The following is a 230,686-nucleotide window of genomic DNA, read 5'->3' as shown; positions in this document are numbered from 1 at the left end:
CGAATTCCGGGCGCCATTCGTTGGCGTAGTAGGTCGACTGCTGGTATTTGCGGATGCTTTCAGCGCTGGTCTTCAGCTCGCGGGCGTACCAGTCGTCAAAGCTGCGATCTGGCACACCCTTGGCCTTCCAGTCCTCAAGACCGATGGGGTTGACCAGCATCAGTTGATCGACCTGGTCCGGGTACATCAGGGCAAACCGGGTCGCCAGCATGCCGCCCATGGAATGCCCGACCACCGTAACGTGATCGATGCCCAGGCTCGTCAGCAACGCTTTGGTGTTCTGCGCCAGTTGCTCAAAGGAATACTGATAATCCGCAGGTTTGCTGGAGCGGCAGAAACCGATCTGGTCCGGCGCCACCACACGATACCCCGCGGCGGTCAGAGCCTTGATGCTGCCCTCCCACGTCGCACCGCAGAAGTTCTTGCCGTGCAGCATCACCACGCTGCGGCCATTGGGGGTGCCGGTCGGCTTGATGTCCATGTAACCCATCTGCACCTGTTTGCCCTGGGATTCAAAACTGAAGTTCTGCGCCGTAAACGGGTACTGGAACCCCTCCAGTTGCGGCCCGTAGGACGGCGTTTGTGCCGCCATCAGCGGCAGGCTGACGCCCATCAGCAACGCGGGTAGCCATTTGGTCATGAAAACGCTCCAGACAGAGTGGGAATCAAGAGCAGACCTGAGCCGCTCTCGGAAAAATCCCTCGAATGGAGTCCTATCGAGCCGTCATTTTCAATGTTGCCGCGATTAACGGTGCATGCACGGGTACAATAGGCGCCTTTCCCTTCTGTAACGGCTTTTCTCATGACTGACCCCATTCGTCTTTCCAAACGCCTGATCGAGCTTGTCGGTTGTTCCCGCCGCGAAGCCGAACTGTTCATCGAGGGCGGCTGGGTCACTGTGGATGGCGTTGTCATCGACGAGCCGCAATTCAAGGTCGATAGCCAGGTCGTCGCCCTGAGCCCTGAGGCCAAGGCCGACAAACCGGAGCCGGTGACGCTGCTGCTCAACGTGCCAGCCGGTATGTCCCCTGAAAAAGCCCTGAGCCTGATCACGCCTGCCACCCTCTCGGCAGAGCACAGCGTCGGCAAACGCCCCCTCAAGGGCCATTTTCTGCGCCAGGAAGCCATTTCCACGCTGCAAGCCAATGCCAGCGGCCTGATGGTGTTCAGCCAAGACTGGAAAATCCTGCGCAAGCTCACCGACGACCGCAGCAAGATCGAGCAGGAATATGTGGTCGAAATCGACGGCGAAATGGCGCCCCATGGCCTCAATCGCCTGAACCACGGCCTGATGTACAAAGGCAAGGAACTGCCGAAGGTCAAAGCCAGTTGGCAGAACGAGACCCGCCTGCGCTTCGCCATGAAGAATCCGCAGCCCGGAATCATCGCCCAGCTTTGCGAAGCGGTTGGCCTGAAGGTCGTGTCCATTCGCCGGATTCGCGTCGGTGGCGTGTCCATCGGCAAAGTGCCCGAAGGCCAGTGGCGCTACCTGACTGAAAAAGAAAAGTTTTAACCCCCGTTTTTCAGCGCGGCGCGAGATGTCGCGCGTGCTCATACCGATCAGGACACATGCATCATGATGAACAACGACGTACTGCGCAGCATTCGCTACACGCTGAATATCAGCGATGGCAAGTTGGCGGACATCATCAAACTCGGCGGCCTTGACGTGACCAAGGCCCAAGTGATCGCCCTCACCAAAAAAGAGGAAGAAGAAGGCTTCGAGCCGTGCAGCGATGAAGTGCTGGCGTATTTCCTCGACGGTCTGGTGTTCTTCAAACGCGGCAAGGACGAGAGCCGCCCGCCATTACCCATCGAACTGCCGATGACCAACAACATCATCCTCAAGAAACTGCGCGTCGCCTTCGAACTCAAGGAAGAAGACATGCTCGCCGTGCTTCAGGCGTCCGACTTTCCGATTTCCAAACCTGAACTGAGCGCCCTGTTCCGCAAGCCAGGCCATAACAACTACCGTCCGTGCGGCGAGCAGTTGCTGCGCAATTTCCTGCGCGGCCTGACGTTGCGCGTTCGCGGTTGAGCGCGATTGCCCCTCCAATGAATCAGCCTTACAGCGTCTCGCCCATCGGTTTCGTCCGCTCCTGTTTCAAGGAAAAGTTTGCCATCCCGCGCCAGCCGCAACTGGCGCCCGCCGCGCGGGGCGTGCTGGAACTGGTGGCGCCCTTCGATCAGGGCGACGCGGTGCAGGGGCTGGAGCAGGTCAGCCATGTCTGGCTGTTGTTCCTGTTCCACGAAGCGCTGGAAGACAAACCGCGCCTGAAAGTGCGTCCTCCCCGTCTGGGCGGCAACCAGTCCATGGGGGTGTTCGCCACCCGCGCGACCCACCGCCCCAATGGCATCGGCCAGTCGGTGGTGAAGCTGGAGAAAGTCGAAGCAGGCCGTCTGTGGCTATCGGGTATCGATTTACTGGACGGCACGCCCGTGCTGGACGTCAAGCCCTACGTGCCCTACGCGGACATCATTCCCGAAGCGCGCAACAGCATGGCCGCCGCTGCGCCGGAGTTGATTCCGGTGTCGTGGGATGACAGCGCGCTGGGGCAGGCTCACGAGCACGCATTACGCTTGAGTGAGCCTCTGGTCGAACTGATCGAACAGTGCCTGGCCCAGGACCCGCGCCCTGCCTACCAGCAACCGACGCCTGAGCGCCGTTACGGGGCGCAGTTCTGGGATCTGGATGTGCGCTGGCATTACCCGCAGCCGGGGCAGATTCGGGTGCTGGAGGTCGTCATGTCAGGCACCGCCCTTTAGGCGGCAGGCCTCACCCCTCGACTGCCGCCCACTGCTTGCTCAGGCGCTTGTCGGAAATCGGCACCTTGGTGCCCAGTTGCTGGCCGAACAGCGACACACGGTACTCCTCCAGCCACCAGCGATACACCACCAGTTCCGCGTCGCGCTTGCCCTCTTGGGCATGTTTGTCGGCGCGGGTCTGGTATTGCGCCCAGAGATTGCCCAGTTCGATGCTCCAGACTCTGTCCTTCTGCACTTGAGCGCCCAGTTTTTCGAGACGCAGCTCGATGGCCTTCAGATAGCGTGGCAGCTCCTTGAGCCAGACCGCCGGGGTTTCGCGGACGAAACCGGGATACACCAGCTTTCCAAGCTGCGCCTTGATGTCGTTCAGCGCCACGGCCTGAGTCAGATCGATCTTGCCCTTGAAGCGCTTTTGCAGGCCGTGCCACAGCTTGAGGATTTCCAGCGTCAGCCGCGCCAGTCGCTCGGCATGCTCGGTCAGGTTGCCGCGCTTGCGTTCGGCCAACGACAGCAAGCCTGCACCATCCCGTGGCAAGGTGGCTTCGCCGTCGAGAATGCAGGTGTCGAGGCTCGCCAGCAGGATGTCTTCGATCAACGCGTCGACCCGGCCCATGTCGCGATACAGCAACGCCAGCTCGGTCTGCCCCGGCAGTTTGCTGCGCAGGAATTTCGCAGGCTCGGCCAGTTGTTGCAGCAACAAACGCTGCAACGCACGACGGTGCTGATACTCGGCTTCGGTCTGGGTCGAGAAGCGCCCCTCCTTGACCGTGCCACCCTCTTCTACCAGCGCCGGATAGACCGTCATCGACAACCCGGCGATCTTCTGCTGAGTCTTCTCTTCTACTTTGGCGAAGCCTTTGGCCTCCACCGGCTGCTGACTTTTCGCCGACTGCGGCACAGCCAACGCGGCCTGTCCGGCCTCGGCAAAACGGGCGGTCAAGGCATCCAGATCACGGCCTTCGCCGAGGAACTTGCCGTTGGCGTCGACCACTTCCAGGTTCATTTTCAGGTGGCTCTCCACCTGCTGTGCGGCCTCGACCCACGCTTCGTCGGTCACCCGTGCACCGGTCATGCGCAGCAATTCGCGGCCCAACGCCTGAGGCAGCGAGCCATCCGCGAAGACCATGCGTTGCAGCGCGGCCTTGACGAAGTCCGGCACTGGCACAAAGTTTTTGCGCAAGGCTTTGGGCAGGTTGCGCACCAGCGCCACACATTTGGTTTCCAGCAAGCCCGGCACCAGCCATTCCAGCCGCTCGGCGGGCAACGACAGCAGCAACGGCGCCGGAACCCGCAAGGTCACGCCGTCGCGGGCGTGATTGGGTTCGAAGTGGTAGCTCAGCGGCAGGGTCAGATCGCCCAGGCGCAGGGTGTCCGGGTACAGGTTGGCGGTGACCTCACTGGCCTCCCGCGCCAGCACGTCCTCCTCGCGCATGATCAGCAGTTGCGGGTTCTTCTGGCTTTCAATCCGATACCAGGCGTCGAAGGTCGCGGTCTGGTGAATCTCGGCGGGCAGGCGCGCCTCATAGAAACCGAACAAGGTTTCTTCGTCGGCCAGAATGTCCCGACGGCGGGCCTTGGCTTCCAGTTCGTCGAGCTGCTCCAGCAATCGGGTGTTGGCGCTCAGGCATTTGGCCCGGGACTGAATCTCTCCCCGCACCAACCCCTCACGAATGAAAAACTCGCGAGAGACCACAGGATCAATCGGGCCGAAATGCACAGGACGCCGCCCGACAATGATCAAACCAAACAGCGTGATCTGCTCGTAGGCCACGACCTGGCCGCGCTTCTTCTCCCAATGGGGTTCGAAGTGGTTTTTCTTGACCAGATGGCTGGCCAGCGGCTCGATCCAGTCCGGCTCGATCTTGGCCACCATGCGCGCGTAGAGCTTGGTGGTTTCCACCAGTTCGGCGGCCATGATCCATTGCGGGCGTTTTCTGCCCAAACCGGAGGACGGGTGCACCCAGAATCGCCGCTGACGGGCGCCGAGGTAATCGCCTTCTTCGGTCTTCTGGCCGATCTGGCTCAACAAGCCAGAGAGCACCGCCTTGTGGAATTTCGGGTAATCCGCCGGCGCCTTGTTGACGTTCAGTTGCAGGTCACGACAGATCAGGCTCAGTTGGCGATGAGAGTCGCGCCACTCACGCAGTCGCAGGTAGTTGAGGAAGTTACGGCGACACCAGTTACGCAGCGGGCTGGCGGTGAGCGCTTGGCGCTGCTCTTCGAAACCGCGCCACAGATTGACCAGCCCGGCAAAGTCCGAGTCCTGATCCTTCCATTGTGCGTGGGCCTGGTCAGCGGCCTGCTGACGCTCAGGCGGACGCTCGCGAGGGTCTTGAATCGACATCGCGCTGGCGACGATCAGCACTTCCTGAAGGCTGCCCTGTTTGGCCGCTTCCAGCAGCATTCGGCCCATGCGCGGGTCCACCGGCAGGCGCGCCAGTTGGCGGCCCAGCGGGGTGAGCTGGTTTTCGCGGTTAACCGCTGACAGCTCTTGCAACAGGTTGAAACCGTCGCTGATCGCCTTGCCATCCGGCGGCTCGATGAAGGGGAAGTCGGTGATCTGGCCCAGCCGCAAATGCAGCATCTGCAAGATGACCGCCGCAAGGTTGGTGCGCAGAATCTCGGGGTCGGTGAATTCCGGGCGCGCGAGGAAATCTTCTTCGCTGTACAAGCGTACGCACAGGCCCGGTTCAACCCGCCCGCAACGGCCCTTGCGCTGGTTGGCGCTGGCTTGGGAAATGGCTTCAATCGGCAGGCGCTGAACCTTGGCGCGGTAGCTGTAGCGACTGATCCGCGCGGTGCCGGTGTCGATCACGTAACGAATGCCGGGGACCGTGAGCGAGGTTTCGGCGACGTTGGTGGCCAACACCACGCGACGGCCGGGATGGGACTGGAAAATCTTCGCCTGTTCGGCAGGCGTGAGGCGCGCATACAGCGGCAGAATCTCGGTGTGGCGCAGTTGCGCCTTGCGCAGCACCTCGGCAGCGTCGCGAATCTCTCGCTCGCCGGGCAGAAACACCAGCACGTCGCCCGGCGATTTGCGTTCGGCCCGTTCGAAAGCGGCCAGTTCGTCCAGCGTCGCCAGAATCGCCTGATCGACGGTCAGGTCATCCTCGACACTGTTGCCCTCTTCGTCCTGCTCGGCGGTCAGCGGGCGATACCAAGTGTCCACCGGGAAGGTCCGGCCCGAGACTTCGATAATGGGTGCCTTGTCGAAATGCTCCGAGAAACGCTCCAGGTCGATGGTCGCCGAGGTGATGATGACTTTCAGGTCCGGGCGACGGGGCAGCAGGGTTTTCAGGTAGCCCAGCAGAAAGTCGATGTTCAGGCTGCGTTCATGGGCCTCGTCGACGATGATCGTGTCGTAACGCTCAAGAAAACGGTCGTGCTGAGTTTCGGCCAACAGAATACCGTCGGTCATCAGCTTGATCAGGGTGTTCTCGTCGCTTTGATCCTCGAAGCGCACCTGATAGCCGACCAGACCGCCCAGTGGCGTGCCAATTTCCTCGGCCACGCGAGCGCCGACGCTGCGTGCAGCGATTCGACGGGGTTGGGTGTGACCGATCAGGCCGTGCTGGCCGCGACCGATTTCCAGACAGATTTTCGGCAACTGCGTGGTCTTGCCCGAACCGGTCTCGCCCGCGATGATCAGCACCTGGTGCTTGAGCAGCGCCGCCTTGATCTCGTCGCGCTTGGCAGCGATGGGCAGGTTTTCGTCATAGCGAATGGTCGGCACGCTCTGTTTGCGTGACGTGACCAGCGCGCACGACGCCTGCACACGCTCGACCCACTGCGCCAGCTTCGCCTCGTCGGGCTTCTTGCGCAGTTCGTGCAACTGGCGACGCAGGCGATGACGATCACTGATCATCGCGTGGTCGAGGTTCTTGAGCAGTTGGTCGATGGAGGGCGATTCGTCGGTCATCAGGGCGCGAAGTCTTTTCTGTCTGAATGCAGGGCGCGGATTGTCGCAGATTTACCCATGATCATGCACAACCTGTGGGAGCCGGCTTGCTGGCGAATACGGTGTGTCATTCAAAGCTGCGGTGCCTGACACCCCGCATTCGCCAGCAAGCTGGCTCCCACAATGATGGTGTCGAATCAAAAATCGCTGATCGACTGCTACAGGGGTCATCGACATCAAATCAAAAACCCCGCACGAGGGCGGGGTCTGGTAAGGGGAAACGCTTATGCCGGTTTCTTCAACGCCAGCTTCTTCAACTCTTCATCGCGCAATTCACGGCGCAGGATCTTGCCTACGTTGGTGGTTGGCAGCGCATCGCGGAATTCCACGCTGCGCGGCACTTTGTACGCCGTGACGTTACCGCGCATGTGTTCCATGACCTGCTCTTTGCTCAGCGTCGCACCGGGCTTGACCACCACGAAAATCTTGATCGCCTCGCCCGACTTCTCGTCCGGCACACCAATGGCCGCGCACTGCAGCACGCCCGGCAGTGTCGCGAGCACGTCTTCCAGTTCGTTCGGGTACACGTTGAAGCCGGACACCAGAATCATGTCCTTCTTGCGGTCGACGATGCGCATGTAACCGTCAGGCTGAATGATCGCGATGTCACCGGTCTTCAACCAGCCTTCAGCGTCGAGCATTTCGTCAGTGGCCTCCTGACGCTGCCAGTAGCCTTTCATGACCTGCGGGCCTTTGACACACAGCTCGCCCACTTCGCCCAGCGGCAGCTCTTCACCCGCGTCGTTGATGGTCTTGCACAGGGTCGACGGCACGGGAATGCCGATGGTGCCCATCTGGATTTTCTGGATCGGGTTGACAGTGGCCACCGGGCTGGTTTCGGTCATGCCGTAGCCTTCGCAGATCGAACAACCGGTGACTTCCTTCCAGCGTTCTGCCGCCGCCTGTTGCAACGCCATGCCGCCTGAGAGGGTGACTTTCAGCGAAGAGAAATCCAGGTTACGGAAGTCGGCGTTGTTGCACAGTGCCACGAACAACGTGTTCAGGCCGACGAAGCCGCTGAACTTCCACTTCGACAGCTCCTTGACCATTGCTGACAGGTCGCGCGGGTTGCTGATCAGGATGTTGTGGTTGCCGATCAGCATCATCGACATGCAGTGAAAGGTGAACGCATAGATGTGGTACAGCGGCAGCGGGGTGATGAGGATTTCCGTGCCTTCGTTGAGGTTCGAGCCCATCAGAGCCTTGCATTGCAGCATGTTGGCGATCAGGTTGCGGTGAGTCAGCATCGCGCCCTTGGCCACGCCGGTGGTGCCGCCGGTGTATTGCAGCACGGCAACGTCGCTGCTTTTAGGCGAAGCGTCGTTGACCGATTTGCCTTGCCCCTGCGCCAGCACGTCGTTGAATTTGACGGCTTTGGGCAGATGAAACGGCGGGACCATTTTCTTCACGTATTTGATGACGCTGTTGACCAGCAGACGCTTGAGCGGCGGCAGCAGGTCGGCGACTTCGGTGACGATGACGTGCTTGACGCCAGTCTTGGGCACGACCTTCTCGGCCAGGTGCGCCATGTTGGCCAGGCACACCAGCGCCTTGGCACCGGAGTCGTTGAATTGGTGTTCCATTTCCCGCGCGGTGTACAGCGGGTTGGTGTTGACCACGATCAGACCGGCGCGGATGGCGCCGAATACGGCAATCGGGTACTGCAATACGTTGGGCAGTTGCACGGCGATGCGATCGCCCGGCTGCAAGTCGGTGTGGTGTTGCAGGTACGCTGCGAATGCTCCCGACAACTGATACAGCTCACCATAGGTGAGTGTCTTGCCCAGGTTGCTGAACGCAGGTTTATTGGCGAAACGCTCGCAGGACTGTTTCAATACGGCCTGGACGTTTGGATACTCGTCCGGATCGATATCGGCAGCGATGCCAGACGGATATTTATCCTTCCAGAAATTTTCGATCATGGAAGCCGACTCCTCAGCGACAGCGTTTCTACACACCGCTCAAAGCGATGATTTCTTGTGATTGGAATGTTTGTAGCAACCGCTTTTTGCTTATCGACAGAACAAAAAGCGGGCCGAGCGTAGCAGCTTTGCCAAGGGGCCACCAGAGGCAAAAGCAGCCCCCACAGTCACAAACATGACTCTTGAATTGTGTTTAGTCATGTTTAGAGCAATGAACCTAAATGTCGAAAAATCCTACGCCCTACCTGACGCCGACGTTCACCTGTGGGAGCGAATTCATTCGCGATTGGGCCGTAGATCCGACACATATTTTTCGGTTGCACCACCGCATCGCGAATGAATTCGCTCCCACAGGGTTCGCTGTCGGGCCGATGATCGGCGTACAAACCTTTCGAACACAAAAAACGGCGTGTTTCTCAACACGCCGTTTTTGTTTATAGCCGTTTCAGGCGATGTCGCGCAGCTCTCGCCGCAGGATCTTGCCTACAGGCGTCATCGGCAACGACTCGCGCAGCACGATGTATTTAGGAATTTTGTAACCGGTGAAGTTCTCCTTGCAGTAGGTCTTCAATTCTTCGGTGGTCAGGCTTGAGTCTCTGGGCACCACAAACAGCTTCACCGCCTCCCCCGAGCGCTCGTCCGGCACACCGATCACCGCGCAATTGGCGACTTTCGGATGACGGGACACGACGTCTTCGATTTCGTTGGGGTACACGTTGAAGCCCGACACGATGATCAGATCTTTCTTACGGTCAACGATGCGAATGAACCCGTCCGGGTCGATCACCGCAATGTCGCCGGTCTTGAGCCAGCCTTCGCTGTCGATGACTTCCGCCGTCGCATCCGGTTTGTGCCAGTAACCCAGCATGATTTGCGGCCCCTTCAGGCACAGCTCGCCGCGCTCGCCCAAAGGCAGTTCGACGCCCTCGTCATCGATCACCTTGGCGGTCGTGCCCGGCACCGGCATGCCGACCGTGCCCAGCTTCGACTTGCCGCCATAGGGGTTGGCCGTGGCGACCGGTGACGTCTCGGTCAGGCCATAACCTTCCACAATGGGGCAACCGGTCAGTTGCAACCAGCGCTCTGCGGTGGCTTTGACCAACGCCGTACCGCCCGAGTTGGTCAGGCGCAGGCTGGAGAAGTCCAGGCTCTTGAAGTCCGGATGATCCATCAGGGCCACGAACAGGGTATTGAGACCAAGCATCGCCGAGAACTTCCACTTTTTGAGTTCTTTGATGAAGCCGCCAATGTCGCGAGGGTTGGTGATTAGCACGTTGTGGTTGCCACTGACCATCATGCACATGCAGTTACAGGTGAACGCATAGATGTGGTACATCGGCAGCGGCGCGATCATGATTTCGCTGCCTTGCTTGAAGATCGGCAACCCGTCCACATCGTGCTGCAACATGCAGGCATAGACCTGTTGCATGTTGGCCACCAGGTTGCCATGGGTCAGCATCGCGCCCTTGGGCGAGCCGGTGGTGCCGCCGGTGTATTGCAGGACCGCGATGTCGTCCAGATCCAGTTGCACCCGCTGCAAGTGATCGCCCTGCCCGATCTTCAACACACTCTTGAACGACACGGCCTGAGGCAAATCGTACTCGGGCACCATCTTCTTGACCTTCTCGACGACGGTGTTGATCAGCCAGCCTTTGGCGGCGGATTGCAAGTCGCCCATCTTCACTTCGATCAGGTACTGAATGTCGGTGTCCGGCAGTACTTCCTGCACGTTCTTGCCGAAGACGTTCAGGTACACCAGCGCCCGGGCGCCGGAATCCTTGAACTGGTGGCGCATTTCCCGCGCGGTATAGAGCGGGTTGGTATTGACCACGATCAGCCCGGCTCGCATGGCGCCGAAGACCGCAATGGGGTATTGGATCAGGTTGGGCATTTGCACCGCGATGCGGTCGCCCGGTTTGAGTTCGGTCTGTTGTTGCAGATACCCGGCGAAGGCCGCCGATTGCCGCTCAAGCTCGGCGTAGGTCAGGGTCACGCCCATGTTGCTGTACGCCGGGCGATCCGCGTACTTCTTGCAATTGCGCTCGAAGACCTCGACCACGGACTGATACGCGTGCAAATCCACTTCAGAGAGGACGCCCGCCGGGCGCTTGTCATTCCAGAAATCAGGTTGCATGTTCTTTTTATCCTCTTACCTGAGAGTGCTGGCCCCGCTGTCGTGCACGGGTGCTTGCGGGACGTTAGCAGCTAACGCGAACAAGGCAAATACACTCGCTGGTGTCATCAATGACGTGAATCTTGCGAGTGGCCTGACCGCCATTCGGTAACGGCTATACACTGCTGGAAAAGACCCACTAAAGCGGTTTTTCAAGACAATTTTATACAAGGCCAGGGAAACGCCATGAAACACGATGCCTTTTGGCTGGACACACCCGATCACAATCGCCTGTTCGTCAACACATGGCAGCCGATAACGGCCCCCAGAGCGGTGGTGATGCTGTCCCATGGCATGGCCGAACACAGCGGACGTTACGAACGACTGGGTCAGGCACTGACCGACGCGGGCCTTGCCTTGTATGCCCACGACCAGCGCGGCCATGGCCGTACTGCCGATCATGGCGTGCTGGGGCATTACGCGGATCGGGATGGCTGGAACAAGGTGGTGGGCGACCTGGCGACCCTTCGCGCCTCAATTGCCCAGCACCATCCGGGTACACCCGTGTTTCTGCTGGGCCACAGCATGGGCAGCTACATCGCGCAGGCGTATTTGATGCACCACAGCGCCAGTCTTCAGGGCGCGGTGCTCAGTGGCTCGAATTTCCAGCCGGTTTCGCTCTATCGCACTGCGGCCGTGGTGGCCCGCATGGAGCGCTGGCGTCAGGGACCGACCGGACGCAGTGCGCTGATCGAGTTTCTCTCGTTCGGCTCCTTCAACACCCGATTCAAGCCGGTGCGCACCTCATTCGACTGGCTCAGCCGCGATCCGGTCGAGGTCGACCACTACGTCAACGACCCACTGTGCGGCTTTCGCTGCACCAATCAGTTCTGGCTGGACATGCTCGGCGGTCTGCAGCAAATCAGCAAACCGTCCAACCTGGCGCAAATCGACAAAAGCCTGCCGATGCTGATCATGGGCGGCGAATGTGATCCGGTGAGCGAAGGGCGACGTCTCAAGGATCTGGCCGACGCCTTGAGCGGGACCGATCATCCGTTCGTCACGTTGAAGATCTACCCCCAGGCGCGCCATGAAATTCTCAATGAAACCAACCGCGACGAAGTCACCCGTGATTTACTCGCCTGGTTCGACGAGGCGCTGACGGAGCCACGGCCGCCGCGCAGCGAATGAAGCACTCGTTATCACTTTTCACCTTCAGTCACAGGATCGCAGCATGACTCAAGTTACCAACACGCCCTACGAAGCGCTGGAAGTCGGCCAGAAGGCCAGCTACACCAAGACCGTCGAAGAGCGTCACATCCAGTTGTTCGCCGAAATGTCCGGCGACCGTAACCCGGTGCATCTGGATGCCGAGTTCGCCGCCAAGACCATGTTCAAGGATCGCATCGCCCACGGCATGTTCAGTGGCGCACTGATCAGCGCCGCAGTGGCCTGTGAACTGCCTGGCCCGGGGACCATTTACCTGGGTCAGAAGATGAGCTTTCAGAAGCCGGTGAAGATCGGCGACACGCTGACAGTGCGTCTGGAAATTCTGGAGAAACTGCCGAAGTTCAAGATCCGTATTGCCACCAACGTGTACAACCAGAACGATGAACTGGTGGTCGAGGGTGAAGCGGAGATTCTGGCGCCTCGCAAAGAACAAACGGTTACGTTGGCAGAGTTGCCGACCATCACGGTCGGTTGAAGAACGGAGTTCTGCCTTCAACGACTGACTTGAAAACCTGTAGCACCACGGCTTGTCGGCGGCTCCCGAAGTACCTCTTCACGCCTTGAAGCCAAAAAAAATGGGCGACCGAAGTCGCCCTAAATGCCTTGCGTGCTCTTTTTATAGAAGACTCAATCCTTGCCGCGCTTGCGTGAGTCTTTCCAGATGAACAATGACAGGCCTGCGAAGAAGCTGAGTATCAGCATGACCGTGCCAACGCCCGCTATCACTGCATGATCGAGAAACATAAACGCCCCTCCGCTGTGACCCTGTTCGATGGGTGCAGATTACGCAGAGGGGGTTTTGGGGGTGTTGACCCAGATCAATGTCGCGACGCGACACCTGATCGACCCGGATCAGAAAAGCAGAGGGGTCTAGCGTTTTTTCGGTTTGCTCTTGGACTTCTTCTTGGCCTTGCCCAGCGGCATCGCCTGTTCGAAGGCCTGGCGTACTTCGTTGAGTCGCTTGTCGTTGAGGTCGTGAATGCGCTTGGCGCGCTCGACACTCAGGTCTACCAGTTTTTCATCACTCATGACGTGCTGCTCTCGAATGCCCGTTGGCGACCATAATGCGCAATCCCACAGTCGCTGACCAGCACCTCAGACCTTCAAGTCGACCCACAAGCCCTGACGTGGCTCATCGTCGATGATTGGCACGACCGGCACGGTGTTGTCGGCATTGAGGAAATCACCGGGAATCGCCGGCCCGGCAGGCGCCTGTTGATGCGCGTCCTGTTCAGCCTCTTCGTTCAGTTCGGGATGACGATCGGATGCCCGTCGGTCTTTGCGTCGTCGTTGCTGTCGACGCTGTTCTTCACGCAGCAGCAATTGCGCCTGCTCAGGGTCGCGCTGGCCCATGTTGATGGTGCTTTCATTGGAGCTCGGCTGCGCAGGCGCCACAGGCGGGATGTCCGGCGTGGGTTTGACCGGGTCCTGCTGCGCAGTGACGGGGGCCGCACTCAAGGGGATCAGCGGTGGCAGCATGGTAATGGTCTCCTGTTATCAAGCTGTCGGCTGCCGGTTCGTCGACTTGAGCCGTAACGTGCGGGACTTTCGACTATGTTTTTCGCAACAAGTGCCCTTCGAGGTCCACACGCCCAATAAATACGGGGCTTTTTACAATGTGGCTTTGGCCTGAGCAGCTTGTTCCGTTAACATAGTCGGCTTTTTCAAGGCGGGAGTCAGGCAGCATGGCGCAGCAGTATCAACCGGGGCAACGCTGGATTAGCGACAGCGAAGCCGAGCTGGGTTTAGGCACCGTTCTGGCACAGGACGGCCGCTTGTTGACCGTGCTCTACCCGGCCACTGGCGACACCCGCCAGTATGCATTGCGCAATGCCCCATTGACGCGGGTGCGCTTCTCGCCGGGTGACACCATCACCCACTTCGAGAACTGGAAAATGACCGTTCGCGAAGTCGAAGACGCTGATGGCCTGTTGGTCTACCACGGTCTCAACGCACAGAACCAACCGGTAAGCCTGCCGGAAACCCAACTGTCGAACTTCATCCAGTTCCGTCTGGCCAGCGATCGTCTGTTCGCCGGGCAGATCGACCCCCTTGCCTGGTTCTCACTGCGCTACCACACCCTGGAACACACCAGCCGTCAGTTGCAGTCCTCGCTGTGGGGCCTGGGCGGTGTTCGTGCTCAGCCAATCGCTCACCAATTGCACATCGCCCGTGAAGTCGCCGATCGCATCGCGCCTCGGGTTCTGCTGGCGGACGAAGTGGGTCTGGGCAAAACCATCGAAGCCGGTCTGGTCATCCATCGTCAATTGCTGTCGGGCCGTGCCAGCCGCGTGCTGATCCTGGTGCCGGAAAACCTGCAACACCAGTGGCTGGTGGAAATGCGCCGCCGCTTCAACCTGCAGGTCGCGCTGTTCGACGCCGAACGCTTCATCGAGAGCGATGCCAGCAACCCGTTCGAAGACACGCAACTGGCGTTGGTTTCGCTGGAATGGCTGGTGGACGACGAGAAGGCTCAGGACGCGCTGTTTGCTGCGGGCTGGGATTTGATGGTCGTCGACGAAGCTCACCATCTGGTCTGGCATGAAGACAAGGTCAGCCCGGAATACTCGCTGGTCGAGCAACTGGCCGAAGTGATTCCCGGCGTGCTGCTGCTGACCGCGACCCCGGAACAACTGGGTCAGGACAGCCACTTTGCACGCCTGCGCCTGCTCGATCCGAACCGTTTCCATGACCTGAAAGCGTTCCGCGCCGAAAGCGAAAACTATCGCCCGGTGGCTGAAGCCGTTCAGGAGTTGCTGGATCAAGGCCATCTGTCGCCTAAAGCCCATGAAACCATTCAGGGCTTCCTGGGCGCCGAAGGCGAATCCCTGCTGGGCGCTGTGGCCGATGGCGACACCGAAGCCAGTGCCCGCCTGATTCGCGAACTGCTGGACCGCCACGGCACGGGTCGCGTGCTGTTCCGTAACACCCGCGCCGCCGTGCAGGGTTTCCCGGAGCGCAAACTGCATCCGTACCCGCTGCCCTGCCCGGCTGAATACCTCGAATTGCCGGTGGGCGAACACGCCGACCTGTACCGGGAAGTCAGCTTCCAGGCCCAGGCCGAATCCAGCGAAGAAGAGCGCTGGTGGCGTTTCGACCCACGTGTCGACTGGCTGATCGACACGCTGAAAATGCTCAAGCGCGTCAAGGTGCTGGTGATCTGCGCCCACGCCGAAACCGCGATGGATCTGGAAGACGCGCTGCGCGTGCGCTCCGGTATCCCGGCCACCGTGTTCCATGAAGGCATGAACATTCTGGAACGTGACCGCGCCGCTGCGTACTTCGCCGACGAAGAGTTCGGTGCGCAAGTGCTGATCTGCTCGGAAATCGGCAGTGAGGGTCGCAACTTCCAGTTCTCGCACCACTTGGTGCTGTTCGACCTGCCTGCACACCCGGACCTGCTGGAACAGCGTATTGGCCGTCTGGACCGGATCGGCCAGAAGCACACCATCGAGCTGCATGTACCGTATCTGGAAACCAGCCCGCAAGAGCGCCTGTTCCAGTGGTATCACGAGGCGCTCAACGCGTTCCTCAACACCTGTCCGACCGGCAACGCCCTGCAACATCAGTTCGGCCCGCGCCTGCTGCCGCAACTGGAAGGCGGCGATGAAGACGACTGGCAAGCACTGGTCAAAGAAGCCCGCACCGAACGTGAGCGTCTGGAAAGCGAGCTGCACACCGGTCGCGACCGCCTGCTGGAACTCAACTCCGGCGGCGCAGGCGAAGGCGAGGCGCTGGTCGAGGCCATTCTCGAACAGGACGACCAGTTCACCCTGCCGATCTACATGGAGACCCTGTTCGACGCTTTCGGCATCGACAGCGAAGACCATTCTGAAAACGCCCTGATCCTCAAGCCAAGCGAGAAGATGCTCGATGCCAGCTTCCCGCTGGGCGACGACGAAGGTGTGACCATCACCTACGACCGCAATCAGGCGCTGTCCCGCGAGGACATGCAGTTCATCACCTGGGAGCACCCGATGGTGCAGGGCGGCATGGATCTGGTGCTGTCCGGCTCGATGGGCAACACCGCAGTCGCGCTGATCAAGAACAAGGCGCTGAAACCGGGCACCGTGCTGCTTGAGTTGCTGTACGTCAGTGAGGTGGTCGCGCCGCGTTCGCTGCAATTGGGCCGCTACCTGCCACCGGCTGCGCTGCGCTGCCTGCTGGACGGCAACGGCAACGACCTGTCGGGCCGTGTGTCATTCACCACCTTGAACGATCAACTGGAAAGCGTACCGCGCGCCAGCGCCAACAAGTTCATCCAGGCCCAGCGTGACGTGCTCAATCCGCAAATCAACGCCGCTGAAGCGAAGGTTGCGCCGAAACACGCCGAACGCGTGGCTGAAGCGCAACGCCGCCTGGCTGCGGACACCGATGAGGAACTGGCGCGTTTGACGGCGTTGCAGGCGGTCAACCCGACGGTTCGCGACAGCGAACTGACGGCATTGCGCGAATTGCGTGAACAAGGGCTGGCGATGCTGGACAAGGCTGCGCTGCGTCTGGAAGCGATTCGGGTGCTGGTCGCGGGCTGATCAACACCTTGTTACTGTAGGAGCGCGCTTGCCCGCGATGGCGTTTTGTCGATGACGAATATGTCATCTGACACACCCCAATCGCGGGCAAGCGCGCTCCTACAATGTTTGGCGTTCGCACTTACACAACCGACGGCTGCCCCATAGGCGCGTCTACGCCCATCCCCTCCCGCATCCGCTGCGCATCGCGGCTGAAGCTTTTCGACGCGATCACCAGAAACACCAGCGTGAAAAACAACGCGCCGGGAATCAGGTACATCATCGCGTCATGCAGGCCCATGGCCTTGAACGCCTCGCTCATCTGTTCGACCTGCGCAGCGGCCATCGCCGTATGGGCGAAGTGATCAGACAGCAGCCCTACCACCACAGGCCCAAGACCACCGCCCAGCAGATACAACCCGGCGAAGAACAGCGCCATTGCCGTGGCGCGCAGCCGAGGTTGCACCACGTCCTGAATGGCGGTGTAAACGCAGGTGTAGAAGTTGTAGGAAAACAACCAACCCACGCTGAACACGCCCACGAACACACCGATTTCGATCTTCCCGGCGTGCAACGCAAACCCGGTGCACAGGCACGCGACGGTCATGCTCAACCCCGCAAACATCAGACGCCCGTTAGCCCAGCGTTGATGCACTTTGTCGGCAACCCAGCCGCCAACCGTCAGGCCGACAAGCCCGGTGACCCCCACGATCATCCCGGTGGCCATCGCCGCGTCCTGCAACGGCAGCAGGAAATAACGCTGAAGCATGGGCACCATGAACGAATTGCAGGCGTAGCTGGCGAAGTTGAATGCCAGCCCCGCCAGCACCAACCAGCGGAACGTGGGGATCGACAGCACGCGACGGATGGGTCGATTGACCTTTTCCTCGGTCACCACAGCGGTGTCTGCGGCCCCGCGCGCCGGTTCGCGGATCATGAACATGAACACCGCCAGGATCAGCCCCGGCACAGCAGCAATGAAAAACGGCGCGCGCCAGCTATCGAACGCTTTGACCATTGCGCCGATGGTGAAAAACGCCAACAGCAAGCCCAGTGGCAGTCCCAACATGAAAATGCCCATCGCCCGCGAGCGCTTGTGCGCTGGAAACAGATCGCCGATCAGTGAATTGGCAGCAGGTGCGTAACTCGCCTCGCCGATCCCCACCCCCATGCGCACCAGCAAAAATGTCCAGAAGTTGCTGACCAGACCGTTCACCGCCGTCAGCGCGCTCCAGGCTGCCAGACCCCAGCCCATGAGTTTGCGTCGCGAGCCAGTATCGGCCATGCGCCCTAAAGGCAGACCGGCGATGGCATACACCAGCGTGAACGCAGTGCCAATGATCCCGAGCTGAAAGTCGCTCAATGACCATTCCTTGCGGATAGGTTCGATGATGATGGCGGGGATGGTCCGATCGAAGAAATTGAACAGGTTGGCCAGAAACAGCAAAAACAGAATGCGCCACGCATTCGTCGCCTGAGTGGAATGAACCATGTGTCGCCCTCTTTCTTGTTGTTGTCAGGCCAGACACCTGCGCCGTAACCCTGAAATCTAGACAGCCCAACCTTGCCTGTCTGTGATCATTCGCAGGGCTGATATCGCTTTATCGAATCGCCCGCGACATCGAGGGCAATCACCTTTAGCAGCACGGCTTGCCGGCGGCAGCGGTCTTGAGTCCGCCACCGCTGGCAGGCCGTGCTGCTAAAGGGAATAGCTGCCCTGAACTTTATTTTTTGCCCCCCCCTTCCCAGCCGCAATGGGAAGCCTAGAATGAGCGCGCTTACCTCCCATATCCCCCCTTATCCTCGGTCCGAAGCTATGTCCGACGTCAGTCCGTGCCTGAATTGTGGTGCCTGCTGTTCACACTTTCGCGTGTCTTTCTTTTGGGGTGAATGCGCATCAGCGGGGGGAACCGTGCCCGATGAACTGGTGACCAGCATCAGCCCCAGCCGCGTGGCGATGCTAGGCACCGAGTTCAAAGCGCCGCGCTGCACGGCACTGGGTGGCGAGGTGGGAAAAACGGTGAGTTGTTCGATCTATGAACAGCGCTCCAGCACCTGTCGCGAATTCGAGTCGTCGTGGGAGCACGGCGAGCACAATCCCGATTGCGACAAGGCACGCGCCGCCTTTGGCCTGCTCCCGCTCGAACGGCCTGTTCTGCTGGTGGAGTCAACTCATCTGGATGTAATGGGCGTTCTTTAGAACATTTGGCGATTGAGCCTATTCCGAAATAGTTGGTACGTCCGTCTTCCAACGGCTGTTTAAAACCCTGCGACTCCTATAATCATTCCAAAGTGCCATCAGTTACCCAGACTGAGATCACTCCGGCAGTGGACACATGGAGCGTGCTATGGATTGGCTGGGTTTGCATTTTCTCCCCGCGACATCGGTAAGTGGCCGGATGCTGCTTGAGTGCAGCCATAACCCTCTGCTGATTCTGCTTGCCTACGCAGTGGCTTGCGCTGCCAGCTTCGCGACACTGGACATCGCCGAACGTGTGGGCCACGTCGAGCACCGCAACGCGCGTCTGCGCTGGCGTGCACTGGGCGCGCTATGCCTGGCGGTGGGTATTTGGGCGATGCATTTCATCAGCATGCTGTCGTTTCAGGCGCCGCTGGAAATGCACTACGACCTGCCCATCACCGTCGCCTCGCTGGCGATTGCGCTGGTGTCCGGCATGGTCGCCATGGAAGCCCTTAGTCACGCTGAGTTGAACGTCGCGCAATATCTGTTTGCTGCCATCTGCATTGGCCTGGGTATCACCGCAATGCACTACGTGGGCATGTCTGCCATGCGCTCCAGTGCCGTGCAGTATTACGAGCCCGTGCGCTTTGCAGGCTCGGTCGTTGTAGCGATTGCCAGCAGCCTGGCTGCGCTGGTTCTGGCGATTCATCTGCGTCAGGGCAGCGGGCTTTTCCATCAATTGATCAAGTACGGTGCCAGTCTGGTGCTGGGCGCCGGGATCGTCAGCACCCATTTCATGGGTATGTGGGCGTTGCATCTGATGGTGCCGGACGGCACGCAGATGCAAATGGCGTCCACTGAAAACAGCCTGCAATTGAGCCTGACCATCGCCCTGATCGTGCTGCTGATCATCGCAGGCAGCGTCAGCGCGGCACTGGCCGACAAAAAACTTCAGGCCAAGGAGCGTGACCTGCATCGGGTCAATGCGCTGTTGAGCCAACTGGATCAGGCTCGCGTCTCGTTGCAGCAAGTGGCCCATTACGACGCCCTCACCAACCTGATCAACCGTCGAGGCTTCAATCAGATCTTCGCCGAGCGCCTGATGGAACAGCAGTTGGCGGACGGCATGCTGGCGGTGATGTTTCTCGATGTCGATCACTTCAAGCGCATCAACGACAGCCTGGGTCACGACGCTGGCGACGAGCTGTTGAAAGTCATCGCCGAGCGGATTCGCGGCGCCACACGTGCCCATGATGTGGTGGCGCGGTTTGGCGGGGATGAGTTTTGCATCCTCATTGCCTTGCACAACATCGAGGAAGCCCGGCACATGGCACAGCGGGTCATGGCCAAAATGAAAGACCCCATCGCGTTGGCCGGGCGGCGCATGGTGATGAGTACCAGCATCGGCATCAGCGTTTTTCCGCACGACGGCACCACGTGTGAAGAACTGCTCAAGAACGCCGACCTTGCGCTCTACCAATCCAAGGGCAACGGCCGCAACACCCTGCATTTCTTCAACGAAGGCCTGAAGACCAAGGCCAGCCTGGAGTTGCATCTTGAAGAGCAACTGCGCAGCGCATTGGTCGAAGAGCAGGGCCTGCAAGTGTTCTACCAGCCCATCGTCGACCTGCGCACCGGTCACGTGGCCAAACTGGAAGCCCTGGTGCGCTGGCAGCACCCGGTCCATGGCCTGCTGACACCGGACCGTTTCATCACCATCGCCGAAAACAACGGATTGATTGCCGAACTGGACAACTGGGTGTTGCGCCGGGCTTGTCAGGATCTGGCGCAACTGTGCGAAAGCGGCTTCGAAAAACTGGTCATCGCGGTGAACTGCTCGGCGTTGAATCTGGCCCGTGAAGAACTGGTTCAGGAAATGGACGTCGCCCTCAAAGCAGCGGGCGTAGCCCCACAGCGACTGGAGCTGGAGGTCACGGAAAACGCTCTGATGGGCAACATCAGCAACACCGTGCTGTTGCTCAACGACATTCGCAAGCTGGGCGTGGCCCTGTCCATCGACGACTTTGGCACTGGCTATTCGTCACTGGCTTACCTCAAACGGCTGCCGCTGGACACGGTGAAGATCGACCGCTCGTTCATTCTCGACATCCCCAAATCCCCGCAAGACATGGAAATCGTTCAGGCGATCATCGTCATGGCCCACACCCTGCACCTCAAAGTGGTCACCGAAGGCGTGGAAACACCGGCACAACTGGAGTTTCTCAGCGAATATGGCTGCGATTACGTGCAAGGCTATCTGTTCAGCAAACCGGCGCCGCTCGAAGCGCTCAGGCCCTTGGTGAAACAGCTCAACCAGCGCAAGCCGTCCGAACTGTGGCCTTCCACTCACCTGTTGGAAACTGTGGAGATGACAGGCACCGCCCCCGGTACAAGCGGCAAGTCTCAACGTGCCAGTCACGCCCACGGCGACCGTTTTCGCGCCCGCCCTCAGCGTTGAGCCTGTGAAGCAGCGCTCAACCTCGCGCCGGCCCCGTCAAGAAGCACCGCTCCCTGCCGATCAGCAGAGGGATTCCCTTAGGCGGTGCTAGGGCTAGGCCCTATCGCCCGCCGCCGATATCCCGCTGTAGAGTCGGGTTTTATTTTCAGTGATGGCGCGCTGATACCTCTGCGTCATCCTCCAGGCATGACGTGCGATGACCAACAAAACCGAGGCAGCCGGCGCTGTATCCGAACTTCTGCAACACGTACTCGACGAGCACAGTGTCGTGCCCCAGGGCCATTACCGCGCTCAGCCGGTGCCTGCCCAGTCGTATTTGTATTTCACTGAAACCGACACGGACCGCATCCTCGACAACCTCGACGGCCTGCGCGACATGGTGTTTCCGCCGTCGATCCATTTCGAAGAAACGGAAAACCGTAGCGATCAGCAGTTTCCCTCGGTCTGCCTGATCGGCCTAGGCCGTTGCGGCTCCAACATCGCGCTGGACGTCGCGGAACTGGTGTACAACGCCCGCACCTTCTATCTCAATCAGTTGAATAACGACGATCGCCTGCGCGACGACAAGGGCTACAGCCCGGCACGCTGGATTCGCAACAACTTGCGCCTGGTGCAGAACAAGTCGAGCAAGCCGGTGTTTCTGGTCGAGCCACTGGTGATGCTGGGCGATCTGGACAAAGACATTGCCGGACGCATCCGCTTTTCGCGCAAAGGCGAGAAAAGCGGCTTCATCAAGGACTACAGCAAGATGAAGATCATGGACTTGTCCGAAGTCCATGCTGGGGGCGCCGGTAACGCGCCGATCCTGGGCCAGTACTTGGCCAAGATCATCCTCAACAAGGACACCGAGCATTTTTCCAGCGCCGACTGGAAACTGATCCACTCGTACCTGATCGACTCCTGCGGCATCAAGGCCAACCAGTCGCGGCTGTATTTCTACATTTTCAGTGCAGGCGGCGGTACCGGCTCGGGCATGGCCTCGGAGTTCGGCCTGGCGCAGCAATTCTCGTACATGAACAAGACGTTCGACACCAAGCCTGCCAGCGAGAACGACGGCAAACGTGGGCGCTCGTTCGTCTTCGAGCCGATCTTCACCAGCGGCATCTGCGTGCTGCCTAACATTTCCGACCATCGCAGCGAAATGTCCGAAGCCCTGCACATCAACGCCGGACGTTTGCTGTGCAAGTATCTGGCAGAGGAATGGGACTTCTCGTACAACTTCGAGAACGAAGACAGCAGCGAAGCCAGTGTCATGGGCCGCATTCGCCCATGGAACGCCATGATGCTGATCTCGAACGACATCATGCGTTACGCCGAAGAGAGCGATGACGGCACCATCGAGAACATCGACGTCAACGCCATGGAGCGTCACGCGAACCAGTACATCTCACAGCAGATTTTCAACATTCTGACGGCCCAGGCGGTTACGACCGACTACGACCAGAATTATTTCCGGCGCGCAGGCATCGACATTGGCGAGACGATTCGCCTGGACGCCAACGACCTGTTCATGAGCCTGGCCGGTCCTGTGGCCATTGCCTACGCCGAATCGGTGGTGCCGGAAACGCCCCCTGCCGGGTCGGACAAGCTGAAAATCTTCGAGAAAGAACAACCGCGTCTGGACATCGACGACCTGTTCTTCCGCTCCATCGACTTGCCGCACTTCAACAAGATGACCCAGGCCATCGAGGGCATCAGCCTGCTGCCTATCGAGTCGCGGCGTTACCGCGCGGCGCTGGAGCAGTACAAAACATCGGGCTACGACGCGGCAGCGCTGCACGACCTGCACTTCTTCAAGAATTGCTCCTCGGTGGTGTCCATCGTTTCGCTGCCCAAGGATTACAAGCTGTCGTACATGGACCTGAACCGGCTCAAGACCCATCTGAACAGCCTGTTCCCCAACACCACGCTCAAGCGCTACGCACTGGTGATCGGCGCCTCGGCCAACCTGTCGCTGACCACGCTGATTGCCAAAAGCCCGTGCCTGTCGGACGACTTCCTGACCCTGATCGTGGCGTTCATCAAGCGCTGCTTCGCCAAACAGCCGTATCGCTTCGACGACACGCTGGACAACTCGATTCTGGATTTCATCATGAGCGAGGAGTTCGACGAGGACCGTATCGACGACCTGCTCAACGAATACGAAAACCCGGCGAAAATCCTCGACACCAACTGGTACGCGATCAAGCCGATGTACGAGAAGAAATACCGCGAGTTGATTGACGACAAATCGCGATTCATCTCGATCAACGACATTCGTATTTCGCGGGAAAGTGTGAAGAAGGCGGTGAAATACCTGCGCGAGATTTACCGCCACCGGATCGGCAAAACGCGAGTGATTTCGTTGAATCAGCATACGGGGAAGACTGATTATTTGGGGTGAGATCGCTGGGTCTCAGATTGAGATCGCTACATTGATGCCTTCGGGCGCATTCGCCAGCAAGCCGACGAATGCGCCCGAAGGGCATCAGAGTAACAATCTAAAGCGAGGCCAGCGTTACCCCCGCACCCACTTCGCCATCACTACTCGCACCAATACAGCGCGCAACTCCGCATCACGCCCTTTCCTGGATCAACACCCAAGGCGCCACCACCACCGCCCACAACGTCGGATCACGCTCCAGCAAGTCCAGAGCCGTTGATTCAGAGACCTTGCCGACCTCCCCGCTCTTTAACCACGCAGCCACTTTGGCCTCGGCGTTCTCGGCGAAAGCTTCGGCCACGACAATCAGATCCTGAGAGGGTTCGACCCACAACAGGGCACCTTTGGCGAAGAACGGTTGCAATTCTTTCCAGGAGATCGAAGCCGTTTCGCCAAGCAGCTTGGCATAGAGGGTGCTAGGTTCTTGCGTCATGGGTTTCACCGTTTGGAAAATCGGCGCAAATGATAACGCCGCCTTCCCTGCGCTCAAACCCGGATTCAAGTGATTGATTGCAGAGAACTTCGCTCAAGCCGATAGATAGAACGACCCGGTTGGGTAATCGACCGGCTTGATTGTGTATCTTTCTTTCGATTAAGCGACATAGACAGGCTTTGCCCCCCGTAGCCAGCTTTTCAAGCGCTCAACCGGCGCTCTAAACTGTTCCGGTACAGTTGCTGGGGGTGTGGCCTGGATAAATCAATCCGGTCCTGCAGCTTTGGCCGTCAGGATTATAAAAACTACAACGCAAGAGTGGAGCATCATGACTAAGGGTATTAATCAGATTTCCAAGCTGTTTGCCGCACTGGTTCTGGCGGGGGTTGCCAGCCATTCGTTCGCAGCCGACACCATCAAGATCGGCATCGCCGGTCCTAAAACCGGTGCTGTTGCCCAATACGGCGACATGCAGTTCAGCGGCGCCAAGATGGCCATCGAGCAAATCAACGCCAAAGGCGGTGTGGACGGCAAGAAGCTTGAGGCCGTTGAATACGACGACGCCTGTGACCCTAAACAAGCGGTGGCGGTCGCCAACAAAGTGGTCAACGATGGCGTGAAATACGTTGTCGGCCACCTGTGCTCCAGCTCCACCCAGCCAGCGTCCGACATCTATGAAGACGAAGGCGTGATCATGATCACCCCGGCCGCTACCAGCCCGGACATCACTGCCCGTGGTTATAAACTGGTGTTCCGCACCATCGGCCTGGACAGCGCTCAGGGCCCAGCTGCAGGCGAGTACATCGCCAAGCAGGTCAAGCCGAAAATCGTTGCGGTCATCCACGACAAGCAGCAATACGGTGAAGGCATCGCCACCGCCGTTAAACAAACCCTGGAAAAAGACGGCGTGAAAGTCGCCCTGTTCGAAGGCATCAACGCCGGCGACAAGGACTTCTCCTCGCTGATCGCCAAGATGAAGCAAGCCAACGTCGACTTCGTCTACTACGGCGGCTACCACCCAGAGCTGGGCCTGATTCTGCGTCAGGCCCAGGAAAAAGGCCTGAAAGCGGGCTTCATGGGTCCGGAAGGCGTGGGTAACGCTTCGATCTCGCAAATCGCTCAGGACGCTTCCGAAGGCCTGCTCGTGACCCTGCCGAAATCCTTCGACCAGGATCCGGCGAACAAGGCACTGGTTGACGCCTTCAAAGCGAAGAAAGAAGACCCGAGCGGTCCATTCGTGTTCCCGGCCTACGCCGCTGTGGAAGTGATCGCCGAAGGCATCAAGGCCGCCAAGTCCGAAGACACCGCTAAAGTGGCTGAAGCTATCCACAAAGGCACTTTCAAGACCCCGACCGGCGATCTGTCCTTCGACGCCAAGGGTGACCTGAAAGACTTCAAATTCGTCGTCTACACCTGGCACAAAGATGGCACCAAGACTGAAGCCCCTGTGAAGTAATCACACGCCTCAGGTTGAACCCGAAGCCCACTGCAACCGCAGTGGGCTTTGTTTTAGCTGGCACGCGGGGTTTCACAAGAACCTTGATGGCCTGAACATCTTGAAACCGCACCAGTGAATCACTGGGCTCGTGCCAAACGCGGACGTAGATCACGACGCGCGAGCGGGAAAAAGACTTCACCAGTGAAACACCGAGAAGGTTTTTAGGAGCGCGGCAAATGCCCGAGATAGACATCTATCATTTTTTCCAACAGCTCGTTAATGGCATGACCATTGGCAGCACGTACGCCTTGATCGCCATCGGCTACACGATGGTCTACGGCATCATCGGCATGATCAACTTCGCCCACGGCGAGGTGTACATGATCGGCTCCTACATCGCGTTCATCGCGCTGGCGGGCCTGACCATGCTGGGCCTGGACAACCTTCCCCTGCTGATTACCGCAGCCTTCGTCGCCAGTATCGTGGTGACCAGCGCCTACGGTTACGCCATCGAACGGGTTGCCTACCGTCCGCTGCGCGGCAGCAATCGTCTGATCCCTCTGATTTCCGCGATCGGCATGTCGATCTTCCTGCAGAACACCGTGCTGTTGTCGCAGGACTCGAAAGACAAATCGATCCCCAACCTGATTCCCGGCAACTTCGTGTTCGGCCCAGGCTCCACCCATGAAGTGGTGATCTCGTACATGCAGATCCTGATCTTCATCGTGACCGTCCTGGCCATGCTCGGCCTGACCTGGTTCATCTCCCGCTCTCGCCTGGGTCGCGCCTGCCGCGCCTGTGCCGAAGACATCAAGATGGCCAACCTGCTCGGCATCAACACCAACAACATCATCGCCCTGACCTTCGTCATCGGTGCTGCACTGGCCGCAGTCGCTGCAGTGCTGCTGAGCATGCAATACGGCGTGATCAATCCCAACGCCGGTTTCCTCGTCGGCATCAAGGCCTTCACCGCCGCGGTACTGGGCGGTATCGGCAGTATCCCGGGCGCGATGCTCGGCGGTCTGGTGCTGGGTGTGGCTGAAGCGTTCGGCGCCGACATCTTCGGCGACCAGTACAAGGATGTGGTGGCGTTCGGTCTTCTCGTATTGGTGTTGTTGTTCCGGCCAACCGGCCTGCTTGGCCGTCCGGAGGTTGAAAAAGTATGACCAGGAATCTCAAATCGGCCCTGTTCAGCGCTGTCTTGGTGCTGTTGGTTGCCTACCCGATCCTCGGGCTCAAACTGGACATCGTCGGGGTCAACCTGGCGGTCGTCGGAGCCAGTACCACAACCGTGATGGTGATTTTCGCCGCGGCTCTGCTGATGTTCCTGCGCGTGCTGTTCAACGAGCAGATCAGCGCCATGTGGCGCTCGCGTCCTCAGACCAAACTGGTGTCGGACAAGGCCAGCAATCTGCTGACCCAACAGTCCACCCAGCGCTGGTTCCTCGGCGCCATCGTTGTCGTCGCCCTGATCTGGCCGTTCTTCGGCTCCCGTGGTGCAGTCGACATCGCGACCCTGATCCTGATCTACGTGATGCTGGGCCTGGGCCTGAACATTGTCGTCGGTCTGGCCGGCCTGCTGGACCTGGGTTACGTCGGTTTCTATGCCGTCGGTGCCTACACCTACGCTCTGTTGCAACACTACTTCGGCTTCGGTTTCTGGATCTGCCTGCCATTGGCCGGCCTGGCTTCGGCGACGTTCGGCTTCCTGTTGGGCTTCCCGGTATTGCGCTTGCGCGGTGACTACCTGGCCATCGTGACCCTGGGCTTCGGTGAAATCATTCGCCTGTTCCTGCGTAACCTGACCGACATCACGGGCGGCCCGAACGGAATCAGCAACATCGAAAAACCGACCCTGTTCGGCCTCACCTTCGAGCGTAAAGCGGCCGAGGGCATGCAGACCTTCCACGAGTTTTTCGGTCTGGAATACAACTCCATCAACAAAGTGATCTTCCTTTACCTGATCGCCCTGCTGCTGGCTTTGCTCGCCCTGTTCGTGATCAACCGCCTACTGCGCATGCCGATCGGCCGCGCGTGGGAAGCCCTGCGTGAAGACGAAATCGCCTGTCGCGCACTGGGTCTGAACCCGACCGTAATCAAGCTTTCCGCGTTCACCCTGGGTGCTGCGTTCGCCGGCTTCGCGGGTAGTTTCTTCGCCGCACGCCAAGGCCTGATCACCCCGGAATCGTTCACGTTCCTCGAATCGGCGATCATCCTCGCCATCGTGGTACTAGGCGGCATGGGTTCTCAATTGGGCGTGATTCTCGCGGCGGTCGTGATGATCCTCTTGCCGGAACTGCTTCGCGAATTCAGCGAATACCGCATGCTGGGCTTCGGCGCCTTGATGGTGCTGATGATGATCTGGCGTCCTCAGGGCTTCCTGCCGATGCAGCGTCCCGTCATGAAACTCAAAGGGGAACGCTGATGAGCCGTCCACTTCTGCAAGCCTCTGGCTTGAGCATGCGCTTTGGCGGCCTGTTGGCGGTCAATGGCGTCGGTCTGACCGTTCAGGAAAAGCAGGTCGTGTCGATGATCGGCCCGAACGGCGCGGGCAAGACCACCGTTTTCAACTGCCTGACCGGTTTCTACAAGCCTACAGCGGGCACCATCCTGCTGGACGGTGAGCCGATTCAGGGCCTGGCCGGTCATGAGATCGCCCGTAAAGGCGTGGTGCGGACCTTCCAGAACGTGCGTCTGTTCAAGGAAATGACCGCCGTGGAAAACCTGCTGGTCGCCCAGCACCGCCACCTGAACACCAATTTCCTGTCTGGCCTGTTCAAGACCCCGGCGTACCGCAAGAGCGAACGCGAGGCCATGGAATACGCCGAGCACTGGCTGGAAGCCGTTGACCTGAAAGCCTTCGCCAACCGCCCTGCCGGTACGCTGGCCTACGGTCAGCAACGTCGTCTGGAAATCGCCCGCTGCATGATGACGCGTCCGCGCATCCTCATGCTCGACGAACCGGCGGCAGGCCTGAACCCCAAGGAAACCGAAGACCTGAAGGCGCTGATCGGCGTGTTGCGCAATGAGCACAACGCCACGGTGTTGTTGATCGAGCACGACATGAAACTGGTCATGAGCATTTCCGACCACATCGTGGTGATCAACCAGGGCACGCCTCTGGCTGACGGCACACCGGAACAGATCCGCGACAATCCTGATGTGATCAAAGCCTACCTGGGGGAAGCGTAAATGCTGCAGTTCGACAACGTTTCCACCTTCTACGGCAAGATCCAGGCGCTGCACAGCGTCAGCATCGACGTGCAGCAGGGCGAGATCGTCACCCTGATCGGCGCCAACGGTGCGGGCAAGTCCACCTTGCTGATGACCCTGTGCGGCTCGCCGCGCGCTCACAGCGGCAGCATTCGCTACATGGGCGAAGAGCTGGTCGGTCTGGAATCCTCGGTGATCATGCGCAAGAGCATTGCGGTCGTGCCGGAAGGCCGCCGTGTGTTCGCCCGCCTGACCGTCGAGGAGAACCTGGCCATGGGCGGTTTCTTCACCGAGAAGGGCGATTATCAGGAGCAGATGGACAAGGTCCTGGAACTGTTCCCGCGCCTGAAGGAACGCTTCAACCAGCGTGGTGGCACCATGTCCGGCGGCGAGCAGCAAATGCTCGCCATCGGTCGTGCCTTGATGAGCAAGCCGAAAATGCTGCTGCTCGACGAGCCGTCGCTGGGTCTGGCGCCGATCATCATTCAGCAGATTTTCGAAATCGTCGAACAATTGCGGCGTGAAGGCGTGACCGTGTTCCTGGTCGAGCAAAACGCCAACCAGGCCCTGAAAATCGCCGACCGCGCCTACGTTCTGGAGAACGGCCGGGTGGTGATGCAGGGCACAGGTGCAGAGCTGCTGGTCGATCCAAAAGTGCGGGATGCGTATCTGGGCGGGTGATCGCCTGCTAAAAGAAACGGCCCCTCAATGGGGCCGTTTTGCTATTTGGTACTCAAAGCGTTTCCAGCCTGTTTCGGCAGGTGTCGAACCACGCCGTCAAAAACTCCGCCATGACCTTCACGCGCCTCGGCAGATGCTGGTCAAATCCATGCACCAGAAACAACGATGACACGGGCGTCTGGTACTCGCGCAGCAACCACGCCATCCGACCGTCGACGATTTCGTTATACACAAGGCAAGACGGCAACCTCGCAATGCCCTGCCCCATCAACACAGCCCGCTTCAGCAAACCAGGATGATTGCTGGAAAAAGCGCCTCGGATACCCACGCGACTGACTTCCTGATTGCAGTGATAGGTCCAGATTTCATGTGGGTCTCGATGGCTGCTCGACAGGCAGCGATGCACGCGCAGTGCGTCCGGCGTTTGCGGCTTGCCGTGCTGGGCGAGGTATTCGGGACTGGCGCAGGTCAGCGTTTGCAGGGCAAACAACGGATGTGCAGTGAGCCGCTCATTGACCCCAATGCTCGAACGGATGCCCAGATCGAAACCATCCCGCCGCAAGTCACGAAAGGCCTCGTTCAGCTCCAGCTCTACGTGGACATCGGGATATTGCGGCGAAAACTCCGTCTGTATCGCCTCGAACAACGTATCCCCCATGACCACCGGCACGCTCAGTCGGACGGTGCCTGTCAGCCGTTCGCTCAAACACGCCATGGCGTCACGCACACGGTCGCGCTGCGCCAGCAACGCCCGCGCCTCGGGCAACAAGACGGCCCCTGCTGGCGTCAACGACAGTGTGCGGGTCGTGCGATGGAGCAGCCTCGCTCCGAAATTGCTTTCCAGTTTGCTGATGCGTTTGGAGAGCTGGCTGGTACTGACGTCCAGCCATTGCGCCGCCAGCGTGAAACTGTTGGCCTCGATCAGCATTGCAAACGCCGCCAGATCGTCCATTTCGCTCATGACCGCTTCCCTTCCGCCCAACTGCCCCGTGAAAGCGGCGATGGTAGTGAGGGTGCTTCGATCCGCAAACTCCTCGAACGGATAGGTGCTTTAGGGAGACGCCTTTTTATAGGGGATTTCGTTACAAGCGCATCGGAAACAACCTACAGACAAGACACATTCCGCAGGAGGGCAATCAGCGCTTGTGATGCGCGACCAGCCTGAGTAACGTGACGGCTCTTGTCTGGAGATCGCTCATGTTTGCTGCTCGTTCTGTCGTGATGTTCGCCCTGTTGCCTCTTTTCGCCGGTTGCCAGTTTTTGCCTGTGCACTCCAGTGACGACAAGGTGTCAACGGCGGGCATGATCCGCATGCAAGGCATCCTGACAGGTGATGGCGGCAAGCTGTTCTTCGAGCCGTGCAACGAACAACGTCGCTACGCCGTCACGGATAGGGGCAACACCGGTATTCTTCAGGAAGCCGCCTCCGTGGTGGACAAAAGCAACAAGGCGTTCGCGGACGTTCGAGGCAACTTCGTTGCGAGTCGGGCACAGGGAAGCGACGGTCAGGCCGACGTGTTTCAGCTCTATCGCGTCGAGCGCCCGAGTGGTGCCTGCGAAGACCCCAATTTCAAGCGCCTGACCATCCACGCCAGCGGCAATGGTCCCAAATGGAATCTGAACGCCAGCGGCAAGGGTCTGGTGCTGGAGCGTGAGGGCATGGAGCCGTTCGCCGTGCCTTACATGGAAGAACAGATGCCTGAAGGCCGCTTCAACCTGATTACCGATGCCAACGACCAGCACGTCGAGTTGTACGTCGCGCCTCAGCGCTGTGTCGATCCGGCCACTGGCGCAGTGCAGCACCTGACTGCCGAGCTGCGGGTCAATGGCCAGGTGCAGCGTGGATGTGCGTATTTCGGCGCGCTGCGTAACGATTGAAATCCCCAAACAACCTTGTGGGAGCCGCCTTGGTGGCGAAAGCGGTGCATGGGGTCAACATCGTACTCGGCTGATCCGACGCATTCCTCACCAAGGCGGCTCCCACAGATCATCAGCGTCAAGCGCCGTTCTGGCTTATAATCGCCGGTTCTTGTAGTGCTGCCGGGCCGATCCTGCGGCCCGAAACCGGATCTTTTCATGTTACGAATCACCGAACTCAAACTGCCGCTGGACCACGCGGACGACGAGCTACGCCCTGCGCTGCTGCAACGCTTGGGCATCGACAGTGCCGAGCTGCTGGATTTCACCCTGTTCAAGCGCAGCTACGACGCGCGCAAGAAATCCACCGAACTGCAATTCATCTACACCCTCGATTTCGAAGTGCGTAATGAGGCGGCGCTGCTCAAGCGCCTGAGCCATGACAAGCACATCGGACCGGCGCCGGATGTCAGCTACAAAGTCGTCGGCCAGGCACCTGCGGGTTTGAGCGAGCGTCCTCTGGTGGTCGGTTTCGGCCCGTGCGGCATTTTTGCGGGCCTGTTGCTGGCCCAGATGGGCTTCAAGCCCATCATCCTGGAGCGTGGCAAGGAAGTGCGCCAGCGCACCAAGGACACCTGGGGCCTGTGGCGCAAAAGCGTGCTCAACCCCGAATCCAACGTGCAGTTCGGCGAAGGGGGCGCGGGCACCTTCTCCGACGGCAAACTCTACAGCCAGATCAAAGACCCGAAATTCCACGGGCGCAAAGTCCTGCACGAATTCGTCAAAGCGGGCGCGCCGGAGGAGATCCTCTACGTCAGCAAGCCGCACATCGGCACCTTCCGTCTGACTGGCGTCGTGGAAAACATGCGCCAGCAGATCATCGCCCTGGGCGGCGAGGTGCGCTTCCAGCAGAAAGTCACTGACGTGCTGGTCGACGATGGCCAGTTACACGGTGTAGTGCTCGACAGCGGTGAACGCATCGATTCGAAGCACGTCATTCTGGCGCTGGGCCACAGTGCGCGCGACACTTTCCGCATGCTGCACGGCCGTGGCGTCTACATGGAAGCCAAACCCTTTTCGGTGGGGTTCCGTATCGAGCACCCACAGGGTCTGATTGACCGAGCGCGACTGGGCAAATACGCCGGGCATCCGAAACTCGGCGCCGCTGATTACAAACTGGTGCACCACGCGAAGAATGGCCGCTCCGTCTACAGCTTCTGCATGTGCCCGGGAGGCACGGTGGTGGCCGCGACGTCGGAACCGAATCGCGTGGTCACCAACGGCATGAGCCAGTACTCGCGCAACGAGCGCAACGCCAACTCCGGCATCGTGGTCGGCATCACCCCTGAAGAAGACTATCCGGGCAGCCCGCTGGCTGGCATCGAGCTGCAAGAACGTCTGGAATCCCATGCCTACATCATGGGCGGCGAGAACTACGAAGCGCCCGCCCAATTGGTGGGTGATTTCATCGCCGGTAAAGCGTCGACTCAGTTGGGTGAAGTGGAGCCGTCCTACAAACCCGGCGTCAAACTCACCGACTTGGCCGATGCATTGCCTGCGTTTGCCATTGAGGCGATCCGCGAAGCCTTACCCGCGTTCGACAAGCAGATCAAAGGCTTTTCGCTGCACGACGCCGTGCTCACCGGCATCGAAACCCGCACCTCGTCGCCACTGCGCATCACCCGTGGGGCAGACATGCAGAGCCTGAACGTCAAAGGCCTGTTCCCGGCTGGCGAAGGCGCGGGCTATGCAGGGGGGATCATGTCAGCAGGTGTCGACGGGATCAGGATTGCAGAAGCCGTGGCGCGGAGCATTCTGGGGATCGAGCAATAGCCTGACGACGCATTCGCCACCAAGGCGGCTCCCACAACGATCGTGCCGAACTCACATCTTGAGTCAGAGGATGAACCTGTGTCGGCTTGCTGGCGAAAACGCGATCACTGTGGGAGACGCCCGGCCAGCTTCCACACCGCAAATCTCTGAAACGTCCTACAAGCCGCGCAGAACAAGCCCCGCAGCATTTTGTAACTAAGAAAATAGATAGGTTGTATACAGGTTTTTCATAACCAAATCGTATATAACTTTTGTTTTCAGCAATAAGAACACACGGTACGGTGTCGCTCCCTGTGCGCATGTCCATGGAGAGTGCCCTTGCCTGTACGCAATACATTCAAACGTTTTTTCCAGCTAGAGGCGGCTGGCGGTCTGTTGCTGATTGCAGCCGCCGCGCTGGCCCTGCTGATCAACAACTCCCCCCTTTCCTGGCTGTATAACGGCCTGCTCGACGTGCCCGTGGTGGCTCAGATCGGCGCGTTGAAGATCGCCAAACCTCTGCTGCTGTGGATCAACGATGGCTTGATGGCGTTGTTCTTTCTGCTCATCGGCCTGGAAGTGAAACGCGAGGTCGTTCAGGGGCATTTGTCACGGCCTTCACAGGTCGTTCTGCCCGGCGCAGCGGCAATGGGCGGCATGGTGGTACCCGCGCTGTTTTTCTGGGCCTTGAACAAAGACAACCCAGCCGCCATGAGTGGCTGGGCAATCCCCATGGCCACCGACATTGCGTTCGCCCTGGGCGTACTGGCGTTGCTGGGCAAGCGTGTTCCCGTGTCCCTCAAGCTGTTTCTGATGACGCTGGCGATCATCGACGATTTGGGCGCGATCATCGTCATCGCCCTGTTCTACTCCGGCGAGCTATCCACCCTGTCATTGAGCATCGCAGCAGCATCGATTGCAGCGCTCATCGTCATGAACCGGCTCGGTGTCGTCCGGCTTGCGCCCTATCTGCTGGTCGGCCTGGCGTTGTGGGTGTGCGTGCTCAAAAGCGGCGTCCACGCCACCCTGGCAGGGGTCATTCTGGCGTTCTGTATTCCACTGAAAACCGCCCGAGACTCGCCCTCGCCTTTGCAAACACTGGAGCATGCCCTGCACCCCTGGGTCGCCTACGGCATCCTGCCGCTGTTCGCCTTTGCCAACGCCGGTGTGTCGTTGAGCGGGATAACGATAGACAGCTTCACCCATCACGTTCCCATGGGCATTGCCTTGGGACTGCTGCTGGGCAAGACGATCGGCGTGTTTGGCCTGACCTGGCTGGCGATCAAAGCCGGACTCGCGGCACTGCCCACTGGCGCCAACTGGGGGCAGGTGCTGGGCGTGTCAGTCCTGTGTGGCATCGGTTTCACGATGAGCCTGTTCGTCGGTTCTCTGGCCTTCGTACCCGGAGAAAGCACATTCGCGGGCATGGACCGCATGGGCATCCTGACCGGCTCCATCGCTGCTGCGCTGATCGGCTATGGCATCACCGCGATGGCCAGCCGCAAACCGCAAACGCCATAATCTCTGAAGCCAGATGCAAAAACGCCCCGAACAAACGGGGCGTTTTGCATTGGGTGCGGCAAGAGCAGCACGTGTCACATCGTGCTCGCCACAAGGTGCATCAGTGGCTGACGCGGCTGGTGCCATTGACCGTCATGATGCGCACACGCTCACCGATACGGAAAATTTCGTTCTCCTGAACCTGCTGCACATAGGCGCGCATGGTGCCGTCGTCTTCACGTACGGTGATTTCAACGCCTTGAGTACGGGTCAGGCCTTCCTCGGTCATGGAGCCCAGCAGGCCGCCGGCCACTGCACCGATCACGGCCGTCACGATACTGCCGCGACCGCCGCCGATGGCACTCCCCCCCACACCACCCACGATTGCACCGGCGCCCGCACCGATCGGGGTCTTGGTGCCTTCAATCTTCACAGGACGCAGCGATTCAATCGTACCCAGGCGCACAGTCTGCACTTGGCGAGCTTCTTCACGGGAATACGAGTCGCCAGTCAGGCTCGAAGTACAGCCGCCCAGCGTCAGCGCCATGGCGGTGAACGAAGCGACCAACAGAACAGACTTACGCATAACATTTGCCTCCAGAGGAACAGGTAGCCATTAGACTCCGCGACGCCAATCGATGTCACGGTCCTGTACCGATAATTTACGTTCATTCAGGGGCTATACAGAAAGCCACCGGCGTCTACGAGTATGGACGATTGACCCTGCGATAGATTCAAAGAATTCGCATTTGCGCCGCCGAGCTGTCGTCAGGGCGCCAGCCGCTCGCGAGTCCATTGCCCGTCGATCAGACGATAATTCAGACGGTCATGCAGTCGGCTGGGCCGCCCCTGCCAGAATTCGATGCGATCCGGCACCAGGCGATAGCCGCCCCAGTGATCCGGGCATTCGGGCTGGATGTCCATGAAACGCGCCTCGGTGGCCTTGAGCAAGCCCTCAAGCTCTTCACGATCCGCAATCACGCGACTCTGTGGCGATGCCCATGCGCCCAGACGACTGCCCAACGGGCGCACCTGGAAGTACGCATCGGATTCTTCATGGGAGACCTTGGCGACCTGGCCTTCGATGCGCACCTGGCGCTCAAGCGTCGGCCAGAAGAACGTCATCGCGGCAAATGGCCGGGCCGTCAACTGCTGGCCCTTGGCGCTCTGGTAGTTGCTGAAGAAGGTGAAGCCCTGAGCGTCGAGGCCCTTGAGCAGCAGGACCCGGCAGTGAGGGCGACCGTCTGCATCGACGGTCGCCAGGGTCATGGCATTGGCCTCGACCGGCGCCTGTTCGGTTTTCACCGCTTCGTCGAACCATTGCTGGAACAACGAGAAAGGTTCTTCCGGTGCCTGCGATTCGGTCAAACCTTCGCGGGCGTAGTTACGACGCATATCAGCCAGACGCTGGCTCATCACTGCCTTCCTTTATCGAAATCCGTGAACGGGATGACGATATTACCCTCAGTTGGCGCTGGCCTGTGCGTCGGAAGCAGGTTTCTTGGCGGCAGCCTTCGCCGGAGCAGCCTTGGCCTTGGTTGGCGCAGCTTTCTTCACCGGAGCCTTCTTGGCGGTGGTGGCTTTGGCAGGCGCGGCTTTCTTGGCGGGTGTGGCGGCCTTGGCAGGGGCAGCAGCAGGCGCTGGCGCCACGGCAGGTTTGGCCTGCTGAACGGCAACCAGGGTCGGCGCAGGCGGCAGGTTGTACTTGGCCATCAGCGCGACCATGGTGTCCTGTGGCGTCATGATGATTTCCACACGACGGTTCAGCGCGCGGCCAGCAGCGCTGTCATCGGCGGCACGCGGCATCACGGCGCCCATGCCACGCAGGTTCAGACGGTTACGCTCAAGACCACTCAGACGGAAGATTGCCGCCACGGACTGGGCGCGCTGCTGGCTGATTTTGGTGTTGGCTTCGCTGGCGACGTCGGCGTGGCCGAGCACCAGAATTGCAGTTTTCTGATCGCCTTCGACCACCTTGGCCATGCGAGTGATCGGGCCGAGATTGATCGGCAGCAGCATTTCCGGACGATCCGGGTTGAAGGTGCTGTCCACCGGCGCGGTCACGACCAGCACATCTTCACGGCGCTCGAACTGAAATTTGCTGTCCTTGATCGCTTCACGCACCTTCGGCTCGTACTGGTCAAGCCAGGCCTGGGTCACTTTAGGGTCGACCTTTGGCACGGCTGGCGTGGCATCTTTCTTGGCATCGCTGCCCCCGAACGGCCACCACCATTTGCTGCCATCGTCGGCCTTGGCCACTTCAGGCTTGGCGGCAGGCTGAGTCGCGGCCAGCTCAGGTTTTTTCTCGGTGGCGCCATGGTCGGAACCGAACGGCCAGTACCAGTGCGTGCCGCTCTCGGCTTCTGTCTTCGCCACTTCGGCCGCCGCAGGATTGGCAGCCGGTTTTACTGGCGCAGCGGCATCTGCGTTTTTACCTGAGCCAAACGACCACCAGTGATCGTTGCTGGCCGATTGATCCTGAGGAGTTTGCGCACAGCCAGTAACGGCAAGGCAAAGGGCAAATGCGAGGCTTTTGTTGGCAGACATGGGTGACCCACACAAATAATTGATCAGAAAATGAACGAAGCAGCGCCCATATAACACGGTTAAACGCTGAGTTGGAAAAGGAAACCGCCCTACGGTTCCCATATGGGCGGTTTACCTGACAGTCGGTAGAACAAGCACTTATCGGCGATAGTTATTGCAAACACTCACCAAGGACCCGGACTAGACCTTGTGCACGGGGGTCCATCAACACGTACGGGCCCAAGGTGTTGGTCACGAAGCCAAAGGCCACATCACGCTCCGGATCGGCAAACCCCACCGACCCGCCCGCACCTGGGTGGCCAAAGGATTTCCCGCCCAGCCCGAACGTGGCATTCGGCACTGAGGGCTGATCGAGCATGCAGCCCAAACCGAAACGAGTCTGGGTCAGCAAGGTCTTGTCCTGACCCACGCTGTGTTCGCGGGTCAGTTCGTTGACCAACTCGGCATCCAGCAGGCTCCCATCGAGCAAGGCGCTGTAGAAACCGGCCAGACTGCGAGCATTGCCATGACCATTGGCGGCCGGCTGTTGCATGCGCCGCCATTCGGGTTTGTTGGTGCTGGTCATGATGGACGGCGGGTTGGTGAACGCCCGAGCCGTCATCGATGAGGGTTCACGCATCGTGGTCTGCAGCAGACGCTGAGCCGCGTCATCGCCCGTATTGCCCTTGCCGCGTGCGATATGAGCGACACGGTGAAACGCTTCATCCGGCAGACCGACATGAAAATCCAGGCCAAGAGGACGGGAGATACGCGCCGCGATGGACTCACCCGGTCCGCGCCCATCGGCACGCCGAATCACTTCACCTACCAGCCAGCCATAGGTAATGGCTGCGTAACCATGGCCTTGGCCCGGCGTCCACCACGGTTCTTCGGCGGCCAGTGCATTGGTCATCGCCTGCCAGTCATACAGTGCCTCGGCAGGGAGCATGTCACGAATGGCAGGCAGGCCGGCCTGATGGCAAAGCAGTTGACGCAAGGTGATGGATTGCTTTCCGGCAGCCGCGAATTCCGGCCAGAGACGCGACACAGGCTGATCGAGGTCCAGCTTGCCCTCACCGACCATTTGCAGGGCGGCGACGGCAGTGAAGGTCTTGGTGCAGGAGAACAGGTTGGCGATGGTATCGCTGTGCCAAACCTCGGCACCGTCCTTGTCGGCAGTGCCTGCCCAGAGGTCGAGCACCGTTTCGCCGCCGACCTGTACGCACAGCGCCGCGCCCCGTTCCTGTGGATCATCGAACAACGCTGCGAACGCTTCGCGCACGGCTTCGAATTGAAGCTCGAAATGACCTTGAATCTGCACGGTTAAGCTCTCCGGGCCGGGGCTGCACAAAATGGCGTGCATTGTTTCAGCGATTGGGGGGTTTGGGAACGGGTCACTATAGTTCCTTGGATGTGCAAGTACTGGCCAAGTGTTCCATGTGGGAGCCGGCTTGCTGGCGAATGCAGCGTGTCAGTCAGCAAATGTGTGTTTGATGTACTTCGTTCGCCAGCAAGCCGGCTCCCACAGGTCAGGCGCCAGATCACAAAAAAACGGCGCAACTACCTCAGGAAATCTCACGACGAAACGGTGGCAACGCGTTGAGAATCGCCTTGCCATAGCGTTGGGTGACCACACGCCGGTCCAGCAGCGTGATGATGCCCCGATCCTTCTCGGTTCTCAGCAGACGACCACACGCCTGAATCAAGCGCAACGACGCGTCGGGCACGGCAATTTCCATGAACGGATTGCCACCCCGCGCCTCGATCCACTCGGCCAATGCCGCTTCTACGGGATCATCCGGCACCGCGAACGGGATTTTGGCGATGACCACGTGCTCGCAGTAATCACCCGGCAAGTCGACGCCTTCGGCGAAGCTGGCGAGGCCGAACAGCACGCTTTCATCCCCGCCATCGACACGGGCCTTGTGCTTGTTCAGGGTTTCCTGCTTGGACAGATTGCCCTGAATGAACACCCGTTTGCGCCAGTCCCGCTCCAGGCCGTCGAAGACCTCTTGCATCTGTTTGCGCGACGAGAACAGCACCAGCGTGCCTTTGGAGCCTTCGACCAGATCAGGCAGTTCGCGAATGATCGCTGCCGTGTGTTCCGCCGCATTGCGAGGGTCGGCCTTGAGGTCCGGCACCCGCAGCACACCCGCATCGGCGTGATGAAACGGACTTGGCACCACGGCGGTGACAGCGTCCTTGGGCAGACCGGCGCGCATGCGGAAACGGTCGAACTTACCCAGTGCTGTGAGCGTCGCCGAAGTCACCAGCGCCCCGTAGGCCACGTTCCACAGGTTGCGCCGCAACATTTCGGCAGCCAGGATCGGGCTGGCATTGACCTCGATGTCGAACAGGGAACCGCTTTCGGCGAGGGTCAGCCAGCGCGCCATGGGCGGGCTGTTTTCCGGGTCTTCGGCGGTGAACGCGGTCCACAGCTCCCAGTTACCGTGGGCACGGGCCAGCAGGCTGCCAAAAAGCGGATACCACTCTTCAGCCTGATGGCTGGCGATACCGATGTTCACTTCGCCATCCATGCCTTCCTTGAGCAATTCGGTCAGCCGGGTGAACAGGTCGTCGAGACGGGCAAAGCCTTTCTTCAACTCAATGCCCATTTCACGCATGTGCTCGGGAATCACACCACCGACGAAGCGATGGCGCGGGCGCTCGCGGCCTTCCATGTCCTCACCGGCCTTGAAGTCGGCGATTTGCTCGCAGGCCGTGAACATGAATTGCTGGTGGGTCTTGATCTCACGAGCCAGCTCCGGCACCTGTTCGATCAGCTTGCCCAGATCCCCCGGCAGCGGGTGCTGGGCCAGTAATTTGGTGAGGTTTTTCGCCGTCTGTTCCAGCCAGTCCGCCGTGGAACGCAGGCGGCTGAAATGGGCGAAATGGCCGATCGCCTTGTCGGGCAAATGGTGGCCTTCGTCGAACACATACAATGTGTCACGGGGATCGGGCAGGACAGCGCCGCCGCCCAAGGCCAGGTCCGCCAGCACCATGTCGTGGTTAGTGACGATGACGTCGACTTTTCCCATGCCTTCTCGGGCTTTATAGAACGCACACTGCTGAAAGTTCGGACAGTGCCGGTTGGTGCACTGGCTGTGGTCGGTGGTCAATCGCGCCCAGTCCTGATCGGCCAGCTCTTGGGGCCAGCTATCACGGTCGCCATCCCATTTATTGCCCGCCAGTTTTTCGATCATGCTGGTGAACAGCTTCTGACTGGCCTCATCGACTTCGATCTTGAAGCCTTCTTCCTCGAAAAGCTGTGCGGTTGCGCTTTGGGCGTTGCCCTCTTGCAGCAACACGTCCAGCTTGGACAGGCACATGTAACGGCCCCGCCCCTTGGCCAGGGCGAACGAGAAATTGAGCCCGCTGTTGCGCATCAGGTCAGGCAGGTCTTTATGGACAATCTGCTCCTGTAGCGCGACGGTGGCGGTGGCTATCACCAACCGTTTTCCTGCCGCTTTGGCGGTCGGAATCGACGCAATCGCGTAGGCGACAGTCTTGCCCGTACCGGTGCCCGCCTCGACCGCCACCACGGCCGGATCGCCCGAACGGCGACCCTCTTCATCGGTGTCCACCGCGCCCAGCACCTTGGCCACCTCTGCGATCATCAAACGCTGGCCATAGCGAGGCTTGAGGCTCTTGGCTTCGAGGAAACGCGAATAGGCGCCCTGAATCTGGGTTTTGAGTTCGGTGCTGATCATGGGCTGGGTCGTTGGCTCGGCGTCACACGGTTACAGATGAAAAAACCGCTGGATAAATTATCAGTGGTTGCAGCGGGCGGCTATCATACCGCGCTAATGCTTTCTTCGCAGATCGGAGTTGTCGATGTCACCTGTAGCCTTTGTCTACGTCTTGCATGTGTTTTCTGCGGTTCTCTGGGTCGGCGGGATGTTTTTCGCCTGGATGATTCTGCGACCGGCGGTCATCGCCGCCCTCGAAGGTCCGGCACGCCTGAAGCTGTGGCTGCAAGTGTTTCCGCGCTTTTTTGTCTGGGTCTGGTGCGCGGTGATCATGCTGCCGGTGACCGGGATCGGCATCATCAACATCAACTTCAGCGGATTTCAGACGGCGCCGCGTTACGTGCAGGTGATGATCGGGTTGTATGTGGTGATGACAGCGCTGTTCCTGAGAGTTTCAACGCTGAACCTGCCACAGCTGCGCAAGGCCGTGGACGCAGAGCAGTGGGCCGAAGGTGCTGCTGCGCTGGGCGGGATTCGCAGGCTGGTAGGGATTAACTTGCTGATCGGGATTGCCGTGGTGGCCATCGCAGCGGCTCGGCCGTCGTTTTGAGTGAGTAACCTGTAGGAGCGCGCTTGCCCGCGATTGCGGTGTCACAGACAAATTGCTTCGCGGGCAAGCGCGCTACTACAGACAATGCATTTACAGCTTGCGAACGCTCACAGAACCCGCTGGCCCGACCGCGCCGCTCTGGCCTTTCTCGCCATTTTTTCCGGACGTGGCGCCATCGGCGCGGTAGATCAGGCACCCCTTGGACGCGCCGCCCTTGCCGCCACGACCGCCCTCACCGCCCACACCACCGGAGCCGCCCTGTACGTTGACCTTCACCCGCTCATCCGGAAACGATTGCGGCAGTTCCAGACGCACCAAAGCCCCCGCCGCACCTTCATGGCCGTTGCCGCCGTTATCGCCATCGAACCCGCGGCTCGCCGCCCCCCACGTGCAGCCTGGGTCCTTACCATTACCGCCGTCGAGGCCGACATAACCGGGCGAACCTGCGCCCCCGCGCGCGTCGATGGACAGCACGTCGGCATTCAACTGTTCAATTCGCACGTTCAGATTTCGCCCCGGTAACGGCGCTTTCTCGAAGGTACCCGGCGCCCCGCGAGCGGTGATCTGCGAACCACTGCCCAGCTCGCCCTGGCGAACCTGCAATTTGAATGGCTCAGCACTCGGCACGATGGCAATACGCGACTCATGGCCCATCACCAATTGGCCAACCTGCACTTCGGTCAACCCTGCAGGAACTAGCAACGTGCCGTAATCCGCCACTTCCAGACGATCCAGTTGCAGTGTGCTGGCGTTGCTCGGCAGGCGCATCAACGAGTGCGGCTCCACCGAAATGGTCTGCGCCATCACCAGTGAACTGCTCAGGGCCGACAGCAGGCCTGCCGTCATCATCAACGCGTTACGCATGCTGAACCTCCGCCTGATGGCGACCGAATGATTGCAGGTGAAAAATGCCGAAAACCAGAATTTGCAGGCGGTCGAACCAGGGGTGCGAGCGCCCCCGCAGGCTACCGTTGAACAGGAACAGTTCCATCAGATGGGTCAGCAGCAACAGACAACCGGCCAGCTTGATCAGCATATCGAAGGGAATCGGCAACACGGCGGCTTGATTGATCAGCACCACGGCCCAAAATCCCAACGTCAAGATTTTCCCCAACCCCCAAAACAACCTCATGACACGCCCCTGCTGTTTTTTATGGCTGTGCGAGAAATGAAAGCGATTCGCACAGAACGGTGACGGAGGTGACTATGCCAGAGGTTGTGAACAATTGCGTCCATCTCTCCATTTTTCGGGCCTGACAAAAAGAAAACCCCGACGCACAGGTCGGGGTTTTCAGTGACGCGCAGCGAAGGATCAGCGGTTGATCTTGATCTCGACACGACGGTTCAGCGCACGGCCTTCAGCGGTTTTGTTGTCCGCTACAGGACGGCTTTCGCCATCGCCTTCGACCGACACGAACGCGCTGCGCGCAATGCCTGCGCTGACCAGGTAATCCGTGACCGAATGCGCACGTTTTTCCGACAGTTTCTGGTTGTAGGCATCGCTGCCCACACTGTCGGTGTGGCCGCTGACATGCAGTTGAACGTTAGGCGCTTCGGTTTTCAGCTTGGTCGCCACGGCATCCAGTTGATGTTTGTCAGCCGGGGTCAGGGTGGCCTTGTTGAATTCGAAGTGCACGTCACGGATGGTGATGATTTCTTCTTTCGGTTGAACCACAGGCGCGGCAACCGGCTCAGGCGCAGGCGTCACGATCGGGCAACCGGTCGCATCCACAGGCGTGCCCTTGGGCGTGTTCGGACACTTGTCGACGCTGTTCAGAACGCCATCGCCATCATCGTCGCCATCCCCGTGCGCCCAGCAATAAGCGCCCGCCATCACGCCCACTGCCGCACCGAAGCCCGCCGCTACGGACGCCGACTGAAACGCTCCTACCGCGCCACCCGCGAGCGCACCGCCCGCAGCACACAGAGGCCAGTCGGTCTTTTGCAAGCCGGCACAGCCCGTCAATACACTGGTAACCAAAATCAGAGGTAACGCTGTCCGAATCATGCTCATACAGTTCTTCTCCTTTGGTATCGGCTAAACCCGACTGAAATGCAGTAAAGACGCCGCTGGGGCCATTTGCCACCCGAAAACCGGGGGTTTGGTGGTTTTTTCAGCGCTCTTGGAGGCTTGTTCTTTTACAAATAGCCTTTTGCCTTCACTCCGTACGCTTTGTCATGGCGACGAATGAAAAAGTTCAAGCCCCAAACGCTGTTCATACTGAAAAGAAAAACAACCGCTAGGCCATGAAGATTGGGCGCGCTAACCTTGCGGGCTTGATCGAGGGATTCTAATGACCGACAGTTTTTCCACCCGCACTCCGCAACAGGCGCTGGCCGCGCTGCTCGACCGCTACGCGCCCAAGCGTCTGTTGTTGATTGGCGCTGACAGCTTTCCGGCACTGCAAGCCTTCAAGGAGGCGCATCCGGACACGGAACTGGCACAAGCAGCGCCGGGGGCGTTGCCCAGTGAGCTGGCCGGTCAACGCTTTGATCTGGCGCTGGTGGTCGATTGCCTGGAACACATGCCCAAGCGCGCAGGCCTGGAATTACTCGGCGGCATTCGCAACCTCAATGCCAGCCGCATTGCGGTACTGGCCGACCTTAAAGCCTGCGGTTGGCAGACCACCGATTTCTATTCTCTGGCCCTGCAAGCCAGCGAACGCTTTGCCCGGGACGAACAGGTACTGACCCTGTTCACCTATGATCTGCGCGAATACAAACAGGTGCCGGACTGGCTGAACGCGAAATTTTGGGCCAACCCGGAGAACTTCGGAAAGTACTGGTGGTGAGGCAGACATCATGAGCAGTGCAATTTGCCCCTGCGGCAGCGGCAATCTTCTCGACGGCTGCTGTGGCCGCTATCACGCAGGCACACCTGCGCCGTGCGCCGAAGCGTTGATGCGCTCGCGCTACAGCGCTTATGTATTGGGACTGGTGGATTATCTGGTGGACACCACATTGCCCATTCAGAAAAGCGGCCTGGATCGCGATTCGATCAGCCAATGGAGCGCACAAAGCACTTGGCTCGGGCTTGAGGTAGAAAGCGCGGAGTTGCTGGGCGGCAAGCCGGAGCATGCCTTCGTCACCTTCACCGCACGTTGGCACGATGCGGGTGGCGAGCACAGTCATCGCGAGCGTTCTGCGTTCGTGCAGAACGGCGGGCGTTGGTACTTCATCGACCCGACCGTACAGCTCAAGGCCGGGCGTAACGACGCGTGTCCGTGTGGCAGTGATTTGAAATTCAAGAAGTGCTGTTCGGCCTATATGGCTTGATGGGCTCCTACCTTGTGGGAGCCGGCTTGCTGGCGAAATGCGATGTGTCATTCAGCCCATCGTCAACTGAACCGATGCATTCGCCAGCAAACTGGCTCCCACAAAAACGGCGCCTGACCGAAATCATTCAGAGGTCTGATCTCAAGCGAGCTTCAAGTGAGAGATGTCTGGCACCAACACATGCTCAACAGGCCTTACCTCGCCCATGTCACTGCCCTGCGGCGCCAGACTCAAGCCTGACAGGTCCAACCGAGGGGCAACCGGTGCGGCTTTAGGGTCTTGCACATCCTTGCCCAGTTCGGAAATCGTGAAGTCTGGCGCGTCGACGTCGGCGAATGCGGCCATGTAGACGTCACGGGGTTCGAATTTCGAGACCTTTTCAGCGTTGTCGGGTTTAACGTCGGCGTTGGATGGCGTCCGTGGCGCGCGTCGGGTCCAGGTGGGTTCATCCGGTGGAGGCGCCAGCTCGACTTCTTCCACTTCAACCGGATCAGGACTTGCCACGGGCTCCGGTTCTGCCTGAACCTGTCCGGCCATTTCCACGACCTCAGCCCGCGCCCCTGCGCGTTCGAGGGTCGAGCGATACTTCTCGGCGGCGGCCTGATCCAGATTGTTCTTCAGGACCAGACGACGGCCGGAAAACAGCAGTGCAATGCGCTGAGCGTCGGCCTGGAACAGTTTTGTCAGATTGGCCTGAACCCGATCAAGTTGTGCGCCGGGTACCAATTGGCCAGAAAAAATGATTTCGTACAGCTTCATGAGTCAATACTCCTTCGACACATGGCGTGAGTATGGCGCAGGCTTTATGGAACAGCGAATTGCCACAAATGGCTGAACGCAAGCCCGACAGGGAGTGACCCCATGGTGTTTCAAGCAAACGTAATCAGGATCGTCGGTCTTCTCTTGACCCTGGTGCTGTCCGGGTGTTCATCAATAATGAGCAGTGACGCTGCCAAGGACCCGGAGGTCAAGCTGCTGAAGGTCGATGTGGTCAAGGCCCGTCTGCTCAAGCAGGACATGACGCTGCGCTTTCGCATCGACAACCCCAATGACTCGGGTCTCTGGGTCCGCGGGTTGCGCTACAAGGTCGTGCTCAACGACATCCTGATCGCCGATGGCGAATATAACGACTGGTTCAAGGTCAGGGCCAATGGTCACCGGAATTTCTCGGTGCCGATCCGCACCAACCTCTGGGAACACCTCAAGGAGGTGACCCGGATGCTTGGCAAGGTCAATCAGCCTGTTCACTATCGGTTGGAAGGCTACCTCAAAACCGGCTTTTTGTTCGGGGACGACGTGCGTATTGGCCGCGAAGGCGACATAATTCCCGGCGATTTGATTCCGGAGTAGCCCCATGAGCAACCAACCCCACGTGCACGGCCCTGATTGCAACCACGATCATGACCATCACGATCACCACCATGACCACGGTCATGTACACGGCCCGCACTGCAACCACGAACCCCAGGAGCCGGTACGCAACGCGCTGAAGGACGTGGGTCGCAACGATCCTTGCCCCTGCGGCAGCGAGAAGAAATTCAAGAAGTGCCACGGCGCCTGACATCGGGCACCGCTGCTCCTGAAGGAGCGAATTCATTCGCGATACGTGTTCATGGTCGATACATCTTTGTCGCCTGACACATCCATCGCGAATGAATTCGCTCCCACAGGGGTACGAGTAACGCCTCCCTGAATCATCCTGAAAATAAACCCGCCTCCCCCGCTTGCGTGCCGCCTGCCTGCTCTCTAACGTAGCGCGTTTCCAACGCCTACCCCCGCAGGAGCTTCATCATGGCCTCGCCCGCCCATTCATCCCTGAAGACGCGACTCAGCACAGCCGCTGCCATGTTGGGGCTGTTGAGCCTTGCAGGCTGCCAACTGGGCGGCGAAGACCGTGACAATCTGCCGCCCACCAGCGGCGTTTACGCCATCAAGGGGCTGGCGCAGAACGTCTCCGTGCGTCGCAATCATCTGGGCATGCCCCTGATCGAAAGCAGCACGTTTCACGACGCGCTGTTCACGCTGGGGTATGTCCACGCCAGTGACCGCATCTCGCAGATGGTGCAAATGCGCCTGTTGGCTCAGGGCCGTCTGTCGGAAATCGCAGGCTCCGGCGCACTGGATCTGGACCGGATGATGCGCGCGGCCAACCTCAAGCAAACGGCGGGCGATCTGTACAACGCCTCGTCGCCGCGTCTGAAGCGTTTCTTCGAAGTGTATGCACGCGGCGTCAACGCCTACCTGTTCCGCTACCGCGACAAGCTGCCGTCGGACCTCGCAGACGCGGGCTACAAACCCGAATACTGGAAACCTGAAGACTCGGCGCTGATCTTTGCGCTGCTGAACTTCAGTCTGTCGGTCAACCTGCAGGAAGAAATCTCCTCGCTGGTACTGGCTCAGAAAGTCGGCGCCGACAAGCTCGCGTGGCTGCTGCCGACTTACCCGGACGAAGCGCTGCCATTCGCTGAAGCCGACAAACTCAAAGGCCTGAACCTGAGCAACCAGATGCCGGGCCTGAGCGATCTGGACAAAGCCGCGCTGCAACTTTCCGATCTCAATCTGCTGGGCGTTTCGGCGTCGAACAACTGGGTCATCGCGCCGCAACGTGCTCGCGCAGGCAAAAGCCTGTTGGCCACCGATAGCCAGTTGCCCGCCACCCTGCCGTCGATGTGGAATTTCGTGCAGATTCGCGCGCCGAAGTATCAGGCCGCAGGTGCGACCGTCGCCGGTCTGCCACTGGTGCTCTCGGGCTTCAACGGCAAACTGGCCTGGGGCATGGGTCCGGCGATGGGCGACAATCAGGACCTGTTTCTGGAAAAACTCAAGCGCGAAAACAATCGCCTGATGGTCATGTCCGATGGCAAATGGGTGCCCGCGGGCGCTCACGAAGAGACCTATTTCATCCGCGGGCAGAGTCCGATTCGCGAAGCCGCGTTCGAGACCCGTCACGGCCCGCTGCTCAACGGCAGCTCGGCGCAATTGGCCAACGGCCTGGGCATCGCCCTGCAAACCCCGAACGCCAAGGATGACAAATCCCTCGATGCCCTGTTCGACCTGACCCGCGCGCAAAACGTCGAGCGTGCGTTCGACACCACGCGGGAAATCCGCGCGATCACCCTGAACATAGTGTTCGCCGATGCGACGAACACCGGCTGGCAAGTCACCGGTCGTTACCCCAACCGCCGCGAAGGCCAGGGCCTGATTCCATCGCCAGGCTGGGAAGGTCGTTATGACTGGGACGGTTACGCCGACGCCATGCTGCACCCCTACGATCAAGACCCGTCGCAGGGCTGGATCGGCACTGCCAACCAACGCACCGTGCCCAAGGGCTATGGCATGCAGTTGTCCAATTCCTGGGACTACCCGGAGCGTGCCGAGCGCATCGCCGAACTGGCCAACAGCGGCAAGCAGGACACTCGCAGCACGATTTCAATGCAATACGACCAGACCACCACGTTCGCCGCCAAGCTGAAGAAGATGTTCGAAGCGCCGGGCATGGCCAAACCGCTGAAACAGGCCATCGACGCCTTGCCGCCCGCAGATCGGGACAAGGCGCGAGAAGCATTGAGCCGCTTGATGGCGTTCGACGGACGTTTGTCGCCAATATCGGCCGATGCCGCTATTTACGAGCTGTTCCTGCAAGAAAGCACCAAGCAGATTTTCCTCGACGAACTAGGTCCGGAAAGCAGCCCGGCGTGGAAAGCACTGGTGCAGAGCGCGGACCTGTCCTACTCGCCGCAAGCCGACCACCTGCTGGGGCGTGAAGACAGTCCGTATTGGGATGACGTGAAAACGCCGCAGAAAGAAGACAAACCGATGATTCTCGCCCGCAGCCTGGCGGCCGCGATGACCGCAGGCGAAAGCCAGTTGGGTGGCGATCACAAGGCCTGGCAATGGGGCAAATTGCACCAGTACAAATGGACGTCGCAAAGTGCGCAATTGACGGCCGCGCTGGGCGGCAGCAAAGCCAGCGTGATCAAAGGGCCGTTGGCGGCCGGTGGCGATCACACGACGCTGAATGCATCAGGCTTCCATTGGGGGCAGGACTTCGATGCGGCCGTGGTTCCAGCGATGCGGATGATCGTCGATTTCGCGCAACAGGAGCCGATGATGGCTCAGAGTGCCGCAGGCCAGTCGGGCAACCCGGCCAGTCCGCACTTCGCCGATGGTATCGATCCATGGGTCAAGGGGCTGTACATGTCGGTGCCGATGCAACCGGAGAATTTCGAGCGGGTGTATGGCAAGACGCGATTGACGCTGACGCCGGGGAAGTAGCACTTCAACGCAGTTCCCTGTAGGAGCTGCCGGGGTGGCGCTCCTACAGGCTCGGTGTTCACAATCGGACCGAACTTCCTGTTGGCATCACCGCTCTACCTGACAAGCCCACCACTGCGATCATGCCATGGACCTTGTCATCGCCCGCCCCGAAGGCCTCTACTGCCCGCCGGGAGATTTCTACATCGATCCCTGGCGACCGGTCGCTCGTTCGGTCATCACCCATGGCCATGGCGACCACGCCCGCACGGGCAATGAACACTATCTGGCGGCCGCCCCCGGCGAAGGCATTCTGCGCGCACGGCTGGGCCAGGACATCAACCTGCAAACCCTCGAATATGGCGAGTCCATCACTCATCACGGCGTGAAGCTCAGCCTGCATCCGGCGGGGCATGTATTGGGCTCGGCGCAGGTGAGGCTGGAGTATCAGGGCGAAGTCTGGGTCGCATCCGGCGATTACAAAGTCGAGCCGGACGGCACCTGCGAACCGTTCGAACCCGTGCGCTGCCACACCTTCATCACCGAATCCACGTTCGGCCTGCCAATCTACCGCTGGCAGCCCCAGAGCGAAATTTTCACTGGCATCAACGACTGGTGGCGCGCTAATGCCGCCGTGGGCAAGGCCAGCGTGCTGTTCGCCTATTCCTTCGGCAAGGCCCAGAGAATTCTGCACGGCATCGATCCGGGTATCGGGCCAATTCTGGTGCACGGCGCCGTTGAGCCGCTGAACCGGGTGTATCGCGAAGCGGGTGTGCGGATCCCCGAGACGCACTACGCCGGGGACTTCAAAAAGACCGACCCGGCTTTGCGTCAGGCGCTGATCATTGCGCCACCCTCTGCGGGAGGCAGCACCTGGATGCGCCGGTTTGGCGAATTCAGCGACGCCTTTGCCAGCGGCTGGATGATGCTGCGCGGCACTCGGCGACGCCGAGGCGTGGATCGCGGTTTTGCGCTTTCCGACCACGCTGACTGGCCCGGCCTGTTATGGGCCATCGAAAACACCGGGGCCGAGCGGGTGATGGTCACCCATGGATCAGTGGCGGTGTTGGTGCGTTACCTGCGTGAGTGGGGTCTGGACGCTCAAGGCTTCACCACAGAATACGGCGATGAGGAAGACGACGCGCCCGCGCCACCAAAAGAGGAGGCCGCGTCGTGAAGGCCTTCGCCGAACTTTACGCCCAACTGGACGCAACCACCTCCAGCAACGCCAAGCTGGCGGCGATGCAGCACTATTTCGCTCATGCCGCGCCGGAAGACGCCGCGTGGGCCGTTTACTTCCTCTCAGGCGGCAGGCCACGTCAATTAGTGCCGACCAAGTTGTTGCGCGAACAGGCACTCAGGCTTTCAGACTTGCCCGAATGGTTGTTCGAAGAGAGCTATCAGGCCGTGGGCGACCTCGCGGAAACCTTATCCCTGTTATTACCGCAGGCTGCGCACAGTTCCGAAGAAGGGCTGGCACGCTGGATGGAAAACCACCTGCTGCCCTTACGGGGTCTTCCGCCCGACGAATTGCTGGAGCGCCTGCCCGCGTTCTGGGCACAACTGGACCGGCAGAGCCTGATGGTCTGCCTGAAACTGATCACCGGCAGTTTTCGCGTTGGTGTGTCGAAGCTGTTGGTCACTCGCGCATTGGCCGCGCTGGCCGGTATCGACAGCAAACGTGTAGCGCAGCGCCTGGTGGGTTACACCGACCTGTCCCATCGACCGACCGCCAACAGTTATCTCAAGCTCATCGCCGAAGAGTCCGAAGACGAGCACGCCCAGCGCGGCGGTCAGCCTTACCCGTTCTTTCTGGCCCATGCGCTTCAGCAGCCCGTCGATGAGTTCGAAACGCTGCTCGGTCCCGCAGACAATTGGCAGGTGGAATGGAAGTGGGACGGCATTCGCGCTCAGGTGGTCAAGCGCGAGGGGCGGTTGTGGGTGTGGTCGCGGGGCGAAGAGCTGGTGACGGATCGTTTTCCCGAGTTGCACAGCCTGGCGCAGAGCTTGCCCGATGGGACGGTCATCGATGGCGAGATTGTCGTGTGGAAAGCGCCGACACCTGCCCCGGAAACACCTGACGCGTTTGAGCTGCTCCCATCCGACGCGTCCACGCCGTCCGTCCAGCCCTTCGCCCTGCTTCAGCAACGGATTGGCCGCAAAACCCTGGGCAAAAAAATCCTTGAAGACGCGCCGGTGGTCATCCTCGCTTATGACTTGCTGGAATGGCGGGGCGAAGACTGGCGCAATCGCCCGCAGCACCAGCGCCGAACGCAACTGGAGCAGGTGATCACCAGCGCAAACAGCCCGGTGTTGATGCCTTCTCCAGTTTTGAGCGGCAAGGATTGGCTCGATTTGAGTCAGCAACGTGAAGCGTCCCGCAGCCTTGGGGTCGAGGGCATGATGCTCAAGGCGCGGGATTCGTTGTATGGCGTGGGCCGCACTAAAGACATGGGCGTGTGGTGGAAATGGAAGATCGACCCCTTCAGCGTCGACGCCGTGCTGATCTATGCCCAACGTGGCCATGGTCGGCGCGCAAGCCTCTACAGCGATTACACCTTCGCCGTGTGGGACGGCCCGCCAGACAGCGCCGAACGCACACTGGTCCCGTTCGCCAAGGCGTATTCGGGATTGACGGATGAAGAGATGCGCAAAGTCGATGCAATCATTCGCAAGACCACGGTAGAGAAATTCGGCCCGGTGAGAAGTGTTACGCCGACCCTGGTGTTCGAGCTGGGTTTTGAAGGCATTGCCCTCTCCAAACGCCATAAAAGCGGGATCGCCGTGCGTTTTCCCAGGATGCTCAGGTGGCGGCAGGACAAACCGGTGGCAGAGGCGGACAGCCTGGCGACGTTGCAGGACTTGCTGGCATGAGCACTGTTTTAGTGCGCAACATCTGCAACGCACTACGCCAATGCCCCCTGTCATAGCACGACCGATTCTTTGGGCGCCGGCTTGCTGGCGAAAGCGGTAGGTCAGTGACGGGTGAGTTGGCTGACCGGCCTCATTCGCCGGCAAGCCGGCTCCCACAAAAACGGCCAATGCCACTGGCAATGAGGATTCAAGTTCGTCACCGCCAACCGTTCAGGTGCTACTAATTCCTCCATACTCAGCCCTTTGTAACCGATTTTTTACGCGCCCTTTTTGGTCGTTTCAGCTAATCTCCCCCTGCCTCCGGCGCCCTAAAAAAAGACAAGAGATGGCCCAAAGTCATCATTGCGACAACTCCGTACATTTAAAACGCACGTTCGTCTCTTTGGTTCGGAAATTGCTATCTTTTTGCGGTCTGGCACCTGCCGGTAGCAAGCCTACGCGTGTTCCCAACGCTCAATTTGGTTTTAAGGACTGAACGATGAAAAAAGCATGGCTGACCCTTTCCGCACTCGCCATCTGCCTGGCCGCTGGCAATGCAATGGCCAAGGAGTACAAGGAGCTGCGTTTCGGCGTCGATCCTTCCTACGCACCATTCGAATCGAAAGCCGCTGACGGCAGCCTGGTCGGCTTCGACATCGATCTGGGCAACGCGATCTGTGCAGAACTGAAGGTCAAGTGCAAATGGGTCGAAAGCGATTTCGACGGCATGATTCCTGGCCTGAAAGCCAACAAATTCGACGGCGTCATCTCGTCGATGACCGTGACCCCGGCGCGCGAGAAAGTCATCGACTTCTCCAGCGAGCTGTTCTCCGGCCCCACCTCGCTGGTTTACAAGAAAGGTTCCGGGCTGAGCGCTGACGTCGCGTCCCTGAAAGGCAAGACCGTCGGTTACGAGCAAGGCACCATCCAGGAAGCCTACGCCAAGGCCGTTCTGGACAAAGCTGGCGTGAAGACCCAGGCCTACGCCAACCAGGACCAGGTTTACGCTGACCTGGTGTCCGGCCGTCTGGACGCTTCCGTACAAGACATGCTGCAAGCCGAACTGGGCTTCCTGAAATCGCCACAAGGCGCGGACTACGAAGTCAGCAAGCCAATCGACGATCCACTGCTGCCATCCAAAACCGCAGTCGGCATCTCGAAAGGTAACAAAGAGCTCAAAGCGCTTTTGGACAAAGGTATCAAAGCGTTACACGATGACGGCAAGTACGCCGAGATCCAGAAGAAGCACTTCGGCGATCTGAATCTGTACAGCGGTAAGTAAGAAAACAAACGCCCGTCGATTTCAGAGGTTCATCCGAATCCCTCCTCTGACTTCCATGGGCGTTTTTATTGACTGTATAGGTTGCACATGTTCGAAACTCTCCTGCAAAACCTGGGACTGTCCGCCTTCAGCCTCAAGGGCTTTGGCCCGCTGCTGATGCAGGGCACCTGGATGACCGTCAAATTGTCGGTAATGTCGCTGCTGCTGGCCATCGTGCTCGGCCTGCTGGGCGCCAGTGCCAAACTCTCCAAGACCGCCTTTCTGCGCGTACCGGCGCAGGTCTACACCACGTTGATCCGTGGCGTACCGGACCTGGTGCTGATGCTGCTGATTTTCTACAGCCTGCAAACCTGGCTGACGACCTTTACCGAAGCGATGGAATGGGACTACATCGAAATCGACCCTTTCGCTGCGGGTGTCATTACGTTGGGCTTCATTTACGGCGCCTATTTCACTGAAACCTTCCGTGGTGCAATTCTCGCCGTGCCTCGCGGACAGGTGGAAGCGGCCACCGCGTACGGCCTGAGCCGCGCCCAGCGTTTCCGCTTCGTGGTGTTCCCGCAGATGATGCGTTTCGCCCTACCCGGCATCGGCAACAACTGGCAGGTGGTGCTCAAGGCCACTGCGCTGGTGTCGATCATCGGCCTGGCCGATCTGGTCAAGGCCTCGCAAGACGCGGGCAAAAGCACCTATCAACTGTTCTATTTCCTGGTGCTCGCCGCATTGATCTATCTGGTCATCACCAGTGTCTCCAACTTTGCCCTGCGCTGGGCTGAACGGCGTTATGCCGCAGGCAGCCGGGAGGCTCAACGATGATCGAACTGCTGCAAGAATACTGGCGCGCCTTCCTTTATACGGACGGCCAGAACATCACCGGCCTGGCCATGACGTTGTGGCTGCTCAGCGCCTCCATCGCCATTGGCTTCATCGTCTCGATCCCGCTGTCCATCGCCCGTGTATCACCGAACCCGATGGTTCGCTGGCCGGTGCAGTTCTACACCTACCTGTTCCGGGGCACGCCGCTCTACATCCAGTTACTGATTTGCTACACCGGGATCTACAGCATCGCCGCCGTGCGCGAGCAACCATTACTCAATGCGTTCTTCCGCGACGCAATGAACTGCACGATCCTGGCCTTCGCCCTCAACACCTGCGCCTACACCACGGAAATCTTTGCCGGTGCGATTCGCAGCATGAACCACGGCGAAGTCGAAGCCGCCAAGGCTTACGGCCTGACTGGCTGGCGCCTGTACACCTACGTGATCATGCCGTCGGCGCTGCGCCGCTCGTTGCCCTACTACAGCAACGAAGTGATCCTGATGCTGCACTCGACCACCGTGGCCTTCACCGCCACCGTGCCGGATATCCTCAAGGTGGCGCGGGATGCGAACTCCGCGACCTTCCTGACGTTCCAGTCGTTTGGCATCGCCGCGCTGATCTACCTGACGGTGACCTTCATTCTGGTGGGCCTGTTCCGACTGGCCGAACGCCGCTGGCTGGCCTTCCTCGGCCCGTCTCACTAGGACTCGTACATGCGACACCTGACCCATGATTTGCTGTCGCCGGTGCCTGGCACCGCGCGGCAGATTCACAGCTTTCATTACGGCCCGAAAAACGGTGCCTGCAAAATCTACATTCAGTCCTCACTGCACGCCGACGAACTGCCGGGCATGCTGGTGTCCTGGTACCTGAAACAGCGTCTGGCCGAGCTTGAAAAGGCCGGTCAGTTGTTGGGCGAAATCGTCGTCGTCCCGGTGGCCAACCCGGCCGGGCTGGAACAGGTCTTGATGGACACGCCGCTGGGCCGCTACGAACTGGAAAGCGGGCAGAACTTCAATCGCCATTTCGTCGACCTCGCACAACAGGTCGGCGATGAGGTGGAGCCGCTGCTGGGCGACGATGCGAAACGCAACACCGGGCTGATCCGCAATAGCCTGCTGGCCGGGCTGAACGCGCGGGTCGCCGCCACGCAACTGGACTCCCAGCGCCTGACCCTGCAACGCCTGGCCTGCGACGCCGACATGGTGCTGGACCTGCATTGTGATTTCGAATCGGTGGAACACCTGTACACCACGCCGGAAGCCTGGTCTCAGGTCGAGCCGCTGTCCCGCTATCTCGGCGCGCAAGCGAGTCTGCTGGCCACCGATTCGGGCGGCCAGTCGTTCGACGAATGCTTCACGTTGGTCTGGTGGCAATTGCAGCAGCGCTTCGAAAAGCGCTTCCCGATTGAACTGGGCAGCTTTTCCGTGACGCTGGAATTGCGCGGCCAAGGCGATGTGAATCACGCCCTCGGCAGCCGCGATTGTCAGGCCATCATCAGCTATCTGATGCAGTACGGCGCGATTGCCGGTGAACCAGCGCCTGCCCCTGAACTGCTTTATCCCGCGACACCGTTGGCAGCGGTCGAACCGGTGGCCACGTCAGTCGGCGGCCTGCTGGTGTTCTGCACACTGCCAGGCGAATACGTCGAGGCGGGGCAACTGATCGCTGAAATCATCGACCCGATCAGCGACGCCGTGACCCCCGTTCACGCGACCAACGCTGGCCTTATGTACGCCCGCTCCTTGCGACGCATGGCTACCGCCGGCATGGTCATCGCCCATGTCGCTGGCGTCGAGCCGTTCCGCAGCGGCTACTTACTTTCTCCTTAAGGAACGCCTCCATGTACAAACTGACCATCGATGGCCTGCACAAAAGCTACGGTGACCACGAAGTCCTCAAAGGCGTGTCGCTCAAGGCCAACGTCGGCGACGTGATCTGCCTGATCGGCGCCAGCGGCTCGGGCAAGAGCACCTTCCTGCGCTGCATCAACTTCCTCGAACAACCCAACGACGGCGCCATGAGCCTGGACGGCCAGCAGATCAAAATGGTCAGCGACGCCACCGGTATGCGCGTCGCCGACCCGGCTGAACTGCAGCGCATCCGCACCCGTCTGGCGATGGTGTTCCAGCACTTCAACCTGTGGAGCCACATGACGGTGCTGGAAAACATCACCATGGCCCCTCGCCGCGTGCTGGGCGTATCGAAAGTCGAAGCCGAAGACCGCGCGCGCAAGTACCTGGAAAAGGTCGGCTTGCCCGCTCGCGTTGCCGACCAGTACCCGGCGTTCCTGTCGGGCGGCCAGCAACAGCGTGTGGCGATTGCCCGAGCGCTGGCGATGGAACCGGAAATCATGCTGTTCGACGAACCGACTTCGGCGCTGGACCCGGAGTTGGTGGGTGAAGTGCTGAAGGTGATTCAAGGCCTGGCCGAAGAGGGCCGCACCATGATTCTGGTGACCCACGAAATGGGCTTTGCTCGCAAAGTGGCGAATCAGGTGGTGTTCCTGCATCAGGGCCAGATCGAAGAAATGGGCCACCCGGATGAAGTGTTGGGCAACCCGAAGAGCGAGCGGTTGAAACAGTTCTTGAGTGGAAACCTGAAATAACCCCCCTTCCGGATTGACGCGTACCCTGTAGCAGTCCGGCTTGCCGGCGGCAGCGATTTCGAAACCGCCACCGCCGGCAAGCCAGACTGCCACAGCTCAGTCAACTGTGATCCAACCAAACTAATTGCTTGCGCCAACGGTCTCTGACTTAAACCCCGTCCGAGACCGCGCATGCCCAAAGCCGCCTCCTTCGCTCAGCGCTGGTTCACCGCCCGTGGCTGGAAGCCTTTTCCCTTTCAAAAAGACGTGTGGGATGCCATCAGCCGAGGCGAGTCCGGTCTGCTGCACGCCAGTACCGGTGCCGGTAAAACTTACGCCGTGTGGTTCGGCGCGCTCAATCGCTTCGCTAAATCAGCCCCCCGCATAGACGATGCAAAGCCACGCAAACGCAAACCTCCTGCCCCGCCACTGAGCGTGCTCTGGATCACCCCCATGCGCGCACTGGCTGCCGACACCGCTCGCGCCTTAGAGGCGCCATTGACGGAGTTGCAGATCCCATGGAGCGTCGGGCTGCGTACCGGCGACACCAGCAGCAGCGAGCGCGCCAGACAAGGCCGCCGGCTCCCCACGGCACTGGTCACCACCCCAGAGAGCCTGACACTGCTTCTGACCCGCGCCGACGCCGAAGCGACGTTCGCGACACTGAACATGATCGTCGTCGACGAGTGGCACGAACTGATTGGCAACAAGCGCGGCGTGCAACTGCAACTGGCAATCGCCCGCCTGCGCAGATGGAATCCGGCATTGATCGTGTGGGGGCTTTCCGCCACGTTGGGCAATCAGGACCATGCTCAGCACGTGTTGCTGGGTGAGTCGGGAACAGCGGTGCAAGGCAAGGTGATCAAGGAACTGATCGTCGACACCCTGATTCCTCAGAGCATCGAGCGCTTCCCGTGGGCGGGGCACATGGGCCTGAAGATGTTGCCGCAAGTGCTCGCTGAAGTGGACAGCAGCGCCAGTTGTCTGCTGTTCACCAACACCCGTGCACAGTCGGAAATCTGGTACCAGGCGCTGCTCGACGCCCGGCCAGACTGGGCAGGATTGATCGCGCTGCATCATGGGTCGCTGTCACGCGAGGTGCGCGACTGGGTCGAACGTGCATTGAAGGAGGGTCATCTGAAAGCGGTGGTGTGCACGTCCAGCCTCGATCTGGGGGTGGATTTTTTGCCCGTTGAACGCGTGTTGCAGATCGGCTCGGCCAAAGGCATCGCTCGCCTGATGCAGCGGGCCGGGCGCTCGGGGCACGCGCCGGGGCGCCCCTCCCGCGTGACGCTGGTGCCCACTCACAGCCTGGAACTGGTGGAAGCCGCAGCGGCTCGCGATGCCGTCGACGCCCGCCTGATCGAACCCAGAGAATCCCCTCACAAACCATTGGATGTACTCGTACAACACCTGGTGAGCATGGCTCTGGGAGGCGGTTTCAAACCTGCCGAACTGCTGGCCGAAGTCCGAACCGCCTGGGCCTATCAGGATCTGACCGACGAGGAATGGCAATGGGCGCTGGCCTTCGTCCGCCATGGCGGGTTATCACTCACGGCGTACCCTGACTATCGTCGAGTCGAGCCTGACGAGCACGGTGTCTGGCGCGTTCCCGATGCTCGTCTGGCCCGACGCCATCGCATGAGCGTCGGCACCATCGTCAGCGACGCCAGCATCAACGTGAAGTATTGGAGCAAGGGTGGTGGCGGTGGCTCGCTTGGCAGCGTCGAAGAGGGTTTTATCGCGCGACTCAAACCCGGCGATGGCTTTTTGTTCAGTGGCCGCTTGCTGGAGCTGGTGCGGGTGGAAAACATGACCGCCTACGTGAAACGGGCCACCAGCAAAAAAGCTGCTGTCCCTCGCTGGAACGGTGGGCGGATGCCCCTCTCCAGCGAACTGGCTGACGCCGTGGTGGCCAAATTCGACGCCGCGGCGCGGGGCGTTTTCGACAGCCCCGAAATGCACACCGTCAGCCCGTTGCTCGACGTGCAACGCCAATGGTCCGCGCTGCCGCGCAAGGACACGTTGCTGGCCGAAGTGCTGAAATCCCGAGAGGGCTGGCACCTGTTTCTCTACCCCTTCGCTGGGCGTCATGTGCATTTGGGGCTGGCCAGCCTGCTGGCTTGGCGCATGAGCCGATACACACCCCTGACGTTCTCCATTGCAGTCAACGACTACGGCTTCGAATTGCTCAGCGCGACTGAAGTGGACTGGTCAAAACACCTTAACAGCGGTCTGTTCAGCGAGCACACCTTGCTCGCCGACATTCTTGCCAGCCTTAACGCCGGTGAACTGGCCTTGCGCCGCTTCCGGGAAATCGCGCGTATTGCCGGGCTGGTGTTTTCTGGCTACCCCGGCGCGCCGAAGAGCAATCGTCAATTGCAGGCTTCCAGTGGTCTGTTCTTCGAGGTCTTCAAGCAATACGACGCAGGTAACCTGTTGCTGACTCAGGCGCAGGAAGAAGTGCTGCGTCAGGAACTGGATCTCGCCAGGCTAGAGCACGCCTTACGGCGTATTAACGAAAGCACCCTGGATCTGCACCTGATCAAACGCCCCACGCCCATGGCCTTTCCCCTGCTGGTCGAGCGCATGCGTGAGAGTTTGAGCACCGAGAAGTTGTCCGACCGCATTGCCCGCATGGTCGGTGATCTTGAGAAAGCAGCAGGCCCAGAGGTTAGTGCATGAGGCCTTATCTGGCGATTGAATTGGCAGGCGTGCAGCTGTGGTTGCTGGCTGAAAAGGCAATCTACTGCCCGAGAGAACGTGCGTTGCTCGTTGCAGACGCTCATTTCGGTAAAGCGGCGGCCTATCGAAAACTGGGCCAACCCGTCCCCCACGGCACGACGGACGACAACCTACGGAGGCTGGATCATTTGCTGACGGCTTATGATTGCCAACACCTCATATTCCTCGGCGATTTCCTGCACGCCCCTGAGTCGCACGCGGCGGGTACGTTGGCGTCTTTGCAAGACTGGCGTGAACGACACCCTGCGCTGACAGTGACACTGATTCGGGGCAATCACGACAAGCGTGCGGGTGATCCGCCCCCGGGTTTGCGCATTCAGGTAGTCCCGGAGCCACTGCTGCTAGGTCCTTTCGCCTTGCAACACGAACCAATCCCACACCCGACGCATCATGTCCTGGCCGGTCATGTGCACCCTGCCTACAGGCTCCTTGGCAAAGGACGACAGCGCTTGCGCCTGCCCTGCTTTCATATTCAGCCCGACATCAGCCTGTTGCCCGCGTTTGGCGCGTTTACAGGGGGGATGAATGTCGAGAAGGACGATCTCAGCCGCATTTATGTTGTGGGAGATGGTGCGGTCTGGCAGGCGCATTGAAACAGCGGCTGAAACGATTGAAACAGGGCATTCAGACAAAAAATCCCTGTCAACGCGTGCGCTGACAGGGATCGCGGGTCATGCTACCGGAGCGGGAGGTGGCTCGTCGGGCAACGTCGGCTCACCGGGTTCTTCAGGCTGAGGGAAATCGTTGGGAGTGTCGGGATTCGGCTGGCCAGGGATGCCACCGGCAACCATGTTAATCAGGTGAGGATGCGCTAACAGCGACCATGCCAGCAACCCGACCTGATTCTGTCCGGGGTCGGTTTCCTTGCTGCTGGTCTTGACTTGTCTCTTCATAGGGCACTCCTGAGCGTTGGTCCCATCCGCATGGTGCGGATGGGAACAGTTCAGTACATAGAGTGCGTTTTTCGAGACAAATTCAGTTGCGATATGACCAACGGTGCTATCAAGTGCGAGGCAGGGTGACGCCGCGCTGGCCCTGGTATTTACCACCACGATCCTTGTAAGACACTTCACATTCTTCGTCGGACTCAAGGAACAGCATCTGCGCGACGCCTTCGTTGGCGTAAATCTTCGCAGGCAGCGTGGTGGTGTTGGAGAACTCCAGGGTCACATGGCCTTCCCATTCCGGTTCCAACGGGGTCACGTTGACGATGATACCGCAACGGGCGTAGGTGCTTTTGCCCAGGCAGATGGTCAGCACGTTACGCGGAATGCGGAAGTACTCGACAGTGCGGGCCAGCGCGAACGAGTTTGGCGGAATGATGCATACGTCGCTTTTGATGTCGACGAAACTGCCCGCGTCGAAGTTCTTCGGATCGACGGTGGCCGAATTGATATTGGTAAACACCTTGAATTCATCGGCACACCGTACGTCGTAGCCGTAGCTGGACACACCGAAGGAAATCAGACGATCGGCGCCTTCGCCACGCATCTGACGCTCCACGAAGGGCTCGATCATGCCGTGCTCTTGCGCCATGCGGCGAATCCACTTGTCCGATTTGATGCTCATGGCGGTGTCCTGAATAGCGAGGTGAAAAAAGATGTCCGGCATCTTACCGGGCATGAGCGTCCGGTTCAAAGACTGCGCACGACGCGGGGTGCGAACCGTCTGTCATCCGCCGAAATAAACGTCGGGGAAGCATTGGCACACCTCTCAAAAAGGTTTATGGTGACGCCACTGTGTTGCTTGTGTCACTGAGAATCTCTACACGATGTTGAATTTCGATCCAACCATCTCGAATTTTCCTGCTCTTTGCACTCAGTCTCGGCCAGGGCTCTTCCTGAGTCGCAGTTAACTTTGTCCAAGGAGACATCCCATGTCCAATCGCCAAACCGGTACCGTTAAGTGGTTCAACGATGAGAAAGGCTTCGGCTTCATCACCCCACAATCCGGTGACGACCTGTTCGTACACTTCAAAGCCATCCAGGCTGACGGCTTCAAAACCCTGAAAGAAGGCCAGCAGGTTTCTTTCGTCGCTACCCGCGGCCAGAAAGGCATGCAAGCTGAAGAAGTACAAGTTATCTAACTTGCGCTTCATCGCTTGAAAGACCCCGCCCTCAAAAGCGGGGTTTTTTTATGCCTTCAAGAACACCCCCACCTCAGGCACCATGGTTTCACGGAGACACAACATGCGCTGCCCCCCCCCCCTGTGGGAGTCGGCTTGCTGGCGAATGCGAGCTGTCAGTTACTTCATTAATAACTGATCCTCCGCTTTCGCCAGCAAGCCGGCTCCCCTAGAAAACCTCGCCTCTACTGGTTAATCCACAGGAGATCGAGGGCGCAGGCATGATCAATCGTCGCTAATGGAAATATTCGGCATCGCTGGCGAAGCCGCTTCTTGCAACACGATCCGTGCGCCCACGTGGCGAGCCAGTTCCTGATAGATCATGGCGATCTGGCTTTCCGGCTCCGCGATGGCTGTTGGTTTGCCACCATCTGCCTGTTCGCGAATCAGCATCGACAGCGGCAGCGACGCCAGCAGTTCGACACCGTATTGCGAGGCCAGCTTCTCACCACCGCCCTCACCAAACAGATGCTCGGCATGGCCACAATTCGAACAAATGTGCACGGCCATGTTCTCCACCACACCCAACACCGGAATGTTGACCTTGCGGAACATTTCCACGCCCTTCTTCGCGTCCAGCAACGCCAGATCCTGCGGCGTGGTGACGATCACCGAGCCGGCCACCGGTACTTTCTGCGCCAGGGTCAACTGTATATCGCCTGTGCCCGGCGGCATGTCGATAACCAGATAATCCAGATCGTTCCAGGCCGTCTGGGTAATCAGCTGCAATAACGCGCCAGAGACCATCGGACCACGCCAAACCATCGGCGTGTTGTCGTCCGTCAGAAAGGCCATCGACATCACTTCGACGCCATGGGCCTCAATGGGCACGAACCATTTCTGATCCTTCACCCTGGGACGAGTCCCCTCCGGAATACCGAACATCACACCCTGGCTCGGGCCGTAGATATCCGCATCCAGAATGCCTACGCGCGCGCCCTCGCGAGACAGCGCCAGCGCCAGGTTTGCGGCGGTCGTGGACTTGCCCACGCCGCCCTTGCCCGAGGCTACTGCAATGATGTTCTTCACGTTGGTCAGGCCTGGTATCTGACCCTGAGCCTTGTGCGCGGTGATGCGGATATTGATGTGAACCCTCGCCGAGGTCACGCCGTCCAGCCCTTCGATAGCCAGTTGCAGCATCTGCGCCCAACCGTTCTTGAACAGATCGGCGGCATAACCGAGTTCCAATTGCACACTGACGCGCTCACCCTCGATGTCTATGGCCTGCACGCAACCGGCACTGACTGGGTCTTGGTTCAAATAAGGATCGGTGTATTGGCGAAGAACAGCCTCCACCGTTGCGCGATTCACAGCGCTCATGGGTCACTCCCGAAAAAGACTGAGCAAAACAGGCGGCTATCCTACCGCGTCTGTCAGATGAGCGGGGCGCGGTTTTGCAGGCCACACTCCATACACTGCGCAGACTTGCTGGCGAATGTGGAGTGTCAGCCCCCTGATGAATTGCAGATGCACCGCATTCGCCAGCAAGCCGGCTCCCACAAGGTCTGTAGCGTATTCAGACATCGTAAAAGGTCTCCCTGCGCCCATCTGCGAGATGAAAAAAAACGCTCAGGCCTTTATAGTGGCCGATCTCCGTTTCACTTCAAGTAGCCGAGCCCCATGTCCGAGCCACGCAAGATTCTCGTCACCAGCGCCCTGCCCTATGCCAATGGTTCCATCCACCTTGGCCACATGCTGGAGTACATCCAGACCGACATGTGGGTGCGTTTCCAGAAGCACCGTGGCAATCAGTGCATCTACGTGTGCGCGGACGACGCCCATGGTTCGGCCATCATGCTGCGCGCCGAGAAGGAAGGCATTACGCCTGAGCAACTGATCGCCAACGTGCAGGCCGAGCACAGTGCCGACTTTGCCGACTTCCTGGTGGATTTCGACAACTTCCATTCGACCCACGCCGAAGAAAACCGCGAGTTGTCGAGCCTGATCTACACTCGTCTGCGGGACGCCGGTCACATTGCCACGCGTTCAGTGACCCAGTATTTCGACCCGGAAAAGAAAATGTTCCTGGCCGATCGCTTCATCAAGGGCACCTGTCCGAAATGCGGCACAGAAGACCAGTACGGCGACAACTGCGAAAAATGCGGCGCCACCTACGCACCGACCGACCTGAAAGACCCGAAATCCGCGATTTCCGGCGCGACCCCGGTGCTCAAGGATTCCAAACACTTCTTCTTCGACCTGCCCGCCTTCGACGCCATGCTCAAAGAGTGGACCCGTAGCGGCACCCTGCAGGACGCCGTCGCGAACAAGATCGCCGAATGGCTGGACGCGGGTCTTCAGCAATGGGACATCTCCCGTGATGCGCCTTATTTCGGCTTCGAGATTCCAGACGAGCCGGGCAAGTATTTCTACGTCTGGCTGGACGCGCCAATCGGCTACATGGCCAGCTTCAAGCACCTGTGCGAGCGCACACCAGGCCTGGACTTCGACGCGTTCTGGAACAAAGACTCGACCGCCGAGCTGTACCACTTCATCGGCAAGGACATCGTCAACTTCCACGCCCTGTTCTGGCCAGCCATGCTCGACGGCTCGGGCTTCCGCAAGCCGAGCGGCATCAATGTTCACGGCTATCTGACCGTCAACGGCCAGAAGATGTCGAAATCCCGCGGCACCTTCATCAAGGCGCGCACCTACCTTGAGCACCTGTCGCCGGAATACCTGCGCTACTACTACGCGGCCAAGCTGAGCCGCGGCGTCGACGACCTGGACCTGAACCTTGAAGACTTCGTACAGAAGGTCAACTCCGACCTGATCGGCAAGGTGGTCAACATCGCCAGCCGCTGCGCAGGCTTCATTCACAAAGGCAACGCGGGCGTGCTGGTTGCCGACAACGCTGCGCCTGAACTGACTGACGCCTTCCTCGCCGCCGCACCGAGTATCGCCGACGCCTACGAGGGTCGTGATTTCGCTCGTGCCATGCGCGAAATCATGGCCCTGGCCGACCGAGCCAACGCCTGGATCGCTGACAAGGCGCCATGGTCGCTGGCCAAGCAGGAAGGCAAACAGGACGAGGTGCAGGCGATCTGCGCACTGGGCGTCAACCTGTTCCGCCAATTGGTGATCTTCCTCAAGCCCGTCCTGCCGAAACTGGCGGCCGATGCCGAGCGATTCCTCAACGTTGCACCGCTGACCTGGAACGACCACCTGACGCTGCTCGGCAACCATCAGTTGAATCCGTTCCAGGCCCTGATGACCCGTATCGACCCGGCCAGAGTGGAAGCCATGACTGACGCCTCGAAAGAAGATCTGGCGGCCAGCGCCACCGATACCGGCACGGCCCCACCGGGCAACGGCGAATTGGCGAAAGACCCGCTGTCGCCGGAAATCGAGTTCGACGCCTTCGCAGCCATCGACCTGCGCGTGGCGCTGATCGAGAAAGCCGAACATGTCGAAGGTGCGGACAAACTGCTGCGCCTGACCCTCGACATCGGTGACGAGAAGCGCACCGTATTCTCCGGCATCAAGAGCGCCTACCCGAACCCGGCCGAGCTGGAAGGCCGTCTGACCATGATGATCGCGAACCTGAAGCCACGGAAAATGCGCTTCGGCATCTCCGAAGGCATGGTGATGGCAGCAGGTCCTGGCGGTGAGGAAATCTACCTGCTGAGCCCGGACAGCGGCGCCAAACCTGGTCAACGCATCAAGTAAACAACGCATCAAGCACACAAAAGGCGCCGACGCCTCGACAGCGTCGGCCTTTGGTCCAAGCATGAACCTGATTCAGCGTATCGACGCCCTGTTGCCACAGACCCAGTGTGGCAAATGCGGCCACCCCGGCTGCAAGCCTTACGCCGAAGGGATCGCCAACGGCGAAGCCATCAACAAGTGCCCTCCGGGCGGCGATGAAACCATCGCCGCGTTGGCGCATTTGCTGAGCGTCACCGCTCTTCCGCTCGACACCGAACGCGGCAGCGCACCTGCACAAGTTGCTTTCATCCGGGAAGCTGAGTGCATCGGATGTACCAAATGCATTCAAGCCTGTCCCGTGGACGCCATCGTGGGAGCTGCGAAGCTGATGCACACGGTGATTGCCGACGAGTGCACAGGTTGCGATCTGTGCGTCGCCCCATGCCCGGTTGACTGCATCGACATGCTGCCCTTGCCCTCATCGAACGTCGTTCCCATCGTCGGCGGGCTTGCATTTGACGAAACCCAACGCGTCGCCAGAACCGCAAAGCGAGACCATGCTCGCCAGCGATTCGAGGCACGTACGCTACGCCTGCAACGTGAAGCACAGCAGCGCCAGGCCGAACGCCTGGCTCGCCAGCAGCCACCACAGGTGTTGGCCCCAACCACCGTTGACCCGGTGCAGGCAGCATTAGAGCGCGTTCGCGTGCAGAAAGCCGCAGTGGGCGACGCCGCCTTGAAGCAGGCGCGTGTACACGTCAACATGACTCGTGCCCAATTAAACAAATCGCTCAAGGCATTTGGTCATCCCCCCATCGCCGAACAAGCCGCTCAATTGGTGGTGTTACAGCGTGAATTTGAAGACGCGGAACGAGCACTGGCAGCACTTCTGAAGGCAACGCCTTCCAACGAGTCACCGCCCCTGCCCGTACGAGCGGATGCAAACGCCGAAAAGCCCGACAAGGCAGCGCTGAATCGGGCAAAGATCCAGTTGGCGATGCGTCGAGCCGCGCTCAAGAAGGCACAAGCCACTGAGGTGACCGCGGAGCAGCTTGCTAAATCGTAGAGGCAGAACAAGCCCTGCGGGCCATTGAAGCCACGTAGACTGAATCCCTGCCTTCACGCCGCCTGATAAAAACGACCTGATGATGCCCTTGGGAATCCCCACTCCATGAACGCAGCAAAACGTCTGGAAATCTTTCGCCGTCTTCACGAAGACAATCCCGATCCTAAAACCGAACTGTCCTACAGCTCTCCATTCGAGCTGCTGATCGCTGTGATTCTTTCCGCCCAGGCAACCGACGTCAGCGTCAACAAGGCGACTGCGCGGCTTTACCCTGTCGCGAATACGCCGCAGGCCATCTACTCACTGGGTGTTGAAGGCCTCTCGGAGTACATCAAGACCATCGGTCTTTACAACAGCAAGGCGAAGAACGTCATCGAAACATGCCGGATGCTGATCGAGTTGCACGGGGGTGAAGTTCCGCAAACCCGTGAAGCGCTCGAAGCGCTGCCAGGGGTGGGTCGCAAAACAGCAAACGTGGTTCTCAACACCGCGTTTCGCCAACTGGCCATGGCGGTCGACACACACATTTTCCGCGTCAGCAATCGCACCGGAATCGCGCCGGGGAAGAACGTTGTCGATGTCGAAAACAAACTGATGAAGTTCGTACCGAAAGATTATCTCCTGGACGCCCACCATTGGCTGATCCTGCACGGTCGCTACGTCTGCGTGGCCCGAAAGCCTCGCTGCGGCAGTTGCCGGATCGAAGATTTGTGTGAGTTCAAGCAGAAGACTTCTGACGATTGAGCAATAGCGTTTTTGCCTGATGATCGATTGAAAAAATCTTTTTTACCCGGTTCGGTTTTGTCGTTATAAGGTGCGCCAATGACAGTCTAAGCTGGAGTCAACTTTCATGAGCACTGACAAAGAGCAGATGGACGTAGATGACGACTTCGTGTCCGCCGACGCGGACGAAGCCGTGCAAGTACCCGTAGAAACTGCGAAAACCAATCTCAGCAAGCGCCGCACCATCGATAATCTTCTGGAAGAGCGTCGCCTGCAAAAGCAGCTCGCGGATTACGACTTCGACTTCTGACCCCTGGCGCTCAAAGCCTCTCCTGGTTTCGAGAGGCTTTTGCCTTATCGGCAGAAGTCCGCTGAGGCACCCGCAACTTTTTGATGACCATCATGCTCGCAAGGGCGATTGGAGCTATCGCTAAACGAGACCGTTGCGCTGGGCAAGCTCGATCAGATCAACCAGCGAGTGCGCATTCAGTTTGAGCAGCAGACGCGTTTTATACGTGCTGACGGTCTTGTTGCTGAGAAACATCCCGTCAGCAATCTCCTTGTTGGTCCTCCCCCTCGCCAACTGCTGCAAGACCATCATCTCCCTCCCTGAGAGGCGATCAACCATTTCCGCTTCGCTGGCATTGCCCAGACTCGAACGCACCGTGTGAAGCGCCTGATTGGGAAAATAACTGTATCCGGACAACACCGCCTTGATAGCGCTCAGCAACTCGGTCAGATCCTGCTGCTTGCACACATAGCCTGCCGCGCCTGCCTGCATGCAGCGCATCGAGAAATGACCAGGCGCCTGTGATGTCAGGATCAGGACCTTGAACGGCAGTGTCATCGCTGTCAGCCGCGCAATGACTTCAAGCCCGTCGAGCTTTGGAATACCGATATCCAGAATGACGATATCGGGCAAATGCTCCCTGGCCAGCTGCAGTGCATCCACTCCATTGTCCGTTTCAGCGATGACCTCGTAGCCATGCCGCTCCATCAGCATGCGCACGGCGAGCCGAATGACGGGGTGATCGTCCACGATCAACACTTTATTCATGTGCAGTCCATTTTTTTGCTGTTCGATATTTTGGAGCCCGCACAATAGCTTAGTCGTTTACCGCTTTGCATGGCGCTCCTCCCTTTGGACTAGCAGGCAAAGACCTTTCCCACTCAAGCAACAGAAATGTCCTACAAAACCAGACTTATGCACCCGAGTTTCCGGCCGGACAGCCTGCCACCATCCCACACTGACTTCTCCATTCGCAGGTTTTGAACAGCCCCCGTAAGGCATTGTGAAGAAACCAGTGTTTGCCGCATATCCACTCATTGATCCGCCTGCCCACGAAACCGCTCTCCCCATGTCAATGGCCGCGCTCTCAGACATCGAAATATCAGTCGGCTTAAAGAATTCTCTCATTATCGAAATATGAGGGACGCGTCGTTATGAGACAGACGCCCAAATGATCCCATTACCTGCATCATGATCGCATTGATGCTCAGGATAAGCGGATCCTGGAAACATTCCATGCAAGTTCAATCATAAAATATTGCAAATTACAACCCCGCCTTGTCAATCAGCGCAATGTTGAAAAATACACACTCAAAAAAATCATTTCCTATACATATTTATTTAACGAAATCTCCTACACACCTTTCGGAATAGGCCGAAGCCACGCCTCGCCCGGAGCAACAACGCCCGTTTAGCCCGGTGCTCTACGACTGCGTGCAACCCGTGCCTAACTCATCAAACAATGGGAGAACTTACATTCAACATGCCTTCATGATTCGTCAGGCGCCCGCCACACACGTAATACGAAATCCGACTGCAATTCCAGACAAATATTAATAAATAAGAAAAATACTACAACACTAACGGACTGAACTCATTCACTTGTAAGACCCCTTCACTCCAACTTCACGCCCCTGCCAAAAAAACATTTTTTACTTGCCAAACCTATTTCCAGTCGTTACTTTTTTCCTCAACCTTTTCCGGTTTCAGGCAACTATAACTACACCTCCTGCCCGTCACGTCGCCTGAGCCATCGCCCATCCATTTATAAGACCTTGCCTGTATTAATACGCGAGCAGGACTCGGCTGCACGGAACATCCTGCCAGCGGTGCATTCATTTATTCGATCACGGGCCTCTGGCATATCGAATCGTATATATCAACACATTAACAGGAACAGACCATGACCAAGCGAACAGATATAACTTCGGGTTCCGTCATCCCCGCTCTTAAACTGGAAGAAGCGGTGGAAGCCTACGTCGCCAAGGGTGGCATCATCAGCGTTGTTCCCGAGGGCGAAACTCGACACTCGAACTGGGAGGCTCAGCCCACTGACGAAAGCCTGACTGACGCGACTCACGCGCATGCCAAAATCGAACAATTGAAGGGATTGGTCGCCAAGGGCGCAGGGGTTACCGCGCTTCAATATTCATTGCGAATGAACCGCAAGGAGATCAAGCGCCTGGCCAGCGAAAACGGCGTGAAGATTCATTACAGCCGTCCTGTCAGAGGATCAAGGCCTCAGCGCAGCCGGGACACGCTCGCTGTCGACGATACCGTCGCCGGGCATGCCATGCATTATTCGGCATTGGGTTATACCGTGCCGGAGATCGCGCAATTGCTGGAACTTGCAGTGCGTGACGTCTGGAATATCGGCAAAGCCTACCGCTTTGAATTCAAAAACGCTCCAAAGCCTGAGTCGAATCAAACGGCAGCGCCGATGGAAGGAGAACAGGATGTCCGACAGGTGCCATCCGAAGATCAGAACGACTCATGACGAGCATGTTTCGAAAATGGAAAAGATGAGGTAACCCGGAGAGCGGGTGCAGCCCCCGAAAGGCCGCACCCTGAAGATGATGCGATCAGAACAACTTGCGGTTCTTGTTCGCCGCAATGCGCATGCGCAACGCATTGAGCTTGATGAAGCCCGCTGCGTCGGCCTGGTTGTACGCACCGCCATCCTCTTCGAAGGTCGCGATGTTGGCGTCGAACAGCGAATCGTCGGACTTGCGACCGGTCACAATCACGTTGCCCTTGTACAGTTTCAGGCGCACAACGCCGTTCACGTGAACCTGGGAAGCGTCGATCATCTGTTGCAGCATCAGACGCTCAGGACTCCACCAGTAGCCGGTGTAGATCAGGCTGGCGTATTTCGGCATCAGCTCGTCTTTCAGGTGAGCGACTTCACGGTCCAGGGTGATCGACTCGATGGCGCGGTGCGCCTTGAGCATGATGGTGCCACCAGGGGTCTCGTAGCAACCACGGGACTTCATGCCGACATAACGGTTCTCAACGATGTCAAGACGACCGATGCCGTGCTCACCACCGATGCGGTTCAGCGTAGCCAGAACAGTGGCCGGGGTCATTTCAACACCGTCCAGTGCAACGATGTCGCCGTTGCGATAGGTCAGTTCCAGATACTGCGGCTTGTCTGGCGCGTTTTCCGGGGAAACGGTCCAGCGCCACATGTCTTCTTCGTGCTCGGTCCAGGTGTCTTCCAGTACGCCGCCTTCATAGGAGATGTGCAGCAGGTTGGCGTCCATGGAGTACGGGGACTTCTTCTTGCCATGACGCTCGATCGGGATCGCGTGCTTCTCGGCGTAGTCCATCAGCTTCTCGCGAGACAGCAGGTCCCACTCGCGCCAAGGGGCAATCACTTTAACGCCTGGTTTAAGTGCGTAGGCGCCCAGCTCGAAACGAACCTGGTCGTTGCCCTTGCCGGTCGCGCCGTGGGAAATGGCGTCAGCGCCGGTTTCGTTGGCGATTTCGATCAGACGCTTGGCGATCAGCGGACGCGCGATGGAAGTACCCAGCAGGTACTCACCTTCGTAAACGGTGTTGGCACGGAACATCGGGTACACGAAATCGCGCACGAACTCTTCGCGCAGATCGTCGATGTAGATTTCTTTGACGCCCATGGCTTGCGCCTTGGCGCGTGCGGGTTCGACTTCTTCGCCCTGACCCAGATCAGCGGTAAAAGTCACCACTTCGCAGTTATACGTATCCTGCAGCCACTTGAGGATTACCGAAGTATCCAGGCCACCGGAATACGCGAGAACTACCTTGTTAACGTCCGCCATGCCATCACTCCAACGCGTTGTACGGAAAACCGCGGATTCTACCGCTCATACGCTTGGATTTACAGTGTCGCGACAGCTTCTGACGACGAAGCGACAGAAGCTGTCGAACACACGACGTGCGGGGATGACTCAGGAGACCTTGGACGCCGCAGCTCCCGTTGCAGTGGTCGGCGCAGGCGTGGGTGCCGGCATAGCGGAAGGCGCTGGAGCAGGTGGCGCGAATGGCGCGGGGGCTGCGGCGGGCGGCACGGCTGGTTTCTGTTCGGCCACGCGATCCAGGTGAATGTTCACCCGACGGTTGCGCGCACGGTTGGCATTATTGGTGTTGGGCACCAAGGGGTATTGCTCGCCATGGAAGCGAACAGTGATCTGCTCTTCCGGCACGCCTTGAGCCTTCAGGTAATCCATGACGGCCAAGGCCCGGCGACGAGACAGATCGCGGTTGGTCAGGCGGTTGCCGCTGTTATCGGAATGGCCATCCAGTTCGACGTGATTGACGGTCGGGTCGGCCTTCATGTAAGCCAGTACCGTATCAAGACGACGCTTGGCCTGGGCATCCAGATCGATACCGCCACCCGGGAAGCCGATTTCAGCCTGACGTACCTGGTCGAAGTTCATGGGCAGCAACTTGGCGGTACACAGTTGAAAGTCTGTGTACGCCTTGCTGAACTTGACCGGCAATAAACGCACTTCCATCGCCCCGCCACCATCGCGCAGGGCATGACGAATGACCGGGCTGCGCCCTTCCATCAGCCCTGCGATCAGCCGACCGGCCTGGGCCTGATTGGTATTGAAAGGAATCTCGCCGTTGCCGACCTTCACAGCGCCCAGGTTCAGATCGCCCCGCCCCGGTTGCCATGGCGCTGCCGCTGCAATGAGCGTGGCCGAGCCGGACGCCAGGCTGTAGCCTGTGGCTTTCAGCCGAAAAGTGGCCTGTTCACCTGCACGACGCACGAACTCGCCCGCACCGAAATCGGTGATCGGTTGACTCAGACGACATTCGAACTGATCGCCCTCTACCTTCCACTCGATATTCTCCAGACGGGTCTGGAAAGTGAGAGCCATGGCCGGAAGGCTGGCAAACACGCTGAGCAGGGCTAGATATCGCTGGCGCACGGGAGGCTCCACTAGAAAATTTCACGCGAAACAAATTGATCGCTTACACGTGTCTATCGGTAACTTCCTACAAAACTTGATAGCGAGTGCCTGGACGAGTCTTTTCCGGTAGCATTCCCAGCGAGTTTGCCCGCCTGGAATCCCCCCATGTCCGACCGCCTGACCCTCCTGCGTCCCGACGACTGGCACATCCATCTTCGTGATGGCGCTGTTTTGCCCCACACCGTCGCTGACGTTGCGCGCACTTTTGGCCGCGCCATCATCATGCCAAACCTCGTGCCACCGGTACGCAACGCGGAACAAGCGGATGCCTATCGTCAGCGCATCCTCGCGGCCCGCCCGCAAGGCAGCCGCTTCGAGCCGCTGATGGTGCTGTACCTCACCGACCTGACCCAGCCCGATGACATCCGCGCTGCCAAGGCCAGTGGCTTCGTGTACGCCGCCAAGCTGTACCCTGCCGGCGCCACCACCAACTCCGACTCTGGCGTGACCAGCGTCGACAAGATCTTCCCGGTCCTTGAAGCGATGGCCGAAGTCGGCATGCCGCTGCTGATCCACGGCGAAGTGACCCGTGGCGACATCGACGTGTTCGACCGCGAAAAAATCTTCATCGATGAGCACATGCGTCGTGTCGTTGAGCGTTTCCCGCCCCTCAAGGTCGTGTTCGAACACATCACCACAGGCGACGCCGTGCAGTTCGTCAACGAAGCCTCGGCCAACGTTGGCGCGACCATCACCGCGCACCATTTGCTGTACAACCGCAATCACATGCTGGTGGGCGGCATTCGCCCGCACTTCTATTGCCTGCCGATCCTGAAGCGCAACACCCATCAGGTGGCCTTGCTGGACGCAGCCACCAGCGGCAGCCCGAAATTCTTCCTGGGCACCGACTCGGCGCCGCACGCGCAGCACGCCAAGGAAGCAGCCTGCGGTTGCGCCGGTTGTTACACCGCCTATGCAGCCATCGAGCTGTACGCCGAAGCCTTCGAACAGCGTAACGCGCTGGACAAACTGGAAGCCTTCGCCAGCCTCAACGGCCCGGCATTCTATGGCCTGCCAGCCAACACCGACACCATCACGCTGGTGCGTGATGAGTGGACCGCCCCGGCCAGCCTGCCTTTCGGCGAGCTGTCGGTCATCCCGCTGCGCGCCGGAGAGAAATTGCGCTGGCGCTTGCTGGAGGACAACGCGTGAGTGAAGACCTTTACGACGACGATCAAGAAGGTTCTGGCGGCGGTACAGGCTCCAGGCACCCGATGGCAGCGCGTTTTCGCGGTTATCTGCCGGTCGTTGTCGACGTGGAGACAGGCGGCTTCAATGCGGCCACGGATGCGTTGCTGGAAATTGCGGCGACCACCATCGGCATGGATGACCACGGTTTTGTTTTCCCGGAGCACACGTACTTCTTCCGTGTGGAGCCGTTTGAGGGCGCCAACATCGAAGCCGCTGCGCTGGAGTTCACCGGGATCAAGCTGGATCACCCGTTGCGCATGGCCGTGAGCGAAGAAACCGCGCTGACCGATATCTTTCGGGGCGTGCGCAAGGCGCTGAAGGCCAACGGCTGCAAACGGGCGGTCCTGGTGGGCCACAACGCCAGTTTCGACCTCGGTTTCCTCAACGCGGCCGTGGCGCGGCTGGACATGAAACGTAATCCGTTTCATCCCTTCTCAAGCTTCGACACCGCCACGCTTGCGGGCTTGGCCTATGGCCAAACCGTGCTGGCGAAAGCCTGCCAGTCGGCCGGTATCGATTTCGATGGCCGTGAAGCCCATTCGGCGCGTTACGACACCGAAAAGACCGCCGAGCTGTTCTGCGGGATCGTGAACCGCTGGAAGGAAATGGGCGGCTGGCACGACTTCGACGATTGAAGTCTGTGCCAACCCAAGAAACCGGCCCAAGTGGCCGGTTTTTTTTCGGGTTCACCACCAATCGCGTGGGAGCCGGCTTGCTGGCGAAGGCGCCGGGTCTGCTGGAAAGAGGTTGCCTGACACGTCGCTTTCGCCAGCAAGCCGGCTCCCACAAGTCCTGCGCCAAGCTCACGCACATGACCATTCATCGACGTTCATCTGTCGTTCAGGAAGTAGCTTTGACAAGCATTCTCATTAACATTAGTATCCGTCGCACATGAGCAAATAACTCTGCGACGGTCCTTTTTATATGTATGTCTGCCTCTGCCAAGGTGTCACCGACGGACAAATCCGCGAAGCGATCATGGAAGGATGCTGCAGCTATCGTGAAGTGCGCGAGACCTTGGGTGTCGCCAGCAAATGTGGGAAATGTGCCTGCCTGGCGAAGGAAGTGGTGCGTGAAACCCTGACCGAGCTGCAAACCTCGCAGGCTGCACTCGCCTACCCTGCAGAATTTTCTGCTGCATAATTAGCTGTTTTTCAAGAACCGGACCTTGTGTCCGGTTTTTTTATGCCTGTAATTCAATCGCTTAGCGATAAGATGAGGAACACAAACATTCTTATTCCTATTTATTTTCACTTATTATTCAATAACTTAGGTTTGACAGAGGATAATTCGAGGCTCAAACTTGGCGCCTGTATATAAACATCTTCGACGGGACCTCGATCATGAAAGGCGACATTACAGTCATCCAGCATCTCAACAAGATCCTCGGAAACGAGCTGGTCGCGATCAACCAGTACTTCCTGCATGCCCGCATGTACGAAGATTGGGGCCTGAACAAGCTGGGCAAGCACGAGTACAAAGAATCCATCGACGAGATGAAGCACGCTGACAAGTTGATCAAGCGCATCCTGTTTCTGGAAGGCCTGCCTAACCTGCAAGACTTGGGCAAAATCCTGATCGGCGAGCACACCAAGGAAATGCTGGAGTGCGATCTGAAGATCGAACGCAAAGGCCACGCGGATCTGAAAGCCGCCATCGCTCACTGCGAAAGTGTTGGCGACTTCGGCAGCCGTGAGATGCTGGAAGACATCCTCGAATCCGAGGAAGAGCACATCGATTGGCTGGAAACCCAACTGGGCCTGATCGACAAAGTCGGTATCGAGAACTACCTGCAATCGCAGATGGGCGAAGAAGACTGATTCAGTCTTAGCCTACAAAGTCTTAGCCTACAAAAAAGCCCCGCCCGGCGTTGAGCCTGGCAGGGCTTTTTTATGGGACGGCACATCACTGTGGGAGCCGGCTTGCTGGCGAATACGGTGATTCATTTAACACCTCAATGTCTGACCGGGCGCCTTCGCCAGCAAGCCGGCTCCCACAGGGGGGCGTCGCGGTCAGGAACGACGTCCACAAAAAAGCCCCGCTTCTCGTAAGAGAGCGGGGCTTTTCCTCAACAGCCGAATCAGGCAGTCGCGTTCTTCTCGACCGCAGCCTTGATCAGTGGCTGCAACTCACCGTTGGCATGCATTTCAACGATGATGTCGCTACCGCCCACCAGTTCGCCGTCGACCCACAGTTGTGGGAAGGTTGGCCAGTTAGCGTACTTTGGCAGGTTGGCGCGAATTTCAGGGTTCTGCAGGATATCGACGTACGCGAACTTCTCGCCACACGCCATAAGGGCCTGAGAAGCCTTGGCCGAGAAGCCGCACTGCGGGGCATTCGGGGCGCCTTTCATGTAAAGCAGGACGGTGTTTTTGGCAATCTGGTCTTTGATCGTTTCGATGATATCCATGGAGCACCTCGGCTGAACTTTACGACTGTATGAGTCGACACGGTGGCGCATTCTAACCGATTACCCAGCGTAACGCTCGGTCTTGGCTTTAATCGATCCGATAAATATGATGAATGTCATGCAGCGGCTACCGTGACGGGAACGCCGTTAAGCGCTGCATTCCCGGAGACAGCGTCCAGTTGCCGCTCATCGGTCAAATCGTTCGCACTCTCTCCAGGCTGATCGCGGGCGATGTCCATCTGTACGCCCGGACGCCTATGCCCCCAGCCGTGCGGCAAGCTGACCACGCCGGGCATCATGTCACTGCTGCCCATGACTTCGACTTCAATCACCCCCACCCGCGAACTTACGCGCACTCGCTGGCCATCGCTCAATCCACGGCTGGCCAGATCTTCAGGGTTCATCAGCAATTGATGCCGAGGCTTGCCTTTCACAAGACGATGGTAGTTGTGCATCCAGGAGTTGTTGCTGCGCACATGGCGCCGACCGATCAGCAACAATTCGTCTGCGGGGGGCAATTGTGCCGTAGCGAATCGCACCAAATCAGCGAGGATCACCTCAGGCGCCGCCTGAACGCGTTGGTTGGCCGTTCGCAGACGCGTCGCAAGATTGGGCTTCAACGCCCCCAAATCCAGCCCGTGAGGGTGATCATGCAGCGTTCCCAGCGACAATTTGAACGCAGACGTGTCGCCATACAGCCCGGCTCGCAAACCACGATCCACCATTTGCGCGGGCGGGATGGTCGGTTTCAACTCCCGCTCGGTCTTGAGCGCAAACGCTTGGGCCAGCCCGACGAAAATCTCCCAGTCGTGCAACGCTCCCTCAGGTTTAGCGAGAATCGCCCGATTGAAGCGGGTGACATTGCGCACCGCGAACATATTGAATGTGGTGTCGTAATGATCATTCTCCAGAGCCGACGTGGACGGCAGGATCAGATCGGCGTGGCGGGTGGTCTCATTGATGTAGAGGTCGACGCTGACCATGAATTCCAGACCTTCCAGCGCCTGGTCCAGCTTGCGTCCGTTGGGCGTTGAGAGCACCGGGTTACCCGCCACTGTGACCAGCGCCCTCACCTGCCCTTCGCCTTCGGTCAACATCTCCTCGGCCAGCGCCGAGACCGGCAACTCGCCGCCATACTCGGGCAGCCCCGACACGCGGCTTTGCCAACGATTGAAACTGCCCCCTGATGTCGATGCCACCAGGTCCAGCGCAGGCTCGGTACAGAGTGCGCCACCCACTCGGTCCAGATTCCCCGTGACCAGATTGATCAGTTGCACCAGCCAGTGGCACAAGGTGCCGAACGCCTGAGTGGAAATGCCCATGCGCCCATAACACACGGCTTTGTCCGCCCCTGCGAATTCACGGGCCAATTGACGGATCTGCTCAGCAGGAACACCACAACGCAGGCTCATGGCTTCGGCGTCCATGTGCGCAATGGCCGCCCGGACCTCTTCCAGCCCGTCTACAGGTAAATGCGTGTCCCGTGTCAGCCCTTCAGCGAACAACGTGTGCAACAGCCCAAACAACAAAGCCGCATCGCCGCCCGGACGGATGAACACGTGTTGATTGGCAATGGCGGCCGTTTCGCTGCGCCGCGGGTCGACCACCACGACTTTGCCACCCCGTGCCTGAATGGCCTTCAGGCGTTTTTCCACGTCGGGCACGGTCATGATGCTGCCGTTGGAGGCTAGCGGGTTCCCCCCCAGAATCAGCATGAAATCGGTGTGGTCGATGTCGGCAATCGGCAGTAACAGGCCGTGGCCATACATCAAATAGCTGGTCAGGTGGTGAGGAAGTTGATCCACCGAGGTCGCCGAAAACCGGTTACGGGTTTTCAGCAGGCCGAGGAAGTAGTTGCTGTGGGTCATCAACCCATAGTTGTGAACGCTGGGGTTACCCTGATACACCGCCACCGCATTGTGCCCATGACGCTGCTGGATGTCGGCCAGGCGTTCAGCGACCAGGTCGAAAGCGTCTTGCCACGCGATCGGCTGCCACTCGGTGCCGATACGGCGCATCGGCTGGCGTAGCCGGTCCGGATCGTTCTGAATATCTTGCAGGGCAACAGCCTTGGGGCAGATATGCCCTCGGCTGAAGGTGTCCAGCGCATCGCCCTTGATCGAGCTGATGCGCACCGACGCGTCATCCTCAAGGGTGGTTTCGATGGTCAGGCCACAGATGGCCTCGCACAGGTGACAGGCACGGTGATGGAGAGTCTTGGTCATCGCCAGTCTCACGTTCTTGTATAGCGATTGGAGCATCGCGGAAACAAGACTATGGAGCCTGTTGCGGACATCCGCCAGAAACGTCAGTGCCGTGAATCGGACAGCATCAGGTGAGCCGATAGCTCACCTGCGCAAAGGAGGGAAAATCAGGAAGCGGAGCCGCCGATGGGGGTGACGACCTTGCGCTGCATCTGAATCTCGTGAACGGTTTCGACCTGCTCCTGCGAGACCTGCACGCCAGTCAATTCGCCAATCAAACGCCAATGATCGTCGAGACCCGCGCTAATGGTGGCCATGCGGTCGATCATGCGACGACCCGCCGAGCGAGTCACTTCATCTTCACTGCGCATCAGCTCGAACGACATCGATGTCATGGAAGCCGTGAGGTGCGTGAGGGTGCGGGCGGTCAGCCCGAGCAGTTCCGTCAGTTGTTTCTCTTTTGAATCCATTCCCCACCTCTTCTGGAGGACATAAGCAGTCTTTATAACCCACGCCACTGGTTTAGGAAACGTCCGGGTTTGCGCGGCGTGAAGCGTGTCGCATAAGGTCCTGCAGCATTTTGAAACTGTTGCAGAATCGGCAGTAATTGCCAGCGTCCGACACGGCGGTGTAAAACCTTTGCCCTGTTGTCGATGAGACGATGGCTAATTGCCTTCGTTGTGTACGCAACTGTAGCACTTCGGTACATGAAAAGCGTCCTGAACTCGCCATATTCAAGCGACCGAACGTCTGACGATCTTTTTCAGACACGCCGGGCCTTGGCACGAGGCGACATTTTCTTATACCCTCGCGCCTTCCCTATTCGTCGCCCCGTGCGGCTTTCGCCGCAGGTCTCGCCCGTTTTCCCGATAAAACCCGGCTTTGAGGATCTGCGCTCTGTTGCAGACAAGGTAGTTAATGATGAACACCAGGCACTTTCTCTCGATGATGGATTACACGCCAGATGAGCTGGGCGCGTTGATCCGTCGCGGCATTGAGCTGAAGGACCTGCGAAATCGAGGCGTGCTCTTCGAGCCGCTGAGAGGTCGTGTACTGGCCATGATCTTCGAGAAATCTTCGACTCGTACCCGGGTTTCCTTCGAGGCGGGCATGATTCAACTCGGCGGTCAGGCGATCTTTCTGTCTCCTCGCGACACGCAACTGGGCCGTGGCGAGCCGGTTGCCGACAGCGCACGCGTCATGTCACGCATGGTCGACGCAGTGATGATCCGCACCTTCGCTCACAGCAATCTCACCGAATTCGCTGCGCATTCACGCGTGCCCGTGATCAACGGCCTGTCCGATGATCTGCACCCGTGCCAACTGCTGGCCGACATGCAGACGTTCCTTGAACACCGCGGCTCGATCAAGGGCAAGACCGTGGCCTGGATCGGCGACGGTAACAACATGTGCAACAGCTATATAGAAGCGGCGATCCAGTTCGACTTCAATCTGCGGGTCGCCTGCCCTGAAGGCTATGAGCCGAACCCGGCCTTCCTGGCCCTGGCCGGTGACCGTGTGACCGTGACCCGTGACCCTCGCGAAGCGGTCAAGGGCGCGCATCTGATCAGCACCGACGTCTGGACCTCCATGGGCCAGGAAGACGAAACCGCCAAACGCAACGCGCTGTTCAAGCCCTTCCAGGTGACCCGCGAACTGCTCGATCTGGCCGCTGACGATGTGCTGTTCATGCATTGCCTGCCAGCGCACCGTGGTGAAGAGATCAGCGAAGACCTGCTCGATGACGAGCGCTCGGTCGCGTGGGATCAGGCCGAGAACCGACTGCACGCACAAAAGGCGCTGCTGGAGTTCCTCGTGGCACCTGCCTACACACCCGCCTGAGTGACCCCATGCTGCTGAAACTGCGCAACCTGGCCTGTGGCTATCAAGACCAACGCGTGGTGCAGAACCTCAATCTGCACCTCAATGCCGGTGACATCGGCTGCCTGCTGGGTTCGTCAGGGTGCGGCAAGACCACGACGCTGCGGGCCATTGCCGGTTTCGAGCCCGTGCATGAAGGTGAAATCGTGCTGGCGGACGAGGTCATTTCCAAAGCCGGTTTCACACTGGCACCGGAAAAGCGTCGCATCGGCATGGTGTTTCAGGACTACGCGCTGTTCCCCCACCTCACAGTCGCCGACAATATTGCCTTTGGCATCCGCAACCATCCGCGCCTGACACACGTGATCGAGGAGATGCTGGAGCTGGTCAACCTCGGCACGCTGGGCAAACGCCATCCGCACGAACTGTCCGGGGGCCAGCAGCAACGTGTCGCATTGGCCCGTGCGCTGGCCCCTGAACCCCAACTGCTGCTGCTCGACGAACCCTTCTCCAACCTCGACGGCGAGCTGCGACGGCGCTTGAGCCATGAGGTGCGCGATATCCTCAAGGCCCGTGGCACCAGCGCAATTCTGGTCACCCACGATCAGGAGGAAGCCTTCGCGGTCAGCGATCATGTCGGGGTGTTCAAGGAAGGCCGACTGGAGCAGTGGGACACGCCCTACAACCTCTATCACGAACCGGCCACGCCTTATGTCGCCAGCTTCGTCGGCCAGGGGTATTTCATTCGTGGCCAATTGATCGATGCCGAATCGGTGCAGACCGAGCTGGGTGCGCTGCGCGGCAACCGCGCCTACCGCGGGGCCAGTGGTTCGCCGATGGACGTGCTGCTGCGCCCGGATGACATCGTCTACGCACCGGACAACGCCTTGAAAGCCCGGGTCACCAGCAAGACGTTCCAGGGCGCTGCCACGTTGTATCGGCTGCAATTGCCGAGCGGTACGCCACTGGAAGGCCTGTTCCCCAGCAACGTCGATTTGCGTGTAGGGGACGACGCCGGGATTCGGGTGGCGGCTGAGCATTTGGTGTTGTTTCCAACAGCCTGACCAAACCCTCTACGGTTTGTCACGTTCCCGGCGGATTGAAATGCTATTCCCCTGTGGGAGCGAATTCATTCGCGATGACAAAGGTACATCCGCTAGAGATCCATGGGCTTTGCCGACGCCATCGCGAATGAATTCGCTCCCACAGGGAATACGCCGTTTGCCAGCATTTTTTCGCTCAACCCAGCGTAAGGGTTCCGCTGGCCACCAGCGTCGTGTGCCCACCAATCTTCACCCGATCCCCTTCCAGCCGACAGAACAGCTCCCCGCCTCTGGCCGAGAGCTGATGGGCATTCAGGCTGAATTTGTTCAGGCGCCCCGACCAATAAGGGATCAGGCTGCAATGGGTTGCGCCGGTTACAGGGTCTTCGGGAATGCCGATCGCAGGTGCGAAGTAGCGAGACACGAAGTCATATCGCTCGCCGTCGCCTTTGGCCGTCACGATCACACCGGGCCAGGGTAAACGAGCGATGGCCGCCAGGTCGGGTTTGCAATCGCGCACCGCCTGCTCGGATTCCAGCACCACCAGCAACTCCGCCGAGCCCAGCACATCCACCACTTCAGTGTTGAGCGCACGTTCAATGTCCACGGTGACGCCCACCTCACTCGGTGGCATGGCAGGGAAATCCAGCAGCAGTCGTCCGGCTTCCCGAGTCACGCTCAGCGCACCGGACTTGCTTATGAACGAGATGACGTCGGAGGTTTCCCCATACTTCTCCAGCAACACGCACGCCGTCGCCAGCGTCGCATGCCCACACAGCGGCACCTCATGGGTCGGCGTGAACCAGCGGATGTGCCAGCCCTGCGCTTCTCGTACCACGAAGGCGGTTTCGGACAGATTGTGTTCTGCCGCGATGCGCTGCATCAATTCGTCCGACAGCCAGGCATCGAGGCGATAGACCATCGCCGGATTGCCTGCGAAGGGTCGGTCGCTGAACGCGTCGACTTGATGAAATTCAAGCTGCATGGAAAGTGCCCCCAATCGTTATTGTTCGCGGCGTCCCTTCCTGGTCGCCGTAGTACGTCACGGCCTCAATGACTCACTCACGGCCGATGTGCGCAAAGGTTGCGCTGGTGTGCTGCGCCAGTACCGCTGCCGACAGTTCGACTTCAAGCCCGCGCCGACCGGCGCTGACAAAAATCGTCGCGAACGGCTGAGCGGACTCATCGATGAAAGTGCGCAGCCTTTTTTTCTGCCCCAGCGGACTGATGCCCCCCAGCAAATACCCCGTCGCACGCTGTGCAGCAGCAGGGTCGGCCATCTCCGTTTTTTTTACCCCTGCGGCATGGGCCAGCGCCTTGAGGTCTAACGACCCCACCACCGGCACTACGGCCACCAGCAATTCACCTTTTTCCGTGCTGGCTAACAGCGTCTTGAACACCTGAGCTGGTTGCAGGTTCAATTTTTCAGCGGCTTCAAGACCATAAGACGCAGCCTTGGGATCATGCTCATAACTGTGTACACGGTGTTCGGCGCGAACTTTTTTCAGTAGATCCAGTGCGGGGGTCATGCGAGGCTCCAGACGGCCGGGCTTTATCAAAATGGGTTGCCGTTACTTTAGGCCATCTGCTCCCCAAACGCCTTAGCCAGAACGGCTTGGCCAGGTGAAAATCCGAGAACAGTTTCAAAGCCTCGGACATTCATTTACGACCTTTGACAAGGTTCGTTTACGTCTATATTTTTTCGAATACGAATATTCAGCGACTCATGAATCATCTGTTCGAGCGCAAAAAGCGCTTTCACACGTACACTGATGGCAGCCCTGCGGACACCCGCTTTATCACCAGGCAATCGACATGACCGACCACGACAACAAGAATTACATCATCGCCCTCGATCAAGGCACGACCAGTTCCCGCGCGATCATCTTCGACCGGGACGCCAATGTGGTGAGCACCGCACAAAGCGAGTTCGTCCAGCATTACCCACAGCCTGGCTGGGTCGAACATGACCCGATGGAAATCTTCGCCACCCAAACGGCCTGCATGACTAAAGTGCTGGCTCAGGCCAACCTGCACCACAATCAGATCGCCGCCATCGGCATCACCAACCAGCGTGAAACCACGGTGGTCTGGGAGAAGGACAGCGGTCGTCCCATCTACAACGCGGTGGTCTGGCAATGTCGTCGCAGCACGGAAATCTGCCAGCAACTCAAGCGCGATGGGCTTGAGGGCTACATCAAGGAAACCACGGGCCTGGTCATCGACCCGTACTTTTCCGGCAGCAAACTGAAATGGATTCTGGATCACGTCGAAGGCAGCCGCGAGCGCGCTCGCCGGGGCGAGTTGCTGTTTGGCACCGTCGATAGCTGGCTGATCTGGAAATTCACCGGTGGCAAGGTTCACGTCACCGATTACACCAATGCTTCGCGCACCATGATGTTCAACATCCACACGCTGGAATGGGATCAGCGAATGCTGGACGTGTTGGACGTACCCCGGGAGATGCTGCCCGAGGTCAAATCCTCCTCTGAAGTCTACGGCCACAGCAAAAGCGGCATCGCCATCGCCGGTATCGCAGGCGACCAGCAATCGGCGTTGTTCGGGCAGATGTGCGTGGAACCGGGACAGGCCAAGAACACCTACGGTACGGGCTGCTTCCTACTGATGAATACCGGCAAGAAAGCGGTGAAATCTCATCACGGCCTGCTGACCACCATCGGCTGCGGCCCTCGGGGCGAAGTCGCCTATGCACTGGAAGGCGCGGTGTTCAACGGCGGCTCCACCGTGCAATGGCTGCGGGACGAACTGAAAATCGTCAACGACTCCATGGACACCGAATACTTCGCGACCAAAGTGAAAAACAGCAATGGCGTGTACCTGGTTCCGGCGTTCACGGGGCTGGGCGCGCCGTATTGGGACCCTTACGCGCGCGGCGCGCTGTTCGGCCTGACCCGTGGAGTGAAAGTCGATCACATCATTCGGGCTGCCCTTGAGTCGATCGCCTACCAGACCCGCGACGTGCTCGACGCCATGCAGCAAGACGCTGGCGAGCCGCTCAAAGCGCTGCGCGTGGACGGCGGCGCGGTGGCGAACAATTTCTTGATGCAGTTCCAGGCAGACATCCTGGGGACGCAGGTCGAACGTCCGAAGATGCGCGAAACCACCGCCTTGGGCGCGGCCTACCTGGCGGGTCTGGCGATTGGCTTCTGGAGCGGGCTGGACGAGTTGAAGGACAAAGCGGTGATCGAACGCAAATTCGAACCGCAATGCGATGAGGCCGAAAAAGAGAAGCTGTATGCGGGTTGGCGCAAGGCGGTGGACCGCACGCGGGATTGGGAGCCGCACGAAGAGGCTGAATGAATCATCTAGCTCTGTAGCAGTCCGGCTTGCCGGCGGTAGCGGTGTGTCAGGCGTTAAAGGATGTCTGTCATACCGCTGCCGCCGGCAAGCCGGACTGCTACAGAGGTGTGGCGGCGCTCAAGAGCGGTCATTTTTCCGGCTGACAGGTAATGGCTCCCTGCGGCATCATGGGCGCCCTTGCCCGAAGGAAGAAAAATGAATCTGCCCCCCCGTCAACAGCAGATCCTCGAGCTGGTCCGTGAGCGCGGCTACGTCAGCATCGAAGAAATGGCCCAATTGTTCGTCGTGACTCCGCAAACCATCCGGCGCGACATCAATCAACTGGCGGAAATGAATCTGCTGCGTCGCTATCACGGGGGCGCGGCCTATGACTCCAGCATCGAGAACACCGCGTACGCCATGCGCGCCGATCAGATGCGCGACGAGAAACAGCGCATCGCCGAGGCCATTGCAGCGCAAATCCCCGATCACGCTTCGCTGTTCATCAACATCGGCACCACCACCGAATCCATCGCCCGCGCCCTGCTCCACCACAACCACCTGAAAATCATCACCAATAACCTGCATGTGGCGTCGATCCTCAGCGGCAAGGACGACTTTGAAGTCTTGCTGGCGGGCGGCAACGTGCGCCGTGATGGCGGCGTGGTGGGTCAGGCCAGCGTCGATTTCATCACTCAGTTCAAGGTGGATTTTGCGCTGGTGGGCATCAGCGGCATCGACGAAGACGGCAGCCTGCTGGACTTCGATTATCAGGAAGTGCGGGTATCCCAAGCGATCATCGCCAACGCGCGTCAGGTGATCCTGGCGGCGGACTCCAGCAAATTCGGACGTAACGCGATGGTGCGCCTGGGGCCGATCACCCTGATCGACTGCCTGGTGACCGATCAGGCGCCCGTGCCTGCGTTGGCGCAATTGCTGGCGCAGAACAAGATTCGGTTGGAAGTCGTCTGAACAACGCATATTCCTGCGTCTGCCCGAAGGGCGTAGGAGTCCAGCTTGTTGACGATCTGCCGGACACCGGCAGCAAAACCAGGCGATCTGGTTGGCTCGGGTACACCGCGACATCAGGATTTACTGCCGCTTCGCGCCAGATCGCGGGCAAGCCTCGCTACGCCCTTCGGGCAGAATCAAAGACAAATCGCGATTAACCATTCCTCTCAGGTTTATACATCCAACCGACCATGCTCATGTTCGCTTTTGTTCCTTTCCCGTTCTCCTAATCAGTATTTTCAATCACTGCCGAGTGGTGAGGTGTTCTTTATTGCGTTACTATTTTCGAAAATGAACGCAAATGTTCGAATTCGCCAAAATCGAACATGATCGAATTTCCCACAGGAGGCCCCGATGGCCCAGTCCGCCTTGCCCACCCCGCCCCTTTCCGAGGTATACGACATTGCCGTGATCGGCGGTGGGATCAATGGTGTCGGGATCGCAGCGGACGCCTCCGGTCGTGGCCTCTCGGTATTCTTGTGTGAGAAGGACGACTTGGCCAGCCACACCTCGTCGGCCAGCAGCAAGCTGATCCACGGTGGCTTGCGCTATCTGGAGCATTACGAATTCCGTCTGGTACGCGAAGCGCTGGCTGAGCGTGAAGTGTTGTTGGAGAAGGCGCCGCACATCGTCAAACCCATGCGTTTCGTGTTGCCTCATCGCCCTCACCTGCGTCCGGCCTGGATGATCCGCGCCGGTCTGTTCCTGTACGACCATCTGGGCAAGCGCGAAAAACTGCCTGCGTCGAAAAACCTGCGCTTCGGCGCCAACAGTCCGCTGAACAGCTCGATCACCCGCGGTTTCGAATACTCTGACTGCTGGGTCGACGATGCCCGTCTGGTGGTGCTCAACGCCATGGCTGCCCGCGAAAAAGGCGCGCACATTCACACCCGGACCCTCTGCCTCGGTGCCCGTCGCAGCAATGGTCTGTGGCACCTGAATATGGAGCGCGCCGATGGCAGCCTGTTTTCAATTCGCGCCAAAGCGCTGGTGAATGCTGCGGGTCCCTGGGTCGCCAAGTTCATTCGTGAAGACTTGAAGCTTGAGTCGCAGTACGGCATCCGCCTGATTCAAGGCAGCCACCTGATCGTGCCGAAGCTGTATGAAGGCGAAAACGCGTTCATTTTGCAGAACGAAGATCAGCGTATCGTGTTCGCAATTCCCTATCTGGAGCAGTTCACCATCATCGGCACCACCGACCGCGAATACGCGGGCGATCCTGCGAAAGTGGCAATCACCGAAGGCGAGACCGATTACCTGCTGAAAATCGTCAACGAGCACTTCAAGAAGCAGCTCAGCCGCGATGACATCATCCGCACCTATTCGGGCGTGCGTCCGCTGTGCAACGACGAATCCGACAACCCGTCGGCCATTACTCGCGATTACACGCTGTCGCTGTCGGGCAGTGCTGAAGAAGCGCCGATCCTGTCGGTATTTGGCGGCAAGCTGACGACCTACCGCAAGCTGGCCGAGTCGGCGATGCAGCAACTGGCGCCATTCTTCCCGCAGATGAAATCGAGCTGGACCGCCAAGGCCAGCCTGCCCGGCGGTGAAAACATGACCACTCCATCGGCGCTGGCCACCGAGCTGCAACAGCGCTGCAACTGGCTACCCGCCGAGATGGCCAAACGTTGGGCGATCACCTACGGCTCGCGCAGTTGGCAGATCGTTGATGGTGTGCATGGGCTGGCGGATATGGGCGAGCACCTGGGGGGCGGGCTTTACAGTGCGGAGGTAGATTATCTGTGCAGGGCTGAATGGGTCACTCAGGCAGAAGACATTCTCTGGCGCCGGACCAAGCTCGGGCTTTTCACCACGGTGGAAGAACAGCAGAACGTGCAGGCGTACCTCGATAAGGTGGCTCACCATAAAAGCACCATAGCGGCTGCGTGACCCCCTGCCCCTACACTGCGCACTCCGGTGGGAGATTCTATGTTGCCTGGTCAAACACCTTCGTCGGAACGCCGCCCGCACCAAGGCGGCTCCCACAGGGATCGCGCCGAACTTGAATCTCGTTATCGACGCTGAATCTGTGGGAGCCGGCTTGCTGGCGAAAGCGTCGTGCCAGCTGACTCATCTGTCACTGAACTACCGCATTCGCCAGCAAGCCGGCTCCCACAAGTGCAGCGTCAACCTTAAAACCCCAGCACGCATCACTTCCATTCGGATTTCCGAACACCCCTCCCCTCGCCTATTCGGCATCCCGGACAGCAAAACGCTTTTCCGTGACTGAAACAGAATAAATTTCCTTTACTTTCAATGAATTAATAGCTGTCACGTCCTTGGCATGACTCATGCTCTACACTCATCCACGATTGCTCCGATGTAGCGTGCCGCCTGATTGGGCCGCCGTTGTAGCGTTCTGAAACGATAGGGCCGACCCAACACCGGACCCATAAGAAAAACAAAGTCGAGGATTAACAGATGCGTATCGTTCCCCACATTCTGGGCGTGGCCATTGCAGCCGCCGCTTTGATCAGCACCCCAGTCTCTGCTGCAGAACTGACCGGCACCCTGAAGAAAATCAATGATTCGGGCACCATTACCCTCGGTCACCGCGACTCGTCGATTCCGTTCTCTTACATCGCAGACGCGTCGGGCAAGCCAGTCGGCTACTCCCACGACATCCAGCTGGCGATCGTTGAAGCGATCAAGAAAGACCTGAACAAGCCGGACCTGAAGGTCAACTACAACCTGGTCACGTCGCAAACCCGTATCCCGCTGGTCCAGAACGGCACCGTCGACGTTGAGTGTGGTTCGACCACCAACAACGCCGAGCGCGCACAGCAAGTCGACTTCTCGGTCGGCATCTTCGAAATCGGTACCCGCCTGCTGACCAAAGTCGGCTCTCCATACAACGACTTCGATGACCTGAAAGGTAAAAACGTCGTGACCACTGCGGGCACCACGTCCGAGCGCATCATCAAAGCGATGAACGCCGACAAGCAAATGGGCATGAACGTCATCTCTGCCAAAGACCACGGCGAGTCCTTCCAGATGCTGGAATCGGGCCGCGCTGTCGCCTTCATGATGGACGACGCCCTGCTGGCAGGCGAAATGGCCAAGGCCAAGAAGCCAACCGACTGGCACGTGACCGGCACTCCACAGTCCTATGAAATCTACGGTTGCATGGTTCGCAAGGACGACCCTGCGTTCAAGAAAGCCGTGGACGACGCCATCGTAGGTCTCTACAAGTCGGGCGAAATCAAGAAGATCTACGACAAGTGGTTCACCCAGCCAATCCCGCCAAAAGGCCTGAACCTCGAATTCCCGATGAGCCCAGAGCTGCAAAAGCTGATCGAGAACCCGAACGACAAGCCTGCTCCTGAGAAGAAGGCGTAAGTCCTTTCCTTCACACGCGACAAAAGTGAAAGCCTGACTCCCGGAGCTGCAATCGGCTCCGGAAGCCGCTGCAAAGCGGTGTGCGTGCATAACGATCGATCAGAGGGGAGACCCTGATGAATTACAACTGGGACTGGAGCGTATTCTTCAAGTCCACTGGCGTGGGCAGCGAGACCTATCTGGACTGGTACATTTCCGGTCTGGGCTGGACCATCGGCATCTCCATCGTTGCCTGGATCATCGCCCTGGCGCTGGGTTCGGTGCTCGGTGTCATGCGTACGGTGCCCAACCGCATCGTGTCGTCAATCGCCACGGTTTACGTGGAAATCTTCCGCAATGTGCCACTGCTGGTGCAGCTGTTCATCTGGTACTTCCTGGTACCCGACCTGCTGCCCGAAAACCTGCAGGAGTGGTACAAGCAGGACCTTAACCCGACCACCTCGGCCTTCCTAAGCGTTGTCGTGTGTCTGGGTCTGTTCACCGCCGCACGGGTGTGCGAACAAGTGCGCACCGGTATCCAGGCGTTGCCGCGCGGCCAGGAATCCGCCGCCCGCGCCATGGGTTTCAAACTGCCGCAGATCTACTGGAACGTGCTGCTACCGCAGGCTTACCGGATCATCATCCCGCCGCTCACCTCCGAATTCCTCAACGTGTTCAAGAACTCGTCGGTGGCGTCGTTGATCGGCCTGATGGAGCTGTTGGCGCAAACCAAACAGACCGCCGAATTCTCCGCGAACCTGTTTGAAGCGTTCACCCTCGCCACCCTGATCTACTTCACCCTGAACATGAGCCTGATGCTGCTCATGCGTCTGGTCGAGAAGAAAGTCGCGGTGCCGGGCCTGATCTCCGTGGGAGGCAAATAATGGACTTCTCTGGAGTCATTCCGGCCATTCCAGGCCTGTGGAACGGCATGCTCATGACCCTGCAACTGATGGTCATGGGCGTGATCGGCGGTATCGTCATCGGCACGATCCTGGCGCTGATGCGTCTGTCCCACAACAAGGTGCTGTCGAACATCGCTGGCGCCTACGTCAACTACTTCCGTTCGATTCCTCTGCTGCTGGTCATCACCTGGTTCTACCTGGCGGTGCCGTTCGTGCTGCGTTGGATCACCGGGCAAGACACGCCCGTGGGCGCGTTCACCTCCTGCGTCGTGGCGTTCATGATGTTCGAGGCGGCGTACTTCTGCGAGATCGTGCGCGCCGGTGTGCAGTCGATCTCCCGTGGCCAGATGGGCGCAGCGCAGGCACTGGGCATGACCTACGGCCAGATGATGCGTTTGATCATCCTGCCCCAGGCGTTTCGCAAGATGACCCCACTGCTGTTGCAGCAGAGCATCATTTTGTTCCAGGACACCTCGTTGGTGTACACCGTCGGCCTGGTGGACTTCCTGAACTCGGCCCGTTCCAGCGGCGACATCATCGGTCGCTCCAACGAATTCCTGATCGTTGCCGGTCTTGTGTATTTCACCATCAGCTTCGTGGCCTCGCGTCTGGTCAAGCTCATGCAAAAAAGGTTAGCCGTATGATTTCCATCAAAAATATCAACAAGTGGTATGGGGACTTCCAGGTGCTGACCGACTGCAGCACCGAGGTCAAGAAAGGCGAAGTGATCGTGGTGTGCGGCCCATCGGGTTCGGGCAAATCGACCCTGATCAAGTGCGTCAACGCGCTGGAGCCGTTCCAGAAAGGCGACATCGTGGTCGATGGCACCTCGATTGCCGACCCGAAAACCAACCTGCCCAAACTGCGTTCCCGTGTGGGCATGGTGTTCCAGCATTTCGAGCTGTTCCCGCACCTGACCATCACCGAAAACCTGACCATCGCGCAGATCAAGGTCCTGGGGCGCAGCAAGGAAGAGGCCACCAAAAAAGGCCTGGCGCTGCTGGAGCGCGTCGGTTTGTCCGCACACGCTCACAAACACCCTGGCCAACTGTCTGGCGGTCAGCAGCAACGTGTGGCGATTGCCCGCGCGCTGGCGATGGACCCGATCGTCATGCTCTTCGACGAACCGACCTCCGCGCTCGACCCTGAAATGGTCAACGAAGTGCTCGACGTGATGGTGCAGCTCGCCCACGAAGGCATGACCATGATGTGCGTGACCCACGAAATGGGCTTCGCTCGCAAAGTGGCTGACCGCGTGATTTTCATGGACAAGGGTCAGATCATCGAAGACTGCGCCAAGGAAGAGTTCTTCGGCGATATCAACGCCCGTTCCGAGCGCGCCCAGCACTTCCTGAACAAGATCCTGCAGCACTGATTGATTTAAGCCTCACAAGGGCGCAAAACCCGCTGGCCGTTCGTGTCGACATCCATGACACGGGCGGCTGGTCGGTCCAGGACGACTGTGATGAAATGCGATCCACCCCTTAGTACGCCGCCATCACTGACTGTGAAACCCCGCCTGATTCGCCAACTGTTCCTGCCGCCGCTGATCATCCTGCTGATGATTGCGCTGGGTTACTTCACGTACCTGTACAGCGAAAAGAACGGCATCAAATCGCTCAGCGAGAATGGCGCGCGCCAGCTTGAACTGCACGCCCGCACCGTCGAAAGCGAAATCAACAAATACAACTACCTGCCCAGCGTGCTGGAGCTGGAGTCCAATGTTTCCGAGCTGCTCAACGACCCGTCGCCGGAGTTGAGAGCCAAGGTCAACGATTACCTTGAAGGCCTGAACCGCCGTAGCCGCAGCCGTGCGATCTACGTGCTCGACACCACGGGTCGAGTGCTGGCCACCAGCAACTGGCGCGACGCCGACAGTTATCTGGGCGAGGACCTGTCGTTTCGCGCCTACTACCAGGACGCCATTCGCGGGCTACCGGGCCGTTTCTATGGCATCGGCAGCACCACCGGCGAGCCCGGCTACTACCTGGCTCACGGGCTGGAAGAGAAAGGCAAGATCATCGGCGTGGCCGTCATCAAAGTGCGCCTGGAAGCCCTGGAGGAGCGCTGGCAACGGGCGCGGCTGGAGGCTTTCGTCAGCGATGAAAACGGCATCATCATCCTGTCCAGCGACCCGGCGCGGCGGCTCAAATCGGTTCGTCCGCTGACGCCGCAGATCAAGGAGCGTCTGGCCCGCAGCCTGCAATATTACTGGTGGCCGCTCAATGAACTGGTGCCGCTGGAGCGCGAGTTGATCGCTGACGGCGTGGAGAAACTAACGTTCCCCGCCAACAGCAGCGTCGATCACGAGCACACCGTCGTGAGCTATCTGGCGCAGACCCGCGACCTGGCCGACACCCCGTGGCACTTGACCTTGCTCACGCCACTGGAGGACTTGCGCCGCGAAGCCGCCAATCAGGGGATGCTGGTCGCGGTGGCGTGTGCGCTGGTGGCCTTTTTGCTGATTGCCTGGAACGAGCGGCGCAAGGTGATCGCCACCCGCCTGGCCGCTCGCGAAGCGCTGGAGCAAGCCAACAACGAACTGGAGCGCCGGATTACCGAACGCACTGCCGACTTGCGCGCCAGCAACGAACGTCTCAAGGGGCAGATTCGCGAGCGACGTCAGGCCGAAGAGACGTTGCGCCAGGCACAGGATGAACTGGTGCAGGCGGGTAAACTGGCGGCCATCGGGCAGATGTCCACCAGCATCGCCCATGAACTGAATCAGCCGTTGGCGGCGCTGCGCACGTTGTCCGGCAATACCGTGCGCTTCCTTGAGCGCGGCGCGCTGGATACAGCGAGCGCCAACCTGCGCACGATCAACGATCTGGTCGACCGCATGGGCCGTATCACCGCCAGCCTGCGCGCGTTTGCCCGACGTGGCGAAGACAAGGGCCAGGCGTCGCTGAGCAAGGCCGTCGACGCCGCATTGCAACTGCTCGCCGGGCGTCTGGAAAACAGCGCGCTGGAACTCAATCAGCATTTCGATGAAGTGGAGCTGGCGATTGACCAGACCCGACTGGAGCAGATTCTGGTCAACCTGATCGGCAACGCGCTGGACGCCATGCAAGCCCAGCCACTGCCAGTGCTCTGGTTGCAGGGTGATCTGTTCGAAGGACGCTATCGTCTGCGCGTACGCGACAACGGCCACGGCATCGACCCCGAGGCGCGCAAGCATTTGTTCGAACCGTTTTTCACCACCAAGCCGGGTGAGCAGGGGCTGGGGTTGGGCCTGACGCTGTCTGCAAGCCTTGCAGCGGCAGCGGGTGGCAGCCTCAACGCCGAAGACCCGGCCGAGGGCGGCACGATGTTTGTGTTGATTTTGCCGCTGGTGGATCGCGGAGCGACACAGGTATGAGCCGTGTTTCAAAAATCCCCGTCGCCCCAAACATTTTCGCGAATGAATTCGCTCCCACAGGGGAACGCGTTTTATCTGTGGGAGCGAATTCATTCGCGATGAAGGCAACGCTGACGAACTGGATGTGCACATGAACACTGAACTGACCGTCCTCATCGTCGAAGATGACCCCCATGTCCTGCTCGGCTGCCAGCAGGCGCTGGCGCTGGAGGACATTCACAGCCAGGGCGTGGGCAGTGCCGAGGAAGCGCTGGCGGTGGTCGGCGATAACTTCGCCGGGATCGTCATCAGCGATATCCGCCTGCCAGGCATCGACGGGCTGGAACTGCTCAAGCGCCTGAAGGAGCGTGATCGCACGCTGCCGGTGGTGTTGATTACCGGCCACGGCGATGTGTCGATGGCCGTGGGCGCCATGCGCGACGGTGCCTATGACTTCATGGAAAAGCCCTTTTCCCCCGAGCGCCTGGTGGACGTCGCCCGGCGTGCGCTGGAGCAACGCGGGCTGGCGCGAGAGGTCTGGTCGCTGCGCAGGCAACTGGCCGAGCGTGACTCACTGGAAGGCAAGATCATTGGCCGTTCAGCCGCCATGCAGAACCTGCGGGCGCTGATCGCCAACGTCGCCGACACCTCGGCCAACGTGCTCATCGAAGGCGAAACCGGGACCGGCAAGGAACTGGTCGCCCGCTGTCTTCACGACTTCAGCCGTCGCCAGACCCATCAATTCGTGGCGCTGAACTGCGGCGGCCTGCCGGAAAATCTGTTCGAGAGCGAAATCTTCGGCCACGAAGCCAACGCCTTCACCGGCGCGGGCAAGCGGCGCATCGGCAAAATCGAGCACGCTCACAACGGCACGCTGTTTCTCGACGAAGTGGAAAGCATGCCGATCCCCCTGCAAATCAAGCTGCTGCGGGTCTTGCAGGAGCGCACGCTGGAGCGGCTGGGTTCGAACCAGAGCGTGGCAGTGGATTGTCGGGTCATTGCGGCGACCAAATCGGATCTGGCCGATCTGAGCAAAGCCAACCAGTTCCGCAGTGACCTGTATTACCGGCTCAACGTCGTGACCCTGGAACTGCCGCCCTTGCGCGAACGCCGTGAGGACATCCTGCAACTGTTCGAGCATTTCCTGCAGTTGTCCTCGCTTCGTTTTGACCGTGAGCCGCCGCAACTGGACCCGCAGACGATGTCGGCGCTGATGAGCCACGACTGGCCGGGCAACGTGCGTGAGCTGCGTAATGTGGCCGAACGGTATGCGTTGGGGTTGCCTGCGTTCAAGAAGTCAGGCTTGTCGACGCAAGCGCAGAGCCTTGGGTTCTCGGAGGCGGTGGAAGCCTTCGAACGAAATTTGCTCAGCGAGGCCTTGCAGCGTAGCGGCGGGAATCTGAGCCAGGCCAGCCAGGAATTGGGCATGGCCAAGACCACGTTGTTCGACAAGGTGAAGAAGTACGGGTTGGGGTGATCACCCTGTAGGAGCGTGCTTGCCCGCGATGAACGATGACACGGACTGCCGGACAGACCTCATCATCGTTCATCGCGGGCAAGAGCGCTCCTACAGGTATTACGCATGGCGCAGATGCTTGTGTTGTTCGTTCAGCCCCCGTTCAAACCCTTGGCCCACCCTTTGCAATCCCCCTGAAAGGCCCGCCCGGCTGGTGTTCATGCCTGTGAACCCGGTGTCTTGGGCGGCATTTGATGGGTGAAGGCAACCTTGAACATTCTCGATCTCGATCACAGCCTCACGCAGCAGGCGCCAATCAAAGACCGTCTGCATGACGGTCGTGCTACCCGGCTGGATTTGCTTGCGTTCGGCCCACAACTGCGGCTTTGGTCCACCGAAGCCAACTATCGCCGGTTTGCCGATCACCTCAGCTATCGCGCCAGGCCGCTGGGCAATCGTCCGGAAATCTTCTTCGTAGGCTCCGGCGACTACCATCATCTAACCCCTGCCCTGCTCACGGATCTGCCTGAGCCGGTCACCCTGATTCACTTCGACAACCACCCGGACTGGGTGCACTTCGCTCCCAAACGCCACTGCGGCTCGTGGGTCAATCGGGCACTGAAGCTGCCCCATGTGAAGCGCATCATCACCCTTGGCCCGTGCAGCGACGACCTGCAAAGCCCGCAACTCAAGGGTGGTAATCTCAGCGCCTTGAAACGTGGCGACTTACAGCTGTTCCCCTGGCGTCATCCGCCGTCGAAAGTCTGGGGCAGGATCGGCGACGGCCCTGGCCATCAGCAGCTCGATGGCCATCTGCACTGGCACAACCTGGCCGAAGTCGACTGGCCCATCTTCCTTGAACAGCTGATCGCCAGCCTGCCCACCACAGCTGTGTGGATCACCGTCGACAAAGACGTACTGGCCAGCGAAGACGCCGCCACCAACTGGGATCAGGGCGGCATGCGCCTGACTCACCTGCTCGATGCAATCAGCGCTTTGGGCACTCACACCCGCGTGCTGGGCATTGATGTGTGCGGTGAATTCGCGCCCCCTGCATTCAGCAATCCGCTGAAACGCTGGGAGGCGAAGTCCGATCAGCCACCGGCCGAACGCTGGAGCGAGGCGGACATTGCGCGTAATGCCGAGACCAACGCAGCGCTGATCACGCTGTTCGAGGAGCTGTTTCCATGACCCCGACTGTCGTGCTGCTCACCGCGCTTTCGATCCTGCTGGATGTCATCGGCCAACTGGCGTTCAAGCTCGGGCTGGACCGTTTGCCCGAGCAGGAAGGTGGCTTTCGCCTGCGCAGTTTCTGGGTGCAGATTGCCGGGGCGCCGATGCTCTGGTTCGGCGTCGGCGCCTACACCCTCGAATTCATCACCTGGTTGCTGGTGCTGTCGCTGGCGCCGCTGAGTCTGGTGTTTCCGGCGGCGAGCCTGAGTTACGTAGGTGTGGTGCTGGGCGGGCGTCTGGTGCTCGGCGAGCGAGTCAGCCGTCGTCGCTGGCTTGGCACGCTCGTCATCACGGCAGGCGTCATGCTGGTCTGCGCCACGGGTGCATGAGGTGTTTATGACACAGATTCAATCCGTTTCTGGACCGACCTCACCGGTCATGTTGGCTGATAGGTCGCAATTGAGTGTTGAAGTCAGCCACAGCATTCATCGCGTCAGCCGCACGGACTGGGCACATTTGGAGAGCGATCCGCTGGAAGGTTACGACTATTACACCGCCGTCGAGGATGCCGGGCTTCCGGGCATCGAGCCGCGCTATTTCATGATTCGCGACGGGCAGCGGTTGATTGCCGTGGCCCCGGCGTATCGGCATCGGGTGCCGCTGCATCAGGTGCTCGATGGCGTGCTGGCGAAGCTGTTGGGGCATCTGTCGGTGTCGATATTGGCGGTCGGCTCACCCGTGACTGAAACGTGCTCGATCGCCTGTGCCCCGGACTGGCTGGCCCGTAGCTCAGAGATCATGCAGGTGTTGGTCGAGGCGTTACGTCGGCAATCAAAGCTTGAGCGCACCTGGCTGTACCTGTTCAAAGACGTCGCTGAAGAACGCGTGACCTTGCGCAACGCACTGGAACAACTCGGTTTTGCTCGTATTGCAGGCATGCCGCGCACCCTGTTACCACTGCCATATGCCGATCTTGAGGGCTATTTCGCAAGCCTCAGCCGAACCACGCGCAAGGGGCTCAAGCGCAAGCTCAGTGCGCCTTCGGAGCTGCGCATTGAGGCGCGGCAGCATCAGGTCGACGATGTGATCGAACGCATGCTGGCGTTGTATGCGGATACCGTTGCACGCAGTGGTGAAGAGATCGAGCCGCTGACTGCTGACTACTTTCGTGCCGTGCTGGCGAAACTCGGTGAGCGCGCCACCTGCTACCTGTTCTGGTCGGGTGAGCGACTGATCGGCTTCAACCTGTTGCTGGGCGATGGTACGCGGCAGATCGATAAAGTCTTCGCCTCCGACGGCACCGCCGCCCGCGAGCACAACCTGTATCACAGAACCTGGCTGGCCCATGTCGAGCGCTGCATCGAGCAGGGTATCCCGGCGTTTGAAGCGAGCCAGGCGGCGTACAGCGAGAAGTTGCGGCTGGGTTGTCGTTTGTTGGGCAATGACCACTACCTTCAACACCGCAGCCGCTGGATGACCCGATTACTGGGCTGGGTAGCGCGTGAGGCAGGGCTGGATCGATCGGACGTTATCGCAGAGGACAATCATGGGTGAACAGGCATTGAATGAAAAACCGGCCTGGCGCTGGTTGGAGAGCCGCGCCGCGAGCGTTGGGTTATGGGCGCTATTGATCGGTTTCGAAAGCGCGGCGCAACTGGCGCTGAAGGTCGGTGGCGACGCCTTGACGAGCCTGCCGTTCGGGCTGGATTGGTTGCTGGCATCGCTGACCAACCTTGCGGTGCTGGGTGCGGTGGGCTGCTACGTTGGCTCGTTTCTGAGCTGGATGCTGATCCTGCGCCGCAGCAGCCTTTCGCTGGCGTTTCCGTTGAGTTCGCTGGTGTTCGTGGTGGTGTTGCTGGGGTCGTGGTTGTGGCTGGGTGAGCACATCAGCCCGCTGCATTGGCTGGGGGTGTGGGTGATCATTGGCGGAATTGCGTTGTTGGCGGAGGGAGAAGCCTGAAGCGACTCAGGCTTTTGATTCTGGGCGTTAATTGTGCTTTGTGTGATCCACCAAAAAACCCAACCCATGGGACACGGGTATTTCCTTCACCCCCATCATCCGTTGCTGGTCCTTGATCTCCTTGTGAAACGCCTTGACTTTGGTCCAGTGCATTTTCGGCCGGTAATGGTGTTCGGCGTGGTAGCCGTTGTTCATCCAGATCACGTTGTACAGCCTGCTGTATGAACTCACGCCCCAGGCAATCGGCAAATCCGGGTTACCGCCCAGATGCTCGTAGTAGCCGTTCAACGACGACAGCGATTGCCCCAAATACCAGAACGGCAGCAGCCACAACACCGCATGCCAGTCGTAAATCGCCAGGGCGATGTACGCGGCGACGGTCACGTAGATTTCCACCTTGGCCCAGCGCGCATCGTCCGGGTGTTTGCGCTTCATTTCCTCGTAATAGCTCTTGGGTTCGTCGCGAAACGCGCTCAGGAACACATAGCGCCACAGGGCCTCAGGCTCTCCGTTGTGGCCGTAGCGATAGATCGACAACGGATCGACGGTTTCGCCCTTTTCGTTGGGCCGGTCGGAGTTGCCGCGATGGTGGCGGTTGTGGATATCACGGTACATGGTTTGCGAGAAACCGATGGTCACCGATAGCAGCAGATCGAACGCCCGGTTCATGCCCTTGTGGGTGAAGTACGGGTTGTGGATCTGGTTATGGGAAATGCTGTTGATGCTCCACGACAGGCTGACGGCATACACCAACGCCAGTGGCACGATGGCCCACCACGACAAGCTGTGAAAGGCCACGACCAGCCACAGCACAAACGCAAAATGCGCCAGCGCCATAGCAATCGGGACCAGGTCCCAGAGTGAGTACGCGAGCCAGCGGTAAACAGGACGAGCCATGAAGAACTTCCTCGAAAACGATGAGTTCTTCGGGTCATTGCAAGGGCCAGACCAACCCCAGCGCTACTTGAAGTGATACGCCACCGCAACGTCCAGCTCGCCCTGATTCAGCCGACCTTGCTGGCGGACGATGCTGCTATCAGCCGCCGATCCCACCAGATGAATCCAGCTGGCGCTGGTGATCAGCGACCAGTTCGGCGCCAGCGGGAAGGCCAAGCTCTGAGTGAGGGTCAGGTTCTGAAACCCGCCGCTGGCGTTATAGGGCCGAATGCCCGAGGCCAGTGATTCCGGGCCACTGACACCGAAAAAGGTCTGCGCCTGTTCGGCGTTGGCGTAATGGGCGGCCAGGGTCGTGCCGCCGAAAACACCGCGTCCCAACGGATAATCCAGCTCACCGCCCACCCGTCCCAGCACCCCGCCTTGCCCGCTGCTGCCGCCGAACGTACGACCGACTTCAGCGAACACACGCCACGCATCCGAAGGGCTGTACTCGACGAAACCGCCGACTTCGCCCATGTCGGAGACGTCCTTCAAACCATGCAGCGCCCCGTTTGCCGTACGTCCTTCGACGTAGTTGACGAACGGCCCGACGCTCCAGCCGTTAGCCTTCACCGCGTCCCAGGACAACCCCTCATCGGAGCTGAGATTGACCCGACCCCAGGACAGGTCCAGGTAGGGAATGGGCCGGGTTTCATAGCGCGTGCCGGTGGGGTCGTGAGGCTGATACGCGACACCTGTGCCGACATCACCGGTCAGCGAATCGGCATGGCATAACGGGCTGAAATACGCGGCGCAGAGCAGGCCCACGACACACAGGTTGCGCTTGAAAGAGGAAGGCAGGCAGGTCATCGCAAAAGCCTCGGGACGGCGAACATGCGCGCATCAATCCCCAAAGCCTGCGCCCCGTGCAAGCACTGATGTTGTTTGTAGCGAGCTACAAAAATTGTAGCTTCACGCGCCTCCTGACCCGCCCCTCCACCTTCAAAGCCCCAGTGAGCCGGGCTCTCAGTCCCTTGGCACAGTCCCTGCTCTTGCCCTCTCACGAGCAATACGGCGACCCGTTCGCCCTGCTCACTCTCTGGACAAGACAGGCAAACGCAGATGATGCATTGGCATATCGTGTGTGACTTCGACGGGACGATCACCCCGACGGACGTGATCGACAACATCCTCGAACGCTTCGCTCACCCGAGCTGGGCAGACATCGAAGATGAATGGCTCAGTGGTCGCATTGGCTCGCGTGAATGCCTCAGCCGCCAACTGTCATTGGTCAAGGCATTCCCCGCGCAACTGCTGGCGTACTTCGACAGCGTGACCATCGACCCGGACTTCCCCGCGTTCGTCGAGCACGTACTGGCCTTGGGCGCCACGCTGGACATCGTCAGCGACGGCCTGGAACAAGGCATTGCTCGCATCCTCGCCCGTCATCAACTGCCGCTGTTGCCGATCATCGCCAACGGCCTGCGTCAAGTGGACCAGAACAGCTGGCGCATCGTCTTCCCTCACGCCAGCGATGCCTGCCGCGCCGCGTCGGGCAACTGCAAATGCAAATCCACGCCCAACGACAAACGTGTGTTGGTGATCGGCGACGGCAAGTCCGACATGTGCGTGGCCAGCACCGCTGATTTCGTTTTTGCCAAGGGCCGTCTGGCCGAGTACTGCGCCGCCAACGGCATCCCCCACGCCCGCTTCAACTCTTTCGCTGAACTCCCCGCGCTGGTGGCCCTGCTGCCTCACAACCTGCCCGCGCCGGTCGTACACCTCCCTACCGAATCCCAGGAACGCTTCCACCATGTCTGATATCCGCATCGCCACCGCCGAAGACCAGATCCTTCTGGAAAAAGAAGCCAAATACTGCTCGTATGGCGACACCGTTCATTACATCGAACCACCGCGCATTTTCAGCCGCTGCGAAGGCTCGTACGTCTACGACACCAGCGATCAGGCCTACCTCGACCTGCAAATGTGGTACTCGGCGGTGAACTTCGGCTACGCCAACCCACGCCTGAATAATGCGCTGAAACAGCAGATCGACACCCTGCCGCAAATCGCCAGCCAGTACCTGCACAAGGGCAAGATCGAGCTGGCGGAAACCATCGCCGTGGACGCCAGGAACAAGTTCGGTCTGGACGGTCGCGTGCACTTCAACGTCGGCGGTTCGCAGTCCATTGAGGACTCGCTCAAAGTGGTGCGCAACGCCAGCAACGGCAAGAGCCTGATGTTCGCCTTCGAAGGCGGCTACCACGGTCGCACTCTCGGCGCGTCGTCGATCACCTCCAGCTACCGCTATCGCCGCCGCTACGGTCACTTCGGTGAGCGCGCGCAATTCATCCCGTTCCCGTATCACTTCCGCGGCCCGAAAGGCATGACCAAAGAGGAGTACGGCAGCCACTGCGTGCAACAATTCGCCCGCTTGTTCGAGACCGAATACAACGGCGTGTGGGACCCGAAAGTCAGTCAAAGCGAATACGCCGCGTTTTATGTCGAGCCGATTCAAGGCACGGGCGGCTACGTGATTCCGCCGATGAACTTCTACAGCGAACTCAAGCACGTGCTCGATCAACACGGCATCCTGCTGGTGGTCGATGAAATCCAGATGGGCTTTTACCGTACCGGCAAGCTGTGGTCGATCGAGCACTTCGACGTCAAACCCGACGTGATTGTCTTCGGTAAAGCACTGACCAACGGCCTCAATCCGCTGGGCGGCATCTGGGCCCGTGAAGAGCTGATCAACCCGAAAATCTTCCCGCCGGGCTCGACCCACTCCACCTTCGCCTCCAACCCGCTGGGCACGGCGGTGGGTCTGGAAATGTTCAAGATGACCTCGGAAACCGACTACGGCGCGATGGTCATGAACAAGGGCAAATACTTCCTCGAAGGCCTGCGCGACCTGCAAAAGCGCTACCCGATCATCGGTGATGTCGACGGTCTGGGGCTGGCGCTGCGGGCAGAGATCTGCCAACCGGACGGCTTCACCCCGGACAAGGCCACGCTGGATTTCATGGTCGAGGAAGGCATGAAAGGCGACATCGAGATCGACGGCAAACGCCTGGGTCTGGTGCTCGACGTGGGCGGTTACTACAAGAACGTGATCACCCTCGCGCCCTCGCTGGAAATCAGCTACCACGAGATCGATCTGGGCATCGCCCTGCTCGACCGTCTGCTGCACCGGGCCATGCAACGATGAGCCAGACGCCCTCGCACATCGCGATCGACATGGGCGAAGGCGATGCCGGGTTCATTCTCGGCAGCGGCGACGTGGGCGTGTTGCTGATCCACGGCCTGACCGGCACCCCGACGGAGTTGCGTCGGGTGGCCCAAGGCCTTGCGGACCGGGGCTGCACGGTGTACGTGCCAACCCTGGCCGGGCACTGCGGCAACAACGACGACTTGCAACGCACCCGCTGGACCGACTGGTACGAAAGCGCCCGTCGTACCTTCGTCGGCGTGCGTCAACGCCACCGTCAGGTGTTCGTCGGCGGCCTGTCCATGGGCGCGGTCATGTCGATGCACATGGCCGCACAACACCCCGGTGAAATTGCCGGGCTGTTGCTGTATTCCACGACCTTGCGCTACGACGGCTGGAACATGCCGTTCGTGGCCAAGTTCACGCACATTTACATGATGGTGCCGTTCGGCGTGCATGTGTGCCGCTTCAACGAAAAGTCGCCTTACGGCATTAAGAACCCACGCTTGCGCGCCATCGTCGAAAAGCAGATGAAGGAAGGCGAAAGCAGCAACGCCGGGCTGTTGACCATGTCCGGCATCAGCGTGCGCGAACTGCATCGGCTGATCGCCGTGGTCAAACGGAACATGCCCCACGTCAACACCCCTGCGCTGGTGCTGCACTCGCTGGAGGACGACATCACCAGCCGATGGAACGCCGATTATGTGGAGCGCCATCTGGGCGGGCCGGTGGTCAAGGTGCTGCTCGACAACTGCTATCACATGATCACCGTGGACCTGGAATATCGGCAGGTCATCGACTTGAGCGCGTCGTTCATCGAGACACGCGTGCAAGCCGGTTTACCGGTCGAAGCGGCGACAGACGCTGCGCTGTTCAATGACCTACCGGGTATCGACGATCACCCTCAACTGGCCTGAACCATGATCAGCACCCACGCCTTTTCCAGCATCCGGTCCATTGATCGCGAGGCCTGGAACGAATGCTTTCCCGACCAACTGGAAGACTGGGATTTTTACTGGGCAGTCGAACAGGCCGGCGTCGAAGGCTTCACGTGGCGCTATCTGGCGGTGTTCGACGGTCCGACGTTGTTGGGGGTGGTCCCGGCGTTCGTCACCTGCTATCGCCTCGACACGACGATTCAGGGCGTGGGCAAACGGGTGACGGAACACATCAACCGGGTGTGGCCGGGGGTGTTCGATCTGCGCATGTACGCCGTTGGCTCGCCCGTCGCGGAACGCTGCAACGCGGGAACTGCTCGCCACGTCAGTGGGCCGTTGCGCCAGGAGGTGTTCAACCGTCTGTTGCAGCGGGCGCAGCAGGATGCCGACGATCTGGGCATCGGCCTGTTGGCCGTGAAGGATGCGCCCGCCGACGAGCCTCTGTGGGCCGAGACGTGCAGCCTGGCCGGACTGCAAAACATGCCCGGCCTGCCCAGCGCCTTGCTGGCCGTCCCGTACCCGTCGTTGGACGCCTACCTGGGCTCACTGGGCAAATCCACCCGCAAGGACCTGCGGCGAACCCTGCGCGGCCCTGCGCCACGCATCGAGTGGCGGCGACAGATCGACGACGTACTGCCCGAGATCATGCAACTCTACGAAGCGACGCTGGCACGCAGTGATCTACAATTCGAACGGCTCGGTCCTGGCTACTTCACCGGCCTGCTCGACCAGCTCGGCGAGCGCGCAGTATGCGTGCTGTACTGGATCGACGAGCGGCTGGTGGCGTTCAATCTGATGCTGCTGGACGAGCATCGCCTGATCGACAAGATTTTCGCCCATGACCCAAATCGCACTCGGGAGTACAACCTCTATGCACGCAGTTGGCTGGCCAATGTCGAGTACTGCATCGACCATCGCATTCCCGTGTACGAAGCCGGTCAAGCGGGCTATGCCAGCAAGATTCGCTTCGGTTGCCGTTTCGCGCCCAACCAGCTGTTCTTTCGCCACCGTAACCGGTTGCTGAATACATTGCTCAGGCTGATCAGACAAATCATCCGCCCCGACCGATCCGATCCCGCCCTGGCGGCGGCGCTATCACCACTAAGCGACCCTCGATGACTGAGTTTCCCGAACGTTCTGCCCGCTCACTGTTCTCCCTCGTGCGCTGGAGTGTGCAGCGCAAACTGGTGCTGGCGTTCTGGCTGGTCAGCGTGGTTCCGACCATGATCGCCGCCGAACTGGCGGCCTCGACGCTGTCGCAGATTTTCGATAGCAACGTGCGCATCTGGCTACAGGAATCGACCCAGATCGTCATCGACGAAACCACCGAAATCATGCACAACAACGCGCGGGTGGCGCAGTTGTTCCAGGCCTACGCCCGGCCGAATGCCGAAAACGGTGCCAAGCGCGACAAGCTGATTGCCGACGTCGCTGACGCCATGGGGATCGACGTGGTGGCGTTGATCCGCAGCGACGATCACAAGGTCATATTCTCCACCGCTGCCGACGACATCGTCAGTCAAATCAGTCTGGCCCCCAAGGCCGTGCTGCAAACCATCCACGAAGGTGGCAGTGCCGTGGGCACGGTGGTTTCGACCTTTCATACCGTTGAGGGCGGGGTCGATTACGAGCTGGTGATCGCGACCTATCTGGACAGCAGTTTCCTGACCAGCGTGGCGGATGTGCATTCGCTGGACCTGCGTCTCTACCTGCGCAACAGCAACGGCTTCGGCGAGATTTTTTCCACCCAGCGCTTCGAAGATCATCCTCCGCTGGTGCCTGCGCGCATCGAGGAGATTTTGCGTACGACCAAGGCGTCCAGCGAGCAGTCCACCGCACGCTACAGCGGTTTGTATTCGCCGATACTCAACGATAACGGCGAGCTGCAAGGGGTGATTTTCAGCGGCCTGCTGCGGCACTCGTCGCTGGTGGGGCTGGTGAATCAGACCAACCTGTTTCTGGCCATTTTCCTGGTGGGTTCGGCGTTGTCGCTGGGCGTGGGTTCTCTGGTCTCCCAACACCTGACCCGCCCGTTGCGAGGCCTGCGCGAAGGCGTAAAAGCCGTGACGGCGGGAGACTACCACCAGCAGGTCGAGGTCATTGGCAGCGACGAACTGGCCGAGTTGAGCGTAACCTTCAACCACATGACCGAACGCCTGCGCGAATTGCAGCATCTGGAAGCGCAACTGCGCCGACGTGATCAGCTGCACACGCTGGGCGAAGTGGCGATGGGGCTGGCCCATGAAATCCGTAATCCACTGGGCATCATCAAAACCGCCACGCAATTGCTGCATCGCCGCGCCAGCCTGCCGGAAGCGGACATGCGCCATCTGGAGTACGTGATTTCCGAGGTGACGCGAATCAATGACCTGATCACCGAATTCCTCGATTTCGCCAAGCCCAGCGCACCGATTCGCGCGACGCAATCGGCGCGTGGTTTGTTGGAGGACGTACTGGGTTTCTGCGGACCGGAACTGGCCACCCACAACATCGAAGCCGCCATTGACGAACAGTCCGTGGGCGCCACGGTATACGCCGACGCGCGGCAGCTGACTCAGGCCTGCCTGAACCTCATCCTCAATGCCATTGATGCCATGCCGGAAGGTGGGCGCTTGACACTGGCCATCGCTCGCGAAACCGGAGATAGCGAGCGCCCGATCACCCGCATCAGCGTGACCGACACCGGACAAGGTGTGGACCCGGAAGTGATTCAGCGCATCTTCAATCCATTCGTGACGACCAAAGCGTCAGGCACCGGGCTGGGGTTGGCGAAAGTGTTTTCGATCATGGAGAACCACGACGGTCGTGTAGAGTGCATCAGCGAACACGGCGCTGGCGCCACGTTCAACCTGTACCTGCCCGCCGACGAAGGAGAACAGGCATGAGCCACAATGTGCTGGTGGTCGACGATGAACCCAAGCTCTGCGACCTGCTGGCCTCGGCTTTGAGCCAGAACGGCATTCAGGTGTTCACCGCCGGGAACGGGCTGCACGCGCTGACCGTGCTGGAGCGCGAAGAAATCGACCTGGTGATCAGCGACTGGCGCATGCCCGGCATGGACGGTCCGCAGTTGCTGGCGGAAATCAAACAGCGTTTCCCGCAACTGCCCGTCATCGTCATGACCGCCTACAGCACTGTGAAGAACGCTGTACAGTCAATGCGCAACGGCGCCTATGACTACATCAGCAAGCCGTTCGACATCGACGAACTGGACATCACCGTGCACAAGGCTTTGCAGTTTCGCGACATCCTGCGGGACAACCAACGCCTGCGCGCCGAGCTGGATGAGCATCAGCAGATCGAGAGTCTGGTGGGCGAAAGCTCCGCGTTCCGGAAAGTGTTGCAGGCAGTGGACTCGGTGCGAGAAAGCAGCGCGACCATCCTGCTGACCGGCGAAAGCGGCACCGGCAAAGAGATGGTCGCCCGAGCCATCCACAAACACGGCAACCGCGCGGACAAGCCGTTCGTGGCGGTGAACTGCGCAGCGATTCCCGAAGGGCTACTGGAAAGCGAGATGTTCGGCCACAAGAAAGGCGCGTTCACTGGCGCGGTGTCGGACCGTATCGGGCGCTTCCAGCAAGCGGACAAGGGCACGCTATTTCTTGATGAAGTGGGCGACATGCCGCTGGCGTTACAAGCCAAGATCTTGCGCGCGTTGCAGGAACGGGTGATCGAGCCGGTAGGTGATCCGCGTGAGCGCAAGGTCGACGTGCGGGTGATCGCCGCCACCAACAAGGGGTTGCTGGAAGCGGTGGCGCGCAAGGAGTTTCGCGAAGACTTGTATTACCGCCTCAACGTGTTCCCGATTCCGCTGCCCGCCTTGCGCGAGCGGGTGGAAGACATTCCCGCCCTCGCCCGTCATTTCGCCCATGTGCTGGGTGCTACGGCGGGTAAACGCATCACAGGCTTCAGCCCCGAGGCCTTGTTGGCCATGGCCAATTACCCGTGGCCAGGTAACATTCGCGAGCTGCAGAATTGCGTCGAGCGCGCGACTATCGTCGCCTCGTCGCAGACCATCGAAGAGTCGGATTTGCCCGCGTACCTGTTTGGCGCAAAGCCATTGGAGAGCTCCACCGCCAGCATCCTCAGCGACGGACCCGGCATCCCCAGCGACCTGGATGCTGCACTGGCGGAGGTTGAAAAAGCCTACATCCTCGCCGCCCTGCACGAGTCGAACGGCGTCCAGGCCGCTGCCGCGCAGCGCATCGGGATTTCAGAGCGCAGCCTGTGGTATCGACTGAAAAAGCTGGAGATTCATGTGGACAAGATTGTGCGATGAGCTGGACCCGCGCAGTCAGCGTTTGATTCTGCCCGCAGGGCGTAGGAGCGAGGCCTGCCCGCGATCTGCTGCGCAGCAGCAGTAAAACCGGACAACCGCGTTGTGTCAGGCCCTCCGCGCGCACAAGGTTTACTGCCGCCGCGCGCCAGATCGCGGGCAAGCGCGCTCCTACAGGGTTAGGCGTTGATCAACTGGTCGACTTCGGCGGCCAACGGCGCGGTCGCAGGCCCCCAGCGGGTGACGGCAATCGCCGCTGCCGCGTTAGCGCGCAACGCCGCTTCGTGGGGGCTTAGCCCCGCCGCCAACCCGGCCAGCAACACACCGGCATGGGCATCACCCGCACCGTTGGTGTCGATGGCCGTGACCGGGAATCCACGCACATGCTGCGCCTCGCTGCCCTGCCGAATCCAACAACCATTCGGGCCATCACGCACGACAATCAGCGCGTTATCGTTCAGCCACCGCGCCAGTTGTTCCAACGCGTCGACAATCGCCTCGCAGCCGGTAAATCGCAGGGCTTCTTCGCAGTTGCTGGTCCACACACCAATCAACGGCAGCACCGCCTGCATCTCTTCACCCTCGGGCGAATTCACCAGCGGACCCGGGTCGAACACCACACTCGCACCACTCGGCAAATCATCCAGCCAGCTCAACAGCGTCGAGACTTTGTTTTTGTGCAACAGGCTGTAGCCGCTGACAAATACAAAATCGTTCGGATGCACGACCAGGCTGTTCAAGTCCGAGGCAGACAACCCGCCCTCAGCCCCCACGTAGGAGATGAACGAACGCTCGGCCGACGGCTCGATCAGGGCCACCGACAATCCCGTGTCCTGATCGGCCGACGCAACCGTGGCGACTTCGATGCCCTCAACCGCCATGGCCTGACGTGCGAGGTCGCCAAAACGCCCTTTGCCGTGGCGGCCCAGATACACCGTCTGTAAACCATTTCGGCACGCAGCGGCCATGACATTGAAACCACCCCCGGTCTCGAACGCTGCCGAACGGGCGAGCACATCGCCTCCCGAACGGGGCAACTGATCGAGGGCCATGACCAGGTCGACCACGACCTGGCCGGTGTAGAGCAATCTAGCGGGCATGTGCAGCCTCATGGGAAACGACGCGGCGGTCGCGGGAACCGCCAAGAAGCGCATACAGACCACCGGCGACGATGAACGTCACGATCCAGCCCAGACCGTTATGGCCGAGCCAGGAGTCGGACAGGAAGCCTTTGAACAGCACGTTTTCCGGCGTCGTGGCCACGGTGGTGAAACTGAAGCCCAAGACAATCGCCAGTGCCCACGCACCGACCGCACGCCACTCCACACCGCCGCTGTACCAATAAGCGCTGGAAGGCGACACGTCCATCAAGTCCTTGGCCGAGTACACGTGGCGATGAATCAGGTCGACCACGAAGATCCCGACCCATGCGGTGATCGGCACTGCCAGCATCGAGATGAACGTAATGAACGGGCCGTAGAAACTGTCGGCGATGAGCATGAAATAGATCGAACCGACGAAGATCGCCACGATGTCGACGATTACCGCGTGCACGCGCTTGATCTTCAAACCCAGGGTCAGCGTGGTCAGGCCCGCCGAATACACCGACAGGTTGTTCGACAGCAACAGGCCACCGAACGCCGTGATGAGGTACGGCACGGCCATCCAGGTTGGCAGCAACTCGCGAATCGCGATGATCGGGTCAGTGGCCGAGGCCAGGTGATCGTTACCCACCGACAACAGGCCGCCGAGGGTGATCAGCAACACCAGCGGGATGCCCGCACCAAACGCAGCCGAAGCAACCAGGCGCGTGGCTTTGACGCTGCCGTGTTGATAGCGCGACATGTCCGCACCCGCGTTGGCCCAGCCGATACCGGTGCCCGCCGCCATGGTGCCCACACCAATGATCATTGCGCTCATCGGTGCTGGCGTAGCGTTGAATACGGCCGCCCAATCGATGTGCGCGATGAGGAAGCCGCCGACCACAATATTCAGCGCGCCGAAGATGTAGGTCGCCCATTTCTGGATAACCAGCAGCGTCGCGTGGCCCAGCCCGGAAACGGTGAGGGTCATCAGCACGAAAATGGCGATGAACAGCAGCGTCAGGCCCGGTGAGTTTTTCGCCTCGACCGCCGTGCTGAACAGGATCGAGCACAGCGACAGCAGGACGAACGCTGCGGTGGTGGTGTTGACCGTTTCCCAGCCCAAACGGGACATCAGCGAAACAATCGTAGGACCGATGTTGCCGCGCACCCCGAAAATGGCACGGGACAGAGTCAAACTGGGTGCACGACCACGACGACCGGCAATGGAAATCACCCCGACCACGGCAAACGAACCCGCGGCACCGAGAATCGCCACGATGATGGCCTGACCGATGGACAACCCGCGAAACGCTACCAGCGTCGCACCAAGGGGAAGACCGAGAATACTGATGTTGGCCGCAAACCAGACCCAGAACAGTTGCAGCGGGTGGCCGTTGCATTCGTTTTCCGGAACCGGCTCGATGCCGCGTGTTTCAAGCTGTCCTGCGCCCTGACTGGCGTTGGATGACGTCATGTGAATGCTCCTGTTGCCATTTGTTCTGGTTGTGGGCAGTACGTAAAGCAAAGGACTTCCGTGTCGGACGAGGGTAGCCGCTCACGATCAACGAGCAAGCCGCCCCCGAATCGCCGCCGGATGACAGGGCGATGTGTGTCTTATTCAAATCAGTTTTCCGGCGTCGGTCAGACCGCGCGCAGGGACAGCAAATGCTCGACCAGAGGGGACAGATCGAGGTTGTTCGCGGCCTTGACCTTTTCGATCATTGCCTGCGGCCAGGCCGCCATGCCCTGACACGCACCCAGCATGGCGCCAAGAATCGCCGCGATGGTGTCAGTGTCGCCGCCCAGACTGGCCGCCATGCACAACGCATCGAACGCGGCCAGTTGACCTGAAGCGACGTGGTGCGCCAGCGCGAACGCGGCAATCACCGATTCCTGCGAGGCCACCGACGTGCCGATCACGTCATAGATCAAATCAGGCAATTGCTCGGTGGTCGCGTCGGCGCAGAGTTGCCGAGCCCAGCCGATACGGGCCGCAATACGCCCTCCTGCGATCCAGTGACCGTGACGCTCGGCGATCAACGCGACACGGGCGCCGATGTCCAGTGCCGTACTCAGCGCGACACCGTTGATCCCCGCCGAGACCACCGCCGCCACCGCCGCCGCGCTGGAAATACCCAGTGTCGTGTTGTGGGTCACCTGACAGGCCTGCACGACCGACTCAACGAACGAGGCTTCGTCGATGACATCTGCCGCAATGCCCACCGGGGTAATGCGCATCGCCGCGCCGTTGGTCGTACCGAATCGCCCGGCCTCTTCAGGGCTATGGCCCGCCAGAATCATCTCGATTGCACGCTTGGTTGACGGGCCAAGCAGGTCTTGCGACCCCTTGGCCTGCATCACCACTTCCCAGTCGATCAACGTTTGCGCCAAGTCGGACGGGTCGATGCGCCCGCCCCCGGCCACCAGCAATTCGGCGACCAGTACGGCCTGTTCGGTGTCATCGGTGATCGACCCGGCCGCCATGTTGGGCGCGATCGGCTGGTCGGCATCGGCGGCGGTCAGCGTGGTGATACGGTCGAAACGCTGCTTGATCTGTTCGCGACTGAGCGACTGCGTGGGCATGCCCAACGCGTCGCCTAAAGCCAGGCCGTAGAAAGCGGCCTGAGCGCGGTCGCGAATGTCGATCAATGCAGTCATGTACTCGATCCAAATGCCAGATGCAGACGAAAATGCACGGGGTCCAGAAGGCTTTCCACGTGCTCCATGAAACGCTCGCGGCGGTCGAACGTGGTTCGGATTGCCTTGAGAAATACCGTGCCCGGTTCACGCAACATCAACGCGGCGTCGTCATTGCCCAGCGGCTCGGCGCCAATCCACTGGTCGCCGCGATCACCGACATAGCCATGGGCGGCCATGGTCACGGTCAGCGAGTCGTCGATCAGGCCATCGCGAGGCAGGTTTTCCAGGCCGTCAACGGCAGGAATCAACACGCGCTCCAGCGACACCACGTTGCCATCGGCTGCCGTGCGACGGCGGTCCAGCGCGATAAACGCTGCCGTGCCGAACCGGCTTTCCAGATCCGGTCGCTGCACCGCGACCAGGCGCAAGACTTCCGTGCTGACTCTGGCGCCTGTATCGGCCAGCGCCTGTGCCCAACCGGCGCGCTGATCCAGCGAAATGCCGTCGTAGGTGACGATCGAACCAACGCCCGTCTGCGTCGCGATGTAGTTGCGACGCTTCAACTCGGACAGCGCCTCACGCAAGGTGCCGCGGCTGACGTTAAATTCCTGAGCCAGCAGGTTTTCACCTGGCAACAGCTCGCCGGAGCCCATTTGACCGGTTTCTATGCGTCGCGCGAGTTCGTCGACCACGCGTTTTTTCTTGTCAAACCGAACCTGTCTAATCATGTACAAATTGATATCCGAAAAGGGTTGATGGGATCAAGTTATTTTTAAATCTCAACCGAAAATTTGTTACGTCTGTTGCATCGCATTGCGAGCAATCTCACTCCGATGGCAAGGCTTAAAAACCCTGTAGGTGTGAGCTTGCTCGCGATGGCGTCCGTCAGCGTAGCTCATCACCGCTCGGGGTTAACGATGCTCGACTGCTCACTGACGATCTGACGAATGGCCTCCACGAACACGTCCACCGGCTGGCCGCCAGACACGGCGTACTGGTCATTGAATACGATGGTCGGAACCGAACTCACACCTCGGGAAACCCAAAGCTGCTCAAGCTCTCGCACCTCGCTGGTGAATTCGTCAGACGCAAGAACGGCTTCAGCGCGCACTCGATCCAGCCCGACCTTCTGCGCAACATCGGCCAAGACTTTGTGGGAAGAAACATCAGCGTGCTGACTGAAATAGGCGGTAAACAGAGCCTCCTTCAGCGCCTGTTGCTTGCCCTCACGCTCAGCCCAATGCAGCAAGCGATGAGCATCGAAGGTGTTGTAGATGCGCCGTTCGCCCGGTTTGAACACAAAGCCAAGCTCAGCGCCGCGCTGGCGGATGTTTTCGGCGTTGGCCTGATACTGCTCGCGGGTGGAGCCGTATTTCTCGGCAATGTGCTCGAAGATCTCCTGCCCGTCCGAACCCATGTTCGGGTTCAGTTCGAAAGGCTGGAAGTGAATCTGCGCCTGGACTTCATCGCCCAGATGCTCCAGCGCCTGATCCAGCGCCCGCAGGCCGATGATGCACCAGGGGCAGGAGACGTCGGAGATGAAATCGATTTTCAGCGGAGTGGGCATGACAGCCTCGTGCAAAAGAGGGAAAGGTGCACGATACGCCTATGTCGCAGCGCCACAAAACTTGAAGGAGCGTGGCTTGCCCGCGATCGACGGGGACCCCGTCGTAAAACCAGAGCATGCGGTGTATCTGCCAAACCGAGTTGCCTGATTTTACGACTGTTTCGCAGCCGTTCTCGGGACAAGCCACGCTCCTACAGTCCTCATAGCTGGGCGATGTGCGAGGCATCGTCGCGATGCTCACGCAAATACGGCAACACCGCCGCCAGCAATGGCGCCTTGAATGCTTCCTGAAAACGATGGGCCAGCCCCGGAATCAGCTTCAACTGGCTGCCCTGAATGTGCGCCGCCACATGAACGCCGTGCATCACCGGCAACAACGGGTCTGCCGTGCCGTGCACCACCAGCGTCGGCACCCGTAGGCGATTCAGCAGCTCTACGCGACTGGGTTCGGCGAGGATCGCCAGAATCTGACGTTTGACACCTTCAGGATTGAACGCCCGGTCGTAGGCAATCGCCGCCTGTTGCAGCAGTTTCTGCCGATCATCCTTGACTTCCGGGCTGCCCAGCGCGGCTAGCAGATCGGCCTGTTGCTCCAGCGCCGTCTGACGATCCGGAGCGCCTCGACGTGCCAACAGCTGCAACAGCGCGGGGCTTGGCATTGGCAGCCCCGGTGCGCCAGAACTGGTCATGATCAACGTCAGACTTTCGACACGCTTGGGCGCCATGTCGGCCAGATGCTGCGCGATCATCCCGCCCATGCTGGCCCCCAGCACATGGAATTTCTGAACGTGCAGGGCGTCCATCAGGCCCAGTGCGTCCTGCGCCATGTCGGTCAACGAATACGGTGCCGACACCGGCAGGCCGATTTTGTAACGCAGCACTTCGTAGGTCAGGTTGGCCGTCGCAGGTGCCTGTACCCACGTCGACAAACCAACATCGCGGTTGTCATAACGAATCACCCGAAAACCCTGCTGGCACAGGGCAACGACGACCTCGTCCGGCCAATGAATCAGTTGCCCGCCCAGCCCCATGACCAGCAGCAGCGCCGGGTCTGAATCTCGACCGATACTTTGATACGCCAGGTGCACTTGATCGAGTTCGGCCACTTGGGTGGGAACGTTGACATCGCATCGAGCGGCCGCAAAAGACGGCAAGCTGCACAAGAGCGCAGCCAGAAAAAATAAGAAACGCATGGAAAAACACCGAAACGCAGAACCCCAGTAGGCCGCGAGTCTGATGAAGTTTTCTAAAGCGCGCTGCCACAGTTGCGTGACATTTTGATGAAGGCGGCTCAGCGGTAGATCAAAGCACGTCGGTGCATCTGATGAAGGTCAACTGTGGAAGCGAGTTCATTCGCGATGGGTCGGTACATCCGATACATATCTGTCGGCTGTACCTACTCATCGCGAATGAATTCACTCCCACGGGATGATCTGTATCCCTACTGACAACTGGGGCATTTGTCGACATCGCTCGTTACATGAGACAAACTCATCGTCTCGGTTGTTGTCACAAAATTTATTCATGGAGCGCCAAGGTGCTTGAGATTCGTCACCTGAAAACCCTGCATGCGCTGCGCGAGGCTGACAGCCTGGTAGATGCCGCTGACCGTTTGCATTTGACTCAGTCCGCTCTGTCCCACCAGTTCAAAGAATTGGAAGAGCGCATGGGTGTGCCGCTGTTCGTGCGCAAGACCAAGCCGGTGCGCTTCACCAGTGCGGGTTTGCGTCTGCTGCAATTGGCCGATTCGGTGCTGCCTCAACTGCGTAATGCCGAACGTGATATCTCGCGTCTGGCGGGAGGCGTGGCCGGACGCTTGCACATGGCCATCGAATGCCACAGTTGCTTTCAATGGCTGATGCCGACCATCGACCAGTTTCGTGACGCCTGGCCCGAGGTGGAATTGGACCTGGCCTCCGGTTTTGCTTTCGCCCCGCTGCCCGCGCTGGCCCGAGGCGATCTGGATCTGGTGGTGACGTCCGACCCGGTGGATCTTCCAGGCATTACCTACGTGCCGTTATTCACTTACGAGGCCATGCTGGCCGTTGCCAATCAACACCCACTGGCGAGCAAGCCGTTCGTGGTGCCGGAGGATCTGGCCAGTGAAACGCTGATCACCTACCCGGTGGAACGGGATCGGCTGGACATCTTCACACGCTTTCTGGAACCCGCGGATATCGAGCCTGCGCAAGTGCGTACGTCGGAGTTGACGGTGATGATGATGCAGCTTGTGGCCAGTGGCCGTGGCGTCTGTGGGATGCCGCACTGGGCGCTGCATGAATACAGCTCACGGGGTTATGTGAAGGCCAAGCGGCTGGGGGAAAAAGGACTGTTTGCAACGCTGTATGCGGCGGTTCGCACCGACATGCTGGACGCACCCTACATGCGCGACTTCCTGCTGACGGCGAAGGACACGTCGTTTTCGACGCTGGATGGGGTGAGCGCGGTGCGTTGATGTCGGGATGCGCGCGGCCTTTACTGTGGGAGCGAATTCATTCGCGAGACGTCGGTACATTCGACATAAATGCGTCGCGTGAAATACCGCATCGCGAATGAATTCGCTCCCACAAGGTCCCGTGTTTGCAGCGCAGCGCCGAGGCGACGCGACCGACCACAGGGTTATCGTCCGTCAGGCCGATTGAAGCGACCGATACAACGGCAAGATCGAATCGCGAGTCAGCGGCGCCAGGTGCAGGTGATCAAGGTTGCCGCTGTCGACCCACACGACTTCTTCGATCTCAGCCGCAGGGTTCACGGCCTGATCGACGTCCAGCCGGTACAACTGGCAGTTCACCTCAAAACCCGGCTCGTTGGCCGCGACCGCGGAAAACTCGCCGAGAAATTGCGCCTTTTCGGCTGCGACGACCAGCCCCAACTCTTCGTTCAGCTCACGGGCCAGGGCCTCGGCGGGCGACTCACCCGCATCGATCTTGCCCCCCGGCTGCATGAACGCCTGAGTGCCGCGCTTGCGCACCAGCAGGGTCCGACCATCGGCGCCGATCAACAGCGCTGCGGCAATACGAATGACCTTCACAGCACCACCTCTGTTTTCAATGCCCGGTTCTCTTGCGCCCGCTCCAGCGCGAAACCGATCAAGCGATCGATCAGGTCCGGGTAGCTCACCCCGGTGGCCTGCCACAGTTTTGGGTACATGCTGATGGAGGTGAATCCTGGCAGGGTGTTGATCTCGTTGATGATGATTTCCCGCGCCTCGGTGACGAAGAAGTCCACGCGAGACAGCCCGGCGCAGCCCAGCACGCGATAGGCTTGCAACGCGACTTCACGGACTTCGTCACTCAGGTCAGCAGGCAGATCGGCCGGAATGGCAATGCGCGCCTGACCATCGTTCAGGTACTTGGTGTCGTAGGCGTAGAACTCGTCGTTGGCGACCACTTCACCGCACACGCTGACTTGAGGTTCATGGTTACCCAGCACCGCGCATTCCACTTCACGGCCCACGATGCCCTGTTCGATCAACACTTTGTTGTCGTAATCGAACGCCAGTTTCAGCGCAGCCGCATAGCTGGCTTCGTCCGTGACTTTGCTCACGCCCACCGACGACCCCTGGCTGGCCGGTTTGACGAACAGCGGCAGGCCCAATTGCGCCGACACGCTGACGAAATCCACTGACTCGCCCCGGTGCAGCACGGCGAACGGAGCGACAGCGATGCCCGCGTCGCGCAGCAGACGCTTGGTCACGTCCTTATCCATGCACGCCGCCGAACCCAGCACGTCCGGGCCGACGCACGGGATGTCGAGCAGACGCAACAGGCCTTGCAGCGAGCCGTCTTCGCCCGTGCTGCCGTGAATCAGCGGGAACACCACGTCGATGCGCGGCACATCCAGACCGGTTTCCACCTCGACGAACTGAGGGCCTTGCGCGCCCGGCATCAGCGACAGCCGACGGCCTGAGTCGCTGAGTTTGATATGCGCCGGGTCGTCCGCATTTTGCAGGTAATCGCGCTCGTCAAAACGCAGCCAATGGCCTTGTTTGTCGATGCCGATCAAGGTGACGTAATAGTTGTTGCGATCAATCGCATTGATCACGTTGCGCGCCGATTGCAACGACACTTCATGTTCGGAGGATTGCCCACCGAAGACGATGGCGACTGACTTTTTCAAAAGGGGATGCTCCTGGATTTCAGGTCGCAGAGCTAAAAGCAATTTGCGCCGTTAGTCCAGTCCCAGCCCCTTTTGCTTGACGAAATGCAGCGCAAAATACGCAGGACTTCCCACGCTCCTACAGGTGAGGTGCAGCGTCGGATCACGTGGCCTCTTGAAAATCCATCTCCGGCGGCTGGCGGCGGAACCCACCGGTGAGCCACGCCAGATAGACGCAACCGAACACCAGCCAGCTCACACCCAGAATGATCGCCAGCTTGTCCAGGCTGATCATCAGCCACACATCCGCCACCAGACCGATCAACGGGCAGATCAGGAACAGCACCAGCTCACGCGGTCCGCGTTTTTGGCCCGCAATCCAGTAATGGAAGATCACCGACAGGTTGACCAGGCTGAACGCCAGAAAGGCGCCGAAGTTGATGAAGGATGTCGAAGTGGTCACGTCCAGTTTCAGCGCCAGCAAGGCCACCACCGCACACAGCAGAATGCTGTTGACCGGGGTGCCGAAACGCTCGCTCAGCCCTGCAAAGAACGATTTCGGCAACACACCGTCACGCCCCATCGCGTAGAGCAAGCGCGAGCCACTGGCCTGAGCCGACAACCCCGAAGCGAACTGACCGACGATCAGGCCAATCAGGAAAATGGTCACGAACAGGTCGCCGCCGATGTTACGGGCGATTTCGTAAGCGGCAGAGTCGACGTTTTCGAATTGCGCCGAGGGGTGGGCCAACTGCACGAAATAAGACACACCGACGAAGATCAGCCCGCCAATCAGGGTGATCAACATGATCGCTTTCGGAATGGTCCCACGCGGGTCGCGGGTCTCTTCAGTCAGGGTGCTGACGGCATCGAAGCCCAGGAATGAATAACAGGCGATGGCCGCGCCGCTCATGATCAACGGCATTTGCATGTCGCCATTGAGGAACGGAGTGAGGGTCCACAGCGGCTTGCTGGCATCACCACCGATGTAGTGAATGCACAACGCGACGAACGCTGCCAGCACCAGGAACTGGATGATCATCAGCAGCGCATTGACCGTATTGGCCAGTTTCAGACCAACGATGTTGATCAGACTGGTGATGACGATAAACGCCAAGACCCACACCGGCTGCGGCACCGACGGAAACGCCGACCCCAGATACGCCGCGCCGATCAGCCAGATCGCCATGGGCAGGAACAGGTAGTCGAGCAGCACCGCCCACCCGGCAATGAAGCCCAGCTTGGGGCTGATCGCCTTGCGCACGTAGCTGTACGCCGAGCCTGCCACCGGAAACGCTGCCGCCATACGGCCATAACTCATCGCGGTGAAGAACATCGCCACCAGAGCGGCCAGATACGAAGCGGGCACCATGCCGCCCGTGGACTGGGCGAGGATGCCGAATGTCCCGAGCACGATGATGGGGGTCATATAGGCGATGCCAAACAGCACCACCGACCCTAATGAAAGGGTGCGTTGCAAACGAGCCATGAGCGACTACTCCGAATTTATAGGTTTTATGGCAGAGAAAAGTTCGGCAGAACAAAGGCGTTTCTTTTAGTTGGAAGCACCGGGCGCTCGTCGTAACGGCTCCCGGCGAAGGCAGCTATTTATTGGTTTTGGGGAATCATCAGTTCGCGCACACCATTGGCATGCTCGATCACTTCGCCCGGCAGGCGCAGGCGTTGGTCGTCCAGATAGCGATAGTCGCGGCGGGCTGCCTGAAGCTGGCTCAGGTCCAGTTCGACTGAGAACTGGCACTCTTCGCGCCCGGCCTCTTTCAACAGGGTGCCAAACGGATCGACCAGCGCGCTGCCCCCGGCGAACACCAGCCCGCCGTCACCTTCGCCCACGCGGTTGACCATCAGCGCGAACGCCTGGTTTTCCTGGGCGCGGGCCATGATCGCGGTGCGATGCGTCGGGCCGTAGGGGTCCATGTTGCCGTTGGTGACGATCAGCAACTCGGCACCCAATTGCGCCAAGGCACGGGCCGACTCGGGGAATTCGATGTCGTAGCAGATCAACATGCCGACCCGCAGGCCGTTCCACAGACAGGTCGCATAGCGATCGCCCGGTGTGAACACGCCTCGGTCAGACGCCCACAGGTGGGTCTTGCGATAGCGCAACGCGATGCCTTCAGGGGTGATCAACAGTGTGGTGTTGTAGAAACGTCCGTTGTCGTTTTCGGCCATGCCGATGACCACCGACACATTGCGCGCGCAGGCGGCCTGCTGCACGGCTTGAACGGTCGGGCCATCCAGCGGCTCGGAAATCTCGGCGACGGTGTCACTGGAAGGAAAGCCCATCAGGTGCGTTTCCGGGAACACGATCAGCGCGGTATCAGCGGCGCAAGCTGCAATCGCGTCCAGCGCGCGTTTCAGGTTATGGCGCGTGCCATTGTCCTGACCCGTCAATTGGGCGAATTCGACCTTCATGGGTTTTCCTTATAGATGTTCGAAACATAAGCCGCGAGGCCGGTTCGGGCACAAAATGCTGGCCTGCCCCTCGGCTCTACGGGCAGTATGCGCATCAGCACGTGTTACGGGGTATTACGCAGCTGTAGTAACCCAATAGGGGTAGATCCATGACAATCGCACTGCAGGACATCGCCTGGCACCGCTCGGTCGCACAGTTGATCGAGGCGCTGGACCGTCCGAATTTCTGGGCTCAGTTGGTGCGCCTGCTTCATCAGTACGTCCCTTTCGATAGCTGGGTGGTGCTGCAATTCAGCTCCGGTCAGAGGCCCCAAGTCTTCGCCGAATCCCCCGGTGAGGACGGCAGCCCCGACCAGTTGTTTCAGGATTACCTCAAAGGCCTGTACCTGCTGGACCCCTTTTACATCGCCAGCCGCGAGCGCTCGCAAAGCGGCCTGTTCCGGCTGGCCGAAGTGGCGCCTGAGCATTTCGAGCTGACCGAGTATTACCAGCGATACTTTCGTCTGAATGTGGTGGCCGATGAAATCCAGTTCAATTGCCAGCTCGATCACGACCGCACGCTCTGCCTCTCGCTGGGCTCGACCCAACGTTTCGACACCGAACAGATCGCCTTGCTGTCGCTGATTCAACCGTGGGTGCTCGCGCTGCTGCGTCAGCGTCTACCCTTCGAACTGGCTGAACCTGCCTCGGAGATCGAAACCGAACAAGGACCGGCCGCCGCTCAACTGCCGACCAGCGACTGGCGCACGCAACTAGAGGCCTCGGTGCAACAGAGCCGGGGGGCGCAGTTGACGGCGCGGGAACTGGACGTCGGGCGCCTGATGCTCAGCGGCTGCTCCAGCAAGGAAATTGCGCGCAAACTGGATATCTCTGCCGAGACCGTGCGCGTACACAAGAAACATATCTACAGCAAACTGGGGATCAAATCGCAGTCCGAGCTGTTCTCGATTTTCCTTCAGGCGCAGAGCGCTTGAAGCCAGACACGTCTTACCGAAATAAAAAGCGCGGCACAGCGCTACCCAATTCAACCGTGTAAGGACTTTAAGGATCGCCCATGAGCCTCTCGCTTCTCAGTCGCTACGCCTTCTTCGTGGGCTGCGTGCTCTTCACCCTGTTCAGCCTCCCGTTTCTGCACCACGAATGGCTGTGGCCGTTCACCCTCGTCACCGCACTGCTCAGCCTGGTCGGGATCTTCGACTTGATTCAAGTGCCACATTCGGTACGCCGCAACTACCCGATCCTGGGCAACATTCGTTATGCCGTCGAGACCATTCGCCCGGAAATTCGCCAGTACCTGCTGGAGTCCGACAGCGATGCCCTGCCCTTCTCCCGCGCGCAACGCTCACTGGTGTATGCCCGCGCCAAGAATGAATCAGCAGACAAACCGTTCGGCACGCTGATTGACGTTTACCAGACCGGTTTTGAATTCATCAGCCACTCGATGCGCCCGGCGCCGCTGTCCGATCCCAACCAGTTTCGCGTCACCGTGGGGGGGCCGCAGTGCACGCAGCCGTATTCGGCGTCGATCTTCAACATCTCGGCCATGAGCTTTGGCTCGTTGAGCGCCAACGCTATTCGCGCGCTGAACAAAGGCGCCAAAATGGGCAACTTCGCCCACGACACCGGTGAAGGCAGCATCAGCCCCTATCATCGCGAGAACGGCGGCGACCTGACCTGGGAACTGGGCAGCGGCTATTTCGGCTGCCGCACTGCAGATGGCCGTTTCGACCCTGAGCGCTTCGCCAAACAGGCGCAGGACCCGCAAGTGCGGATGATCGAAATCAAGATGAGCCAAGGCGCCAAGCCCGGTCACGGCGGCATCCTGCCCAAGCACAAGGTCACCCGCGAGATCGCCGAGACCCGTGGTATTCCGATGGGCGAGGACTGCATCTCGCCGTCACGCCACAGCGCGTTTTCGACGCCGATCGAAATGATGCAATTCATCGCTCAATTGCGTGAACTGTCAGGCGGCAAGCCGGTGGGGTTCAAGTTCTGTCTGGGCCATCCGTGGGAGTTCATGGGCATCGCCAAGGCCATGCTCGAAACCGGCATTTACCCCGACTTCATCGTGGTCGACGGCGCTGAGGGCGGCACTGGCGCCGCACCGGTCGAGTTCACCGATCACATGGGCCTGCCGATGCGCGAAGGGCTGCTGTTCGTGCACAACACGCTGGTGGGTCTGAACCTGCGCGACAAGATCAAGGTCGGCGCCAGCGGCAAGATCGTCAGCGCTTTCGACATCGCCAGCGTGCTGGCCATCGGTGCTGATTGGGCCAACTCGGCGCGGGGTTTCATGTTTGCGATCGGGTGCATTCAATCCCAGTCCTGCCACACCAACAAATGCCCGACCGGCGTGGCCACTCAAGACCCACTGCGCCAGCGCGCCCTCGTGGTGCCGGACAAGGCCCAGCGGGTGTACAACTTCCACCGCAGCACGTTGCATGCCCTGGCTGAAATGATCGCCGCTGCAGGTCTGGACTCGCCGTCGCAGCTTGAGGCCAGGCATCTGGTGCGTCGTCAGTCGGCCACCGAAGTGAAACTGTTCTCCCAATCCCATGTGTTCCTGCAACCGGGGCAACTGCTCAACGGCATCGTGGACGACAGTTTCTACTCGCGAATGTGGCGCATGGCGCGGGCGGACAGCTTCGAGCCTAACGAGATCGATTGATCCCAGCACATCGGCGTCGACAACAAACTCTCGACTCGGCCCTCACCACTGTGGGAGATTCTATGTTGCCTGATCAACAGCTTTCGCCACCCAGTTGGCTCCCACAAGGGTCGCGCCAAGCCTAAATCTCGTGTCCGCCGCAGAAACTGTGGGAGCCGGCTTGCTGGCGAATGCGGTGTGTCATCCAACACATCGTCAACTGAACTGGCGCATTCGCCAGCAAGCCGGCTCCCACAAAGAGCGTTTCACGCGTGTTTTTTTGCGCGCCATCACTGACTGTCAACATTCTGTAATATCCCTCCTTTGCATTTACTCCGCAAAACCGCCACCCTGCGCGCCGCCGATCAGCCCCGCCTGCTAGGGTTGAACCAAGGCTCGGCTGCATCCTCTTCTTTAAACAGACTTTCAGAGTTCATCGCCATGACGAACGGACGCGACCATCGAATCGACTTTTTTCGTGGTTTGGCGCTGATCTTCATTTTTTGGGATCACGTACCGGAAAACCCTTTCGCGCAACTCACCCTGCGCAACTTCGGCTTCAGCGACGCCGCCGAAGTGTTCGTATTTCTCGCCGGATACGCCGCCGTGCTGGCCTACGGCCGGGTGGCACAACGTGACGGCTGGGTCGTTGCCTGCCTGCGCATCCTGCGCCGCACGTGGGTGCTGTATGTCGCACACATCTTCCTGCTGACGCTTTTAATGGGCATCGTCTTCGTCGCCAACAATCACGTCGACACCCGCGACATGGTGCGCGAGATGGGCCTGGAATACTTCGTCGGCAATCCGCAGCAGGCGCTGGCCGATGAACTGCTGCTGCGCTTCAAGCCCAACCTGACCGACCCGCTGCCGCTCTACATCCTGCTGATGGGCACACTGCCACTGATTCTGCCGATTCTGCTGCACAATGCGGCAGTGGCCGTCGGTCTGTCGATTGCCCTGTACATGATGGTGCCGCTGTTCGGCTGGAACCTGCGTGCCTACGAGGGTGGCGGCTATTGGTACTTCAACCCGGTGGCTTGGCAGTTGATCTTCGTCTTTGGCGGTGCATTTGCGTTGTACACCCAACGTCCGTCGGCGCGGGTCACCTCTGCTCGTCCGGTCTGGCAACAACCGCTGTTCCTGATCGCGGCGCTGTACATGCTGGTTGCAGGTGTCATCACCTTCCTGTGGAAATTCCCTGCTGTTCACGACGCGCTGATGCCCAAGGCCATCTCCGACCTGATCTACCCGATCAGCAAGACCGACCTCTCGCCCCTGCGCCTGCTGCACTTCGTCGCGCTGGTCTACGTCGTCGCCAAACTGCTGCCAGCCTCCCACGCGTGGCTGGAAAACTGGCCCGCCCAACAGACCTGTCGCATGGGACGCTACTCACTGGAAATCTTCTGTCTCGGTGTTCTGCTCGCGCCGCTGGCCGATGGTGTCAACGCCCTGGCCGGAGATGTGTGGCAGATGCGCGTGATCACGGCATTGTTGGGGCTGGGGTTGATGCTGCTGTTGTCGAACTGGCTGGAGTTGAACAAGCGTTTGGGCAGCCCGAAGGCGGCACAGGTAGCGGGGGTTTGAGAACGGGTTCACGCTAGGGATGCACTTCGGAAATTTCCTACTGGTTTATCAGGCAAAGATTTTTCGCTGACGGCCGTTATGCGAGGGGTATGGATAGACCAGTGAGAGAAATCAGGATGAATATCAGCAACGTGAGCAGCATGCACTTAGCGTCATTGGATCAATCGGCTGGAAAGCGGCCTGTTCCAGATGCCAATGAAAGCGTGAAACAAGAGCCTCAGAAAATACAGCCTGCATCAGCAGAGACGCCTTGGCTGACAGAGCCAGGGTTGGAGTGTATCGATTCGATGGAAGAGTACATTTCGGTCAAAAAAACGTTAGCTTGTATTTCACTAGAAATTATGAAATCACAGTACGAATCTTTCATCGACAAGCTGAGAGCGGAGCGACCGGAACTGGCCAACAAGAGCTTTAGTTTCACTATTAATAGCCAGGGAAATTTTGAAGTAAGCGACCCACAGGGCGTCCTTAACTCAGAGGAAATCGAGTGCCTTACGCAGCAATTAAATGCGCACGACGGCCTCAAAACTCAAGCAATGGCGATAAGTTACATCGCGAAAACACTTATCAAGTATGACCTGTCCAACCCCGCTCAAGCACCTGACGGAAGCATCCCCCCTCGCCTCGATTTTCAAAAAATCCTAAAAAGCGAAGACTCTTACATGAATTTCCACCATCAACTCTTTACGCCCACTGCCTTGGAAGTTTCGCGTATTTTCGAAAAAGCCTGACAGGTTTCCCGAGCCTGGCTAGATAACTCCAGTCAGACTCGGGACGATTTACAAATATGCCCAAACAACCGAACGTCTGCATTAGCTTCAGCCTGTGCTTCTGCGCCGAGTAACGCGTTCAAAAAAGTGTACCCACCCACATAGTAGTAGCTTCTCCAAGTATTGGCACCACGGTCATAAGAGACATAATCCCGTGCCTCATGACCTCCTGAACAGCGATCGAACCTGACGACTTGTTCTATTTTTCCATCACCACCACTGATCACTTCTTCAACCACTGTTTTTACTCGAGACTCTTGCAAATTCAAGATAAAACGCCCCATCGCTCCCTTCAGTGGGGCACCGACAGAATCGGTGAAGTGCGCCTCTAAATTCGCCTCATTGTAACCTTGGGTCCATAGCCACGAAGGATGGGTATGCCCGGTTGGAATTCGGTTAACCCCTACCTCATCCTTAAGCTCGTATTTTTTTAACACAGGAAACGAGCCAAAGACAATTTTGTAAGAAGTAGAAGCGTCAGAGGCATTCGAACCGCTCACCACTCGTGCGATTACCGAGCCAGCAGCCCCCAAGCCTGAGAAGGTTTTAGAACCTCCCACCAATGGCTCCCACTTGTTACCTGAAAGATATTCAACCTTGAAGGAAGTCTGAGGCAGACCGTTTGGATAAGAAAGCAACACACGCTGCCCACGAGTAGCGGTGAATGTGTAGTAGTGAGCGGCGGTAGAGCTTACAAGCCTGTTCTGAAGCACATGAATTTGATCCGACAAATCCGTCAGCACTATCTCGCCGTCCATATGAGACTCTGAAACGCTCTCAACGAGGCCATACTTGAACTCTCTCGATTTTGGCACGCCCTGCTGTAAGTCAGGAGCCGTCGCGTGCGACAACTGAGATTCCGCCCCCAACACCAGTATCATCGACGCCAAAATTGTCCTTTTGAATCGCCACATACCTATATCCCTTTTGTTTTTGTTAAAACTTTCAAATTCACAACAATTTCGACGTAATTGGATTTAATCACCCCAGTCAACCCATAGGCTTAAAAAGCAGAAACGTCCTACGTTTTTCCGCCCAGCGTCTAAGCTTGTAGTCAGGTGCGATTAACAGGTTTAACCGGGCCAACGATATGGGCGCTCTGTGGCATTCCGATGGGAAAAAGGCTGCGGTCAAGGCTGACAGTCAGGGGGATGCGCCATTGCCTGCACATCCGCGCCACGGGTTTCATGCGTGGCGGGTGTTGCTGGTTTTGGTGCTGGTGGGGTTGGTGATCCTGGGATTTGCCGTTTTCTCGGAAGTCCACAGTTCGAAGCTTCAGGCCCGCGAGTTCAGCCAGTTTGCCGATCATCTCAGTTACACCGTCGAGCCGGGGGCCAGTGATGAAATCCTCTACCCCGGTGATGGCCCGTTCGACAAACGCCTGGGCTATTCGGCCCTTGGCGAGTTCCTGCCCCGCTTGCTGAAACGGGACTACCGAATCACAGAGCAATCGCGCTTCTCTCCCGAACTGCTTTCCTACGCCAAACGGGGCTTTTTCGTGCCCTATCAGGAAAAGAGCCAGTCTGGCCTGACCATCGCCGACTGTCGGGGTGACGCGCTGTATCAATTCACCTACCCACAGCAGCTTTACTCGACGTTCACCTCGATCCCGCCGGTATTGGTGAACAGTCTGTTGTTCATCGAAAACCGCGACTTGCTCAATACACAGCAGCCAATGGCCAACCCCGCCGTGGACTGGCCACGCTTCCTGAAAGCCGCTGTCTCGCAGGTAGCGAAGCTGGTGGGGTTGCCCGGCCAGTCGGCAGGCGGGAGCACGCTGGCAACACAGCTCGAAAAATATCGCCATTCGCCCGATGGGTTGACGCAGTCGGGGGGCGAGAAAATCCGCCAGATGATCTCGGCCAGCGTGCGGGCCTATCAACCCGGGCCTGAAACGCTGGAAGCGCGTCAACGGGTGGTGCGTGATTACCTCAACAGCGTTCCCCTTTCCGCCGTACCGGGGCATGGCGAAGTGCATGGCATGGCCGAAGGGTTGCGCGTTTGGTACGGCGCGGATTTCGATAAAACCAACCAATTGCTCGCCTCTGCGGCCAAGGACGCCAAGACGCTCGCGGCTCAAGGTCTGGCATTGCGTGAAGTACTTTCGCTGGTCATCGCACAGCGGCGGCCTTCTCACTATCTGGCCAAGGGGCGCAAGGAATTGGCTGACCTCACCGACAGCCACATCCGTCTGCTGGCCCAGAACAACGTGATTGATCAACCCCTGGCCGACGCCGCATTGGGCGCCACGGTGACCTATCGCGACTGGGTGCAACAGCCGACGATTCAGCCCATCGAAACCAACAAGGGCATCACGGTTGCACGCACCCGGCTGTCGGCGATGCTCAATCGTCCTTTGTATGACCTGGACCGCCTCGACCTGTCGGCCACCAGCACCCTGCAAAACGATCTGCAAACCAGCGTCGGCCAGTACCTGCGCGATCTGGCCAACCCCGACTATGCAGCGAAACTCGGCCTGCTCGGCGAGCACTTGTTGACGCCCACCAGCACGCAGGCAGTGCGTTACAGCTTCACACTGTTCGAGCGTGACATCGACGGCTCGCGGGTTCGGGTGCAGACCGACAGCACTGACCAGCCCTTCGACATCAATGAGGGCAGCAAGCTGGAGCTGGGTTCCACTGCGAAGATGCGGGTGTTGACCACGTACCTGCAAATCATCTCCGAGCTGCACGACAAGTACGGCGGGATGAGCAACGCCGAGTTGAAGAAAGTCCCGGTCGAGGACGCAGACCGCCTCAGCCGCTGGGCGATTGATTATTTGATGCAAAACCCTGATCGCGACCTATCGAAAATGCTCGCGACGGCTCTGGACCGCCAATATTCTGCCAGCCCTGCCGAAAACTTCTTCACGGGCGGCGGGATGCATCACTTCAACAACTTCCGCCGCGAAGACAATGGCCGCAACCCAACGTTGCGTGAGGCGCTGCGAGAATCGATCAACCTGCCGTTCATCCGCCTGATGCGCGATGTGGTGCGCTACGTCACTTATTCAGGCCCCAACAACAGCGCGGTGCTCATGAAAGACGACAGCGACCCGCGGCGTCAGGAATATTTGGCGGATTTTGCTGATCGAGAAGGCACCTCGTTCCTGTTGCGCTTCTGGAAGCGCTACAAAAACAAAACCACGCAAGACCGCCTCGATACCTTCCTCGATGGTGTGCACCCCTCGGCCAGTCGTATGGCTGCCGTACATCGTTATTTGCTGCCGAACGCCAGCCAAAGTGCGTTCAACGCCTTCGTTCGTGCTCACACCGTGGCGGACAAGAGCCAGCCTGCACTGACCGAAAAGCGTCTGGATGATCTGTACTTCGCCTATGGGCCTGGCAAATTCGACCTGCCGGATCAGGGCTACATCGCCCGCGTCCACCCGCTGGACTTGTGGCTGGTGGGCTACCTGCTGCAAAACCCGGACGCCAAGTTCAAGGATGCCGTGGCCGCCAGCCGTTTCGAGCGTCAGGAGGTGTATAGCTGGCTGTTCAAGAGCCGCCACAAGAGCGCCCGCGACAGCCGGATTCGCACGATGCTGGAGATCGAAGCGTTCCTCGATATTCATCAGCGCTGGCAAAAACTGGGGTATCCGTTCGATCACCTTGTCCCTTCTCTGGCCACGGCGATTGGCAGCTCGGGGGACCGTCCTGCGGCGCTGGCAGAGCTGATCGGCATCATTCAGAACGACGGGATTCGCCTGCCGGTTCTGCGCATCGACAGCCTGCATTTCGCCGCCGACACGCCTTACGAAACGTTGCTGAACAACAACCCGGAGCTGGGTAAGCGTGTGTTGCCCTCGGAAGTTGCAACGGCCATGCGTGAGGCTTTGTCCCAAGTGGTGGATGCGGGCACGGCGCGCCGGGTGTCGGGCACGTTCAAAACCCTGGACGGCACGGCGCTGCCAATGGGCGGCAAAACCGGGACCGGCGACAACCGCATCGAGAGCATTGGCTCGGGCGGGCGGATTCTGGCGTCCAAGGCGATCAACCGCACGGCGACGTTTGTGTTCTACATCGGTGAAAACCATTTCGGCACGTTGACCGCTTACGTGCCGGGCCGCGCCGCCGAAGCCTTCAAATTCACCTCGGCCCTGCCCGTGCAAGTGCTCAAGGGCATGGCGCCGATCCTCAATCGCTACCTGGAGCCGGGGACGTACACCCAGTGCAAGGCCCCGCTGGCGGCGCAGGTGGCGAGTATTCGTTGACAACCAACGATTCCCCCCCTGTGGGAGCGAGTTCATTCCGGGCGGCGATCCGACGATTGGCCAGTACGTCCGGCAGATTCCTATCGCCCATACGCGCGCATGGCGAATGAATTTGCTCCCACAGGGGAAATCGTTTCGCCATGAAAATCAGCGTGAGGTGAGATTGGAGAGCCTCACAAACGAGAACCGTTCGTCTTAACCTCTCTTGCAGACACATTAAGATATATCTTAAGGTATATCTAAACGTAACAAGAGAAGACGAAAGATGAGAGACCACTCACACCACCCCCACCATCACCGCCCTCACTTCGGCGACCACGGCGATGGCCGCGACGGATTTGAAAAACGCACTGGCCGGGAACGCGGCGGGCGCGGGCCTCGTGTGTTTGCCCCGGGCGATCTGAAATTGCTGCTGTTGGCCCTGATCGCCGATCAGTCCTGCCACGGCTACGATCTGATTCGCCAGATCGAAGGCCTGTTCGATGGCGCCTACAGCCCAAGCCCTGGCGTGATCTATCCGACCCTGACCTTCCTTGAAGAAAGCGAGCTGATCACCGGCGACGCCGAAGGCGGCAAGAAGCGCTACCAGATCACCGAAGCCGGTCAGCAGTTTCTGGTCGAGCAGGCCGTGGCGCTGGACGGCGTGAAAATGCGCATCGAGGTCAGCAAACGTTCATTGCGTGGCCATGACCGCCCACCAGAGATTCACGAAGCCGTTCACAACCTGCGCCACGCCTTGCAGATGCATCACGGTCGCTGGACCCCGGAAGAAATCATCCGTGTGCGCGACCTGCTGAACGAAACCGCCAAAGCCGTCGTTGATGGCACACACACTCCGTCGGAGAAGTCCGTATGAATTCGCAGCAATCGATCCATCGCGTCAGCCACGAAATCAAACGCCGCAAGCTGCAAGTGCTACGCGTCACCGACATCACCCCACGCATGCGTCGCATCACGCTGCACGGCCCGGAGTTGAAGGGTTTTATCAGCCTGGGCACTGACGATCACGTGAAACTGCTGTTCGCCACTTCGCCCGAAGAGCAGGCGGCGCTTGAAAACTTCACCCCAGGCCCGAACGCCTCGGACGGCCCGCGCCCGGCGATGCGTGACTACACGCCGCGTCGCTACGACGCCGCATCGGGCGAGTTGGACATTGATTTCGTTCTGCATGGCGATGGCCCTGCCGCCACTTGGGCCGCGCAGGCTCAAGCCGGGCAATTTCTGTACATCGCAGGCCCTCGCGGTTCGATGATCGTGCCGGACATGTTCGACAGTTACTTGCTGATTGGCGACGAAACGGCCCTGCCCGCGATTGGACGACGTCTGGAAGAGCTGGCGGCCCATCGTCGCGCGTTGGTGGTGGTCGAGATTGAAGACAACGCCGAACGTCAGGCGCTGGAAAGCCAGGCGCAGGTCGAGGTGGTTTGGGTCGTTCGCGGCGAGCGGGATTTGCTGGAGGTGACACGGGGTTTGACGTTGCCGGAAGGCAGCCTGTACGCATGGGTCGCGACGGAATCGGCGCTGTCGCGCAAAGTGCGCCGAGTGTTGCTGGATGAGTTCAAGCTGGACGAAGCGGCGGTGAAGGCGGCGGGTTACTGGCGTCTGGAGGGTTCGGGCGAGGAGTCATCTTCACGCTGATTCATCTGTAACAGCATGGCTTGCCTGCGGCGGCGGTTTTACTGACGCTGCCGCCGGCGAGCCGGACTGCTACAGGGGCGTACGGCGGATCCTATCGACCAACAAAATCACCACCCCAATCCCCACAAACCCCGCCAACACTCCGAACGCATTGGCCAGCGCCCGCTGCAATCCCAGGGTACCAATGTCCAGGAACGGATAGACATAATCGCCGAACGCATTGACGCGCATCAGCAGATAGCCGAAGTAAACCGCCGGGTAAACCATCCACGCCAACAGGTGTTTGAGCCGCAATTGCCCCTTGCGAACGTACAGCCACCAGTAAGCCAAAAACGCTAAAGGCATGACGTCGTGCAGCAATTCGTCGGCGACTTTCTGCCAGCCCTCGGGGCTCCATAAGTGCCGCAACAGCAGGTTGTAAGCAATGCCGACCAACAGAATGCTGGTGGTGATCCCGCCGCAAACAACGGGTGATCTGAAAAACCGGTGCCAGGTCGAGTGCCGGTCTGTGATCGCGCAGGTCAACGCCACGGCCACGAGCGTGTTGGTGAGCACCGTGAAGAAGCTGAAGAATTTGATCAACCCGCCCACCAGGCTGGCCTGATCAGTCCATCGTCCCCACAGCACCAGGTACAACTGCACGGCCAGCGCAAACCAGCCAAGCAGCGCAGCCACAGTGGCATAGCGACGCTGTCCGGGCGTCAGGTGCAGCGTTGAGTCGTACATGGTGCTCAATCCCTGAAAACCTAGACAAGCTTACCAGCGCTTGGTGCGCGCCAGTTTGACGTACAGGTGTTCGACCTTCTCCCGCGCCCAGGGTGTCTTGCGCAGAAACGTCAGGCTCGACTTGATGCTCGGATCGCTTTTGAAACAGCGGATGTCGATGCGCTCCGCCAGCCCCGACCATTCGTAATGCTCCACCAGCCGGTTGAGGATCTGCTCCAGTGTCACGCCGTGCAGCGGGTTGTTGTTCGGTGTGGTCATGCCGGGCCTTTGTGCAATCGATGGAAGGACGTGCTCACAAGGTGCGCACCTTAACGGAGCATGAAGTGGGTGTGAAGCGTTCGTGTGCCTGCCACCGTCCCTGTGGGAGCGAATTCATTCGCGAGGCGGCGGTACCTTCGGCAGAGATGTGTCGAATGTAAGGGCCTTCGCGAATGAATTCGCTCCCACAAATGCCCTCATGGGCACTGACAAGCCTAGCCACTCCATTGTGGCGATTCCAAAATGATTGCATTTTTATTGTTATGTTATAACACTATAAAGCTAATCATTTGAGTCCCACCCTGCCAAGGAAACCGCTGCATGTCCCGCCCTTCCTCTTCCCGACTCTGGCGTCTGACGCCGCTGGCCACTGCGCTGCTGATCGCCTCGCCCTCCCACGCGATCGAACTGGAACAGCAAACCATTACCGCCAACCCGCTGGGGAGCGATCAGGTGGCATCGCCCAGCACCGTACTGACCGGCGATGACCTGACCCTGCAACAAAAAGGCAGCCTGGGCGAAACCCTGAACAAGCAGCCCGGCGTGTCTTCGTCCTACTTCGGACCCGGCGCAAGCCGTCCGATCATTCGCGGTCTGGACGGCGATCGTATTCGTCTGCTGCGCAACGGCGTCGGCGCGCTGGATGCCTCATCGCTGTCGTACGACCACGCGGTGCCACTGGACCCGGTCAATGTGGATCGCATCGAAATCGTGCGTGGCCCCGCCGCTTTGTTGTACGGCGGCAGCGCCATTGGCGGCGTGGTCAACACCTTTGACAAACGCATCCCCACCGAAGCCATCGAAGGCATTCATGGCGCAGGCGAATTGCGCTATGGCGGCGCCGACACCACGCGCAGCAGCGCGGGTCGTCTGGAAGCGGGCAACGGCACGTTCGCCTTGCACCTGGACGCCAACGCCCGGGAATTCAACGACCTGAAAATCCCCGGTTACGCCCGCACCGCCGACGAACGCGCCCGCGATCAGGATGGTGATGACAAAAAGCACCGTCTGGGCAACAGCGACGGCCGTCAGGACGGCGGCGCAGTCGGCGGTTCCTACACCTGGGACGACGGTTACGCGGGGCTTTCCTACAGCAATTACGATTCCAACTACGGCTCGCCCGCCGAGCAGGACGTGCGCATCCGCATGAAGCAGGATCACTACGCGTTCGCCTCGGAAATCCGCAACCTGTCCGGCCCGTTCAGTTCGGTGAAACTGGACGCCGGTTACACCGAATACAAACACATGGAGATCGAAGACGGCGAAGTCGGCACAACCTTCAAGAACAAAGGCTACGAAGCCCGCATCGAAGCGCGCCACCAACCGATTGGCCCGCTGAATGGCGTGGTTGGCGCGCAAGTCACCCGCAGCGAGTTCTCGGCATTGGGCGAAGAAGCCTTCGTGCCCCAGACCGATACCGACGCCGGTGCACTGTTCATTCTTGAAGAGCTACAGGCCACGGATCGCCTGAAGCTGAGCCTGGGTGGACGTCTGGAACACACCACCGTCGATCCGGATGGCAAAGGCAACGAGCGTTTCGCCAATGCAGACCGTTCCAGCAGCTTCACTGCGGGCAGTCTGTCGTCTGGTGCCGTGTACACCCTGACGCCGATCTGGTCGCTGGCCGCCACGCTGGGTTACACCGAACGCGCACCAACGTTCTACGAGTTGTACGCCAATGGCGCTCATGTCGCGACCGGCACCTATGAAGTGGGTGATGCGGGGCTTTCGAAAGAAAAGGCCGTGTCCAGTGACCTGGCGTTGCGCTTTGACAACGGCACGCACAAGGGCAGTTTCGGCGTGTTTTACAGCCACTTCTCCAATTACATCGGCCTGCTGGGCACCGGTCGTACACTGAACGACGACGGTGAAGAAGATGCGGACGGTATCCCGGAATACACCTACTCGGGTGTGCGCGCACGGTTTGCAGGATTCGAGGTACAGGATCACTGGAAACTGGGCGAGAGCCAGTACGGCAAATTCGCGCTGGAACTGTCAGGCGATTACACCCGCGCCACCAATCTGGACACCGGCGAAGCGCTGCCGCGCATCGCACCGTTGCGCTTGAACAGTGGTCTGCTGTGGGAACTGGACAAGTGGCAGGCGCGGATCGACGTTGAGCATGCCGCGTCCCAAGGCCGTGTGCCGGACAACGAAACTGGCACCGACGGCTACACCACGCTGGGTGCGAGTGCGGGTTATAAATTCAACCTCGGTGGCAGTCAGTGGCTGGCGTTTGTGAACGGAGAAAACCTGACCAACCAGACCGTACGTTACGCCAGCTCGATTCTGCGTGACATCGCCCCGGCGCAAGGCCGGAGCATCGAGGTCGGTTTGCGTACGACGTTCTAACGATCGTCATTTGACTCATGCGTACCCCCTGTGGGACCGAATTCATTCTGGGCGGCATCCCGACGAGGCGGCGGTACATTCGGCAGAGATGTGTCGGATGTAAGGGCCTCTCGCGAATGAATTCGCTCCCACAATTGACTCCAGGCACGGCTTACCGGCGATGGCGTTTTTGAAATCGCCACCGTCGGCAAGCCGTGCTGTTACAGAGACCGCGTTTATATCCAACCTGTGTAACTATCTCTCGCCTCACATCACAGATCACGATTCGCGTATTCCCCATAGACACTAAGGGATAGCGCTACCCCATCTTTTCATGACTGTTGCGCAATTCGTAACTATTCATGTCGCAAAATCGTCTTTTTTAAAAATCGTTAGCCCCCTATCATCGCGCCGAGCTGATAGCTGAATCGTTTCATGCACTCATCTGTCAAGTTTTGCCCTCGCGGCTTATCGACGCAGTGACCGGTCTGCGCCGTCTTCACCTCACCAAAAAGAACTCACGCCCTATGCCTTCGTCCTCGAAACGCTGCACCTCAATTCGCTCACTCGGCCTGGCCGCATTGAGCCTGACAACCTGCGCCCACGCCGCCTCCGCGTTCGATGGCGAGTCGCCATTGATGCTCGGAGACTGGGGTGGCAAGCGCAGCGAGCTGTCGCAACAGGGCTATGACTTCAAGCTCGACACGGTCATCGAGGTCGGTTCGAACCTACATGGTGGCTACAACCACGACAAGGCGACCCGCTACAGCGATCAATTCGCCCTCGGCGCGCACCTTGATCTGCAAAAAATCCTCGGCTGGCACGACGCTGAATTTCAAGTGACGCTGACCAACCGCAACGGCGACAACATCAGCAACGACCGGGTGTCCGATCCCCGTGTCGGCACTATTTCGTCATCGCAAGAAGTCTGGGGCCGTGGCAACGTCACGCGCCTGACCGACCTGTGGTATCAGCAGAAATTTCTCGATCAGAAGCTGAGCATCAAGGTCGGTCGCTTCAACGAAGGCGAGGACTTCAACACCTTCCCCTGCGACTTCCAGAACCTGTCGTTCTGTGGCTCACAAGTTGGCAACTGGGGCGGCGGCATTTGGTACAACTGGCCGATCAGCCAGTGGGCCTTGCGCGTGAAATACCAGCTCAACCCCGAACTGTTCGTTCAGGTCGGTGCCTTCGAGCAGAACCCGTCGAACCTGGAAAACGACAACAATTTCAAGCTCAGTGGCAGCGGCACGAAAGGCGCTGTGCTGCCAGTCGAGCTGGTCTGGTCGCCAAAGGTCAACGGCCTGCCGGGCGAGTACCGCCTCGGTTACTACTACAGCACCGCTGACAGCAGTGATGTCTACAAGGACAGCAATGGCCGTTACGCCGCCCTGAGCGGTGACGACTACGCTTCGTCGTCCAGCAAACACGGCATGTGGCTGACCCTGCGCCAGCAAGTCACGAGCCAGGCCAGCGATAACAGCCGTGGCCTGAGCCTGTTCGCCAACGGCACCGTGCACGACAAGAAGACCAACATAATCGACAACTACGTCGCGCTGGGCGCCACCTACACCGGCCCGTTCGACGCGCGCCCGAAAGATGACATAGGCCTGGCCGTCGGTCGCATTCACGTCAATCCGGCGTATCGCAAGAACATCAACCTGCAAAACCAGGCCAACAACGTCAGCGATTACACCGACCCGGCCTTCCTGCCCGTGCAGGACACCGAATACAACGCCGAGCTGTACTACGGCGTCCACGTCGCCAACTGGCTGACCGTGCGCCCCAACCTGCAATTCATCCGTCACCCAGGCGGCGTGAACCAGGTCGACGACGCGTTGGTGGCCGGACTGAAGATTCAATCTTCGTTCTGATCGACATATTCGAACTTTCTGAATCCGGTTTCTGGAACTAGCGTGAAAGAGACGGATTCAAACGGTTCGAGTCGACAAATGAAAAGAACAAAGCGTCAACCACTTAATCGTTACGGAGTACGACACTATGAGCACTGACGGTGCTTTCAGTCGGGGTCGCCGGTTACCGAGCGTGCTCGGGCTGGTGATTCTGGTCATGGGCCTGGCCTTGCTGGCCGGGGGTATCAAACTGCTGACACTGGGCGGGTCGTTGTATTACCTGCTGGCCGGTATTGGTTTCATCATCACTGGCGTGTTGCTGATCAAAGGCAGCCGCGCGGCACTGGGTGTGTTTGCCGTCGTGCTGTTTCTGAGCACGGTCTGGGCGCTATGGGAAGTCGGCCTGGACTGGTGGCAGTTGGTGCCACGTCTGTCGCTGTGGTTCGTACTCGGCGTCACCATGCTACTGCCATGGTTCCGCCGCCCTGTGCTGCGCGGCCAGCCGGGCGGTCTGCCGACCGTTGCGCTGAGCATCGCTGTGGTGTTGGCCGGTCTGACGGCCATCGCCAGCCAGTTCACCAGCCCGGGTGAAATCAAAGGCAAGCTGGACCGCGACGACGCAGGCGTGGCGTACGATCCGCAGCCAATGCTGGAAGGCGACTGGCAGGCGTATGGTCGCTCCGAGCACGGTAATCGCTACTCGCCGCTGAAGCAGATCACCCCTGAAAACGTCGGCAAACTGCAAGAAGCCTGGCGCATTCGCACCGGCGACCTGCCAACGGCAGAAGACCCGGTCGAACTGACCAACGAGAACACCCCGCTGAAGGTCAACGGCATGGTCTATGCCTGCACCCCGCACAGCAAGGTGCTGGCGCTGGACCCGGACACCGGCAAGACCATCTGGTCGTACGACCCGCAGATCTCGAAAGAGGGTGCGAAAAACTTCACCGGCTGGGCACACATGACCTGCCGTGGCGTTTCGTACTACGACGAAGACGCCTACGCCAAATCCGACGTCGGCGCTCCGGCGGCCGCGCTGTCTGACGCTGGCAAAGCGGTTGCAACCGCCTGCCCTCGTCGCCTGTACCTGCCGACCGCCGACGCGCGCCTGATCGCGCTGAACGCCGACACTGGCAAGGTCTGCGAAGACTTCGCCAACAAAGGTGCTGTCGATTTGCGCGCCAACATCGGCCCGTTCACTGCCGGTGGCTACTACTCCACCTCGCCTGCCGCGATCACCCGTAATCTGGTGATCATTGGCGGCCACGTGACCGACAACGAGTCGACCAACGAGCCATCGGGCGTGATCCGCGCCTACGACGTGCACGACGGCAAACTGGTGTGGAACTGGGACCCGAACAACCCGGACGCTACCGCGCCGATTGCTGCCGACCAGTTCTACTCGCGCAACGCACCGAACATGTGGTCGCTGGCCAGCGTCGACGAAAAGCTGGGCCTGGTCTACCTGCCACTGGGCAACCAGATGCCTGACCAGTACGGTGCAGACCGTACCCCCGGCGCCGAGAAATTCAGCGCAGGCCTGGTCGCACTGGACGTCAACACCGGCAAGGTGCGCTGGAACTACCAGTTCACTCACCACGACCTGTGGGACATGGACGTACCGAGCCAGCCAACCTTGATCAACCTGAAAACCAAGGACGGCGTGAAGCCGGCCGTGATTCAGCCGACCAAGCAAGGCAGCCTGTACGTACTGGACCGCCGCGATGGCACCCCAATTGTGCCCATCGACGAGGTTCCGGCGCCGACCGGTGCTGCGCAAGGCGACCACACTTCGCCGACTCAAGCGCGTTCGCAACTGAACATGCTGCCGCCTGAGCTGACTGAAAAAGCCATGTGGGGCGCCACCGCGTTCGACCAGATGCTGTGCCGCATCCAGTTCAAGGAACTGCGTTACGAAGGTCAGTACACCCCTCCGTCCGAGCAAGGCAGCATCATCTATCCGGGTAACGTGGGCGTGTTCAACTGGGGCGCCGTTTCGGTCGATCCGGTGCGTCAGTTGATGTTCACCAGCCCGAACTACATGGCCTTCGTGTCCAAGCTGGTGCCGCGCGCCAAGGTTGAGGCGGGCAGCAAGCGTGAGAGCGAAACCAGCGGCGTGCAGCCGAACACCGGCGCGCCGTACGCAGTGATCATGCACCCGCTGATGTCGCAGTTCGGTATGCCGTGCCAGGCCCCGTCGTGGGGTAACGTGGCGGCGGTCGACCTGACCACCAATCAGGTGGTGTGGAAGCACAAAAATGGCACCAGCCGCGACAACACGCCAGTACCAATCGGCCTGCCAGTGGGCGTGCCGAGCATGGGCGGTTCGATGGTGACGGCAGGCGGCGTGGGCTTCCTGGCCGGTACGCTGGACCAGTACCTGCGTGCGTATGACGTGAAAACCGGTAAAGAGCTGTTCGCCGGGCGTCTGCCAGCGGGTGGCCAGGCGACGCCAATGACCTACACCGGCAAGGACGGCAAGCAATACGTGCTGATCGTTGCCGGCGGCCACGGCTCGCTGGGTACGCGAATGGGCGATTACATCATTGCGTACAAGCTGCCGGATTGATTCGGTAGAGCGGTAAACGAAAAGGCGGCCATCGAAAGATGACCGCCTTTTTTGTGAAAGGGTTTGTTGTGCCGTCGGATCTGGCGCCGTGCACAATCTTTCGGTGACCCCGATCCTTTGTGGGAGCCGGCTTGCTGGCGAACGCGTCGGATCAGCCGAATATCGTTAGCCTGACACTCCGAGTTCGCCAGCAAGCCGGCTCCCACAAGATACGCAGCGGATCATTTTTCGATCACCTCACCGCGCTGCGGCGCCAGTCGCGCGATCAACCGGTTCTGCGTCGACACCGGGATGTGTTGGTCATCCATCGCGTCGATCAGGTTTTCCACCAGCGCATTGAAGTCGCTGCGACTCAGGTTCAGCCCCTTGTGCGCCTCAGCCAACGTATCGCCGGTGTAGGTGCAAGGCCCTCCCGCTTCGACGCAGAACTTCTCGACCAGCTTGTCACGCACACGAACGATGTCGACCTTGGCGAAAAACTTGTAGATACGCTTATCTTTGGCGATATGCAGCAGCATCCCCTCGACGATCTTTTGAATCCCCGCCCGCTCGCCCAGCGCGTGGTACAAGCTGTCATCCTTGGGCGGCTGCTGCGCGCAGGCCACCAACAGGGCAAGGCTCAAGACCCCCATCCAGCGCAATGGTCGCACCATCAGAAGCTCCCCTGCACAGACAGATACGTGCCGTTCTGGTTGTCCAGCGTGGCAATTTCGCCTAGACGGGCGTAGGCCAACACCACCGAAACATGCTTGTTGGGGAACCAGGCGACAAATGCGTCAGCCCAATCGCTCTCCCCGGCGAACGAGAGGTTGTCGGGCTTTTCCCGATACTCGACGCCCACCGCCCAGCGCGGGTTGAACAGCAACGCCACCGAGCCCTCTTTCAACACGCTGCGGGTATCACGCCGATCGCCCCCAAAACCCAGAAGGCCGGTTTCATTGGCCCGGCTGTAACGCACGCCGCCGTTAACCACCACGTTGTAACCAAAGGCAGCGCCCATGAACAAACGGCTCGCCGTGAGGTAACCCTCAACGTCGGCGTCACGTTTGGAGCCAATGAGGCTTGGGATCAGAAAGTCATTCTGGTGTTTGTATTCAAGACCCGCTGACACTTGGGGCAATTGGTCATAGATCAGGTCGCCAAACAGCCGGACCTTCACCCCGAAGATGTCCTGAGTGAGATTGTCTTCCGGCAGGCTCAGTTTATGAACCACCGAACCCAGGTCGAATCGCTGATGCGCGTACGAAAACTCCACGCGGTTACCGTAGGAAAACGCCATACCGGCGACATCCAGCGTGTAGTCGGGGAGATCGATATGGGTGGCGAACAGGTTGGCGCCCCACTCGCCCTGTTCGTCGTAACCGGCGAGCACTGCCCAAGGGATGATCCCGCCCCCAGCCGCGCCTTCGATGCTGCTGGCCCCCCCGGTAGCGATCAGACGCCCCTGATCGGCTTCGACCACAGCGGCCAGACCGGCCATGCAACCACCTACCACACTCGCTAACACCACAGGGCTTAATACAGCCCAGAGACTACGTGTCATAAACATCAACCAATCAGTGGATCATCATGCTCGGTGAACTGTGAGACTTGGCGATCCATGCCTCGAAAGCGACCGCATTGAGCGGCCGACTGATCAAATAGCCCTGCGCGGTATCGCAGTGCCAACGCTCCAGCAATCGCAAACTGTGCTCGTACTCAACGCCTTCAGCGACCACCTTGAGCCCCAGGTTATGGCTCATCTCAATCGTTGAACGGACGATCACCGCGTCTTCGCTGGTTTCATCCAGATTACGCACGAAGGACTGGTCGATTTTCAGTTCCTGCACCGGCAAGCGCTTGAGGTGCGCCAATGAAGAGTAGCCGGTTCCGAAGTCATCCACTGACAGACTGATGCCGCATTCACGCAGCCGGTTGAGCACTTGCAGCGCCTGCTCCGGCTCGCGCATCACAGCACTTTCAGTGATCTCGAATATCAATTGTTCGGCGGGCACGCGGTACAACTTGAGCAGATCGGACACGCGGTCGACCAAGTCGCCATCGAGCAGGTCATCGGCCGAGATGTTCACCGACAACTGCACGTGCAAGCCGCGACGGCTCCATTCGGCCAATTGGCGCATGGCCTCCTCGATGACCCAGTTGGTCAGCAACTGAATGCTGCCCGTGCGCTCGGCCAGTACGATGAATTCGCCAGGCGATACACTCCCGAACTGTGGATGCTGCCAGCGCAACAGGGCCTCGGCCTGCCGCGCACGGCCATTACGGATATCCAGCTTCGGCTGGTAATGCAGCAGCAGCTCGCCGTTGCGTGCGGCATGGCGCAGATCCCGAATCAACTTGATCTGGCGCTGATGCGCAACGTCCCGCCCATCCTCGTAGACCTGTAGACGCCCCGGCATCTGCGTGGCGTCCTGCCGGGCAATGGAGGCGCGGCGAAGCAGTTCGGAAGGCGAATCGCCATGAACGGGGTACGCCGCGATGCCGATGCAGGCGTCCAGCGAGATATCGTGATCGGCGATGTGCTGCGGCTTGAGCAGCAGTCGTTGCAGCCGGTCAGCCACTGCCACCGCACTGTCGATTTCGGCATTGTGCACCAGTAGCAGGAACTCGTTGCCGGATAACCGCGCCACGGTGTCACCGGGGCGCAACGGCAGTTGCAGTTGCTCGCCAAGGATTTGCAACAGGTGCTCGACCCCTTCCGGCCCGATGCTGTCGTTGATGGCGCGAAAGTTGTCGATGCCCAGATAGAGCAAAGCCACGTGCCGCTGCGACGAGACCGCACTGCCCAGACGCTCCATCACCAACGCCCGATTGGGCAGGCCGGTGAGACCGTCATGCAGGGCGTTGTGCGCCAGTTGTTTTTCACGCTCGGCGATGCCTTCCTGCATATGGTTGATCGCCCCCGCCAACAACCCCAGTTCATCGCCGCGCTCGAGCGTGACAGGCGTGCTGTAATCGCCCTCCCCGATCCGCTCGGCGGCCTGGGCCAACGCCCTCACAGGTCCCGACACACTGCGCGCCAGCAGCAACGTGCCAATCAATGAGGCCACCATGGCGACCACAGTGATCCAGAACAACTTTTCATCCAGCGGCGCGAACGCCTGCATCGCGTGATCCAGCGGGCTTTGCAGCAAGGCCACGACCTGATCGCCGTTGCTGTCGCCGGTATTCCCCAGATTCAGGCGCGTGCTCAAAAAGCTGTGCTTGCCGTGCTCGGTCATCTGCATCTGATCGCTCGCCGGGCTCATCATCAGACCTTGCAGGCTGTCGTGCAGCCGTTGGGGTTGGGTACTGATGACTTGTCCGGGTTCGTGATTGACCACAGAAAGGAACGACACCTGCAAACCGCTGAGAGAACGCAGCTCCTGTGCCAGGTCGTCATCCATGCTGAACCCCATGACCACTCGCGCAATCGGCAGCGGCGCCGATATGGTGCTCTCGACCAACAGGTGCGGCATGCCCTGCAATGGCACGATCAGCATCGACTGATTGTGTGACTTCAAATCGCGCAAGGCTTGAAAGTAAGGAAACGGCGAGCCTTCGGGGATCTGGTCGATGGTGCTGGACAACACTTTGCCGTCCATGCCCAACAGGAACATGTCGTTGGCGTTGATCCGCGCTCCGTGGTTGAGCAAGACCGAGCGGATCGTCGCCGAGTCCGCCGACGCCACGGCATCACGAAAGCCGAAGTCGCTGGAGAGCAATTGCACGGCATCACGCAGCCGCTTGCCGCGCATTTCCAGCAAGCCCTCGAACACCCGTGTACCCACTTCCAGTTGTGCCTGCGCCTGTTTGCGCACAGCGTCCTGCGTCGCGGCCTTGACGGCGAGAAACACCGCACCAACCACGATCAGCAGCAGCAGAATCAGCACGCCTGCAATGCGCGCCTGAAAGCTAATTCGGCGTTTCATTCATGGGCAGCTTTGTGGAACGCATCGCCAAATGCACTGGGCGGGGGCGCTGCGGGGCTATCGTCGGCCTTGGGTTGCACGGCGAGGGTGAAACGCTGATGCAGGCCTGCGGCAGGAATGTCGAACTCGCCTCCGGAAACGGGTTGCATGTCAGGCGCCTGGGGATGCCAGAGCGTCGCCTTGTAGTGCCCTGCGGGCATCTGATCGAGACGAAGCGTCCCATTGGCACTGCTCACGCCAAACCAGGGATCGTCAGTTACGTAGATATAGCCCAACATCCAATCGTGGATATTACAGCCGAGTACGACCACACCTGGTTTGTCGAACAACACCGGGTCAGACGGCGTGCCGCCGTACAGACGCAGTTCGAAGCGTTTGGCGGGCGAAAACGAATACACCTGATGGCGAATGTCGTCGCTGTTGGGAAATTTGACTTGAGTACCCGTACGCACCGCCAGCACATGGGGCGCAAAGCGCTGATCGCGCTGGTCCATGTCGGCTTTAGGGGCCGGATCGGGCTTTGCGGCAGGCCCCTGGAGCGTCAACACGGCATCGCTCAAAGGTTTGCCCTGAGCATCGACGAATTCGGCAGTCAACGAGGCGGCGCTGGCAGCGGAGCCAAGAAGAACGGTTGCGGCCACCCACAACGAAGAAACAACGTGGTTCATACAAACGTCCAGTACGGCATGGTCGGTAGTAAGAGTAGCGCCAGCCCTGGCATTGTGCGGAAACGTTTTACGCAGATTACCCGCCCCTAAAAGGAAGATCACGCGATAAAAGCAGGCATAACGCCACTACTCACTAATAGCCGACGAAAGGCACAAGCCACCTATATTTCCCTATCGGCTCTCCTGTTCAATGCTATCGACCGCAACTATTGAAACCTGAGCGCGGCTGCCCCATCTAAGCCTCAACTCCATTCATGCAGGTGCCCCATGAGCGACCAGCAAGCAGATTCAGCACACGCTGCCGGTGATATCGATCACGAGCACGAAGTCATCGGCGCGGACCGTAAAAGCCTTGCGCTGCCGGGCCAGAACCTCCCGGATCAGGTGTACATCATCCCGATTCACAACCGCCCGTTCTTCCCGGCGCAAGTCCTGCCGGTGATCGTCAACGAAGAACCTTGGGCCGAAACCCTTGAACTGGTGAGCAAATCCGAACACCACTCGCTGGCGCTGTTCTTCATGGACACGCCGCCTGAAGACCCACGCCACTTCGACACCAAGGCCCTGCCCGAATACGGCACGCTGGTGAAGGTGCACCACGCCAGCCGTGAAGGCGGCAAATTGCAGTTCGTGGCCCAGGGCCTGAGTCGTGTGCGCATCAAGACGTGGCTCAAACACCATCGCCCCCCCTTCCTGGTGGAAGTCGAATACCCGCATCAACCCAACGAGCCGACCGACGAGGTCAAGGCTTACGGGATGGCGCTGATCAACGCGATCAAGGAATTGCTGCCCCTCAACCCGCTTTATAGCGAGGAACTGAAGAACTACCTAAACCGTTTCAGCCCCAACGATCCCTCCCCGCTGACCGACTTCGCAGCCGCCCTGACCTCGGCCACGGGTGTGGAATTGCAGGAAGTGCTGGATTGCGTGCCCGTGCTCAAGCGCATGGAAAAAGTCCTGCCGATGCTGCGCAAGGAAGTGGAAGTCGCGCGCTTGCAGAAAGAAATTTCCGCCGAGGTGAACCGCAAGATCGGCGAGCACCAGCGCGAGTTCTTCCTGAAAGAGCAGTTGAAAGTCATTCAGCAGGAACTCGGTCTGACCAAAGACGACCGCAGCGCCGACATCGAGCAGTTCGAAGAACGTCTGGTCGGCAAGACCCTGCCGCCGCAAGCGCGCAAGCGCATTGACGAAGAGATCAACAAGCTCTCGGTTCTGGAAACCGGCTCGCCGGAATACGCCGTTACTCGCAACTACCTCGATTGGGCCAGTTCGGTGCCATGGGGCGTCTACGGCGAAGACAAGCTGGACCTCAAACACGCGCGCAAAGTGCTCGACCAGCATCATGCCGGACTCGATGACATCAAGAGCCGCATCCTCGAATTCCTTGCGGTCGGCGCTTACAAAGGTGAAATCGCAGGCTCGATCGTGCTGCTGGTCGGCCCGCCGGGCGTGGGTAAAACCAGCGTCGGTAAATCGATTGCCGAATCGCTGGGGCGACCGTTCTATCGCTTCAGCGTCGGCGGCATGCGCGATGAAGCCGAAATCAAGGGCCATCGCCGCACCTACATCGGCGCCCAACCGGGCAAGCTGGTGCAGGCGCTCAAAGACATGGAGGTGATGAACCCCGTCATCATGCTCGACGAAATCGACAAGATGGGTCAGAGCTATCAAGGCGACCCGGCGTCTGCGCTGTTGGAAACACTTGATCCTGAGCAAAACGTCGAATTCCTCGACCACTATCTGGACTTGCGTCTGGACCTGTCGAAAGTGCTGTTCGTCTGCACCGCCAACACGCTGGACTCGATCCCCGGCCCACTGTTGGACCGGATGGAAGTCATCCGCCTGTCGGGCTATATCACCGAGGAAAAACTGGCCATCGCCAAACGCCATCTTTGGCCCAAGCAACTGGACAAGGCAGGTGTGGCGAAAACCAGCCTGAGCATCAGCGACAGCGCATTGCGCGCAGTCATTGAAGGCTACGCCCGTGAGTCCGGCGTGCGTCAGTTGGAGAAGCAACTGGGCAAGCTGGTGCGCAAGGCAGTGGTCAAGTTGCTCGATAACCCCGACACCGTCGTGAAGATCGGCCCGAAAGACCTTGAAGCCTCCCTTGGCATGCCGGTCTTCCGCAGCGAACAGGTGTTGTCCGGCATAGGCGTGATCACCGGCCTGGCGTGGACCAGCATGGGCGGCGCCACGTTGCCGATCGAAGCCACGCGCATTCACACCCACAACCGCGGCTTCAAGCTGACCGGCCAGTTGGGCGACGTGATGAAAGAGTCCGCGGAAATCGCCTACAGCTACATCAGCTCCAATCTGGCGAAGTTTGGCGGCGACAAAGGTTTCTTCGACGAGGCCTTCGTTCACTTGCACGTGCCGGAAGGCGCGACGCCAAAAGATGGCCCGAGCGCAGGCGTGACCATGGCCAGCGCCCTGCTCTCTCTGGCACGCAATCAGGCGCCGAAGAAAGGCGTGGCCATGACCGGCGAACTGACCCTGACCGGGCATGTACTGCCCATTGGCGGCGTGCGGGAGAAAGTCATTGCGGCGCGACGCCAGAAGATCTTCGAACTGATCCTGCCAGAAGCCAACCGGGGAGACTTCGACGAACTGCCGGAGTACCTCAAGGAAGGCATCACCGCCCACTTCGCCAAGCGCTTCTCGGACGTGGCGAAGGTGTTGTTCTAATACCCCACGCTCTTCCGGTTGAGGCAGTGATCGTGCCCACGCTCTGCGTGGGCATGCATCCTTAGCGGCGTGACCACGCAGAGCGTGGGAACGATCAACAATCTTCGGTTATGCTCGGACTCAAACCGCCTACGACCGGAGCCTTCATGACCCCTGCCCGTCTGCTTGTCCCGTTGAGCATGGCCCTGCTGGCCGCCTGCGCCCAGCAACCGAAACAGATCGTCTCTCTCGAAGACCAGAAAGACTGCCCGATCACCCTCAAGACCGGCCAGACCCTCATGCTCATGCTGCCCAGCAACCCCACCACCGGGCATCGCTGGCTGATGCAGAACCCCGCACCCTCGATCCTCAACGCCCTGGGCCCTGAAGTGTTCAACACCCCGGAAGACGTCGGCATGGTGGGCACTTCCGGCCAGTCAGTCTGGCGCTACAAAGCCGCCAACCCCGGCACCGGTCACCTGATGATGGTTTACCAGCAACCCTGGGCGCCGGAAGTACGGCCCGAGCGCACGTTCGATTGCGCGATCACGGTGAAGTAACCTCCACACCGCTCCTACCGAACATCCTCTGACCTTGGTCACGATGAGATGAGGTTTCAGCATCACAACACATTTGGCTAAAATGCCGCACTTTTCGCCTCATCCTTCGGAACTGCCGTGAGCCAAGAACCCGACCGCCTATTCGCCCAGCCGCTGGCCCAGGTGCCCGACTTCGCCTTCAACGAGGACGTAGTGCGGGTCTTCCCGGACATGATCAAGCGCTCGGTGCCGGGCTACCCGACCATCGTCGAGAACCTGGGCGTACTCGCGGCGCAATTCGCCCAGCCCCACAGCGTGCTCTATGACTTGGGCAGTTCACTGGGCGCCGTGACCCAGGCATTGCGTCGCCATGTGCGCACCGACGACTGCCGGGTGATCGCCGTCGACAACTCCGCTGCGATGGTCGAACGCTGCCGCGAGTACCTCAATGCACAGGACTCGATGTATCAGGAACTGCTGCCGGTCGACGTGATCGAGGGCGACATCCTCGCACTGGACTTTCAGACCGCCTCAGTCGTGGCCCTGAACTTCACCCTGCAATTCATCGCCCCTGAACAGCGTCTGGAGTTGCTGAGCCGGATTCGTCGGTCCCTGCTGCCTGGCGGCGCGCTGATCCTGTCCGAGAAACTGCGCTTCGACGACAACGAAGAACACGCCCTGCTCACCGACCTGCACGTGGCCTTCAAACGCGCCAATGGTTACAGCGAGCTGGAAATCGCCCAGAAGCGCAGCGCCATTGAAAACGTGATGAAACCTGACAGCCTCGAACAGCACCGCGAACGCCTGCTGGCGGCCGGGTTCAGCAAAGTCGTGCCCTGGTTCCAGTGCCTTAATTTCGCTTCTTTGATTGCCCTGCCATGATCGATCTCGCTCCACTGGTCCGCCGTCTGGCGGGCACCCCTCTATATATCTGGGCTCAAGGCCTGCAAGCGCAACTCGACGCAAAGATGGAAAAAGGCCATGGCGACCTGGAGCGCTGGCAAGGTGCGCTCAATGCGCTGCCCGAACTGACTGCGACCCGCGTTGAACTCAAGGATCGTTTCGCGCTGGACGCCGACTGCGACGACGCCACCCGCGAGCAGACCCGAGCTGCGCTGATGGGCCTGTCGCCTTGGCGCAAAGGCCCGTTCGATGTGTTCGGCGTGCACGTCGACACCGAATGGCGCTCGGATTGGAAATGGTCCCGCGTCTCGCCCCATCTCGATCTGGTGGGCAAGCGGGTGCTCGATGTCGGCTGCGGTAACGGCTATTACCAATGGCGCATGCTCGGCGCAGGGGCTGACAGCGTGATCGGCGTGGACCCCAACTGGCTGTTCTTCTGTCAGTTCCAGGCCATGCAGCGCTACCTGCCTGACCTGCCCGCCTGGCACCTCCCGTTTGCGTTGGAAGACCTGCCTGCGCGGCTGGAAGGCTTCGACACAGTGTTTTCGATGGGCGTGCTTTACCACCGCAAATCGCCGATCGACCATTTGCTGGCGCTGAAGGATTGCCTGGTCAAAGGCGGCGAGCTGGTGCTGGAGACCATGGTGGTCGAAGGCGACGTGCATCAAGTGCTGGTGCCGGAAGACCGCTACTCGCAGATGCGCAACGTGTGGTTCCTGCCTTCAGTTCCTGCGCTGGAACTGTGGCTGCGCCGGGCCGGTTTCGTCGATGTGCGCTGCGTGGATGTCAGCACCACCACCGTCGAAGAACAGCGCAGTACCGAGTGGATGAAATATCAGTCGCTGAGCGACTTCCTCGACCCGAATGACCACAGCAAGACCGTGGAAGGTTTGCCTGCACCTCGGCGCGCGGTGATCGTCGGTCGCAAGGCCTGACACAGGATTTCAGTCACGCCGCTACTTACTGTAGGAGTGAGCTTGCTCGCGATTGCGACAGGTCAGTCACATCGATAGTGATTGGCTAACCGATATCGTCCGGATGCGGCCCAGACCAAGCTCACTCCTACAGGTCTTGCGGCGCTTACCCTTTGGCCGCCGCCACAATCAACGCCTTCATCTCCGACACCGCCGACTTGAACCCGACGAACAACGCATGGGCCACCAGCGCATGACCGATGTTCAACTCATTGATGCCCTGGATCGCCGCCACCGCCTCCACGTTGTGGTAATGCAGGCCGTGCCCCGCGTTGACGATCAGCCCCTGCTGAATGCCAAACGCCACACCATCTGCAATGCGTTTCAGCTCTTCGGCGACTTCAGTCGGGGTCTCGGCGTCGGCATAGCGACCGGTGTGCAGCTCGATGGCCGGAGCCCCGACGCGAGCGGATGCTTCGATCTGGCGCTCATCGGCGTCAATAAACAGCGAGACTTCGCTGCCAATGGCCGACAGACGCTCCACGGCCGCCTTGATCCGCGCTTCCTGACCGGCCACATCCAGACCGCCTTCAGTGGTCAGTTCCTGACGGGTTTCCGGAACCAGACAAATATGGGCCGGGCGGATGCGCTCGGCGAACGCCATCATCTCTTCGGTCACGCCCATTTCGAAGTTCATGCGGGTCTGCAACACATCCTTGAGCAGCAATACATCACGCTCTTGAATATGGCGGCGGTCTTCACGCAGGTGAACGGTGATACCGTCAGCCCCCGCTTCTTCAGCATCCAATGCCGCTTTCACCGGGTCGGGATAGCGGGTGCCGCGTGCCTGACGCAAAGTCGCCACATGGTCGATGTTCACGCCGAGCAGAATGCGGGTGCTGTGAGTCACGTTGGTCTCCTGAAAAAAGGGTTCGAACAGGCCATGGCAGCCTGTTACTGACGAAAAATGCGTGTTGTTAAGGCTTTCGAAACAATTCCCGGCTCACCAGCGGGCGGCCACCCAGGTGCACCGCCAGCGCCTGACGCATCAAACGCTTGGCCGCTGAAAGCGCCCCCGGCGCCGTCCAGTCGGCCTCGGCCATCGCCAGCAGTTCCACGCCCTGAAACAGACCGGGCTGCAACAGATACACCCGCTCAAGCCCTGCGTCTACCTGCAAACGATAAAGGCCGTCTGCGACGAGCGGATCACCGTTGATGTCCGCGTCTAGGGCGAAACCGTAACCCAGCTCGTCCAGCAGGCGCCACTCGAAAGAGCGCAGCAAGGGTTCCAATGGGCGACCTTCGGCCAGCGCGGCCAACGTGGCGGCGTAGTGCTCGAAGATCCTGGGGTGAGGGTCTTCGGCGGGGAGCAAGCGAATCAGCAGCTCATTGAGATAGAGTCCGCTGAACAAGGCCTCGCCTTCCAGCCAGACGGCAATGCCCGCTCCTTCCATGCGGCCAACGTTCTTCAATTCGCCGCGCCCGCGAAACTCGACCTCAATCGGTACGAATGGCCGCGCCAGCGAACCCGTCTTGCCTTTGGCGCTGCGCAGCACTGCGCGCAGCCGGCCTTGAGGCGTGATGAAGTCCACCAGTGCGCTGTTTTCGCGATAGGGTCGGCTGTGCAGGACGTAAGCAGGTTGGCCGGCGGGCGGGGATTGGGACATTCCGATCTCATGGGGGCTAAAACGTATCTACACACGCCACAAACCACTGTGGGAACGAATTCCTTCGCGATGCGCTGTGCCATACACCCGCACTGGTCGCTGACCCGACGCCATCGCGAATGAATTCGCTCCCACAATGTCTAGCGTCAACGTCAGGGTAGACGCCACGCAGTCAGTCTCTTACAGGTCGCCGTAGCCCAATGAACGCAAGGCGCGCTCATCATCGGACCAACCACCTTTGACCTTCACCCACAGGTTGAGCATCACCTTGGAGTCGAACAGCACTTCCATATCACGACGGGCATCGGAGCCGATGCGCTTGATGCGCTCGCCCTTGTCGCCAATGATGATTTTCTTCTGGCCATCACGCTCGACCAGAATCAGCGCATGAATGTGCAGGGTCTTGCCCTGCTGCTTGAACTCTTCGATCTCGACGGTGATCTGGTAGGGCAGCTCTGCGCCCAGCTGGCGCATGATCTTCTCGCGTACCAGCTCAGCGGCGAGGAAACGGCTGCTGCGGTCGGTGATCTGATCTTCCGGGAAAAAGTGGTCATTCTCTGGCAATTCGTCAGCAATGACTTTTTCCAGCGCGTCCAGGTTATGGCCCTGCTGCGCCGAGATCGGAATGATCTGCGCGTTGGGCAATTGCTCCTGCAACCAGGACAGGTGCGGCATCAACTCGGCCTTGTCCTCGATGCGATCGGTCTTGTTCAACGCGACAATCAGCGGGCCGGTCACGTATTGCACGCGCTCCAGCACCATCTGATCTTCATCGGTCCATTTGGTGCGGTCCACCACGAAAATCACCACGTCGACGTCTTTCAACGCCGCCGAAGCGGTCTTGTTCATGTAGCGGTTCAGTGCCTTGTCGCTGCCTTTGTGCATGCCGGGGGTATCGACGTAGATCGCCTGAACGGCGCCTTCGGTCTTGATGCCCAGCATGTTGTGGCGCGTGGTCTGTGGCTTGCGGGAGGTGATCGCGAGTTTCTGGCCGAGGATGTGGTTCAACAGCGTCGACTTGCCCACGTTTGGCCGGCCGACGATGGCGACATAGCCACAGCGTGTTGCAGTTGAATCAGTCATTGCCATTCTCCACTCCGAGGGCGATGAGGGCTGACGCAGCGGCTACCTGTTCGGCAATGCGGCGGCTGACACCCTGTCCCCGGCTTTTTTCGTTCAATAAGGTGACTTCGCATTCGACGAAAAAGGTTCGGCAATGCGGTTCACCCTGAATGTCCACCACCTCGTAACGCGGCAGCTCACAGGCGCGGGATTGCAAGAATTCCTGCAAACGGGTTTTCGGGTCCTTGTTAGTGTCCACCAGTGTCAGACCATCGAACTCGTTGGCCAACCAGGCCAGAACGCGATCGCGAGCGGTCTGCATGTCAGAGTCCAGATAGATCGCACCGATCAACGCTTCCAGCGCGTCGGCCAAAATCGACTCGCGACGAAAGCCACCGCTTTTCAGTTCGCCGGAGCCCAGACGCAAGTATTCGCCCAAATCAAAGCCACGAGCCAGCAGCGCCAGGGTCTCGCCTTTCACAAGGCGTGCGCGCAAACGCGATAGCTGGCCTTCGCGAGCCTGGGGGAAACGCTCGAACAGCGCCTCACCGGCAACGAAGTTGAGAATGGCATCGCCGAGGAATTCGAGGCGCTCGTTGTTGCGCCCGGCAAAACTGCGGTGGGTCAGGGCCAGAACCATCAGTTCCTGATCCTTGAAGGTGTAACCGAGCTGACGCTCCAGACGACTCAATGACACGCTCACGGTGTACCCACGCTGAATTCGTGGTCGAATTTGACCACCAGATCAATGTTCTGGATCAGCGGCTCACGCTGCTCATATTTCAAATGGGCGAGGAACCGGTTGTTCTCCGTCGTCACACTTAACGCCTTCTTCAAATCCAAATCCCGGATGTTATTGACCAGCATGCCTTTGGCCACGTAGTCATAAAATTCGTCACTGGTGTTGATCTCTGCAGCCTTGTCAGTAGCGGTGGCTTCGATGATCTTCTTCAATGACATGTAATCGAGGTAATGCGGCACCAGCTTGGCGGCGGTACTCGCGGCAAATGCAAGGACGGCGAGCAAAAGCAGCCATCCAATGAACGACAAGCCCTTTTCCGAACCGACAGATGTCATGTGCGCCCTCAAGAATAGTCTTTCCCTGTTGCGTGCAATGTAAGCCTTGCAGCATAGCCTGCCGAAATGACATACGGCGCTGTATCAGACAGCGCCGCATCGGTGTTACTTGATCAGACCGACTCGTGAGAAGTTCGGAAAGTGGCTCAGCTTCGGCTCTGGCCAGCTCATCCATACGGCGAAGGCCTTGCCGACGATGTTCCTGTCGGGAACCATGCCCAGCTCTTCCTTGGGAATGTTGGGGTCATCCCAGTAGCGGCTGTCGTTGGAGTTGTCGCGGTTGTCACCCATCATGAAATAGTGACCGGCCGGAACCGTCCATTCATGATCAGGCGGCGCGCGGTAACGGCTCATTTCCTGACGAATCTGGTGCTGCACTTCGCCCAGCTTCTCGTCATACAGCTCGGCACTGCCCAAAGTTCCCGGCTCGGAGCCAATCAGTTGTTTGGCGACCAGTTGGCCGTTGATGAACAACTGCTTGTCATTGGTGTAACGAATGACGTCGCCTGGCAGGCCGACTACACGCTTGATGTAGTTGACGTTGGGATCACTCGGGTAACGAAAGACCATGACGTCGCCCCGCTGCGGATCGCTGACCGGAATGACTTTCAGGTCGATCACCGGCAGGCGGATGCCGTAGGAGAACTTGTTGACCAGAATGAAATCGCCCACATCCAGCGTCGGTTTCATCGAGCCCGACGGGATCTGGAACGGCTCGACCAGAAACGAACGCAGTACCAGCACGATGAACAGCACCGGAAAAAACGATTTACCGTACTCGACCAGCAACGGCTCTTTATTGAGCTGCTCGACGACCGCGACATCCGGCTGGCTGACGCTGCCCTGATAATTCGCGACCGCCGTGCGCCGACGCGGCGCCAGCACGATCAGGTCGAACAACGCCAGCACGCCGCAGACAAACACGGCGATGACCAACAACAGCGGGAAATTTAGTGACATAGGGCCTGTTTATTCCAACCTGAGCACAGCGAGGAAGGCGTCTTGTGGGATTTCCACGTTACCGACCTGCTTCATGCGTTTCTTACCGGCTTTCTGCTTCTCAAGCAGCTTTTTCTTACGGCTTACGTCACCACCGTAACACTTGGCCAGTACGTTCTTTCTGAGCGCCTTGACAGTTGTACGCGCGATAATCTGGCCACCGATGGCAGCCTGGATTGCTACGTCGAACATCTGACGAGGAATCAGTTCTTTCATTTTTTCGGTCAACGCACGGCCTTTATAGGCCGCGTTGTCGCGGTGCACGATCAGCGCCAGGGCGTCGACCTTATCGCCGTTGATCAGGACGTCCAGCTTCACCAGATTCGCCGACTGATAACGGTCGAAATGATAGTCCAGCGAGGCATAACCGCGACTGGTGGACTTCAGACGATCGAAGAAGTCCAGCACCACCTCGTTCATTGGCAGGTCGTAACTGACTTGAACCTGGCCACCCAGGAACTGCATGTCACGCTGAACGCCACGCTTCTCGATGCACAGCGTAATGACGTTACCCAAGTGCTCCTGAGGCACAAGGATATTGGCCCGCACGATCGGCTCGCGCATGTCTTCAACGGCGGAAATGTCCGGAAGCTTCGACGGGTTGTCGACGTAGATCGTTTCACCGGTCTTGAGCAGCAGCTCGAAAATGACGGTTGGCGCGGTGGTGATCAGGTCCAGGTCGTATTCGCGCTCCAGACGCTCCTGAATGATCTCCATGTGCAGCATGCCGAGGAAACCACAACGGAAGCCGAAACCCAGTGCATCGGAGCTTTCCGGCAGGTACTGGAGAGACGAGTCATTCAGCGTGAGCTTTTGCAGTGCGTCGCGGAAGTCTTCGAAGTCATCGGAGCTGACCGGAAACAGGCCTGCATAGACCTGCGGCTGGATCTTTTTGAAACCTGGCAGGACTTCAACCTCTGGGGTCGAAGAGAGCGTCAGGGTGTCGCCCACTGGCGCGCCGTGAATGTCCTTGATGCTGGCAATGATGAAGCCCACTTCACCGGCCTTGAGGTCGGCGGTAGCGGTATGCTTCGGCGTGAACACACCGACGCTGTCGACCAGGTGAATCTTGCCGGTGGACTTGACCAGAATCTTGTCGCCCTTTTTGACGCGACCATGACGAACGCGCACCAGAGAGACAACGCCCAGGTAGTTGTCAAACCAGGAGTCGATGATCAGCGCCTGCAGCGGCGCATCGATATCACCCGTGGGCGCCGGAATGGTCTGAACCAGACGTTCCAGCACTTCATCAACGCCCATGCCGCTCTTGGCGCTGCACGCCACGGCGTCAGTGGCGTCGATACCAATGATCTTCTCGATTTCGTCTTTGACACGATCGGGTTCGGCTTGCGGCAAGTCCATCTTGTTCAGGACCGGCATGACTTCCAGGCCCTGTTCGATGGCGGTATAGCAGTTGGCAACGGACTGCGCTTCCACACCCTGTCCTGCATCGACCACCAGCAGCGCGCCTTCGCAGGCCGCCAGCGAACGGCTGACTTCATACGTGAAGTCAACGTGGCCGGGAGTGTCAATGAAGTTCAACTGGTAGGTGTTGCCGTCCTTCGCCTTGTAGTGAAGGGTGACGCTGTGGGCCTTGATCGTGATCCCGCGCTCGCGCTCCAGGTCCATGGAATCAAGCACCTGGGCTTCCATTTCACGCTCACTCAGGCCGCCGCACATCTGGATGAAACGGTCAGCCAGCGTCGACTTGCCATGGTCAATGTGGGCGATGATGGAGAAATTGCGGATATGACTCAAATCACTCACGGATCAACACTCGAAAAAAGATTGCAGGCAGGTTGCCTGCCAAAAATAGCCGGGAATTGTACCTGAAGGAACATCGGGGCGTCACGTTCGCACGCGAGGCCTGATCGCCGACCGTCTGCCCGATACAAAAAAGGAGCGGCCTGGCCGCTCCTTTTCCCGTCTGGCGGTTTATTCCGCCAGTTTGAACGTGATGAACGTGGCGCGGCCCTGACGCAAGACACGCATCGAGACCGAACGGTTCTTCGGCAAGCCCTTGGCCACTTCGGTGAACTGCTTGGCCGAAGTGATGGCCTGGTTGTTCAGGTGGGTAATCACATCACCGTTTTGCAGACCGATCAACGAAGCAGGACCGTCCTGAACATCCTTGATGACCACGCCGCCCTTGAGATCCAGCGATTTCATCTGCTCGGCAGTGAGATCGGTGACCGACACGCCCAGACGATTGCTGCTGCGCTCGACGCCGGAATCGGTGGCACCCATTTCTTCGCCCTCAGCTGGCAATGCGCCCACGGTCACGGTCAGTTTCTGACGCTTGCCATCGCGAATCACTTCCAGCTCAGCCTTGCTGCCGTCTTTCAGATTGCCGATCAAGTGCGGCAAGTCAGCGGACATGACGATCGGCGTGCCGTTGGCGCTGAGAATCACGTCACCCACCTGCAGGCCGCCCTTGGCCGCAGGACCGTCTTCCAGCACCTGCGCCACCAGTGCGCCCGCTGGCTTGTCCAGACCGAACGACTCGGCCAGATCCTTGTTCACTTCCTGAATCACGACCCCCAGCCAGCCACGGTTAACCTTGCCGTTGGCCTTGAGCTGGTTGGCAACGTCCATCGCCACATCGATCGGGATCGCGAACGACAGGCCCATGAAACCGCCGGAGCGGGTGAAAATCTGCGAGTTGATACCCACGACTTCACCGGCCATGTTGAACAGCGGACCACCCGAGTTACCCGGGTTGATGGCCACGTCGGTCTGAATGAACGGTACGTAGGTGTCGTTCGGCAGGCTACGGCCTTTGGCGCTGACGATACCTTTGGTCACCGAGTGGTCGAAGCCGAATGGCGAACCGATTGCCAGTACCCACTCACCGACTTTCAACTTGTCGGAGTTGCCCAGCTTGACGGTTGGCAGGTCTTTGCCATCGATTTTCAACACCGCAACGTCAGTGCGTGGATCGGTGCCGATCAGTTTGGCTTTCATTTCACTGCGATCGGACAGACGCACGAGAATCTCGTCCGCGCCATCGATCACATGGTTGTTGGTCAGAATGAAGCCATCGGCCGAGATGATGAAGCCCGACCCCAGGGATTGCGCTTCACGCTGACGATCGCCCTTGCCGGGCGAACGTGAGCCTGGCGGCATGCTGCGCTCAAGGAATTCGCGCAACATCGGCGGCAGGCCTTCGAGGTCCGGCATCTGTCCTTGAGCAACCGAACGGTCCGGCAGTTTCTGGCGGGTGCTGATGTTCACGACGGCAGGAGACGCCTGTTCCACCAAAGTCGTGAAGTCCGGCAGGGCTTCAGCCTGCGCAGTGAGGACCTGGCCCAGCATCAGCACGGCGGCCATCCAGGACAGATAAGTTTTCAAACGTGGTATCGACATACGGCTCCCGTTCACAACGAGCATGGTTAAGCGGTACGAACCTCAAGGTTCGAGGAGCATCTACAGAACGCAGCTTTGCGCGGTGTACTGCTCTGGCCCAGTTTTACTCTCAGTCAGCTTTCTAAACGCTGAAAACAACAAAGGCCAGAGCCGCGAAGCTGTGACCTATAGAAAAAAAAGGATGTGATTGCAACCTGCAAAGCTCACCAAACATTTCAGCATCTCGTTTTAAGCCCGCATTCTCTGGGCCGAAAGCTGGAAATGCCCAATATGAAACCTTTTTCATAGTGGGCACTTACCGTTTTTGTCAGCTTACTTTTTGGTGACCGACGCAGCGGCGTCGCTGCGCATCGAAAGCGCAATACGCTCTGCGGTCCCAATCGGAATTTCACCGACCACCGTCACCATCGCATCGCCCTTGGGCGTGGTCAGGCGGCGCGACACCGCAACGGTCGGGCCTAATTGAGTACGGATATCCGTGACCTCCGCCCCGCTGACCGGCTCAATGAACACAGAGAATCGTGCCAGACCATCGTCATACATCAGACTGGTGACCAGCGCCTTGGAGTCTGGATCATTGCGTGCCGCTGCACTGCTCAACTCAAAACCTGGTGGCAACCAGTCCGAATGCCAGGCCACCTGCTGTTTCTGCGTGTCAGACTTGGTCTTGGCGACCTCGACCGCCTTGCAATCAGCGCTGGGTTGCAGCATTTGATCAGTCGGCAGGTTGGCAGTGTCCAGCTCGGTGAACTGGAAGCGTTCAAGCAGTTGCCCCTTGTCACTGAGCAACAACGACTTGAGCGGCAATCCGGTTTCGCTGTCCAGATGCAATTCGATGCCGTAACGGTGCTGATCCTTGGGCGTCAGCGTCACTACGGTCGCCGATCGCCCGGCAACACGCGAACTGCCCGCCACCTTCATGTCGTACCAGGCTGACAGCTTGGCCGCATCGAATGCGTGAGCGGGCGAATCAGGGATATTCGAGACACCGGCCACCAGCGTACCGCTGACGCACTGGGTCACCCCGTCGACGCGCAGCACTTCCTGAGCGGAACCATCGAGTTGAAGAAGATGCTCACGAACCTTGCCATCGACGACGCGATGCCAGATTCGATGAGTGGAGAAGCTTCCATTGCGTTCATAGACGAAAGTGCCTTGGAAGCTTTGCTTTTGCTCAGCCTGCGCAAGACGCTTGAGCTGGCCTTGCGCATCATCGGCATGAGCTGGAAGGACCAGCCATCCACCAAGCAGAAGCGGCACTAGAGGGATGGCGCGCATGATCCTCCTTAACGGTTTTCCAGGCTGGCGGCGCGGGCGTATGGCAACGCGCTTTCAGTGCCCTTCAACGCAGCTTGCTGAGCATGTTGACGCAGATAACCTGGCAGACGCTGATCGTGCCAACCGGCCTGATTCTGCAATACGCCGCTGGCCATCGGACCCGGGGCCGGCTCGCTCTCGGTGTAACCGGCCAATACCGCCGGACCTTTGACTTGAGGCATGGCGATGCTGGCAGGCTGTGCCGATTGCTGAGCCAGTTGGGCGCCAGCGATTTCATCCTGGTTATACAGACGCACGCCCGCCAGCACAGCGACAGTGACCGACGCTGCAACAGCCAGACGACCCAGCGTACGCCAAGGGCCACGACCGGCCTTGAGCGGACTGACTTCATCGGCGATCGCGGCAGACACGGCGGCCGAGATGTCCAGATGAGGCATCAGCAGCTCTTTATGCATGGCTGCGCGAGCAATTTGATAACGCGACCACGTGGCCCGTGTATCCGCATCGTCGATTGCATTGAGCACCCGACGTAATTCCAATTCGTCCGCTTCGTTATCCATCACCGCGGACAGCGATTCCTGCAGGGCTTCACGACTCATGGCGGTTCCTCTCTTTGGCTATCGCCGCTGTCTCAGGTTTCCTGCAACAAAGGCTGCAGGGCTTTATCAATGGCTTCCCGAGCGCGGAAGATGCGAGAGCGCACGGTACCAACCGGACATTGCATCACGCTCGCAATGTCTTCGTAACTCAGACCGTCAAACTCACGCAAAGTTAGAGCTGTACGTAAATCTTCTGGCAGTAGCTGGATGGTCCGATGGACGGTGCCTTCGATCTCATCCCTCAACAATGCACGTTCCGGCGACTCGATGTCCTTGAGGCCATGATCGCCGTCGTAGAACTCCGCGTCTTCAGATCTGACATCGCTGTCCGGCGGCCGCCGACCTCGCGACACCAGATAGTTTTTCGCCGTGTTAATGGCGATCCGGTACAGCCACGTATAAAACGCACTGTCGCCGCGGAAATTCCCCAGTGCACGGTAAGCCTTGATAAAAGCCTCTTGCGCGACATCCTGGGCTTCATGGGTGTCGTGGACGAATCTCACGATCAACCCAAGAATTTTGTGCTGATATTTCACCACTAGCAGATCAAAGGCTCGCTTGTCGCCGCGTTGTACGCGTTCGACCAGTTGCTGATCCTCTTCCTGGGTTAGCATGAACACTCCTCATAGAGCTCAAAGGAGTGTTGCAGAGGCTGCTTCACAGACTTGCAACCATAGACTCGGGCTTTTCGCAAAAGTTCTCCCCCCTTCAAGCAAGTTTCCGGCGGGCGTTGGTAGCCCGCACGAAAAACGCAGCTCGAACATGGTCGGCTGCGTGAATAATCTTGTCGTCGAATGCGCGTGCCTCGGCAAGTCAAAACGGCCACGGCACAGCGCCGACGCTGTCCCTTTATCGGCAACCCTCTATTGAACGTGGGGCTTTATGAAAAGTTCCCACATTTCAATTCAGAACGTAAGACACGCATCAAGGTGTTTGCGGGATCCAATTCGACGCAGTGACCGACATTGAATTTGCCCGCCAAACGGTATGCACGATGCTGCGGAGTAGCGCACAATCCGCCCCCCGCTGTGATTCACAATTGCCATAAAATCCCAGCCATTGTGCCGTTCTCACCCTTTACATACTAGTGGCCATTTAGAAGCCGGAAATCACAATGAGTCGACATTTTCAGCACGACGTTTTGGTAATCGGCAGTGGCGCGGCCGGATTGAGCCTTGCCTTGACCCTGCCCGATCATTTGCGCGTTGCCGTCTTGAGCAAAGGCGACCTGGCCAACGGCTCGACCTTCTGGGCACAGGGGGGCGTGGCAGCGGTATTGGATAATGCAGACACCGTGCAGTCCCACGTCGAAGACACCCTCAATGCCGGGGGCGGTTTGTGTAATGAAGACGCGGTGAGATTCACGGTCGAGCACAGCCGCGAGGCCATTCAATGGCTGATCGACATGGGTGTACCCTTCACTCGCGACGATCAATCGGCAGTGGTCGACGGCGGGTTTGAATTTCACCTCACTCGCGAGGGCGGGCACAGTCACCGCCGCATCATTCACGCGGCTGATGCAACGGGTGCTGCGATTTTCCGCACCCTGCTGGCGGCTGCCAAAGCCCGGCCCAACATTGAACTGCTGGAACAGCGTGTGGCCGTCGACCTGATCACCGAGCGTCGACTGGGTCGGGACGGCGCCCGCTGCCTCGGCGCCTACGTGCTGGACCGTTCGACCGGCGAGGTCGACACCCACAGCGCGCGCTTCACGATTCTGGCGTCGGGCGGTGCCGCCAAGGTCTACCTTTATACCAGCAATCCGGACGGTGCCTGCGGCGACGGTATCGCCATGGCCTGGCGTTCGGGCTGCCGGGTCGGCAACCTGGAATTCAACCAGTTTCACCCCACGTGCCTCTACCATCCGCAGGCCAAGAGTTTTCTGGTCACCGAAGCGCTGCGCGGCGAAGGCGCCTATCTGAAGCTGCCCAACGGCGAACGCTTCATGCAGCGCTTCGACGAGCGCGCCGAGCTGGCCCCCCGCGACATCGTGGCCCGCGCCATCGACCATGAAATGAAACGACTGGGCGTCGATTGCGTTTATCTGGACATCAGCCACAAACCCGAAGACTTCGTCAAAACGCATTTTCCGACCGTTTACGAGCGCTGCCTGGAATTTGGGATCGACATTACCCGCCAATCGATTCCAGTCGTACCGGCGGCGCATTACACCTGTGGCGGGGTCGTTGTCGATCAGCACGGTCGCACCGATGTACCGGGCTTGTATGCGATTGGCGAAACCAGTTTCACCGGCTTGCATGGCGCCAACCGCATGGCCAGCAACTCGTTGCTGGAATGCTTCGTGTACGCCCGTTCGGCGGCGGCCGACATTATCGCGCAACTGCCCACGATCACTCAGCCGCAAAACCTGCCGTTCTGGGATGCCAGCCAAGTGACCGATTCAGACGAAGACGTGATCATCGCGCATAACTGGGACGAACTGCGGCGATTCATGTGGGACTACGTCGGGATCGTGCGCACGACCAAGCGTTTGCAGCGCGCGCAACACCGCGTGCAATTGCTGCTGGATGAAATCGATGAGTTTTACAGCAACTACAAGGTGAGCCGCGACCTGATCGAGCTGCGCAATCTGGCGCAAGTCGCCGAGTTGATGATTGCCTCGGCCATGGCGCGCAAGGAAAGCCGGGGCCTGCATTACACGCTGGACTACCCGGACATGCTGCCCGAAGCCGTAGACACTATTCTGGTGCCGCCCACCTTCGGCGACTGAATTTCAGCCGCAGACGCAGGCGCCGGTGATTGTCCGGCGCCATTGCGTCGCCAGGAATGCAGACGCTCCTGACCCAATACCGCGACAACCAATGGCCGCCCATCAAGCGAAACCGGAGCAGGATCAGGTTCGGCAAGGCGATGCTGTCAGGCCGCAGTTGTACCGGTTGCCAGCCGTCACGCTCGTTCCAGAGATGCCAACCAGCGCTGTCACGACGCAAAGCGGTAAATCCAATATCGCTGTTGCTCAGCGTCGGCCAGACGCGCAGGCCATGCAGCAGACACAGCAATACACCGACCACCCTGGCCCAGAACGGGATTTCAAGCAGGGAAACCGAGAACAGCGCCAGCGTTTGCGCGCCGAGGTACGCCATCAGCAACGCACGGGAACGCTGCCAACGGCATTCGAAACGGTCATTTCGGCTGGACACGGTCCAGAATCATGCGAACCATGCGCTGCAACTCGGGGTCTTCGGACTCGGTGCGCTCCATGAACCACCCGAACATGTCCTGATCTTCACAGGTCAACAGGCGGACATAGAGCGCGCGGTCGACGTCGTTGAGCGACGGATAGACTTCCTGGACGAACGGCACCAGCAGGACGTCCAGTTCAAGCATGCCGCGTCGGCTGTGCCAGAACAGGCGATTGAGTTCAATTTGTTCGACCATGGAGGGCTCCTCGAATTTGCGGGCGAGTATACAGGCGCAGCGCTGTTCGGCGTACCCACAGTTAGTCGCAGGTTTTTGCACATAGTCATTATCAGGATTCGGATATACCCATTACACCCACTGAGCACTATCATGGCGCCTCAGACTTCTACCCCTGCGATGACTCATGGCCGATTCAGCTTTTTTCTGCCCGCTCTCTCACGAAGGTGTGCTAGCCGTTCGCGGCGTGGATGCCAGCAAGTTTCTTCAAGGCCAACTGACCTGCAACATGGACTACCTGAGCGACGCCAAAGCCACGCTCGGCGCCCGTTGCACGCAAAAAGGCCGCATGCAGTCCAGTTTCCGTATCCTGCTGGAAGGTGATGGCGTTGTACTGGCGATGGCCAGCGAGCTGATCGATCTGCAATTGCTGGACTTGAGAAAGTACGCCGTGTTCTCCAAATCCAAGCTGACGGACGAAAGTGCCTCCTGGGCGCGCTTTGGTCTGAATCATGCGGACGCCGCGCTGACGAGCCTGGGCCTGGAATTGCCAGCCGACACCGACGCGGTCGCACGAACTCAGGATCTGATCGCCATCCGCGTCTCACCTGCCCGCGCCGAACTCTGGGTGCGCGCCGATCAGGCTGACGAGATCAACTCACGTCTGGCTGCCGTTGTGCCAGAAGGCTCGTTGAACGACTGGTTGCTGGGGCAGATTCGCGCCGGTATCGGCCAGGTGTTCGCGCAAACCCGCGAAGAATTCATTCCGCAGATGATCAACTTGCAGGCCGTTGGCGGCGTCAGCTTCAGAAAAGGCTGCTACACCGGTCAGGAAATCGTCGCGCGCATGCAGTATCTGGGCAAACTCAAGCGTCGTCAGTATCGCCTTTCACTGCAAGGCAACGACGTACCGGAGCCGGGTGTCGAACTGTTCTCGCCGGTACATGCCAGCTCGGTCGGCAATGTGGTGCTGGCCGCGAGTGCCGGTTCGAACATCGAACTGCTGGCAGTATTGCAGGCAGATGCGGTAGAAGACGGCAACATCCACCTCGGCGCGCCGGACGGCCCGGCGTTGCAACTGAGCGAATTGCCTTACACGTTGGACGCCAAGCTTGAAACACAGCGTTAACCGTCGCTGTCCACCCGGCGTCGTCGCGCGGCGTCGGGGTGGCTGGAACGCACTTTTCAGAGACCCTATATGAGTAGCATGGCTGACAAGGTGCAGAAGGATCTGATCAGGGCGATCGAGAAGGACGCCCTGTTTCTGCCGACGCTGCCTGAAGTGGCAATGAGAATCCGTCTGGCGGCGGAAGACTCGGAGATCACTATCGCCGAATTGAGTAAGGTCATCGGCAGTGATACCGCGTTGTCCGCTCGCTTGATCAAAGTGGTGAACAGCCCCTTGTTGCGGCCCAACTTCGAAGTCAGCGACGTGCTGACGGCGGTGCGTCGTCTGGGCGTCAATTACAGCTGCAACCTGGCGATCGGCCTGGTGGTGGAGCAAATGTTTCACGCCAAATCGAACGTCATCGAAGCCAAGATGCGCGACATCTGGAAACTGAGCCTGCAAGTGGCAGGGGTGGCGAGCCTGTTGAGCTTGCGGCGCGCTCATCTGAAGGCCGACAAGGCGACCTTGGCAGGCCTGATTCATCTGATTGGCGTATTGCCGATCCTGACCTACGCCGAGGATAACTTCGAACTGCTGGCCGATCCGATCAGCCTCAATCATGTGATCGAGCGTATTCATCCCATCATCGGTGAACGGTTGCTGCGATCTTGGGACTTCCCGGAAGCGCTGGCCATCGTGCCGAGGCAATTCCAGAACTTCGGCCGGGTTTCCGAACAGGCTGATTATGTGGATCTGGTGCAGGTCGCGACCGTTCATGTGCACGAAGCGACAGGCAGGCCTTACGCCAATCTTGAGGTGATGGCAATGACTGCGGTCAGGCAATTGGGGCTGAACATGGCCGATGGCGAGTTGATTGGTCAGATGAATGAGGCGATGACGCTGCTTTATTGAATCGCGTTCTAGTGATAGTTGTCCGCCATATGTCATGTGTGGGAGCCGCCTTGATGGCGAAAGCGCTGGGTCAGTCATAGCGTTGTCGCCTGACACACCACCTTCGCCAGCAAGCCGGCTCCCACAAAAGTCGCATTCAACCGCAAATGCTCTTGCACATGACAATCCTCTTACTACGACGCGCCCTCACATCCAGGAAACGTTACGCGCACCTTCAACCCACGCTCAGCCCCATCGTGCAGGGTGATCTGCGCCAGATGCGCACGGCAGATTTCCCCAACAATGGCCAGCCCCAATCCTGACCCCGAAGTCTGCTGATTACGCCGGTAAAAGCGCTCGAACACCCGGTCGCGCTCATGCAGCGGGATGCCGGGGCCATCGTCCTCGACTTCCAGCACGCAGGGCGAATGAACCCGCAGTACCACATTGCCTCCGGGCGGCGTATGGGCCAGTGCGTTATCGACCAGATTGCTCAACAGTTCGTTGAGCAATGTCGGCTCGCCTTTCACCCACACGGGTTCCTCCGCTTCAAGGGCCAGTGCGACGCCTCGCTTGTAGGCCAACGGCGCCATGGCCATCCCCAGCTCCCGCGCCAACTGGCTGAGATCCAGCAACTGCGCGCCGCCCTCGGCAATCGCCCTCGCACCGTTTTCGATGCGCGCCAGAGAAAGCAACTGATTGGCCAGATGGGTCAGTTTGTCAGTGCCCGTTGCCGCACTTTCCAGGGTGGCGCGCCACATGAGCGGGTCCTGGTCGCGCAAACCCAGTTCGAGCCGCGCCTTGAGTGCAGCCAGTGGGGTACGAAGTTCGTGGGCCGCATCGGCGATGAACTGGGCCTGACGCTCGAACTGCATGCGAAGCCGTTCGGTGAAGTGGTTGAGCGAACTCACCAACGGGCGCAATTCGTGCTGCACCTGCACCATGGGCAGAGAACGCAAATCGTCGGGCTGGCGCTCTTCCACGGCCGTGCGCAGGCGATCCAGCGGGCGCAACGCCGCACTGACCGTGAACCACACCAGCAACAACGCGCCACTGCCGAGCATGCCCAGGCGCAGCAGTGTGTCGGCCATCAGACCACGGGCCATGTTGACTCGCTGTTCTTCGGTTTCCGCCACACGAATTTCAGCGATGCCGTTCATGTTCGGCTCGCTGACCGCCTTGAGCAGACTGACCACCCGCACATCCTGGCCCTGATAGCGGGCGCTGTAGAACTTGGCCAGTGCTGGATAATCGTCGGTGCGCGGCGTGCCCGGAGGCGGCGGCGGAATGCCCTCGTAGCCGGAAATCAGCTTGTGGTTGATGTCGTTGACTTGGTAGTAAATCCGCCCGGCACTGTCGTAGGCGAAGGTGTCGAGGGCAACGTAGGGCACATCGGCGCTCAGTGTTCCGTCCCGCTCGGACAGCCCCGCAGCGATGGTCCGCGCCGAGGCCAGCAGGGTGCGGTCGTAAGCCGTATCCGCCGCTTCTCGCCCATTCCAGTACGCACTCATGCCGCTGGCGATCATCAGCATTACCAGCAATAACCCCAGGTTCCACAGCAGGCGCCAGCGCAGGCTGTTTTCCGCTGAGGGGAACGGGTTAAGCATCGCGGCTTTCCAGCAGATAGCCCAAGCCACGAAACGTCACGATCGCGATGGGATGACCGTCGAGCTTCTTGCGCAGGCGGTGCACGTAGATTTCGATGGCGTCTGCACTGGCCTCTTCGTCCAACCCGAACACTTGCGAGGCCAGTTGCTCTTTGCTCATCACCCGGCCCGGACGTGCGATCAACGCTTCGAGCACCGACTGCTCGCGGGAGGTCAAAGTCATGGCCTCATCACCCAATGTGAAGCGTCGCGTGTCCAGATCGTAGGCCAGCACACCGCAACGCTGCTGGCGTTCGCCCCCCAGCACGCTGCGACGCAGCAACGCTTTCACCCGCGCCTCCAGCTCCGACAACTCAAAGGGTTTGGCCAAATAATCGTCGGCCCCCAAGTTCAGGCCATGCACCCGATCCTTCACATCGCTGCGGGCCGTAAGCATCAACACCGGGGTGTTTTTGCCCCGTGCGCGCAGTTTGGCCAGCACCTCGAAACCGTCCATGCGCGGCAGGCCGACATCAAGAATCGCCACAGCGTACTCTTCGCTGCTCAAGGCCAGATCAGCCGCCACGCCATCGTGCAGAACGTCCACGGTCAGGCCGCTCCCCTTGAGGGCCAGCGCGACACTTTCAGCCAGTTGCAGATGGTCTTCGACGAGCAGGACACGCATCGGTTTCTCCCGATTGAGGCTTTTTGTGGGGCGGAGTTTACAGGCGCAAGGCGGTCTGTGAAGGCCCGAAATACGCCGAAAGCGGCCAGTGAACAACAAAACCCTGCCAACGAAAGCTTCATGAAAGGTAGTTGAAAGGTTGATGAAAGCTTCGCTGATTAGGATCCGTTTACGACTCGTTACGATTGCGCGTTTTACAGCCAACGTGACGTCAGGGTCGTGACGAAAAACGCCTCGATGCGTTTTCAACAATAAAAACAATATCGGAGTCATCGGTGATGCAATCACTGCAATCTTCGGCCACCGCGCCGTCTGAATCCCATTCTGTTTTGAGTACACTTCGCCACGTTGTAGCGCAGTGCATCGTCACGTCCCCGTTCTTGATCCCGGCAGGCTTTTCACGCTGCTGAACCTCTGCCTGATCGACAACCGAACGCCTTAAAAACAACAACTCCGTCGGAGACTGACCATGAACCTATCGTTGCGCCGTTTCAGCGTCGCTGCCAGTTGCATGCTGGTGGCCACTCAATTGTGGGCCGCCGAGCCTAACCGTCCTGAATGCATCGCCCCCGCCTCGCCCGGCGGTGGTTTTGACCTGACCTGCAAGCTGGCGCAAAGCGCACTGGTCAACGAGAAAATTCTGACCAAACCGATGCGTGTGACCTACATGCCAGGCGGCGTGGGTGCCGTGGCCTACAACGCGGTCGTCGCCCAGCGCCCTGCGGACGCGGGTACGTTGGTAGCCTGGTCCAGCGGTTCGCTGCTGAATCTGGCGCAAGGCAAGTTCGGTCGTTTCGATGAAAACGCGGTGCGCTGGCTCGCTGCCGTCGGCACCAGCTACGGCGCCATCGCAGTCAAAGCCGATTCGCCTTACAAATCCCTCGACGATCTGGTCAAAGCGCTGAAAGCCGACCCGAGCAAAGTGGTCATCGGCTCCGGCGGCACCGTCGGCAGTCAGGACTGGATGCAGACCGCGCTGATCGCCAAAGCCGCAGGCATCAACCCACGCGACCTGCGTTATGTGGCGCTGGAAGGCGGCGGCGAAATCGCCACGGCCCTGCTCGGCGGCCACATTCAGGTGGGCTCCACCGACATCTCCGACTCCATGCCGCACATCCTCAGCGGCGACATGCGCCTGCTCGCGGTGTTCTCCGAGCAGCGTCTGGACGAGCCGGAAATGAAGAACATTCCCACCGCCAAAGAACAAGGCTATGACATCGTCTGGCCAGTGGTGCGTGGCTTCTACCTTGGCCCGAAAGTGACCGACGAGGAATACAACTGGTGGAAAGCCTCGTTCGACAAGCTGCTGGCCTCGGACGACTTCGCCAAGCTGCGCGACCAGCGTGAGTTGTTCCCGTTCGCCATGACCGGTCCGGAGCTGGACACCTACGTGAAGCAGCAAGTCGCCCAATACAAGACGCTGGCCAAGGAATTCGGCCTGATTCAGTAATTGAACCCCTCGGCTGGTTCTCTTTTGACTGACTAAGAGGTTGCGCCGCCTGCGCGGTGGCGCGACCCGGGAGTTTTCCATGGTCTTGCAACGACTGTTCGCCTTCGTGCTGCTGTTGGCCTGTATCGGCCTGGCACTGATGGCCTGGCCTTATCAGGCCCCGTTTTCCTATGAACCCGTTGGCCCGCGCGCGTTTCCGCTGCTGATGCTGGCGCTGATGGGCATTTCGCTGTTGTACATGCTGTTTCGTCCGACCCCGATCAAGCATTCCGAAGACGAGCCGCCGCTGGACCGTCCGACCCTGATCAAAATCAGCACCTGCACTGCGCTGTTGCTGGTGTTCGCCGGGTTGTTCGAGCCGCTGGGCTTCGTGCTCAGCAGCATCCTGATCGGCATTCCCATGGCGCGGCTGTACGGCGGTCGCTGGCTGCCGAGCATCGTCATCACCACGTTGATGAGCATTTTGCTGTACGTGCTCTTCGACAAAGTGATGGATGTGCCCCTGCCCCTCGGCCTGCTCGACGTTCTGGAGAACTGATATGGATACGCTTGGTTATCTCGGCCAAGGCTTCGGCGTCGCATTGACCCCGTACAACCTGGTCACTGCCCTTTCCGGCACCCTGATCGGCACCATCGTCGGCCTGCTGCCGGGCCTGGGCCCGATCAATGGCGTGGCGCTGTTGATCCCGATTGCCTTCGCCCTGGGCCTGCCGCCGGAGTCGGCGTTGATTCTGTTGGCCGCTGTTTACCTGGGCTGCGAGTACGGCGGGCGCATCAGCTCGATCCTGCTCAACATTCCGGGTGAGGCCTCCACGGTGATGACCGCACTGGACGGCTACCCGATGGCTCGTCAGGGTCTGGCCGGTGTCGCTTTGTCGCTGTCGGCGTGGAGTTCATTCATCGGTGCACTCATCGCCACCTGCGGCATGGTGATGTTCGCCCCGTTGCTGGCCAAATGGGCGATTGCCTTCGGACCGGCGGAGTATTTCGTGTTGATGGTGTTCGCCATTGTCTGCCTCGGCGGCATGGCCGGTGACCGACCACTGAAGACGTTCATTGCAGCATTGATCGGTCTGTTCCTGTCGAGCATCGGCATCGACGCCAACAGCGGCGTGTATCGTTTTACCGGCGACAACATCCATTTGGCCGACGGCATTCAGTTCGTGGTGCTGGTGCTGGGCCTGTTCTCGATCAGCGAAATCCTGCTGTTGCTGGAGAAGACCCATCGCGGCCAGGAAGCGGTCAAGGCCACCGGGCGCATGCTGTTCAACTTCAAGGAAGCCAGTTCGGTTTTCATCGTCAATATTCGCTGCGGCCTCATGGGCTTCATCATGGGTGTGTTGCCGGGTGCAGGCGCGACCCTAGCCAGCGCCGTGACCTACATGACCGAGAAACGCATCGCAGGCGCGAGCGGCAAATTCGGACAGGGCGACATGCGCGGTCTGGCAGCGCCTGAAACCGCGATTGGCGCAACCGCCTGCGGCGCGCTGGTGCCGATGCTGACGCTGGGTGTTCCGGGCTCGGGCACCACCGCAGTGATGATCGGCGCGCTGTCGCTGTACAACATCACCCCTGGCCCGCTGCTGTTCCAACAGCAACCGGACATCGTCTGGGGCCTGATCGCCTCGCTGTTCATCGCCAACATCATGCTGGTGATCCTGAACATCCCGATGATCCGCGTCTTCACACGTATCCTGGCCGTGCCGAACTGGGCGTTGGTGCCGGTGATCGCGATCATCACCGGGATCGGCGTCTACGCCGTGCACGCGACCACCTTCGACCTGTTCCTGATGGTCGGCATCGGCATCTTCGGGTACATCCTGCGCAAGCTGGATTTCCCGCTCTCGCCGATTCTGCTGGGCTTCATCCTCGGCGGTTTGATGGAGCAGAACCTGCGTCGCGCGCTGTCGATCTCCAATGGTTCGATGGACATCCTGTGGTCCAGCCCGATCACCCTCGGCGTGTGGGTCGTGACCCTGTTCATGCTGGTGCTGCCATTGCTGCGCATCTGGCGCAAACGCAGTGTTCAGCGTCGCGCAATGGCCAATGTCTGATCGGCCCTTCAAGACGTGGTGGGGCACACCGCTGGTCGGCCTGCTGGGAGGTTACCTCGCCAGCCAGGTCGGCTGGCCTTTGCCCTGGATGGTCGGCTCGTTGCTGGCGATCATCCTGGTACGCTGCCTCACCCCGTGGCAGCTTGCTGAAATCCCCGGCGGCCGCAAATGCGGCCAATGGGTCGTCGGGATTGGCATCGGCCTGCATTTCACCCCTGTCGTCATCGAACAAGTCGCCTCGCATTTCGGCCTGATCTTCATCGGCGCGCTGGTCACCAGCGTATCCAGCGTGGTCGGTGTCTGGTTGATGCTGCGCACTGGCGAAGACCGGGCCACAGCGTTCTTTTCCAGCATGCCCGGCGGCTCGGGGGAGATGGTCAACCTCGGCGCTCGCAATGGCGCAATTCTCAGCAACGTCGCAGCGGGCCAGAGCCTGCGGGTGCTGGCGGTGGTGTTGTGTGTTCCGGCGATCTTCAAATACCTGATGGGCAATGGCAGCCCACCCGCTCACGCGACCGTGGTGGACTGGTCGTGGCTGGCGCTGCTGTTTCCGCTTGGGGCGCTGGTCGCCTGGGGCTGGCAGCGCTTGAAGCAACCCAACCCGTGGTTGTTCGGGCCGTTGCTGGTGAGCGCGATCGTCAGCGTCAGTTTCGATCTGCACACCGGCTTGCCCAACGGCGGCAGCCAGATCGGCCAATGGCTGATCGGCAGTGGTCTGGGCTGTCACTTCAACCGGGCGTTCTTCCGGCGCGCGCCGTCATTCATGGGGCGCACGCTGATTGGCACGGCGCTGACCATGAGCATCGCGGCGCTGTGCGCGTGGATCCTTAGCACGGCGACGCATCTGGATCTTCGTTCGCTGACGCTGGGAATGATGCCGGGCGGAATTGCCGAAATGAGCCTGACAGCGGAGGTGTTGCAGTTGTCGGTGCCGCTGGTGACGGCGATGCAGGTGATGCGGCTGTTGTTCGTGTTGTTTTTGGCGGAGCCGTTGTTCAGGTATTGGAACAGGTAGATCTGCCCCAAGGCCGCCATGCTGGTGTCGAAAGAGTTTGCTACCATCGATGCCTACGCCAGAGGTGACGCATGCACATTCAGAAACTTCAGATCGAAAACCTGCGATCGTTCAAAAAGACTGACATTGAGTTCAATCTGCCGGACAGCAAAGGCTTGCAGTTTCCGAATGTGAACGTATTGCTCGGTGATAATGGTCTTGGAAAGACAACGGTCCTGCGTGCTGTGGCCCTTGCGATCTTGGGGCCGCTGCTCAGCGGCTCCTCCGGCTACGTACCTGACGGCCTGGTTCGTAAACAGCCCGCCAGGCGCAACGGGAAAATCAATCTGCAAAAAACTGGCGCCACCTCCGTCACTGCCGACTTGATAGCCACCCCAGGCGAGAAGAGCAAAAAAAACTCATCCTGGTCGATGCCAGATCGTTTCTCGATGACCACCGATGTGCGCCTGCTCAACACCATCGAACAGCTCAAGTGGTCGATATCGCCATCAGAAGCAAACGATTCAGCAGAACATATGCAGTTTGACGAGCAAAGTCCGGCCTTTTTTATCGTCGGCTATGGCGCGACACGAAGGGTTGAAGCCTCAAGCCGGGTCGATGAAAGTGCGCGACAGAAATCACGACTGCGTCGATATGAGCGCGTTGCAGGTTTGTTCGAAGATCATTTGTCACTGATGCCGCTTTCCTATTGGCTGCCTGCCTTTGCTGAGGAAAATCCAGGACGGTATAAACAAGTCATCCACCTCATTAACGACCTGCTGCCACCATCGTGTCGGATTCAAGACTTGGCCAGCCAAACGCAGCAAGGCCGTGAACACCTATTTGAAATGAATGAAACCATCCTTCCATTCCGCGCGCTTTCCGATGGATTCAAAGCGTACATCGGCTGGATTGGTGACATGCTCTTTCACATCTGCCAAGGCGTTGCATCAGGGCAGAAATTGCGGCAAACACGCGGTATCGTGATGGTGGATGAAGTTGATCTTCACCTGCACCCCGAGTGGCAACGTACCGTCGTCCCTACACTTGCCGCCGCACTGCCCAACATCCAGTTTATCTTCACCACCCACAGCCCTCTGGTGGTGGGATCGTTGACTTCAGAAAATCTGTTCGTGCTGGATCAGCAAGACCATGCAACCATCATCAAACGCCTGCCCGAAAAGGTTCACGGCAAAAGCTCCGAACAGATCCTGCTGTCACCCTATTTTGGTCTGGACAGTACGCGTAGCGAGGAAACATCAATCGAACTCAATGGTTTGGCAGCCAGCGCAGTTTCCGGCGATGTCGATGCCTCGATTGCCTATCTGAAAATCCTCGCGCAAGGCATCACTCCCGTCGCGAAGCGCAGGAGCCCCTCAAGAACCGCGCGAAATACCCCAGCGTCAGCGACTGCCGATAAGACGATCGCAGCCTCCCGAAAAGCGTCCTCCAAGGGGCCGACAAAATGATTCGCTACCCGATCTCGGAAAGCGAACTGATCAAGCTGATCGACAAGATAAAGCCGGACTGGCGAACCCGCGCTGCATTGGAAACGCAGCGATTTATCGATGCTAAAGACTACCTGGAGGGAAGCGACTTCTGGGGGGAAATCAAAGAAGTCTATATCGATTTGCAGTACGAGAAGTGCGCTTATTGCGAAACGAAGCTACAAGGCAAATCGCTGGCGAGCAAAGTGCATGAGGTCGAACATTTTCGCCCTAAAAGTAGTATTAAGGTCTGGCCGAATCCCAAAAGCAAACGGTGGAAGTTGTTCAAACCCAGCTGGGTTACAGGCGCAGCAAGCAAGACCGGCTATTTTCGGCTTACCTACCATCCGCTTAACTATGCAATCGCCTGTACACGTTGCAACTCGACGCTGAAATCCAACTATTTCCCGATTAAAGGGAAAAGAGACCTGCTGAGTGCTCACCCTGTAAACATGCAGTCAGAGTCTCAATTGCTGCTTTACCCCATTTCATCGGTTGATATTGATGCTCCGGAAGACATCATCAGCTTCGACGGAGTGCTGGCCGTCCCGGCGCATGACAGAGGTTCAAAGTATGAACGTGCGGTCACCAACATCGAGTTCTTTCAACTCAATCACCAAGATCTGACAACAAGGCGCGGAAAAGCGATTTTGGGACTTTGGACTGCCCTGATGTTGGCCAAGCAACCTGGTCAGGAGGAATTCGCCAATAGCATGATCAATATGCTGTGCAGCCCTGAAAACGAGTTCAGCGCATGCTTGTGTGCTTTTCGAACACTTTTTTCAAGAAACTTCGTGAAGGCGCAGCAGATCCAAAACTTGCTTGCTGAGGCGCTGCTCAAGGAGCGGGCGGAATAGGGGCGAAAATCGCCCCGCCTCGAGAGAGGTCAAACACTCATCGGCAACCGCCACTCAATCGGCGTCAGGCCATTCTGTTGCAAAAACTTGTTCGCCATTCCGAAGTGTCCACAGCCCAAGAAGCCTTTATAGGCCGATAACGGCGATGGGTGCACGGAGGTGAGGATCAGGTGTTTCGAAGCATCAATCAGCTTTTTCTTGCTCTGCGCGTGCGATCCCCATAGCAGGAACACCAGATGTGGTCGTTGGGCGCTGACGGTCTCGATGATCCTGTCGGTGAAATGCTGCCAGCCCTTGCCCGCGTGCGAAGCCGCGTTGGCGCGCTCGACGGTCAGGGTGGTGTTGAGCATCAGCACACCCTGATCGGCCCACGATTGCAGGTAGCCGTGGTTGGGGATGTCGATGTTCAGGTCGCGCTTGAGCTCTTTATAGATGTTGACCAGCGATGGCGGCGCAGGCACGCCCGGCTGGACAGAGAAGCACAAACCGTGAGCCTGTCCGGGGCCGTGATACGGGTCTTGGCCGAGGATGACCACTTTTACGTTGTCCAGCGGCGTCGAATTCATGGCGTTGAAAATCAACGGCCCCGGCGGATAAATCTCTTTGCCAGCCGCGTGTTCCTGGCGCAGAAACTCGCGCAACTCGCCCATGTAGGGCTTTTCAAACTCCTCGCGAAGCGCCTGTTTCCAACTGGGCTCAAGTTTGATGCGGTCGTCGTCAGTCATGGTCATATCCGGAAAAACAATGCGCGGACTTTAGGGGGTCAAGCCAATTATTTCCAGCGCAGCACGCCCCGACTTTCCTACACTCCAGTGCATCGACTGATTGCAACTTCCCGGCAACGGCTCGACTCACAGCCGTGTTGGATGCCTGTCTCACACACACGAGGTCACGATGAATCTGCACTTCGAAGAGTTGACCGGAGCCGACGGCGCCCGCTTGGGCATCGCCACGCTGGATGCGGAAAAATCACTGAATGCGCTGTCACTGCCGATGATTCTGGCGTTACAGGATCGCCTGGATGCCTGGGCCAGCGATCCACAGATCGTCTGCGTTTTGCTGCGAGGCAACGGCGAAAAAGCCTTTTGCGCAGGGGGCGATGTGCGGGCGTTGGTGGAAGCGGGTCGCAATACCCCCGGAAAAGCCCCACCGTTGGCGGCACAATTTTTCGCAGCGGAATATCGGCTGGATTACAAGCTGCACACCTATCCAAAACCGCTGATTTGCTGGGGCCACGGCTATGTGCTGGGCGGTGGGATGGGGTTGCTGCAAGGCGCCAGTATTCGTGTGGTCACGCCTAGCAGTCGGTTGGCGATGCCCGAAATTAACATCGGCCTTTACCCCGACGTCGGCGCCAGTTGGTTTCTGTCTCGGTTGCCCGGCAAGTTGGGGCTGTTCCTTGGCCTGACCGGCTCGCACATCAACGGTCGCGATGCACTGGATCTGGACTTGGCGGATCGCTTCCTGCTCGATGATCAGCAAGATGAAATGATCGACCGGCTGCTGCAGTTGAACTGGCAAGAGCAGACCGCGGTGCAACTCAACAGCCTGTTCAAAGCGTTGCAACAGGAGGCCATTGGGCAATTGCCTCCTGCGCAATGGTTGCCGCGTCGTCAGTTGATCGACGAGTTACTGGACGTCGCCGACATTCCCTGTGCCTGGAACGCGCTCAAACACCAGTTGCACGCGCAGGACGCCTTGATCGCCAAAGCGGCCAAGACTCTCACTGAGGGCTGCCCGATGACAGCCAGACTGGTGTGGGAGCAGATCGAGCGGGCGCGGCATTTGTCACTCGCTGAAGTCTTCCAGATGGAATACACCATGAGCCTTAATTGCTGTCGCCATCCGGATTTCAATGAAGGGGTCAGGGCGAGGCTGATCGACAAGGACCACGCACCCCGCTGGCACTGGCAGGATGTGGCGAAGATTCCCCTCGCAGTAGTGGATGCGCATTTTGAGAAGGCGTGGGAGGGACGGCATCCGCTGGCGGATCTTTCTGCTTATTGATCCGCCACCCGCCTACAAAGAACTGCGGCAGGATCATACAAAACGGCGCTCCGAGGAGCGCCGCTGTCGTTTGCCTTAGCGATTGCCGCCACCCGGTCCGCCATGCCCGCCGCGGCCAAAATTACCGTCCTGACGGAAATTGCCAGACGGCCTTCCGGGTGGAGGACCGCCTCCGCCCGGACCGCCGTGGTTGCCATTCCAGCCCGGCCCCGGACCGCCGGGTCTCGGACCGGGACCGGGAGGTGGCGGTCTGTAACCCGAGCCGCCGTTCCAGTGACCGCCGCCATAGCCAGGACGTGGACCGCCGTAGCCGGGTCCAGGGCCGTAATAACGTGGGGGCGGCGCGTAATACCGGGGCGGTGAATAGTAGCGCGGCGCCGAGTAATAACGCGGCGATGAGTAGTAAACCGATGACCCGTAGTAGCCGGTCGGCCCATAAGGGCGATAGCCGTCATACACGTACCCGCTGCTGTAGCCACTGCTATAGACCGGCTGCGTGTAGCTCTCTGATTCGTAATAGCCTCCGTAACACCCGGCAAGAGTAGATGTCACCAAAACAGTCATCAAAACGGTACGCAAGCTTCGTCGATACATGGCGGCCTCCTGGACCGCGATAGAGCTCAAACCAGCGGCGCTGGTCGGCGTTCTCACAACTGCCGAGAACACCTTTTCAGACTGCAAAATCCCGTCCGAGTGCCCTGATCCAAACCCCAACTGCCGGACGGCGCCCCGCAACGGTGCACGTTGATGGCCTGAAAAAACCGGCGATTACGCGGCAGCCCTCAGCCCACAAGGTTTGCAACAACTTGGCACGCCTCTCGCTTTGGAAAGCAATGTGCAGGAGTCAACTCAGGTTCGCGGCACCACAATTTGCAATAGCCGACTAGGGTTCCGGCCCGCTTGAACGAGCGGGTGGCTGGTCCGAGAGTCGGCGACCTCCAGTAGAGGTTACACGGCGGGATAAAAGCCCGGGAGACAGGACACCAGTGGTGTCGCCGTGCTCCTGACCGCCCCTTTTTCGCTACTGGAGGTTCATCAATGCAGAAGTCCCGTCTATCCGCCCTGCTCGCCGCAGGTCTCTTCGCCGCCCTCAGCCTCTCAGCCAACGCCGCCCCGAAAAAAGACTTCGATGTCTGCTGGACCATTTACGCCGGCTGGATGCCGTGGGAATACGCAGGCACTCAAGGCATCGTCGACAAGTGGGCCAAGAAGTACGGCATCAACATCAAGGTCACTCAGCTCAACGACTACGTCGAATCGATCAACCAGTACACCGCTGGCCAGTTCGACGGCTGCACCATGACCAACATGGACGCCCTGACCATTCCGGCCGCAGGCGGCGTGGAAAGCACTGCGCTGGTGGTCAGCGATTTCTCCAACGGCAACGACGGCATCGTGCTCAAGGGAGAAGGCAAGAAAGTCGCCGACCTCAAGGGTATGGACGTCAATCTGGTGGAGCTGTCGGTGTCCCACTACCTGCTGGCCCGAGCGCTGGACTCGGTGGACCTGACCGAGAAAGACCTGAAAGTCGTCAACACCTCCGACGCCGACATCGCCGCCGCTTTCAATACCGATCAGGTCAAGGCCGTGACCACCTGGAACCCCATGCTCTCGGAAATCAAGGCCAAGCCTGGCGTCACCGAGGTGTTCGACTCCAGCAAGATCCCTGGTGAAATCATGGACATGATGGTGGTCAACACCCAGACCCTCAAAGACAACCCAGCCTTGGGCAAAGCCCTGACCGGCGCCTGGTTCGAAGTGGTCGCGCTGATGAACGCCAAGAACGCCCAATCCAGGGAAGCACTGGAGCACATGGCCAAAGCCTCGGGCACCGACCTCGCCGGTTTCCAGTCGCAACTGGACACCACCAAGCTGTTCGCCACGCCTAAAGAAGCGCTGGACTTCGCCACCAGCAAACAACTGCCGACCACCATGCGCAAAGTCGCGGACTTCTCCTTTGAGCATGGCCTGCTCGGCGAGGGCGCCAAGGATTCCAGCGCCGTGGGCATGACCTTCGCGGGCGGCGTGACCGAAGGCGACAAAGGCAACCTCAAGCTGCACTTCGACCCGAGCTACGTGCAGATGGCTGCTGACGGCAAGTTGTAAACATCCGCTTCATACAGGTTATTTGAGATGCGCTTAATAAACCGCCGTCCGGATGGAGCCAGCCGCCTGATTCTGGTGATCCTGCCGTTCGCCCTGTTGCTGTTTGCCTACTTCACAGGCTCGGCCACGCGGCTGACGGAGAATCCCAACGACAAGCTGCTGCCCAGCGCCGTGCAGATGATCGACGCGATCAAACGTGTGGCGATCATTCCCGATCAACGCACCGGCGAATACCTGCTCTGGCAAGACACCGGCTCCAGCCTGCAACGCCTGGCCATTGGTCTGGCGATCAGTGCTGTGGTGGGGCTGTGTCTGGGCATCGCGTCGGGTGTGCTGCCGCTGTTCGGTGCGCCGCTGTCGCCCTTGCTGACTGTGCTGTCGATGGTGCCGCCGCTGGCGATTCTGCCGATCCTGTTCATCGTCTTCGGGCTGGGCGAGTTGTCGAAGGTGATGCTGATCGTGATCGGCATCACCCCGGTGCTGGCCCGCGATCTGGAACAACGTGCTCGGGAAATTCCGGTCGAATTGCTGATCAAGGCGCAGACACTGGGGGCTTCGACCTGGACGCTGATTCTGCGGGTGGCGCTGCCACAACTGTTGCCACGCCTGCTGATTTCGCTGCGGCTGGTGCTGGGTTCGGCGTGGTTGTTTCTGATCGCCGCCGAGGCCATCGCGTCCACGGACGGTCTGGGTTACCGGATCTTCCTGGTGCGCCGTTATCTGGCGATGGACATGATCCTGCCCTACGTGGTCTGGATCACCCTCCTCGCCTGGCTGATGGACTGGGGCCTGAAAGCGCTGACCCGCAAGGCATTCCCTTGGTATGAAGGGGCGCGCCCATGAGCTTCATTTCGGTCAATAACGTCTGGCAACAGTATGGCGATCAGGTGGTGCTGGAAGGCCTCAATCTGAGCATTGCCGAGGGCGAGTTCTGCACGCTGGTCGGCGCATCGGGCTGCGGCAAGTCGACCTTTCTGCGCCTTTTGCTGGGCCAGGAAACGCCGAGCAAGGGGGCGATCCTGCTCGACGGTCAGCCGCTGGCCAAAGAACCGGACGCCAGCCGTGGTGTGGTGTTTCAGCGTTATTCGGTGTTCCCGCACCTGTCGGTGCTGGACAACGTCGCGCTGGGCCTTGAACTGCCGCGCTCGGCGTTGTTCGGTCGGCTGTTCGGCAAAGCCAAGCGTGAAGCGCGGGAGCAAGCGGCCGCGCTGCTGCACAAGGTCGGTCTGGGTCACGCGCGGGACAAGTACCCGACGCAGCTTTCCGGCGGCATGCAACAACGTCTGGCCATCGCACAGGCGCTGATCATGAAGCCTCGCGTGTTGCTGCTGGACGAGCCATTCGGCGCACTCGATCCCGGCATCCGCAAAGACATGCACGCCCTGCTGCTGGAGCTGTGGCGCGAAACCCAACTGACGGTGTTCATGGTCACGCACGACCTGTCCGAAGGCTTCAACCTTGGTACGCGCCTGATGGTCTTCGACAAGGTCCGCCACGACCCACACGCCCCCGGTGCCTATGGCGCCCGTATCACTTACGACATTCCCCTGAACAGCGATCGTCGCGCCGCCCGCGCGGCTATTGAATCGCTGCAATCGGCTTGAAGGATTTCGACATGACTGATTCAACTGCTGTATTCCCGGTGTTCGCCGAAGACCTGCTGCCCGGTGGCGGTCACCTGTCGTTCGTGCTCAAACGCGGCGAACTGCTGCGCCTGACCGATCTGAACGGCAACGCCAACGTCAGCCTGACGATGTTCAACGCTCATGAAAAAACCGAGCGTCTGAACCTGCCCGACAGCCTCAAATGCCAACACACCGCCAAGCTCACCAGCGGCCATTGCCTGTACTCGGACATGGGCCGCGTGCTGGCGGCAATCACGGCCGACACCTGTGGCTGGAGCGACAGCATTGGCGGCGTGTTGTGTGCCGAAGAGGTCACAGAAAAATACGGCCAGGGTCGTTATCAGGAACTGCGAAACGGCTTCTTCCGCAATGGCGCCGACAACCTGCTGGTGGAAATGGGCAAATGGGGACTGGGTCTGTCCGACCTGTTGATGACCCTGAACCTGTTCAGCCGGGTCAACGTCGACGATCACGGTGCGCTGGCCTTTGTGCCCGGCAACTCGAAAGCCGGTGATTACATCGAGCTGTACGCGCCGATGGACACGCTGGTGGTGCTCACGGCCCTGCAACACCCCATGGACCCGAACCCTGAGTACGCGCCACAGCCGGTCAAGCTGAGCTGGATGAAGGCCGACGCCAGCGTCGCCGAGCACTGCCGTACGTCCCGCGAAGAAAACGTGCGCGGTTTCATCAACACCGACCGTCTGTTCGCCTGAGGAGGCCTGCCATGAGCGCCGTACACACAACAGCACCTGTTTCCATCACCCACATTCCTGCGGGCGAGCCTTCGCTGACCGAACTCAAGGCCGGGCAAACCCTGCGCCTGCTGGATCTGGAAGGCAATCAGGCGGTCGACACGCTGTTCTACAGCCTGGCCAACCCACGCGAGCGTTATGACGTACAACGCACCTTACGCAAGCAGAACAACGTCTACCTGAGCAAAGGCAGCGTGCTGTATTCCAACCTTGGCAAGCCGATGCTGACCATCGTCGAAGACACCTGCGGGCGTCACGACACGCTGGGCGGCGCCTGCGCGCAGGAGAGCAACACCGTGCGTTACGCACTGGAAAAACGCCACATGCACAGTTGCCGCGACAACTACCTGCGCGCCTGCGCCCACGACGGTCGACTAGGCAAACGCGACATCAGCCCGAACATCAACTTCTTCATGAACGTGCCGGTGACTGCCGAAGGCGGCCTGACCTTTGAAGACGGGATTTCCGGTGCCGGAAAATACGTCGAACTGCGCGCAGAAATGGACGTGATCGTGCTGATCTCCAACTGTCCGCAACTGAACAACCCGTGCAACGGCTACAACCCGACGCCGGCAGAGTTGCTGGTGTGGGATTAATCGCCTCGCGCTGCCTGAATTGAAGTTTTGGCGCGAGGGACGGCCTTCGCGCAACGCGTACAACAGCGGGACGGCCCGCTACCCGATGCGGGATCGAAGCATACGATCCCTGGGGTAAAAACCATGTTCGATAAACTGCTGATCGCCAACCGCGGCGCCATTGCCTGCCGCATCCTGCGTACCCTGCGTGCCTTGAATGTCGAGGGCGTGGCGGTCTATTCCGAAGCCGATGCCGCCAGCCTGCACATTCTCGAAGCGGATCAGGCCCACAGCCTCGGTGAAGGCGGCGCGGCGGGGACTTATCTCGCGGTGGACAAGATCCTCGCCATCGCTCAAGCCAGCGGCGCCAAGGCGATCCACCCGGGCTACGGCTTTCTGTCGGAAAACGCCGCGTTCGCTCAAGCATGCGAGGACGCGGGCATTGCGTTCGTTGGCCCGACACCCGAGCAACTGCGGGTGTTCGGCCTCAAGCACACGGCCCGCGCACTGGCCAAACAGCACGGCGTGCCGATGCTGGAAGGCACCGAGTTGCTGGACAGCGTCGAAGCCGCCTTGAGCGCAGCCGAATCCATCGGCTACCCGGTGATGCTGAAAAGCACGGCGGGCGGCGGCGGCATCGGCATGCGCGTGTGTCGCAGCGCCAGCGAACTGAGTGAATCGTTCGAAGCCGTGAAGCGCTTGGGGCAGAACAATTTCAGCGACGCGGGCGTGTTCATCGAGAAGTACATTCAGCGCGCTCGTCACCTTGAAGTGCAGGTGTTCGGCGATGGTCGCGGCGAAGTGATCGCCCTTGGCGTGCGGGACTGCTCGGTGCAGCGCCGCAACCAGAAAGTCCTTGAAGAAACCCCGGCGCCGAACCTGCCTGACGGCATGGCCGATGAGCTGTGCGCAGCGGCGATCAAGCTGGCGAAAGCAGTCAGTTATCGCAGCGCCGGGACCGTGGAGTTCGTGTTCGACAGTGACGATCAGCGGTTCTATTTCCTTGAAGTGAACACCCGCCTGCAGGTCGAGCACGGCGTGACCGAGCAGGTCTGGGGCGTGGATCTGGTGAGCTGGATGGTGCAATTGGCCGCCGGTGATCTTCCGCCGCTGGCCGAGCTGTACGCCGGTTTGAAGCCTGAAGGCCATTCGATTCAGGCGCGCCTGTATGCCGAAGATCCGGGGCGGGATTTCCAGCCGAGTCCGGGCTTGCTGACATCTGTGAACTTCCCTGCTGCCGATGGCAAACGCCTGCGCATCGACACGTGGGTCGAGGCCGGTTGCGAGATTCCGCCGTTCTTCGATCCGATGATTGCCAAGGTGATCACATGGGCGCCGGATCGAGCCTCTGCGGCGCAAGCGCTGGAGCAAGCGTTGGGCGAGACCCGTTTGTACGGCGTTGAGACCAATCGCGATTACCTGCGGCAGATCATCGTCGACGCGCCGTTCGCCAGCGGCCAGCCGTGGACCCGTTGCCTTGAGGGGCTGGTGTATCACGCTGACACCTTCGAAGTGTTGAGCGGTGGCACGCAGACCAGCGTGCAGGATTATCCGGGGCGCCTCGGCTATTGGGCCGTTGGCGTGCCGCCGTCGGGGCCGATGGACAGTCGCTCGCTGCGTCTGGGCAATCAGTTGCTCGGTAATCCGGAAGGTTGCGCCGCCTTGGAAATCACCATGACCGGGCCGACCTTGCGCTTCAACACTGACGCCGTGGTGGCCGTGACGGGCGCTGTGATTCCGCTGAATATCGATGGCCAGGCGCAGCCCATGAATCAATCGCTGCTGGTCAAAGCAGGCTCGACCCTGACCTTGGGCACCATCGCTGGGGCCGGTGCACGCAGCTATTTGTGCCTGCGTGGCGGGCTGGATGTGCCGGATTATCTGGGCAGCAAAAGTACCTTCACTTTAGGTCAGTTCGGCGGGCATGGCGGTCGTGCCTTGCGCGCGGGTGATGTGCTGCATGTCGCGCCGCTGGCCGAGCGCAGCGCTGGTCAGTCATTGGCCGCTGAACAGCTCGCCGAGTTGCCTGCTGTGCGCAACATTCGGGTGATTTACGGCCCCCATGGCGCGCCGGAATATTTCACCGAAGCCTACATCGAGACGTTCTTCGCCACCGACTGGGAAGTGCATTTCAACTCCAGCCGCACGGGCGTGCGCCTGATCGGGCCGAAGCCGGAATGGGTACGTGCCGATGGGGGTGAGGCCGGGCTGCACCCTTCGAACATTCACGACAACCCTTATGCGATTGGCGCGGTGGACTTTACCGGCGACATGCCGGTGATCCTCGGGCCGGATGGGCCGAGCCTGGGTGGGTTCGTGTGCCCGGTGACGATTATCGAGGCGGATCTTTGGCAGTTGGGGCAGTTGAAGGCGGGGGACAAAGTCAGGTTTCATCCCGTGACGGTTGAGGCAGCAAGAGCACTGATGTCGTCTCGGAGCGAATTCATTCGTGATGCAGGAACCTCGGTCGCCAGTCAGTCCCTCTCGCGAATAAATTCGCTCCCACAAGGGATCTCTGTTGCTTCTCCGATTGTGCTGGACATCGGCACCGACAACACCCGCCTCGTCGCCCGCCTCTCCGGCGACACCCACCTGCTGCTGGAAATCGGCGCGCCGGAACTCGATCTGGTTCTGCGCTTCCGTGGCCATGCGCTGATGCAGGCCCTGGAAAATAAAGCCCTCAAGGGCGTGATCGATCTCACCCCCGGCATCCGTTCGCTGCAAGTGCATTACCAGCCCGAGCAACTGCCGCTGGCCGATCTGCTGACCCTCGTCGCCGGTGAATGGGACGCGGTGTGCGCCAGCAAGAATCTGGAAGTGCCCTCGCGCATCGTGCATTTGCCGCTGTCCTGGGACGACCCGGCCTGTCAGTTGGCCATCGAGAAATACATGACCACCGTGCGCAAGGATGCGCCATGGTGCCCGAGCAATCTGGAGTTCATCCGCCGCATCAACGACCTGCCGAATCTGGACGAAGTGCAACGCACGGTGTTCGACGCCAGCTATCTGGTGATGGGCCTGGGCGACGTGTACCTCGGCGCGCCAGTGGCCACGCCGCTCGATCCACGCCATCGTCTGGTGACCACCAAATACAACCCGGCGCGTACGTGGACTGCCGAGAACTCGGTGGGCATCGGCGGCGCCTACATGTGCGTCTACGGCATGGAAGGCCCCGGCGGTTATCAGTTCGTCGGCCGCACATTGCAGATGTGGAACCGCTATCGCGCCGTCGAAGCGTTCGATGGCAAACCGTGGCTATTGCGGTTCTTCGATCAGATTCGCTTCTACCCGGTCAGCGCCGACGAACTGTTGAAGATCCGTCGCGACTTTCCGTTGGGCCGCTACCCGCTGCACATCGAACAGAGCACGCTGAATCTGGCGAACTACCAAGGGTTTCTGGCAAAGGAGGCCGATAGCATCGCGGCGTTCCGCGCGCAACAGCAAAGCGCCTTCAACGCCGAGCGCGAACGCTGGATCGCCAACGGTCAGGCCACCTTCGAAAGTGACGAAACCGTTGCCGATGCGGCCGAAGAAGGGGCCTTGCAGCCAGGTGAAACCAGTATCGACAGCCACATCGCCGGTAATCTCTGGCAAGTGCAGGTCGAAGTCGGACAACGCGTCGAGGCGGGGGAAACGCTGGTGATTCTGGAGTCGATGAAAATGGAGATCCCGGTGATCGCCCCCGTAGCGGGCCTGGTTCGGGAAGTCCGTGTTCAGCCCGGTTCTGCCGTGCGCGCCGGACAACGCGTTGTGGTGCTGGCCAGCGAAAGCTGAGCCCTGCGGAGGGCGGCGCTCATGGTGCCGCCCTTTCAACACCCAGACACAAATCGCATCGTCAATGGCGGTATATAGATACGGCTCTTTGGACGCTCGAACGCGAGATAGTGAAGGGCTTATTCCTTCATATGTGTTTCGCCATGACCGACGCTCTACCCGCCTCCCCCGCCATCCTGAATCACAACCACATCGCCAGGCTGCGCAACAGCCCTGTCGCTCGCCTGCTTTCGGGATCGATCTGGGTCCTGAAAGCCTGGCAGCTCGACATGGCAATGCCGCCCCCTGTAGAAACCTGGATCGACCACCAGTTCAGCGAAGCCCTGAGAACGCCCTTTAACGAAACCGTCGATCTGGATGCCGTGCACATCGACTTCACCACCGAGGAGCATCCCGCGGTGGATGTGGACGGGCAGGAGCGCTATGAGCTGAGGCTGTCCTTGCGCGAGCTGGGCCGAACCCTGCTGGAACCAGAAGCCTTTCTTGCCCTGACCCGCTGCGCTGTCGAGCCTGAACGCCCGCTGCTCGACCATGCCCCTGGGTTTACGATCCAGCATCTGTTCAGAATGCTGATCAAGGCCAACTGGCCTGGCGCCTACGAAACTCTATTGCGCCAGTTCTGGCAGCGCTACGTTGACACATGGCAACTGCTCGCCAAATGTTCATTTCTGCATGGCCTGCACCGACAGTACAAAACCGGAAAGATCAGCCGCGACAGCTATTGGCTGGGCCTCAACACGATGGGCATCCATCGCCTCCCAACAACGCTCGATCCTCTGGAGGCGAGCGTTTCGCCCCAACACTCGACCGTCAACGGTGTGCTGCTGAACGACGAACCCATTCCCGGTCTGTTTCATGTGAAGTCCCGACGCACCGGGCACTGCTTCGTTCATCTGCAGGGCGAGCAGCCCGATTGCCTGGAGTACATCAGCGACAACGCCCCCTGGCACTCCGAGAAAGTGCTGGAAATACTCAACCGGTCACCCTGGCACCGGGCGCATCTGGACTTGGGCGATGCGCCGGGCCATCTCACACTCGGCAGGGAGATTCGTGGCGATCTGTTCACTTACCTGCGCTCGGCGCAAGAGCAATTCTCGCTCGATCACCTTGCTGTCCCTTCGTTGCTGCTACTGATCAACCCGGCGTTGACACTGATCAGTGCGCTCGACCACTGGCACAGCGCGGCGCACCTCAAGAAACGCATTCCAACACCACTGGGGGTGGCCAACCGGATCATGGGTAAATGGCTCACACAGACGCTCGGGCGCAAAGTCGATCCAGCCCATGTGTTCGTTCGCTACCTTCGAGGCACATCCATCAGACCCTGGGGGCATGCGCAACTGGCCGTGAATCCCGAGATCGTGTCCCCTGATGAAACCCCGGTCGCACTCGATCAGGCGCTGGTACAGAACTTTCGCGAGCGCCGCCCGATCGGCTATGACGACGAAGGCGGGCGCTGGGTCGTGTACGAGGACCATGACGGTGCAGGCCAGTGGCGCGTGGAGAATGAAGTTCCACTCACTGCGGCGGCTGTCGAGCGCCATATCAGAAACATCAAGTTCCTCACCAACATGAGCGGCAAACTGCGGCGGTTCTGGCAAGATCAGTCGCCTGCCGTCGAGCGCGGCCTGTGGTCGACGCTGATCGGTCAGGCCCTGTTCAACCTCAAACACGGTGACCTGTCGACCAAGGGGTTCAATCTTCTGGTGTCTGCCCTGCAGGAGCAGAAACGCAGCATTTCCCGGCGCCATACTCAGTGGAGCGCCATTGGCTTCTATCTGGACGGTGGCCCTGTGGGGGGCACGCTGTGCCCACCTTGCGGAGGGTTGCTTGTACTGCGTCATGCTGGTCAACCGGGAGGCGTCCTGTACCAGGCGGGTCAGCCTCGGGCCTTCGTTGAATTCACAACCTCCGGGCAACTGAGCGAGCACCTTCGTCGTGCCGCTGCCGATCCTTCATGGCGTGCCACTGTCCTCAACTACATGCCCCTGCACCTTCACTCATCGTGCAACTACATTCTGGAACTGTGGGCAGACCTGAGGCGCCCTCCAGAGCCCGTATCGCGCCTGCGTCCCTGGACTGATCGGCTGTATCGCGAAGCGGTGTACAAAGCCGTGAATCATGAATGGGGCGAACAGCTTCTTGAAGGATGTCCCGTCAGCTTTATCCTGGAACAACTGCGCAGCAACAGCCTCTCCGACGCGCAAAGCAGCATCGTGACCGACCGCGAATTGCTGCTCGATGATTTGACCCGACGACTCAACCGCTTGCAGGTCCTGCTTGCACCACTGGCGCTGCTATTACCTGCTGCCGCGATTGCGTCACTGACGGCAAGCGCAGCCAGCCTTGCGTTGCGTGTTCAGGCAGCGAATCTTCCGGGCGACCGGACAGAGGAAAAACGGCAGGTGCTGGCCATCATTCTGTCACTGGGCCTGCTGCAACTTGCTCCCGCCACCCCCAGCCTGCTCCGGTCGTTCAGTCGCCTTGCCACGCCCACGAAGCTGGTCGGACTCACCGCAGCTACCCCGCCCCTGCGCAATTTCGGCCTGTGGCTGCAACATGCCACGCAATCGCGTAAAACCGTGCTAAGCCGCTTTTTTAACGGATCGGGGCCGCTAAAAAATTGGCGGGTGGCCGCAAGCCGCACCTTCGATAGCGAGCCAGTCAGGGTCTGGAAACTGGGGCGCAAATTCCTGCTCTGGACGTCCGACCGTTCGCAAGCCAGAACCCTGGTGGTCAGTAGCCACGGCTACTATTTCCCCTGGACTCGCACCACCGCCGTCCCCAATGGCACGGAACTCAGAACCTACGCCCCTCATGGCCATGTGCTGATTGATCCCGGCCTGCACAAAGTGGTCAGTCAATCCGTGCTGCCCTACGCAAAAATCGATAGCACACAGCCACAGGCGGGACCGGCAACAATGTCGTTTTCCAGTCTTGTCGAAGGTGACACCTTGATGGCGGGTACGACCTTGTCCGGCCATATCAAGAACTACTCGCTGGCCAAATACCAAAGCGACACCTATGAGAGCTATCGGGACATTTCCCAAATCGTTTCCAACAGCTATCGCTCACCGCTGCCCGCCGAGATACCGGCAACGCCCATGGACGTGCTCACTGTACGCAACCGCTTCGGCATGGCAGGCGCAACACTGGAGGATCTGTTCGAGCAATTGCATCGACACGGTATTCACTACGACAAGATTCTGCTCGTGCATTGCCGTTGTTCGGTGATCAGCGCAAGCCTGGGACTGGCGCCCAGATTCGTGCCTGACACGGCCGCAATCCCCATTTCGCCCTGAGCAAACCGGCCGGAAACTGCACAAGCCCATGGCGCCAAAGGGTGGCAGCAGGCTAGCATGTGTCGCTCAATGGATTACTTCTTCAAGCGGACTGGTCATGCCCCTTCGTTCCACGCTCCATTCACAACGCTCCCTGCTGTTGACGTTGGTGATCCTGTTGGGGAGCGGCTTTCTGGCAACCTCCTTGCTCAGCTATTTCGCCTCGCGGGACGCCATTCGCGACAGCATCGTCAACACCGAATTGCCGTTGACGTCGGACACGGTCTACTCCGAGATCCAGAAAGATCTGGTCCGCCCGGTGCTGATCTCGTCAATGATGGCCCGCGACACCTTCGTACGCGACTGGGTCGTGGCAGGGGAGAAAGACTCGCAGCAAATGACGCGCTATCTGAAAGAGGTGATGGATCACTACGGTGCCTACACCTCGTTCTTCGTGTCCAACCAAAGCCTGACCTATTACCAGGCCAAGGGCGTACTGAAGAAGATCCGGCCCGACGAGCCTCGCGACGTCTGGTACTACCGCGTGCGGGACATGGCCGAACCTTACGAGATCAACGTCGACCCTGACCTGGCGAACAAGGACAACCTGACCTTCTTCATCAACTACAAAGTGTTCGACTACAACGACAACTTCATCGGTGCCACGGGCGTGGGGCTGACCGTCGACGCCGTGATCAAGCTGATCGACCGCTATCAACAGCGCTACCAGCGCAGCGTGTACTTCGTCGACGCGTTCGGACGTCTGGTGCTGACCGGCGCCGAAGGCGGCCCGCAAGGGGCGAAGATCGGCCAGGTGTTGCGCGAGTTGCCGAACCTCAAGGACTTGCAGGTGCAAATGCCCAAGCCCCAGAGCGGAAGTTATCAATATGAGTCGCTGGGCGATGAGCACTTTCTCAACGTGCGCTACATCCCCGAGCTGAACTGGTACCTGTTCGTCGACAAGCGTGAAGACGGCGCGTTGACGGACATTCGCCGCTCGCTGTATCTGAACCTGTCGATTTGCCTGGCGGTCATGTTGCTGGTGCTGTACTTGCTGCATCGGGTCATTCGTCGTTTTCAGGTGCGCATCGAAACTCAGGCGATGGTCGACAGCCTGACCGGCTTGCCGAATCGCCGCGGCTTCGACCGCATCGCGATGAACGCCATCGACGACGCACGACGCGATCACAAGGCGCTCTCAGCCATGCTGCTGGACCTGGACCACTTCAAACGCCTGAACGACACCCACGGCCATCTGGCGGGTGACGAAGTGCTGACCGGTTTTGCCGACGACGTGCGCCGCTGCCTGCGTGAGAGCGACATCATTTGCCGTTGGGGTGGCGAAGAGTTCATCATCCTGCTCAAGGACACCAACAGCAGCGGTGCCCGACGCGTCGCCGAGAAAATTCGTCTGCTCGCCGAGCAACACACCTACGTGTTCACAGGCACTGCCCTGCAAGTCACGGTCAGTCTGGGCGTGACCGAACTTCACCCCGACGACACCCTGCAAAGCCTGATCGCACGCGCGGACCAGGCGCTCTATAGCGCGAAGCAAAGCGGGCGCAATCAGGTGTGTACCGAGATGGCAGAACCGGCATGACGAGCACTGACATCAACCCTGATACCTGTCCGGTGTGTGGCCAAAGCAACCGTTGCACGCTGGCCGATCCGCGCACGGTGGATCGGGCGTGCTGGTGTTTTACAGAGACCATCGATCCTGCGGTGTTGGCGGCATTACCCGAAGACGTCCGAAACAAAGCCTGCCTGTGCCCACGTTGCGCCGGCCTTGTCGAAGCAGACCAAGCCACGCTCCTACAAAGTCGTCACATACCTTAATATCCGCATCCTTCTCTCTACCCTCAAACGCCCATGCGCCTCGACCGCTTCCTCAGCAACCTCCCCCGCTTCAGCCGCAAGGACGTGCGCCTGGCATTGCTCGCAGGTCGAGTGACGGTGGATGGCGTAACGATCAGAGAACCGCTGCACGAAGTGCGTGAATTCAGCCAAGTGACCGTCGATGGCGAAATCCTGCAAATGGGTAAACCCGCCCGCTACTTCATGCTGCACAAACCACCCGGCTGCGTCAGCGCTACCCGCGATCCGCAACACCCCACCGTCCTCGACCTGTTGGACGAGCCGGACAAACAGGATCTGCACATCGCCGGACGCCTGGACTTCAACACGTCGGGCCTGATGCTGATCACCAATGACGGCCAGTGGTCCCGCCGTCTAACCCAACCGAGCACCAAACTGCCTAAGGTGTATCACGTCGAAACCGAGCAAGAGATCGGTGAGCACTACATCGAAAAATTCGCAGAAGGCTTCTACTTTGCCTTCGAAGACCTGACCACACTCCCCGCGCACTTGACGATACTTGACAGCCATCACGCACAGCTGAGCATCGTCGAAGGCCGTTATCATCAGGTCAAAAGGATGTTCGGTTTTTTCGACAACAAGGTTGTGAATCTGCACCGGGAAAGCATAGGGCCGCTGGTTCTCGATCCCGCCTTGCAGCCCGGGCACTACCGGGCACTTTCTGCTGAAGAGATTCAGCACATCTGACGTCTTTCGACCGCTCGGCAGGTCGTGTAGGACAATTCGCGAACGGCACTTGCGACATCCCGGGTCGCCTGCTTGAATCCAATCGTCGGTCCACATGTGACCGGAGAGTCACTTACGCATTCTAAGAAACCTTTTGTCGGTACCACGCGGCCAAGCGCGACATCTGACAAATCGCCCGCCAATAACAATACCTGTCGGCCAGCCCGTAAACGGACCGACACGGGGCCACTTCAAGGCATTGCCTACCTGTCACGAAACTCGTGCAACGTCACTGTTAACGTCGCTGCGCGCACACCTGTTTTAACGTCAGGAGACATGGATATGAGGCCAGAAATCGCTGTGCTTGATATACAGGGCCAGTTTCGGGTTTACACGGAGTTCTATCGCGCAGATGCCGCAGAAAAGACCATCATCATGGTGAACGGCTCACTGGCCACTACAGCATCTTTCGCCCAGACCGTCCGCAACCTGCACCCGCAATTCAACGTGGTGCTCTATGACCAGCCGTATGCGGGCAAATCCAAACCCCACAACCTCAACGAAACACCGCTGACCAAGGAAATCGAAGGGCAGATCCTGCTGGAGCTGATCGACCACTTCAACGCCGAGCACATCATGTCGTTCTCGTGGGGTGGCGCTCCGACACTGGTTGCCCTGGCCCATCGCCCCAAACGCATCGAAAAGGCCGTCATCAGCTCGTTCTCACCCGTGATCAACGAACCGATGCGCGATTACCTCACCCGAGGCCAGCAACACTTGGGCGCGTTCGACCGCTTCGAAGTCGGCACCTTGATCAACAGCACGATTGGCAAGCACTTGCCCTCGTTGTTCAAGCGCTTCAATTACAAACACGTCAGCTCACTGGACCTGCACGAATACGCGCAGATGCACCACCACATCAACCATGTGCTGGAAGCGACGACGCAGAAACAGCTCAAGGCCGCCAAACGCATCAACGTGCCGGTGCTGTTCATGAATGGGGAATGGGACGAATACACGTCGGTGGATGACGCCAGGCTGTTCCAGAACCATGTGCGCGACTGCCATTTCACCACCATCAAGGACGCCGGGCACTTTCTGGATATGGAGCACAAGGCAGCCTGCCTGGACTCTCAGAACGCTCTGCTGAGCTTCCTCACCCCGGCCCCGGAACCGAGCCGAAACCGCTACAGACAGGTACAGACGCACCATGCATTTGCAATCTGACCGTGAAGGTCCAAAGGTACGGATTCATTCGCCAGCGCCCGTCCAACAGTTCTCGGCGGATGAATCCCGAACCTTCTGTCAGCAACGCTGAATGCTCGACGAGGTATTTAAAGCTTCAATTCGTCAGCGGCATCTGGTACAAAGTCACCCGCTGAACGCGTCAAGGCCATTCACGAGAGCGCTCTCGGAAACGCCTGCTTTGGCATGTAAAAAAGTGTGTCAAATGCGGGTATAGTTTAGTGGTAAAACGAAAGCTTCCCAAGCTTTAGTTGAGGGTTCGATTCCCTCTACCCGCTCCAGAAATTTACTCCTGACGTTAGGTCAACATGACTTGATGAGGGAATCGTTATACGAAACCGGCCCGATTGGCCGGTTTTTTTATGGATGACAATCTAGAGATTTCATATCTCATACACAGATATCTGCAATCTAATTTATTCGCTTCTCCAGATACCCAGTTCTGCCTAACGTAACCCATCCGAAATCACCCAGGCGATGACGATGGAAAACGCTCACCTCTCTTCTCGCTCCACAACCACTCACGCCAGCCCCCACAACAGCAAATGGGCCATTGCGTCAGGCTTTTCCGCAAGCCTCGTCGGCATTGGCCTTGCACGTTTCGCGTATACCCCGCTGCTGCCCGCGATCATCGATGCGGGGTGGTTCGACTCGTCGAAGGCGGCGTATCTGGGGGCTGCGAATCTGGCGGGGTATTTGATGGGCGCGTTGACGGGCCGAGTGATGGCAGAGAAGTCGTCCACCGCTTTCACGCTGCGAGCAATGATGCTGCTGGCGAGTGTCGCGTTTCTGGCCTGCGCCTTTCCGGTTTCCTATCTGTGGTTTTTCGTGTGGCGGCTGCTGTCGGGGATTTCCGGTGGTGCGTTGATGGTACTGGCCGCTCCTGCGGTGTTGGCGCACGTCGCGCCGTCGAAGAAAGGGCTGGCGGGCGGGGTGATTTTCATGGGGGTCGGCGTCGGGATTGCAGCCTCGGGAACATTGGTGCCGTTGTTGCTGCAACAGGGGCTTACACAGACGTGGCTGGGGCTTGGCGTGATCTCGCTGCTGTTCACAGCACTGGCGTGGAAGGGATGGCCATTGCAGGAAGTTGAGCCGACGAAATCGGGTCAACCCCCACGCCAGACGAAAAACACCACGCTCAAGGCCCTGTACATCGAGTACGCGTTAAACGCCGCAGGCTGGGTGCCGCACATGATTTTTCTGGTGGCGTTCATTGCCCATGGATTGAACGAGGGGCTGGAGGTCGGGGCTCATTATTGGGTGCTGTTTGGTATCGGCGCGACATGGGGGCCGCTACTGGCAGGGGTTTTGGCGGACAGGGTGGGCTTTGCTCTGGCACTTCGGCTGTCGTTCATCCTTGAGGGGGGGTGCGTGTGTATTCCCGCCCTCAGTGCGAGCGCGCCGTGGCTGATAGCGTCGAGCATGGTGGTCGGCGCGTTCGTAACCGGAACGGTGCCTTTGGTGCTCGGTCGTGTTCAGGAACTGTTGGCCCACCATCCTGCTCAGCAAGGCCCTGCCTGGCGCACGGCCACCGTGGGTTTCGCCCTGTTTCAAGCAGTCGCGGCCTATGGGTTTTCGTATCTGTTTACACTCAGTGGCGGCCAGTACGCGCTGCTGTTCATGCTGGGGACCGGAGCCATCGCGCTGGCACTTCTGATCGACCTTGTCGCGGCGCGAGTTCCCAGCCGCATCACGCGATAGCGCCTCAGGCCAACTGACGAACATTCAGCGAGCGCGCCTGGCTCTCCAGATGCACGCTCTTGAGAAACGTCGCCAATGCACTGGAGAAATGGCTGTCGACACGCCGTATGAAAACCGTCTCGACTTGAGCAAAAGCGGGCGGTATTTCGTGCACGGCAACGCGCCCTTCCTGCCACGCATCCGCCACGACGCCTCGGGGCAGCAGTGTGACGCCAACGCCCGCTGACACGCAGGCGATGATCGCCTCGATGGAACCGAAATCCAGCGGCTCGGGCGCCTGAACGCCAAGGCTTGCGAGCAGCGCATCGAGGCGCTGACGGTAGGAGCATCCGACCCGGAACACGATGTTTTTCAAATGAGCGATGGTCGCGACCGCGTCCAGTGAACGGATGGCGCGGGAGGTGACCAACACCAGCTCTTCGTGAAACACCGTTTCGGCGAGCAACTCGGGATGACTGACGGGTCCGGCCACAAACGCACCTTCAAGCTGACAATCGACAACCGCCTGAATCAGGCTACTGGTCGTGCCCGTCCTGACCACCGGGCGGACGTCGGGATACGTCTTGGCGAAACGCGCGATCAACAGTGGCAGACGCAGTGCGAGAGTGGTTTCCAGCGTGCCGATTTCCAGCACGCCTGATGGCGTGCCGTCGTCACGGGCAGCAGCGGCGGCATCGGAAAGCAGTTTGGCGAGTTTTGCGGCGTAGGGTAAAACGCGCCGTCCGGCAGGCGTGATCTGCACGCCTTTGGCACTGCGCTGAAATAACGAAACACCGAGTTCGTCTTCCAGCGAACGAATGCGTGAAGAAACGTTGGATTGCACGGTGTTCAGCTCGACAGCGGCCTTGTTCATGCTGCCGTGCCTGGCCACAGCGTCCACGACTTTCAGATCGATCACATCCATGGGGCTTACCTGCTATCTCAAAAACCAATAACCCTTAAAGGGTTTATAACGCTTTCGAGATTAAGCCGCATGGTGATCAGGAACAAGTCGGCGCGCACGTCAGGTCGATTGGGGAATATCGACCCGACGCCCGCGCCTGTGCTCTGCAGCATTCAGAACGAGTAGTCAGCGCTCAGCATCAGGCCACGACCTGCACCTGGCACGCCGTAACCACGGCCGTTGTATTGCGACCAGTAGTGCTTGTCGAACAGGTTGTTGACGTTCATCCGCACATCCAGATCGCGAGTGGCTTGCCAACTGACCATGGCGTCATGCACCACGTAATCCGGGACAGTGGTTTCGCCTGCGCGAGTCAGGACAGCGCCTTGACCACGGTAGATTTTCACCTCGTCGACGTAACGCACACCGTAGCTGACCGAAAGGTCCAGCGGCAGCTTGTAAGTGGTCCACAGGTTGAGGGCATTCTGCGGCGTGTTGGCCAGCTCCAACCCTTCTTCCGAACCGTTGTAGCCTTTGACCAGCTTGCTGTTCTCGTGGATGTAGCCGCCGTAGACCGACCAGTTGCGAGTGATGTTGCCGGTGCCGGAAAGCTCCAGACCGCGCACGCGCTCTTCGCCGCCCGTGAATGCGGTGCCTTCGTCATCGTCGATGAAGGTCAGTTGGCGCTTGGTTTCGAACACATCGCCGGTCAACTCCAACGCACCGTCGTACAACTCCCACTTGGTGCCCAGTTCGTAGGTCTTGCCCCGATCGCCCTTGGTCGATGCAATGCTGCCCGTCTGCGCCACGGCCAGTACGCCGGACGGCTGCTTGGCGTTGGCGTAGCTGATGTAGAAGCTGCCGTTGCGCACCGGTTTATAGACCAGCGCGGTGTGAACACTGGTGAGTTTTTCCGATTGATCGGAATTACCCAGATCGGTCCACGCAGCCGTCTGGCTGGCGCGGCTTTCGTTGTCGGTCACGCGAGTATCGAAATGGTCCTGACGCGCAGCCAGATGCAACTGCCAATTGTCATTGAACTTCAGCGTATCGAGCACGTAAAACGCCTTGTCCGTCTGCTCCACCGATTGCTTGGCAGAGTAGTAGGTGTTGGCGCTGAATGGGTACTTCGACCAGTCGTTGCTGGACGTCGGCAGGCTGCCCATGCGCGCACGGTCGGCGGCGGTGAGTGCCCCGGTTTTCGAATCCAGCGTTTGCTTGCTCAGGTCGAAGCCGCCGACCAGCGTATGACCAATGCCGAAGGTGTCGACTTTCCAGGTCAGGTTGGTCTGGTTGCTGAAGGTTTCGTTGGTCTGCGTCCGCTCCGGAGTGTTGACGTTACGGCGGTAGATTCCGCTGCCGGCCTGAATCCCTGGCGCACCCGCCGTGGCGTCACCGCCGGGTGTGGTGATGAAGTAATCGTGATCCAGATGAAAATAGGTGAACTGGGTGTCGACGCTCAGCGAATCGTTGAAGTCATGGGCGAACTTCATGTTCAGACGATGGGATTCGTTGTCTTCGTAGTTCAGGTTGCGCCAACCCCAGTAGCTGTTCCAGCTCGCGCCACCGGCCCGGCTCGGGCGGCTGCCGTTGGTGCCGTTGACCGTCGGGATACCGTAATCCGGGTTGCTGTTGTCGTGAATGTATTCGTACGCGACGGTGAAGCGGGTGTCGGTGCCCAGACCCAGTGCCAGCGAAGGCGCGAAGCCATAGCGCTCGTCACCGACCCAGTCACGACCATCGACCCCAGAGTTGTTACCCATGATATTCAGACGGAACGCGGCGCCTTCGCCCAGACCGTCAAGGGTGTGGTTTACGTCCAGCGTGCCGCGACGATAATCCGCCGTGCCAACGCCCGCGCTGACGTGATTGAAGTCGTCAAGCACCGGCGCTTTGGTCACCAGATTGACGGCGCCGCCAGTCGCACCCACGCCCCAACCTGCGGAACTGGAGCCTTTGAGCACTTCCACCGATTCAGTATTGAAAAAGTCATTGCGCGAATATTTCGCGGGGTCACGCACGCCATCGCGATAGATGTTGCCGTCGGCGTTGAAGCCACGAATGGTCAGGCTGTCACCCACCCCACCGCCGCCCTCGCCGGAGTTGAAGGTGATGCCCGGCACGTTGCGCAGCGCGTCTTTCAAGCTCTGAGCGTTTTGCTCCTTGAGCAGTTGCGACGACACCACCGTGACGCTTTGTGGCGTGTCCAGCAGTGGCTCGGTGGACTTGGACGAGCTGAGCTTCTCGGTGGTGTACGGCGCATCGCTCTGGCTGTCGATGCTGGTGGCCGGGAGGGTCAAGTCCTCCGCCGCCGCTTGACCGGTCGAGGCGTCCTGTCCGGCCGCCCAAGTCGACATCGGTAACGCCATGAACGTCGCCAGCCCCATCAACGGCGCGAGCGTGTGTGTACGAGAAGCGGCAAGCGAAAGGCTGGCGCCGCGCTGGAGGTTGAGTTGGGTTGGGGAGGACATCAGTCGGCCTTCGTCAAGGAGAATAATTCGCATTCACAACAGCGAAATTCTATCAACGGCCTTTTGCCAGCTTTACAGGGATTTGTAATGGAGATGCGTGGGATGCGGGGCTGACATATTTCATTACATTTCAGCCGGTCAGGTGTACGTCATGCCCGGAAGCATTTTCGGGTGACCCGTCGTAGAGCAATATCCAGAAACCTACCTTCCAGGCTTGCCGCCTCTCCGTCCATCAGGCTGGTTACTCCTATCCATTTAAAAACATATTAAAAAGCCCCTGCTCAATCACAGGGGCTTTAAGCCGCTCCGGCACTTAATGCCTCGTCTCATCCTTCGCCCTGTGCGCTTTTTTCTCAGGCTTATCCTCATTAACTTGAGCCTTCATCGCCGCCCGCTCTTTATAAGCCGGTAGCGACGCCGCAAACGCCATCGCCTCCTCCCTTGTCCCGAACGATCCCAATCGGTCATGGTCGGTGCAGACGCGCCATGGACCGTTGTTCACGTTAATCACGTCGTAACCGTTGAAATGCGTTTTGCTAAGCATCGCACTGTGCATGGGTACCTCCCTCTCATTCAGAGAGTGTTGTGGACTCTGACCCGAAAAACCTTACACCCGGTATCAGCCTGTTGACTCACCAGCGGACCGACGGCGTCTGGATCGCGGGATTTGAACGTTCAGAGGTTAGAAAAGCGCAGGGTTCAGCAGTTCGAAGGTTTTTCAGTTTGACCGACCACAGGCAGCCACATTGACAAGCCAGACCTGTGTTCCTATAAGTCCACTCCGTTCTGGCTCTGGTCAGTGCCTGTTCACCCGAAAGCGAAGCGAGACGATGGATTCCACCGATTTTGATGCCAAATTGTCCGACTGGACCCAGTTGCAGACCATTCATCCCTGCTCGGGCCTGTTGCTGGGTAACGGCGCGAGCCTGGCCGTGTGGAAGAACTTCGCTTACGACTCGCTGTTCGAACTGGCCCAGACGACCCGTAACAAGCCGTTGAGCCCGACCGAACTGGCGCTGTTCAAATCGATGGAAACGGAGAACTTCGAGCCCGTGCTCAGCGGCCTGAAGGTGGCGATGCGAGTCAACGCCGCACTGACGATCAGTTCGTCATCCCCACGTAATCGCTACTTCGCTATCAAGGAAGCATTGATCCATGGCATTCGCTCTGCGCACATTCCGTGGCGTCTGATGGCGCCTTCGACCATCGCCCATATCGGCCATGCGCTGGGTCAATACGACACGGTGTACTCGACCAATTACGACCTGCTTGCCTACTGGGCAGTGATGCATGGTGCACACCCGTTCGATGATCTGTTCGACGAAGACGCCACCTTCAACCTGCACCGCACCGCCAGCCACGCTACCCGAATTTTGTATCTACACGGCGGCATGCACCTGGTGAAGAACTTCGACGGCACCACGCGCAAGCTGCAATCTTCGGAAAGCACCCTACTGGGCAGTTTTGCCGTCAACGCGCTGGAGGACGTGCCACTGTTCGTCTGTGAAGGACGCAGTGACGACAAGATGAAGATCATCCGTGGCTCGGATTACCTCGCTTATTGTCACGCTCAACTGGCGCAGCACCAGGGTGCGCTGTGCATCTTCGGTCATGCACTGGGTCGGCAGGACCGGCACATTCTCAATGCCGTTCTTCAGGCCCGTCCGAAAACGGTGGCCATTTCGGTCCTGCCTCGCAGCGACGCATTTGTGCAGCACCAGAAACGGCATTACAGCACCCTGTTCGGGGGGCAGAATATCGAGCTGCAGTTCTTCGATGCCAGAACTCATCCACTGGGGAATCCGGATCTGGCAGTGCCGGTGGCGCGGTTGAAGGAGGGGTTGGAAGTGAAGAACGGCTGATCACCGCCCTACGATCACTGCATCTTCCCCAGCCAAAACAGAAACCGGACCTCAAAAGGTCCGGTCATTCATCCCGACAATCACAACGCTCCGATTCTTCCCACCCTGAAGCGTTTACTCGTTACTTTCCGACAACGCGCCCGCCAACACCGCACCGCCCTGTGCTTGTCTGCCGACGCTGGCGGCCATCGTTTCGGTCGAGAGCCGGACACTGCTCAAGGCCGCCAGACGGTCGCTGCTCGTCGATCTGACGACGCTCGATGACCACTGAGCCGCCACGGTCGCCATCCATGCGAACACGAACACTACGACACCTTGCAACGCCCACTTTCCGATGACCGACACGATGGTTCTCCTGACTAAGTTCAATGGCAGCAATTTGACCTTCAAACTGTTGCAGGAAGATGGCATTCAAGTTCTGCACCAACATTTGCCCCTGAGCGGCGCTCACGGAAAAATCCTCGAAAACGGCATTTCCACCCTGTCCCCCAAAGTGTACGGCTGATTCTGTCGCTAGCTGTTAAGGGGCTAAGTGCCCGTTCTGTGGCTGAATGAATGTCTTCGTTCATCTATAACAACAAGGCACGATTCAACATGTCTTCTCGCGAAAACACCGGCATGCTCCTGGGGCTGCTCGGAGTGGTCATCTTCAGCCTGACCCTGCCCATGACCCGTATCGTCGTTCAGGAAATCCATCCACTGCTCAATGGCCTTGGGCGAGCACTTGTGGCTGCGATTCCGGCCGCCGCGTTGCTGCTGTGGCGCCGAGAGAAGCTGCCCACGCTCGCTCAGTTCAAAGCGCTGATGGTGGTGGCCTTGGGCGTGATCATTGGCTTCCCGGTATTGTCGGCCTGGGCCATGAAAACCCTTCCGGCGTCCCACGGCGCACTGGTCAACGGCCTACAGCCCTTGTTGGTGGCGATCTATGCCGCGTGGTTGTCTCATGAGCGTCCGTCTCGCGCCTTCTGGGCCTGCGCTGCGATGGGTAGTGTGTTGGTGCTGGGGTACGCGCTGATCAGCGGCGCGGGCAATTTGCAGGCGGGCGATTTGCTGATGGTCGGGGCGGTGGCGATTGGCGGCCTGGGCTACGCAGAAGGTGGGCGACTGGCGAAACAGATGGGCGGCTGGCAGGTGATCTGTTGGGCGCTGGTGATTTCGATGCCAGTGCTGGTCATCCCCGTCGGCTATCTGGCTTCACAGCATCAGGGACCCATTTCGATGGGGGCGTGGTGGGCCTTCGGCTACGTATCGCTGTTCTCCCAGTTCACTGGCTTCTTCGCCTGGTACGCAGGCCTGGCCATGGGCGGAATTGCGCGGGTCAGTCAGATCCAGTTGGTGCAGCTGTTTTTCACCATGGCCTTTTCGGCGCTGTTCTTCGGTGAGCACATCGACCCGATCACCTGGATTTTCGCCGCAGGCGTGGTCGTGACGCTGGCCATTGGACGCAAGACCGCAGTCATCGCGCCCAAGCCGGTCGCTGCCGCCCGCTTTTAACCCAGCAAGCCATCCGCCTGGAGCAGCGTCTCCAGGCACTGCTCGCTGATGTTGTAGAAGGTTTTCAGCTCCTGAATCTTCGCCAGCAACTCGGCCGGATCGGTCGCAGTGGCACGCTTGACCGCCAGAATCATCTTGTTTTTGTTGGTGTGCTCCAGCGAGATGAACTCAAAGACCTTGGTCTCGTAACCGCAGGCTTCCAGCAACAGCGCGCGCAAGGCATCGGTCACCATCTCGGCCTGCTGGCCCATGTGCAGGCCGTATTGCAGCATCGGCTTGAGCAACGTCGGGCTTTGAATCTGCAGACGAATCTGTTTGTGACAGCACGGCGAGCACATGATGATCGACGCGCCGGAACGGATGCCGGTGTGAATCGCATAGTCGGTCGCGATATCACAGGCGTGCAGCGCGATCATCACGTCCAGTTCACTCGGGGCCACTGAACGCACATCGCCGCATTTAAACGCCAGCCCCGGATGCTCCAGTCGACTGGCCGCGTCGTTGCACAGTGTGACCATGTCTTCACGCAGCTCAACCCCCGTGACGTTACCTTCGGCCTGCAAGGTGTTGCGCAGATAATCGTGGATCGCAAAGGTCAGGTAGCCTTTGCCCGAGCCGAAATCCGCGACCGTCACCGGCTTGTCGAGGTTGATCGGCGAGGTGGCCAGGGCATGGGAAAACACCTCGATGAACTTGTTGATCTGCTTCCATTTGCGCGACATGGAAGGGATCAGCGCATGCTGTTTATCGGTCACGCCCAGATCGGTGAGGAACGGACGGCTCAACTCCAGATAGCGTTTCTTCTCACGATCATGCCCGGCAGACGGCGCTTCGCGCTGCTGTTGGGGGGTATTGCGATGCAACGTGCTCTTGCCCTTCTTGCCAAACTCAAGTTGCACTTCGTCCGTCAACGAGAGTAAGTGAGCGTTCTTGAACGACTCGGGCAACAGGCTGGCAATCAGCGCCTGGGCTTCTGGCAAGGAATGATTCTTGGTGATGTCCCGGGTCTTGTAGCGATAGACGAAGGACAGGCAAGGCTGCTGCTTGATCGTGGTCGGTTTGATGATGATCCGTTGCAACTCCGCCTCCTCACCCACATATCTGGCCAGCACCAGCTTGATCAGCGAGTTCTGTGTCAGACAAGTCTCAAGCAGGCTCAGAAAGTCCGCGCGGTGATCCTGCGCAGGGGTGGTGTTGGGGGCGGTGACGGACATCGGGTGCAGCCTCGGGAAGCGAATAATGCGAGGGCGGTATTTTAGGCGGGGATGGGGTGGTGATGGGCAATTTATTTGCGGCTACCGCAGTCCGGCTTGCCGGACTGCTACAGAGCCTTATTCCAGAACGATCAGCCGATTGGGCAATTCATTGCGCGGCTGGGTCACCGGCACCTGAGCACTCAGCACCTCGCCGCAAGAACGAATGCACCCCAGAAACCCTTCCAGAATCTTGCCCTCCCCCACTTGCCGGGTGAAGACATCGACCATCGAGCGCCAGACCATGTCATCCACCTGCCGCGCAATTCCATCATCGACGATGATTTCTACGTAGCGCTCGGCCTCACTGACAAAAATCAACACACCGGTGCCGTTCGCCGTGGCATGCAGGTTCTGCTCAAGAAACTGCCGTCGCGCCAGGCTGCCCGCCCTCCAATGCCGCACCGAACCGGGCACCAGCCGCGTGACGATCGCCGGTAAACGGCAAAACAACGCCACCACAATAAAAGTAGCAATCTGGGTCAACAGCAATTCGTTAGCGTTGAGCCAACCGGGATAGAAGTTGATCAGCCCCGGTAATAGCAAGCCGATCAGCCCCGCCCAGATCAGCGGTGCGTAGGCGTAATCATCGGCGCTGGCCGCCAGCACCGTGACCAGTTCAGCGTCCGTCGTGCGTTCCACCGCTTCAATGGCCTTGGCGACCTGCCGCTGTTCGTCTTCGGTGAGTAACGTCATGCTTTGCGACCTTGTTGAACCATCGACTACCAGCCCCCGGAGGCACCGCCCCCACCAAAACTGCCACCACCGCCGCGCATGCCGCCGGAGCTGGACCCGCCCGAGCCAAAGCCCCCGCCACCACGGGAGCTACCCGGGCCGATGATGCCCACACCGCCGTAGCGCGCACTGATATAGCAGGCGATCACAAACAGCACGAACAGCAACAGGGTCATGCGCCAGTCCGTGACATCGTCGCCCCCCGTCGCCCCCATCGCAGGCTCGGCCAACGGATCGCCACCCAGCACCTGCACGATGGCATCGGCACCGCGATTGATACCGCCGACAAAATCGCCCTGTTTAAAGGCAGGCGTGATGATCTGATTGATGATGACCGACGATTGCGCATCGGTCAGACGATCCTCAAGGCCGTAGCCCACCTCGATGCGCACCCTACGCTCTTCCTTGGCGACGATCAGCAGCGCACCGTTGTCCTTGCCCTGCTGGCCAATACCCCAGTAACGCCCCAACTGATAGCCGTAATCTTCGATGGTGCTCCCCTGCAGGTTCGGCACCGTAACCACCACGACCTGTTCGGTGGTCAGTTCTTCGTGTGCCCGCAGCATCTGCGACAAACGCTCCCTGCTTGCGTTGTCGATCATGTCAGCGGTATCGACCACCCGCCCGCTCAATGCCGGGAATCTGATTTCAGCCAACACCTGGGGAGCGAAGACGCCCACCAACATGGCCAGCAACGCGACTGCTACACCCCGCCGCGCCGCCCGCATCAGAATTTCACTTCCGGCGCCTTGTCGGCCCCGGCGCTGGTGGCTTCAAAGTTGGGACGTATCGGCAAATCGCTGTACATCACCGAATGCCAGAGCCGCCCCGGAAAGGTACGAATTTCGGTGTTGTACTTTTCCACCGCCGCAATGAAATCACGCCGGGCCACCGCAATCCGATTTTCGGTACCTTCCAGTTGCGACTGCAGCGAGAGGAAGTTCTGATTCGATTTCAGATCGGGGTAACGCTCGGACACCACCATCAAACGGCTCAAGGCTCCTGTCAGTTGGCCCTGGGCATCCTGGAACTGTTTGAGTTTGGCTGCATCGTTCAGGGTATTGGCGTCGATCTGGATCGACGTTGCCTTGGCCCGCGCCTCGATCACCGCGGTCAACGTTTCCTGCTCCTGTTTGGCGTAGCCCTTTACTGTTTCTACCAGATTGGGGATCAGATCAGCCCGGCGCTGGTACTGATTCTGCACTTGCGCCCACGCAGCCTTGACCTGTTCGTCGTAGGTCGGGATGTTGTTAATACCGCAACCGGCTAACAAGGTGCTCAACAGCATCAGCAGTGTTAGTGACAAATTGTAACGACTGCCCCGAATATGCCCGTAACGCTCGATTTGCATGGCCTGCGTGCCTCTTTATGTCCTGCGTTTGTCGTCCCGTCAGACATGACTTTAGCCAAATCGGACGATCCCCGGCATAATCTTGGCCCATTACGTCGCCAGGCTCTGGATTGCCGCTGTGCTATCGGATAAAACTCGCTGCGCTACTGATGCTCTAACGGGCCGGGAGTTCAGCGACGACTGCGTCCTGACGACAACAAAAACCAAAGGTTTCACACCAAGAACAAAGGCCACCCGGTATTTCGCGCGAGTTGCCGGTCGACGCCTTGAGAACCTCATACATGAATAAGCTGTGTTTACTGAGTCTCGTCATCGGCCTGGCCAGTCAGTCCGTCTGGGCTGAAACGGCCGCCAAGCCCGCCAGTAATCTCTCCACGTTGCAAGCCAAGAACGCCTTCATTGCCAATCTGATGAAGCAAATGACCCTTGAAGAGAAGATCGGTCAACTGCGCCTCATCAGCATCGGGCCGGAAATGCCCAAGCCTGAAATTGCCAAGGAAATCGCGGCAGGCAAGATCGGCGGCACTTTCAACTCCGTCGTGCTGCCCGACAACCGCGCCATGCAGGACGCCGCTGTCGCCCACAGCCGCATGAAGATCCCGATGTTCTTCGCCTACGACGTGGTCCACGGCCAACGCACCATTTTCCCGATCAGCCTGGGCCTGGCATCGACCTGGGACATGGACGCCGTTACCCGCGCCGGTCGCGTCTCGGCGATCGAAGCTGCCGCCGACGGCGTGGACATGACCTTCGCGCCGATGGTCGACATTACCCGCGATGCCCGTTGGGGCCGCAGCTCCGAAGGCTTCGGTGAAGACACTTATCTGGTGTCGCGCCTGTCCGCGACCATGACCCGCGCCTTTCAAGGCACCAGCACTCAGGCGCCGAACAGCATCATGGCGGCGGTCAAACACTTCGCCTTGTATGGCGCGGTCGAAGGCGGTCGTGACTACAACACCGTCGACATGAGCCCCGTGCGCATGCAACAGGACTACCTGCCACCTTATCGCGCCGCCATCGATGCAGGCGCGGGGGGTGTGATGGTCGCCCTCAACTCGATCAACGGCGTGCCTTCCACCGCCAACACCTGGCTGTTGCAAGACGTGCTGCGCAAGGACTGGGGCTTCAAGGGCGTGACCGTCAGCGACCACGGCGCGATCAAAGAGCTGATCGACCACGGTGTCGCCAAGGACTTCCGCGAAGCCGCAAAGCTGGCGATCAAGGCCGGTGTTGACCTGAGCATGAACGACAAGGCCTATGGCGAAGAGCTGCCTGCGCTGGTCAAGAGCGGTGAAGTCTCGGTCAAGGAAGTCGACAACGCCGTACGTGAAGTGCTCGGCGCCAAGTGGGAAATGGGCCTGTTCGCCAACCCGTATCTGCGCATTGGCGCAGCCGTTGATGACCCTGCCGACCGTAACGCCGAAAACCGCCTGCACCGCGCCGAGGCCCGTGACGTCGCGCGTCGCAGCATGGTGCTGCTGAAAAACGACAACAACACCCTGCCACTGAAGAAACAAGGCACCATCGCCGTTATCGGTCCTCTGGCAAAAAGCTCGCTGGACATGATGGGCAGTTGGTCGGCGGCAGGCCTTGCTCGTCAAACGGTCAGCGCGTATGACGGCGTGGCGAACGCAGTGGGTGACAAGGCAAAAATCCTCTACGCCAAAGGCGCCAACGTCACCGACAACCAGGAAGCCATCCGGTACCTGGACAACATGGATGACCAGATCCCGATCGACGGTCGCCCTGAGCAGGAGATGATCGACGAAGCGGTCAAGGTTGCGCAGCAATCGGACGTGATCGTTGCTGTTGTCGGCGAGTCTCGCAACATGTCTCACGAAGCCGCGAGTCGCGTCGACCTGGTGATTCCGGGCCGTCAGCGTGACCTGCTCAAAGCGCTGAAAGCCACGGGTAAACCACTGGTCATCGTCTTGATGAACGGCCGCCCGCTGGCACTGGTCGAGGAAAACAAACAGGCCGACGCGATGCTGGAGACCTGGTTCCTCGGAACCGAAGGCGGCAACGCCCTGGCTGACGTACTGTTCGGCGACTACAACCCATCGGGCAAACTGCCGATGACCTTCCCGCGCTCGGTCGGTCAGGTGCCTGCGTACTACAACCACCTGAACACCGGTCGTCCGTATCGCGTCAACGATTCGAACTACACCTCCAACTACTTCGAAGAGCCGACCAGCCCACTGTTCCCGTTCGGTTACGGCCTGAGCTATACCCAGTTCAGCGTGTCGGACATCGTGTTGTCGATCAACAAGATGACCCGCAAGGACAAGCTGACGGCCACCGTTCAGGTAAAGAACATCGGCAAAGTGGCGGGTGAAACGACGGTTCAGCTTTACCTGCGTGATGTTGCAGCATCACTGAGCCGCCCGGTGAAAGAACTGAAAAACTTCCAGAAGATCATGTTGAAGCCGGGCGAAGAAAAGGCCGTGACCTTCACCCTGACCGAGGAAGACCTGAAGTTCTTCAACCCGTCGCTCAAGTACGCGGCTGAAGCCGGTGACTTCAAGCTGATGATCGGGCTGGATTCCGAAAATGTGAAAGAAGCCAGTTTCACTTTGCAGTAAGAAGCCTGTTGGCAAGGTGCAAAATCTTGCCAATAACACATCCCTCTTGTGGGAGCCGGCTTGCTGGCGAAAGCGGTGGGTCATTCAACATGGTGTTGTCTGATACGACGCTTTCGCCAACAAGCCGGCTCCACAGGTTCTGCGTCGAAAACGAGATTTGGATTCGGCGCGATATTTGTGGGCCGTTACCATGCCACGCTCTGCCCGCCTCATTGTCTATGCTCTGCTTATCATCGCGGGTGCAGTGATCGTCGCGACATTAGCGATGCACCAGGCACAACGTCACGCGCTGGAAGACGACGCCGCACGCGCTCAGCAGCAACTCTCGCTATATGCCAACACCCTGCAAACCCTGATCGAACGTTACCGCGCTCTGCCCGCGGTACTGGCGCTGGACCCGCAATTGCGCGCCGCCTTGAACGGCCCGGTCAGCCCCGAAACCACACAGGCGCTCAACCTGAAGCTGGAACAGATCAACGGCGCCGCAAAATCGTCGACGCTGGAGCTGCTTGACCGTAACGGTCTGGCCATCGGCGCCAGCAACTGGAAGCTGCCCAGCAGTTATGTCGGCCACAACTACGGCTTTCGCCCCTACTTCACTCAAACCAAATCCACAGGCGTCGGGCGTTTCTACGCCGTGGGTGTGACCAGCGGTATACCCGGCTATTTCCTGTCCAACGCCGTACACGATGATGCAGGGCAGTTCATCGGCGCGATGGTGGTGAAGCTCGAATTTCCCGATCTGGAACACACGTGGGCACAAGGTGATGACATACTGCTGGTCAGCGACGCCAAAGGCATCGTGTTCATTGCCAACCAGCCCGGCTGGCGCTATCGCATGCTGCATTCACTGTCCGACCAGGACGTGGCCGAACTGCGCAGCACCCGCCAGTACGATAAACAGCCGTTGACCGCGCTGAACCGACAGTCGCTGCGTACTTTCGGCGAGCGCAGTGAACTGACCCGGATCATCGCCCCTGAAGGCACTGCCGATTACCTATGGCAATCCCGGCTCCTCCAACCCGAAGGCTGGACCTTACACCTGTTGCGCAAACCCCAACCCGCCACCGAGGACCTGCGCAACGCTGCTCTGGCCGCAGCTGGGGTCTGGTTGACGCTGGTGTTTCTGGGGCTGTTCCTTTACCAGCGCTGGCGGCTGGCCCGTATCCGTCAACGCAGCCGTGAAGAACTGGAACAACTGGTGCAAGCGCGCACCCGAGACCTGCAAACCGCGCAGGAGGGCCTGGTGCAATCGACCAAACTGGCGGCGTTGGGCCAGATGTCCGCCGCGCTGGCCCACGAGATCAATCAGCCCCTGACTGCGCAACGCATGCAGTTGGCAACGCTGCGCCTGCTGCTCGACCACGGCCGCATCGAGGATGCCGCCAGGGCGCTGACCTTGCTCGACCAGCAATTGACCCGTATGGCCGCCCTCACCGGCCACCTCAAGACCTTCGCCCGCAAAAGCCCCAGCGGCTTGCGTGAACGACTGGATCTGGCCTGCGTGGTTGATCAGGCCCTGTTGCTGCTCGAGGCCCGGATTCGCACTGAGCGCGTGAGTTGTGTACTGGATCTGACGCGTCCCGCCTGGGTCTTGGGCGATGCGATTCGACTGGAACAGGTGCTGATCAACCTGCTGCGCAACGCGCTGGATGCCATGAGCGATAAACCGCTCAAACGTCTGGAAATTCGAATCAGTGAAGACAGTGATCATTGGCGGCTCTGCGTCGCGGACAGTGGCGGCGGAATTGCCGATGAGCATCTGGCCAATATTTTCGATCCGTTTTTCACCACCAAGCCGGTGGGGGACGGTCTGGGATTGGGCCTGGCGGTGTCCTACGCCATCGTGCATGAATCAGGGGCACGCCTGATCGCCGAAAACCTGAATACGGGTGCACAGTTCTCTTTCTCTCTGCCCAAGGCGCCGGAGGCCGAAAAGCCATGATGAACTCGGTAATTGTGGTCGATGACGAAGCGCCGATTCGAGAGGCGATCGAACAATGGCTCTCCCTGTCCGGATTCGAGGTCAAGGTGTTCAGCCGCGCGCAAGACTGCCTGAAACATCTGCCTGCGGACTTTCCGGGCGTGGTGCTCAGCGACGTACGCATGCCAGACATGAGCGGGCTGCAATTGCTGGCTGAACTGCAAACCCGCGACACGGACCTGCCTGTCATCCTGCTCACCGGCCACGGCGATGTCCCCATGGCGGTCGAGGCCATGCGCGACGGGGCCTATGACTTTCTGGAAAAACCCTTCACCCCGGAAACCCTGCTGACCCGCCTTCATAGGGCGCTGGAGAAACGGGAACTGGTGCTGGAGAACCGCCGCCTCCACGCACACGTTGACACGCAGAACCGCCTGGACGCGACATTGCTGGGGCTGTCGCCCGCCATGCAGACCCTGCGCCGTCAAGTGATGGATCTGGCTTCGCTTCCGGTCAACGTGCTGATTCGTGGCGAAACCGGCAGCGGCAAGGAAATGGTCGCACGTTGCTTGCACGACTTCGGTCCGCGCGCGAACAAGCCATTCGTGGCCGTCAACTGCGCCGCCATTCCCGAGCAACTGTTCGAAGCCGAACTGTTCGGCCATGAAAGCGGCGCGTTCACCGGCGCCCAGGGTAAACGCATTGGCAAGCTGGAATACGCGGATGGCGGCACGCTGTTTCTGGACGAGATCGAGAGCATGCCGCTGGCTCAACAGGTAAAACTCCTGCGGGTGATCCAAGAGCGGCGCCTGGAACGACTGGGGTCGAATCAGAGCATTGAGGTCGACTTACGCATCGTCGCGGCCACCAAACCCGATCTGCTCGAAGAAGCCCGTGCCGGGCGCTTCCGAGAGGATCTGGCGTATCGCCTCAACATCGCCGAATTGCGACTTCCTCCATTACGCGAGCGACGTGAAGACATCCCGCTTCTGTTCAACCACTTCTCGCGTCAAGCGGCGCAACGTCTGAGTCGCAGCGCTCCAACGCTCAGTGGCGGCCAATTGGGTCATCTGCTGAGCCACGACTGGCCCGGCAACGTACGCGAACTGGCCAATGCGGCCGAGCGTCAGGTGCTGGGGCTGGACAACCCGGCCTCGGTCGATCTGCCAGCAGGGCAATCCCTCGTCGCTCAGCAGGAAGCGTTCGAAGCTCATTGCCTGCGCTCGGCGTTGAGTCGGCATCGTGGGGACATCAAGGCGGTGCTCGAAGAGTTACAACTGCCGCGCCGTACCTTGAACGAAAAAATGCAGCGCCATGGGTTGGTGCGCGAAGATTTTCTTGGCCCCTAGCGCCAGCCCTTTGTAGCAGTCCGGCCTGCCAACGATGCTTGTGTAGCAGCTCGGCTTGCCGGACTGCTACGGCGCCCCATGCGTCGGCAGTTTTTCGCTCACCCCAATAACGCCCATAAGCGGATTTCCGCTCACTAGAACTTCACAAACCCTTCTAAACCGGGCCTCTCACGCCTTGGCACAGGTCCTGCTATCACAGTCGTCAGACCGCCTCGCCGCGTTCCCTCTAAAAACAATGACTTGCAGGTAAACCTCATGGCTATCCCCAACTCTGCATCATCTGGATCGGCTACGGCGCCTGTCGCCGAAAAGACCACCAGCAGCCGTCTGAAATCCATTTTCTCCGGTTCGGTCGGCAACATGGTCGAGTGGTACGACTGGTACGTCTACGCCGCCTTTTCCCTCTATTTCGCCAAAGTCTTCTTCCCGAAAGGCGACACCACTGCACAACTGCTGAACACTGCCGCGATCTTCGCTGTGGGCTTTCTGATGCGCCCGATCGGTGGCTGGTTGATGGGCCTGTACGCCGACCGCAAGGGGCGCAAGGCTGCGCTGATGGCCTCGGTGCTGCTGATGTGCTTCGGCTCGCTGATCATCGCCCTGACCCCAGGCTATGAAACCATCGGCGTCGGCGCGCCGATCCTGCTGGTGCTCGCCCGTCTGATGCAAGGCCTGTCGGTGGGCGGCGAATACGGCACCTCTGCCACCTACCTCAGTGAAATGGCCACCAAGGAAAGCCGCGGGTTCTACTCAAGCTTCCAATACGTGACCCTGATTTCCGGCCAACTCATCGCATTGGGTGTGCTGATCGTCCTGCAACAAACCCTCACCACCGAAGAGCTGAACGCATGGGGCTGGCGCATTCCGTTCGCCATCGGCGCCCTGTGTGCGGTGGTCGCGCTGTTCCTGCGTCGCGGCATGGAAGAAACCGAGTCGTTCACTCAGAAGAAAGAAGCACCGAAAGAAAGCCTGATGCGTACCCTGATGCGCCATCCCAAGGAACTGGCGACCGTCGTCGGCCTGACCATGGGCGGCACGCTGGCCTTCTACACCTACACCACCTACATGCAGAAATACCTGGTGAACACCGTCGGCATGAGCATCTCCGACTCCACCACCATTTCTGCGGCCACGCTGTTTCTGTTCATGTGTTTGCAACCGGTGATTGGCGCGCTGTCGGACAAAATCGGCCGTCGTCCGATCCTGATCGCCTTCGGTGTACTCGGCACGTTGTGCACGGTGCCGATCCTCAGCACATTGCACACCATCCAGACCTGGTGGGGGGCGTTCTTCCTCATCATGGCGGCGCTGATCATCGTCAGCGGCTACACCTCGATCAACGCCGTGGTGAAGGCCGAGCTGTTTCCAACCGAGATTCGCGCATTGGGCGTTGGTCTGCCGTACGCTCTGACCGTGTCGATCTTTGGCGGCACCGCGGAATACATTGCGCTGTGGTTCAAGAGCATCGGCATGGAAACGGGCTACTACTGGTACGTCACCGCCTGTATCGCCGTCTCGCTGCTGGTGTACGTGTTCATGAAAGACACCCGCAAGCATTCGCGCATCGAGACTGACTGAGATGATGGCTTGCAGATACTCTGCTGCCGGTCGAGCTTTTCCGGTGGGAGCCGGCTTGGTGCGGGCGGCGTTCCGACGAAAGCGATAGGTCAATCAACTGATCTTTAACCGGTACGCCGCCTTCGCCAGCAAGCCGGCTCCCACATGAACGGCGTCCGCAGCGAATCAGCGCATATTCGTCACCGCAACGAGGGCAGCCCACGCCAGTGAGCTGCCCTTTTTTTCGCTGCCATGGCAGCTAAGTGGCTGAATCATCAACGGCTTTTCCTAATATCAATTTCAGCGATGATCGCTACCAATGCGATTGACTTCTTAATGATCCAGAGCCGAGTAAAGTTAACTCCATACCGAGTTACCCACTCACTAAATCGATCTGGAGCAACTACCATGAAAACTAACAAACTGATCTTTGGCCTGGCTTTCTCGATTCTGGCTAGCAGCGCTTTTGCACTTCCAGCCATAGAAGCCAACAAACAAATCAATGCCCCTGTTGTTGCTGAAAACGGTTCTTCCCACACTAACATCGGTCGTGTCGCTGCTGACGGTGCCGATCACGTAGGTGCCAACCGCGTTGCTGCTGACGGCGCTGACCACGTGGGTGCCAACCGCGTTGCTGCTGACGGCGCTGACCACGTAGGTGCTAATCGTGTTGCTGCTGACGGCGCTGACCACGTAGGTGCTAATCGTGTTGCTGCTGACGGCGCTGACCACGTAGGTGCTAACCGCGTTGCTGCTGACGGTGCTGACCACGTAGGTGCTAACCGCGTTGCTGCTGACGGTGCCGACCATGTTGGTGCTAACCGCGTTGCTGCTGACGGTGCTGACCATGTTGGTGCAAATCGTCTGGCTGCTGATGGTGCTGACCATGTGGGTGCGAACCGTATCAGCTAACGTGTCATCGGTTCCTTCCCTGGCCCGGCTTTCGCCGGGCTTGATTTTTTCTGGCGAAACAAAACGTTACACCCCGCGTATCTACTGACTTCCCTCTCAAATCGGCTCACTCGATCCCAATTTTTTCGCTATCGAAGCATCGATACCGTGAATCTTGCGCGATCACGCAACACTAGTCGAAAAAAAAACAAAGCTCACGAAGCAACAATTTTGTCAAGCGGCGAATCTGTCGATTTTGACAGAAATTGCCCCATTTCAGATCAAAACCCTCTGGGGCGCTTTAAAACCGGGCGTTTCAGCCAACTATCATTTTTGGCGATGGTCGTTAGCAATCTTGTTAACTTCTACTTAATCCGTGCGCGCGTAACATTAGCTCCATACCCAAGTTGAAAAAATTATTGAACTTTGCTGGAGCAAACATCATGAAAACTTCAAATCTTGTTTTTGGTCTTGGTCTTTCGATTCTGGCGTCGAGCGCATTCGCTCTGCCTGTTTCCGATAGTCACTCCGTTATTAACAGCACTGTTGTTGCTGAAGGTGGTTCTTCTCACACCAATGCTTCGCACACCGGTTCTTATCGTCAGGCTTCCGATGGTTCGGATCACGTCGGTGCCAACCGCTTGGCTGCTGACGGTGCTGACCACGTCGGCGCAAACCGCCAGGCCGCTGATGGCGCTGATCACGTCGGTGCCAACCGCTTGGCCGCTGATGGTGCCGACCACGTCGGTGCAAACCGCCAGGCCGCTGATGGCGCTGATCACGTCGGTGCCAACCGTTTGGCTGCTGACGGTGCTGACCACGTTGGTGCAAACCGCGTTAGCTGATACACCGTTTCATTGTTCCACCTCCCGAAACTCCCTTTGTAGCCCGACTGATGTCGGGCTTTTTTTGCCTGTCGAATAGCTGGCATCCCGCGACGATGCCGAGCACTATGGTCGCCTTCATTTTCCGCAGGCTGCCGCCATTGCCCACCCTGCCGTTTACGCCCGCTATCAGGAACTGAACCATGTCAGACGATATTCATTTCTACGAACCCTCCAAGGGGCACGGTCTGCCTCACGATCCGTTCAACGCTATCGTCGGTCCTCGTCCCATCGGCTGGATTTCGTCTCACGACGCACAAGGCACGCTCAATCTGGCGCCGTACAGCTTCTTCAACGCCTTCAACTACGTACCACCGATCATTGGTTTCTGCAGCATTGGTCGCAAAGACAGCCTGAACAACATCGAGCAAACCGGCGAGTTCGTCTGGAATCTGGCCACGCGCCCGCTGGCCGAGCAGATGAACCTCAGTTGCGCGCCAGTCGGATCAGAGGTGAATGAATTCGAACTGGCCGGTCTCACTGCCGAACCGTCGCGCATCGTGTCGGTGCCACGAGTGAAGGAAACGCCCGTGGCATTCGAGTGCAAGGTGACGCAGATCATCCAACTACAACGCGCCGACAAAGAAGTCGTGCCGAGCTGGTTGATACTGGGAGAGGTGGTGGCAATTCACATCGCCAAGCGGCTGCTCAAGGACGGCATTTACGACACGGCTGCCGGTGAGCCGATCTTGCGCGGGGGTGGACCGGCCGATTACTTCCAGTTGGGCCCTGAGTCGCTGTTCAAGATGTACCGGCCAAAAGCCTGATCAATCCTGGGCGAATATCAACTCGCCTTCGGAGGTGACATCGATCAGACGCTCCAATTCCTCGACGGCTGCCAGATCGGCGGCCATCGCGGTTTTGAAGGTTTGATCGGCCAGTACACGATGAAACGCCGGAGCACCGCCAGCGCCCAAGCCCTTGATCGCGATCGCAGCGCTATAGCCACCGTCGCCGGGAATGGCGGCGGAGACGGCTTCGTAATGTTGGAATTCTTTGCGTGCCATGGGTGGAGCTCCTGCCCTGAAGAAATAAGGCGAGGATTTTAAACGTTCGTCCCCCGATCTGCTCACTCCTCGGTGACGAGACCGCTGGCGTAGCAGGCTGGGTTTACAGCCCCCCTTGTAGCAGTCCGGCTTGCCGGATTGCTAGGGGCGCGGCCAGGCCTCGTTAGCCCGCCATCCGCCTATCTGGGTACTCATAAGCGCTTTTTGCCTGAGCCGCCGTCACACTGGCAAAGGTCTGAAAATCCAGACTCCTGACCAGGCGCTCGTTCATCAACTCGGCAAACACTTTCAAATCCGGGGAAGCGAACCAGTCGTTCATCGCGGACTGATCCGCCCACCACCCATTGATGACCCACACGTCATCTTGGGTCATGGACTTTTGCAGCGCGAAGTGCAGGCAGCCTGCGGTTTTGGAGGACGGGCCAATTAACGCGCTCAAACGCGCGCCCAATTGCGCGCTGTTTCCGGCACTGGCGCGCACGCAGACGATGTGGCTCACGACGGAAGTGCTGTGCATGGTGTGCTCCTGCGTTGACGCCGCAACGGAGAATTGGCTTTGCGGCTGGAAGTGAAGATTAGGGGCCGAGGAGCCACTCCCGATAGCCAAATACTGCCCGGTTATTGCCTGATTCTGCGCGGACAATAGTCAAGGGCTTGTACGAGCGTGCGGTTTTCGAGGCGCTCACAACGGGACTTTCAAGCAATCGACCCCGTTGAACAGGGCACTTCGTCGTAACAGACGTGAAGCCGGGGCAGAATCAGGCAATCATCCGACAGGATCCGCCTAACGCTCGCGATTGCACAAAAATAAGCTGTGCTGCATCAATGCTCCACCAGAGGACTTTCCCATGCTGCCGACCGCCATCGCGCCTGCCTTGCCAGACGCCCCTCCCGCGCCGGAACTGAGCGCGCAAATGGAGCAACAGCGTATCGAACTGGCTGACCTGATTCGCCGCCATGCGCCGACCGACGGCAGCTTTCAGACCGTGATCAAATCACTGTTCATGGTCCGCCATGATCACCCACAGCAATCGGTGCCCGGTTTGGTGCAACCGGCGCTGTGCATCATGGCCCAAGGGCGCAAGGACGTGACCCTGGGCGGGGAATTGTTTACCTACGACCCGCTGAATTATCTGGTGCTCTCCGTTGCCCTGCCCATCAGCGGCAAGGTTATTTATGCCACCCCCGAAGAGCCGCATCTGGCGATGCGCATGGACATTGACCCGGCAGACATCAATGCCTTGATTGCCGAAGCAGGTCCGATGAGTGTGCCGACCCGACCCAGCGGTCGCGGGATGTACGTCGAACGCATCGACTCACAACTGCTCGATGCGGTCATCCGCCTGATTCGCTTGCTGGACAGTCCGAAAGACATTCCCATGCTGGCGCCGTTGATCACCCGTGAAATCCTTTACCGCCTCTTGCGTGGGAGCGAAGGCTATCGGCTGTACGAAATAGCGATCTCCAATTGCCAGACCCATCGTGTCACCCAAGCAATCAAGTGGCTGAACGACAACTTCCAGCAACCGCTGCGCATCGAAGAGCTGGCGCGTGAAGTGAACCTGAGCGTTTCGACGCTGCACCATCGTTTCAAGGCCGTCACGGCCATGAGTCCGTTGCAGTATCAGAAGCAGCTGCGTTTACAGGAGGCCCGCCGCCTGATGTTGGCGGACGGGCTTGAGGCGTCGGCGGCTGGCTACCGGGTGGGCTATGAAAGCCCGTCCCAGTTCAGCCGCGAGTACAGCCGTCTGTTCGGCGCGCCCCCGTTGCGGGATCTGGCGCGCCTGCGCAAGACGCTGTGATCAGACCGCACGCACCACGTGCTTGATCTCCTGAAACGCTTGCATGCCCCAAGGCCCCAACTCGCGGCCCAGACTGCTCTGTTTGAAGCCGCCCCATGAGGTCTGCGGGAAAATCACCTGCGGCGAGTTTATCCATACCATGCCTGCCTGCAGGGCATTGGCGACGCGATCCGCCGTCGCGCTGTCGCCGCTGACCACACTGGCCACCAATCCAAACTGGCTGTCGTTGGCCAGCGCGATGGCTTCGGCCTCCGAGTTGAAGCCCCGGACACACAGCACCGGCCCGAAGATTTCTTCACACCACAAGGCACTGTCCAGCGGCACCTGGCTGAACACCGCTGGCTCCAGGAAGTAACCCCGAGTCTGACCAGCCGGGCGCTTGCCACCACACAGCAGTCGCGCGCCTGCGTTCTTTCCGGCTTCGATGTGGTTGATCACGCGCTGGTATTGCGCCTGATTGACCAAAGGCCCCATCTCCGTGCCTTTTTCCAGCGGGCCGGCCACCTTGATCGACTGCGCCTTGGCGACGAGGCGCTGCAAGAAAGGCTCCAGCAGTTCCTGCGCGACCAGCACGCGACTGGTGGCCGAGCACATCTGCCCCGCGTTGAAATAGCCGCCACCACTGGCCAACTCCACAGCCAGCTCCAGATCGGCATCGGCCATGACCAAGAGCGACGATTTGCCACCCAACTCCAGGCTCACGCCTTTCACGGTTTCCGCCGCGCGCTGCATCACTTGCACACCCACGGCGTTACTGCCGGTGAACGAGACTTTGGCGATGTCAGGGTGTTCGGACATCGGCGCGCCGACCGCCAGACCGGTGCCACACACCACATTGAACACACCGTTGGGCAGGCCGCTCTCGGCAATGATCCGGGCCAATTCCAACTCGGCCAGTGGCGTGACTTCAGACGGTTTGAGCACCACGCAGCAACCCGCCGCCAATGCTGGAGCCAGTTTCCACGCGGTGGTCACCATCGGAAAATTCCACGGCACGATCAGCCCGACGATGCCACACGGCTCGCGGCGCAAGCGCGCGGTGAAGTCCTCGCTCGGCAGTTCCACTGCACGGTTTTGTTGGCCATCAGCCGCTTCCGCCAAATCGGCGTAATAGTTGAACGTCGCGATCACATCATCAACATCGATGACCGCCTCGAAACCGGGCTTGCCGTTGTTGGTCGACTGCAACGTCATCAAATGTTCGCGCTTGGCGGCGACGCCTGAAGCGATCTTGCGCAGGATCATCGCCCGCGCGGCACCCGTGGTTTTCGACCAGGCGCCAAACGCCAAGCGTGCTGCTTGCACGGCGTCGTCCACCGCCCCCGCATCACCGCCCGTCACGATGGCCAGACGCTCCTCCGTCGAGGGATTGATCACGGTCAGTTGCTCACCGCCCGCGCGCCACAGTCCGTCGATGTACAGCCCCTGCAAAACCGGATTCACCACTGCTGCCTCACTCATGCTTTCAACCCGCTCATCCAGCCGCGCTGGTCGATTTCGATCACGCTCGGAGCTTGCCGATCGCTCGCCGCACTCAATGCGGCTTTCAGTTGCTCGACGCCGCTGACCGCCTCGGCTGCGCAGCCCAATGCCTTGGCGACGCCAATGAAATCAGGGGTGTATATGTCCACGCCCACTGGCTCGATGGCGCGGTTGACCATGTATTTCTTGATCTCTTCGTAACCCTGGTTATTCCACAGCAGGACGATGATGGGCGTGCGCGCCTCAACGGCACTGGCCAGTTCCGAGAGGGTGAATTGCAGACCGCCATCGCCGATCAGGCAGGCCACCGGATTGCGTTCGCCTGAATCCTGACTGCCCAGCCAGGCGCCCACGGCGGCAGGCAGGGCGTAGCCGAGGGTGCCGTAGCCCGTGGACGAGTTGAACCAGCGACGCGGCTTGTCCAGGTCCAGCGTCAGGTTGCCGGTGTAGACCGGCTGGGTGGAGTCGCCGACGATCACCACATCCGGCAGCACGTCGAGCACGGTTTGCAGGAACAGGGTCTGGCCGCGCGTAGCTTCGTCCCAAATCGCGTCCAGCGTCGATTTCAATTGCGCGGCGCGTGCCCGGCCCCAGTCCCCGCTGCGCTCACTCAATGTTTCATCCGCCAACGCCGTGACCAACGCCTCGGCGGCGGTCTGCGCATCAGACACCAGCGCAACCGTCGGCGGGAAATTGCGCACGGTCTGATCGGGGTCGATGTCGATGCGCAGCAGCGTACCGGGGATCTTGAAATGGCCTTGGAACGTGATGTCGTAATCGGTCTCGGCCAATTCGGTGCCGATGGCCAGCACCACGTCGGCGCCCTTGATGATTTCGCGAGTCGGATCGAGGGCTTGGGTGGAGCCGATCAACAGTGGGTGATTCGACGGCAGCATGCCTTTGGCGTTGATGGTCAGCGCGACCGGCGCCTCAAGGGCTTCGGCCAGTTGTGTCAGCGCAGGCGCGGCATCGATGGCACCGCCACCGGCAAGGATCAGCGGGCGCTTGGCCTGCGCGAGCAAACCGGCCATTTGTTTGATGGCGGCAGGCGCCGGGCCTGCGCGGGTGATCGACACCGGCTGACTGTCGAGCAGGTGGTCGGCGTTTTCGACCATCACGTCCAGCGGGATTTCGATGTGCACCGGCCGTGGGCGACCGGCCTGAAAAACAGCAAAGGCGCGCGCCAGAACGGCGGGCAATTCGTCAGCCGACATCAGGGTGTGAGAAAACGCCGCCACGCCCGCGATCATCGCGCCTTGAGCGGGGAGCTCGTGCAGCTTGCCGCGACCGCCACCCAATTGGCCGCGAGATTGAACACTGGAAATCACCAGCATCGGAATCGAGTCCGCGTAAGCCTGGCCCATCGCTGTTGTGATGTTGGTCATACCAGGGCCGGTGATGATGAAGCAAACACCCGGTTTGCCACGGGTGCGCGCGTAGCCATCGGCCATGAACCCTGCACCCTGCTCATGGCGCGGCGTGATGTGATTGATCGACGACCGAGCCAATCCGCGATACAACTCCACGGTATGTACGCCCGGGATACCGAACACTTGTTCGACCCCATACCCTTCGAGGAGCTTGACCAATACTTCGCCGCACGTCGCCATGTGTCTGGACCCTTGTTCGTTCTTGAAATCGTCTTCGAAACTGCGTGTCTGGGAAACTACGCATCTGCGCGCCATTGGAACCGCGGGGCCGTATCAGTGACAACGCAAAAAATGTCATGCTTAGCCATGTTCTCAGCTCATGGCTTCAGCCACGCATGAAACGCCTGCCCCCACTCCCCGCCCTGCACACCTTTCTGGTGGTTGCCCGCTGCTGCAATTTCACACGGGCGGCGGAGTTGCTGCACATCACGCAAGGGGCGGTGAGCAGACAGATCGCGGGGCTTGAAAGTCATCTGGGCTATCAATTGTTTCATCGTCAGGCCAGAGGCTTGACCCTGACCGCGCAGGGGCGTGAGTTTTTTCCGCGCATCGAGCAGGTCTTCGGGCTGATCGAAGACGCCGTCGATCAAGTCAGTACTCATCAGCAGGCCCTGCAACTCAAGGCACCGACCTGCATCACCCGCTGGCTGCTGCCCCGCTTGATGCAGTGGCAAAAAGAGCGGCCCGATGTGCCGGTCGAACTGACCACGACCATTGCCCATGGCGTCGACTTCCGCCGCGAGCGCTTCGATGCGGCCGTGGTGTACGGCGGATATCCCGACGATTCGATGCATGTTCATCGCCTGCTGGACGAAGAACTCACTCCGGTGTGCGCGCCCTCTCTACTCGAAGGCCCGCAGCCACTCCAACAGATTGACGATCTGGAGGGGCACATGCTGCTGCACCCCACACTGGACGAACAGGACTGGGCGCAATGGCTCAAGGCCGCAGGTGCGCGCCTGAACAACGTCAGCAAAGGGCAGCACTTCGACACCATGGATCTGGCCATGACCGTGGCGTCGCAGGGCTCGGGCGTTGCGATAGGCGACTGGGCGCTGATCGGCGAGGACCTGAGCGCCGGGCGGCTGGTCACGCCGTTCGAGCTGAGACTCAAGACCGGCGCCGCATACTATTTCGTTTACCCGAACCGCACTGAAGCGACGCCGCTGATGCAAGAGTTGCTCAACTGGCTGCTGGCGCAAGCGCGTGCGCGTTAAAGTTCCATCGTCATAACGTCGACGACTGTCCCGTTCCGATAAAAACATTCAATGCCCAGCGTTACGCCATCATGGCCCAGACGGGCCTACACTGACCTTGTCCGACAAAAAAGTCATTTTTGTACGCGGATCGAGGTACACGTCATGAGAACCACAATAAAAAGACAAATGGTGTATGTGGTCGCTGTCGCTGCGGTGCTCAGCATCTATGCAGCCGGTGCTTACCGAATTGAGCAGATGCGGCAAATCCCGCGAGGAGCGGTGGTGTGCACGTTCGGCCACTGCGTACCGACGGACGCCAGCTTCAGTGCATTACGCTGATCGCGTCGCCAGGTTTCACCCGGAGGCCGCTATCGATTAGCTAGCTAACGGACTAGACTGGTCACACTTTTCCCGCCGTGTTGCGGCGGGTCAACCTGCCAGTTCGAGTCCCTGTTCGTGACCAGCCTCAATCAAACCCGCCCGGACATCCGCAGCATCCTCTTCGCGCTGATGATGGCCGTTTTCCTCAGCGCGCTCGACCAGACCATCGTCGCGGTCTCGATGCCCGCCATCTCCGCCCAATTCAAAGACTTCGACCTGCTCGCCTGGGTCATTTCAGCCTATATGGTGGCCCTGACGGTGGCCGTGCCCATCTACGGCAAACTCGGCGATCTGTATGGCCGTCGACGATTGATGCTGTTCGGGCTGGGCACCTTCACCGTTGCATCACTGTTCTGCGCCATGGCCCAGAGCATGGAACAACTGGTGCTGGCGCGAGTGCTGCAAGGCATCGGCGCGGGCGGCATGGTGTCGGTCAGCCAGGCGATCATCGGCGACATCGTTCCCCCTCGCGAACGGGGTCGCTATCAAGGCTATTTCAGCAGCATGTACGCAGCGGCCAGTGTCGCCGGGCCGGTACTCGGCGGATTCATGACCGAATACCTGTCGTGGCGCTGGGTGTTCATCATCAATCTGCCGCTGGGCCTGGTGGCCTGGTGGGTGGCGCGTCAGACGCTCATCGGGCTGCCGATTCCGCAACGCAAACCGATCATCGATTATCTCGGCACGGTCCTGATGATCATCGGCCTGACGGCCTTGCTGCTCGGCATCACGGAAATTGGCCAAGGTCACAGCTGGCGCGATCCCCGCGTCCAACTTCAATTGGGCGTAGCGCTGCTGGCCCTGGTGATTTTCGTCCTGTACGAGCGTCGCACCCGCGAGCCGCTGCTGCCGATGCACCTGTTCGCCAACCGCAGCGCCGTGCTGTGCTGGTGCACGATCTTCTTCACCAGCTTTCAGGCCATTTCGCTCATCGTGCTGTTGCCGCTGCGCTTTCAGACCGTCACGGGGGGCGGCGCTGACATCGCGGCGCTGCACTTGATGCCACTGGCCATCGGCATGCCCATGGGCGCCTACTTTGGAGGCCGTCGTACCTCACTGTCCGGGCGTTACAAACCCATCATTCTGACTGGCGCGCTGTTGATGCCCTTCGCCATCCTCGGCATCGCCTTCACGCCGCCCCAGTCCGTGATCCTGACCGGCTTGTTCATGGTGCTTACCGGCATCGCCAGTGGCTTGCAATTCCCTACATCACTGGTCGGCACTCAAAATTCGGTAGAGATGAAAGACATGGGCGTGGCCACCAGCACCACCAACCTGTTTCGCTCACTGGGTGGCGCGGTCGGTGTGGCGAGCATGTCGGCGCTGTTGCTGGCCATGCTCGCGGGCACAGGGCTTGGGCAAATCAGTGGCAGCGTGATCGGCGAAGGCAGCTCCGGCAACCTGCTGATGGACAGCCTGCATGCCGTCAGCGGCCCTGCGCTGGAGCTGTTGCGCGGGCAATTGGCGATGACGTTTCAGCACCTGCTGATCATCAGTGCCGGGGTTTCGTTGCTCGGGTTGGCCGCAGCGCTGGCAATGCCGAACAACCTGCTCAGAGGGCGGGCGGATAAGGATCGGTGAAGGCAGATTTTACGTCCGCCAAACACCCGTAGCAGTCCGGCAAGTCGGACTGCTACGGGGCTGTGTTTAGGCTGTCCCGAATCAACCGCTGTAATACCCCACCGTTACCAGAAAATCCCCCACTTTGCGCATGTACGCATGCTTGTGCTCGACCTTGCCGGTCACCGGATTGCGCCAGCGGTATTCGTATTCGCCTTCGGGCTGTTTCTTGATCATCTCCAGCATCGGCAGCCCCACCGGTTTGCCTTCCGGGTCCTTGACCTTGCTGAAGTCGGTATTCACCAACCGCAGGTTGGTGCCGTGGGCAACGTAGCGTTTGGTGTTTACGTTGACGACGAACACATAAAGGTCATCCTGCAAGAAACCGCCCTTGAGATTGTTGATGGATTCGAGGGTGCCATCCTCATCTTGCTCCAGCGCTTTGGAGGCCTTGTCGAGCAAGGCTCTGGCCTGTTCCGGCGCGGCGCGGGGCAGGTAATAACCCACGGCCAGAATACGGTTGCCCACCCGCTGGAAATACACGCGCTTGCGTTCAACCTTGCCGTCGCGCCAGTTCTGCCAGCGATATTCAGCCTGCTGGACACCCGCACTTTCCGGGGTTTGTAGGACCTGTTTGAAGCCTTTTTGCAGATCGGGATCGAGCACCGAGGAGATATCGCGTCCAATCAGCACCACCGACGGCCCGCCGCTGGCCAGCATCACACCGCTGGTATCCGTGACGAACACATAACGGTCTCCATCGACGAACTCGCCCTGTCGGCTAAATTCGGCCAATGCCTTGTCGCCCACCTGACGGTAATGAGCGACGGCCTTTTCCAATAGCGTTCTGGCTGCCGCTGCTTCCTGCTCTTCATCTCCGGTTGCCAGGGCCTGCGTTGCAAACACGCAGGCAACGGCTGTGAAAACGACTGTTCTCCAGCTTTTGAATCGCGAAAAGACCGCCATCGCACCTACCCCGTTTTTATTGGTTTGGGAGCAAGCGTAGACGCGCGATGGCAATCAAGCTGTCGTGTTGCTGAACGCGGTGATGGATTTGGGTAAAAGATGAGTAAATCGTCTGTTCAATGACGATGCACCTCTGTATAGGTGCAGGCTAAGCGCCACACGGTTATAGTCGGCTTCATCCTCACGCAGGCTCGGCGTGGGCGTGGGAAATGCCGTTTGACAAGACAGCAGCGCTCAACGATGCGCTGCGGTATCTCGCAAAGCGGGGCTGTAACGAAGCATATCCAGCACGGTATCGACCAGGCGTTCAGCGTCCTCGTGCAAGGGGAAGCTCTCTGGCACCAGTAACCACTGGCCCAAAATGCCGTGTATATAGGCATGCAGGCAAACGGCCGCCCGCTGCGGATTCAGGTCGGCAGGTAATTGCCCCTTACGCGCGGCGTTGCTCAAGGCCAAGGCAATGCGTTCGTTAGCGTCTAGCCAGACGAATTGTCGCTGGCGCCGCATGTCACACATTTCATCGGTGAATTCGAATTTATGAAAAAGAATTTCATTGATGCGGCGGGTTTTTGGGTCCGTGGCAACTTGCTGAAACAAATGAACCAAAAGCTTTCGCGTCCAGCCCAGAGGGTCCACTTCGTCCGCGCTCTCACTCGCGCGGGCCATTTCCTCCAGCGGCTCGTGCAGGCTGTCGAGCATCGCCTGCACCAGATCGGCCTTGTTGCTGAAATGCCAATAGATCGCGCCTCGGGTCACGCCTGCCAGCGTCGCGATGTCCGCCAACGTCGTGCGCGCAACGCCTCGCTCGAAAAACGCCTGCTCGGCCGCTTCCAGAATCTGCCTGCGCGTTTCCTGAGCTTCTTCTTTCGTGCGACGAACCATGGCAGTAAAACCTCAATGAAAATGCTTCAGGCTCTGCGGTCGAGCGGCCTGAAAAGCATAGCGGGCGGCCTTTGTAATGCCTTGTCCCGCGCGAGCAATCGATCCCCGCAATGCGCCGGACTGTCGCAGTTACAGGTGTTTACAAACAACCGTGAACGTAAGTATATTCATTAGCTTGCTACTTATCCAGCCGGAAAAGCATTAACACCCTTTCCACTTTTCATGAGCCCTGCTCCTGACCCGAGGATCTTCATGCAATTCAAGCCAGCTGTTACCGTACTGGTCACTGCCGCCGCCCTGGCATCGCTGCTCAGCGGATGCAGTAAAAAGGAAGAAGCGGCGGCGGCTGCTCCACCGCCCCCTCAGGTCGGCGTCGTGACCATCCAGCCCCAGCCTTACACCCTGATCTCCGATTTGCCGGGTCGCACTACTGCGTATCGCGTGGCCGAAGTGCGTCCCCAGGTCAACGGCATCATCCTCAAACGCCTGTTCACTGAAGGCACCGACGTCAAAGCCGGTCAGCAGCTGTATCAGATCGACCCGGCCGTCTATGAAGCCAACCTGAACAGCGCCAAGGCGACCTACGATGCCACCAGTTCGCTGGCCGGTCGCTACAAGCAGTTGATCAACGAGCAAGCCGTGAGCCGTCAGGAATACGACACCGCTGTGGGCAACGCGCGTGAAGCGCAGGCCGCCGTGCAGACCGCCGAAATCAACCTGCGCTACACCAAAGTGTACGCACCGATTTCCGGTCGCATCGGCCGCTCGCAAGTGACGGAAGGTGCGCTGGTCAGCAATGGTCAGGCCGATGCGATGGCCACCATTCAACAACTGGACCCGATCTACGTAGACGTCATTCAGTCGTCGACCGAGATGCTGCGTCTGCGCCGCGAGCTGGAAAGCGGCAAGCTGCAAAAGGCGGGCGACAACGCCGCCAAGGTCAAACTGACGCTGGAAGACAACAGCCAGTACCCGGTTGACGGCAAGCTGGAGTTCTCCGAAGTCTCGGTTGACCAGACCACTGGTTCCGTCACCCTGCGCGCCGTGTTCCCGAACCCGAACCACACCCTGCTGCCAGGCATGTTCGTGCACGCCAAGCTGCAAGCGGGTGTCAACGAGCAAGCGATTCTGGTTCCGCAACAGGGCGTGACTCGTGACCTGAAAGGCACCCCGACTGCACTGGTCGTGAACAAGGACAATAAAGTCGAGCTGCGCACCTTGGTCGCCAACCGCACCAGCGGCACCGACTGGGTCATCGAGAAGGGCCTGAGTGCGGGTGATCGCGTGATTACCGAAGGTCTGCAGTACGTCAAACCAGGCGCAGAAGTGAAGGTGTCCGAGGCAACCAACGTCAAGGCAGCTGCCCCGGCACCGGCGCAAGGGAGTAACTGATTCATGTCGAAGTTTTTCATCGACCGACCGATTTTCGCGTGGGTGATCGCCCTCGTGATCATGCTGGTCGGGGCTCTATCGATCCTCAATTTGCCGATCAACCAGTACCCGGCCATTGCGCCACCGGCCATCGCGATTCAGGTGACCTACCCAGGTGCGTCCGCACAGACCGTGCAGGACACCGTGGTTCAGGTGATCGAGCAGCAGATGAACGGTATCGACAACCTGCGCTACATCTCGTCTGAAAGTAACTCTGATGGCAGCATGACCATCACTGTAACCTTCAACCAGGGTACAAACCCTGACATCGCGCAAGTTCAGGTACAGAACAAGCTCAACCTCGCCACCCCGCTGCTGCCGCAAGAAGTGCAGCAACAGGGTCTGCGTGTGACCAAGGCGGTGAAGAACTTCCTGCTGGTCATCGGTCTGGTGTCCGAAGACGGCAGCATGGCCAAGGAAGACTTGTCCAACTACATCGTGTCCAACATCCAGGACCAGATCGCTCGTACGCCTGGCGTGGGTGACTTTCAGGTGTTTGGTTCGCAGTACGCGATGCGCATCTGGCTCGACCCGGACAAGCTGAACAACTTCCAGTTGACCCCGGTTGACGTGAAGTCGGCGATCACCGCGCAAAACGTTCAGGTGTCTTCCGGTCAGATTGGCGGCCTTCCTGCGGTCAAGGGCCAGCAACTCAACGCCACGATCATCGGCAAGACCCGTCTGCAAAGCGCCGAGCAGTTCGGCAACATCCTGCTGAAAGTCAACCAGGACGGCTCGCAAGTGCGCCTGAAAGACGTCGCCACCATCGGCCTGGGCGGCGAGAACTACAGCGTCGACGCGCAGTTCAACGGCAAACCGGCATCGGGTCTGGCAATCAAGCTGGCGACCGGTGCGAACGCGCTGGACACCTCCAAGGCGATTCGCGACACCATGAGCCGTCTGGAGCCGTTCTTCCCGCCAGGGATGAAAGTCGTCTATCCGTATGACACCACCCCGGTGGTGAAAGAGTCGATCAACGGCGTTGTGCACACCCTGGGCGAAGCGATCGTTCTGGTGTTCCTGGTGATGTACCTGTTCCTGCAGAACTTCCGCGCCACCGTCATCACCACGATGACTGTACCGGTGGTATTGCTGGGTACGTTCGGCATCCTCGCGGCTGCTGGCTTCACCATCAACACCCTGACCATGTTCGGTATGGTGCTGGCCATCGGCCTGTTGGTGGACGACGCCATCGTCGTGGTGGAAAACGTCGAGCGGGTCATGGCCGAGGAGCATTTGTCGCCTCGGGAAGCGACACGCAAATCGATGGAGCAGATCCAGGGCGCACTGGTGGGTATCGCCATGGTGCTGTCGGCGGTACTGCTGCCTATGGCCTTCTTCGGCGGATCGACCGGTGTGATTTATCGACAGTTCTCGATCACCGTGGTCTCGGCCATGGCACTTTCGGTATTGGTTGCGCTGGTCTTCACCCCTGCCCTCTGCGCCACGATGCTCAAACCGATCGACCCTGAAAAGCACGGCCAGCCGCGCAAAGGCTTCTTCGGCTGGTTCAACCGCACCTTTGACCGCAGCGTTCAAAGCTATGAGCGTGGCGTCGGCAACGTGATCCGTCACAAGTTTCCGGCGTTCCTCGCCTACCTGCTGATCTTCGCGGGCATGATCTGGATGTTCACCCGCATCCCGACTGCGTTTCTGCCGGAAGAAGACCAGGGCGTAATCTTCGCTCAGGTTCAGACGCCTCCTGGCTCTACCGCCGAGCGAACCCAGCAGACGCTGGACAAGATGCGTGAATACCTGCTGACCGACCCGGGCGTGAACTCGGTGTTTACCGTCAACGGCTTCAACTTCGCCGGTCGGGGCCAGAGCTCGGGCTTGGGCTTCGTCATGCTCAAGTCGTGGGAACAGCGCGACTCGTCCAACAGCGTGTTCGAAGTCGCCAAGCGTGCACAGGCGCACTTCTTCGGGTTCCGTGACGCCATGTCGTTCGCCGTGGTTCCGCCAGCGGTACTGGAACTGGGTAACGCCACCGGTTTCGACCTGTATCTGCAGGATCAGGGCGGTGTCGGCCACGAAAAACTGATGCAAGCGCGTAACCAACTGCTGGGTCTGGCCTCGCAGAGCAAGATTCTGACAGGCGTTCGCCCGAACGGCCTGACGGACGAACCGCAATACCAACTCGTGATCGATGACGAAAAAGCCCGCGCCCTCGGCGTGACGCAATCGGACATCAACACCACCCTCTCGGTGGCGATGGGCGGTAACTACGTCAACGACTTCATCGACCGCGGTCGTGTGAAGAAGGTGTACATCATGGGTACTCCCAAGTCCCGGATGAGCCCTGAAGACCTGAAGAAGTGGTACGTGCGCAACACCGCAGGCACCATGGTTCCGTTCGATGCCTTCGCCAGTGGTGAGTGGGTCTACGGCTCGCCAAAACTGTCGCGTTACAACGGTGTTCCGGCTGAGGAAATCCTCGGTACGCCAGCGCCGGGCTACAGTACAGGTCAGGCCATGGCCGAGATCGAGCAACTGGCCAAACAACTGCCGCCTGGCATCGGTTACTCGTGGACGGGCCTGTCGTTCGAAGAACGTCTGTCCGGTTCGCAGGCACCTGCGCTGTACGCCATTTCGGTTCTGGTGGTGTTCCTTTGCCTGGCTGCGCTGTACGAAAGCTGGTCGATTCCGATTGCCGTTCTGCTGGTCGTACCGCTGGGTGTCATCGGTGCACTGATGGCGACCAGCCTGCGCGGCCTGTCCAACGACGTGTTCTTCCAGGTAGGTCTGTTGGTGACGGTGGGCCTGGCAGCGAAAAACGCCATTCTGATCGTCGAGTTCGCCAAGGAATTGCATGAACAGGGCAAATCGCTGCTCGACGCGGCTGTCGAAGCCTGTCGCATGCGTCTGCGTCCGATCGTGATGACGTCCATGGCGTTCATCCTCGGCGTGGTGCCGCTGACCATTTCCAGCGGCGCAGGCTCGGGCAGCCAGCATTCGATCGGTACAGGCGTGATCGGCGGTATGATTACCGCGACCATCCTGGCGATCTTCTGGGTACCGCTGTTCTTCGTATCGGTATCCGGGTTGTTCAAGAGCAAACCGAAACACATCCCACACGATGAGGCTGGCCAATGAGCAAGTCCCTGATCTCTCTGGCAGTGACCGCGATCGTACTTAGCGGCTGCTCGTTGATCCCTGATTACAAACAGCCTGCTGCACCCGTGGCTGCGCAATACCCGCAAGGTCCGGCGTACTCGCCGGACAACGCGGCGAATCAGGCTGCTGCCGAACAAGGCTGGCGTCAGTTCTTCCATGACCCGGCCCTGCAACAACTGATTCAAACGGCCCTGAGTAACAATCGCGACCTGCGTGTCGCGGCCCTGAACATCGATGCCTACCGGGCGCAGTACCGCATCCAGCGTGCAGACCTGTTCCCGGCGGTAGCCGCCGATGCCACCAGCACCCGCCAACGAGTACCGGCTGACTTGTCGTCAAGCGGTCAAGCGGGCATCACCAGTCAGTACTCGGTAGGCCTGGGCGTCAGCTCCTATGAGCTGGATTTGTTCGGTCGCGTCCGTAGTCTCAGCGAGCAAGCACTGGAAACCTACTTCGCCAGCGAAGAGGCCCGTCGCAGCACTCAGATCAGCCTGGTGGCGAACGTCGCCAACGCCTATCTGACCTGGCAGGCGGACAAGGAACTGCTGAAGCTGACGCAGGATACCCTCGGTGCCTTTGAAGAAAGCTTGCGCCTGACCTCGCGCAGCAACGAAGTCGGGGTCGCCTCGGCGCTGGATCTGGCGCAGTCGCGTACCTCGGTTGAAAGTGCTCGCGTCAAGCTGGCCCAGTACCAGCGTCTGGTCGCTCAGGACGAGAACAACCTCGTCCTGCTGCTGGGCACCGGTCTGCCAGCCAACCTGCCAGCCGCACAACCGTTGAGCGCTGACATGCTCAACGAAATGCCAGCAGGTCTGCCGTCCGAACTGTTGCAGCGTCGTCCGGACATCCTTCAGGCCGAACACAGCCTGAAAGCGGCCAACGCCAACATCGGCGCGGCTCGCGCTGCGTTCTTCCCAAGCATCAGCCTGACGGCCAGTGCCGGGACGGCAAGCAGTGATCTGAGCGGCCTGTTCAAAGGCGGATCGGGCACCTGGCTGTTCACGCCGAAAATCAACCTGCCGATCTTCAACGCAGGCAGTCTGCGCGCCAGTCTGGACTACTCGAAGATCCAGAAAGACATTAGCGTCGCCAACTACGAGAAGGCGATTCAGACGGGCTTCCAGGAAGTCTCCGACGGTCTGGCGGCACGCAAAACCTTCACCGAGCAGCTCAAGGCGCAAAACGACTTCGTCAACGCCAACCAGGATTACTACCGCCTGGCAGAGCGTCGCTATCGCATCGGCGTCGACAGCAACCTGACCTTCCTCGACGCCCAGCGTCAGTTGTTCAGCGCGCAACAGTCGTTGATCACCGATCGTCTGTCGCAACTGAGCAGCGAAGTGAACCTGTATCGCGCCCTGGGTGGCGGCTGGTACGAACAGACCCCGACCGGTGAGAAAAAGCCGACCTCGGGCGACGTGCCAGAAATGCGCATGTTCTGACTCAGACCCGCAGACAACCTGCTGAGCGGTGCAAGGCCGCTCATCGGGGTGGCGGACCTGAAGCGGCGCACATAATCCGATGCCGGATCCCTGGCATCGGACTTTTTATGTCCGCTGACCGTCCCATGATTGATAGTTGAAAGCCCGCCACAAATATCCCGCTCATACTCCGCCCGGTTGTTGAACTGGAGTATCGAACAATGCCTGGCCAGACATATCCGTGCACCCGCCGGATATCCCTCTCCACTCAGTCACTGCCCACCGCCCCCAACCAACGCGCCGGGGACAGTTCATTCCTCCTTCATCCACGACTGAAAACCGTGGTGGACAATCATTTGTTGGATGACGTGAGAGATTCTATGGTCCCGGATATCTGGACCGCGCTTTTAAAGCGATTGGCGACGCTGAAATCCGGGGCAGATCCATTGTTGAGTGCACAGATATTTAGGATTTCGCCCCCTCGGGCGACGCGCGTTACCACTCCACATTCTCCCGACTGTCTTCGTCATCCGACGCACTCAGAGCAGTGTTCATGAACGCCTGCACCATGAAGCTCATGCTGAAGGCCTTGCTGAACGCCGCTCTGGCAACGGCGTAAGCGGGCTCACCCTCGTTCCCTTCTTCTTTGAGACGGGCCATGACCTGCTGCAATGCGGTCAGTTGCGGACCGCTGGTGCGAAAAGGCCGCTCGCCGTCAGCACCGACGAACTGCTTCAAAAACGCTTAAGCATCGAACTCAGCCCACCCTGGATCAAGCGTCGAGCCGGATCGGCCGCCAGTGTTGACGAGGCCCCTATGAAAAAGGCGAATCCCCGGCACACGAGATTCGCCTTCAGACAGCAAGCACGGGGTTGATCAGCTCAGCAGAAACTCCGTCACGCGCAGGGTGAACACTTCGCCCAACTCAACATTGGAAAGATGCGCCGCATAGAAATCCGACAACTGCGCCCCCTCGATGTGATTCTGCAAATAGTGTCCATCGGCAACCGTCGTCACCGCGTCATGACTGCCACAGATGATCAGCGTCGGCGCGCTGATCGAACTCACTTGTTTACGGAAATCCGCATCACGCACCGCCGCACAGCAAGCGGCATAACCCAGAGACGATGTAGCCGCCAACGAGTCAGTCACCGGCTTGACCTTATCGGCATGATCGCGAGCGAAATCAGGCGTGAACCAGCGCGCTACGGCACCTGCGCCCAATTCCTTCATCGCCTGCTCACCCCCCTGCTCCACCATCTCGATGCGCGGGTTCCACATTTCAGGCCCACCAATCTTCGCGGCGGTGTTGCACAGGATCAATTTGTGCAGACGGTCGTTGGCGTGAATAGCCAGCCATTGGCCAATCAGTCCGCCCATCGACAGCCCACAGAAATGCGCCTGCTTGATCTTCAGCACGTCGAGCAGCGCCAGCACGTCGCGCCCCAACTGCTCAATGGTGTACGGCCCTTGGGTGACGAGGGACTTGCCATGGCCCCGAGTGTCGTAACGCACGACCCGGAACGACTTGCTGAGCGCGGCGATTTGCGCGTCCCACATGTGCAGATCGGTCCCGAGAGAATTGGACAAAACCAGTACCGGCGCCCCCGCAGGGCCCTCGACCTGATAATGCAGTTCGCCGTCTTCAAGTTGTACGAATGCCATAGCAGCTCCCTTGTGTTGAGCACTTTGCTAGAAAGTCATTGAAGAGTATGGATGACGCGCGCCCGATCGCAGGCGCGCGCAATTGAATCAGTGATCTTCGTGCAGGTATTCCGGCTTCTTCGGCAGGCGCAGGCTGAAGAGGAATGCAATCGCCATCATGGCGGTCACGTACCAGTAGAACGTGTTTTCCGAACCCATGTTCTTGAAGCTCAGCGCCACGAATTCTGCCGAACCACCAAAGATGGCGTTGGCCACCGCATACGCCAGACCCACGCCCAGCGCACGAACGTGGACCGGGAACATCTCGGCTTTTACCAGACCGCTGATCGAAGTGTAAAAACTGACGATGGCCAGTGCCAACGTGATCAGGATGAACGCCAGCACCGGGCTGGTGGTGGTTTTCAGGGTCATCAGAATCGGGAAGGTGCACACGGTCCCCAGACCCGCGAACCATAACATCGACGCCCGACGACCGATCTTGTCCGCCAGCGCACCGAACACCGGTTGCATACACATATAAAGGAACAGCGCGCCGGTCATGATGTAACTGGCGGTCTTGGCATCCATGTGCACAGTGTTCACCAGGTATTTCTGCATGTACGTGGTGAAGGTGTAGAAAATCAGCGAGCCACCGGCGGTGTAACCCAACACAGTGATGAAGGCGCCGGAGTGGTTGCGGAACAGCGCAGCCATGCTGCCCGCGTCCTTGTCCTGACGCACTTCGGCGGTGGTGGTTTCTTTCAGCGAGCGGCGCAGCAGCAGCGAAATGACGGCCGCAATCGCTCCGACCACGAACGGAATCCGCCAGCCGTAGGCTTTCAGCTCATCGGCATTGAGAAATTGTTGCAGGATGACCACGGTCAGCACGGCCAGCAACTGACCGCCAATCAGCGTCACGTACTGGAACGAGGCGAAGAAACCACGCTGCCCCCGCAACGCGACTTCACTCATGTACGTGGCCGTGGTCCCGTATTCTCCCCCAACCGACAGGCCTTGAAACAGGCGCGCGACGAGCAACAGGAACGGCGCCCAAGCGCCGATGGCGGCGTAGGTTGGCAGACAGGCGATGACCAGCGAGCCACCGCACATCATCAAGACCGAAATCATCATGGAATTCTTGCGGCCGTGTTTGTCGGCGACGCGGCCAAACAGCCAGCCACCGATGGGACGCATCAGGAAGCCCGCAGCAAATACGCCTGCGGTGTTGAGCAATTGCACGGTTGGGTCATCGGAGGGGAAGAAGGCCGGTGCGAAGTAGATCGCGCAGAAGGCGTAGACATAGAAGTCGAACCATTCCACGAGGTTGCCGGATGAGGCACCTACAATCGCAAAAATCCGTTTGCTCCTTTCTTCTCCGGTGTAGTGAGTCGTTGTCATTATTTTTCCCCAGTTTTTATAAAGACCTGCCGTGAAGGCCCAGTCTACGACATAACCTGAAACACTTAGACTTAAGCAGTAACACTTCGACATCACAAGGACAACCGCCCGAGCCTGGAAGTTGCCTGTTCGTGGAGGCAGTCCATGGCTCGGGTGATTGAAACTCAATGATTTCAGGCGTGTGTCGCTTATCGTTCTATTGCCAGGGCCAGGCCCTGTCCTACGCCGACGCACATGGTCGCCAATCCTTTGCTGCCGCCGGTTTTCTCCAATTGGTGCAACGCTGTCAGCACCAGACGCGCCCCGCTCATCCCCAACGGATGGCCGAGGGAAATGGCGCCGCCATTGGGGTTGACCCTGGGCGAATCGTCCGCGATGCCCAGTTCACGCATGACCGCCAAGCCCTGACTGGCGAACGCCTCGTTGAGTTCGATGACATCGAAATCCGACACCGCCAACCCCAGACGCTCGACCAGTTTGCGCACCGCCGGGACAGGGCCAATGCCCATCACACGAGGTTCGACGCCCGCGCTGGCCATGCCCAACACGCGCGCACGGGGGGTCAGGCCATGTTTCTTGACCGCTTCAGCCGAGGCCAGAATCAGCGCCACCGCGCCATCATTCAGGCCCGCCGCGTTGCCTGCGGTGACCGTTTTACCGGCACCGTTGACGGGTTTGAGCTTGCTCAGGGCTTCGAGGCTGGTGTCGGCCCGTGGGTGCTCGTCTTTGTCGACGAGGGTTTCGCCCTTCTTGTGCGCGATACGCACTGGCACGATTTCTTCTGCAAAAAAGCCGCTGGCCTGAGCCGCCGCCGTACGCTGCTGACTGCGCAGCGCGAATGCGTCCTGGTCTTCGCGGGACACCTTGAAGTCTTCGGCGACGTTGTCACCGGTTTGCGGCATGGTCTCTACGCCGTACTGATCTTTCATCAACGGGTTGACGAAGCGCCAGCCCAAGGTCGTGTCTTCCAGCTTCTGGCCGCGACCGAAAGCAGTGTCGGCCTTGCCCATCACGAACGGCGCGCGGGACATCGACTCGACGCCCCCAGCAATCGCCAGGTCCATTTCGCCACAGGCAATGGCGCGGAATGCCGTACCGACCGCATCCAGCCCCGAAGCGCACAGGCGGTTCAGGGTCACACCCGGTACGGTTTCCGGCAGGCCCGCCAGCAACAGCGCCATACGCGCCACGT

At 59.5% G+C, this 230,686-nt stretch carries 202 protein-coding genes, 1 tRNA gene and 1 riboswitch (2 of these 204 running past the window's edge); of the genes, 119 read left to right on the top strand and 84 right to left on the bottom strand.

The features are described from left to right. Positions 1–640, bottom strand: the 5' portion of a protein-coding gene (locus ACI2KB_RS16355; RefSeq protein ID WP_404636219.1) for an alpha/beta fold hydrolase. 356 nt of this gene lie to the left of the window's left edge; the window shows 640 of its 996 coding nt (coding positions 1–640); its start codon is at positions 638–640; the stop codon falls past the left edge of the window. A 162-nt stretch (positions 641–802) separates the two neighbouring features. On the opposite strand from ACI2KB_RS16355, the gene ACI2KB_RS16350 reads away from it, so the two are divergent. The 3 genes from ACI2KB_RS16350 to tsaA all read left to right on the top strand — a co-directional run bounded on the left by ACI2KB_RS16350 (position 803) and on the right by tsaA (position 2,766). Continuing rightward, positions 803–1,513, top strand: a complete 711-nt coding sequence (locus ACI2KB_RS16350; RefSeq protein WP_404636218.1) for an rRNA pseudouridine synthase — start codon at positions 803–805, stop codon at positions 1,511–1,513. Between the two features lie 63 nt (positions 1,514–1,576). Next, positions 1,577–2,038, top strand: a complete 462-nt coding sequence (locus ACI2KB_RS16345) for a DUF1456 family protein (RefSeq protein WP_404636217.1) — start codon at positions 1,577–1,579, stop codon at positions 2,036–2,038. A 17-nt stretch (positions 2,039–2,055) separates the two neighbouring features. Then, positions 2,056–2,766, top strand: a complete 711-nt coding sequence (gene tsaA / locus ACI2KB_RS16340) for a tRNA (N6-threonylcarbamoyladenosine(37)-N6)-methyltransferase TrmO (protein WP_404636216.1) — start codon at positions 2,056–2,058, stop codon at positions 2,764–2,766. A gap of 10 nt (positions 2,767–2,776) precedes the next feature. On the opposite strand, the gene hrpA is transcribed toward tsaA, so the two are convergent. From hrpA to fadD2, 3 genes are all read right to left on the bottom strand, one after another. After that, positions 2,777–6,688 (bottom strand): ATP-dependent RNA helicase HrpA, encoded by a 3,912-nt coding sequence (hrpA, locus tag ACI2KB_RS16335; RefSeq protein ID WP_404636215.1) that lies wholly within the window; start codon positions 6,686–6,688, stop codon positions 2,777–2,779. 263 nt (positions 6,689–6,951) lie between these two features. Continuing rightward, a complete protein-coding gene (gene fadD1 / locus ACI2KB_RS16330; RefSeq protein ID WP_404636214.1) occupies positions 6,952–8,649 on the bottom strand; it encodes a long-chain-fatty-acid--CoA ligase FadD1 in 1,698 nt (565 codons plus the stop codon). Positions 8,650–9,094: 445 nt separating this feature from the next. Continuing rightward, the gene (gene fadD2, locus ACI2KB_RS16325) at positions 9,095–10,783 is read right to left on the bottom strand and encodes a long-chain-fatty-acid--CoA ligase FadD2 (protein ID WP_404636213.1); all 1,689 of its coding nucleotides are present in this window, start codon (positions 10,781–10,783) and stop codon (positions 9,095–9,097) included. Between the two features lie 225 nt (positions 10,784–11,008). On the opposite strand from fadD2, the gene ACI2KB_RS16320 reads away from it, so the two are divergent. Beyond that, positions 11,009–11,953, top strand: a complete 945-nt coding sequence (locus ACI2KB_RS16320) for a lysophospholipase (protein ID WP_404636212.1) — start codon at positions 11,009–11,011, stop codon at positions 11,951–11,953. A 43-nt stretch (positions 11,954–11,996) separates the two neighbouring features. Then, a complete protein-coding gene (locus ACI2KB_RS16315; RefSeq protein ID WP_404636211.1) occupies positions 11,997–12,467 on the top strand; it encodes a MaoC family dehydratase in 471 nt (156 codons plus the stop codon). 152 nt (positions 12,468–12,619) lie between these two features. Here the strand turns inward: ACI2KB_RS16315 and ccoM are convergent, their stop codons facing one another. From ccoM to ACI2KB_RS16300, 3 genes are all read right to left on the bottom strand, one after another. Continuing rightward, positions 12,620–12,736 carry a cytochrome c oxidase subunit CcoM gene (gene ccoM / locus ACI2KB_RS16310; RefSeq protein ID WP_404636210.1) on the bottom strand — a complete coding sequence of 39 codons (117 nt, stop codon included), beginning with the start codon at positions 12,734–12,736 and terminating at the stop codon, positions 12,620–12,622. Positions 12,737–12,862: 126 nt separating this feature from the next. Continuing rightward, positions 12,863–13,021 carry a hypothetical protein gene (locus ACI2KB_RS16305; protein ID WP_404636209.1) on the bottom strand — a complete coding sequence of 53 codons (159 nt, stop codon included), beginning with the start codon at positions 13,019–13,021 and terminating at the stop codon, positions 12,863–12,865. Between the two features lie 66 nt (positions 13,022–13,087). Then, positions 13,088–13,471: an aspartate-semialdehyde dehydrogenase gene (locus tag ACI2KB_RS16300; protein WP_404636208.1), complete on the bottom strand. Its 384-nt coding sequence runs from the start codon at positions 13,469–13,471 to the stop codon at positions 13,088–13,090. 206 nt (positions 13,472–13,677) lie between these two features. Between ACI2KB_RS16300 and rapA the strand changes: the two genes are divergently transcribed. After that, the gene (gene rapA / locus ACI2KB_RS16295; RefSeq protein ID WP_404636207.1) at positions 13,678–16,524 is read left to right on the top strand and encodes an RNA polymerase-associated protein RapA; all 2,847 of its coding nucleotides are present in this window, start codon (positions 13,678–13,680) and stop codon (positions 16,522–16,524) included. A 121-nt stretch (positions 16,525–16,645) separates the two neighbouring features. Here the strand turns inward: rapA and ACI2KB_RS16290 are convergent, their stop codons facing one another. Further along, complete coding sequence (locus ACI2KB_RS16290; protein WP_404636206.1) at positions 16,646–17,995, bottom strand: spinster family MFS transporter; 1,350 nt, start codon at positions 17,993–17,995, stop codon at positions 16,646–16,648. A 324-nt stretch (positions 17,996–18,319) separates the two neighbouring features. Between ACI2KB_RS16290 and ACI2KB_RS16285 the strand changes: the two genes are divergently transcribed. From ACI2KB_RS16285 to ACI2KB_RS16275, 3 genes are all read left to right on the top strand, one after another. Then, a complete protein-coding gene (locus ACI2KB_RS16285) occupies positions 18,320–18,703 on the top strand; it encodes a YkgJ family cysteine cluster protein (RefSeq protein ID WP_404636268.1) in 384 nt (127 codons plus the stop codon). A gap of 148 nt (positions 18,704–18,851) precedes the next feature. After that, a complete protein-coding gene (locus ACI2KB_RS16280) occupies positions 18,852–21,143 on the top strand; it encodes a putative bifunctional diguanylate cyclase/phosphodiesterase (protein ID WP_404636205.1) in 2,292 nt (763 codons plus the stop codon). Positions 21,144–21,339: 196 nt separating this feature from the next. Beyond that, positions 21,340–23,526, top strand: coding sequence for a hypothetical protein (locus ACI2KB_RS16275; RefSeq protein ID WP_404636204.1), 2,187 nt, complete (start codon positions 21,340–21,342; stop codon positions 23,524–23,526). Positions 23,527–23,698: 172 nt separating this feature from the next. Here ACI2KB_RS16275 and ACI2KB_RS16270 read toward each other — a convergent pair whose 3' ends face one another. Further along, positions 23,699–23,998, bottom strand: a complete 300-nt coding sequence (locus ACI2KB_RS16270; protein ID WP_404636203.1) for a DUF2288 domain-containing protein — start codon at positions 23,996–23,998, stop codon at positions 23,699–23,701. A gap of 328 nt (positions 23,999–24,326) precedes the next feature. Here ACI2KB_RS16270 and ACI2KB_RS16265 point away from each other — a divergent pair, with 328 nt between their 5' ends. From ACI2KB_RS16265 to ACI2KB_RS16245, 5 genes are all read left to right on the top strand, one after another. Beyond that, positions 24,327–25,454 carry a branched-chain amino acid ABC transporter substrate-binding protein gene (locus ACI2KB_RS16265; protein WP_404636202.1) on the top strand — a complete coding sequence of 376 codons (1,128 nt, stop codon included), beginning with the start codon at positions 24,327–24,329 and terminating at the stop codon, positions 25,452–25,454. Between the two features lie 218 nt (positions 25,455–25,672). Further along, positions 25,673–26,602 carry a high-affinity branched-chain amino acid ABC transporter permease LivH gene (livH, locus tag ACI2KB_RS16260; protein ID WP_404636201.1) on the top strand — a complete coding sequence of 310 codons (930 nt, stop codon included), beginning with the start codon at positions 25,673–25,675 and terminating at the stop codon, positions 26,600–26,602. Further along, positions 26,599–27,861 (top strand): high-affinity branched-chain amino acid ABC transporter permease LivM, encoded by a 1,263-nt coding sequence (locus tag ACI2KB_RS16255; RefSeq protein ID WP_404636200.1) that lies wholly within the window; start codon positions 26,599–26,601, stop codon positions 27,859–27,861. Before livH ends, ACI2KB_RS16255 begins: the two co-directional genes overlap by 4 nt. Then, positions 27,861–28,628 carry a high-affinity branched-chain amino acid ABC transporter ATP-binding protein LivG gene (gene livG / locus ACI2KB_RS16250; protein WP_108235778.1) on the top strand — a complete coding sequence of 256 codons (768 nt, stop codon included), beginning with the start codon at positions 27,861–27,863 and terminating at the stop codon, positions 28,626–28,628. Before ACI2KB_RS16255 ends, livG begins: the two co-directional genes overlap by 1 nt. Beyond that, entirely contained in the window at positions 28,629–29,330 is a 702-nt protein-coding gene (locus ACI2KB_RS16245; protein ID WP_404636199.1) for an ABC transporter ATP-binding protein, read from the top strand. It abuts the gene before it with no gap. Between the two features lie 52 nt (positions 29,331–29,382). Here the strand turns inward: ACI2KB_RS16245 and ACI2KB_RS16240 are convergent, their stop codons facing one another. Further along, positions 29,383–30,291, bottom strand: coding sequence for a LysR family transcriptional regulator (locus tag ACI2KB_RS16240; protein ID WP_404636198.1), 909 nt, complete (start codon positions 30,289–30,291; stop codon positions 29,383–29,385). Between the two features lie 236 nt (positions 30,292–30,527). Here ACI2KB_RS16240 and ACI2KB_RS16235 point away from each other — a divergent pair, with 236 nt between their 5' ends. The 3 genes from ACI2KB_RS16235 to nhaA all read left to right on the top strand — a co-directional run bounded on the left by ACI2KB_RS16235 (position 30,528) and on the right by nhaA (position 34,520). Beyond that, positions 30,528–31,208 (top strand): COG3650 family protein, encoded by a 681-nt coding sequence (locus ACI2KB_RS16235; RefSeq protein ID WP_404636197.1) that lies wholly within the window; start codon positions 30,528–30,530, stop codon positions 31,206–31,208. A gap of 198 nt (positions 31,209–31,406) precedes the next feature. Then, complete coding sequence (locus tag ACI2KB_RS16230) at positions 31,407–33,020, top strand: NAD(P)/FAD-dependent oxidoreductase (RefSeq protein ID WP_404636196.1); 1,614 nt, start codon at positions 31,407–31,409, stop codon at positions 33,018–33,020. 318 nt (positions 33,021–33,338) lie between these two features. Beyond that, complete coding sequence (nhaA, locus tag ACI2KB_RS16225; protein ID WP_404636195.1) at positions 33,339–34,520, top strand: Na+/H+ antiporter NhaA; 1,182 nt, start codon at positions 33,339–33,341, stop codon at positions 34,518–34,520. Between the two features lie 100 nt (positions 34,521–34,620). On the opposite strand, the gene ACI2KB_RS16220 is transcribed toward nhaA, so the two are convergent. The 5 genes from ACI2KB_RS16220 to dinG form a co-directional block, all read right to left on the bottom strand. Continuing rightward, positions 34,621–35,085: a glycine zipper 2TM domain-containing protein gene (locus ACI2KB_RS16220; RefSeq protein ID WP_404636194.1), complete on the bottom strand. Its 465-nt coding sequence runs from the start codon at positions 35,083–35,085 to the stop codon at positions 34,621–34,623. 182 nt (positions 35,086–35,267) lie between these two features. After that, positions 35,268–35,915, bottom strand: a complete 648-nt coding sequence (gene pdxH, locus ACI2KB_RS16215) for a pyridoxamine 5'-phosphate oxidase (RefSeq protein ID WP_404636193.1) — start codon at positions 35,913–35,915, stop codon at positions 35,268–35,270. 48 nt (positions 35,916–35,963) lie between these two features. Then, entirely contained in the window at positions 35,964–37,046 is a 1,083-nt protein-coding gene (locus ACI2KB_RS16210) for an OmpA family protein (RefSeq protein WP_404636192.1), read from the bottom strand. A 151-nt stretch (positions 37,047–37,197) separates the two neighbouring features. Continuing rightward, a complete protein-coding gene (locus ACI2KB_RS16205; protein ID WP_404636191.1) occupies positions 37,198–38,346 on the bottom strand; it encodes a serine hydrolase domain-containing protein in 1,149 nt (382 codons plus the stop codon). Positions 38,347–38,590: 244 nt separating this feature from the next. After that, positions 38,591–40,735 (bottom strand): ATP-dependent DNA helicase DinG, encoded by a 2,145-nt coding sequence (gene dinG / locus ACI2KB_RS16200; protein WP_404636190.1) that lies wholly within the window; start codon positions 40,733–40,735, stop codon positions 38,591–38,593. Between the two features lie 124 nt (positions 40,736–40,859). Between dinG and ACI2KB_RS16195 the strand changes: the two genes are divergently transcribed. Further along, positions 40,860–41,324 carry a CopD family protein gene (locus tag ACI2KB_RS16195; RefSeq protein ID WP_404636189.1) on the top strand — a complete coding sequence of 155 codons (465 nt, stop codon included), beginning with the start codon at positions 40,860–40,862 and terminating at the stop codon, positions 41,322–41,324. Between the two features lie 90 nt (positions 41,325–41,414). Here ACI2KB_RS16195 and ACI2KB_RS16190 read toward each other — a convergent pair whose 3' ends face one another. The 3 genes from ACI2KB_RS16190 to ACI2KB_RS16180 all read right to left on the bottom strand — a co-directional run bounded on the left by ACI2KB_RS16190 (position 41,415) and on the right by ACI2KB_RS16180 (position 43,338). Beyond that, a complete protein-coding gene (locus tag ACI2KB_RS16190) occupies positions 41,415–42,173 on the bottom strand; it encodes a collagen-like protein (RefSeq protein WP_404636267.1) in 759 nt (252 codons plus the stop codon). Positions 42,174–42,180: 7 nt separating this feature from the next. Then, on the bottom strand, positions 42,181–42,456 hold the full coding sequence (locus tag ACI2KB_RS16185) for a DUF1145 domain-containing protein (protein WP_404636188.1): 276 nt from the start codon (positions 42,454–42,456) through the stop codon (positions 42,181–42,183). A gap of 180 nt (positions 42,457–42,636) precedes the next feature. Further along, positions 42,637–43,338 (bottom strand): OmpA family protein, encoded by a 702-nt coding sequence (locus ACI2KB_RS16180; protein WP_404636187.1) that lies wholly within the window; start codon positions 43,336–43,338, stop codon positions 42,637–42,639. A gap of 280 nt (positions 43,339–43,618) precedes the next feature. On the opposite strand from ACI2KB_RS16180, the gene ACI2KB_RS16175 reads away from it, so the two are divergent. Together ACI2KB_RS16175 and ACI2KB_RS16170 are read left to right on the top strand one after the other, a co-directional pair. Continuing rightward, the gene (locus tag ACI2KB_RS16175) at positions 43,619–44,116 is read left to right on the top strand and encodes a DUF6231 family protein (protein WP_404636186.1); all 498 of its coding nucleotides are present in this window, start codon (positions 43,619–43,621) and stop codon (positions 44,114–44,116) included. A 10-nt stretch (positions 44,117–44,126) separates the two neighbouring features. Continuing rightward, a complete protein-coding gene (locus ACI2KB_RS16170) occupies positions 44,127–44,600 on the top strand; it encodes a YchJ family protein (RefSeq protein WP_404636185.1) in 474 nt (157 codons plus the stop codon). Between the two features lie 141 nt (positions 44,601–44,741). On the opposite strand, the gene ACI2KB_RS16165 is transcribed toward ACI2KB_RS16170, so the two are convergent. Continuing rightward, the gene (locus ACI2KB_RS16165; RefSeq protein WP_404636184.1) at positions 44,742–45,359 is read right to left on the bottom strand and encodes a hypothetical protein; all 618 of its coding nucleotides are present in this window, start codon (positions 45,357–45,359) and stop codon (positions 44,742–44,744) included. Between the two features lie 102 nt (positions 45,360–45,461). Here ACI2KB_RS16165 and ACI2KB_RS16160 point away from each other — a divergent pair, with 102 nt between their 5' ends. The 12 genes from ACI2KB_RS16160 (at position 45,462) to pdeM (ending at position 59,733) form a co-directional block, all read left to right on the top strand. Then, entirely contained in the window at positions 45,462–45,950 is a 489-nt protein-coding gene (locus tag ACI2KB_RS16160) for an LEA type 2 family protein (RefSeq protein ID WP_404636183.1), read from the top strand. A gap of 4 nt (positions 45,951–45,954) precedes the next feature. Next, positions 45,955–46,161 (top strand): SEC-C metal-binding domain-containing protein, encoded by a 207-nt coding sequence (locus ACI2KB_RS16155; RefSeq protein WP_404636182.1) that lies wholly within the window; start codon positions 45,955–45,957, stop codon positions 46,159–46,161. Positions 46,162–46,391: 230 nt separating this feature from the next. Further along, positions 46,392–48,875 (top strand): penicillin acylase family protein, encoded by a 2,484-nt coding sequence (locus ACI2KB_RS16150; protein ID WP_404636181.1) that lies wholly within the window; start codon positions 46,392–46,394, stop codon positions 48,873–48,875. A gap of 127 nt (positions 48,876–49,002) precedes the next feature. After that, positions 49,003–50,031: a ligase-associated DNA damage response exonuclease gene (locus ACI2KB_RS16145; protein WP_404636180.1), complete on the top strand. Its 1,029-nt coding sequence runs from the start codon at positions 49,003–49,005 to the stop codon at positions 50,029–50,031. Further along, a complete protein-coding gene (locus ACI2KB_RS16140) occupies positions 50,028–51,728 on the top strand; it encodes an ATP-dependent DNA ligase (RefSeq protein ID WP_404636179.1) in 1,701 nt (566 codons plus the stop codon). The genes ACI2KB_RS16145 and ACI2KB_RS16140 overlap by 4 nt, the downstream gene beginning before the upstream one ends. Before the next feature lie 478 nt (positions 51,729–52,206). Then, entirely contained in the window at positions 52,207–52,989 is a 783-nt protein-coding gene (locus tag ACI2KB_RS16135) for a transporter substrate-binding domain-containing protein (protein ID WP_404636178.1), read from the top strand. An 87-nt stretch (positions 52,990–53,076) separates the two neighbouring features. Continuing rightward, positions 53,077–53,805, top strand: a complete 729-nt coding sequence (locus ACI2KB_RS16130) for an ABC transporter permease (RefSeq protein WP_404636177.1) — start codon at positions 53,077–53,079, stop codon at positions 53,803–53,805. Then, on the top strand, positions 53,802–54,512 hold the full coding sequence (locus tag ACI2KB_RS16125; RefSeq protein ID WP_404636176.1) for an ABC transporter permease: 711 nt from the start codon (positions 53,802–53,804) through the stop codon (positions 54,510–54,512). Before ACI2KB_RS16130 ends, ACI2KB_RS16125 begins: the two co-directional genes overlap by 4 nt. A 9-nt stretch (positions 54,513–54,521) precedes the next feature. Continuing rightward, a complete protein-coding gene (locus tag ACI2KB_RS16120) occupies positions 54,522–55,640 on the top strand; it encodes a succinylglutamate desuccinylase/aspartoacylase family protein (protein WP_404636174.1) in 1,119 nt (372 codons plus the stop codon). Between the two features lie 11 nt (positions 55,641–55,651). After that, positions 55,652–56,416 carry an ABC transporter ATP-binding protein gene (locus tag ACI2KB_RS16115; RefSeq protein ID WP_404636172.1) on the top strand — a complete coding sequence of 255 codons (765 nt, stop codon included), beginning with the start codon at positions 55,652–55,654 and terminating at the stop codon, positions 56,414–56,416. A 171-nt stretch (positions 56,417–56,587) separates the two neighbouring features. After that, complete coding sequence (locus ACI2KB_RS16110) at positions 56,588–59,080, top strand: ligase-associated DNA damage response DEXH box helicase (protein ID WP_404636170.1); 2,493 nt, start codon at positions 56,588–56,590, stop codon at positions 59,078–59,080. After that, entirely contained in the window at positions 59,077–59,733 is a 657-nt protein-coding gene (gene pdeM, locus ACI2KB_RS16105) for a ligase-associated DNA damage response endonuclease PdeM (protein ID WP_404636168.1), read from the top strand. The genes ACI2KB_RS16110 and pdeM overlap by 4 nt, the downstream gene beginning before the upstream one ends. 78 nt (positions 59,734–59,811) lie before the next feature. Here the strand turns inward: pdeM and ACI2KB_RS16100 are convergent, their stop codons facing one another. Together ACI2KB_RS16100 and dcd are read right to left on the bottom strand one after the other, a co-directional pair. Then, positions 59,812–60,033: a hypothetical protein gene (locus tag ACI2KB_RS16100; RefSeq protein WP_404636166.1), complete on the bottom strand. Its 222-nt coding sequence runs from the start codon at positions 60,031–60,033 to the stop codon at positions 59,812–59,814. A gap of 109 nt (positions 60,034–60,142) precedes the next feature. After that, positions 60,143–60,709 carry a dCTP deaminase gene (dcd, locus tag ACI2KB_RS16095; RefSeq protein ID WP_010445012.1) on the bottom strand — a complete coding sequence of 189 codons (567 nt, stop codon included), beginning with the start codon at positions 60,707–60,709 and terminating at the stop codon, positions 60,143–60,145. A gap of 307 nt (positions 60,710–61,016) precedes the next feature. Between dcd and ACI2KB_RS16090 the strand changes: the two genes are divergently transcribed. Beyond that, positions 61,017–61,226: a cold-shock protein gene (locus tag ACI2KB_RS16090; RefSeq protein ID WP_010445013.1), complete on the top strand. Its 210-nt coding sequence runs from the start codon at positions 61,017–61,019 to the stop codon at positions 61,224–61,226. 264 nt (positions 61,227–61,490) lie between these two features. Here the strand turns inward: ACI2KB_RS16090 and apbC are convergent, their stop codons facing one another. Then, positions 61,491–62,585, bottom strand: coding sequence for an iron-sulfur cluster carrier protein ApbC (apbC, locus tag ACI2KB_RS16085; RefSeq protein ID WP_404636163.1), 1,095 nt, complete (start codon positions 62,583–62,585; stop codon positions 61,491–61,493). 300 nt (positions 62,586–62,885) lie between these two features. On the opposite strand from apbC, the gene metG reads away from it, so the two are divergent. From metG to ACI2KB_RS16065, 4 genes are all read left to right on the top strand, one after another. Next, a complete protein-coding gene (gene metG, locus ACI2KB_RS16080) occupies positions 62,886–64,934 on the top strand; it encodes a methionine--tRNA ligase (protein WP_404636162.1) in 2,049 nt (682 codons plus the stop codon). Between the two features lie 61 nt (positions 64,935–64,995). Next, positions 64,996–65,979, top strand: a complete 984-nt coding sequence (gene rsxB, locus ACI2KB_RS16075) for an electron transport complex subunit RsxB (RefSeq protein WP_404636161.1) — start codon at positions 64,996–64,998, stop codon at positions 65,977–65,979. A 105-nt stretch (positions 65,980–66,084) separates the two neighbouring features. Then, positions 66,085–66,723, top strand: coding sequence for an endonuclease III (gene nth / locus ACI2KB_RS16070; RefSeq protein WP_404636160.1), 639 nt, complete (start codon positions 66,085–66,087; stop codon positions 66,721–66,723). A gap of 106 nt (positions 66,724–66,829) precedes the next feature. Next, positions 66,830–67,012, top strand: coding sequence for a PA3496 family putative envelope integrity protein (locus ACI2KB_RS16065; protein WP_404636159.1), 183 nt, complete (start codon positions 66,830–66,832; stop codon positions 67,010–67,012). 120 nt (positions 67,013–67,132) lie between these two features. Here ACI2KB_RS16065 and ACI2KB_RS16060 read toward each other — a convergent pair whose 3' ends face one another. Further along, positions 67,133–67,759, bottom strand: coding sequence for a response regulator (locus tag ACI2KB_RS16060; protein ID WP_404636158.1), 627 nt, complete (start codon positions 67,757–67,759; stop codon positions 67,133–67,135). A 1,135-nt stretch (positions 67,760–68,894) separates the two neighbouring features. On the opposite strand from ACI2KB_RS16060, the gene ACI2KB_RS16055 reads away from it, so the two are divergent. After that, positions 68,895–69,488 (top strand): hypothetical protein, encoded by a 594-nt coding sequence (locus ACI2KB_RS16055; RefSeq protein WP_404636156.1) that lies wholly within the window; start codon positions 68,895–68,897, stop codon positions 69,486–69,488. A gap of 85 nt (positions 69,489–69,573) precedes the next feature. Here the strand turns inward: ACI2KB_RS16055 and ACI2KB_RS16050 are convergent, their stop codons facing one another. Together ACI2KB_RS16050 and ACI2KB_RS16045 are read right to left on the bottom strand one after the other, a co-directional pair. Beyond that, a complete protein-coding gene (locus ACI2KB_RS16050; RefSeq protein WP_404636154.1) occupies positions 69,574–70,791 on the bottom strand; it encodes an argininosuccinate synthase in 1,218 nt (405 codons plus the stop codon). Positions 70,792–70,920: 129 nt separating this feature from the next. Then, positions 70,921–71,907 (bottom strand): OmpA family protein, encoded by a 987-nt coding sequence (locus ACI2KB_RS16045; protein WP_404636152.1) that lies wholly within the window; start codon positions 71,905–71,907, stop codon positions 70,921–70,923. 147 nt (positions 71,908–72,054) lie between these two features. Here ACI2KB_RS16045 and pyrC point away from each other — a divergent pair, with 147 nt between their 5' ends. The 4 genes from pyrC (at position 72,055) to bfr (ending at position 74,960) form a co-directional block, all read left to right on the top strand. Next, positions 72,055–73,101, top strand: coding sequence for a dihydroorotase (gene pyrC / locus ACI2KB_RS16040; protein WP_404636150.1), 1,047 nt, complete (start codon positions 72,055–72,057; stop codon positions 73,099–73,101). Continuing rightward, a complete protein-coding gene (gene rnt, locus ACI2KB_RS16035; RefSeq protein WP_404636148.1) occupies positions 73,098–73,775 on the top strand; it encodes a ribonuclease T in 678 nt (225 codons plus the stop codon). Before pyrC ends, rnt begins: the two co-directional genes overlap by 4 nt. A 289-nt stretch (positions 73,776–74,064) precedes the next feature. Then, positions 74,065–74,283, top strand: coding sequence for a bacterioferritin-associated ferredoxin (locus tag ACI2KB_RS16030; protein WP_166593464.1), 219 nt, complete (start codon positions 74,065–74,067; stop codon positions 74,281–74,283). A gap of 200 nt (positions 74,284–74,483) precedes the next feature. Then, positions 74,484–74,960 (top strand): bacterioferritin, encoded by a 477-nt coding sequence (gene bfr, locus ACI2KB_RS16025; protein WP_400592811.1) that lies wholly within the window; start codon positions 74,484–74,486, stop codon positions 74,958–74,960. Positions 74,961–75,220: 260 nt separating this feature from the next. On the opposite strand, the gene grxD is transcribed toward bfr, so the two are convergent. From grxD to ACI2KB_RS16010, 3 genes are all read right to left on the bottom strand, one after another. Beyond that, on the bottom strand, positions 75,221–75,550 hold the full coding sequence (gene grxD / locus ACI2KB_RS16020) for a Grx4 family monothiol glutaredoxin (RefSeq protein WP_108239385.1): 330 nt from the start codon (positions 75,548–75,550) through the stop codon (positions 75,221–75,223). 116 nt (positions 75,551–75,666) lie between these two features. Further along, positions 75,667–77,775 (bottom strand): molybdopterin oxidoreductase family protein, encoded by a 2,109-nt coding sequence (locus ACI2KB_RS16015; RefSeq protein ID WP_404636145.1) that lies wholly within the window; start codon positions 77,773–77,775, stop codon positions 75,667–75,669. A 146-nt stretch (positions 77,776–77,921) separates the two neighbouring features. Then, positions 77,922–78,224: a hypothetical protein gene (locus ACI2KB_RS16010; protein ID WP_062387999.1), complete on the bottom strand. Its 303-nt coding sequence runs from the start codon at positions 78,222–78,224 to the stop codon at positions 77,922–77,924. Between the two features lie 451 nt (positions 78,225–78,675). Between ACI2KB_RS16010 and argF the strand changes: the two genes are divergently transcribed. Both argF and ACI2KB_RS16000 read left to right on the top strand, forming a co-directional pair. Continuing rightward, on the top strand, positions 78,676–79,596 hold the full coding sequence (argF, locus tag ACI2KB_RS16005) for an ornithine carbamoyltransferase (protein ID WP_404636143.1): 921 nt from the start codon (positions 78,676–78,678) through the stop codon (positions 79,594–79,596). Further along, complete coding sequence (locus ACI2KB_RS16000) at positions 79,593–80,639, top strand: ABC transporter ATP-binding protein (RefSeq protein ID WP_404636266.1); 1,047 nt, start codon at positions 79,593–79,595, stop codon at positions 80,637–80,639. The genes argF and ACI2KB_RS16000 overlap by 4 nt, the downstream gene beginning before the upstream one ends. A 175-nt stretch (positions 80,640–80,814) precedes the next feature. On the opposite strand, the gene ACI2KB_RS15995 is transcribed toward ACI2KB_RS16000, so the two are convergent. Then, positions 80,815–81,603, bottom strand: coding sequence for a PhzF family phenazine biosynthesis protein (locus ACI2KB_RS15995; RefSeq protein WP_404636141.1), 789 nt, complete (start codon positions 81,601–81,603; stop codon positions 80,815–80,817). Between the two features lie 73 nt (positions 81,604–81,676). Continuing rightward, entirely contained in the window at positions 81,677–82,147 is a 471-nt protein-coding gene (ybaK, locus tag ACI2KB_RS15990) for a Cys-tRNA(Pro) deacylase (RefSeq protein ID WP_404636139.1), read from the bottom strand. A gap of 286 nt (positions 82,148–82,433) precedes the next feature. Between ybaK and glpK the strand changes: the two genes are divergently transcribed. The 13 genes from glpK (at position 82,434) to ACI2KB_RS15925 (ending at position 97,081) form a co-directional block, all read left to right on the top strand. Further along, positions 82,434–83,939, top strand: a complete 1,506-nt coding sequence (gene glpK, locus ACI2KB_RS15985; protein WP_404636137.1) for a glycerol kinase GlpK — start codon at positions 82,434–82,436, stop codon at positions 83,937–83,939. A gap of 195 nt (positions 83,940–84,134) precedes the next feature. Next, the gene (locus tag ACI2KB_RS15980; protein ID WP_404636135.1) at positions 84,135–84,890 is read left to right on the top strand and encodes a DeoR/GlpR family transcriptional regulator; all 756 of its coding nucleotides are present in this window, start codon (positions 84,135–84,137) and stop codon (positions 84,888–84,890) included. A 393-nt stretch (positions 84,891–85,283) separates the two neighbouring features. After that, entirely contained in the window at positions 85,284–86,822 is a 1,539-nt protein-coding gene (gene glpD / locus ACI2KB_RS15975) for a glycerol-3-phosphate dehydrogenase (protein ID WP_404636134.1), read from the top strand. A 531-nt stretch (positions 86,823–87,353) separates the two neighbouring features. Beyond that, a complete protein-coding gene (locus tag ACI2KB_RS15970) occupies positions 87,354–88,271 on the top strand; it encodes a glutamate/aspartate ABC transporter substrate-binding protein (protein ID WP_404636132.1) in 918 nt (305 codons plus the stop codon). 116 nt (positions 88,272–88,387) lie between these two features. Beyond that, positions 88,388–89,134: an amino acid ABC transporter permease gene (locus ACI2KB_RS15965; RefSeq protein ID WP_404636130.1), complete on the top strand. Its 747-nt coding sequence runs from the start codon at positions 88,388–88,390 to the stop codon at positions 89,132–89,134. Then, the gene (locus tag ACI2KB_RS15960) at positions 89,131–89,799 is read left to right on the top strand and encodes an amino acid ABC transporter permease (RefSeq protein ID WP_404636265.1); all 669 of its coding nucleotides are present in this window, start codon (positions 89,131–89,133) and stop codon (positions 89,797–89,799) included. Before ACI2KB_RS15965 ends, ACI2KB_RS15960 begins: the two co-directional genes overlap by 4 nt. Further along, a complete protein-coding gene (locus ACI2KB_RS15955; protein ID WP_404636128.1) occupies positions 89,796–90,530 on the top strand; it encodes an amino acid ABC transporter ATP-binding protein in 735 nt (244 codons plus the stop codon). The genes ACI2KB_RS15960 and ACI2KB_RS15955 overlap by 4 nt, the downstream gene beginning before the upstream one ends. 90 nt (positions 90,531–90,620) lie before the next feature. After that, positions 90,621–92,513, top strand: a complete 1,893-nt coding sequence (locus ACI2KB_RS15950; protein WP_404636127.1) for an ATP-binding protein — start codon at positions 90,621–90,623, stop codon at positions 92,511–92,513. Between the two features lie 130 nt (positions 92,514–92,643). Next, entirely contained in the window at positions 92,644–93,969 is a 1,326-nt protein-coding gene (locus ACI2KB_RS15945) for a sigma-54-dependent transcriptional regulator (protein WP_404636126.1), read from the top strand. A 249-nt stretch (positions 93,970–94,218) separates the two neighbouring features. Beyond that, positions 94,219–95,139 carry an arginase gene (locus ACI2KB_RS15940; protein WP_404636125.1) on the top strand — a complete coding sequence of 307 codons (921 nt, stop codon included), beginning with the start codon at positions 94,219–94,221 and terminating at the stop codon, positions 95,137–95,139. Further along, positions 95,136–95,510, top strand: coding sequence for a transporter (locus tag ACI2KB_RS15935; RefSeq protein ID WP_404636124.1), 375 nt, complete (start codon positions 95,136–95,138; stop codon positions 95,508–95,510). The genes ACI2KB_RS15940 and ACI2KB_RS15935 overlap by 4 nt, the downstream gene beginning before the upstream one ends. A 7-nt stretch (positions 95,511–95,517) precedes the next feature. Continuing rightward, positions 95,518–96,675, top strand: coding sequence for a GNAT family N-acetyltransferase (locus tag ACI2KB_RS15930; protein WP_404636123.1), 1,158 nt, complete (start codon positions 95,518–95,520; stop codon positions 96,673–96,675). Next, positions 96,668–97,081 carry an EamA family transporter gene (locus ACI2KB_RS15925; RefSeq protein WP_404636122.1) on the top strand — a complete coding sequence of 138 codons (414 nt, stop codon included), beginning with the start codon at positions 96,668–96,670 and terminating at the stop codon, positions 97,079–97,081. Before ACI2KB_RS15930 ends, ACI2KB_RS15925 begins: the two co-directional genes overlap by 8 nt. Positions 97,082–97,108: 27 nt before the next feature. Here ACI2KB_RS15925 and ACI2KB_RS15920 read toward each other — a convergent pair whose 3' ends face one another. Further along, positions 97,109–97,978: a fatty acid desaturase family protein gene (locus ACI2KB_RS15920; protein WP_404636121.1), complete on the bottom strand. Its 870-nt coding sequence runs from the start codon at positions 97,976–97,978 to the stop codon at positions 97,109–97,111. Between the two features lie 63 nt (positions 97,979–98,041). Continuing rightward, positions 98,042–98,827, bottom strand: a complete 786-nt coding sequence (locus tag ACI2KB_RS15915; RefSeq protein WP_404636120.1) for a MipA/OmpV family protein — start codon at positions 98,825–98,827, stop codon at positions 98,042–98,044. Positions 98,828–99,079: 252 nt separating this feature from the next. Between ACI2KB_RS15915 and ACI2KB_RS15910 the strand changes: the two genes are divergently transcribed. Genes ACI2KB_RS15910 through ACI2KB_RS15885 form a run of 6 tightly spaced genes read left to right on the top strand, consistent with a single transcriptional unit; the run spans position 99,080 to position 106,382 of the window. Continuing rightward, on the top strand, positions 99,080–99,778 hold the full coding sequence (locus ACI2KB_RS15910; RefSeq protein ID WP_404636118.1) for an MtnX-like HAD-IB family phosphatase: 699 nt from the start codon (positions 99,080–99,082) through the stop codon (positions 99,776–99,778). Further along, positions 99,771–101,165, top strand: coding sequence for an aspartate aminotransferase family protein (locus ACI2KB_RS15905; protein ID WP_404636116.1), 1,395 nt, complete (start codon positions 99,771–99,773; stop codon positions 101,163–101,165). The genes ACI2KB_RS15910 and ACI2KB_RS15905 overlap by 8 nt, the downstream gene beginning before the upstream one ends. Next, positions 101,162–102,082 (top strand): alpha/beta hydrolase, encoded by a 921-nt coding sequence (locus tag ACI2KB_RS15900; protein WP_404636114.1) that lies wholly within the window; start codon positions 101,162–101,164, stop codon positions 102,080–102,082. Before ACI2KB_RS15905 ends, ACI2KB_RS15900 begins: the two co-directional genes overlap by 4 nt. Positions 102,083–102,085: 3 nt before the next feature. Next, positions 102,086–103,222: a GNAT family N-acetyltransferase gene (locus tag ACI2KB_RS15895; RefSeq protein WP_404636112.1), complete on the top strand. Its 1,137-nt coding sequence runs from the start codon at positions 102,086–102,088 to the stop codon at positions 103,220–103,222. Next, positions 103,219–104,988: an ATP-binding protein gene (locus ACI2KB_RS15890; RefSeq protein ID WP_404636110.1), complete on the top strand. Its 1,770-nt coding sequence runs from the start codon at positions 103,219–103,221 to the stop codon at positions 104,986–104,988. Before ACI2KB_RS15895 ends, ACI2KB_RS15890 begins: the two co-directional genes overlap by 4 nt. Next, on the top strand, positions 104,985–106,382 hold the full coding sequence (locus tag ACI2KB_RS15885; protein WP_404636108.1) for a sigma-54-dependent transcriptional regulator: 1,398 nt from the start codon (positions 104,985–104,987) through the stop codon (positions 106,380–106,382). Before ACI2KB_RS15890 ends, ACI2KB_RS15885 begins: the two co-directional genes overlap by 4 nt. 176 nt (positions 106,383–106,558) lie before the next feature. Here the strand turns inward: ACI2KB_RS15885 and ACI2KB_RS15880 are convergent, their stop codons facing one another. From ACI2KB_RS15880 to ACI2KB_RS15855, 6 genes are all read right to left on the bottom strand, one after another. Next, positions 106,559–107,479 (bottom strand): PfkB family carbohydrate kinase, encoded by a 921-nt coding sequence (locus tag ACI2KB_RS15880; RefSeq protein WP_404636106.1) that lies wholly within the window; start codon positions 107,477–107,479, stop codon positions 106,559–106,561. Continuing rightward, positions 107,469–108,938 (bottom strand): purine-cytosine permease family protein, encoded by a 1,470-nt coding sequence (locus ACI2KB_RS15875; protein ID WP_404636104.1) that lies wholly within the window; start codon positions 108,936–108,938, stop codon positions 107,469–107,471. The genes ACI2KB_RS15880 and ACI2KB_RS15875 overlap by 11 nt, the downstream gene beginning before the upstream one ends. 167 nt (positions 108,939–109,105) lie before the next feature. Then, positions 109,106–110,122, bottom strand: a complete 1,017-nt coding sequence (locus ACI2KB_RS15870; protein WP_404636103.1) for an ADP-ribosylglycohydrolase family protein — start codon at positions 110,120–110,122, stop codon at positions 109,106–109,108. Beyond that, positions 110,119–110,832 carry a GntR family transcriptional regulator gene (locus ACI2KB_RS15865; RefSeq protein ID WP_404636101.1) on the bottom strand — a complete coding sequence of 238 codons (714 nt, stop codon included), beginning with the start codon at positions 110,830–110,832 and terminating at the stop codon, positions 110,119–110,121. The genes ACI2KB_RS15870 and ACI2KB_RS15865 overlap by 4 nt, the downstream gene beginning before the upstream one ends. Positions 110,833–111,002: 170 nt before the next feature. Next, complete coding sequence (locus ACI2KB_RS15860) at positions 111,003–111,671, bottom strand: DsbA family oxidoreductase (RefSeq protein WP_404636099.1); 669 nt, start codon at positions 111,669–111,671, stop codon at positions 111,003–111,005. Positions 111,672–111,871: 200 nt separating this feature from the next. Next, positions 111,872–112,864, bottom strand: a complete 993-nt coding sequence (locus tag ACI2KB_RS15855) for an alpha/beta fold hydrolase (protein WP_404636097.1) — start codon at positions 112,862–112,864, stop codon at positions 111,872–111,874. Between the two features lie 344 nt (positions 112,865–113,208). On the opposite strand from ACI2KB_RS15855, the gene metR reads away from it, so the two are divergent. Beyond that, complete coding sequence (gene metR / locus ACI2KB_RS15850; RefSeq protein ID WP_404636095.1) at positions 113,209–114,126, top strand: transcriptional regulator MetR; 918 nt, start codon at positions 113,209–113,211, stop codon at positions 114,124–114,126. A 174-nt stretch (positions 114,127–114,300) separates the two neighbouring features. Here metR and ACI2KB_RS15845 read toward each other — a convergent pair whose 3' ends face one another. From ACI2KB_RS15845 to ACI2KB_RS15830, 4 genes are all read right to left on the bottom strand, one after another. Next, a complete protein-coding gene (locus tag ACI2KB_RS15845; RefSeq protein ID WP_404636093.1) occupies positions 114,301–114,705 on the bottom strand; it encodes an NUDIX domain-containing protein in 405 nt (134 codons plus the stop codon). Continuing rightward, positions 114,702–115,793, bottom strand: a complete 1,092-nt coding sequence (ddlA, locus tag ACI2KB_RS15840) for a D-alanine--D-alanine ligase (RefSeq protein ID WP_404636091.1) — start codon at positions 115,791–115,793, stop codon at positions 114,702–114,704. The genes ACI2KB_RS15845 and ddlA overlap by 4 nt, the downstream gene beginning before the upstream one ends. 142 nt (positions 115,794–115,935) lie before the next feature. Beyond that, the gene (locus tag ACI2KB_RS15835) at positions 115,936–117,261 is read right to left on the bottom strand and encodes an APC family permease (RefSeq protein WP_404636089.1); all 1,326 of its coding nucleotides are present in this window, start codon (positions 117,259–117,261) and stop codon (positions 115,936–115,938) included. A gap of 119 nt (positions 117,262–117,380) precedes the next feature. Further along, positions 117,381–118,205, bottom strand: coding sequence for a carbon-nitrogen hydrolase family protein (locus ACI2KB_RS15830; protein ID WP_404636087.1), 825 nt, complete (start codon positions 118,203–118,205; stop codon positions 117,381–117,383). A 149-nt stretch (positions 118,206–118,354) separates the two neighbouring features. On the opposite strand from ACI2KB_RS15830, the gene ACI2KB_RS15825 reads away from it, so the two are divergent. From ACI2KB_RS15825 to ACI2KB_RS15810, 4 genes are all read left to right on the top strand, one after another. Next, the gene (locus ACI2KB_RS15825) at positions 118,355–119,179 is read left to right on the top strand and encodes a response regulator transcription factor (RefSeq protein ID WP_404636085.1); all 825 of its coding nucleotides are present in this window, start codon (positions 118,355–118,357) and stop codon (positions 119,177–119,179) included. An 80-nt stretch (positions 119,180–119,259) separates the two neighbouring features. Beyond that, positions 119,260–120,873, top strand: a complete 1,614-nt coding sequence (locus ACI2KB_RS15820; RefSeq protein ID WP_404636083.1) for an FMN-binding glutamate synthase family protein — start codon at positions 119,260–119,262, stop codon at positions 120,871–120,873. A gap of 420 nt (positions 120,874–121,293) precedes the next feature. Further along, positions 121,294–122,436 carry an OpgC domain-containing protein gene (locus ACI2KB_RS15815; RefSeq protein ID WP_404636081.1) on the top strand — a complete coding sequence of 381 codons (1,143 nt, stop codon included), beginning with the start codon at positions 121,294–121,296 and terminating at the stop codon, positions 122,434–122,436. A gap of 116 nt (positions 122,437–122,552) precedes the next feature. Then, positions 122,553–123,167 (top strand): hypothetical protein, encoded by a 615-nt coding sequence (locus ACI2KB_RS15810; RefSeq protein ID WP_404636079.1) that lies wholly within the window; start codon positions 122,553–122,555, stop codon positions 123,165–123,167. Positions 123,168–123,199: 32 nt separating this feature from the next. Here ACI2KB_RS15810 and ACI2KB_RS15805 read toward each other — a convergent pair whose 3' ends face one another. Then, positions 123,200–124,120 (bottom strand): hypothetical protein, encoded by a 921-nt coding sequence (locus tag ACI2KB_RS15805; RefSeq protein WP_404636077.1) that lies wholly within the window; start codon positions 124,118–124,120, stop codon positions 123,200–123,202. A 176-nt stretch (positions 124,121–124,296) separates the two neighbouring features. On the opposite strand from ACI2KB_RS15805, the gene ACI2KB_RS15800 reads away from it, so the two are divergent. The 3 genes from ACI2KB_RS15800 (at position 124,297) to ACI2KB_RS15790 (ending at position 129,057) form a co-directional block, all read left to right on the top strand. Beyond that, positions 124,297–127,419, top strand: a complete 3,123-nt coding sequence (locus ACI2KB_RS15800) for a transglycosylase domain-containing protein (protein WP_404636076.1) — start codon at positions 124,297–124,299, stop codon at positions 127,417–127,419. A gap of 265 nt (positions 127,420–127,684) precedes the next feature. After that, positions 127,685–128,275, top strand: a complete 591-nt coding sequence (locus ACI2KB_RS15795; protein WP_404636075.1) for a PadR family transcriptional regulator — start codon at positions 127,685–127,687, stop codon at positions 128,273–128,275. After that, positions 128,272–129,057 carry a siderophore-interacting protein gene (locus ACI2KB_RS15790; protein ID WP_404636074.1) on the top strand — a complete coding sequence of 262 codons (786 nt, stop codon included), beginning with the start codon at positions 128,272–128,274 and terminating at the stop codon, positions 129,055–129,057. The genes ACI2KB_RS15795 and ACI2KB_RS15790 overlap by 4 nt, the downstream gene beginning before the upstream one ends. Before the next feature lie 69 nt (positions 129,058–129,126). Here ACI2KB_RS15790 and ACI2KB_RS15785 read toward each other — a convergent pair whose 3' ends face one another. Together ACI2KB_RS15785 and ACI2KB_RS15780 are read right to left on the bottom strand one after the other, a co-directional pair. Continuing rightward, complete coding sequence (locus ACI2KB_RS15785; protein WP_404636073.1) at positions 129,127–129,783, bottom strand: Pr6Pr family membrane protein; 657 nt, start codon at positions 129,781–129,783, stop codon at positions 129,127–129,129. Between the two features lie 30 nt (positions 129,784–129,813). Further along, positions 129,814–130,041 carry a VF530 family DNA-binding protein gene (locus ACI2KB_RS15780; protein WP_404636071.1) on the bottom strand — a complete coding sequence of 76 codons (228 nt, stop codon included), beginning with the start codon at positions 130,039–130,041 and terminating at the stop codon, positions 129,814–129,816. 321 nt (positions 130,042–130,362) lie between these two features. Between ACI2KB_RS15780 and ACI2KB_RS15775 the strand changes: the two genes are divergently transcribed. From ACI2KB_RS15775 to ACI2KB_RS15765, 3 genes are all read left to right on the top strand, one after another. Further along, positions 130,363–132,393 (top strand): TonB-dependent receptor, encoded by a 2,031-nt coding sequence (locus ACI2KB_RS15775; RefSeq protein WP_404636069.1) that lies wholly within the window; start codon positions 130,363–130,365, stop codon positions 132,391–132,393. A 506-nt stretch (positions 132,394–132,899) separates the two neighbouring features. Beyond that, positions 132,900–134,246 (top strand): carbohydrate porin, encoded by a 1,347-nt coding sequence (locus tag ACI2KB_RS15770; RefSeq protein ID WP_404636067.1) that lies wholly within the window; start codon positions 132,900–132,902, stop codon positions 134,244–134,246. A 127-nt stretch (positions 134,247–134,373) separates the two neighbouring features. Beyond that, on the top strand, positions 134,374–136,794 hold the full coding sequence (locus ACI2KB_RS15765) for a glucose/quinate/shikimate family membrane-bound PQQ-dependent dehydrogenase (protein ID WP_404636065.1): 2,421 nt from the start codon (positions 134,374–134,376) through the stop codon (positions 136,792–136,794). A gap of 221 nt (positions 136,795–137,015) precedes the next feature. On the opposite strand, the gene ACI2KB_RS15760 is transcribed toward ACI2KB_RS15765, so the two are convergent. From ACI2KB_RS15760 to ACI2KB_RS15745, 4 genes are all read right to left on the bottom strand, one after another. Continuing rightward, the gene (locus ACI2KB_RS15760; RefSeq protein ID WP_404636264.1) at positions 137,016–137,426 is read right to left on the bottom strand and encodes a group 1 truncated hemoglobin; all 411 of its coding nucleotides are present in this window, start codon (positions 137,424–137,426) and stop codon (positions 137,016–137,018) included. Positions 137,427–137,446: 20 nt separating this feature from the next. After that, entirely contained in the window at positions 137,447–138,274 is an 828-nt protein-coding gene (locus ACI2KB_RS15755) for a DUF3034 family protein (RefSeq protein WP_404636263.1), read from the bottom strand. Positions 138,275–138,350: 76 nt separating this feature from the next. Further along, the gene (locus ACI2KB_RS15750; protein ID WP_404636063.1) at positions 138,351–140,705 is read right to left on the bottom strand and encodes an EAL domain-containing protein; all 2,355 of its coding nucleotides are present in this window, start codon (positions 140,703–140,705) and stop codon (positions 138,351–138,353) included. Next, on the bottom strand, positions 140,702–141,373 hold the full coding sequence (locus ACI2KB_RS15745; protein ID WP_404636061.1) for a methylamine utilization protein: 672 nt from the start codon (positions 141,371–141,373) through the stop codon (positions 140,702–140,704). The genes ACI2KB_RS15750 and ACI2KB_RS15745 overlap by 4 nt, the downstream gene beginning before the upstream one ends. A 267-nt stretch (positions 141,374–141,640) precedes the next feature. Between ACI2KB_RS15745 and lon the strand changes: the two genes are divergently transcribed. From lon to cmoB, 4 genes are all read left to right on the top strand, one after another. After that, entirely contained in the window at positions 141,641–144,058 is a 2,418-nt protein-coding gene (lon, locus tag ACI2KB_RS15740; protein ID WP_404636059.1) for an endopeptidase La, read from the top strand. A gap of 146 nt (positions 144,059–144,204) precedes the next feature. After that, entirely contained in the window at positions 144,205–144,597 is a 393-nt protein-coding gene (locus tag ACI2KB_RS15735; protein WP_404636057.1) for a protease inhibitor I42 family protein, read from the top strand. A 117-nt stretch (positions 144,598–144,714) separates the two neighbouring features. After that, positions 144,715–145,458 carry a carboxy-S-adenosyl-L-methionine synthase CmoA gene (gene cmoA, locus ACI2KB_RS15730; RefSeq protein ID WP_404636055.1) on the top strand — a complete coding sequence of 248 codons (744 nt, stop codon included), beginning with the start codon at positions 144,715–144,717 and terminating at the stop codon, positions 145,456–145,458. Further along, complete coding sequence (gene cmoB, locus ACI2KB_RS15725; RefSeq protein ID WP_404636053.1) at positions 145,455–146,414, top strand: tRNA 5-methoxyuridine(34)/uridine 5-oxyacetic acid(34) synthase CmoB; 960 nt, start codon at positions 145,455–145,457, stop codon at positions 146,412–146,414. The genes cmoA and cmoB overlap by 4 nt, the downstream gene beginning before the upstream one ends. Positions 146,415–146,559: 145 nt before the next feature. On the opposite strand, the gene pdxJ is transcribed toward cmoB, so the two are convergent. From pdxJ to rpoE, 11 genes are all read right to left on the bottom strand, one after another. Beyond that, positions 146,560–147,303 carry a pyridoxine 5'-phosphate synthase gene (pdxJ, locus tag ACI2KB_RS15720; protein WP_404636051.1) on the bottom strand — a complete coding sequence of 248 codons (744 nt, stop codon included), beginning with the start codon at positions 147,301–147,303 and terminating at the stop codon, positions 146,560–146,562. 67 nt (positions 147,304–147,370) lie between these two features. Then, on the bottom strand, positions 147,371–148,060 hold the full coding sequence (gene recO / locus ACI2KB_RS15715; protein ID WP_404636049.1) for a DNA repair protein RecO: 690 nt from the start codon (positions 148,058–148,060) through the stop codon (positions 147,371–147,373). Between the two features lie 180 nt (positions 148,061–148,240). Beyond that, a complete protein-coding gene (era, locus tag ACI2KB_RS15710) occupies positions 148,241–149,143 on the bottom strand; it encodes a GTPase Era (protein WP_404636047.1) in 903 nt (300 codons plus the stop codon). Then, positions 149,136–149,825 (bottom strand): ribonuclease III, encoded by a 690-nt coding sequence (rnc, locus tag ACI2KB_RS15705; RefSeq protein ID WP_404636045.1) that lies wholly within the window; start codon positions 149,823–149,825, stop codon positions 149,136–149,138. The genes era and rnc overlap by 8 nt, the downstream gene beginning before the upstream one ends. Continuing rightward, positions 149,822–150,199 carry a DUF4845 domain-containing protein gene (locus ACI2KB_RS15700; RefSeq protein WP_404636043.1) on the bottom strand — a complete coding sequence of 126 codons (378 nt, stop codon included), beginning with the start codon at positions 150,197–150,199 and terminating at the stop codon, positions 149,822–149,824. The genes rnc and ACI2KB_RS15700 overlap by 4 nt, the downstream gene beginning before the upstream one ends. Positions 150,200–150,304: 105 nt before the next feature. Continuing rightward, a complete protein-coding gene (lepB, locus tag ACI2KB_RS15695; protein ID WP_404636041.1) occupies positions 150,305–151,159 on the bottom strand; it encodes a signal peptidase I in 855 nt (284 codons plus the stop codon). 9 nt (positions 151,160–151,168) lie between these two features. Further along, complete coding sequence (gene lepA, locus ACI2KB_RS15690) at positions 151,169–152,965, bottom strand: translation elongation factor 4 (RefSeq protein ID WP_404636039.1); 1,797 nt, start codon at positions 152,963–152,965, stop codon at positions 151,169–151,171. 168 nt (positions 152,966–153,133) lie between these two features. Then, complete coding sequence (locus ACI2KB_RS15685; RefSeq protein WP_404636262.1) at positions 153,134–154,528, bottom strand: DegQ family serine endoprotease; 1,395 nt, start codon at positions 154,526–154,528, stop codon at positions 153,134–153,136. A 348-nt stretch (positions 154,529–154,876) separates the two neighbouring features. Beyond that, positions 154,877–155,842: a MucB/RseB C-terminal domain-containing protein gene (locus tag ACI2KB_RS15680; RefSeq protein ID WP_404636037.1), complete on the bottom strand. Its 966-nt coding sequence runs from the start codon at positions 155,840–155,842 to the stop codon at positions 154,877–154,879. Between the two features lie 8 nt (positions 155,843–155,850). Further along, positions 155,851–156,441, bottom strand: coding sequence for a sigma-E factor negative regulatory protein (locus ACI2KB_RS15675; protein WP_404636035.1), 591 nt, complete (start codon positions 156,439–156,441; stop codon positions 155,851–155,853). A 32-nt stretch (positions 156,442–156,473) separates the two neighbouring features. Next, on the bottom strand, positions 156,474–157,055 hold the full coding sequence (gene rpoE / locus ACI2KB_RS15670) for an RNA polymerase sigma factor RpoE (protein WP_037014368.1): 582 nt from the start codon (positions 157,053–157,055) through the stop codon (positions 156,474–156,476). Positions 157,056–157,555: 500 nt separating this feature from the next. On the opposite strand from rpoE, the gene nadB reads away from it, so the two are divergent. After that, entirely contained in the window at positions 157,556–159,172 is a 1,617-nt protein-coding gene (gene nadB, locus ACI2KB_RS15665) for an L-aspartate oxidase (RefSeq protein WP_404636033.1), read from the top strand. Here the strand turns inward: nadB and ACI2KB_RS15660 are convergent. Beyond that, positions 159,141–159,602, bottom strand: coding sequence for a protein YgfX (locus ACI2KB_RS15660; protein ID WP_404636031.1), 462 nt, complete (start codon positions 159,600–159,602; stop codon positions 159,141–159,143). The genes nadB and ACI2KB_RS15660 overlap by 32 nt on opposite strands. Then, on the bottom strand, positions 159,586–159,840 hold the full coding sequence (locus ACI2KB_RS15655; RefSeq protein WP_404636029.1) for a succinate dehydrogenase assembly factor 2: 255 nt from the start codon (positions 159,838–159,840) through the stop codon (positions 159,586–159,588). The genes ACI2KB_RS15660 and ACI2KB_RS15655 overlap by 17 nt, the downstream gene beginning before the upstream one ends. A gap of 166 nt (positions 159,841–160,006) precedes the next feature. Between ACI2KB_RS15655 and ACI2KB_RS15650 the strand changes: the two genes are divergently transcribed. After that, positions 160,007–160,948 carry a YgfZ/GcvT domain-containing protein gene (locus tag ACI2KB_RS15650; protein WP_404636027.1) on the top strand — a complete coding sequence of 314 codons (942 nt, stop codon included), beginning with the start codon at positions 160,007–160,009 and terminating at the stop codon, positions 160,946–160,948. Between the two features lie 69 nt (positions 160,949–161,017). Beyond that, positions 161,018–161,839 carry an HDOD domain-containing protein gene (locus ACI2KB_RS15645; protein ID WP_404636025.1) on the top strand — a complete coding sequence of 274 codons (822 nt, stop codon included), beginning with the start codon at positions 161,018–161,020 and terminating at the stop codon, positions 161,837–161,839. Positions 161,840–162,012: 173 nt separating this feature from the next. Here ACI2KB_RS15645 and ACI2KB_RS15640 read toward each other — a convergent pair whose 3' ends face one another. Together ACI2KB_RS15640 and ACI2KB_RS15635 are read right to left on the bottom strand one after the other, a co-directional pair. Beyond that, on the bottom strand, positions 162,013–163,425 hold the full coding sequence (locus tag ACI2KB_RS15640; RefSeq protein ID WP_404636023.1) for a sensor histidine kinase: 1,413 nt from the start codon (positions 163,423–163,425) through the stop codon (positions 162,013–162,015). After that, complete coding sequence (locus tag ACI2KB_RS15635) at positions 163,418–164,089, bottom strand: response regulator (RefSeq protein WP_404636021.1); 672 nt, start codon at positions 164,087–164,089, stop codon at positions 163,418–163,420. The genes ACI2KB_RS15640 and ACI2KB_RS15635 overlap by 8 nt, the downstream gene beginning before the upstream one ends. A 463-nt stretch (positions 164,090–164,552) precedes the next feature. Between ACI2KB_RS15635 and ACI2KB_RS15630 the strand changes: the two genes are divergently transcribed. The 6 genes from ACI2KB_RS15630 (at position 164,553) to ACI2KB_RS15605 (ending at position 170,931) form a co-directional block, all read left to right on the top strand. Next, positions 164,553–165,539, top strand: a complete 987-nt coding sequence (locus ACI2KB_RS15630) for a Bug family tripartite tricarboxylate transporter substrate binding protein (protein WP_404636261.1) — start codon at positions 164,553–164,555, stop codon at positions 165,537–165,539. A 79-nt stretch (positions 165,540–165,618) separates the two neighbouring features. Continuing rightward, complete coding sequence (locus tag ACI2KB_RS15625) at positions 165,619–166,077, top strand: tripartite tricarboxylate transporter TctB family protein (RefSeq protein ID WP_404636019.1); 459 nt, start codon at positions 165,619–165,621, stop codon at positions 166,075–166,077. Position 166,078: 1 nt separating this feature from the next. Next, positions 166,079–167,593 (top strand): tripartite tricarboxylate transporter permease, encoded by a 1,515-nt coding sequence (locus ACI2KB_RS15620; RefSeq protein ID WP_404636017.1) that lies wholly within the window; start codon positions 166,079–166,081, stop codon positions 167,591–167,593. Further along, positions 167,586–168,608, top strand: coding sequence for an AbrB family transcriptional regulator (locus ACI2KB_RS15615; protein ID WP_404636015.1), 1,023 nt, complete (start codon positions 167,586–167,588; stop codon positions 168,606–168,608). Before ACI2KB_RS15620 ends, ACI2KB_RS15615 begins: the two co-directional genes overlap by 8 nt. A gap of 71 nt (positions 168,609–168,679) precedes the next feature. Then, positions 168,680–170,056 (top strand): AAA family ATPase, encoded by a 1,377-nt coding sequence (locus tag ACI2KB_RS15610; protein WP_404636013.1) that lies wholly within the window; start codon positions 168,680–168,682, stop codon positions 170,054–170,056. After that, on the top strand, positions 170,053–170,931 hold the full coding sequence (locus ACI2KB_RS15605) for a hypothetical protein (protein WP_404636011.1): 879 nt from the start codon (positions 170,053–170,055) through the stop codon (positions 170,929–170,931). The genes ACI2KB_RS15610 and ACI2KB_RS15605 overlap by 4 nt, the downstream gene beginning before the upstream one ends. Before the next feature lie 29 nt (positions 170,932–170,960). On the opposite strand, the gene ung is transcribed toward ACI2KB_RS15605, so the two are convergent. Further along, positions 170,961–171,656, bottom strand: a complete 696-nt coding sequence (gene ung / locus ACI2KB_RS15600; protein WP_404636009.1) for a uracil-DNA glycosylase — start codon at positions 171,654–171,656, stop codon at positions 170,961–170,963. A 169-nt stretch (positions 171,657–171,825) separates the two neighbouring features. Here ung and ACI2KB_RS15595 point away from each other — a divergent pair, with 169 nt between their 5' ends. Beyond that, positions 171,826–172,938 (top strand): enoyl-CoA hydratase/isomerase family protein, encoded by a 1,113-nt coding sequence (locus ACI2KB_RS15595; RefSeq protein WP_404636007.1) that lies wholly within the window; start codon positions 171,826–171,828, stop codon positions 172,936–172,938. A 75-nt stretch (positions 172,939–173,013) separates the two neighbouring features. Here the strand turns inward: ACI2KB_RS15595 and ACI2KB_RS15590 are convergent, their stop codons facing one another. Further along, positions 173,014–173,490: a hypothetical protein gene (locus ACI2KB_RS15590; RefSeq protein ID WP_404636005.1), complete on the bottom strand. Its 477-nt coding sequence runs from the start codon at positions 173,488–173,490 to the stop codon at positions 173,014–173,016. Between the two features lie 320 nt (positions 173,491–173,810). Continuing rightward, positions 173,811–173,915, top strand: a riboswitch (guanidine-I (ykkC/yxkD leader). 61 nt (positions 173,916–173,976) lie between these two features. On the opposite strand from ACI2KB_RS15590, the gene ACI2KB_RS15585 reads away from it, so the two are divergent. From ACI2KB_RS15585 to ACI2KB_RS15525, 13 genes are all read left to right on the top strand, one after another. Next, positions 173,977–175,044, top strand: a complete 1,068-nt coding sequence (locus tag ACI2KB_RS15585; RefSeq protein WP_404636003.1) for a putative urea ABC transporter substrate-binding protein — start codon at positions 173,977–173,979, stop codon at positions 175,042–175,044. Positions 175,045–175,071: 27 nt separating this feature from the next. Next, the gene (locus ACI2KB_RS15580; RefSeq protein ID WP_404636001.1) at positions 175,072–175,887 is read left to right on the top strand and encodes an ABC transporter permease; all 816 of its coding nucleotides are present in this window, start codon (positions 175,072–175,074) and stop codon (positions 175,885–175,887) included. Further along, a complete protein-coding gene (locus ACI2KB_RS15575) occupies positions 175,884–176,648 on the top strand; it encodes an ABC transporter ATP-binding protein (RefSeq protein ID WP_404635999.1) in 765 nt (254 codons plus the stop codon). Before ACI2KB_RS15580 ends, ACI2KB_RS15575 begins: the two co-directional genes overlap by 4 nt. Before the next feature lie 11 nt (positions 176,649–176,659). Further along, the gene (locus tag ACI2KB_RS15570) at positions 176,660–177,385 is read left to right on the top strand and encodes an urea amidolyase associated protein UAAP1 (protein WP_404635997.1); all 726 of its coding nucleotides are present in this window, start codon (positions 176,660–176,662) and stop codon (positions 177,383–177,385) included. 11 nt (positions 177,386–177,396) lie between these two features. Next, a complete protein-coding gene (locus ACI2KB_RS15565; RefSeq protein ID WP_404635995.1) occupies positions 177,397–178,020 on the top strand; it encodes an urea amidolyase associated protein UAAP2 in 624 nt (207 codons plus the stop codon). Between the two features lie 123 nt (positions 178,021–178,143). Next, positions 178,144–181,773, top strand: a complete 3,630-nt coding sequence (gene uca / locus ACI2KB_RS15560; protein ID WP_404635993.1) for an urea carboxylase — start codon at positions 178,144–178,146, stop codon at positions 181,771–181,773. 143 nt (positions 181,774–181,916) lie between these two features. Beyond that, positions 181,917–185,075, top strand: coding sequence for a dermonecrotic toxin domain-containing protein (locus tag ACI2KB_RS15555; RefSeq protein WP_404635991.1), 3,159 nt, complete (start codon positions 181,917–181,919; stop codon positions 185,073–185,075). Positions 185,076–185,172: 97 nt separating this feature from the next. Then, the gene (locus ACI2KB_RS15550) at positions 185,173–186,654 is read left to right on the top strand and encodes a diguanylate cyclase domain-containing protein (protein ID WP_404635989.1); all 1,482 of its coding nucleotides are present in this window, start codon (positions 185,173–185,175) and stop codon (positions 186,652–186,654) included. After that, on the top strand, positions 186,651–186,890 hold the full coding sequence (locus ACI2KB_RS15545; protein ID WP_404635987.1) for a cysteine-rich CWC family protein: 240 nt from the start codon (positions 186,651–186,653) through the stop codon (positions 186,888–186,890). The genes ACI2KB_RS15550 and ACI2KB_RS15545 overlap by 4 nt, the downstream gene beginning before the upstream one ends. A gap of 33 nt (positions 186,891–186,923) precedes the next feature. Then, entirely contained in the window at positions 186,924–187,616 is a 693-nt protein-coding gene (locus ACI2KB_RS15540; RefSeq protein ID WP_404635985.1) for a pseudouridine synthase, read from the top strand. Between the two features lie 321 nt (positions 187,617–187,937). Then, complete coding sequence (locus ACI2KB_RS15535) at positions 187,938–188,822, top strand: alpha/beta fold hydrolase (protein ID WP_404635983.1); 885 nt, start codon at positions 187,938–187,940, stop codon at positions 188,820–188,822. A gap of 225 nt (positions 188,823–189,047) precedes the next feature. Next, positions 189,048–189,121: transfer RNA gene (locus ACI2KB_RS15530), tRNA-Gly, on the top strand. A 202-nt stretch (positions 189,122–189,323) separates the two neighbouring features. Then, positions 189,324–190,541 (top strand): YbfB/YjiJ family MFS transporter, encoded by a 1,218-nt coding sequence (locus ACI2KB_RS15525; protein ID WP_404635981.1) that lies wholly within the window; start codon positions 189,324–189,326, stop codon positions 190,539–190,541. Between the two features lie 4 nt (positions 190,542–190,545). Here ACI2KB_RS15525 and ACI2KB_RS15520 read toward each other — a convergent pair whose 3' ends face one another. The 3 genes from ACI2KB_RS15520 to ACI2KB_RS15510 form a co-directional block, all read right to left on the bottom strand. Further along, positions 190,546–191,445 (bottom strand): LysR family transcriptional regulator, encoded by a 900-nt coding sequence (locus ACI2KB_RS15520; protein WP_404635979.1) that lies wholly within the window; start codon positions 191,443–191,445, stop codon positions 190,546–190,548. A gap of 152 nt (positions 191,446–191,597) precedes the next feature. Next, on the bottom strand, positions 191,598–193,895 hold the full coding sequence (locus ACI2KB_RS15515) for a TonB-dependent receptor (protein ID WP_404635977.1): 2,298 nt from the start codon (positions 193,893–193,895) through the stop codon (positions 191,598–191,600). 313 nt (positions 193,896–194,208) lie between these two features. Continuing rightward, a complete protein-coding gene (locus ACI2KB_RS15510) occupies positions 194,209–194,451 on the bottom strand; it encodes an SPOR domain-containing protein (protein WP_404635975.1) in 243 nt (80 codons plus the stop codon). Between the two features lie 274 nt (positions 194,452–194,725). Between ACI2KB_RS15510 and ACI2KB_RS15505 the strand changes: the two genes are divergently transcribed. Then, the gene (locus ACI2KB_RS15505; protein ID WP_404635973.1) at positions 194,726–195,757 is read left to right on the top strand and encodes a DUF4917 family protein; all 1,032 of its coding nucleotides are present in this window, start codon (positions 194,726–194,728) and stop codon (positions 195,755–195,757) included. A 114-nt stretch (positions 195,758–195,871) separates the two neighbouring features. Here ACI2KB_RS15505 and ACI2KB_RS15500 read toward each other — a convergent pair whose 3' ends face one another. Beyond that, on the bottom strand, positions 195,872–196,102 hold the full coding sequence (locus ACI2KB_RS15500; RefSeq protein ID WP_404635971.1) for a hypothetical protein: 231 nt from the start codon (positions 196,100–196,102) through the stop codon (positions 195,872–195,874). A gap of 1 nt (position 196,103) precedes the next feature. Here ACI2KB_RS15500 and ACI2KB_RS15495 point away from each other — a divergent pair, with 1 nt between their 5' ends. Both ACI2KB_RS15495 and ACI2KB_RS15490 read left to right on the top strand, forming a co-directional pair. After that, complete coding sequence (locus ACI2KB_RS15495) at positions 196,104–196,262, top strand: hypothetical protein (protein WP_404635969.1); 159 nt, start codon at positions 196,104–196,106, stop codon at positions 196,260–196,262. An 89-nt stretch (positions 196,263–196,351) separates the two neighbouring features. Continuing rightward, positions 196,352–197,251 carry a DMT family transporter gene (locus ACI2KB_RS15490; RefSeq protein WP_404635967.1) on the top strand — a complete coding sequence of 300 codons (900 nt, stop codon included), beginning with the start codon at positions 196,352–196,354 and terminating at the stop codon, positions 197,249–197,251. Here ACI2KB_RS15490 and ACI2KB_RS15485 read toward each other — a convergent pair. From ACI2KB_RS15485 to ACI2KB_RS15470, 4 genes are all read right to left on the bottom strand, one after another. Next, the gene (locus ACI2KB_RS15485; RefSeq protein ID WP_404635965.1) at positions 197,248–198,465 is read right to left on the bottom strand and encodes a class I SAM-dependent methyltransferase; all 1,218 of its coding nucleotides are present in this window, start codon (positions 198,463–198,465) and stop codon (positions 197,248–197,250) included. The genes ACI2KB_RS15490 and ACI2KB_RS15485 overlap by 4 nt on opposite strands. A 117-nt stretch (positions 198,466–198,582) precedes the next feature. After that, positions 198,583–199,200 (bottom strand): TPM domain-containing protein, encoded by a 618-nt coding sequence (locus ACI2KB_RS15480; RefSeq protein ID WP_404635963.1) that lies wholly within the window; start codon positions 199,198–199,200, stop codon positions 198,583–198,585. A 26-nt stretch (positions 199,201–199,226) separates the two neighbouring features. Then, on the bottom strand, positions 199,227–199,967 hold the full coding sequence (locus ACI2KB_RS15475) for a TPM domain-containing protein (RefSeq protein ID WP_404635961.1): 741 nt from the start codon (positions 199,965–199,967) through the stop codon (positions 199,227–199,229). Then, positions 199,967–200,590 (bottom strand): LemA family protein, encoded by a 624-nt coding sequence (locus tag ACI2KB_RS15470; RefSeq protein ID WP_404635959.1) that lies wholly within the window; start codon positions 200,588–200,590, stop codon positions 199,967–199,969. The genes ACI2KB_RS15475 and ACI2KB_RS15470 overlap by 1 nt, the downstream gene beginning before the upstream one ends. A 281-nt stretch (positions 200,591–200,871) precedes the next feature. Here ACI2KB_RS15470 and bglX point away from each other — a divergent pair, with 281 nt between their 5' ends. The 8 genes from bglX (at position 200,872) to ACI2KB_RS15430 (ending at position 210,544) form a co-directional block, all read left to right on the top strand. Beyond that, complete coding sequence (bglX, locus tag ACI2KB_RS15465; protein WP_404635957.1) at positions 200,872–203,172, top strand: beta-glucosidase BglX; 2,301 nt, start codon at positions 200,872–200,874, stop codon at positions 203,170–203,172. A 190-nt stretch (positions 203,173–203,362) separates the two neighbouring features. Then, the gene (locus ACI2KB_RS15460; protein WP_404635955.1) at positions 203,363–205,117 is read left to right on the top strand and encodes an ATP-binding protein; all 1,755 of its coding nucleotides are present in this window, start codon (positions 203,363–203,365) and stop codon (positions 205,115–205,117) included. Next, positions 205,114–206,445, top strand: coding sequence for a sigma-54-dependent transcriptional regulator (locus tag ACI2KB_RS15455; protein WP_404635953.1), 1,332 nt, complete (start codon positions 205,114–205,116; stop codon positions 206,443–206,445). Before ACI2KB_RS15460 ends, ACI2KB_RS15455 begins: the two co-directional genes overlap by 4 nt. A gap of 255 nt (positions 206,446–206,700) precedes the next feature. Further along, positions 206,701–208,023 (top strand): MFS transporter, encoded by a 1,323-nt coding sequence (locus ACI2KB_RS15450; protein ID WP_404635951.1) that lies wholly within the window; start codon positions 206,701–206,703, stop codon positions 208,021–208,023. A gap of 594 nt (positions 208,024–208,617) precedes the next feature. Further along, positions 208,618–208,914, top strand: a complete 297-nt coding sequence (locus ACI2KB_RS15445; protein WP_404636260.1) for a hypothetical protein — start codon at positions 208,618–208,620, stop codon at positions 208,912–208,914. Further along, entirely contained in the window at positions 208,850–209,002 is a 153-nt protein-coding gene (locus ACI2KB_RS15440) for a hypothetical protein (RefSeq protein WP_404636270.1), read from the top strand. Before ACI2KB_RS15445 ends, ACI2KB_RS15440 begins: the two co-directional genes overlap by 65 nt. Before the next feature lie 334 nt (positions 209,003–209,336). Further along, positions 209,337–209,738: a hypothetical protein gene (locus ACI2KB_RS15435; protein WP_404635949.1), complete on the top strand. Its 402-nt coding sequence runs from the start codon at positions 209,337–209,339 to the stop codon at positions 209,736–209,738. A gap of 182 nt (positions 209,739–209,920) precedes the next feature. Next, positions 209,921–210,544, top strand: coding sequence for a flavin reductase family protein (locus ACI2KB_RS15430; protein ID WP_404635947.1), 624 nt, complete (start codon positions 209,921–209,923; stop codon positions 210,542–210,544). Here ACI2KB_RS15430 and ACI2KB_RS15425 read toward each other — a convergent pair whose 3' ends face one another. Together ACI2KB_RS15425 and ACI2KB_RS15420 are read right to left on the bottom strand one after the other, a co-directional pair. After that, positions 210,545–210,784, bottom strand: coding sequence for a hypothetical protein (locus ACI2KB_RS15425; RefSeq protein ID WP_404635945.1), 240 nt, complete (start codon positions 210,782–210,784; stop codon positions 210,545–210,547). It abuts the gene before it with no gap. Positions 210,785–210,947: 163 nt separating this feature from the next. Further along, complete coding sequence (locus ACI2KB_RS15420) at positions 210,948–211,301, bottom strand: antibiotic biosynthesis monooxygenase family protein (protein WP_404635943.1); 354 nt, start codon at positions 211,299–211,301, stop codon at positions 210,948–210,950. A 331-nt stretch (positions 211,302–211,632) separates the two neighbouring features. Between ACI2KB_RS15420 and ACI2KB_RS15415 the strand changes: the two genes are divergently transcribed. Next, complete coding sequence (locus tag ACI2KB_RS15415) at positions 211,633–212,586, top strand: AraC family transcriptional regulator N-terminal domain-containing protein (protein WP_404635941.1); 954 nt, start codon at positions 211,633–211,635, stop codon at positions 212,584–212,586. Here ACI2KB_RS15415 and ACI2KB_RS15410 read toward each other — a convergent pair whose 3' ends face one another. Beyond that, positions 212,587–214,047, bottom strand: a complete 1,461-nt coding sequence (locus tag ACI2KB_RS15410; RefSeq protein WP_404635939.1) for an aldehyde dehydrogenase family protein — start codon at positions 214,045–214,047, stop codon at positions 212,587–212,589. Continuing rightward, complete coding sequence (locus ACI2KB_RS15405) at positions 214,044–215,678, bottom strand: 5-guanidino-2-oxopentanoate decarboxylase (RefSeq protein ID WP_404635937.1); 1,635 nt, start codon at positions 215,676–215,678, stop codon at positions 214,044–214,046. Before ACI2KB_RS15405 ends, ACI2KB_RS15410 begins: the two co-directional genes overlap by 4 nt. Before the next feature lie 155 nt (positions 215,679–215,833). Here ACI2KB_RS15405 and ACI2KB_RS15400 point away from each other — a divergent pair, with 155 nt between their 5' ends. The 3 genes from ACI2KB_RS15400 to ACI2KB_RS15390 all read left to right on the top strand — a co-directional run bounded on the left by ACI2KB_RS15400 (position 215,834) and on the right by ACI2KB_RS15390 (position 218,659). Then, the gene (locus ACI2KB_RS15400) at positions 215,834–216,715 is read left to right on the top strand and encodes a LysR substrate-binding domain-containing protein (RefSeq protein ID WP_404635935.1); all 882 of its coding nucleotides are present in this window, start codon (positions 215,834–215,836) and stop codon (positions 216,713–216,715) included. A 144-nt stretch (positions 216,716–216,859) separates the two neighbouring features. Beyond that, positions 216,860–217,036: a hypothetical protein gene (locus tag ACI2KB_RS15395; protein WP_404635933.1), complete on the top strand. Its 177-nt coding sequence runs from the start codon at positions 216,860–216,862 to the stop codon at positions 217,034–217,036. 117 nt (positions 217,037–217,153) lie between these two features. Further along, on the top strand, positions 217,154–218,659 hold the full coding sequence (locus ACI2KB_RS15390) for an MDR family MFS transporter (RefSeq protein ID WP_404635931.1): 1,506 nt from the start codon (positions 217,154–217,156) through the stop codon (positions 218,657–218,659). Positions 218,660–218,740: 81 nt separating this feature from the next. On the opposite strand, the gene ACI2KB_RS15385 is transcribed toward ACI2KB_RS15390, so the two are convergent. Next, a complete protein-coding gene (locus tag ACI2KB_RS15385) occupies positions 218,741–219,604 on the bottom strand; it encodes a cache domain-containing protein (RefSeq protein ID WP_404635929.1) in 864 nt (287 codons plus the stop codon). A 234-nt stretch (positions 219,605–219,838) separates the two neighbouring features. Beyond that, the gene (locus ACI2KB_RS15380; RefSeq protein WP_404635927.1) at positions 219,839–220,486 is read right to left on the bottom strand and encodes a TetR family transcriptional regulator; all 648 of its coding nucleotides are present in this window, start codon (positions 220,484–220,486) and stop codon (positions 219,839–219,841) included. Positions 220,487–220,738: 252 nt separating this feature from the next. Here ACI2KB_RS15380 and ACI2KB_RS15375 point away from each other — a divergent pair, with 252 nt between their 5' ends. Genes ACI2KB_RS15375 through ACI2KB_RS15365 form a run of 3 tightly spaced genes read left to right on the top strand, consistent with a single transcriptional unit; the run spans position 220,739 to position 226,473 of the window. Then, complete coding sequence (locus tag ACI2KB_RS15375) at positions 220,739–221,878, top strand: efflux RND transporter periplasmic adaptor subunit (protein ID WP_404635925.1); 1,140 nt, start codon at positions 220,739–220,741, stop codon at positions 221,876–221,878. 3 nt (positions 221,879–221,881) lie between these two features. Beyond that, a complete protein-coding gene (locus ACI2KB_RS15370; RefSeq protein ID WP_404635923.1) occupies positions 221,882–225,010 on the top strand; it encodes an efflux RND transporter permease subunit in 3,129 nt (1,042 codons plus the stop codon). Continuing rightward, positions 225,007–226,473 (top strand): AdeC/AdeK/OprM family multidrug efflux complex outer membrane factor, encoded by a 1,467-nt coding sequence (locus tag ACI2KB_RS15365; protein WP_404635921.1) that lies wholly within the window; start codon positions 225,007–225,009, stop codon positions 226,471–226,473. Before ACI2KB_RS15370 ends, ACI2KB_RS15365 begins: the two co-directional genes overlap by 4 nt. 474 nt (positions 226,474–226,947) lie before the next feature. On the opposite strand, the gene ACI2KB_RS15360 is transcribed toward ACI2KB_RS15365, so the two are convergent. From ACI2KB_RS15360 to pcaF, 4 genes are all read right to left on the bottom strand, one after another. Beyond that, complete coding sequence (locus ACI2KB_RS15360) at positions 226,948–227,190, bottom strand: hypothetical protein (RefSeq protein WP_404635917.1); 243 nt, start codon at positions 227,188–227,190, stop codon at positions 226,948–226,950. Between the two features lie 138 nt (positions 227,191–227,328). Beyond that, positions 227,329–228,117: a 3-oxoadipate enol-lactonase gene (gene pcaD, locus ACI2KB_RS15355; RefSeq protein ID WP_404635915.1), complete on the bottom strand. Its 789-nt coding sequence runs from the start codon at positions 228,115–228,117 to the stop codon at positions 227,329–227,331. A gap of 87 nt (positions 228,118–228,204) precedes the next feature. Continuing rightward, complete coding sequence (locus tag ACI2KB_RS15350) at positions 228,205–229,494, bottom strand: MFS family transporter (protein WP_404635913.1); 1,290 nt, start codon at positions 229,492–229,494, stop codon at positions 228,205–228,207. 188 nt (positions 229,495–229,682) lie between these two features. Continuing rightward, on the bottom strand, positions 229,683–230,686 hold the 3' portion of the coding sequence (gene pcaF / locus ACI2KB_RS15345; RefSeq protein ID WP_404635911.1) for a 3-oxoadipyl-CoA thiolase. Its footprint extends 199 nt past the window's final position; 1,004 of the gene's 1,203 nt are visible here — the last part of the coding sequence; the start codon falls outside the window, past its right edge; the stop codon is at positions 229,683–229,685.

Origin of the sequence: Pseudomonas sp. NPDC088444 (assembly GCF_044900175.1) — a bacterium.
GTDB lineage: Bacteria > Pseudomonadota > Gammaproteobacteria > Pseudomonadales > Pseudomonadaceae > Aquipseudomonas.
The sequence above is the reverse complement of the archived record's forward strand: the minus strand, read 5'-3'. Positions and strand labels throughout refer to the sequence as shown.

Coding starts and splice junctions, on each gene's coding strand:
- ACI2KB_RS16350 (WP_404636218.1), top strand. CDS start 803: ATGACTGACCCCATTCGTCTTTCCAAACGCCTGATCGAGCTTGTCGGT.
- ACI2KB_RS16345 (WP_404636217.1), top strand. CDS start 1,577: ATGATGAACAACGACGTACTGCGCAGCATTCGCTACACGCTGAATATC.
- tsaA (WP_404636216.1), top strand. CDS start 2,056: ATGAATCAGCCTTACAGCGTCTCGCCCATCGGTTTCGTCCGCTCCTGT.
- hrpA (WP_404636215.1), bottom strand. CDS start 6,688: ATGACCGACGAATCGCCCTCCATCGACCAACTGCTCAAGAACCTCGAC.
- fadD1 (WP_404636214.1), bottom strand. CDS start 8,649: ATGATCGAAAATTTCTGGAAGGATAAATATCCGTCTGGCATCGCTGCC.
- fadD2 (WP_404636213.1), bottom strand. CDS start 10,783: ATGCAACCTGATTTCTGGAATGACAAGCGCCCGGCGGGCGTCCTCTCT.
- ACI2KB_RS16320 (WP_404636212.1), top strand. CDS start 11,009: ATGAAACACGATGCCTTTTGGCTGGACACACCCGATCACAATCGCCTG.
- ACI2KB_RS16315 (WP_404636211.1), top strand. CDS start 11,997: ATGACTCAAGTTACCAACACGCCCTACGAAGCGCTGGAAGTCGGCCAG.
- ccoM (WP_404636210.1), bottom strand. CDS start 12,736: ATGTTTCTCGATCATGCAGTGATAGCGGGCGTTGGCACGGTCATGCTG.
- ACI2KB_RS16305 (WP_404636209.1), bottom strand. CDS start 13,021: ATGAGTGATGAAAAACTGGTAGACCTGAGTGTCGAGCGCGCCAAGCGC.
- ACI2KB_RS16300 (WP_404636208.1), bottom strand. CDS start 13,471: ATGCTGCCACCGCTGATCCCCTTGAGTGCGGCCCCCGTCACTGCGCAG.
- rapA (WP_404636207.1), top strand. CDS start 13,678: ATGGCGCAGCAGTATCAACCGGGGCAACGCTGGATTAGCGACAGCGAA.
- ACI2KB_RS16290 (WP_404636206.1), bottom strand. CDS start 17,995: ATGGTTCATTCCACTCAGGCGACGAATGCGTGGCGCATTCTGTTTTTG.
- ACI2KB_RS16285 (WP_404636268.1), top strand. CDS start 18,320: ATGTCCGACGTCAGTCCGTGCCTGAATTGTGGTGCCTGCTGTTCACAC.
- ACI2KB_RS16280 (WP_404636205.1), top strand. CDS start 18,852: ATGGATTGGCTGGGTTTGCATTTTCTCCCCGCGACATCGGTAAGTGGC.
- ACI2KB_RS16275 (WP_404636204.1), top strand. CDS start 21,340: ATGACCAACAAAACCGAGGCAGCCGGCGCTGTATCCGAACTTCTGCAA.
- ACI2KB_RS16270 (WP_404636203.1), bottom strand. CDS start 23,998: ATGACGCAAGAACCTAGCACCCTCTATGCCAAGCTGCTTGGCGAAACG.
- ACI2KB_RS16265 (WP_404636202.1), top strand. CDS start 24,327: ATGACTAAGGGTATTAATCAGATTTCCAAGCTGTTTGCCGCACTGGTT.
- livH (WP_404636201.1), top strand. CDS start 25,673: ATGCCCGAGATAGACATCTATCATTTTTTCCAACAGCTCGTTAATGGC.
- ACI2KB_RS16255 (WP_404636200.1), top strand. CDS start 26,599: ATGACCAGGAATCTCAAATCGGCCCTGTTCAGCGCTGTCTTGGTGCTG.
- livG (WP_108235778.1), top strand. CDS start 27,861: ATGAGCCGTCCACTTCTGCAAGCCTCTGGCTTGAGCATGCGCTTTGGC.
- ACI2KB_RS16245 (WP_404636199.1), top strand. CDS start 28,629: ATGCTGCAGTTCGACAACGTTTCCACCTTCTACGGCAAGATCCAGGCG.
- ACI2KB_RS16240 (WP_404636198.1), bottom strand. CDS start 30,291: ATGAGCGAAATGGACGATCTGGCGGCGTTTGCAATGCTGATCGAGGCC.
- ACI2KB_RS16235 (WP_404636197.1), top strand. CDS start 30,528: ATGTTTGCTGCTCGTTCTGTCGTGATGTTCGCCCTGTTGCCTCTTTTC.
- ACI2KB_RS16230 (WP_404636196.1), top strand. CDS start 31,407: ATGTTACGAATCACCGAACTCAAACTGCCGCTGGACCACGCGGACGAC.
- ACI2KB_RS16220 (WP_404636194.1), bottom strand. CDS start 35,085: ATGCGTAAGTCTGTTCTGTTGGTCGCTTCGTTCACCGCCATGGCGCTG.
- pdxH (WP_404636193.1), bottom strand. CDS start 35,915: ATGAGCCAGCGTCTGGCTGATATGCGTCGTAACTACGCCCGCGAAGGT.
- ACI2KB_RS16210 (WP_404636192.1), bottom strand. CDS start 37,046: ATGTCTGCCAACAAAAGCCTCGCATTTGCCCTTTGCCTTGCCGTTACT.
- dinG (WP_404636190.1), bottom strand. CDS start 40,735: ATGATCAGCACCGAACTCAAAACCCAGATTCAGGGCGCCTATTCGCGT.
- ACI2KB_RS16195 (WP_404636189.1), top strand. CDS start 40,860: ATGTCACCTGTAGCCTTTGTCTACGTCTTGCATGTGTTTTCTGCGGTT.
- ACI2KB_RS16190 (WP_404636267.1), bottom strand. CDS start 42,173: ATGATGACGGCAGGCCTGCTGTCGGCCCTGAGCAGTTCACTGGTGATG.
- ACI2KB_RS16185 (WP_404636188.1), bottom strand. CDS start 42,456: ATGAGGTTGTTTTGGGGGTTGGGGAAAATCTTGACGTTGGGATTTTGG.
- ACI2KB_RS16180 (WP_404636187.1), bottom strand. CDS start 43,338: ATGAGCATGATTCGGACAGCGTTACCTCTGATTTTGGTTACCAGTGTA.
- ACI2KB_RS16175 (WP_404636186.1), top strand. CDS start 43,619: ATGACCGACAGTTTTTCCACCCGCACTCCGCAACAGGCGCTGGCCGCG.
- ACI2KB_RS16170 (WP_404636185.1), top strand. CDS start 44,127: ATGAGCAGTGCAATTTGCCCCTGCGGCAGCGGCAATCTTCTCGACGGC.
- ACI2KB_RS16165 (WP_404636184.1), bottom strand. CDS start 45,359: ATGAAGCTGTACGAAATCATTTTTTCTGGCCAATTGGTACCCGGCGCA.
- ACI2KB_RS16160 (WP_404636183.1), top strand. CDS start 45,462: ATGGTGTTTCAAGCAAACGTAATCAGGATCGTCGGTCTTCTCTTGACC.
- ACI2KB_RS16155 (WP_404636182.1), top strand. CDS start 45,955: ATGAGCAACCAACCCCACGTGCACGGCCCTGATTGCAACCACGATCAT.
- ACI2KB_RS16150 (WP_404636181.1), top strand. CDS start 46,392: ATGGCCTCGCCCGCCCATTCATCCCTGAAGACGCGACTCAGCACAGCC.
- ACI2KB_RS16145 (WP_404636180.1), top strand. CDS start 49,003: ATGGACCTTGTCATCGCCCGCCCCGAAGGCCTCTACTGCCCGCCGGGA.
- ACI2KB_RS16135 (WP_404636178.1), top strand. CDS start 52,207: ATGAAAAAAGCATGGCTGACCCTTTCCGCACTCGCCATCTGCCTGGCC.
- ACI2KB_RS16130 (WP_404636177.1), top strand. CDS start 53,077: ATGTTCGAAACTCTCCTGCAAAACCTGGGACTGTCCGCCTTCAGCCTC.
- ACI2KB_RS16125 (WP_404636176.1), top strand. CDS start 53,802: ATGATCGAACTGCTGCAAGAATACTGGCGCGCCTTCCTTTATACGGAC.
- ACI2KB_RS16120 (WP_404636174.1), top strand. CDS start 54,522: ATGCGACACCTGACCCATGATTTGCTGTCGCCGGTGCCTGGCACCGCG.
- ACI2KB_RS16115 (WP_404636172.1), top strand. CDS start 55,652: ATGTACAAACTGACCATCGATGGCCTGCACAAAAGCTACGGTGACCAC.
- ACI2KB_RS16110 (WP_404636170.1), top strand. CDS start 56,588: ATGCCCAAAGCCGCCTCCTTCGCTCAGCGCTGGTTCACCGCCCGTGGC.
- pdeM (WP_404636168.1), top strand. CDS start 59,077: ATGAGGCCTTATCTGGCGATTGAATTGGCAGGCGTGCAGCTGTGGTTG.
- ACI2KB_RS16100 (WP_404636166.1), bottom strand. CDS start 60,033: ATGAAGAGACAAGTCAAGACCAGCAGCAAGGAAACCGACCCCGGACAG.
- dcd (WP_010445012.1), bottom strand. CDS start 60,709: ATGAGCATCAAATCGGACAAGTGGATTCGCCGCATGGCGCAAGAGCAC.
- ACI2KB_RS16090 (WP_010445013.1), top strand. CDS start 61,017: ATGTCCAATCGCCAAACCGGTACCGTTAAGTGGTTCAACGATGAGAAA.
- apbC (WP_404636163.1), bottom strand. CDS start 62,585: ATGAGCGCTGTGAATCGCGCAACGGTGGAGGCTGTTCTTCGCCAATAC.
- metG (WP_404636162.1), top strand. CDS start 62,886: ATGTCCGAGCCACGCAAGATTCTCGTCACCAGCGCCCTGCCCTATGCC.
- rsxB (WP_404636161.1), top strand. CDS start 64,996: ATGAACCTGATTCAGCGTATCGACGCCCTGTTGCCACAGACCCAGTGT.
- nth (WP_404636160.1), top strand. CDS start 66,085: ATGAACGCAGCAAAACGTCTGGAAATCTTTCGCCGTCTTCACGAAGAC.
- ACI2KB_RS16065 (WP_404636159.1), top strand. CDS start 66,830: ATGAGCACTGACAAAGAGCAGATGGACGTAGATGACGACTTCGTGTCC.
- ACI2KB_RS16060 (WP_404636158.1), bottom strand. CDS start 67,759: ATGAATAAAGTGTTGATCGTGGACGATCACCCCGTCATTCGGCTCGCC.
- ACI2KB_RS16055 (WP_404636156.1), top strand. CDS start 68,895: ATGACCAAGCGAACAGATATAACTTCGGGTTCCGTCATCCCCGCTCTT.
- ACI2KB_RS16050 (WP_404636154.1), bottom strand. CDS start 70,791: ATGGCGGACGTTAACAAGGTAGTTCTCGCGTATTCCGGTGGCCTGGAT.
- pyrC (WP_404636150.1), top strand. CDS start 72,055: ATGTCCGACCGCCTGACCCTCCTGCGTCCCGACGACTGGCACATCCAT.
- ACI2KB_RS16030 (WP_166593464.1), top strand. CDS start 74,065: ATGTATGTCTGCCTCTGCCAAGGTGTCACCGACGGACAAATCCGCGAA.
- bfr (WP_400592811.1), top strand. CDS start 74,484: ATGAAAGGCGACATTACAGTCATCCAGCATCTCAACAAGATCCTCGGA.
- grxD (WP_108239385.1), bottom strand. CDS start 75,550: ATGGATATCATCGAAACGATCAAAGACCAGATTGCCAAAAACACCGTC.
- ACI2KB_RS16015 (WP_404636145.1), bottom strand. CDS start 77,775: ATGACCAAGACTCTCCATCACCGTGCCTGTCACCTGTGCGAGGCCATC.
- ACI2KB_RS16010 (WP_062387999.1), bottom strand. CDS start 78,224: ATGGATTCAAAAGAGAAACAACTGACGGAACTGCTCGGGCTGACCGCC.
- argF (WP_404636143.1), top strand. CDS start 78,676: ATGAACACCAGGCACTTTCTCTCGATGATGGATTACACGCCAGATGAG.
- ACI2KB_RS15995 (WP_404636141.1), bottom strand. CDS start 81,603: ATGCAGCTTGAATTTCATCAAGTCGACGCGTTCAGCGACCGACCCTTC.
- ybaK (WP_404636139.1), bottom strand. CDS start 82,147: ATGACCCCCGCACTGGATCTACTGAAAAAAGTTCGCGCCGAACACCGT.
- glpK (WP_404636137.1), top strand. CDS start 82,434: ATGACCGACCACGACAACAAGAATTACATCATCGCCCTCGATCAAGGC.
- ACI2KB_RS15980 (WP_404636135.1), top strand. CDS start 84,135: ATGAATCTGCCCCCCCGTCAACAGCAGATCCTCGAGCTGGTCCGTGAG.
- glpD (WP_404636134.1), top strand. CDS start 85,284: ATGGCCCAGTCCGCCTTGCCCACCCCGCCCCTTTCCGAGGTATACGAC.
- ACI2KB_RS15970 (WP_404636132.1), top strand. CDS start 87,354: ATGCGTATCGTTCCCCACATTCTGGGCGTGGCCATTGCAGCCGCCGCT.
- ACI2KB_RS15965 (WP_404636130.1), top strand. CDS start 88,388: ATGAATTACAACTGGGACTGGAGCGTATTCTTCAAGTCCACTGGCGTG.
- ACI2KB_RS15955 (WP_404636128.1), top strand. CDS start 89,796: ATGATTTCCATCAAAAATATCAACAAGTGGTATGGGGACTTCCAGGTG.
- ACI2KB_RS15950 (WP_404636127.1), top strand. CDS start 90,621: ATGAAATGCGATCCACCCCTTAGTACGCCGCCATCACTGACTGTGAAA.
- ACI2KB_RS15945 (WP_404636126.1), top strand. CDS start 92,644: ATGAACACTGAACTGACCGTCCTCATCGTCGAAGATGACCCCCATGTC.
- ACI2KB_RS15935 (WP_404636124.1), top strand. CDS start 95,136: ATGACCCCGACTGTCGTGCTGCTCACCGCGCTTTCGATCCTGCTGGAT.
- ACI2KB_RS15930 (WP_404636123.1), top strand. CDS start 95,518: ATGACACAGATTCAATCCGTTTCTGGACCGACCTCACCGGTCATGTTG.
- ACI2KB_RS15925 (WP_404636122.1), top strand. CDS start 96,668: ATGGGTGAACAGGCATTGAATGAAAAACCGGCCTGGCGCTGGTTGGAG.
- ACI2KB_RS15920 (WP_404636121.1), bottom strand. CDS start 97,978: ATGGCTCGTCCTGTTTACCGCTGGCTCGCGTACTCACTCTGGGACCTG.
- ACI2KB_RS15915 (WP_404636120.1), bottom strand. CDS start 98,827: ATGACCTGCCTGCCTTCCTCTTTCAAGCGCAACCTGTGTGTCGTGGGC.
- ACI2KB_RS15910 (WP_404636118.1), top strand. CDS start 99,080: ATGATGCATTGGCATATCGTGTGTGACTTCGACGGGACGATCACCCCG.
- ACI2KB_RS15905 (WP_404636116.1), top strand. CDS start 99,771: ATGTCTGATATCCGCATCGCCACCGCCGAAGACCAGATCCTTCTGGAA.
- ACI2KB_RS15900 (WP_404636114.1), top strand. CDS start 101,162: ATGAGCCAGACGCCCTCGCACATCGCGATCGACATGGGCGAAGGCGAT.
- ACI2KB_RS15895 (WP_404636112.1), top strand. CDS start 102,086: ATGATCAGCACCCACGCCTTTTCCAGCATCCGGTCCATTGATCGCGAG.
- ACI2KB_RS15890 (WP_404636110.1), top strand. CDS start 103,219: ATGACTGAGTTTCCCGAACGTTCTGCCCGCTCACTGTTCTCCCTCGTG.
- ACI2KB_RS15885 (WP_404636108.1), top strand. CDS start 104,985: ATGAGCCACAATGTGCTGGTGGTCGACGATGAACCCAAGCTCTGCGAC.
- ACI2KB_RS15880 (WP_404636106.1), bottom strand. CDS start 107,479: ATGCCCGCTAGATTGCTCTACACCGGCCAGGTCGTGGTCGACCTGGTC.
- ACI2KB_RS15875 (WP_404636104.1), bottom strand. CDS start 108,938: ATGACGTCATCCAACGCCAGTCAGGGCGCAGGACAGCTTGAAACACGC.
- ACI2KB_RS15870 (WP_404636103.1), bottom strand. CDS start 110,122: ATGACTGCATTGATCGACATTCGCGACCGCGCTCAGGCCGCTTTCTAC.
- ACI2KB_RS15865 (WP_404636101.1), bottom strand. CDS start 110,832: ATGATTAGACAGGTTCGGTTTGACAAGAAAAAACGCGTGGTCGACGAA.
- ACI2KB_RS15860 (WP_404636099.1), bottom strand. CDS start 111,671: ATGCCCACTCCGCTGAAAATCGATTTCATCTCCGACGTCTCCTGCCCC.
- ACI2KB_RS15855 (WP_404636097.1), bottom strand. CDS start 112,864: ATGCGTTTCTTATTTTTTCTGGCTGCGCTCTTGTGCAGCTTGCCGTCT.
- ACI2KB_RS15835 (WP_404636089.1), bottom strand. CDS start 117,261: ATGGCTCGTTTGCAACGCACCCTTTCATTAGGGTCGGTGGTGCTGTTT.
- ACI2KB_RS15830 (WP_404636087.1), bottom strand. CDS start 118,205: ATGAAGGTCGAATTCGCCCAATTGACGGGTCAGGACAATGGCACGCGC.
- ACI2KB_RS15825 (WP_404636085.1), top strand. CDS start 118,355: ATGACAATCGCACTGCAGGACATCGCCTGGCACCGCTCGGTCGCACAG.
- ACI2KB_RS15820 (WP_404636083.1), top strand. CDS start 119,260: ATGAGCCTCTCGCTTCTCAGTCGCTACGCCTTCTTCGTGGGCTGCGTG.
- ACI2KB_RS15815 (WP_404636081.1), top strand. CDS start 121,294: ATGACGAACGGACGCGACCATCGAATCGACTTTTTTCGTGGTTTGGCG.
- ACI2KB_RS15810 (WP_404636079.1), top strand. CDS start 122,553: ATGAATATCAGCAACGTGAGCAGCATGCACTTAGCGTCATTGGATCAA.
- ACI2KB_RS15805 (WP_404636077.1), bottom strand. CDS start 124,120: ATGTGGCGATTCAAAAGGACAATTTTGGCGTCGATGATACTGGTGTTG.
- ACI2KB_RS15800 (WP_404636076.1), top strand. CDS start 124,297: ATGGGCGCTCTGTGGCATTCCGATGGGAAAAAGGCTGCGGTCAAGGCT.
- ACI2KB_RS15795 (WP_404636075.1), top strand. CDS start 127,685: ATGAGAGACCACTCACACCACCCCCACCATCACCGCCCTCACTTCGGC.
- ACI2KB_RS15790 (WP_404636074.1), top strand. CDS start 128,272: ATGAATTCGCAGCAATCGATCCATCGCGTCAGCCACGAAATCAAACGC.
- ACI2KB_RS15785 (WP_404636073.1), bottom strand. CDS start 129,783: ATGTACGACTCAACGCTGCACCTGACGCCCGGACAGCGTCGCTATGCC.
- ACI2KB_RS15780 (WP_404636071.1), bottom strand. CDS start 130,041: ATGACCACACCGAACAACAACCCGCTGCACGGCGTGACACTGGAGCAG.
- ACI2KB_RS15775 (WP_404636069.1), top strand. CDS start 130,363: ATGTCCCGCCCTTCCTCTTCCCGACTCTGGCGTCTGACGCCGCTGGCC.
- ACI2KB_RS15770 (WP_404636067.1), top strand. CDS start 132,900: ATGCCTTCGTCCTCGAAACGCTGCACCTCAATTCGCTCACTCGGCCTG.
- ACI2KB_RS15765 (WP_404636065.1), top strand. CDS start 134,374: ATGAGCACTGACGGTGCTTTCAGTCGGGGTCGCCGGTTACCGAGCGTG.
- ACI2KB_RS15760 (WP_404636264.1), bottom strand. CDS start 137,426: ATGGGGGTCTTGAGCCTTGCCCTGTTGGTGGCCTGCGCGCAGCAGCCG.
- ACI2KB_RS15755 (WP_404636263.1), bottom strand. CDS start 138,274: ATGGCCGGTCTGGCCGCTGTGGTCGAAGCCGATCAGGGGCGTCTGATC.
- ACI2KB_RS15750 (WP_404636063.1), bottom strand. CDS start 140,705: ATGAAACGCCGAATTAGCTTTCAGGCGCGCATTGCAGGCGTGCTGATT.
- ACI2KB_RS15745 (WP_404636061.1), bottom strand. CDS start 141,373: ATGAACCACGTTGTTTCTTCGTTGTGGGTGGCCGCAACCGTTCTTCTT.
- lon (WP_404636059.1), top strand. CDS start 141,641: ATGAGCGACCAGCAAGCAGATTCAGCACACGCTGCCGGTGATATCGAT.
- ACI2KB_RS15735 (WP_404636057.1), top strand. CDS start 144,205: ATGACCCCTGCCCGTCTGCTTGTCCCGTTGAGCATGGCCCTGCTGGCC.
- cmoB (WP_404636053.1), top strand. CDS start 145,455: ATGATCGATCTCGCTCCACTGGTCCGCCGTCTGGCGGGCACCCCTCTA.
- recO (WP_404636049.1), bottom strand. CDS start 148,060: ATGTCCCAATCCCCGCCCGCCGGCCAACCTGCTTACGTCCTGCACAGC.
- era (WP_404636047.1), bottom strand. CDS start 149,143: ATGACTGATTCAACTGCAACACGCTGTGGCTATGTCGCCATCGTCGGC.
- ACI2KB_RS15700 (WP_404636043.1), bottom strand. CDS start 150,199: ATGACATCTGTCGGTTCGGAAAAGGGCTTGTCGTTCATTGGATGGCTG.
- lepB (WP_404636041.1), bottom strand. CDS start 151,159: ATGTCACTAAATTTCCCGCTGTTGTTGGTCATCGCCGTGTTTGTCTGC.
- ACI2KB_RS15685 (WP_404636262.1), bottom strand. CDS start 154,528: ATGGCCGCCGTGCTGATGCTGGGCCAGGTCCTCACTGCGCAGGCTGAA.
- ACI2KB_RS15680 (WP_404636037.1), bottom strand. CDS start 155,842: ATGCGCGCCATCCCTCTAGTGCCGCTTCTGCTTGGTGGATGGCTGGTC.
- ACI2KB_RS15675 (WP_404636035.1), bottom strand. CDS start 156,441: ATGAGTCGTGAAGCCCTGCAGGAATCGCTGTCCGCGGTGATGGATAAC.
- rpoE (WP_037014368.1), bottom strand. CDS start 157,055: ATGCTAACCCAGGAAGAGGATCAGCAACTGGTCGAACGCGTACAACGC.
- nadB (WP_404636033.1), top strand. CDS start 157,556: ATGAGTCGACATTTTCAGCACGACGTTTTGGTAATCGGCAGTGGCGCG.
- ACI2KB_RS15655 (WP_404636029.1), bottom strand. CDS start 159,840: ATGGTCGAACAAATTGAACTCAATCGCCTGTTCTGGCACAGCCGACGC.
- ACI2KB_RS15650 (WP_404636027.1), top strand. CDS start 160,007: ATGGCCGATTCAGCTTTTTTCTGCCCGCTCTCTCACGAAGGTGTGCTA.
- ACI2KB_RS15645 (WP_404636025.1), top strand. CDS start 161,018: ATGAGTAGCATGGCTGACAAGGTGCAGAAGGATCTGATCAGGGCGATC.
- ACI2KB_RS15640 (WP_404636023.1), bottom strand. CDS start 163,425: ATGCTTAACCCGTTCCCCTCAGCGGAAAACAGCCTGCGCTGGCGCCTG.
- ACI2KB_RS15635 (WP_404636021.1), bottom strand. CDS start 164,089: ATGCGTGTCCTGCTCGTCGAAGACCATCTGCAACTGGCTGAAAGTGTC.
- ACI2KB_RS15625 (WP_404636019.1), top strand. CDS start 165,619: ATGGTCTTGCAACGACTGTTCGCCTTCGTGCTGCTGTTGGCCTGTATC.
- ACI2KB_RS15620 (WP_404636017.1), top strand. CDS start 166,079: ATGGATACGCTTGGTTATCTCGGCCAAGGCTTCGGCGTCGCATTGACC.
- ACI2KB_RS15615 (WP_404636015.1), top strand. CDS start 167,586: ATGTCTGATCGGCCCTTCAAGACGTGGTGGGGCACACCGCTGGTCGGC.
- ACI2KB_RS15610 (WP_404636013.1), top strand. CDS start 168,680: ATGCACATTCAGAAACTTCAGATCGAAAACCTGCGATCGTTCAAAAAG.
- ACI2KB_RS15605 (WP_404636011.1), top strand. CDS start 170,053: ATGATTCGCTACCCGATCTCGGAAAGCGAACTGATCAAGCTGATCGAC.
- ung (WP_404636009.1), bottom strand. CDS start 171,656: ATGACTGACGACGACCGCATCAAACTTGAGCCCAGTTGGAAACAGGCG.
- ACI2KB_RS15595 (WP_404636007.1), top strand. CDS start 171,826: ATGAATCTGCACTTCGAAGAGTTGACCGGAGCCGACGGCGCCCGCTTG.
- ACI2KB_RS15585 (WP_404636003.1), top strand. CDS start 173,977: ATGCAGAAGTCCCGTCTATCCGCCCTGCTCGCCGCAGGTCTCTTCGCC.
- ACI2KB_RS15580 (WP_404636001.1), top strand. CDS start 175,072: ATGCGCTTAATAAACCGCCGTCCGGATGGAGCCAGCCGCCTGATTCTG.
- ACI2KB_RS15575 (WP_404635999.1), top strand. CDS start 175,884: ATGAGCTTCATTTCGGTCAATAACGTCTGGCAACAGTATGGCGATCAG.
- ACI2KB_RS15570 (WP_404635997.1), top strand. CDS start 176,660: ATGACTGATTCAACTGCTGTATTCCCGGTGTTCGCCGAAGACCTGCTG.
- ACI2KB_RS15565 (WP_404635995.1), top strand. CDS start 177,397: ATGAGCGCCGTACACACAACAGCACCTGTTTCCATCACCCACATTCCT.
- uca (WP_404635993.1), top strand. CDS start 178,144: ATGTTCGATAAACTGCTGATCGCCAACCGCGGCGCCATTGCCTGCCGC.
- ACI2KB_RS15555 (WP_404635991.1), top strand. CDS start 181,917: ATGACCGACGCTCTACCCGCCTCCCCCGCCATCCTGAATCACAACCAC.
- ACI2KB_RS15550 (WP_404635989.1), top strand. CDS start 185,173: ATGCCCCTTCGTTCCACGCTCCATTCACAACGCTCCCTGCTGTTGACG.
- ACI2KB_RS15545 (WP_404635987.1), top strand. CDS start 186,651: ATGACGAGCACTGACATCAACCCTGATACCTGTCCGGTGTGTGGCCAA.
- ACI2KB_RS15540 (WP_404635985.1), top strand. CDS start 186,924: ATGCGCCTCGACCGCTTCCTCAGCAACCTCCCCCGCTTCAGCCGCAAG.
- ACI2KB_RS15535 (WP_404635983.1), top strand. CDS start 187,938: ATGAGGCCAGAAATCGCTGTGCTTGATATACAGGGCCAGTTTCGGGTT.
- ACI2KB_RS15525 (WP_404635981.1), top strand. CDS start 189,324: ATGGAAAACGCTCACCTCTCTTCTCGCTCCACAACCACTCACGCCAGC.
- ACI2KB_RS15520 (WP_404635979.1), bottom strand. CDS start 191,445: ATGGATGTGATCGATCTGAAAGTCGTGGACGCTGTGGCCAGGCACGGC.
- ACI2KB_RS15515 (WP_404635977.1), bottom strand. CDS start 193,895: ATGTCCTCCCCAACCCAACTCAACCTCCAGCGCGGCGCCAGCCTTTCG.
- ACI2KB_RS15510 (WP_404635975.1), bottom strand. CDS start 194,451: ATGCACAGTGCGATGCTTAGCAAAACGCATTTCAACGGTTACGACGTG.
- ACI2KB_RS15505 (WP_404635973.1), top strand. CDS start 194,726: ATGGATTCCACCGATTTTGATGCCAAATTGTCCGACTGGACCCAGTTG.
- ACI2KB_RS15495 (WP_404635969.1), top strand. CDS start 196,104: ATGGTTCTCCTGACTAAGTTCAATGGCAGCAATTTGACCTTCAAACTG.
- ACI2KB_RS15490 (WP_404635967.1), top strand. CDS start 196,352: ATGTCTTCTCGCGAAAACACCGGCATGCTCCTGGGGCTGCTCGGAGTG.
- ACI2KB_RS15485 (WP_404635965.1), bottom strand. CDS start 198,465: ATGTCCGTCACCGCCCCCAACACCACCCCTGCGCAGGATCACCGCGCG.
- ACI2KB_RS15480 (WP_404635963.1), bottom strand. CDS start 199,200: ATGACGTTACTCACCGAAGACGAACAGCGGCAGGTCGCCAAGGCCATT.
- ACI2KB_RS15475 (WP_404635961.1), bottom strand. CDS start 199,967: ATGCGGGCGGCGCGGCGGGGTGTAGCAGTCGCGTTGCTGGCCATGTTG.
- ACI2KB_RS15470 (WP_404635959.1), bottom strand. CDS start 200,590: ATGCAAATCGAGCGTTACGGGCATATTCGGGGCAGTCGTTACAATTTG.
- bglX (WP_404635957.1), top strand. CDS start 200,872: ATGAATAAGCTGTGTTTACTGAGTCTCGTCATCGGCCTGGCCAGTCAG.
- ACI2KB_RS15460 (WP_404635955.1), top strand. CDS start 203,363: ATGCCACGCTCTGCCCGCCTCATTGTCTATGCTCTGCTTATCATCGCG.
- ACI2KB_RS15455 (WP_404635953.1), top strand. CDS start 205,114: ATGATGAACTCGGTAATTGTGGTCGATGACGAAGCGCCGATTCGAGAG.
- ACI2KB_RS15450 (WP_404635951.1), top strand. CDS start 206,701: ATGGCTATCCCCAACTCTGCATCATCTGGATCGGCTACGGCGCCTGTC.
- ACI2KB_RS15440 (WP_404636270.1), top strand. CDS start 208,850: ATGTTGGTGCAAATCGTCTGGCTGCTGATGGTGCTGACCATGTGGGTG.
- ACI2KB_RS15435 (WP_404635949.1), top strand. CDS start 209,337: ATGAAAACTTCAAATCTTGTTTTTGGTCTTGGTCTTTCGATTCTGGCG.
- ACI2KB_RS15430 (WP_404635947.1), top strand. CDS start 209,921: ATGTCAGACGATATTCATTTCTACGAACCCTCCAAGGGGCACGGTCTG.
- ACI2KB_RS15425 (WP_404635945.1), bottom strand. CDS start 210,784: ATGGCACGCAAAGAATTCCAACATTACGAAGCCGTCTCCGCCGCCATT.
- ACI2KB_RS15420 (WP_404635943.1), bottom strand. CDS start 211,301: ATGCACAGCACTTCCGTCGTGAGCCACATCGTCTGCGTGCGCGCCAGT.
- ACI2KB_RS15415 (WP_404635941.1), top strand. CDS start 211,633: ATGCTGCCGACCGCCATCGCGCCTGCCTTGCCAGACGCCCCTCCCGCG.
- ACI2KB_RS15410 (WP_404635939.1), bottom strand. CDS start 214,047: ATGAGTGAGGCAGCAGTGGTGAATCCGGTTTTGCAGGGGCTGTACATC.
- ACI2KB_RS15405 (WP_404635937.1), bottom strand. CDS start 215,678: ATGGCGACGTGCGGCGAAGTATTGGTCAAGCTCCTCGAAGGGTATGGG.
- ACI2KB_RS15400 (WP_404635935.1), top strand. CDS start 215,834: ATGAAACGCCTGCCCCCACTCCCCGCCCTGCACACCTTTCTGGTGGTT.
- ACI2KB_RS15395 (WP_404635933.1), top strand. CDS start 216,860: ATGAGAACCACAATAAAAAGACAAATGGTGTATGTGGTCGCTGTCGCT.
- ACI2KB_RS15385 (WP_404635929.1), bottom strand. CDS start 219,604: ATGGCGGTCTTTTCGCGATTCAAAAGCTGGAGAACAGTCGTTTTCACA.
- ACI2KB_RS15380 (WP_404635927.1), bottom strand. CDS start 220,486: ATGGTTCGTCGCACGAAAGAAGAAGCTCAGGAAACGCGCAGGCAGATT.
- ACI2KB_RS15375 (WP_404635925.1), top strand. CDS start 220,739: ATGCAATTCAAGCCAGCTGTTACCGTACTGGTCACTGCCGCCGCCCTG.
- ACI2KB_RS15370 (WP_404635923.1), top strand. CDS start 221,882: ATGTCGAAGTTTTTCATCGACCGACCGATTTTCGCGTGGGTGATCGCC.
- ACI2KB_RS15365 (WP_404635921.1), top strand. CDS start 225,007: ATGAGCAAGTCCCTGATCTCTCTGGCAGTGACCGCGATCGTACTTAGC.
- pcaD (WP_404635915.1), bottom strand. CDS start 228,117: ATGGCATTCGTACAACTTGAAGACGGCGAACTGCATTATCAGGTCGAG.
- ACI2KB_RS15350 (WP_404635913.1), bottom strand. CDS start 229,494: ATGACAACGACTCACTACACCGGAGAAGAAAGGAGCAAACGGATTTTT.